A 182567-nucleotide genomic window follows, 5' to 3' on the forward strand; every position below is an offset into this window, starting at 1 on the left:
CGCCATTAGCGCAGGTGGTGGGAGTGTTCAATGGTTTACGAATTGGCCGCAAGTGCATGAACCCGCCAGAGATGCATTCAAAGACATTACCGATGCAGAGCGTAAAAAGATGATGCTGGACATTTACAAAGACGACCAGCCTATGATCCGGAAAATCATTGAGGGAGCGGACACGACGTTTCCATTTTTCCCATCCTACGCTCTTCCCCGGCAGCCCTCCCATTGGCACAAGGGACCGATTGCTCTGGAGGATGCCATGGTTCTGGCAAAATGTTTGCGGGACATCCCTGACACGGAGCATGCCTTCTCCACTTACGAGCAGCTCAGGCGCGAGCGCACCGTCAAAATGTACGACGTGGGGCGGCGCGGCGATTCCGGCAAGCATGTAACGGGTTCGCTCCAACAGTGGGTCCGGGATCTGACGACACCGCTATTCCTCAAGCTATTCGCGAATCCGAAGGCGTCCGACTGGATGTACTCGTATAGAGTCGATTGGGAGAAGAACGTATCGGCGAGCCGGTAAAAGAATGAATGCAAGTCACACTTGTCGGTGTCTGGGCTCTATTTTTGTGTATCCGCTTATAGTATAATTGTTAAAGATTGTTACAGTTGTAAACTAGGCGGGTGAAGCGATGCAGGAAGAGACGCTGACCAAGCACGAGCAGATCATTCGATATATCGAGGAATTGAGCGTTGGGACGCACATCTCCGTCCGTAAAATTGCCCAGGCCCTCGAAGTCAGCGAGGGAACGGCCTACCGCGCGATGAAGGAAGCGGAAAGCCTGGGTTATGTCAGCACGAAGGACCGTACGGGCACCGTGCGGGTGGAGAAAAAAGAGCCGCAGGCGATCGACAAGCTGACGTTCGCCGAAGTGGTCAACATTGTGGACGGCGAAGTCCTCGGCGGCGCGAGCGGCCTTCATAAGTCTTTGAATAAATTCGTGATCGGGGCGATGCAGCTCGAAGCGATGAAACGCTATATCGAGCCGGGCAATCTGCTGATTGTCGGCAACCGCACCCAGGCGCATCTCTATGCGTTGGGACAGGGCGCCGGCATCCTCGTGACGGGCGGCTTCCAGACGCTGGACGAGGCCAAGGAGCTGGCCGACGAGCTTGAGCTGCCGATTATTAGCACCAGCTACGACACGTTTACCGTAGCGACGATGATCAACCGCGCGATTTACGACCAGCTGATCAAGAAAAAAATTATGCTCGTTCGCGACATTATCCGGACCGATACCCGGGTCTATTCGCTACGCGCCGAGGATACCGTCTCGGATATGCGCCATTGGATGGACGAAACCGGACATACCCGCTTCCCGGTCGTCGACGAACGGAACAAGCCGATCGGCATGGTGACGGCGAAGGATGTCGTCGGAGCCGAAGCGGGACAGCCGATTCACCAGCTCATGACGCTGGACCCGCTCACCGTGAGCGACCAGGCGCCCGTCGCCTCGGTCAGCCATACGATGGTGTGGGAGGGCATCGAGCTGCTGCCCGTAGTCGGCAAGGACGGAAAAATGGTCGGCGTGATCAGCCGGGACGATGTGCTCAAGGCGATGCAGTATTTGCAAACGCAGCCGCAGCACGGGGAAACCCTCGAGGATCAAATCTGGTCCGGGATGGAGAAGGTACGGGGCAAGGACGGCGAATTTTATTACCGGGGAACCGTTACCGCCCAAATGACCAATCCGGTCGGGACGGTGTCGGAAGGCATTCTGACGACCCTGATGAGTCAGGTCGCGATCCGCACGATCCGGGAACAAAAAAGAGGCGATTTGATCGTAGACAGCTCCTCGAATTATTTTTTGCTGCCGATTCCGATCGACAGCGTGATCGAATGCGTGCCGAACGTGCTGGAGATGAGCCGCAAGTACGGGAAGATCGAAGTGGACATTTTCTGCGACGGGAAACGCATGGCGAAGTCCACGTTTACTTGCCGTTTGACGGATTAGATTTGAAAAGGCAATCCCCTTGACCTTTTATAGGGTTAAGGGGATTAAGCTTGTTGAGAAAGTGGTCAATTGAGTAATGGAGGTTACGAAGGGGCGGGGTATCCACTTCCGACCGCTCTTGTCATCGGGAAATTTGATTGGAAGCCGCTTAGCAGCGGACATTTCCCGATAACAAAGGCGGCCGCTATCGCTTCTCCAGTGGATACCCCACCTCCGTATGCATCTCTATTTTGTGAAAAAGTCCACTTTCTCAACAGCCTGAAGCCCCTTGACCGTATTTCAGGTTAAGGGGCTTGCCTTTTTTTGGGTAGAGGCCCGGGGCTGGGCATGGCGGCGTTTTAAGCCAGCACTTTCTTGAACTCTTGGGTGAGCAGCGGGACGATCTCGAACAGATCGCCGACGATGCCGTAATCGGCGATTTTGAAGATCGGCGCTTCCGGATCTTTATTGATCGCGATAATGACGCGCGATTGGCTCATCCCGGCCAAGTGCTGAATGGCGCCGCTGATGCCGCAGGCGATATAGACCTCAGGCGTCACGACTTTGCCGGTCTGCCCGATCTGCAGCGCGTAGTCGCAGTAGCCTGCATCGCATGCGCCGCGGGAGGCGCCGATGGCGGCGTTCAGCGCTTCGGCCAGCGGCTCGAGCGTGCGGAACCCGTCTGCGCTCTTCACGCCCCGGCCGCCGGATATCACGATTTTCGCTTCCGTCAGATCAACTTTCCCGGACGCTTTGTGCACCACGTCCTTCACGACGGAACGCAGGTCGGCAGCGGGGGAGAAAGGAGTGGTTGCCATTTCCGCTTGCGAGCCGGAGAGCTTCTCGGCGGCAGGCACGTTATTCGGCCGGATGGTGATCACCATCGGGCTTTGGGTAAACCGCTTCTTCTCGAACGCTTTGCCTGCGTAAAGCGGACGCGTGAAGGACAGGCCGACGCCCGTCTTCTCCAGCGCGATGACGTCGGATACTTGCCCCGCTTGCAGGTGCGCGGCGATTTTGGGCGCCAAGTCGCGGCCGATCGCAGTATGGCCGAACAGAACGGCGTGCGGATTCGCCGTATCAAGAATGCCCTTCAATGCGGAGAAATACGTCTCCGGATTATAGTGAGCGAGCTCCGCATGGTCGACGGACACGACTTGATCGACGCCGTAGCCGGACAGCTCCTGGGCGAACGCGGACAGTCCGTGGCCGAGAAGCGCCGCTACGATCCGGTCGCCGTCGTCTTTGACCAGCCGTGCCGCTTGAATCGTTTCGAAGGTAACTTGACGGAGCTTGCCGCCCCGGATTTCCGCAAAGATCACATAGGTTTTGCTCATATCGATTCCCTCCCTTTGGCATTAAAGCGCTTTGGCTTCCGTACGAAGCAGATGAACGAGCTGCGAGACTTGCTGCTGCGGATCGCCCTGCAGCACTTGTCCCGCTTTGCGCTCCGGCGGGAGCGAGAGGGTGTCGCGCACCGTTTTCGGGGCGATATCCGCTTCGGTTAAGCCCAAGTCATCCAGCGTCAGCTGCTGGAACGGCTTTTTCTTCGCTTTCATGATGCCGGGCAAGGAAGGATAGCGGGGCTCGTTCAAGCCTTGCTGCGCCGTGAACAGGGCCGGCAGCGCGACCTCCAGCGTCTCGGTGTCCCCTTCGGCGTCGCGCTGCGCCGTCGCTTGGCTGCCACTCAACTCCAGCTTTACGATGGACGATACGTGCGGGATGTTCAGCAGGTGGGCGACACGGATCGCGACCTGTCCTGCGCCGTGATCGACGGAGAAATTGCCGCCGAGCACGAGATCGTACGATTGCTTCCCGAGGTAAGCGGCAAGCACTTTGGATACGGCGTACTCGTCGCCGGAGATGCGCTCGTCCGAGATCAACACGGCTTCGTCCGCGCCCATCGCCAGCGCGGTGCGCAGCGCTTCGGCGCAGCGCTCCGGGCCGATCGAGACGACGACAATATTGCCGCCGTGCTCTTCCTTCAGCCGAATTGCTTCCTCTACGGCATATTCGTCGTACGGATTGATGACGAATTTCGCCCCGTCCTCCGATACTTCTCCGTCACGGATGACGATTTTCTCCTCCGTATCGAACGTTTGCTTCATCAGTACATAAATGTTCATAAGTCCAATGCTCCTCCCATACAAAATAAAGACAATAATAACGTATTAAGCCTTCAACCCTTGTATGAAAAACTCTACGGTTTTCTCGACCTGCGCCGCGAGCGAATATTTGCGGCCGGCGATCAACCATGAAGTGACTACCTCGTCCATAGAGCCGAACACGAGCAGGCGCGTCAGCTTGACGTCCAGGTTAGCCCGGAAGATGCCTTCTTCAATGCCTTGGTGCAGCACCTTTTCGATCAGCTCGATATACGTCTTGACGACAAGGCCGATTTCCTTGCGCAGCTCCAGCGAGCTTTGGCGCAGCTCGATTTGGGTGACGAACGCCAGATCGACGTTTTGCTCCAGCATCGTGTAGTGGATCTCGCAAATTTTGCGGAGCGCTTCGTCTGCGGAGTCCGTCTCGTTAATGCTGCTGTGAAATTGACCGACCAAGTCGCCCAATTTTTTTTGGAAGAGAGAAATAAGAATGTCTTCCTTGTTTTTAAAATATAAATAGATCGTTCCGTCTGCTACGCCGGCTTCCTTGGCAATCCGGGAAACCTGCGCGTTGTGATAGCCGTTTTCGGCGATGACTTTCAGCGCCGCATCCAGTATCAAATTGTACTTATCCATTTTTTTGCTTGCCATCCAATCACCACCATGTTATTATTCAGTCAGAAACTGAATGAGCATTCATTCATTTCAATTTCATCTTATGAGAAACGCTGCTACTTGTCAATGTGTTTTGCTCATAAGATTTTTATGGGGGCCTAATGTTATCGCTTTCAAACAAGCCTGCCACAGCTTGGACCTAATCGGACGGAAAGGATGGATGTAACAAATGATGTGGCTCATCGTGAATCTGCTCGCCTTTCTTGCTGTAACAGCATACGCAATCCGCCTGTTTTGGAAAGCCGTGTCTCACCGCTACGCATACATGAAGCTCGGACAGCCCATAGACTTCCGGCAGCAGGGCAAGGAGCGGCTGGGCGAGTTTATGGCCGAGATCTTCGGCCAGAAGAAGCTGCTGAAGGACAAAAAAAGCGGAATCATGCACGTCGTTATTTTTTACGGCTTCATCATCCTGCAGTTCGGCGCCTTGGATCTGATCGTGAAGGGGCTAAGGGGAGGAGAGAGCTTATCGTTCCCCGGGTACGCCGTCTTCGGCCTGCTGCAGGAAATTACAGTATTCTCGATCCTCGTGGCGATGGGGTACGCGGTCTACCGCCGCTATGTGGAGAACCTGCCCCGCCTGAAAAAAGGCTGGAAGCCGAGCATCGTCGTCTTCTTTATTTTCGGCTTGATGCTGTCCGTGCTGCTGTCGCTCGCTTTTGAACGACTCTGGCTTGGCTCGCATACAAGCGCAGCCTACGCTCCGATCTCCTCTGCGATTGCGGCGGCGTTCGAAGGCATATCCGGCCAGACGGCGGCGGTGCTGTTCTATGTATGCTGGTGGCTTCACCTGCTGATCCTGCTCGCCTTTCTCGTGTACGTGCCGCAATCGAAGCATTTTCACATTTTGACCGCGCCTATCAATATATGGTTCCGCCGCAAGGAGCCGGTCGGACGGCTGAAAAAGCTGGATCTGGAAGACGAAGAAGCCGAGTCGTTCGGCGTCGGCAAGATCGAGGATTTTACGCAAAAGCAGATGCTCGATTTCTATGCCTGCGTCGAATGCGGACGCTGCACAAACGCTTGCCCGGCCTCGAACACCGGCAAGACGCTGTCGCCGATGCATCTGATCGTCAAGCTTCGCGACCATCTGACGGAAAAAGGCACCGCGGTGACGTCCAAATCCCCGTGGGTGCCGGAGTTCGCGTTCTCCGCTGCGGGCGCCCATTCGATGGAGGCGGCGGCCGAGCCGGGCGTCCGGTGGGAGACCGAAGGGATCACCGACATTCGTCCGACGCTGGCATGGCAGCAGAACGCATGGAAGATGCGGGAGAAGCCCGCAGAGGAAGCCGAGCTGATCGGCGATGTGATGACGGAGGACGAGATCTGGTCCTGTACGACGTGCCGCAACTGCGAAGACCAATGTCCGGTCGGCAACGAGCATGTGGACAAAATTATCGATCTGCGCCGGCATCTCGTCCTGATGCAGGGCAGCATGCCGCATGAGGGCCAGCGTGCGATGCAAAATATCGAGCGGCAGGGCAACCCGTGGGGACTCAGCCGCAGCGACCGGGTGAAGTGGACCGGCGAGATCGACGGTATCGCGGTGCCGACGGTCAAGGAAAATCCGGATTTCGAGTATTTGTTCTTCGTCGGCTCGATGGGGTCTTATGATCTGCGCAGCCGCAAAGTATCGCGGGCGTTTGTTCGGCTGCTTCACGAGGCCGGTGTCAGCTTCGCGATTCTCGGCAACGAGGAGAAAAATTCCGGCGACACGCCGCGCAGGCTCGGCAACGAAATGTTGTTCCAGCAGCTGTGCGCGGAAAATATCGCCGTTTTCGAGAAATATGGCGTCAAAAAAATCGTCACCGCTTGTCCGCATACGTACAACACGCTCAAAAACGAGTACCCGGACTTCGGGCTGGAGGGCGTGGAGGTGCTTCACCATACGGAGCTGCTGGACCGGCTCATCCGGTCGGGCAAGCTGACGCCGCGCCATGCGGTAAACGAGCGGATCACGTATCACGATTCGTGTTATCTGGGTCGCTACAACAACGTTTACGAGCAGCCCCGCAACGTGCTGCGCGCGATCCCAGGCGTCGAGCTCGTCGAGATGGAGCGCACCCGTGAGAACGGGATGTGCTGCGGAGCGGGCGGCGGCATGATGTGGATGGAAGAAACGTCGGGCAAGCGCGTCAATCTGGCGCGGACCGAGCAGGCGCTCGAAACGAACCCGACGGTCATCAGCAGCGCGTGCCCGTACTGCCTGACGATGATGGAGGACGGCACGAAGATGAAGGAAGCGGAAGACCGCGTCAAGGCGAGAGATATCGCCGAAATACTGGAGCAATCCGTATTCGGCGAATCCCATATACAACCGGCGAACGATGCAATCGGTGTGGGCGGATCGTAAGACCGGTCCCGCCGCCTCCGCGAGGCGAATGCTTGGTGGGGGCCGGCGGGCGCCGATAGGAGCAATGAGATTCGCTTGCCCGGCTGCAAGACGCCGCCGAATGCTTTTTACTCACACATTGGTTTAAGCAATTTATATCAAAAACGTATTGGGAGGTAAGCAATATCATGATGAGATCGATACGCAAAGCAGCCGTCATCGGGTCGGGTGTCATGGGCTCCGGCATTGCCGCCCATCTGGCGAACGCTGGAATTCCCTGCCTGTTGCTCGACATCGTTCCGAAGCAGCTGACGGAAGAGGAAGCGGCCAAAGGGCTCACCTTGGAGCATCCTGCCGTGCGCAGCCGATTGGCTGTTCAAGCGATAGCCAAGCTGAAAAAGACAAAGCCTGCGCCGCTGTACGACGATACTTTCGCGGGGCGCATCACGCCGGGCAATCTGGAGGATCATTTGGCGCAAATTGCGGACGTCGACTGGGTCATCGAAGTGATCGTCGAAAATTTGGACGCCAAAAAGCAGCTTCTTAGCAAGATTGAAGCGCACTGGAAAGAAGGCACCGTCGTCAGCTCGAATACGTCCGGCATTTCGATCAATGCGATGTCCGCCGATTGCGGCGAAGCGTTCAAGCGCCATTTTCTCGGCACGCACTTTTTCAATCCTCCGCGTTATATGAAGCTGCTTGAGGTGATTCCGGGCGAGCATACCGATCCGGCGATCGTCAGCGGCATGAAGCAATTCTGCGAAAACCGTCTTGGCAAAGGCGTCGTACTGGCTAAAGATACGCCGAACTTCATCGCCAACCGCATCGGCACGTATGGACTGCTCGTCACCCTGCAGGAAATGCAGGAGAAGGGGTACCGCGTCGAAGAGGTGGACGCCGTGACGGGTCCGGCGCTCGGCCGCCCGAAAAGCGCAACGTTCCGCACGCTCGATCTGGTCGGACTCGACACGTTCGTGCATGTGGCGAATAACGTATACGAGAACGTCTCGGACGAAGCCGAGAAGGCCGTGTTTGCCGAATCGCCCGTGCTGCGCGGTATGGTGGATAAAGGCTGGCTCGGCGAGAAGTCGGGACAAGGCTTTTATTTGAAGAAAAAAGGGCCGAACGGCACCGAAATTTTGTCGCTCGACTTCTCGACCATGGACTATGCGCCGCAGAAAAAAGCAGCCTCCGCCTCGCTGGAAGCGGCGAAACTGGCGAAGGGCGCGCGGGAGAAGACGAAGGCGCTGCTTGGAGCTGGCGACCGTTACTCTGAGCTGGCGTGGAACATTTTGAAGAAGGTGCTCGTCTACTCGGCCGCCAAGCTCGGCGAAATTGCCGATTCGATCCGCGAAATCGACGAAGCGATGAAATGGGGCTTCGGCTGGGAGCTCGGCCCGTTCGAAACATGGGACGCCATTGGACTAGTCCGGTCGGTCGAGCGGATGGAAGCGGAAGGCACTTCCGTTCCCGGCTGGGTGAAGGAATGGATCGCGCAGGGCAATACGTCGTTCTACAAGAAGCAGGACGGCGCGACGTTCTACGTGCACGGCGGGCAGTATAAGGCGCTGGAAGCGGCACCGGAGGTCATCTCGCTGCGCAGCCTGAAGGAGCAGAACCGCGTCGTGAAATCCAACAGCGGCGCGAGCCTCATCGATCTTGGCGACGGGGTTGCGTGCCTCGAGTTCCATTCGCCGAACAATGCGATCGGGGCGGACATCCTGACGATGATCCAGCAAAGCCTGGACGAAGTGCGAAGCAACTACGATGGGCTCGTCATCGCCAACCAGGGGCGGAACTTCTGCGTGGGCGCGAATCTGATGATTTTGCTCATGGAAGCGCAGGACGAGGAATGGGACGAAATCGACAGCATCATTCGCTTGTTCCAGAACACGATGTACAAAGTCAAGCGATTCGAAAAACCGGTCGTGGCGGCGCCGCACCGGATGGCGCTTGGCGGCGGCGTGGAGGCGTGCATGCCGGCGGATCAGATCATCGCTGCGGCAGAGACGTACTTCGGCTTGGTGGAGGTCGGCGTCGGCTTGATCCCGGCCGGGGGCGGCTGCAAGGAGATGGCGCTTCGCGCGAGCCAGCATGCCGCGCATCCGGATGCCGATCTGCAGCCGTACTTGAACCAGGCGTTCGAGACGATCGGCACGGCGAAGGTATCGGCCAGCGGTAACGATGCGTTCAAGCTGGGGCTGTTCCAGCCGACGGACCGGATCGTCATCAATCAGGACCACTTGATTCACGAAGCGAAGCAGTCCGTGCTGCGCATGGTGCAAGGTGGCTACGAGCCGATTCGCGAAGAAAAAATTCGCGTCGCCGGAGCCGAAGGCAAAGCGGTGATGCAGCTCGGCGCTTATTCGATGCGGCAGAGCGGCTATATCAGCGATCATGATGTGAAGATTGCCAATAAGCTGGCGCACGTGCTGGCCGGCGGCGATGTGCCTGCAGGCTCGCTGGTGACGGAGCAGTATATGCTTGATCTGGAGCGCGAGGCGTTCCTGAGCTTGTGCGGCGAGCCGAAAACGCAGCAGCGCATGCAGCACATGCTGTCCAAAGGCAAAGCGCTGCGCAATTAATAATTCCGGGAGAGGTGAAACCCATGAGAGAAGCTGTAATCGTATCGGTCGCCCGCACCGCGGTCGGCAAAGCGAAAAAAGGTCGTTTGGCCCAAACGCGGGCGGAGGATATGGGCAAGGCCGTGCTCGAAGCCGCCGTGGAGCGGGCGCCCGGTCTGAAAAAAGAGGATGTCGAAGATATCATCATCGGCTGCGCGATGCCGGAAGGCGAGCAGGGGCTTAACTTTGCCCGCATCATGTCGCTCTATGCCGGTTTTCCGGTGACTGTGCCGGCGCTCACGATCAACCGGTTTTGCTCGTCCGGCCTGCAATCGATCGCCTTTGCGGCGGAACGGATTATGCTCGGTTCGTCTGACGTGATCGTTGCCGGCGGCGTCGAGAGCATGAGCCACGTGCCGATGACCGGATTCAAGCTGTCGCCGAATCCGAAGATCGTGGAACAAATGCCGGAGGTCTATATCGGCATGGGCCATACGGCCGAAAATGTCGCCGATCGGTTCGGCATTTCCCGTGAGGATCAGGACCGGTTCTCCGCGCGTTCCCACGAAAAAGCGGCGGCTGCGATCCGCGACGGGAAATTCCGCGACGAAATCGTTCCGCTGCAGACGCAATGGACGCAGGTGGACGACAGCGGGAAGGTCAAGAGCGAGTCGTTCGCGTTCGATACGGACGAAGGTGTTCGCGCCGAGACGACGGCCCAGGTGCTGGGCAAGCTGAAGCCGTCCTTCAAGCTGAACGGCACGGTGACGGCGGGCAACTCGTCCCAAATGAGCGACGGTGCGGCCGCTGCCGTGCTGATGAGCAAGGAGCGCGCGGAAGCGCTCGGCTTGAAGCCGCTTGCGACGTTCCGTTCGTTCGCACTGGCTGGGGTGGACCCAGAATTTATGGGTGTCGGGCCGGTGGAGGCGATTCCGAAAGCGCTCCGGATGGCCGGCCTTTCGATCGGCGATGTCGATTTGTTTGAAATCAACGAGGCGTTCGCCTCCCAATGCGTGCATATCATTCGCGAGCTTGGCCTGGACGAAGAGAAGGTCAATGTGAACGGCGGCGCGATCGCACTCGGCCATCCGCTCGGATGCACGGGCACGAAGCTGACTACGACGCTGATTCACGAGCTGCGCCGTCGGGGCGGCGGCATCGGTGTCGTCTCGATGTGCATCGGTGGCGGCATGGGCGCGGCCGGTGTGTTCGAGGTTCATGCAGGTTAAACGATAATCCAAATAAACGAAGGAGAGATTCGGACATGAGCAAAATGATGAGCAAAGTGGTCGGCGGAAGCTTTATTATCGAAGATATCGATTTTACCCGGGTCGTGACCCCGGAGGACTTTACGGAAGAGCATCGCATGATCGCGCAGACGACGGAAGACTTCGTCGCCGGCGACATCGCTCCGCACGACGAAGAGATCGAGAAGCTCGATTACGAGTTGTCCGTAAAAATGCTGCGCAAGGCCGGAGAGCTCGGCCTGCTCGGCGCGGACGTGCCGGAGGCGTACGGCGGTCTCGGCCTTGACAAGGTCAGCTCGACGCTGATCAACGAGCGGCTGACCAAGGCTTCTGCCTTCGCGCTGACCGTAGGCGCGCACGTCGGGATCGGCACGCTGCCGATCGTGTATTTCGGCACCGAAGAGCAGAAGAAAAAATATTTGCCGCTGCTTGCGACCGGCCAGAAAGTCGCCGCCTACTGCCTGACGGAGCCTTCCTCCGGCTCCGACGCGCTGGGCGCCAAGGCGACGGCGGTATTGTCCGAAGACGGCACCCATTATATCCTTAATGGTACGAAGCAGTTTATTACGAACGCGGGCTTTGCCGACGTGTTCATTGTGTACGCAAAAGTGAACGGAACCGACTTCAGCACATTCATCGTCGAACGGACGATGGAAGGCGTAAGCATCGGACCGGAAGAGAAGAAGATGGGCATCAAAGGCTCGTCCACGTGCCCACTCATTCTGGAAGACGTGAAAGTGCCGGTGGAAAATCTGCTGTGGGAGGTTGGCAAGGGCCACCTGATCGCCTTCAACATTCTGAACATCGGCCGCTTCAAGCTTGCCGCAGGCTGCGTCGGAGCCGCCAAGGATGCGATTGAGCTTTCGGCGAAGTATGCCAACGAGCGGACACAGTTCGGACGCAAAATTTCGTCCTTCCCGCTCATCGGAGCCAAGCTGGCCGACATGAACATCCGCACGTACGTGCTGGAAAGTATGGCGTACCGGACCGCAGGCTTGTTCGACGAAGGCTTGAGCGAAGTCGATCACGGCAGCGCCAACGTCGGACAGCAATCGGCCAAAGCGATCGCCGAGTATGCGCTCGAATGCTCGATCAACAAAGTGTTCGGCTCCGAAACGCTGGACTTCGTGGCCGACGAGGGCGTGCAAATTCACGGCGGCTACGGGTTTACCCAGGAATACCGGATCGAGCGCATTTACCGGGATTCCCGCATTAACCGCATTTTCGAAGGTACGAACGAAATCAACCGGCTTCTGATCCCCGGAACGCTGATCAAGCGCGCCATGAAGGGGGAGCTGCCTTTGATGCAAAAAGCGATGGGACTGCAATCCGAGCTGCTGTCTCTGGTACCGGGACAGACGTTCGAAGGAACGCTGGAGCAGGAGAACCACCTGCTGGCCATGGCAAAAAAAATATTTCTTATGGTCGGTGCGCAAGCGGTGCAAAAATATCAAACGAAGCTGGACCAGGAGCAGGAAATTTTGAGCCATCTGGCCGACATCATGATTTCCGTCTTCGCAATGGAAAGCGCACTGCTGCGCACGAAGAAGCAGATCGCCACAGGCGGCGAAGGCAAAGCCCTGAATGCCACGGACATGACGACCGTATTCGTTCACGAATCGTTCGCGCGGATTGAGGAATGGGCGAAAGAAGCGCTGGCCGCAATGGAATCCGGCGACATGCTGCGCACCCAATTGTCCGTCCTGAAAAAACTGACCCGCAAAACGCCGATCAATGCAATCGAGATCAAGCGCGAGATCGCTTCTCGTGTCATCGAAGCCGAAAAATACGTGGTTTAAGCTGAAACCTGACAAATGGGGTGGTCGAACTTGTCCGACAAGCCATGGTTAAGACATTATCCTGTCGAAGTGCCATCGACCTGCGAATACCCGAAGCAAAACTTAGCGCATTTTTTGGTACAAACGGCTTCGGACTATCCGAACCATACGGCCTTATACTTTTTGGGTAAAAAAATAACGTATCGTCAATTGCTTCATTCCGCTTACCGCTTTGCGAACGCCCTTGCGAATCTGGGCGTTCGCAAGGGGGACCGGGTCGCGGTGATGCTGCCCAACTGCCCGCAGGCGGTGATTGCCTATTACGGGACGCTGCTCATGGGCGGCATCGTCGTCATGACCAATCCGATGTATATGCCGCGGGAGCTGGAGTACCAGATGAAGGACTCCGGCGCCCATGTGATCGTTACGCTCGATCTATTGTACGAGCGCGTCGCGAAGGTGGTCCCGCTGACCGGGATCAAGCATGTGATTGTTACTTCCATCAAAGATTATCTTCCTTTTCCCAAGAACGTGCTTTATCCGTTAAAGGCCAAGAAAGACAATTTGAAGCGCGACGTTGTCTACGGAAACGGCGTCGCTTCGTTTATGGAGCTGCTGGAGCAGGCGACGGCAACGCCGCACGAGGCGAATGTTGATGCCGACCGCGATCTGGCGCTGCTTCAGTATACCGGCGGCACGACCGGCATTCCGAAGGGTGTCATGCTGACGCATACGAATCTGATCGCCAATACGATGCAGAGCAGGCTTTGGTCGTACCGCTCGCAAATTGCGAAAGAAACGTATTTGGCGGTCCTGCCTTTTTTTCATGTGTTCGGGATGACAGTGCTGCTGAATCAAGCTGTGTATACGGCGGGCACTTTGATTTTGATTCCCCGCTACGAGGTGAATCAAGTGCTGCAAACGATCGACAAGCTGAAGCCGACCGTTTTTCCCGGTGCGCCGACGATGTATATTTCGCTCATCCATCATCAGAACATCAAGCGCTTCGACTTGTCGTCCATTCGGTTCTGTATCAGCGGTTCGGCATCTTTGCCGCTGGAAGTGCAGGAATCGTTCGAATCGATTACGGGCGGCAAGCTGATCGAAGGGTACGGCTTGACCGAAGCGTCCCCCGTGACGCATGCCAACAACATTTGGGAGAGGCGCAAGCTGGGCTCGATCGGGATTCCGTTCCCCGATACGGATGCCCGGATCGTGAACCCGGAGACGGGCGAGGAAATGCGGGTCGGCGAAATTGGAGAGCTGACGGTCCGCGGTCCGCAAGTCATGAAGGGCTATTGGAATAAGCCGGAGGAAACCGCGAAAATATTGAAGGACGGCTGGCTCTATACGGGCGACTTGGCCCGGATGGACGAGGAAGGGTACTTTTACATTTTGGACCGGCGCAAGGACATGATTATTGCGAGCGGTTACAATATTTATCCGCGCGAGGTCGAAGAAGTATTGTACGAGCATCCTGATGTCGAGGAGGCGGTCGTCGCAGGAATCATCGACACCTACCGCGGAGAAACGGTCAAGGCATATATCGTGCTGAAGCCGGGGGCGAAGGGCGATGCTGATGCGTTCAAGGCTTGGTGCAAGGAGCGGCTTGCGGCGTACAAAGTGCCGAAGCAGTACGAGTTCCGGGACAGCTTGCCGAAAACGATGGTCGGGAAAGTGCTTCGCCACAAGCTGGCGGAGGAAGAAGCGGAGAAGCTCAAGAAAAACGGCTAGGACGCTTACATTTTTATTTCCGGGAGGGCCTGGTATGGACAATCAAGCATCGGCATTTATCAAACGCCTGGAACAAGCGGCACGCGGATCGTTCTGGGAACATATCGGAGCCCGGATCGATACGTTCGCTCCGGATCGGGCGACCGTGTCGCTGAGCATCCAGCCGCATCATCATAATCTGATCGGCATCGTGCACGGCGGCGTTCACGCTACGCTGCTCGACTCCGCCATGGGGCTTGTCGCCATGGCTGCGAAGCCGAATGAGAACGTCGTCACGACGAACCTGAATCTGCATTATATGGCCCCGATCGCCAAGGGGGAGATGAAAGTCACAGCCGAGATCATACACAGCTCCGGGCGCATGATCACCGCGCAAGGGCATGTGTATGACGAAGAAGGACAGCTATGCGCTTTCGGCACGGGAACGTTCCGTATCGTCGAATGGCGGGGGACCCAATAAACCGGAGTGAGACAGGGCGTTATCATTTGGGAGGAAGGAGGGAAGGACGGCAAATGACGGTCAAGGAAAGCTTACAGGAGTTGGTGGAGCGGATGCAGGCGAATCCGGAGCCGATCCGGCCGCTTCATTACGTGTATCAGTTCGACCTGGAGGAAAACGAGCCGTTTCAGGTCCGCTTCGATTCCGGCACCGTCGAAGTGCTGGAAGGAACGCCCCATCCGGCCGACTGCACGCTTAAGCTGTCGGCGTCCAATTTCGTTAAGCTGCTGCGCAACGATTTGAACACGACGATGGCGTTCATGCTCGGCTCGCTCAAAGTGGACGGGCGTGTCGGCCTGGCTTTGAAGCTTCAGGAAATTTTGAAGGCGTATTGAATCGGCGGCCGCCCCCGGCATTTGTACCGGGAGGCGGCTTTCGTTCGTTCGTCGGGCATTCGTCAAACCATCATTCTTTTCAGACGGTGCAAATAGCGGGAGCGGACCAGGAAAAAATATACAGTCTGGGCGCCCAGAAACGCCGCCGAGACAATGAAAACGGGCTTGTATACGGAATAAACGTACATTGTGCCGAGAACGGGCCGCATCACGATCAGCGTCTGCACGGTGGAAATCACGATAGGAATAAAGAACAGCAAACCGATCTGCAGCGTGGCCGACGTTCGCATCTCCGAAGCGCTCAGTCCGATCTTGGAAAGCGCATGATACATTTTGCTGTCCGCTGCAAGCTCGGTATGCAGCTTAAAATACAGAAAGCTGGCGGACGACACGGAGAACAGGAAGGCGATGAAAATCCCGATGAAGCTGAATAAGACCGTCGCCTGCTTTAAGCTTAGATAGCTCCAGATCCGGATGGAAAAAGAGTTCGAGCTTCCATGCGGCTCACGATTTTGTTGCAGCCGTTCCTTCAGCTTGGCTCCGATGACGGCCTCGGGACTGTCCGTTCCGGGAGGAGTGCCGTTGTTCCACTCCGGCACATGATACACAAAAAGGACGCTGCTCTTGGCATCCCCCTGTATCGTGCGATACGAATTGTCATTCACGACCACAATGCTTGCCCAGCTCATGAACGGTAAAGCTTCGCGCTCGAAAACTTTCGTAACGGATACCGTATGACCGGAATCGAGCGTGATTTTGTCTCCTGGGGCCATATGGCCGTGCGACGGTTGGGCCGGGCCGCTTATCAGGATAGCTTCTCCGCTGCCCGGCGCCGCTTCCGGGAGATTCATCGCAGCCGCGATCGGATTGAAGCGGCTTGCGGCGATGATTTCGACGGAAGGAACCGCGTCGTGAACCGTTCGCCGGTAAAGGTTCTCCACCTTAACGGACCGGTATGACACTCTCTCCCTGTCCAGCAGTTCGTTAATTGCCGCCAGCTCTTGTTCCGTATGCCGCTCGTCGAAGCTGTAGTATTCGATGGCAAAAGGATTGTTTTCGTATTCCTTCCAATTCGTTTCGCCGACGGCCAGCACAAAGCTTGCGCTCATACTGGCGATGGAGGTGACTACCGTGACAAGAAACAAAATCCGCGCGTTATCTTTCATCTTATAGGCCAATTCCGATACCCAGAGCAGGCTCGTCCCTCGCCATAAAGCCTTGCGGCTTCGCTTCAACAATCGGATGACGAGCACCGAGAGCTGAGAATAAAAAAAGTAGGTGCCCGCGATCCCTGTCGCCGCAGCAAGAAGAACGAGCTTGGGGGACAGCTTTCCCCCATAAAGCGCCAGGAAGCCGACGGCAATCAGCACCGCCCCTGTCATTGTGAAGAAGAGCGAAGTTCTCGGCTCTTTTTTCGGTTGATGACTGCCTTGCAGCAGCTCCGCGACGTTTCTTTTGCGGATGAAAAATAAAGTAAACAGCGAGATGCCCGTGAACAGCAGCAAAAAAGAAACGGTGGTAAGCCATATCGCACCTGCAGGCCAATAAAAAGGAAGCTCCGGGATCTCCATCATCTTGGTGCCGCACAGCAGGAACAGCTTGGACAGAAGCAGTCCCCCGGCGATCCCGGTGACGATGGAACCGGCGCCGATCAGCAGGTTTTCCATAAAGACGAGCCGGTTGATCTGGCTTGATGTAGCGCCCAACAGAAGCAGCAGTCCGAATTCCCGCTGGCGGGATTTCAAAAACATGCCGATCGAATACAGCACGAAGAAGATGGCGAAGACGAAGATGACGCCCTCGGAAATTTGCAGAACCGCGCGCTTGAGCGGTCCCATCGGAAGCTGCTCGATGTCGGGATGGTAGACGAAGACGGCGAACGAGAAAAAAATCATCACCATAAAGGCACTGCTTAGAAAATAGGCGAAGTAAGCCCGCGCGTTGCGCTTGACATTATTAAACGCGAATTGAGGAAAGCTCATGCGTATGACCTCCCCAGAAGGACAGCGTGTCGATGATCTTTTGAAAAAACGTTTGCCGATTGTCACCCTGGTGAATTTCGGCCGCCAGCCGCCCGTCCTTAATAAAGACGATCCGGCTGCAGTAGCTGGCGGCAACCGGGTCGTGCGTCACGAGCATGATGGTGGTCTGCTCGTGACGGTTAATGCTTTCCAACGATTCCATGACGATGCGGGAGGCGTTAGAGTCGAGCGACCCCGTAGGCTCGTCGGCCAGCAGCAGCACCGGTGACGTGACAATTGCCCGGGCAATAGCGGTGCGCTGGCGCTGGCCACCCGAAATTTCATAGGGTCGTTTGTTCAAAAATTCACTAAGGTTCAGCCGGTCGCCGACCTGCTTCAGTCTGGCTTCCATCTCGGCGAGCGGCTTATTGTCGAGCGTCAGGGGCAGCACGATATTTTCCGCAATCGTCAAAGTGTCTAGCAGGTTAAAATCCTGAAAGACGAATCCGAGCTGCCTCCGCCGGAATACCGCCAATTCGTCTCTCTTCATTTGATAAGGGTCTGTGCCGTTGATCAGAATTGTCCCCGAGCTTGGCGTGCCTATGGTCGACACCATATGGAGCAGCGTTGTTTTCCCGCTGCCGGAAGGTCCCATAATGCCGACGAATTCCCCCTTTTCAATGGTCAGGTGAATGTCGGTGAGGGCCTGTGTGGCGATATGGCCAGGGTATGTTTTGTTTAGTCCGTTTACATAAACCATGCTCATTTCATACGATCCCCTTGGCTTTAAACGATTTTTCTCTGCCATCGCAGTAGGCTGACTGCCGCAAAAGCAGCCATCGACCCGAGCAAGTAAAACCAAAATTTCGGCGAACCGTCCGGACTGAGAGCCCTAACGATTGGGTAAAACGGGTCGAAATAAATCGAGAGCTCATTGACCGCGTAGATCATGGCTATCGAACCGACGAAGAGAACGATAAAGGCGACCAGCGGCCTGGGCACGAACTGGCATACCATGCTGCACATCAGAAGCTTCGCCAGACAGACGAGCGCAAACAGCAAGTAAAACGCCACGGTGTACCACAAGGCCTCTGCCGAGCCCACGGGCTCCGTTGCCCCGTATTTTACGAGAGTTTCGCTATGCGGAAAGAACAGGCGGGCGCAAACGATCGAGATGAAGCAGGTGGCTCCGACAAAAATCAGAACCGTCGCAGCCAGCGCCAGCAGCTTTGCAAGCCAGAGCTGAAAGCGGCTGTAGGCCCGCAGCATGTAGAGCCGGTACGCTCCCGAAAAAGTCTCGCCGCCCAAATGGTCCACGAACAGGATCGGGAAAATCGCCAGAACGAGTAGCAAAGAGATCCCTTCCATCGCGAACCAAGGCGTATTTAAGTCATGCAGCAGCTCGCGCCCTCCGAAGCGGTAATCGCCCCATCCGCTGCTGTACAGCATACTCGTATTGAAGATCCATAGCAGCCAATAAATACCGCCCAGAACGAGCATCTGTTTTCGTTTCCAGATTCGTTCCATTTCGCTAAGCCATAATCCGAACATGCGATATCCTCCTTAGTTTAATACATATAATCCTCTGCGACAAAGCGGCGATAAGCGATGGCGCTGCATATCACCGCATGCAATAGCAATAGGGTGGGAATGGCCCAAATTACGGATGCGTTCCCGGATAATGCTTCGTTTAATCCGGTATGCTGCATGTAGGGAATCCATACATAAGCGAGCAGGTCGCGCACATAGGGCCAAGCCGCAAACAACGAAGCGACTTTCAAATACAGGCCGTCAAACAAGAGCGATACCAAAATATACGTCATGCATACACCCAGGGCAATCGTCACATTCCTGCTGTACATCGCGATAAAAGAGAAGAGGCAGCTAATTCCGGCCAGAGTGGCGTAGGCGAGCAGATAGTACACAGCCGCGTTGCCGATCAAGGGCCAGAACCGGCCGGCTTCCTCTTGCGGAAAGCGAAGCATGCCGACCGCCGCCAAGGAGATTCCCAAAACGAGCAGCAAAAGCAGGATGGAGGCTTGGAGGACGAACAGCTTGCTAAAAAAGATTTGCCCTCTGGAAAACCGGCGTAAAAATAGAAGGCGCAGCTGTCCGCTTCGAAACGGCTCCGTATAGACGGCAGCCACAAGCGCTGCGACGGCAATATTGCACGGCAAAAACAGCATTTCGCGAAGCCCTTGAAACAGAAATAAAACGGATGATATGCTGCTGCCTAACGAGCTTATCCATAAAAAATAGCTTCCTTGCAAATAGGCAAGGAAGGGGGCGGCGAGGACGACTAACCAAAGCCATCTTTGGCTCCACAATCGGGTAAATTCGCTGTAGATCAATGGCCTCATGAATGCATCAGCTCCATAAAGGCGTCCTCCAGCCGCTGCCCGTTCGCGACCAATTGCTCGGTCGGTCCCTTCCAAAGGATGGAGCCTTCCCGAATGATAATAAGCTCGTCGCACATTTGCTGGAGCTCGTCAAGCAGATGGCTGGATATGAAAAATGCGTAATTGCCCGAATCGCGCAAGCGGACGATAAGGTCGCGCAGCTCCCGCATGCCCATAGGGTCAAGACCGTTGGATGGCTCGTCGAGCAGCAACAGCTCCGGGCTTCCGAGCAAGGATTGGGCGATCCCGAGGCGCTGCTTCATCCCGAGCGAGTAGGCTTTTACCCGGTCGTTCCCCCGGCCTGCGAGCCCTACCGTGTGCAATAGCCGCTCGATATGCGCTTCTCTTTCGGAAGAGGTTATATCCGGATGCAGACGCGATAAATTGCGAAGCACTTGTCTGCCCGTCATATATTCGAAAAAGACCGGGGATTCGATAATCGCGCCGACTTTGGACAAGGCCTGCACGCGCCGCGTCTGGACATCGAACGAATCGATGCGGATGTGACCGGTTGTCGGCCGGATGAGACCTGTCATCATGCGCATCATCGTCGTTTTTCCGGCTCCGTTCGGTCCGATAAACCCGTATATTTTTCCTTTTTCGAGCGTAAAGGAGCATTCAGTGATCACGTTGCGCTGGCCGATGTTTTTGGTGATTCGATCCACTTCTAGAATAGGGCTGCCCATCGTCGGTTCCTCCTGACATGTTCTTGTGCCTCCCTAATGTACAAGAGAAGGAGCCGTTCCGCTATGGATTTAGCTTAACCGGAGCTTACATTTCATCTAAGGTTATGTTCGGTTCGAACGCAAACAAGCCATCCGCGTAAAAAACACGGATGGCAGGAGCGACACACTTTAGATGGCTATTCAATTCAAGACCGGCGTCATTCAGACGGCGGCTCTGCTCTTATTTTTATTGCCAAGCTCGCTTTGCATAAGCTGACTCAAATAAGCCAGGAGTTGCGGGCGCAGTTCCTCTCTCTGCAGTCCAATCTCCATCATCGCCCGGATATACCCGAATTTGTCTCCGATGTCGTAGCGCGTCCCTTGCAGTTCCAGCGCAAGCAGGCCTTCCTGGCGGCACGCCAGTTGCAGTGCGTCCGTGAGCTGAAACTCGTTCCCCGTTCCTCTCGTGATCGTTCGCAGAAAGGAAAAAATCGAGGGCTTCAGTACATACCTTCCCATAATTGCCAATTGGGACGGAGCCGACTCCGGAGCAGGCTTTTCCACAAGATTGCCCACCTTGAAAACTCCGTTTTGCTGCTCCACTGGCGCAACGATCCCGTATTTGTTGACCTCCTCCCGAGGAACCGGCTTGACGCCAACGACCTGCTGGTCGCAAACGTCAAATACATGCATCAACTGCTTTATCGCCGGAGGGTCGGACACCATGATGTCGTCGCCAAGCAGCACGGCAAACGGTTCCTCCCCGACAAACGGTTCCGCGCACAGAACGGCATGTCCCAGCCCGAGCGGCTCCTTTTGGCGAACAAAGTGAATATTCGCGAGCCCGCTGATCTTTTGAACCTGATTCAGCAGCTCCCATTTTCCTTTTTCCTCCAGCGATTGTTCCAGCTCGAACGACTTGTCAAAATGATCCTCAATGGACGTTTTGTTTCGTCCCGTGACGATGAGAATGCTCTCCATGCCGGCATGAACGGCCTCCTCGACAATATACTGGATCGCCGGTTTATCGACGACCGGCAGCATTTCCTTGGGCTGCGCCTTCGTCGCCGGCAAAATCCGGGTACCCAAACCGGCTGCGGGAATTACGGCTTTTTTGACTTTCATGCGGACTCACTCCTTTGGATCAGATTCGCCGGTCCCGATGCGGCAAACACCCAGAATCGGCTCCCTAAATAATTGACGATCATTCCTGCGCCCATCGCGCCTAATTTGCTGACCGGCATCGGCAGCTGTCTATACTCGTGCAGCCAGATCAGCAAAGCCGTGCTCATGGAAAAAATCAACAGGTTGAGCGCGCAAAATTTCATCCATTCCGCCGGCCGGGACTTTCCTTTTTGGCCGAAGGTCCATGTCCGGTTCATGAAGTAGCTATTCAGCAGCCCGCAGACGAAAGCGGCGCCCTGCGCGGCCAGGTAGGGCACGCTGCTCAACGTAAGCACGGTAAATACCGTCAGATCGATTCCCGTATTGATCGCGCCGGTCACACAAAACCTTACGATTGAAACCCACTTCCTGCTCATATCAACCAATGCCCTTCAGTTTTTTTGCTTTTTTTTCCAAGCCATAACATTCCCGCACGATATATAGCGGACGATCTCTGGCTTCGTCGTAAATGCGTCCGATATATTCGCCAAGCATCCCGAACATGACGAGCATAAAACCGGTCAAAAACAGCTGCAAAATCGCAAGCAAATGCCACCCGGCGATCGCCTTGCCGTCGAATAATTTGAAGTAAAGCACAACGGCCAAGTAGAGCAGGCTGGAGAGCGACAGAAGCCCTCCCGCATAGCCTGCCAATTTCAACGGTTTAAAGGAAAACGAAGTCAGGCCGTCCATGGAAAGCTTGATCATCTTTTGGAGCGAATATTTCGTTTCTCCCGCCAGACGCTCGTCGCGGACATATTCGACGGCCGTTTGCCGAAAACCGACCCAACTCACCAATCCGCGGACAAACCGGCTCTTCTCCGGGAGCCGCTTCATTTCGTCACATACTTTCCGGTCGATGAGGCGGAAATCCCCTGTGTCCAGCGGAATCGAAATATCCGTGGCCGCCCGCAGTACGCGATAGAACAGGCGCGCCGTTTGCTTTTTGAAGAAGGTTTCGCCTTTCCGTTCCAGCCGCTTCGCATACACGACATCATAGCCTTCCTGCCACTTGGCGATCATTTCCAGAATCAGCTCGGGCGGGTCCTGGAGATCGGCATCGATGACGATGATCGCTTCCCCGGACGCGTAGTCCATGCCGGCCGTGATCGCGATCTGATGGCCGAAATTTCGCGAGAAATTAATGAGCTTTACCGTCTCGTCCCAAGCGCTGATTTCCTTGATGATCGCTCCGCTGCGATCCCGGCTGCCGTCATTCACAAACAAAAGCTCATAAGACTCGCTTGTATGGCTCATGACCTGCTTGAGCCGCCGGTATGTTTCGTGCAGAACGGCTTCCTCGTTGTATATGGGAATAATAACGGAATAAGTAATCATCTCCAGTTCCTCCTAGTCTAGGATTGGATTTCATAAAGCGCCATCGCGCCGCCCGGACCTTTGCCCATCGGCGATTCTGCGGCCTCGTTTGTGCCGGACTGCCACTGTTCTTTCGCAATTTCCTTGCCGTGCTCCCGAATCCAGCTCATGACCTCGGTGCTTCCACCCATGCCGCCTCCGAAGCCGAAGCCGAAGCCGGAACCGGACGGAATCAAGAAATATTTCACTTCTTTGTCGTCGACCAGCTTTTGCAGTTTGCTGACGGTCAGAATCGGGTCCGAGCCTGAGAAACCGCCCATGGCCATAACCGCCTTACCGGTCTGGATAATATAGGGCGCGGCGGAAGTTGCGCTTGTGGTGGCAAACAAGTATTTTTCTCCCGTATTGTTCTTCGTCACGTAGTCCAGCAGCTTGGCGTCGGTTCTGCTTTCCGTCATGCCCATACGCGGCATACCGTGTTCACTCCCCGAACGGTTCAGCTGCGGCCCCGCTTCAGGCAGTGTACTGTTGCCGCCATACAGGAGTGGCGTGGCCGCCCAATACAGCGGCGCGGCCAGCAGAACGAGGATGCCGGCTACAGCCGCGATCGAGGCGAGCTTTTCTCTCATCCCGTACAGGAATAACAGAAGCGATGCCACCGCGCCCGCCGCTCCGATGCCGGCCAGCCAGCCTATACCGATTTGCGAACTATAAGGCTGCAGCACGACGAGCTCAAATGCGGTCGTCGCCAAGAGACCTGCGGGTAAAAGCCAGCGTTTCCATCCTTCCCGGCGGCGATAGAACTGCCAAAGCGCCACCCAGCCGCTTCCGGACAGCGCCGCAATCGGCGCGGCCAGCATAATGAGATAATATTGATGGAAAAAGCCCGCTACGCTGAAAAATGCCATTGCCGGAAGCAGCCAGGACAGCCAAAACAACGTTTCCTGTTCCCGTTCTGTCAGCCGCTTCCGTCTGCGAATACCTGCGAGCAAGCCGACGGTGCCGAACGCTGCAAAAGGCAGCAGCCAGCTGATCTGACCCGAAAGCTCGGTTTGGAAGAGTCGCAGCGGACCCGGCTGTCCGGTATTAAACATGCCGCCGGACTTTTGGCCAAAAGGCCCTTCTCCATTCATCCCCGGGGGCCGCTGCGGATTGCCGTCCCCTCCGGGCATAAATCCGGGGCCTGGGCCCGCCGAACCGCTTTGCGCCGCGGACCTGCCGTCGGACATATGCCGATCCTGCATCGGCCCCCCGCCTTGGAATGGCTCTCTGGCTCGGGCATCCTGGCCCCGGTTGCCGGTCAATCGGGATACTCCGTTATACCCGAGAGCCAGCTCGATTACCGAATTCGTCTGGCTGCTTCCGATGTAAGGGCGGCTGTCGGGAGAAACGGTATCGACAATGAGCGCCCAAGAAAGCGAGAGCATAACCATAACGGCGGTAGCGCCGGCCAGGACGGTCAGCTTCTTTTTCCATTCTGCCTTGTAGGCGAGAAGATAAAGCGCGACAAATGCAGGGACGACCATGTAGGCCTGAAGCATTTTCTCGTTAAAGCCTATCCCGATGACGCCAAATGCCCCTACCGCCCAAAACCAGCTTTCCCGGCGAACGGCCCGGAACAGCATCCAGGTGCCGAGCAGAAGCGTAAATACCAAGAGGCTGTCGACATTGTTGGTCCGGCTTACCGCGGCGGCAATCGGCGTACAAGCGAAGATCAGACTCGCCAAGCGCGCAGCCGAACGGCCGAACGAAGGCTTCACCAGTGCATACACCAGCAGCACGGAACCGATCCCCGCCAAAGCTTGCGGCAAAATCACGCTCCAGCCGTGCAGCCCGAAGAGATAAGCGCTGACGGTTTGAATCCAGAACGTCACAGGCGGTTTGTCGACCGTAACGTAGCCAGCCGGATCGAAGGAAGCGTAAAAGAAGGTATGGAAGCTTTGCAGCATGCTCGCGACAGCCGAAGTATAGTAGGCGTTCGCATACTGGTCTTTCCAAATGTTGAACAGATTCAAAAAAGCGGATATCAAGGCAATACCGATAAGAGCCGGATCGATACGTCGTATAGGATGTTGTCTCATGGATCATTTACTCACTCCTGCCTTCATTGATTTCTTAGTTCAAATCTTAAGGTTCGAATCTTAAAGGAACATGAGCGGCAACTAAGCTTTACTTGAGGATTCGCTGAATATTTGCTGAAAATGGGGGCTTATGAAGCTTCGTCTGGAAAAAGAGGAGGATATTGGATGGTTTTTTGAGGGCTAAACAAAAAGAGTCCCCGCCAGTTCACACAAGTGAAGAAGGGGAGACTCTTTACTGCCTATGAATGCTTCAAACTCCGGGGGCTTCTGTTATCGGCTCGATTCGCCATATTTCGCTTTCACTCCGAATCTTTTTCGGTCCTTGGCCGCGTCTCGAATCGGAGCCGCACAACCGTACCTGCCTCGGGCTCCGATTCCAATTCCACCCGATGTCCGAGCCGTCGGCACACCTCCCGGACAAGGTACAAGCCCATTCCCGTGGACTCGTGATGCCGCCGTCCGCGTTCGCCCGTAAAATACGGATTGAACACGCGGTTCAAATCTTCCTTGACAATCCCGATGCCTTCATCGCAAATTTCCAGGATCGTCGACGCTTCGCGCTCATATGCGTGCACGAAGACGCTTTTGCCGATGCCATCTGTATAATTGGCCGCATTGATGAGAAGCTGTCCCACCATGAACTGCAGCCATTTGGGGTCGCTGTAAACCGCCAGACTCTCATCCACTTGGATGCTCGGCGTAATTCCCTTGCGAATGAACAGCCGGCGATTTTCCGCCAAGGCTTGGTTGACAACTTGCCGCAGCGGCGTCCGTTCGACTATAAAATCGTGCTCGAAACGTTCAAGCCTGGACGTGTAGATGACCATCTCCAGCCCTTTTCTAAGCCGTTCCAGCTCTTCCATGATGCTGTCTGCGGCCGCGCCATCAAGCTCCTGCGCCGTAAGCTGGATGACGGATAACGGCGTCTTCATCTGGTGCACCCAGCGGTGGATGAAGACGACATGCTGCTCCATGCCGCTGCGGTGGTGATGCAACTGCTCCTGGTAATACCGGTCGTAGCGGGCAAGAAGCTCGCCGACAGCTTCGGGGAGCGGCGCTTCTCCCATCGGCACGAGTCCCTCGCCTCGTACGGAGGGGTGACTGAGCTGTCGGTACAGCTCCCGATGGCTAACATATCGGTAACTCAAGTAGACCGTCAGCACCGCGGCGCTGAGCAGTATCCCGTAAAGCACGATCGCCAAAGGCCGCCCTTCGCCCGTAAGCCAATACAGCAGGGGTACCAGCAGCATCTGAGCAAAATAGAACAGCAGCAGCGGAACGTGTTCCTTCCAAAACAGCCTCATCCCGCGCCTCCGATCGCGGAGCCCAGACGGTATCCCGCCCCTCTGACCGTTTCCACCGCTTGATCCGCGCCCAACTCCTTCAGCTTTTTACGCACCCGTGTGATGTAGACGTTTAACGTGTTGTCATCGATAAAATGATGCTCCTCCCACATCAGATCGAGCAGCCGGTCTCTGCTGACGACGCGTCCCGCTTTGTTCATGAGCGCTTCTAGCAAAACCGCTTCTTTCTGCGTCAGCTCGGCTGCGGCCTCTCCGCGCATCACAACGAATCGCTCCGGGTATAACACGAGCCCTAGTGCCTCGAGCTTCCTTTCTCCTTGTCCCGCGGAATAAGAACCGTAGGCTCTTCTTAAGTGGCTGCGGATTTTGGCCATGACCACTTCATAATGAAAAGGCTTCGTAATATAGTCGTCCGCTCCGTTGTCCAGCGCCATGACTTGATCCATTTGGCTTTCCCGGGCGGAAATGAACAGAATGGGGCAGAGCGAGTGCGCGCGAATAAGGCGGCACCAATAATAGCCGTCGTATTTGGGAAGGTTGACGTCGAGCAGCACCAGATCGGCGCCGGATGAACGGAAGCTTGCCAGAACGTCGTCGAAGTTGTCGATTTCCTTGGCTTCGAAGCCGTATTTCGTGATGTAAGAGCGAAGCAGGCCGGACAGCTTGGCGTCGTCTTCGACAATCAGAATCGTGTACGTGTTCATCGACCTCTTTTCGGTGCCTTTTTCTCCATAAATTGGGTAAGACCAACCTATCATGTCCCATGGGGACAAGTCAACGAACCGCCTAAAACAAAGAGCGCAAAAAATATTTTCACCTATCGAAAGCCAAATGCATCTGCCGATGGTCTAATAGTATGAGAAGGCAAGGAGCCGGGGGTGACCGCATGGATATAGAAAAGCTAGTCAAGAAGGCGCAAAAGGGCAACGACAAAGCGTATTTGCAGTTGTTCCAGCACTTCGAAGAGACGATTTACCGGACGGCGTACGTCCACGTCGGCAATAAGGAGGACGCGCTGGACGTTGTGCAAGAAACCGCCTATCTTTCGTTCAAGTCGATCCAAAGCTTGAGAGAGCCGCAATATTTTAAAACATGGCTGATCAAAATTGCGATGAACTGTTCTATGAACGTGCTGCGGCAGCGGAACAAGATCATTCCGTTCGAATCGGAAGATGCGGAGCAATTGAGCGGGGGCCGGGACGACGGCGGCGGCGAGGAGATTGCCCTTTCGGTGACGCTGAACGATTTGATCGAGAAGCTCGATACGAACGAGAAAAGCGTCATTATGCTGAAATATTATCAGGATTATACGATTCAATCGATTGCCGAGCTGTTGAATCTGCCGCTTGGCTCGACCAAAACGATCTTGTACCGAGGCTTGAACAAGCTCCGGCAACGTTTAACGAGAGGTGAGATTTCATGACCAACAAAGTGACGGAAGAAATCGAATCCATCGAAATTCCCCGGGAACTGCGCGAGCGGAGCAAGCTGGGGATCGAGCAGGCCCGGCGGGAGCTTGGACTTCGTAGTTGGCAAAGCAAGCTGGCCAAGACGGCGGTCATCGCTGCGGCAAGCGCCGGTTTGATTGTCGCTTTGGGGGCAGCTACGTCTCCGACCTTCGCCTCGTATGTCAAATCGTTGTTTACTTTCTATAACGTGGACGAGGGCTTGAAGAAAGCGGCGGACGAAGGCTTCGCCGAGCCGGTAAACCGCGAGGTGACGGATCAGGGCATTACGCTCAAGGTCAAGGAAGTGGTGAACGACGTCTTCCGCCTGTCGATTGTGTACGGACTGGAAAAGGACGGGAAGCCGCTGGATACGGACCTGTTGTTCGAGAACTTTACGCCGACCGATCCCGAGCAAGACCCGTACGTGAACGAATATACGTTTACGGATGAGAACGGGAAGGAGTTAAATCTACTTCAGCAGTGGAAACAAGTCGGGAACGACCTGATGCTTTACCTTTCGCTGGATGAAGTCGCGCCCGGGAAAGAAGTGAAGTCCTTGACCGACCTTCCGAACAAGCTTTTCGTCGATTTCAATGTCAATCAGATCGGAGAAACGGCGGGGAAATGGCATCTGAACGTGCCGATCGATCTGGCAAAGGCGAAGGCGTCGTCCGCGGTCATCCCACTGAACAAACGGTATGAGTCGCCGTTCGGATTCAGTCTCGACTTCCTTCAGCTCCGCCACGGACCGAGCAAGTCGGAGATGCTTGTTCAAGTTAATGAAACGCAGAAGTGGAAACGATCGTATCAAGCCGATCCTTCCTTCGGTTACCAGATTAAGGACGGGCAAGGCCGCGTGATGGCTGCGGAGGATTTTTTACCGTTGTATGACCTGGCCATCGGAAGCAAAAACACCCTTCCACAATTTGCAAACGGGCAGGGCAGCAGTGGGAAAATGCGCTTCTGGCATCCTTTCTTGCCTTTCAGCGATGCCAAAGACTTGAAGCTTGAATTAACGACGGTGTACACGGTGGAGCGGATGGCTAAGGATTTCTCCGTCTCGTTTGACCTGAAGGAAGTCATGAAGCAGCCGCTGACAAAGGAGACCGAGGGCAAAAAGCTGGCCTTTACGGCGCGTTTGAAAACGGAGGAAGCCCAGGAGCGCTTGTCCGACGGCCGTGAAGCGTTCAAGGGGCAAGGATGGGTCATTGAAGCCGACCAGCAGCTTGGCGCGGATACGCTTGATTTGAAGTGGGCGTTGCAAGACGGCCAAGGCCAGGAAATGACTCCCGGGCAACAAGTGACTTTGCTATCGCAGGACGAGAAGGGCAATTACCGCAACCGAACGCTGTTTTTCTTCCAGGACGTCGTTACCGTTCCCGATCGTGTGACGATGACCTACAACCGCTATACGAAGGCCAATCCGGTAAGCTGGAGCATTCCGCTCGAACCGTCGTCCGATCTGGCGCTATCGGAAGTCCCCAGGGCATTCGATATGACCGTAGAGGACTTGAACAAGCCCGAGATCGTAGCCAAAGCAGAGAAAGCCATGCGCGAGCTGGTTCCCGGCGAGCTTATCGAAATGTATGGGGTGACCGAGCTGAACGACCGGTGGTTCCTCCATTTGAAGGGGGAGGATGCCGGCATGGCCATCGTAGATAAAGCAACAGGCGAGCCGTTTATTCTTCGCCGCAATTATGCGTACGACAAGCTGGATGATGCGCTGCGGCATAAAGCGGAGCAGGCGATGCAGGAGCTGGACCCCGGACAGAACGGGTGGTTCGAACAAGGACAACGGCTCAACACGAAGGATCAGAACGAATGGATCATTCGCGGCGAGCGTGCCGAAGTCGTTATCGATGCGGTCACGGGGGCCGTGACGAAAGCTGCCTTAAAATATTCTCCCAAGGAGGTGAACGCGCAAATTAAAGCAGCCGCCGAGCAAGCGTACGCAGCGCTGTCGAACGGCAAGGAGATGCGGATAAGAAGCGTGGAGCGGGTAAAAACGCCGCTCAAAGACGTATGGGAGCTCGCTGGTCCGGGAAGCCGTTTCATTGCGGATATCGGAGCGGTAACCCATCAAGTGACGTCGGCCAGCCTAACCTATAAGGACGATGTATACGGCAACGAGGTAAAAGCCCGGACGCTCTTCGCGACCCCATACTATACGGCGGAGAAAGCTCTGGAAGCCGTCGGTCCGGAGGTGAAGAAGCTGTTCGGACTCGATCTGGAGGGTTATCGGGCGAACGTTCAATGGAACGAGTACACGTTTACGAAGCAAGGGGCGGCGACCGTCAAAGCGAAGATCAATGCCAAAGGCGAGTTTTGGGAATACCGAATGGAATCCGAGAAAAGCTAGAGCGATTAAAGAGGAGGATTTTTCTATGAAAACGACAAAAAAATTACTCGCACCGATGCTTGCTTTAAGCATCCTTTCCGCCACACCGGCAATCGCCGCAAATGTGGAGAAACCTTTCCACGATCCTGGACTTATCCAGATCGCAAAAGTGGACCAGCGCTATGTGACGGCAGCCCAAAAAGCCGTCGAGCAATACGGCAACGGCAAATCGTTCCAACTGGAAGAGGCGTTAAAGGACGAATATTTTGCAGATGATCATACGAAAAAAGTACACTGGATCATTCAGTCGAAAACCCGCGATGCGATTGTCACGGTCGACGCCGACTCGAACAAAGTGCTGACGGTTAGCGTGAAATTCGAGCTTGCCGAAATGACGGGGGAATATGCCAAATATTTGCCGATGGCGGAAGTGGCCGTTCGGCAATTGTACGGGAACGCGGATGTGAAGTTCGAGAAGGCTTCCTTTTTCAGGGATGAGACGCTGGGTACGAACGACTTCCATTTTTCCACGAACGACCACCAATTTGTAAGGGTGGATGCCGTGAAGAATGAAGCGACAGCCGCCTTCCTCCAATATAAGCTGGCGGATGTCGATCCGCAGGCCGTTTCGACGGCCGAGCAGGCGGTGGGGCTGCTGTCGAAGGCGGATGATCAGCCTTTCACCGATGCCGAGTTCCAGCGTGACGATGAAAGAGAAGTGTGGGAATTGAAGCGGCTTGTAACCGGAAATGACAAAGCGTTAGGCATGGATGAAGACGGAAAGCAGCGGGTGGCGTCTGCAACGATCGGCGCCAAGACGGGAAAAGTGTACCGGGTGGAATTTTTGAAGGCACTGGGCGACAAAACGAAAAAATCGTTGACCAAGGAACAAGCTACGGCTATCGTACAGGCCGCTGTTCAACAAATTTACGGAACCGATCTGACAGGCTACACGCTAACCGTAGATGACGATTGGGGAGACTATAAGTTCAGCAGCGAGGGCAAGGATACCATCGTAGCTAACTTTACGAGAGGCGGTCAGTTGTACAGATTGTCTTTGAATACGGAGTTTGGAAAGCAGAATTAGGCTTGTTGAAAGGTTAGAAAAGGAAAGGTTCCGGTCTCAGGCAATCATGGCTTGGGCCGGAGCCTTTTTGACATATTATTGGTCCACTATAGGCAAAACGGTAGAATATTTAATTTCTCTTAACGCCAGGCTCGTTTGAATTCGCGCGATGCCGAGCTTATTTAGCTTTCGGATAAAGCCCTCCAATTCCTTGCGGTCTTTGTTCGCTACCTTTAAAAGATAGTCGTACTCCCCCGTTAAACAATGACACTCCAATACTTCAGGCATGGAGCTTAATGCCTTCTCCAGCACTTCCAGTTGCTCAGCTTGATGAATATTCGTGCTCATAAAAACAAAGCATAATAAATCAAAGCCAAGCTTCTCCTGGTTTAAGATCGCGACTTGGCGTTCGATAAACCCTTCATTTTCCAACCGTTTCACCCTCGCATGCGTAGCCGGCGGAGACAAGTTTACCCGCCTTGCAAGCTCAGCATTGCTTAACTGCGCTTCTTTTTGCATCAGATCCAAAATTTGAATATCCACTTCGTCCAGGACTTTGCTTACAAAAGATTCCATGCAATTTTCTCTCCCTTTACAATATTCGGAAAACAGGATGGTTTCGATTTGGGAAACGAATATAATTCAATAAGACGGCATTTTTAACTTATATTATTTTGAATTATCTATATCTTACAAAATGATCTACAGTTCGATCAATAAAAATGATATGATCGTTAATGAATTCGAATGTAAATGTCATTGTGCACAATGGCTTCCATTTTTCGCTGTCACGGTGAAAAGGTAAAGGAGCTAATGACATGCCGAATAGGTACGTTTTGCTGTTGCTATTAACAAGCTTGCTGTGGGGAGGAAATTTTGTCGTCGGAAAATCTCTTGTGGGTCATGCCTCTCCGACGACGTTGACGAGCATCCGATGGATCATTGCCATGTTGTGTCTGTTCCCCATCGTCTGGTGGAAGGAAAAAACGATACTCCCCTCGCGGGCTGCCCTTCTTCCCTTGTTTTTCATGGGAATTACAGGCGTCGTTCTATTTAATCTTTTTCAATTTATGGCGTTGGAACGAACAACGGCGACAAATGTCGGATTAATTTCCGCATTGAATACGATTTCGATTTCCGTTTGTTCCTTTTTGTTTCTAAAAGAAAGAATCAACCTGCTGCAAATCCTTTCTATGCTTTTTTCGCTGGTTGGCGTCATTCTTGTTCTTTCCAAAGGAAATGTCGATCAGCTTCAGGATTTTCATTTTAATACGGGCGATTTATGGATGATGGGCTCTGTGTGCGTGTGGGGGATTTATTCCGTTTGCAGCAGATGGGCCATGAAGAACAACACCTCACCCATGAAGTCTACGCTTTACTCCGGGATATTCGGGCTTATCGTTCTTCTTCCGTTCAACTTCTCCGACTTCACCGTGTCCAATATCAACGGTTCGTTTATCCAATCGATTTTATATACAGGCGTGATCTCAACCGTAGTCTGTATCGTGTTATGGAATATCGGGGTCCAAAAGCTGGGCGCAACCACAGCGGGGATGTTTTTGAATTTCAATCCGGTATTCACGGTGATTTTAGCGTTTTTATTTTTAGGGGAACAAATGACATGGATCCAAGGGATCGGGGGCTGCGTGGTGATCATCGGATGCTATTTGTTCTCGGCCTTCAAGACAAAAGCGGTTACGGCAAGCAATCAACGGTACGATCTTGCTCATTGGCGAAGTAAGATTTAAGATGTTGAGGAGCCATGTAAACGATAACCATAGGTAGAGGTGCTTAATCTGATGAAAACCATAGGTCTTATTGGAGGCATGAGCTGGGAGTCGTCCTTGCTCTATTACCAAATCATCAATCAGCGCGTAAAAGAAAAGCTGGGCGGGCATCATTCGGCCAAAAGTCTCATGTATTCCGTCAATTTCCAAGAGATCAAGACGCTCCAGCACCAAGGGAAATGGGATGAAGCTACAAACCTCATGATCGATTCGGCGCGCAAACTGGAAGCGGCCGGTGCCGATGTCATCGTCATATGCACGAATACGATGCACAAGATGGCGCAAGAAGTGGCGGAATCGGTTTCGATCCCGCTGCTTCATATCGCAGATGCAACGGCGCAAGCAATCGTGAAGGATGGCATGAAGAAAGTCGCTTTGCTGGGGACTTCTTTCACGATGGAGCAAGATTTTTACAAAGGCCGACTGACGGAAAAGTTCGGGCTTGAAGTTATCGTGCCCAATGAAGCGGATAGAAAGATTGTACATGACGTCATCTATCAAGAGCTTTGTCTTGGAATCGTGAACGAAGCATCCAAGAAATCTTACTTAAGGATCATGGATAGTCTCAGCCAACAAGGAGCGGAAGCCATTATTCTTGGATGCACGGAAATCACGATGCTTGTATCGCAGGAGGATTGCCGTATCCCACTGTACGATACCACTAGAATCCATGCGGAATGTGCTGTCGACTTTGCATTAAGCGAGGACTTAGCCGTAACGCCGTAACCAATCGGTCCGGTTCCCTTATCGGGGATCCGGATCGTTTTTTTTATCTCAAAAAAAATTTCGTCGTTTTGAGACCAAATGCATCCGTTCATTGTCTAATAATTATGAGAAGGCAATGAAAAGGGGGCACACCGTGGATCGTACGGATGAATTAAGCTTAATGAAAAAGGTTAGAGCAGGAGATACGAAGGCGTTCCGGGAGCGGGTTCGTCCGTACGAGGTCTCAGTCTTAGGCATCGTTTCATCATCGCTTAGGGCTGGGGACTTTTGACATCTTCCATGATTTACAAACAAATATTGACAAATGAAAAATCCGTGCTATGATTCAATTATTAACACCGATGGATTAATTATAGAGGCCCAATGAATTTTAACCGCTTTCAGTTTGGCGGTCCACATTTTTATGTCTTGCAACGACTTGGTAGTTGAGCTTGTTAAGACTCTAATTAACATGGGTGGAATAAAGAGGTTTTGGCGTATGAAAAAAATTGTGAAGCACGATCAAGACGTCATCCGGCAGCACAACAAGCAGATGATCCTTGATATTATTAAGGAAAAACGGCCTATTTCGCGGGCGGAAATCACGAAGATTACCAAGCTCAGTCCGACCTCCGTCGGGCGCATTGTCGGCGAGCTGTGCGAGCAAGGGCTCGTGCGGGAAACGGAGCTTTCGTCCGGCGGCGTCGGGCGCAAGGCGATTATGCTCGATATCGATCCGCAGGCCGTCTTTTCGATCGGTGTCGATATTGGCAAGAAGATCGTACGCTTCGGCGTGATGGAGTTCAGCGGCAAGCTGCTGTACGAGCTTCCGGTCGGGCATACCGCTATCGAAACGGAAGCCGACCGCACGATCGATCTCATTGCCGACACGATCAACCGGCTGGTGAAGGAGCAGGGGCTGGACCGCTCGAAGCTGATCGGCATCGGCATCGGTGTGCCCGGCGTTATCGACCACGAGCGGGGTGTCGTTCAGTATTCGTCGACGCTGGGCTGGAGAAACGTGCCGCTCGCCGCCCAAATTAAGGAGCGGACGGGGATCGATACGGTGACCGACAACGACCTGAAGGTCAAAATATTGGCCGAGTACTTGTGCGGCTCCGCCCGGGGCTCCAAGAAGACGGCGCTGATCGAGCTTGGCACCGGCGTCGGCTCCTCGCTGATCATCGACGGGGAGATTTTTCGCGGCGGCTCCAACAGCGCCGGCGAGCTCGGACATACGACGCTCGATCCGAACGGTAATTTATGCGAATGCGGCAAGCGGGGCTGCCTGCAGACGTACATCGACGAATCGGCGATTCTGCACGAGGCGAACCGGATCGTCGAGATCGGCGATATCGGACAGCTGTTCGAAGCGGCCCGCAGTGACGAGAGTTGGGCGAAGGAGATTATTTCGCGGACCTCGCTGTATATCGGCATTGCGATCAACAATATCGTGTGCATGTATAATCCCGACGCCGTCATCCTGAGCGGTAACATGGTGGAAAATTACAGCGATATCGTCTCACTGATCGAGGAGCAGTGCGCACAGGTCGTCTGGGAGCCGTTCCGCGGCGGGTTCAAGATCCTCGCTTCCGATTTGAAGGAGCGATCCATCGTCATCGGCGCGGCCTCACTCGTGCTGAATAATTACGTAAATCAAAGCTGAGCGCCGCCTCTCGCAAAGGGAATGAGAGAAGACAAAATAACCCTTTACTTTCGAAGGGCGCAGCCTTATAATAATTATAAAATGTTGCCCCAGCACAAAAATGATGCGCCGATACAAAAATGAAAATCATTCTCACTTCCATGCTGTTCCCTTCTTAGGGAACAGCATGAGTCATTTTTAGGGGAATAAAAACGATAGTCATTCTCAATGAAAAAGGAGTTGCTGAACATGGTCCACTCGGCAGATACCGCTCAACCTATCGACAAACCGGAAGTAAAGATGAAGAAAGGCACGATCGCTTCCGTGCTGTCGCGTTACGGCGAAGCGATCGCCGCTTTGGCAAGCGGCGTCTTGATTGCGGCCGCCTGGGTCGCGGGACACTCGTCCCCGACCTTCTCGATATGGCTTTATTGCTTCGCTTTTCTGATTGGAGGATTCGTCAAGGCCAAGGAAGGATGGCTCACGCTTGTCCGCGAAAAGGATCTGGATGTCAACCTGCTCATGATCGTCGCGGCCATCGGCGCAGCCAGCATCGGTTACTGGACGGAAGGCGCCGTATTGATCTTTATTTTCTCGCTCAGCGGCGCCTTGGAGACGTTCACGATGGAGAAGAGCTCCAGAGACATCTCGTCCTTAATGGATCTGAAGCCGGAGACGGCCATCGTATGGGTAGAAGGGGCGGAAAAGCGGGTTCCCGTCGAACAGCTGCAGATTGGTGATCTGGTGCTGGTCAAACCGGGCGAGCGCCTGCCCGCCGACGGGATCGTCCAGGAAGGAAGCTCGGCCGTCAACCAGGCTTCGATTACCGGCGAAAGCATTCCGGTAGATAAAGCGGCGGGGGACGAAGTGTTCGCCGGCACCCTGAACGGCCAGGGCGCATTGTTCGTGCAAGTGACGAAATCCAGCGAGTCGACGCTGTTCTCGAAGATCATCCGGCTCGTTCAAGAAGCGCAAAGCGAAATGCCGAAATCCCAGCGGTTTATCGAACGCTTCGAACGCATTTATGCCAGAGCCATCATTTTGGCGACGCTGCTTCTCATCGCGTTCCCGCCGTTGTTGTTCGGCTGGAGCTGGAACGATACGCTTTACCGGGCGATGGTGTTTTTGGTCGTAGCCTCGCCGTGCGCGCTGGTGGCTTCCATTATGCCGGCGATGCTCTCTGCCATATCCAACAGCGCGAGAAAAGGGCTGCTGTTTAAAGGCGGCGCCCACTTGGAGCGCGTATCGCACATTCGCGCCATTGCGTTCGACAAAACCGGCACCTTGACGTACGGCAAACCGTCGGTGACGGATTTCCTGACTTACCAGGCTTGGAGCGAAGAGGAACTGCTGCGGATAGCGGCTTCCATCGAAAGCATATCCACGCATCCGATCGCGAAAGCCATTGTAGACAAGGCCGGAGAATTGTCGTTGGAGCTGGAGCGGCCTTCCGATTTTCAGGCGTTGGCCGGGTGGGGCGTTCAAGCCGGGTTAGCCGGGGAATTCTGGAAAATCGGAAAGCCGGGCTTCTTTGAAGAAAGCGGGATTGACGAGCAGATTCTCTCCGATGTCCGCAAGCTTGAGCAGGAAGGCAAAACCGTCGTTTTGATCCAAAATGCAGCCGGCATTGCCGGAATGATCGCTCTTCAGGACGCGATCAGGCCGCAAGCCAGGGAGATGATCGCCAAGCTGAAGGAACTGGGCGTGCAAGTCGTCATGCTGACGGGAGACCAACGGCTGACGGCCGAGGCGATTGCGAGAGAGGCCGGCATCGATCAGGTATATGCCGGGCTGCTTCCGGAAGACAAGTTGAACATCGTCAAAACCTTGAAAGAGAAGTACACGCACGTCGCTATGGTGGGAGACGGGATCAACGACGCTCCGGCCTTGGCCGCGGCATCCGTCGGTATCGCGATGGGGGCGGCAGGCAGCGATGCGGCGCTGGAAACGGCCGATTTGGTGCTGATGAACGACGATTTGGACAAAATCAAGGAAGCGATTGTGTTGGGAAGACGCACGACGCGGATCATCAAGCAGAACATTGCTTTTGCCGTTACGGTAATCGCCTTCCTGATCGCCGCCAATTTTTTCAAAGGAATTCCGCTGCCGCTTGGGGTCGTAGGCCATGAAGGAAGCACGATTCTGGTCATTTTGAACGGACTCCGGCTGCTTCGCTCCTAAGCTGCTGTATAATATACCGTTCCGGCTGCGGCCGGATTCGTCGCCCCCGCGAAAGCCGGGGGCTTTTTTCTTGCGTTCCGAGGGAATTCGCGCTTTCTTTCCGGCGGTCATAAAAAACCATTGTAATTTCGTAAAAATACGTTACAATAATGATAATGATTATCATTTTTACACAGGGAAGATAAGGGAGAGAAAAGGATGGATCTGTTACTTCCGATTACTACGGTCATATTGGTTATGTTGGGAAGCGTCTGCTTGTTCATTTCCATTGAAAATGACCGGCGCGTTCGTGAATTCAACTCGAAGAGCCTCTCCTCGCAGCGGACGCGGGAATCGGACGATTCTTCCAAACGCAGCACCGAGAGCTTCGCTTAAATTGGCCAGAAACGGTTTTGACCATAGAACAACAATGAATCGCCAGCCACCGGGAAACCGGTGGTTTTTTTGCGTTGCTCCCAGAGTTAGGAAAGCGGTTAACTGCGGGAATTTTGTGGATCTGTATAATTTTTCTAAAGTTAAGGGCGGTTCCTAACGATAATATTACTAAACGACAGCGCTGCTCCGCACGGTAGATTCGGCGGGCCAGAGCAGTATAGTTCAACGGATGAAGGAGTGCTTGCTATGAAGAATCGCAGTTTAGTCGTCAAAGCCGGATGGGTGTTGGTGATCCTGCTGATTGCCATGTCGGCCGCATTTACCACGATGTCGTATTTTCGGGAAAGAGCTATGTATTTCGAATCGTTATTGCAAATTGAAGAGGCGATGGACGCTCAACTGGAGCTGCAGAGCGCGGATATCCAAGCGGCCGGACAAAAGATGTCGCTCAGCTACGACAAATATATGGCCGACCCGGCGAACGTTCGTATTCAGGCGCAGATTGAGAAGATGCTCACAAGCCATATCGTCACCAACGGCTACTTGATGTCAACCGAGATGACGACGAAGGACAATAAGCACTATGCGAAGATGATGCAGGCCAATCGGGCCTTGAACGAACACGGTGCGAAGGTTTTGGAGGATTACGAGCTGTCGGCTCAGTTTCAGCGGGCGTATGAGGATGCGCTGAAGAAGGGGACGGGCATGACCGACGTGTATACGGATGCCTCGGGCACGTGGATTTCCATTCTGAGCGCCATTCGCACGGATAAGGGCGAGACGGTCGCCGTGTTCGGCCTCGACTTCGACTACGGCTTGATTCAATCGGATTTGAACCACGCGCTGCTGCTTAATATTTTGATCGGTCTTGTCATTGGCGGTCTGTTTATCGGGCTGATGATTTGGCTGCTGATTCGAACGGTCCGTCCGCTCAAACGGATGGCAGAGGTGTCGAAGCTTGCCGCCGAAGGGGATTTGTCCGTTTCCGTGCCGGTGAACGGACGCGACGAGATCGGGCTTGTCTCCGAGAATTTCAACCATATGGTCGAAAGCATCCGCAAACTGGTGGGCAGTATTAAAACCCATTCCGACGAAGTGGCGGAATCGTCCGATCTGCTGACCGTCAGCGCGAAGCAGACGGCCGAGGCGACCGGCGAAGCGGCCCGGGCGGTCGAAGAGGTTGCCGCCGGTGCGGAGAATCAGCTGCAGAGCGCCGAGGAATGCAAGCGGGCAATGGTGGAGATGGCTACAGGCATCGAACGGATTGCCGAATCGGCGGGCGTCGTCGCCGACCTGTCCTCCCAGACGTCGCGGGATGCGGCGCAGGGCAACGAGGTCGTGCAGCAGATGATCGCGCAGATGAACCGCATTGAGTCGGTCATGACCGAGACCGGCGGCGTCATCCACGAGCTGCGGACCCGCTCGGAGGAAGTCGGCGAGATCATGGCGCTGATTGCCGATATCGCGAATCAGACGAACCTGCTGGCGCTCAATGCGTCCATCGAAGCGGCCCGGGCGGGAGAGCACGGCAAAGGGTTCGCAGTGGTCGCCGTCGAGGTGAGGAAGCTCGCGGAGAAGTCCAAGGAATCGTCCGAGCATATTGCCGCTCTGCTACGGGAGATCGAAGCCAACACGAAGCGGGCGGTCGCCTCGATGGACGCGGGCGTGAACGAAACGTCCAAAGGATCGGCGGCCGCGGGGCAAGCCGGCGAAGTGTTCGAACGCATCCTGCATGCCATTCAGCAGGTGGCCGGCCAAGTGCAGGAGGTGTCGGCCGCTTCCGAGGAAATGTCGGCAGGCACCGAAGAAGTCGCCGCTTCCCTGGAAGAGCTCGCCCGCATCGCCCAAGAGGCCGCGGACAATACGCAGAATGTGGCGGCGTCCTCGGAGGAACAACTGGCGGCCATGGAGGAGATTTCCAGTGCTTCGGGCCATTTGAAGGAAATGTCCGTTCTGCTGCAGCGGCAGGTGAATGCCTTCAAGCTTTAATAAGATTCTAAAGCTCCTTTCCTCCGAATAAGCTGTAGTATGGATATTCGGAAACGGGGGAGGAACAAAAATGAAGCGAATTACGGCACGGCGGATCGGATGGGTCATCTTCGGCTGCATGCTGGCCTCCGCCGCCGTGCTGCTGTATCTGCAAATCGTAGGCGAGCTGATGCTTGGCATCGCGCTGGTGGGCATAACGTTTGCGCTATCTATGGGCCTGTTGTGGATGTCCGAGCTTGAGGACGAGGCGGCCGAACGGGAGAAGAAAAAAGGCCGAATAAGCCGGTTTGAGCGGTCAAGGTAAAAATTGTGACGGCCTAGATCGATGACAGCGCTTGCAATATCGAGTGATTTGTTTTACAATTCAATCATGAACACCAATAAAAAAATAGCATGAAGGCAACGGTGCCTTTGGATCGGAGAACGCGTTCACGTGTTCTTCAGTCCGGGGCGCCTTTTTGTCGTCTTTTGATGTATGCAGCGGAGGTGAACCAAGTGAAGCAGCCGATTCGAGCCGTGCCGCTGGCCGTCCGCATCATTCCGAATGTGGATCTGGAGCTGGCCCGGAAGTTGGAGCTGAAGCCGGACATCCGGAGTCTGGGGATGTTAACGTCGAGCATCGATGACGTTGGCTATACGGCGCTGGACGAGGCGACCAAGAAGGCGGCGGTGGAAGTCGTATATGCCCGTTCCTTTTACGCGGGATCGGCGCATGCCTCGGGTCCGCTCTCGGGGGAATTTATCGGGATGCTGGGCGGCCGGACGCCGGCCGAGGTGAAGAGCGGGTTGGACGCGGCTATCGCTGTGATGGAGAACGGCGCGTGCTTTTATTCCTTGAACAGCGAGGGCACGCATGCGTACTATGCTCACGTCATTTCGAGAACGGGTTCTTACTTGTCCCAGGTGGCGGGCATCGCCGAAGGCGAGCCGCTCGCGTATTTGATCGCGCCGCCGCTCGAAGCGGTGTACGGCTTGGATGCCGCATTGAAGGCGGCGGACGTCAGGCTGTGCCAATTTTACGGCCCGCCGACGGAAACGAACTTCGGCGGCGGCTTGCTGACGGGCAGCCAGTCCGCTTGTACCGCGGCGGCGAGCGCTTTTGCCGATGCCGTTCTCAGCGTCGCGCGGGAGCCGAAATAATCTGGTTAACGAAAGCGGGTGATGGAGATGACACAGTCGATGACAGCGTTGGGACTTATCGAGACGATCGGCGTACCCGCCTTGATCGCTGCGGCTGATGCGGCGGCGAAGACGGCGGACGTCCGGGTTATGACGTTTGAAAAAGCGGATGCAGGACTCATTACCGTATATATCGTAGGAGATGTCGCCTCCGTTCGGGCGGCCGTAGAGGCAGGCGGAGAAGAAGCTCGCAGGGTAGGCAAGCTGGTCGGGACGCATGTGATTCCGCGGCCGGATCTTTCCGTTTCGGCGATGCTGGAGAGCATATGGCGGAAGAACGCCCCGGCGGAGCCGAAGCCGGCTAACGACGAGGCGGCAGCGGATGAAGCGGCGGAGCTTTCCGGGACGGAAGGCGGGGAATCCGCCGAGGCGCTGGCCAAGCTTTCGCTGCAGCAGTTGCGCGAGCTGGCCCGTACCACCCCCGGATTCCCGCTGAACGCTTCCGGCATCAACACGGCGGCGAAGGCCGAGCTGATCCGGTTGCTTACGGAGAAGAAGGACTGAAGGGAGTGAGAACCCGATATGAAGCTGGACGCCGATTTGCAGGCGATACAGGAAGTGCGCAGCCTTCTGCAGGAAGCGGGTCAAGCCCAGAAGCTGCTGGAAAAAATGACTCAGTCACAGATTGACGACATCGTCGCTGCGATGGCCCGGGCGGCCGAGGCGGAAGCCGTACGGCTGGCCGAAATGGCCGTGGAAGAGACCGGGTACGGCAAAGTTGCCGATAAGACGGCTAAAAATCTTTTCGTCGCCCGAAACGTTTACGGCTCGATGAAAGACATGAAGACGGTCGGGATCGTCCGTAAGGACGACGAGCGCAAGGTATGGGAAGTGGCGCAGCCGGTCGGCGTCGTCGCCGCGATCATCCCGTCGACCAATCCGACGTCGACCGTCATGTTCAAGTGCATGATCGCGCTGAAAGCGCGCAATGCGATCGTCATCAGTCCGCATCCGTCGGCGCTGCGCTGCTCGCTGGAAGCAGCCAAGGTGATGCGGCAGGCGGCAGAGAAGGCGGGGGCTCCCGCCGGCTTGATCCACTGCTTGTCGAAGCCCTCGGTCGAGGCGAGCAATGAGCTGATGCGGCACAAGCGGACGGATGTGATCCTGGCGACCGGCGGCACGGCGATGGTCAAGGCCGCTTACAGCTCGGGCAAGCCCGCGTATGGCGTCGGGCCGGGCAATGTCCCGGTGTACGTGCACCACAGCGCGAACCTGTCCCGCGCGGTCAGCTTGATTTTGCAAAGCAAGACGTTCGATTACGGCACGATTTGCGCTTCGGAGCAGGCGATTGTCGCCGACGCGTCGATCAAGCCGCAGCTCGTCGAAGAGCTGAAGCGGCAGGGCGCTTATTTTCTGGATGAGGAGCAAAAGCGCAAGGTCGGCTCGATTCTGACGATCGGCAAAGGGTTGAACCCGAAGGTCGTCGGCCGTTCGCCGCAGGTGATCGCGGAGATGGCGGGCTTTACCGTTCCGCCGGAGGCGCGGGTATTGATCGCGGAAGAAACGGGCGTCGGGCACGCGTATCCGTTCTCCGTAGAGAAGCTAAGCCCGGTGCTGGCGCTCTACACCGTAAAAGATTGGCTGGAGGGCTGCAGCCGCTGTATGGAGCTGCTGGAGCTCGGCGGACTCGGGCATACGCTCGGCATCCACTGCGAGAACGAATCCGTCATCGAGGCGTTCGGGCTGGAGAAGCCGGCCTCGCGCATCGTCGTCAATTCGGGCACGACGTTCGGCGGCATCGGCGCCACGACCGGCATTACGCCGTCGTTTACGCTGGGCTGCGGCTCGTTCGGCAACAATATTACGTCGGACAACATCGGTCCGCAGCATCTGCTCAACATCAAGCGCGTCGCCTTTGGCATCCGCGAGATGGATATCGCCCCCGCGGCGGCGCAGGCGGTAGAGAGGACGATGGAAAAGCTGCAGCCCGAAGCCTCCGCTAATCCGGGGATTTCGCGCGAGGATGTTCTGCAGATCGTCCGCAGCGTGCTATCTGAATTACAACTGGAAGCCAAGTAAGTTTCACTCGGTAAGTTAATCGGATAAGTTCCATTTTGCATTATAAACTACTTTTTATTCCAGGGAGGAATAGACAATGGCAGGAGAATTGGCAGCACTCGGAATGGTAGAAACGAAAGGACTCGTAGGATCGATCGAAGCGGCGGATGCGATGGTCAAAGCGGCAAATGTTAAATTGATCGGAAAAGTGCATGTCGGCGGCGGTTTGGTGACGGTCATGGTGCGCGGCGATGTAGGCGCAGTAAAAGCGGCTACGGATGCCGGCGCGGCAGCTGCGGAAAAAATCGGCGAGCTGGTTTCCGTGCACGTCATTCCGCGTCCTCACACGGATATTGAATTCATTCTGCCGAAGCTTGAAGGCTAATCCCTATGGCGCTGATTACGGAAACGAGTCTACGCAGCCGATTGGCGCAGGGGCTCCCGAATCCGTATCCGATCGCGGCCGGGGACCTGCTGACGCCGGCGGCCAATGATTTTCTGAAAAGCCGGGGCATCGCCATCCAGCGTCTGAAGGCCGAAGCTCCGGCGGCTTCGCCTGTGGAGCCGGCGCCCGATGCGCCGGTCCTTCCCGTCGGCGTCTCGGGCCGGCACGTGCATTTGTCGCCGGAGCATGTCGAGGCGCTGTTCGGCGAGGGCTACCAGCTTACCCCGCTGAAGGAGCTGTCGCAGCCCGGACAATTTGCCGCCCAGGAAACGGTTACGCTGATCGGTCCGAAGGGCGTTCTGCAGAACGCCCGCATTCTCGGACCTTCGCGCGGGGCGTCCCAGGTTGAGATTTCCCGGACAGACGGCTTTGCGCTCGGCGTGAAGCCCCCCGTCCGGCTGTCGGGCGATCTGGAAGGCACGCCCGGCATCACGGTGGCCGGCCCGAAGGGCGCGGTCGTACTGACGCAGGGCTTGATCGTCGCCAAAAACCATGTCCATATGTCGCCTGACGACGCCCAGAGGTTTGAGGTGTCCGACGGGGACCGCCTCATCCTGCAGACCCGCGGCGACCGGCCGCTAGCGTTTATGGACGTTGTGGTCCGGGTGAACCCGCGCTATGCGCTTGACGTTCATCTCGATACGGATGAAGCCAACGCCGCTCAATTGAACACCGGGGACACGGTACAAATGATCGGCAAAAACGGCGTGTTCACGCGTGTGGAAAGGGGGTAGCGAAGGATGGAAATCAAACCGATGATCGAATCGATCGTCCGTGAGCTGGTGCAGGCGATGCAGGCGGAGCAGGCGAAAAAGCCCAAAGTGCTGTATCTGTTCTGCGACAGCACCGCGCACGAAGCGTTCACGGATCATTTTATATTGCTCAAAAACAGCGGAATCTGCTACGATATGCTGTTTCTCGACGGAGAAACATCTTCATGGCTCGGCCTGCATAAAATCGAATGCGCCGGTCCGGGCAAAATCATTGCCGCCGACGAATACGCGCCTGCGCCGCTGGAGCTGCCGCTCGAATACGACGGGATCGTCATTCCCGAGATCGATGTGGATAACGCCGCGAGGGCTGCCCAGGGGCTGAAAGGGACGGTGAAGGCGGAAATTTTGTTTTCCGCGCTCGTCTTGAATAAGTTCGTGCTGATCGGGGACGATATACCCGGATTGAAACGGGCGGACCGGCGTACGCTGAAAACGCTGACGCTGCCGAAGCCTTACGTCAAGCTGTTCGAGCGCTATAAACGCGAGCTTGCGGATCTCGGCGCGGAGTTCGCTCCGCAGAAGCTGCTGGCGGAAGCGGTCGTGCGCAAATGCGGTGTGGCGCAGCACCAGCCGGACAAAGAGGCGCCGGCTCGCAGTACATCGTCGCCGGAACCGGTAAGTGCTCAAGCCGGAATCACGAATGGCAGTACGGCAGCGGCAGGCAGTACCGTGTTCGAAGGCAAGCTGCTAACCGCCGAATGGGTGAAGCGGCAGACGGATACCGCACCGGACGTGCGGAAGCTGATTCTGGGCAAGGGAACGATCGTTTCGCCGCTGGCGGCGGATTTGCTGAAGGAGAAAGACGTCGCGGTCCAGTATGCGGAGTAAAGGGTGAAGTCCTATGTTTATGGGGAAAGTGATCGGCAGCGTGTGGGCCACGCAGAAGGAAGAAGGCATGGACAACCTGAAGCTGATGGTCGTCCAGCCGATGGATTTCAAGGACCGCGAAGCGGGGCAGCCGGTCATCGCCGCAGACCGCATCGGAGCGGGCGTCGGCGAGAATGTGATCGTGTCCCGGGGGAGTCCGGCCCGCGTGCTGTTCAGCGGTAAAATGGTGCCCATCGACGCCATGATCGTCGGCATTGTAGACAGCTTCGAAGTCGGCGACGACAGCGGCGGTTAGGAGGAGCGTATGGAACAGGAGAAACAGCGGGTCATTCAGGAATATGTACCCGGCAAGCAGCTTACGCTCGCACATGTCATAGCCAACCCTGATCCCGTGCTGTACACAAAGCTCGGGATCGAGAAGGCGAGCGCGATCGGCATTCTGACGTTAACGCCGACAGAAACGGCGATCATCGCGGCGGATATTGCCACGAAAGCCGCGAACGTCGATATCGGCTATTTGGACCGCTTCACCGGCTCTCTGGTCATCGTGGGCGACGTATCGGCGGTCGAAATGGCCATCGAGTCGGTCAACGACTTTTTGCACGAGAAGCTGAAATTTTCAATTGCTCCTTTGACGAGGTCGTAAGCCATGCGTAAAGTCATGATCATCGGCGCCGTAGGCGCCGGCAAGTCGACGTTGGTCAAAGCGCTCATGGGTGAGCAGGAAGCGGCGGTCAAAACGCAAAGCCTCGTATTTCACGACTGGCTGATTGATACGCCGGGAGAGTACAGCGAGAATCCGCTCTACTATCGTTCACTGATGGCGACATCGCATCAAGCGGCGGCGATTTTGCTCATACAGGATGCGACCCGCGGCCGGAACTATTTTCCGCCCGGGTTTTCCGGGGGCTTTCCGATTCCGGCCATCGGAGCCGTTACGAAAATCGATCATCCGAAGGCCGATCCGGACCGGGCAGTCTCGCTGCTCCGGTCATCGCTGCCTCAAGGCGAGATCCTCTTGACGTCGGCGGCTGGCGGCGAAGGCATAGCCGAGCTGAAGGAGCTGCTGCTGGGCATGATGAACCGATAGCTTCGAGCGTGTAGCCATTGGTACGAAAGGGAAACCTACCGGCAAGCGAAGGATATAGGAAGAAATTTACCTGATGTAAGGGCTTTCTTCGCAGCGCGGTTTGTGTAACAATAAAATCGGTGCATGTACAAATCGATACGTCGTGAGGGATTGCTTATGCATTCGATTGCCGAACTGTGCGCGGAGCGCACCCTTTTATCTACAGAAGAAGTGGAAGTTATTATAGATTTGTCGCGACATTTGCAAGTGTTCGCCGACGTGTTCCAATCGGACGTGTTCATCGATTGCCCGCTTGCAGATCAAGGCACGGCACTCGTCGTAGCCGAAGCGAGGCCAACGACGGCCCCGTCGCTCTATCGCTCGTCGGTCGTCGGGATGCACGCTTATGCGCACAACGAGCCAGCCGTCATGTTTTGCCTGCTGTCCGGCCAGCCGGTCATCGGTTCCCGCGGAATATCCCAGGAGCAGATCGCGATGCGGCAAAATGTCGTTCCGATCCGGGCCAAAACCGGCCGCGTGATCGGCGTGCTGATCATGGAGCAGGACATTTCGGAGATCGTCGAGCAGGAAAAAAACGTGGAGCGGCTGCGCGAAACGACGGAGCAGCTCAGCGAAACGCTGCTTGCGGTCGCTTTATCGGAAAGCAGCGTCCAATCGCTCATGCACGAGGGCATCGTGCTGTTCGACGGGCAGGCGCATGTCACCTATACGAACCCGCGAGCCCGGGAAATGCTGCAGGAGATTGGGCACGGCGGCGCGCCGGAAGGCTCAAGTCTGGTCCAGCTGTTTTACGGCAAGCTTGATCGCGATTCATTGCTCGCACCGACCGGAATCGTTCGCCAGGAGCTTGTGATCGGGCATGTCGCGCTGGAGCTGAAAACCGTCTCGATTAACCGGCAGCAGCAGGGAGCCCTTGGGCTGATGCTGATCCGGGACATCTCGGATTTGAAGGAAAAAGAGAAGCAGCTCGTCATTAAATCGGCTGTCATCAAGGAGATTCACCACCGGGTCAAAAACAATCTGCAAACCGTCTCCAGCCTGCTTCGGCTGCAAATGCGCCGGACAAAGCTGGAAGAGGTCGAGAAAATATATCGCGACAGCATCAACCGCATCAACAGTATCGCCGTCATCCATGAGATGCTGGCTTACGACGGGCTGGAAACGATCCAGTTCAACGATGTGCTGGATCGCATCGCCAAAAATGTCGTCTCCTCCACGACCAAGCCGGATCAAGCGATCCGCATCGCCATTTCGGGGGATACGTTGACGCTGCCGTCCGACATCGCCACCACGCTGGCGCTCGTCTCCAACGAGCTTGTGCAAAATTGCGTGACGCATGCGTTCGTCGACCGCGAGCAGGGAGACATTCGGATCTCGCTCTATTGCAGCGGGCAGATCGTGCGCATGGAGGTAGCAGATAACGGCATCGGGCTGCCCGCCACGGGCGAAGGTGCCCGCAAAGGCCATCTCGGGTTGAAAATTACGGAAACGCTTGTGCGCGAAAATCTCGGAGGTCTCCTGCAGATGGCTTCCACCGGGGAGGGCACACAGGTCACGATTACATTTCCGCTTTTCCCGGCGGAGCCGAGGCCGGTCTAAACCCCGCCGATCAAGCGGCAGATCATATTCGTCGGACTTATGAGGAGGTGTCAGGATGAAGAACTCGATCGTCGTCGTGGATGACGACCCGATCATTCGAATGGATATCCGCGAAATGCTGGAGGAAGAAGGCTATGCGGTGGCGGGGGAAGCGAAAAACGGCGAGGAAGCGATCGAGCTCGTCGCCGAGCTTAAGCCCGACCTGGTCATTATGGATGTGAAAATGCCGGTGATGAACGGCATCAAAGCGTCCCGCATCATTCGCAGTCTGCATGACACGGAAACGTCGGTCCTGCTGCTGACGGCGTACAGCCAGAAAGAACTGGTGCAGGACGCCCGTAGTGCCGGGGTTGCCGCCTATTTGGTCAAACCGGTGTCGGAGGAGGACTTGATCCCGGCGGTCGAAATTGCGCTCAGTCAGAAGGAAAGGATCGACTCGCTTAAAAAAGATCTGGAGCAGCTCAAGCAGTCGATCGAGGAGCGGAAACGGATCGAGAAAGCGAAAGGGATCGTCATGAAAACCTTCGCGCTGGATGAAGAAGAAGCGTACCGGAAAATGCGCGCCGCTTCGATGGCGGAAAGCATTCCGCTGATCAAGCTGGCGGATGGAATATTGAAGGACGGACCGCAGCGCTGGTTCGGTTCTTGAAAGAGCGGTGAGCAGACGCATGGAGCCACAATGGATTACCAGCGTAGGCATCGATATCGGCACGAGCACGACCAAAATGATCGTCAGCCGTCTGAGGCTGGTGCGGACGTCAGGCGCGCTCAGTCTTCCCCGCTTTGACATCGCGCAGCGGGAATTGATCTACGCGAGCCCGATCCACAGCACGCCGCTGCTCGGCGAGGACGAGGTGGATGCGGAGCGGATCTGGGCTATTCTGACCGATGAATACGAGCGGGCCGGCGTCCGGCCGGAAGAGCTGAAATCGGGCGCGGTGATCATTACCGGCGAGACGGCGACGAAAGCAAACGCGCGGCGGATCGTGCACCTGCTGGCCGAGCGGTCCGGGGACTTCGTCGTCGCGACGGCCGGAGCCGACCTCGAAGGGCTGCTGGCCGGCAAAGGCGCCGGAGCGGATCGCCGCTCGCTGGAGGTACGCGGCGCCGTCGCCAATATCGACATCGGCGGAGGGACGGCCAATGCAGCCGTGTTTCACCGGGGAAAAGCGGTCGGCACGGTGACGTATCATATCGGCGGACGCCTAATCGAGCTGAACGCCGGGGGGACGGTGACGAGTGTCTCGCCGTCGATCCGCCCATGGCTTGAGGCTGCCGGATACCGGCTGGAGCCGGGGCATACGGTCAGCTACGCGCTGCTTGAGGACCTGTGCCGGGCGATGAGCCTCGCCATGCTCGATGATTTGGCGGGCATGACGGCTCCCGAAGAGCGCGATGCGGTTCGCAAGCTGACGCTGGGTGCTCCGCTGCCGCAAGTGCCGCCGATCGAAGAATGGACGGTATCCGGCGGCATCGGACGGCTAATGGAGGAAGCGAAGCCGCAGAGCTTGGCCGAAGCCGCCAAGCATGGCGATATCGGACCGCTGCTGGCGCATACGCTTAAAGCGTGCGCCGCGCGGTATCCGATCCGGCTGGCGGTGCCCGACCAGACCGTCCGGGCGACGGTCATCGGAGCGGGCATGCAGAGCACGGAGATCAGCGGAGCTACCGTCCATCTGGACTCTACGCTGCTGCCGATTCGCAACCTCCCGGTGTGCAAGCTGGAGCTAACGCTATCGCTGCTCGAACAGCCGGCTTCGCTTGCTGCGGCTGTCGGGCAGACGATGCAGAGCGGCGCAGCCTTGTTCGAACGGGACGCCTCGCCGCCGTTCGCGCTGGCTTTGGCCGGGCTTGAACATTGCGGCTACGCCTCGCTTCAGCGATTGGCCGACCGGCTGAGCGAAAGCTTCACAGACTATTTTCCGGACAGCCGGGTGATGGTCGTCGTTTGCGACACCGACATCGCCAAGGCGCTCGGTCAATCGCTCGAAAAACGGCTAAAGGAACGGACGAAGATCGTGTGCATCGATCAGATCAAGGTCGAGCACGGCGACTATATCGATTTAGGGGAACCGATTGCGGGCATTATGATTCCCGTGGTCGTCAAGACGCTGGCGTTTCATGGCAGAGAGGGGGACCGACATTGAAGCTGAAAACCGCTTTACTCGGCAAAACATTTCAATTTCGCGATTTAAAAGACGTGATGGCCAAGGCTAACGAGGAAAAATCCGGAGATCAGCTTGCCGGGATTGCGGCTGAGGATGCCAAGGAACGGATGGCGGCCAAGCTGGTGCTGTCCGAGCTGACGCTGGCGGACATTCGCAACCATCCGCTGCTGCCGCCGGAAAACGACGAAGTGTCGCGGATCATCGAGGAAGGTGTCAACGAGAAAATCTACGCGGAAATCCGCAACTGGACCGTAGCCGAGCTGCGCGAAACGCTGCTGCGGCACGAGACGGGCAACTCTGAAATCCGCCGCATCAGCCGGGGACTTACCAGCGAAATGGTAGCGGCTGCCGCCAAGCTGATGAGCAACCTCGATTTGATGCAGGCAGCATCCAAGATGGAAGTGACGACTCACTGCAACATTACGATCGGGCAGAAGGGCGTACTCGCGGGCCGGGCCCAGCCGAATCACCCTACGGACAACATCCAGGGCATGAAAGCGTCTTTGTTCGAAGCGTTAAGCTACGGAATCGGGGATGCCGTTCTCGGGATCAATCCTGTCATCGATTCGGCGGATAGCGTGAAGGAGCTGTTGAACGCGACCAAAGAAGTGATGACCAAGTGGCAGATACCGACCCAAAACTGCGTGCTCGCGCATGTGAAAACGCAGATGCGGGCGATCCGGCAGGGCGCTCCCGCCGACATGATGTTCCAGAGTCTGGCAGGCACCGAAGCGGGCAACAAAGCGTTCGGTATCGACGTGGCGCTGCTCGATGAGGCGGACGACTTGATCCGGCGCGACGGGACGGGAACCGGGCCGAATCTGTGGTATTTCGAGACGGGACAGGGCTCCGAGCTGTCTGCCGAGGCGCATTATGGCATCGATCAGGTGACGCTCGAATCGCGGTGTTACGCGCTCGCCAGGAAATATAACCCGTTCATGGTCAACACGGTTGTCGGCTTCATCGGACCGGAATATTTGTACGATTCGAAGCAGGTTATCCGCGCTGGACTGGAAGACCATTTCATGGGCAAGCTGCAGCAACTGCCGATGGGCGTGGACGTCTGCTACACGAACCATATGAAAGCGGACCAGAACGATATGGACAATTTGTCTGTGCTGCTGACCTCCGCCGGCGTCAACTTCCTCATCGGCGTGGCGATGGCGGACGACTGCATGCTGAATTACCAGTCCACGAGCTTTCACGATATCGCCACGCTGCGGGAAATGATGGGGCGACGCCCCGCGCCGGAATTCGAGCGCTGGCTGGTCAAGATGGGCATTATGGAAAACGGACGCCTGACCCCGCTGGCCGGGGACCCGACACTGTTTATGTAGCCATTCGTATAGCGCTGCGAGAGGAGGAGAGAAGCGATGACCATTTCATTGGACCGGCTTGTCGATCAAGTGATGGCGGAGCTGGAGAAGAAGCTTGGCACGGCCGGATTGCCGGACAAAAAAGATGCGCCGGCTCCTAAAAGCACAACGGAAGCAGGCGATTCACAGCAAGACACGGCCCCAAGCACAGGAGGCGGTAGCCAAGAGCATACGCGCCAATCTCCTATGACGGACGCCGGCTTCCATGCGGAGGAGCCCGGTATCCTCGGCTTCGGCGATTCGGCGTCGCATAATGTCCCGAATCCGAAGTGGGCCGAAGGCATGAACGAGCTGCTGGCCAACACGCCCGCGCGGATTGGCGTATGGCGGGCGGGAACGCGGCCGTTGACCCGGGAAATCCTCAAATTCCGCTGCGATCACGCCGCCGCCGTCGATTCCATTTACGGCGAAGTTAATCAAGCAGTGCTGGACGAATTCGGCATGTTTACCGTGGAGACGCGCTACGGGAACACCGAAAATTATTTGAAGCGCCCGGACATGGGTCGGATCGTAACGGACGAGGGCATAGAGCTGATCCGCAAGCGGTGCGTCATGAAGCCGCAGGTACAGGTGGTCGTTTCGGACGGCTTGAGCGCCAACGCGGTCGATGCCAATTTGCGTGACGTCTATCCGTCCTTGCTGGATTCGCTCGAAGCCTACGGCTTGAAAACCGGCACCCCGTTTTTCGTGCGCGGCGGACGCGTGGCTGTTATGGACCAGATCGGCGAGCTGCTGCAGCCGGAGGTGCTCGTGCTCTTGATCGGCGAGCGGCCAGGGCTGGTGTCGTCAAAATCGATGAGCGCCTATATGTGCTTCCGCCCCCGGCAAGGAACGGTGGAAAGCGACCGCACCGTCGTCTCCAACATTCACCGCGGCGGCACGCCTCCGGTCGAAGCGGGCGCCCACATCGGCACGATCCTGAAAAAAATGATTGAACAGCAGGCAAGCGGAGTCCGCTTGGAAATCTAACAGGAAAACGCTTGCAAAAAAAGACATGTTCGCAGACGAACCCGCATAACCGTGAAAGAGAGCTTGCCAATCCAATGCGCCGGGGAGGGAGGTGAGACTGCATGGCTATGACGATCGGAATCGTATTGATCGCCGTCACTTGCTTGTTTGCTTTGTGGATTGTCCGGCTTGCCGGAAACAGCATTCGGACCTACGACGAAAGCGAGCATGAAAGCTTCCTCGGAAAATAAGCCGACCGGACCGGACCTTCCACTGTCATCCTGTTGTTATCCTTATGAAGGAGGCTGGGAACCATGAGCGAACATCTCCATCATCATCACGACAAGGACAAACAAGATTTGAACAAGTTCGGCTACGCGCAGGAGCTGCTGCGCAGTATGGGCGGTTTTTCCAACTTTGCGATTTCGTTCTCGATCATCTCCATCCTGACCGGCGCGGTATCTTTATACGGTCACGGCTTAACGTACGGCGGGCCGGGCATGATGGGCTTCGGTTGGCCGATCGTTGCGCTGTTCGTCATGTTCGTAGCTGCGGCTATGGCGGAGCTCGCTTCCGCAATTCCGACGGCCGGGGCGCTGTACCACTGGGCAGCCATTCTCAAAAACAAGCGCTGGGGCTGGTACACGGCGTGGATCAATCTGATCGGTCAGATCGGCATCGTTGCCGGGATCGACTACTCCGTCGCGCTCTTCGCCGATCCGCTGCTTGGCGGCGTGTTTGGCTACACCTCCAACAATACGACCGTTCTCATCGCCTTCACGGTCATTCTGCTTACCCACGGTATTCTCAATCACATCGGCATCCGCATCGTCGCCAAGCTCAATGATTTTTCCGCCTGGTACCACATTATCATCGTCGCAGTACTTGTCGTCTCCCTGGCTTTTTTTACGAAAAACGGTTTGAACAGCGTCGATTATTTGTTTAAAGTTGGCGAGACGTTCTCCGACAAGCCTTACCTGTTCGCTTTTCTGATCGGGCTGCTGCAAGCGCAGTGGACGTTTACGGGCTACGACGCCTCCGCCCATACGATTGAAGAGACGATCAATCCCCGCGTCCGCGCGCCTTGGGGCATTTTCACCTCGGTTGCGTATTCGTTTGCCATCGGTTTCCTGATGCTCGCTTTCGTTACGCTCTCGATCAAGGACGCAGCCGCAGCCGCCGGCTCCGAGAACGCGTTTATTTATGTCATCAGCCAGGCGTTAGGCGGTACATTCGGTTCCGTCGTGCTGTGGCTCGTTACCGCCGCGATGTGGTTTTGCGGCTTATCCTCCATTACTTCGTTTTCCCGGATGATGTACGCCTTCTCGCGCGACAAAGGTATGCCGTTCAGCAGCCAATGGGCGCAAATCTCCAAAAAATTCCGCACGCCGGCCAAAGCGATCTGGCTTGCGATTATTCTTTCGTTCCTGCTGGCATTCGTCGATTATATCATCAAGACGGTCAACCCGGACGCGGCCTATACAACGATCGCGTTTCTGACCGCCGTCAGCGTCGTTGGCTTGTACGTGGCCTACGGCATCCCGATTTGGCTGAAGCTCCGTGCGAAGGCGCAGGGACGGTTTCAGGAAAAGCATCTCGGCCCTTGGAACCTCGGCAAATACAGCGATTTCGTGTCCGTGGTGGCCTTGATCTGGATCGTCTTCATCTGCATCGTCATGGTGATTCCGCCGAACGAAACGGCCGGCTATGCGCTCGCCGCCATGCTCCTCCTGCTCGTGATCATGGATGTGGCCTATTACAAAAATCATTTCCCCGGTCCGCTGGCTGCGCTGAATACGTCGATGGAAGACATTTTGCGGCGTGAACGGGAATTGGAGCAAGCGGGAAGCCCCGGCACCGGCTCAGGATTTTCGCACAAAGCTTGATATGACATAAAATGCAAAAGCCTCATGACCGGCGAAATCACCGGTATGAGGCTTTTGAGCTTGCGCTCACGGTTTTAAACCCGTGAACTCTTCGTAGGACCAATCCTTCGCATGTCTCAGCGTGATTTCGATAAACGCGGTCAGGGCTGGGGAGAGCCATTTATTTTTGTGATAAATCATTTGGGAGAAAACCTTTCTGAAGCTTCCTTCGAACGGAATGAGCCTGAGTTTATGGTCGCGCAGCTCTTCCATTACGGCCAACAGGGGCAGGCAGGCGAAGCCCAAGCCGCTGGCGACGCAGCGCTTCATCGCTTCGATGCTCCAGAGCTCCATAATGTGCGAGGGGGTAATGTGCCTGTCTCGCAAATACTCTTCAAACATCGTTCGGTAGCTGCAATCCCTCTCGTTGGCAATGAGGCATTCCTCCAGCGTCCGGTTGTGATAACGGCTGTCCAGGGCGGTGATCGGATGATCGGGACTTCCGATGACGACAATCGGCTCTTCCGCTAACGGATGCACGACCAGATCGCTCTCCTGAAGCTCTGGAACGATGAGAAAGGCGACATCCGCGTCCCCGCTCAGCAGCGCTCTTTTGTTGGCTCCGCATGTCGCGTTGCTCAGCCTGATGCTGACGTGCGGGAATCGTTTTCGATACTCTCTTAAAACCGGCTCCAGGCGATAGACAGTCAGCGATTCCGGAGCGGCAATCCGCAGCTCGCCTTTCAACTCTCCCGTTTCGTTAGCCATATTTTCGATTTTCTCATACGTTTTCAACATTTCCTGCGAATACTGCAAAAGGCGGCTGCCGGTTTCCGTCAAGCGGATTTTTCGTCCCAGCCGGTCGAACAAAGGGGAGCCCAAATGGTCTTCCAGCGCTTGAATGTGCGAGGTGACGGTGGACTGGGTATATCCCAATTGCTCGGCCGCATGGGTGAAGCTGCCGCATTCGATAATCTTCTTGAACGTAATAAAATGGCGTATTTCCATCATTACACCCTCCTTTACTGAAAGGTCTGGCTCCATATTATCATAAAAATCAATGGATTGGTTCGATAATTTCAATTTTACCGATGCAGCGAAATGTCGTATCGTAATAATACCTTGTAAAAGGGGAAGCGACAGAACGCATTTTTGGGATAAGGAAGGTGGATGATGATGAAGAGCGGATCGGGGCCATCCAAAATATATTACGGGTGGGTCGTCGTGCTAATTGTGTTTGTAACCTTGCTGATAGCGGCAGGAATCCGCTCCGTACCGAGCCTTTTTATGCTGCCTTTTCAAGAAGAGTTTGGCTGGAGCCGCTCGGACATCTCTACGGTGGTAGCGACCAATATTCTCTTGTACGGCTTGATCGGGCCTTTTGCGGCGGCATGGATGGAAAAGTTGGGGGTTCGCCGGACGATGGCGATCTCGTTGCTGCTGCTGGCCGCGAGCCTGTCCTTGACCCCTTTCATGACTTCCCTATGGCAGTTTGAGCTTGTATGGGGCATCGTGGCGGGCATCGGGACGGGGACACTCGCCAATGTGCTTGGCGTCACGGTAGCCAATCGGTGGTTTGTCAAACGAAAAGGGCTCGTCGTAGGAATGCTTACTGCAAGCGCGGCTACGGGACAGCTGCTGTTCCTGCCTCTGCTTGCCAAAATAACGGAGGAGCTCGGCTGGCGGTATTCCGCTTATGCGGCCGTGGCCGCCCTCCTGATATTGCTGCCGGTTGTCGTCATCTGGATGCGGAATCATCCGTATGAGGTGGGCGCCGCGCCTTATGGCGAGGAGCAATTGGTGAAGCCGAGCCCGTTTCGCGGAAACTTGTTTCTGGAGCCGTTGATCTCGCTTCGCCTCGCTTCCCGCAGCTTAACCTTCTGGCTGCTGGCGGGCACGTTCTTTTTCTGCGGCTTCACGACGAACGGCTTGATCGGGACGCACTTGATCCCAGCCTGTGGCGATTTTGATATCTCAATGGTGACTGGGGCGGGGCTCCTTGCGCTGATGGGCGTTTTTGATCTGGTGGGCACTACGCTGTCGGGCTGGCTTTCCGACCGTTTCGACAACCGCTGGCTGCTGTTCTGGTATTACGCGCTGCGGGGTCTTTCGTTGATTTACCTGCCGCAGGCCTTGGGGCTGGGTCCGACGCATCTGCTCGTATTCGCCGTCTTTTACGGCCTCGATTGGATCGCGACCGTGCCGCCGACGGTGAAGCTCACGACGGATGCTTTCGGCAAAGAGCGCGCGGGCATGATTTTCGGCTGGGTTGTGGTCGCCCACCAGATCGGCGCGTCGACGGCCGCTTATTCGGCGGGCGTTTTGCGCGATTGGCTGGGCAGCTATACGCTGCCGTTTATGTTAGCGGGAGCGACTTGCTTCGTCGCCGCTTTAATGGCTGTGAGAATTCAAGCCGCCAGCCGGCAGAAGGTCGCTGCGGCCGGCTGACGATACAGCGGGTTCGACGTAAGCGTCGGGGGCGAAGGTGGTTTTTTCGGGACGCCGGGTGCGGGGAGCGATCCGGCGTCCTGCGTTTTCTGTAGATAAAAAGCGATTCGGCATCGCATTCGTTCCTTTTCAGAACAGCAAGCCTTGCTCAAGTTTGCCGACCATGCCTTCGATCCACTGCAGCTCGGCTTCCAGACGCGCCGAGAAGAGCCGCAAATTTTCGCTTAAATAATGCGGAGAATTGGCGGGGAAAAGGTTAAAATCGGCGGTGGCTTTAAAGCTTTCGATATCGGCGCGGAGTAGGTTGATCCGGTGACGGAAGGCGCCGAGCAGATGATCCTTCGAAATGCGGTTCATGAACATCAGCGCGATGTGGAACGAATCGAACTCCGGCTTGTATTCCCATATGGCCTTGTCCAGCAGCCGCTCGAATTCCTGCCTTCCCTTCTCGGTTACTTGGTAAGCGATTCGGGCGGGTCCTTTTTTATTTTCGATGATTTGCTCGGGGGAGGTCGTTTCCGCAAGCCCTTCGGAAGCCATTTTATTCAGGGCAAAATAGATGGACCCGTAAGCGATGTTCGCCCACTTGCCGGCATGCCAAATTTCCAGCTCCTTGCGTACATCGTATCCGTGAATCGGTTGACGTTTGAGCAGAACGCCCAAAATAAGCAGACGGGTTGACGACATGATCTGTGTCCCTCCCGAATGGATATGGTCGAGTTATACTTAATTGATCATAAGGCAAAATGGTGATTTTTGCAAAATTTTCCCAAATGAAAATCGTTGAAAGCAACATGTTCATGGACAATTCTTAGGTACAAAAGTGCCCCTCAAGTCAACTGACGCTCGATCGGCGTGTGCTGGGAGGGGGCAGCTTTTGTTTTGATTGAGCTTTATCTTTTGATGCCGTGCTGCTTCTCCAGATGCTCCGCATGGGTGCGCAAATACGAGTGTGACCCGCCCGGTCGATGCCGTCGAACATCCAGCCTCTGAGCCCGAGCGCCTGCTGCATCAGCTCCGCTACCGGTTTGGCGTCTCTCGTCTGGAAAATATACGTTCCCGAATCGTCCGTAAAAAAGATTTCCGACGTATGGAAGCCGGCGGCCGAACAGCGCTTCCACCAAGGGAAATTCGGCGAGTTCCTTTACCCATTGCTCGTCGATTTCGATGTTGTCCAGCGACATGCTAATCCCTCCGCAGCAGATGAAATAACTGAATTCATAAAAAAAGACATCAATGCACCGAACCACGAAGCGGGAAAGCTTCGAAGGCATGGCACAATCATGTCTCTCCAGTGGACTGGTCGATGATTAATAATTTCGATGGAAATACTAGGGATATTAATCATCTGTATCATAATCCGGGCTTGTTTTTGTTGTCAATGCCAAATTTGCTGCAAAAACCTTGTACGGGCTAAACGGGCAAAAGCAGCCGCTTTTTTGGCAGCTGCGTTTTCCCGCTGTTGTGAGTGATTAAAAGCTAATTTTATCGACAAAATCAAAGGCGATGGAGCATACGAACAGCGTGGTCAGGAGTACGGCGAATATCAAGTAAAGCGCCGTGCCGCGACGCAAAGCGGACAGTGAAATACCGGAGGCTTGCGCGTAGTGAGCGGCCGTTAAACCGGATAATAGGCCCATAACGAGAAACCATGGCTCGTAAACCAGCAGATCCCATAAAGCCATGCCGTGCAGATCGATGTCGATCCAGTACTGCTCCGGCAGGTTGATAGAGATGATACCGGCTAGAAAAAGGGCTCTCGTGACGATTCCGGCCGCTCCATGCGCAAGCAAGAAGGCCGTGCAGAGGAGCGTGGGGATTAAAATAATCGCTCGGTGGATCGGTTTCCCCGCAATCCACGGCACCCATGCCGGAACGGTCCGTCCCCATGGCTTGACGAGCCCAAGCAGTATAAATCCGCATATCATGATCAATACGCCCGCAAGATAGCTCGCCATATAAAACCCCAGCTCAGGGTTTCTGGGTTGCCCCGACATGCCTATAGCTCCTCCCGCTGCTTGATAGAACCGGACGAACACCGCATAGATGAGCGCCCAAACGCAGCCGGCGTAAGCGGGCCATACCGCCCTCTTGGTGAAGCGTTCGAAGGTGCTCCGTTTTGGGGCTAAAGCCATGTCATTCATGGTAGTTTGCTGCATGGAGATATGCTCCTTTCTTGTTCGGCCAAGGCGCGTGCTGGGAAATCCCGGCCCGGTCGTGAAGCTCAGTTCTTTTGATGGCGACATCCTGATGATATACCGAAGAAGCCGTTTTGTGACGCGTCTGCAGATCTGTTTACCGGCAGGTCCACAGGTCCGTTTGCGAACAGGAAAAAGGGAGGATCCTCCTGACTAGCACCCTCAATTTCCGGTCAATGTCCTTTTGACTCCTCGATCTTTCCTCTTTCGCTTGAAACCGGCTCGCTCCGCATCGCTGCCTTCGGAGGAGTGGTGGCATCCGGACGATTTAAAGCGAGAGCTGCTGCAATTAAGATCGGTTAACTTTGCAAAAAAACTTGAGTCTGCGCCCGTTTCCCAGTATATTGGGGATATCCATATTTCACGGGGGTAGAACATGAGTCGAAACGACGAACTGACCGGGTATGGCCGCCATCATCTCCAGATGGAATCGTACGGAGCGGCCGCCTTTTGCTTTTATCGGGCTATAAAAGAAAACGAATTCAACGGAAACGCGTGGAACGGACTTATTCTTTCGCTCAGTCTGATGCGCCGGGAGGAAGAGATCCGCACGACGCTCGCCCGCTTCGCGCTACAGCCGGGGCTGGATTTCGACCGCGATCTGCTGACCTTCGTCTTCATGATGTGGCAGCAAAATCCGCACGCTTTGGCCCAATGGCTGCGCCGGGTCGTTGAATTCAACGGCATTCCCGAAAAGGACCAGCTGGCGTTCACGGAAATTGCGGAGGACGCGGAGCGGGCTTACGAGGATCTGGTCGCGAAGTACGGCGCGGAATCGCTGCACAGCCGCGGCATGCTGACGCTGGAAGAGTATGCGGCGCGTCCGATTCAATTGGACTGGCTGCTGGAAGCGCCGGTCGATACGATTTACGAGCAACTGCAGTGGTGGCTCGAGGACAAGGACTCGGCGCTCTCGGCGGTGCGTCTGCTCTGCATGCTGCCCGACACGCGAAGCGAAAAGCTGCTGCGCCGCGTCTGCCGGAACGTCGCCATCGAGCCGAAGGTGCGGACGCACGCGCTGCTGGCGCTCCGCTGGCTTGGCGTGCGCGGCAATGCAAAGCTGTACAAGTTCAACGAGTCGTTCGTCATCGACTTGGACAACCCGAAGCCGGAGCTGACCATTTCCGTTCCGGCCGTTTACAAGCCTGCGCTGGACCGCGTGAAGCTGTGGGCGGCCAAGGAGAAGGGGCTTGTGATGCCGGAGGTGTACGAGCAGTACGCTTCGACGGACGAGGTCCAGCTGCCGCCCGAGATCGTCGAGAAGCTGGACGAGGCGGAGGTGCCGCCGCTGCTGCAAGAAGTGTCGCATGCGCTCATCCGCGCCGCTCATGATGAATACTATCCGCTTGTGCCGACGATCAGCGGCACACGCCAATGGAGCGCCGCGCTGCTCATGCTGATGAAGGATTATGCCGTCGGCATCGGGGAAGAGTGGCCGTACGGCGAGCCGGAGCAGGACGAAACGGCGAAACAGCACCGCAACTGGCTGCTGAGCGCGAGCCCGGATTTTTATCCGAGCATCGAGGAGGTGCGCAAGTTGAAAGAAAGCTGAGCCGCGCGGGCTGTGTCCGTCGCTGATGTACGGCATCGTCACGTGCGACTTGTCTGCCGCGGAAGAAGCGGGGTAGGGGACTGACCGCCGAGTGCAAGAGACTGGCGCTGTCATTGGAATGCACCGCCGCGAAGCGCCCGGAGGGCACAGTAACGCTGCATGATGGGCGGTTTGAGTTGTCACACGGCCCGTTCAGCCTAAGTTGGGAAAATAAAGGAACTGCGATGCGTTAAGCAGAGCGTTTGGAATGCTCGTAGGGGAATAGAGGAAATACGATGCTCTATCCTTGTCGAAAAACATTCGTTCGCGCTAAGCTTAGGCCGATAGCGCACCTGGAGTTCCGCTAATTGTTCCAGCCCTGACCGCTCGCATGGATTAGCGCATCCACGTTCCGCTATTTTTTCGAATTGCCGCAATAAAAAAACGCCAGCCGAGATGACGGTTGGCGTTTTTGATTTGTGTTGGCGAGTAGGGGAGACCGCCGGGCGGTCAAGACGAGGCGGAAGCGCCCAAATCCACCTCCATCAAATCCCGGCCCACCGTAATCGGTCCGGCATAAATCTCGCTCATACCCCGGATGTAGGCGGCTTCCGCTTCCGGCGTGTTGGCCGGGGCCGGAATATGGTGGGTGAGCAGTAGATGCTTGACGTTCGCCTGGCGGGCGATTTCGGCCGCTTGCAGCGTCGTCGTATGGTATTTTGCCGGATTACCGAGGCCTGTCGCCTGCTCCGGATACATGGCGATCAAAGCATCGAGCCACTCCTTGTTGTAAGCCTCGTGAACGAGCAGATCGGCTCCTTGGGCATAACGAACCATATTGTCTACCGGAAGCGTATCTCCCGAGATGACGGCCGCTTGCCCGTTATATTCGAATTTGTAGGCGATGGCCGGGTATACCGGACGATGGTCAACCTCAAAGGCCGTAATCCGGATGCCGTCCCGATCGTATACGACGCCTTCGTTGCACTCGTGATACTCGATTCTGGAACCGCCCAGGGCGGATTTGTTGTAATTGATTCGCAGATCGACGTCGAAGGCGAACGACGCTTCCATTTTTCCGATAATGTCCCGGGTCGTTTCCGGGCCGTATACTTGCATCGGCACCGTGCGGTTCTCGTAGACGGCGCCCGGGACAACATGCGTTCTCCAACTGCTGATGAACACGTCGAAAAAGCCGGAGTTGTGATCGCTGTGGTGATGCGTGAACAGCACGTCCGAAATGCGCTGGGGCATGATGCCGGCCAGTAGCAACTGGCCGACGGTTCCGGCTCCGCAATCGACGAGAAATACTTTGCCGCCGGCGAGCACGGCCACCCCCGGTTTGGCGACCCCGTATACCGCCCGCGGCGATCCGGTCCCGAGTAAAATGACTTTTAAATGCTCATGAAAATCGGGTACAAGTTTTTCTTGCCCTTGAATGTGCTTGGCGAGGTCTGTCAATCGAAAAAGCCCCTTCCCGTGTGTAAAATGCAAGCCTGTATCGTGGTCTGAATCCAGTATAGAGCATGAGGCACGAGTTTACCATACAAATCATTTTGGAATAGTCGGAATTAAAGGGAGGGCTTTCTGTCAGGCTGGCTTTCGGCGCTGCTGTCATACCGATGACAGCGCCTTGACAAGCTTTCGTTTATTTGTCCGTCAGGTGTGCTATACTTGTTATGTTGCCTGCTATCGATTTCCGAAAGGATGGTTACCATGTTTACAAGAATATTGGTTGCGTACGACGGTTCCGAGCTGTCTCAAAGAGCCTTGGCCAAAGCGAAAGAGCTGGCGGGAGAGTCGAACGCCAAGCTTGACGTCGTTCATGTGCTGCATCATCCTGTTGTCGTCATCGGCGAAGCGGTCGTGTCTCCTCCACGAAGCTATGAAGAAGAGTACATACAGCATGCGCAGTCTCTCATCGACCAAGCGAAGCGCGAAATCGCCGGGCTTCCGGAAGCAAAAGCCAGCCTGCTGCAAGGCCAACCTGCGGACTCCGTACTGGATTATGCAGGGGAGATCGGTGCGGATCTTATCGTGATCGGAAGCCGGGGCTTGTCCGGCCTCAACGAATGGGTGCTCGGAAGCGTGAGCCATCATGTTGTGCAGCACGCCCGGATTCCCGTCCTTGTCATAAAATAGGTTCGAAGCGCGTTCATGGCCAGCAATTTTGAAATAAAGCGGTTGACCGACCGGGATCATGCAGATACGCTGTGCTCATATCAAATTTTTCGGAATTGGTAAATAAAAAAGGACGTGCGCAGGAACCGCAATCGCCTTGGCGATCGTTCCGCGTACGTCCTCTTTCATTGCGCAGCTCCGCCCCTCGGCGCCGCGCACTTCAGCATGCCACGCATGTCGCTCGCGCAGCTATTCCTCCTGATACAAGTCGGTCGACAAATAGCGCTCGCCCGAATCCGGCAGCAGCACGACGATCGTCTTCCCTTCGTTCTCGGGCCGGATCGCCAGCTCCGTAGCGGCAAAGGCCGCGGCGCCCGACGACATGCCGACCAGCAACCCTTCCTGCTGACCCAGCAGCCTGGAGGTCCGGTAAGCGTCGTCCGTGCGCACTTTGACGATCTCGTCGATGACGGACCGGTCGAACACTTCCGGCACGAAGCCCGCACCGAGCCCCTGGATGCGGTTAGGTCCCGGCTTGCCGCCGGACAGCACAGGCGAATCGTGCGGCTCCACCGCAACGATGCGTACGGCTGGATTGTGGCGCTTCAGCACTTCGCCGACGCCCGTCACCGTTCCGCCGGTCCCGACGCCTGCGACAAAAATATCGACTTTGCCGTCCGTGTCCGCCCATATTTCTTCCGCCGTCGTCTTCCGGTGAATCGCCGGATTGGCCGGGTTATTAAACTGCTGGGGGATGAACGAATGCGGAGTTTCCGCCGCCAGCTCGTCCGCTTTGCGGATCGCGCCCAGCATCCCTTCGCCGCCCGGCGTTAACACGACCTCCGCGCCGAGCGCCTTCAGCAGATTGATCCGTTCCCGGCTCATCGTATCCGGCATGGTCAAGATCAGCTTATACCCCCGTGCAGCCGCTACGGATGCGAGGGCAATGCCGGTATTGCCGCTTGTCGGCTCGATGATGACGGACTCCTGCGGACGAATAAGTCCCCGCTCCTCCGCATCGATGATCATGGCATAACCGATTCGGTCCTTGACACTCCCGGCCGGGTTGAAAAATTCCAGCTTCGCCAGCAGCGTCGCTTTCAATTCCTGTTTTTTATGATAATTGGACAATTCCAGCAAAGGGGTATTCCCGATCAGATCCGTTAAGTTTTTTGCGATGCGGCTCATCTGTATTCCTCCATTCATTCCGATTAACCCTATTCTTTTAATTACAATATATCATGATACTGCAACAACGATCGCGAGGTCAAACGACGCCTGACGGATAAGGCCGGCGCGGCATACAAAGACGGTTAAACGATAGGTTCAAACTATGATTATGATACGAATAATTGAATTGAACGATAGATCAGGTAGGCTTATACTGGACTCCGTAAGTATATCATCCAGAGAGAAAGAAAGGGAATCTTCATGATCGATCAACAGCGCACGCCGCTATTTTCTGCTTTGCTGGAGCATGCGCAGAGACAGCCGCACCAATTTCATATCCCCGGGCACAAAAAAGGGGAGGGGATGGAAAGCGGCTTTAAGTCGTTTATCGGCGACAACGCTTTGTCCATCGATCTGATCAATATTGCGCCGCTGGACGATTTGCACCAGCCGACGGGCGTCATCAGGGAGGCGCAGCGTTTGGCGGCGCTTGCCTTCGGGGCGGATGATACGCTGTTCTCGGTACAGGGCACCAGCGGCGCCATTATGACCATGATTATGACCGTCTGCGGACCGGGAGACAAAATCATCGTGCCGCGCAATCTGCATAAGTCGATTTTGTCCGCCATCGTCTTTTCCGGGGCCAAGCCGGTGTTCGTATCTCCGGAGCGGGACAAGAAGCTGGGGATCGACCACGGGGTGTCCGTCCGCTCGGTGAAAAAGGCGATCGAGATGCATCCGGATGCCAAAGCGGTGCTTGTCATCAATCCGACCTACTTCGGCGTCTGCACGAATCTGCAGGCGATGGTCGAGACGGCCCACCGCTACCGCATTCCGGTGCTGGTGGATGAAGCGCACGGGGCGCTGCTCCATTTTCACGACAAGCTGCCCATGTCGGCGATGCAGGCGGGAGCCGATATGGCGGCGACCAGCATGCACAAGCTGGGCGGCTCGCTGACGCAGAGCTCCCTGCTGCATGTGCGGGAAGGGCTCGTTTCGGTCAAACGGGCGCAGACGCTGTTCAGCATGCTGACGACGACATCGACCTCGTACATCCTGCTCGCATCGCTTGATGCCGCCCGTAAAAATCTCGCCACACGCGGGAGGGAAATAGCCGACTGGACCATTCGGCTGGCCCAGGAGGCCCGGCGGAAAATTAACAAGATTCCCGGGCTATTCTGCTTCGGCGAAGAGATTTTGTGGACGGAGACGGCATACGATTTCGACCCGACCAAGCTGACGATCCATGTGCGGGGGCTCGGCATGACGGGGTACGAGGCGGAAAATCGGCTGCGGGACCGGCACAATCTGGAGGTGGAGCTGAGCGACCTGTACAACATCCTGTGCCTGATTACCCCGGCGGACACGGAGGAATCGATTGCCGTGCTGCTGCGGTCGCTGGCGGAGCTTGCCAAGGAGCGGAGCAGCGGGCGCCAAACGGTGGAGCGCGACATCCGTCTGCCGGATATTCCCCAGCTTTCGTTAACGCCGCGGGACGCGTTCTATGGGGACACGGAGAAGGTTCCGTTCCTGGAATCGACCGGCCGCATCATCGCGGAATCGATCTACGTGTACCCGCCGGGCATCCCGATCCTGCTCCCCGGGGAAGTGATCGGCGAGCGGCATATCGCTTATATCGCCGATCATCTGGAGGTCGGACTTCCGGTGAAAGGTCCGGAGGATTTGACGCTGCGCGAGGTCAAGGTCATCGTCGAAGCGAACGCGATTTTTTAAAGGACAAGGAGGGGAGCCGGATGAACGTTTCGGCCTTGCGCGAATGGTTTCCGATCTTGAAGCAGCAGGTGAACGGGTATCCGCTGACGTATTTGGACAGCGCGGCTTCGGCGCAGAAGCCGGTTCAAGTCATCGAAGCGCTGAAGCGCTTCTACGAGTGGGACAACGCGAACGTGCACCGCGGGGTGCACACCCTCGGCTCGCGGGCGACAGAAGCATACGAGGGGGCGCGCGCGAAGGTCGCGCGTTTTGTGAATGCCGCCTCGGAGGCAGAAATCGTCTTTACCCGCGGGACGACGTCGAGCATTAATCTGGTCGCCGCCGGGTACGCAAGGACGATGTGCAGGGAAGGGGAAGAAATCGTCCTTACCCCCATGGAACATCACGCCAACCTCATCCCGTGGCAGCAGGCGGCCAAGGCGACAGGGGCCGTATTGAACTATATTCCGCTGCAGGAGGACGGCACCCTCTCGCTGGAGGACGTGGCGAGAACGGTCACGTCCCGGACAAAAATCGTCGCCGTCTCCCATATCTCCAACGTGCTCGGTGCCGTCAATCCGGTCAAGGGGATCGCCGAGATTGCGCACCGGTGCGGGGCGAAGCTGCTCGTTGACGGAGCGCAGGCGGTTGCGCACGGGAAAGTGGACGTGCAGGAGCTGGATTGCGACTTCTATGCATTCTCCGGGCATAAGATGTGCGGTCCAACCGGCATCGGCGTGCTGTACGGGAAACGGGCGCTGCTGGAGGCGATGGAGCCGGTCGAATTCGGCGGCGAGATGATCGGCCATGTCGATCTGCGGGAAGCGACGTGGAAGGAGGCGCCGTGGAAGTTCGAGGCGGGCACGCCGATCATTGCCGGAGCGGTGGGCCTGAGCGCGGCGATCGAGGTCTTGAACCAAATCGGCATGGATGCGATCGAGAAGCACGATCTGGAGTTGACCGCTTATGCCGTCGCGCGGATGGAGCGGATCGAAGGTCTGACGATCTACGGCCCGACAGAGGGGCGCATCGGGATGGTGACCTTTAACCTGGACGGCATTCACCCGCACGACTTGGCGACGGCGCTGGATGCGTACGGGGTGGCCGTACGGGCGGGGCATCATTGCTGTCAGCCGCTGATGAGACGGCTCGGGGCGCAAGCGACCGCCCGGGCGAGCTTTTTTGCCTACAATACGGAAGAGGAAGTCGACCGGCTGGCAGAAGGGCTGTATCAGGCCAAGGCGTATTTCGCGGATTAGCGGCGAATTCGGGCGGTAGAATTTATGAAGAGGAGGGGCGGGCGATGGACGGCATATCGTCTAATTTAGCCGCGGCCGAGCGCCGTATTCGGGCTGCGTGCCTTCGCGCCGGGAGGCGCCGGGAGGACGTCGGGATCATCGCCGTTACGAAATACGGCTCCGCCGATTTGACAGCGAAGATGCTGCAGCTCGGGATGGCGCACATCGGCGAAAACCGCTGGCAGCATGCGCAGCCGAAGTGGGAGGCGCTGGGAGGTCAAGGCATCTGGCATTTTATCGGCCATCTGCAGACGAACAAAGTGAAGGACGTCGTCGGCAAGTTCGCGTATATCCATTCGTTGGACCGGATGTCGCTGGCGACGGAAATTCAGCGAAAAGCGGACGCCTTAGGCGAACCGGTCCGCTGCTTCATTCAAGTGAACGTGTCCGGGGAGGAGAGCAAATACGGCCTGCAGCCGGAGGAGCTTGTCCCGTTCGCGCGGCAGGTGTCCAAGCTGGATGCCGTACAGGTGGTCGGTTTGATGACGATGGCACCGCTGGACCGGGAAGCCGAGGCGGCCCGGCCCGTATTCCGCGGGCTGCGGCAGCTTCGCGACGAGCTGAACGAAGCGGGGGCGCTTAGGTACGAAGTCCGGCACCTGTCGATGGGCATGTCCGGCGATTTTGAAGTCGCGATTGAAGAAGGCGCTACATGGCTCAGGCTCGGCTCCGTCCTGTGCAAGCAGGAAGGCCAAGCCTGACGCAAAAACGGCAAAAACGGCAAAAGCGGCAACCCCGCAGAGCGGTATCGTCATGCGCTCGGAGTTGCCGCTATTATTTTTCAGCAGGTGGCCGGGTTATCCCAAATGAAGCTCCTTCATTTTGTTGTACAGAGTTCCCCGGGAGATGCCCAGCAGCTTGGCAGCGGCGCTCTTGTTGCCGAGCGTCTTGGCCAAGGCGTCTTCGATTAACGATTTTTCCTCTTCCTCGGTATTCCGCGTTTTCAGGATTCGCAATTGCTGGTCGGGCTGCTCCGCTTTGGGCTTGTCCAGCTGCGGCTGCTCCTTTTGCAAATGCGCAGGGAGATTGGTCATCGTAATGCGTTCGTTTTCGCTAAGAATCAGACATCGCTCCACGACGCTCGTCAGCTCGTTGATATTCCCCGGCCAATCGTAATTGGAGAACGCGAGCATAACTTCGGGGTCAAGCTGCGGAACCGGCTTTTGATACTGCAGCGCGAATTGTCTGACGAACGTTTGAACCAGCGAAGGGATGTCTTCCTTTCGCTCGCGAAGCGCAGGCAGCGCGATGGAAATGACGTTCAGCGCGTAATATAAATCGGACCGGAACAGCTGCTTTTCGACCATCTTCTGAAGGTCCTGATCGGTCGCCGCGATGATGCGGGCATGCACCGGAATGGGCACGGTCCCGCCTGTCCGGACGACCGTTTGCGTCTGAATATACTGCGACAGCTTCGCTTGAATGTCGGGTGGCAGCCGGTCGATCTCGTTCAGGAACAGCGTGCCTTGATCGGCCAATTCCAATTTGCCGGCGCTGCCGGTCGGATTCCCCGAGAAGGCGCCCCCTTGAAAGCCGAAAAGCTCCGTTTCCAGCAATCCTGCAGGAACGGAACCGCAATGCAGTGTCATGAACGGCTTATCGGCCCGCGGGCTCGCTTGATGGATCACTTGGGCGAGCTGCTCCTTGCCCACCCCGGCTTCCCCAATGACCAGCAAAGGATTTTCGGCCCCAGCCACTTTTCGCGCCAGCCGGATCGCATTGCCGATCAGCTCGCCTTTGCCCTTGATGAAGGAAAAGGGGTCCTCCTGGCTCGCCTGTTCGTCGAAGCGCGCCATATGGGTCGAGGAAAGCTCGTCGTTCAGACGGACCAATTGGGTGATGTCCTGCTCCGTGGCAATCCCGCCGATAATATGACCGTTATAATCCACAACGGGAGAAGCGTTAACGAGCACGTGGTTGCCGGGACGCGGACGGTGATATGTATTCCGGATCATCCGGCCTTCGTCCAGCATCCGGAGCACCATAAGCGCTTCCGGCTGGAAATGCTCGCCGATGCGTCTTCCCAATATATTTTTCTTGGCGATGCCGTACGTCTCTTCGGCGACGGTATTCCAGCAGATCACCGTGCCGGTTTGGTCGACGACCGTGACCGCATCGGTTACCGTTTCGGCCAGCGTGAGGAAGTAGGAGGCAAGCCGCTGCTGTTCTTTATATACAAAAGCCAACAGCTCGGCCATGTAGCTGTAGCCGACCACGGCTTCGTCCGCTTCCCGGAAGATGATAGGTCGCTGGGTTTCGGCAGGCAGCCGTAAGAAGCTTTCATAGTTCCCGGCGGCAGCCTCCGAATAGGGGAGAACGGTTGACAGCAGATTCGGGCTGCCGGGCAATTCGTCGACCGTTTTGTCATGCCCGTGCTCGAAAAGCCAAAGGTCCCCGGCGGTAAACAAGTAAGCGCCGTTATCCTTCAGGATGCAGACGGCGGCGTCCTGTCGCAGATGTGTCGAAATGTCGCCGATTGTCGAATGAAGAGGGAGCATATGCAGTTGTCGATGAATAGGTAATTGTTCAGCATTGAACATAGGCAGCCTCGCATGAGTTTTATAATTAAATTAACATGAAAGAGAACGGGTTACAACTGAATGCAAGCGGTCTTTTGGATTATTTATCATGCAAAATATGTTCATTTTTGAACATAAAGAACGAACGATAAAAGTTTTTTTGTCAATAGTATGTACAAAATAGAAATAAGTATGTATAATTTGATGCATAAAAGATGAAAAAAATGATAAATAAGGGAAATTAAGAGAGAAATAAAGCGATTTTGCATAACTGTGCCGTCTCATAAAAGAATCCTTGCAAGCTTTAACTTCAAACCATGCATCAGATTTGAAACTTCATCTTAAACAGTCCACTACACTCCATCGATTGAACCCTGCTTCTCTCCGACACCATGCTGTTCATCAAGCCATTCATGCTTTGTTGTCCATCGTTGATGTATCCATTTGCTTTAATATTGCGACGCTTTGCTGTATAACGGTAACGAAAGCTTGCTGAGAATCCCATACAAAAGGTTTGTGAAAGCGATTACTTTGTCGCTTTATAAAATAATATTCGGGAGGTCGTCTGACAGGATGAAAAAGCAAACGGCAATTGGAATCGGTGCGGTTATGTTAAGCATGCTAGCGATTACGGCTTGTGGAGGGAATCCCGACGGAGCGAAGCCTGCGACAGGTTCGGCGGAAGGATCGGCCTCGGGCAAGGAAATTAAAATCGGGATGATGTTCGCGCTAAGCGGCAACGAGGCCAAAATGGGCCAGGACATGAAGCAGGCGGCGGAGCTGGCAGCCGAGGAGATCAACGCCGCCGGCGGGATTAACGGCAGCAAAATCAAGCTTGTCGCCCAGGACGACGCTTGCGATCCGCAGACCGCTACGGCTGCCGCCAACAAGCTCGTCTCCGAAGGCGTAACCGCCGTCGTCGGCGGCTATTGCTCCGGTGCGGCCATCCCGGCCACCGGCGTGTTCCATCAAAACGGCATCCCGATGGTCGTAACGGCAGCCGACTCGCAAAAAATCGCCGATCAGAAATTTCCGGAAATCTTCATGATGAACGGCACGGGGCAGCATCAGGCGCAAAAGGCGACGGAGCATATGGTCAATAAGAACGGAGCGAAAAAAGTTGCGATCATTCACGATAACTCCGCTTTCGCCAAAGACTTGGCGGAAGTGACGAAGAAGCAGGTGGAGAGCGCCGGTTCGAAAGTCGTCGTATTCGACGCCGTGAACCCGGACGAATCGGACTTCTCCTCGCTGGTGTCCAAGCTGAAGCAAGCGCAGCCCGACGCGACATACTGGACGGCTTACTATAAGGGCGGCGGCCTGTTCATTAGGCAGTTCAAGCAGCAAGGCGTTTCCGGCATCATCGGAGTCGGCGACGGAGCGAACGACAAGATGCTGATCGACATTGCCGGTAAAGATGCGGCCGAAGGCACGTTCATCACGGGCAGCCCGGCGGCGGAATTCCTGCCGGAGGCGAAGAAATTCATCGATGATTATAAAGGCAAGTTCTCTCAGGAGCCGGGCCCGTACTCCGCTCTGCAATACGAAGGGATTAAGGTGATGGCCGATGCCATCAAACGCGCCGGCTCCATCGACAAGAAGGCGATTACCGAAGCTTTGGCCAAAACCGATTTAAAAACGCTCACCGGGCAAGTTTCCTTTACCCCGCAGGGCACGTTGACGAAGTCCAACTTTGTCGTGCTGCAAGTCAAAGGGGGCACATTTGCTCCATCGAAGTAAGTACTCGAACGTGAGGCATGTGAGGAGCGTGCCGTGTATTTTTTTCAAAAAGGAGCGGTCCGATGGAACTTCAGCTTACCACTGACATTTTTGTGCAGCAGTCGATTAACGCCTTGATCGTAGGCTCCTTTTATGCCTTGATTGCGCTCGGTTATTCGATGGTATACGGCATCATCAAGCTGCTTAATTTTGCCCATGGCGATTTGTTCATGGTCGGCGCTTTCGTCGGCTACACGGTATTGGCCAAGCTGACCGGCACAGGGGAAAGCTTGCTGGGGATGGGATTGGCTTTTGTCATCGCGATGATCGTCACCGGATTTTTGGGGATGGGAATCGAACGAATCGCCTACAGGCCGCTGCTGAAGGCTCCCCGTTTATCGATACTGATTACCGCGGTCGGCATGTCGCTGGTGCTTGAAAATACGATTATGGCGGCCTATGGCGCCAAGCCGTATATCATGCCCGTGACGTTGCCGACGACAGGGTTCTCGCTGCTTGGCGTCAAAATTACGTATGCCCAGATTGGAATCATCGCCGTTTCGGCGCTCCTTATGTTCGCTTTACAGTTGTTCATCCATCGGACGATTTACGGCAAAGCGATGCGGGCGATTGCGATCGATCCGACGGCCAGCAGTCTGGTCGGCATCAACGTGACGAAAGTGATTTCGTTGACGTTTTTTGTCGGCTCTTTTCTGGCTGCTGCCGCCGGCATGATGAATGCGAGCTATTACGGCAGCCTTACGTTTACGATGGGCTTTATTTTTGGCATGAAGGCCTTTACGGCCGCCGTCATCGGCGGAATCGGCAGCATTCGCGGGGCAATGCTCGGCGGCATGACGCTCGGCGTGCTGGAGACGATCGGTACGTACCAATTCGGCGGCGAATGGAAGGACGTCTTTGCGTTCTTCATTCTTATCGCCTTGCTGGTGGTCAAACCGACGGGCATTTTAGGCCAAAAAGTGACGGAAAGGATGTAAAGGTATGGAAAATGCGACGAAACAAACCGTTGTTTTAAACCGTCCGAAAATCAATGCCAAAACCTCGGCGCTCGCGGTGCTGATGGTGCTGGCCGCGTTTTTCCCTTTCTTCGCCGGGCCTTATTGGCTGGACGTCGGCTTTCTCGCCGTGTTCTATATCGTTCTCGGGCTCGGATTGAACGTCGTTGTCGGCTACGCCGGGCTCCTCGACCTCGGGTATTCCGCGTTTTTCGCGGTCGGCGCTTATACGACGGGCATTTTCATGACGCAGTTTCACATGAATTTTTTTCTGGCCCTTGCGCTTAGCGGTATATTCGCCGCCGTGGCCGGCCTCATAATCGGGGCGCCGACCCTCCGGCTGCGCAGCGACTATCTGGCGATCGTCACATTAGGTTTTGGCGAAATTGTCAAAATATCGGCCAAAAATCTCGAATTTACCGGCGGAGCGTCCGGGATTTACGGCATCCTGAGTCCGTTTCCCGCTCCGACGACCTTCATGGGCGTTACGATCAACAACCTGACGTACTGCTATTGGGCGATACTGATTTTGGTGGTCCTTGCGATCGTGGCTTCCAAGCGGCTCGGGCAATCGAGAATCGGGCGTTCTTGGGCGTACATCCGGGAGGATGAGGACGCGGCGGAAGCGATGGGCATCAATCGGGTGCGCAGCAAGCTGGCCGCTTATTCGGTGGGAGCTTTTTTCGGCGGACTGGCCGGCGCGGTGTTTGCGGTCAAAATGACGGCGATCGCGCCCGAAAGCTTCAATTTCATGCAGTCGGTCATGATTTTGCTGGCGGTCATCCTGGGTGGTTTGGGCCGGATTTCCGGCGTTGTGATCGGCGCGATCATCGTCATTGTTCTTCCCGAGTCGCTTCGGGATTTGAATAAGCTCATTCAATTGGATGTGGATATCGACCGGTACCGTTTCCTTGTTTTTGGGGTCGCGCTGGTGATCCTGATGATTTTCCGTCCGCAAGGACTCGTTCCCGAGAGCCGGGGCAAAGAATAAGCGATCCGAGGTGAGCCATATGGCGAACATGCGAATTTCCAATCTGCATCTCCAATTCGGCGGATTGACGGCCGTGAACAATTTGAGCTTTGAGATTCCGGACAATGCCGTAATGAGCGTCATCGGGCCAAATGGGGCGGGGAAAACGTCTTTGTTCAATATGATTACGGGCTTTTACCGGCCGACGCGCGGCGAAATTTTATTCGACGGCATAAATATCGTCGGGAAGAAACCGAGCCGGATTACGTCGATGGGCATGGCCCGGACTTTTCAGAACCTGCGCGTATTTCCGAACCTGACGGTGCTGGAGAACGTAATGGCGGGCATGCACTCCAGAACGAAGCAAGGGCTGTTGGGAGCGCTGCTGCGCACGCCCGGCCACCGCAAGGAGGAAGCCTGGATTCGGCAGGTGGCCGAGGAGTGCATCCGTTTTGTCGGGATTGAAGCGTACACCAACAGGCTGGCCAAGAACCTGCCTTACGGCGCCCAGCGCTATCTGGAAATTGCGCGAGCTTTGGCGATTCAGCCGAAAATTCTTTTTCTGGACGAGCCGGCGGCGGGCTTCAATTTCAGTGAAAAGCGGGATCTGATCGGTCTGATCGGTCGAATCCGCGAAGCTTACCGCATTCCCGTCGTCTTGATCGAGCACGATATGGGACTGATCAATCAGGTTTCCGATCACATGATGGTGCTGAATTACGGGCAAAAGCTTGCGGAAGGCACGCCGCAGGACGTGCTGAACGATCCCCGGGTGATCGAAGCGTATCTGGGTAAAGAAGAGGAGGAGGAGGCGGGATGAGCAACCTTCTCGACGTGAAGCGCATGGAGACCTTTTACGGCAAAATTCAGGCGGTCCGCGGTGTCGATTTTACGGTGAAGCAAGGCGAGATCGTCGCGCTGCTCGGGGCCAACGGCGCCGGCAAAAGCACGATTCTGAAAACGATCTCCGGGCTGATCCGTCCGGCGCAAGGCAGCATCGCGTTTATGGGCGAGGATCTGACGAAAAAAGAACCTCATGTGATCGTGGAAATGGGCGTCGTGCATGTGCCGGAGGGGCGGAGGGTGTTCGGCGGCCTCACGGTGACGGAAAATCTGGAGCTCGGCTTTTTCATCAAGAAAAGGGACAAGGCGAGGCTGGCGCAAAATCTGGACATGGTCTTTCAAATGTTCCCCCGGCTGGCCGAGCGGCGCAAGCAAATGGCGGGGACATTAAGCGGCGGGGAGCAGCAGATGCTGGCCATCGGTCGGGCTCTTATGTCGGAGCCCAAGCTGCTGATGCTGGACGAGCCTTCGATGGGGCTTGCCCCGATCGTTGTCCTCAACATTATGAAGATCATCAAACAGATTAACCAACAGCGAGGCACGACGATTTTGCTGGTCGAGCAGAATGCGAAGGCGGCGCTCAAACTGGCGCATCGCGGTTACGTGCTGGAAACGGGGTCCATTACGATGGAGGACAGCGCCGCCAGCCTGCTTGCGGACGACAACGTGGTCAAGGCTTACCTCGGGGTTCATTGATGGCTCGTGTCATCCGCATTGCTGTTTTTTATGTTCAATGTGTTCAATCATTATACACTTGCGTATTATACGCTGACGGACTGGGGCATTTTTGTGCTGCTGGCGCTTGTTCAATTGGCTGCTAGCCTACGTAAACGCGGCGACGGTGTCCATGGCGGTTATCGGAAAGCCGGTTTTGGCGATCAATTTTGGCTTATCTGTTATTGAATGAATAGCCTACCTGGCTTCAGGCGGCCGGGGGGCTTTTAACCATGCTCGGCGTTGGGGTTTATTTTCGAATCAAGCTGTAATATGTTCAAAAATAGACAAGTTAATTAAAATAAACAAAATTATTGTTAAATGTGTGTACAATTCCGTCTTTTGGTTGTATAGTGTAAATACAGATAACGCTTTCATATGACAACATATGGATGGTTTTAGAAGGAGGATTCGGTGTCCATGGAAGTGCTCATGCGGAATATGTTTCAAGCGATAGGAAAGAACCGCTCCGCAAATCAATTGGCGAAAAGATACGGATTGCGCTTCGGCGCGGCCCGCTTCGTAGCAGGCGAAACGATCGGGCAGTCGATCGAAGTGGTTCGCAAGCTGAATCAGTCCGGCCGGGTCGTCACGTTGGACCATTTGGGCGAATTTATTTCCACCGAGGCCGAGGCCATGGAATCGACCGAAATGTGTCTGCGCACGCTGGATGCGATCGCGGAATCGGGCGTTCAATCCAATCTTTCCTTGAAAATGACTTCGCTTGGACTGGATATCGACAAAGAGCTGTGCATGAGCAACATGCGCAGAATTTTGGACAGAGCCAAGGAATATGGTAATTTCGTGCGCATCGATATGGAGGATTACGCTCACTGCCAAGTGTCGCTCGATATTTACCGCGAGCTTCGTCAGACCTATGACAATGTCGGGATCGTGATTCAGGCGTACTTGTTCCGCACGGAGCAGGATATTAAGGATTTGAACGAGCTGCGGGCCAATCTGCGCCTGGTGAAGGGAGCCTATAAGGAGTCTCCGAAGGTCGCCTTCCCGGAAAAGAAAGACGTCGACGAAAATTACAAGAAGATCATCAAGATGCACCTGCTGAACGGAAACTATACGGCGGTCGCCAGCCATGACGAGCATATGATCGAGTTTACCAAGCAGTTGGTCAAAGAGCACGGCATCCCGAACGACCGGTTCGAGTTCCAGATGCTCTACGGCATTTGCGAGGAGCTGCAAAACCGGCTGGTCGCCGAAGGCTACAAGGTGCGCGTCTACGTTCCGTACGGCATCGATTGGTTCGGCTACTTCATGCGGCGGCTGGCGGAGCGTCCGGCGAATGTCTGGTTTGTTCTAAAAAATATGTTTAAATAATCCATTGATATCAATTGAGAGGGGAATAATCGATGAATACGTTGACAAATGTTAAGCCTTTTGTAAATGAGCCCTTTACGGATTTCAGCAAGGAAGAGAACAAGCAGGCGATGGAAGCCGCAATCGCCAAGGTTAAGGCCGAGCTTGGCCGGGAATACCCGCTGCATATCGGCAGCAAAAAAGTGATGACCGATGCGCGCATCGTATCGATTAATCCGGGGGACAAGGATGAAGTGATCGGCCGCGTCAGCAAAGCCGACCAGGCTTTGGCCGAAGAGGCGATGCAGACGGCTTTGCAGGCATTCGAATCGTGGAAGCGAGTTCCGGCTGCGGAGCGCGCGGACTATTTGTTTAAAGCGGCGGAGCTGATGCGCCAGCGCAAGCATGAGTTTTCCGCGCTCATGATTCTGGAATCCGGCAAAAACTACGCTGAGGCCGATGCCGATACTGCGGAAGCGATCGATTTCATCGAGTTTTATGCCCGGGAAATGCTGCGCCTGAGCCGCATTAACGAAACCCAGCCTTTGACGAAAATCGCGGGCGAGACGAACAACCTGACGTACATTCCGCTTGGCGTCGGCGTCGTGATTCCTCCGTGGAACTTCCCGCTGGCAATTTGTGTAGGCATGACGGCGGCCGCCGTCGTATCGGGCAACACCGTTCTGCTCAAGCCTGCGTCCACGACGCCGGTCATCGCCCATAAATTCGTGGCGTTGATGGAAGAAGTGGGACTGCCTGCCGGGGTCATTAACTATATTCCGGGCAGCGGTGCGGAAGTCGGAGACTACTTGACAACGCATCCGAAAACGCGCTTCGTCAGCTTCACCGGCTCCAAGGAAATCGGGCTGCGCATCAACCGCTTGGCGGCGGAGACGGCTCCGGGGCAAATCTGGATCAAGCGCGTCGTTGCGGAGATGGGCGGAAAAGACGGGATTGTCGTCGACGAAACGGCCGATCTTCAAGCGGCGGCCCAAGCGATTGTCGCTTCGGCTTTCGGCTTCCAAGGTCAGAAATGCTCGGCCGGCTCGCGCGCGTTTATCGTCGAGTCCGTTTACGACGAAGTGGTCGAGAAGGTCGTCGAATTGACGAAAGCCCTGCAAGTCGGGTTGCCGGAAACGAATGCCCCGGTAGGACCGGTAATCGATCAAGGCTCCTACGATAAAATTTTGAATTACATCGAGATCGGCAAGACGGAAGGCAAGCTGCTTGCCGGCGGCGGCAAGGCGGAAGGCAACGGCTATTATATCGAGCCGACGGTATTTGCCGATGTGGACGGCAAAGCGCGGATCATGCAAGAGGAGATTTTCGGGCCGGTGCTCGCCATCGGCAAAGCGAAAGACTGGAAAGAAGCGATCGCGCTGTATAACGATACCGAATTCGGCTTGACGGGCGCCTTCTTCTCCTCGGACGAAGACCGGATCGAGGAAGCTCTGGAAACGGTGCATTGCGGCAATCTGTACATCAACCGCAAGTGTACCGGCGCCCTGGTCGGCGTGCATCCGTTCGGCGGGTTCAACATGTCCGGTACGGATTCCAAAGCGGGCGGCTACGATTATTTGCTGCTGTTTACGCAAGCTAAATTAACCTCTCGGAAAAACTAATCGCCTGCCGACGTATGTAAGCGTGCAGGCTGTGAGACAAACGAAGCCCGGTACCGATTTAAGGTGCCGGGCATTTTTTTGCTAATTGACGCGGCCACCGCTCGTAAACCAGGGAAAAAGCAATCAGGCCGCTGTGCCTCTCCAAAACCTTCGTATAATCGGCAGCTCCAAGCCGTAGCTGATCCAATTTTGGGCGGCAAGCCACTGTTCTCTCTGCTTCAGACTATCCGTTTCAGGCACTTCCAGCCGGGCAGGGGCGACAACGACAAATTGCTCGTCGTACAGCTTCACATACTCGATTCCCGGGGTCACATGCTTTTTGGAAGTAATGACGATATCCACCTTATCTTCCTTCAACAGTTCCAGCAATGGATCGGCCGTTCCGAAGGTGGAAATGGTGCACGTTTTGAGCCGGGGCAGCAGAGGAATGACTTTTTCCAAATAAAACTCATGCGCGGAACCGATTCGGATCGCTCGTAGGCTGGGCAGGGAAATGGATTTGAACGCCATCTTCGTTTCCTCCAGCGATTCGATTAGAGGCGCCAGCTGCGAGTATAGCTGCTTTCCTCGTTCCGTCGGGATGATTTTTCTTGAAGTTCTTATAAAAAAAGATTCCCCCGCCTCCGCTTCCAGAGAAGCCAAATGCTGGATTATGGCCGGCTGCGTCATCATGCAGCTAAGAGATGGCGAATGCCTAACAACTGACAAAAAATAAAATTTGTCAGTTGTTACTAATGTGTGCTATTCTAATGGCAAGGGGGGTGTATTTTCATGGAAAAATCCTCGGACGTGTTAACAAAGGAACAAATCATTGCGGCAACGGAAGAAACGATCAAACGATACGGGATGGCGAAAACCTCGGTAACGGACGTGGCGAAATCGTTAGGCGTCAGTCACGGCAGCATTTACCGCCATTTCAAAAGCAAGACGGAGCTTTTCGAAGCGGCGACGGAACAGTGGCTGGAGGAGAAGATCATCGCGCCGCTTGCGGACGTGTGTCGCGACTCTTCTTTGCGCGGAGTCGGACATGTACAAGCGTATATCCGGACGCTTGTACAGTTAAAGCGGCACTATGCCCGCGAAGACGAAGCGTTGTTTGCCATGTATGCCAAAGTAACGGATGAATCCGCCGAACTCATCTCCAAGCACATTGGCCGTATAATCGGACATCTGACGGATATCATGCTCCGCGGCGGTCTGAAGTCCGACCAGCCCGAACGGTCGGCCGGTGCCGTCTTTTACGCTACGGCGCGGTTTCATCATCCGGCCCACGCTTACGAATGGAAAAGCCCGGCGATCGACGCCGAGTTTTCGGATGTGTGGGCTCTGATCGAGCAAGGCCTCAAAACCAACGACTAAGAAAGAAGGGAAGCACGTATGAAACCATTGGAAGGTAAAGTAGCCATCATTACCGGATCGTCGCGGGGAATCGGCCGCGTCATTGCTGAGCGGTTGGCCGGATTGGGGGCCAAGGTAGCGATCAATTATGCCGGGAGCCCGGAGAAGGCAGCGGAAGTGGTGGCGGGCATCGTTCAAAAGGGCGGTCAAGCGACCGCCATTCGCGCCGATCTTGCCAAGGTGAGCGATATAGAACGATTGTTTGCCCAAACGATCGCCGAATTCGGGAAGGTGGATATTCTGATCAACAACGCGGGGCTGATGCTCAACAAACCGCTTTCGGACGTGACGGAGAGCGATTTTGAGAAACAGTTCGCCGTGAATGTCAAAGGCACCTTTTTCGCATGCCAGCAAGCGATGAAGCATATGGAAAACAACGGCAGAATCGTGAACTTCTCGACCTCGATCATAGGGCAGATGTTTCCGACGTACAGCGTCTATGCGGGCACGAAAGGGGCGGTCGAACAATTCACCCGTCAGCTTGCGAAGGAATTCGGCGCCAAGCAAATTACGATTAATGCGGTAGCTCCCGGCCCTGTGAATACGGAGCTTTTTACGGCAGGTAAAACCGAGGAGCAGATCGAGGGCATGAAAAAGCTCAATGCGTTCGGCCGTATAGGGGAACCCGAAGACATCGCCGATGCGGTCGAGCTGCTGGTCAGCGACAAGTCCCAATGGATCACCGGCCAGACGCTGCGCGTCAACGGCGGTTTTATTTAACCCGTTCAAAAAATTTATGCGCACCGATCGTATTGCGTCCCTCGGCTGAATACGAATAGTAGTAACATGCTTCGCAAAGGAGAAGACCATGATTACATATGTCGTTCGGCGGGGGGATTCCCTCTATTTGATCGCTCAAAGATTCGGGACGACGTACCAGGCGATCATGATTTTAAACGGATTGACGTCAACGGCTTTGCAGGTCGGACAAAGGCTGCGTATTCCCGTCTATACGGAGGCGATTGTCAACGCGAACACGGTGAACATCCGCAAGTATCCGGGAACGACCTCGCCGCTCATCGACCAGATGGACCGGGGAGCCAGACTGCCGGTGACGGGCATCGAAGGCGACTGGGTGCAGGTGCGGCTGTATGACGGACGGATCGGCTGGGTGCTCCGGGACCTCGTCCGGATCGTTCCTCACGGCGGGGAACGCCCGGTGCAGCAGGTGCTGGGCTTTTACACGGAAAGGGAAGGACCGACGCTTCCCAGCTCGCATCAAGTGTTTGTGGAGCATACCGCACAGTTGTCCTCCGTGGGCATGTTTCATTTTCGCATCAACCGGGCCCATCCGACGGAAATCGAGAAGTTTCCGGCAACGTTCACCGACGTCTACATGCGGCAGGTCGTAGATTACGGACATCGGCATAATGTGAAAATGCTGCCGACGGTACATAATTTGTTGTACGAAAGAGGGCATCAGGAGGTCAACAAGGAAGTCATCCACGGGATGCTAGCCACACCGGATACGCGCAGGACGTTCATTTCAAGCGTGATCGCGCTGATCCAGCGTTACAACTTCGACGGGGTCAACATTGACTTCGAGGATGTCCGTTACGATGACAGAGAGCGCCTTTCGGCTTTTTACCGGGAACTCGGCAGAGCTTTGCACGATCACGGGTATTTTTATTCCGTCGATACGCCTTCGCGCACCTCGGACGAACCGACGAACCCGTTCTCTGCGCCGTTCAATTATTCCGTGCTGGGGCAGGCGGTCAACGAACTCGTGCTAATGCTGTACAACGAGCACGGCTGGCCGGGAAGCGGGCCGGGGCCCGTCGTCTCGATCGGCTGGATGGAAAGCGTGGTCAAATATGCGCTGACCAAAATGCCCGCCTCCAAAATTACGGCTGCCGTGTCCGTGTTCGGCTTCGATTTCAACTTGACGACGGGGCGTAATACGTATGCGACCTATGCCATGGCGATGAATTTAGCGAGAAAATATAACAAAGAAGTGATCTTCGACGCGAAAACGCAGACGCCGATGTTTGCTTATACGGATGAGTCCGGCAATAAGCACGAGGTTTGGTTTGAAAATGCGGCCAGCATCCGGTCGAAAATGCAGCTTGCCCATCGTCTGGGCATTCGGGGCATCGCTTTGTGGCGACTTGGTATGGAAGATCCCGGCATCTGGACGATGATGGAGAACGAATTCGTCATTCGCAAGAGCGTGACATAAACATATCGGAAGCTTATGAACAAAACAAACCCGCCTTTGGGTCAGTCGGATGGACTGCGGCTAGGCGGGTTTTGCCGTTCTGTCAGGTCTTGGCACGACGTTGGCGAAGAAGCTCGACCAACTGGGCAGGCTCGTTCGTAATAATGCTGTCGACGCCGAGCTTCAGCATGCGGTTCATTGTCTTTATGTCGTTGACGGTCCAGACGAACACTTGCTTGCGATGCTGCGCGGCAAGACGCATAAATTCTTCGTCGACCAAAGGATAAGCGGCGCTGAGCACTTCGTAGTTATGGTCTGTAAACAGCGCTTCGCGGTTTGCGGATTTCTGCCCTACGATCAAACCGGTTCGAATGCTTGCATTGAGCTGCTTGACTTTGCGCAAAAGCGCCGGATCGAACGAAGTTACCGTACAATCCGCCGTGAATTTGCGGCGCTCGATAATGTCGACGGTTTCCTCGGCCAGCCGTTTTTGATGGCCGTTATTTTTAAGCTCGATGTTGAGCTTGATTTTGCCTTGGGCGATCTCGATGATTTCTTCCAATGTCGGGACGCGTTCTTGGCGAAATTGCGAGTGAAACCAGTCGCCGGCGCTCGCCTGGCGCAGCTCGCCGTATGGGATTTCCCACATGGGCTTGTTGATTCCCGTCGTCCGTTTGGCGCTATCGTCGTGCATCAGCACGATTACCCCGTCGGCCGTCTCTTGAACGTCAAGCTCGGCATAGCCTGCGCCGTCCTTGATCGCTTGGCGAATCGAGCTCGCCGTGTTCTCGGGCGCGGCGTGCGAGCTGCCGCGGTGCGCGGTAACGAGGCCGCTGTTGTCTGCGCGCGTAGCAGGCGTCGAGCCTGAGGCGGAAAAGTTGACGGCGAATACAACGGCAAGCACCAGCATGAATTTTTGCATAAAGCAGCCTCCTGATGTAAATAAAGTGCACGGACGGCGCGAAGCTCCGAATCGGGCATCACCCAGCGTCCTCTACTATAGACGATCCGGATTCGACAAATTCCTCAAGGTCCGGACAAAAAAATTTTAGCATTTTTCGGTTAGATAAAAATTAGCTTGTCCCGGCGTTTTGGACCGCATGCGCTAACGGTTTCTTAACAATTGCGGAAGGAAGCGCGGGAGGAACGGAAAAAGGGGGCCGCCAGCGAACGAATTTGTATCCGGCGGTGAGAGATGTAGAAATGCGATCATATGTTTGGTATAATGGGAAAGCTCTTGACCGGGCCGCGACAACACAGAATAACGAGGAGGATATAAGAATGCTGCAAAAAACGCACAGCGTCGCCGGTTTGCTGGCCGCGGAAGGGGTGCTGCTGCACTTCCAAGTGCCGCTTCTGTCCTGGGAAACCGCCGCTGCGCTTCTGCTTGGCTGCTTGGCAGGGCCTTTGGCCGACATCGACAAACAGGGATCGACAATGGCCAAAGTATTTTTTCCGCTGTCCTTCGTACTGCGGCTCCTGAACGTCCGGCACCGGACGCTGACGCACTCCGTCTTGTTCCTGGGCGGCATTGCCGCGCTGCTGCTGCCACTTCCGGAACCGCTGTTCTGGAGCCTTCTGCTCGCTTACGCGTCCCATGCTTTCATCGATTTGTTCAACGAGCAGGGAGTCGAGCTGCTGTGGCCGATCAAGCTCAAATTCCGGCTGCTGCCGAAATTTATGGCGATCGAAACGGGTTCGTTCATGGAAACCGGATTTCGCTACATCCTGACGCTGCTCTGCATTGCGCTGCCGGTCCGTTACTATTGGGACACCGTCTCCGGGCTGTTCTGACTCATCCATTCGTTCATTGGGCACTCCTATCGTAACGATAGGAAATTCGTCATTGATGCAACTGCCCGCCGCCTTTATAATTCGTCTCGTTAGCGTATTTATTATAACGAAGGCTGGCGATGAACCAATTGAATCGGCTCGTTTACCAAGTCGAAAGCTAGCCGCCGGCTCATCCGGCGCTTTGCGAAAACGTACGGCATTCGGGTCGAGGAAGCCGAACAACCGCTTGACGCCTACGAATCGCTGAACGACTTTTTTATTAGTCGGTTAAAAGCCGGACTGCGCCCCATCGATCCCGACGCCGAGTCAGCAATGATCGGCTGATTACCTGCATCAGACACCGGTTCGGCATGACAACGGTCGTCAAGGTGGGAGCGATGAACGTCAGCAGCATTCGGTATACGGAGTCGCTGCGCGTCCGGCTGGACCGGGGAGAGGAGTTGGCCTTCTTCGAATTCGGTTCAACGGTTATACTACTGATTGAGAAGGAAGCTTTCGCGTTCCGCGACGGTCTCGATGTTGGCAGCAAGGTACGCGTCGGTGAAGCGCTCGGTTATTGGGAGGGGAGATGTATCAATGAAACAAAACAAGTATGATGATGTGAATTTCTTTTCTGCCTATGAAAAAATGCAAAGGTCGGTCAAAGGACTTGAAGCAGCAGGAGAATGGCATGTATTAAAATCGTTAATACCGGATTTGCGAAATAAAAGTGTACTTGATTTGGGCTGCGGTTTTGGTTGGCATTGCCGATATTCCCGCGAGCAGCAAGCAAGTTCGGTGATCGGTGTGGATCTATCGGACAAAATGCTTCAAAAAGCTCGCGAAATGACGAACGATCCGTTGATATCGTATCTCAAAATGCCTATTGAAGACATCGATTTTTCAGTTGCTCCATTTGACGTGGTTATCAGTTCATTGGCTTTTCACTATATTAAGTCGTTCGAAGCCATCTGCAAAAAGGTTTATGCTTGTCTGAAACCCGGAGGAGCATTCATTTTCTCGGTTGAACATCCCATCTTTACGTCTCGAAACGAACAAGATTGGTATTACGACGACCAAGGGAATCGTCTGCATTGGGCAGTTGACGATTATCAATCGGAAGGTGTGCGTGAAACGACATTTTTAACGGAGAACGTAATCAAATATCATCGTACGCTTTCCACTTATATCAACGACTTAATTGATGCAGGCTTTAGGATAAGAGCAGTCAAGGAACCGATTCCTTCCGAAGAAATGTTGAAGAGTGATCCTGACATGCAAGACGAACTTCGAAGACCTATGTTTTTAATCATCTCAGCGGAGAAGTGAACAAGCTAAAGGGCCCTAATAAGGGCCCTTGGCTTTTTTCTGACTATGGCTCAGTCGCCCCCGCCGCCGCAGCCGGAAGAACAGCTGGACGAAGAGGAGCAGCTTGAGGACGAACAGCTTGAAGAGGAGCAGCTTCCGGACGAGCAGCTGCCGGATGAGCCGCCGTCGTCGTTGCCGCTGTCGCTGTCGGACCAGATACCGCTGCCGCAGCCGCTGGAGGCGCAGGAGGACGAAGCTCCCGATTGCTGTCCCGCCTCGCGTTTGGCTTCCTCCTCGGTCAGCAGCTCCTGCATCTGTTCGTTGAAGCCGGTAAATTCCGTTACCGAGTAGAACAGCATAGCGCCGGCCAAGTACGGCATCAAGGAAGGACCGTGCGATTCGGAAGGCCGCTCCGTATAGGTCGGATGAACTGCAGCCTGCCGCAGCTGGTCTTTCGCTTGCTCGATTAACCACCGGACCGTTTGCCCGATTTCGGGGAATTGGGCCGCCGCTTTCCGGTTGAACCAAAGCTGCTCAAGCTCCTCCTCGCTCTCCGAGCTCAGCCGGTCGACCCGCTGCCGATCAAGCGGATAGCGGAAAAAGCTGCCCCAGATTTGCCCCGTAAACGGCGTGGACGTAAACAAGTGGGCGTACACCCAATCGAACCAGGCGCGACCGCCCGGGTCCGGCGTGCCGTCCGTATGCGGCGCATGGTGAATCGTCGAGCCGAGCAGCGTTTCCCCGAAGCGCTGGTACTCTCGGGTAAACATCAGCATCTCGTGCCAGATGTCGTCGACTGCTTCGCTGAACATCGGCACTTCTTTCAGCACGGTGGTCATCAAAAAGTATCGTTTCAGCTCCAGCAGCTTCCATTCGTATTCGGCCTCGCTCATGGATGGATACTTGCCGAGCACCCGCTTCCGCAGCCGGTCGCCGAATTCCGCCTGCAGCGCCTGCTCCAGCCGATCTGCGGCAGGCTTCAGCGGAACGCCGGGCTGAAGACCGAGTCCGGCCGGCAGCGGCTCGCTCCGGTAATCCGGCTTTGCCGGCTTTCGCGCTAGCGGCCTCGTCCCGCGGCCCGGCCCTGGCCGGCGCCGGTTCGTTTTTCCCGATTTGGAAGAAGAGGCAGCGATCAATACTACGATAACAACAAGGACTAGGATAAAGACAAAGGTCATATCGTACCTCCTCGAAGCGTGATGACCATATTATACCATAGCCGGCCCCTGAGCTTCTCCTTCGGAGGTCCTGATTTCGGAAGCTTCCTCCGCCTGCAGCTCTCCCGATTGCAGCCGGTACATTTGGTAATACCTCCCGCCCAGCCGCATCAGTTCGTCGTGCGTCCCGCTTTCCTTAATTTCGCCCCGGTCGAGGACCAGGATCTGATCGGCAGCTTTGATGGTCGACAACCGGTGCGCGATGATGAAGGTGGTCCGGCCTTTCTTCAGCACCTCCAGCGCCGCTTGAATAACGGCTTCCGTTTCCGTATCGATACTGGCGGTCGCTTCGTCCAGGATGAGAATTGCCGGGTTGAACGCCAGCGCCCGGGCGAACGAAACCAGCTGCCGCTGACCGGCGGAAAGCGTGCTGCCTTTCTCGATGACGGGCTCGTCGATACCGCCGGGCAGGGCAGCGAACATCTCGTACGCCCCGACATCGCGAAGCGCCCGCTCCACCTGCTCCCGTGTAATGGAAGGATCGTCCAGACTGACGTTCGAGGCGATCGTACCGGTGAACAGGAACGGGTCCTGAAGCACGATCCCCATATGCTGGCGGAGCAACTGCTGCGGAATATCCCGGATATCCCGGCCATCGATCAGTATACGTCCTTCCCGGACCTCATAGAACCGGAACAGCAGGTTCAGGATCGAGCTTTTGCCGGAGCCGGTATGGCCTACGAGCGCTACAGTCTCGCCCGGGCGGGCGTGGAACGTAATGTTTTTGAGTACGTCCTCGCCGGGCTTGTAGGCGAACGAGACGTTCTCGAAGGCGACGTTTCCTTTGTAACGCTCCAGCTTGCCTTCGGCCACCTCGGTGCCTTTCTCGTCCAGCAGCTCGAACACGCGCTCCGCCGACACGAGGGCCGTTTCCAGGTTGCTGAGCTGGTTCACGATGCCGACGATCGGCTGGAACATCCGGTTCATGTAATCCACGAAGGCGTACAGCACTCCGACCGTGACGAGCGTACCGAGCCAGCCGCCGCCGAACATCCAGATGACGGTCAAAAAAATGACGTTCCGGATGACGCCCACCAGGTTGTGCGAGGTGATCGCATTTAAGCTGAGCAGCTTGTTCTGATACGTAAAATGCTGCTCGTTGAGCTGCTCGAACTCCTCAAGCGTCTCCTTCTGCCGGCGGAACGCCCGGATGATCGGCATACCTTGAATCGATTCGTTGATCATTCCGTTGATGTCGCTGAGTCTGGACCGGATCGCATGGTTGTATTTGGAAGCGAAACGGCGGTACACGACGATCCACACGTAGAGGATCGGCACCAAGGGCAGCGCGATCAGCGCCAGCCTCGCGTCGAGAAAGAACAGCGCCCCGAGAATGGCCGCCATGTAGACGATACCGGAGAAAAAGTTCGCCAGCACGTTGACGTACAGCTCGCGGATCGATTCCGTATCGTTCGTAATGCGCGAGACGACTTTGCCCGCAGGCAGATTATCGAAATATTGGACGGGCAGCCGTCCGACCTGAGCAAACACGTCTTTTCGGATCGTTTGAATGATCCGGTTGGCGGACGTCTGCAGCAGGTATTTTTCCCCGTAAGCAAACAGGGCGCTCAGCGCGATCAAGCCGAAATAACAGGCAGCAAGTACGACGAGCCGTCCGAATTCCGGTTCGTAAAAGGCATAAAGCTGCGGTGTCTTCAGCTCCCGCACCGGATAGACGGCCTGCCCGCCGTCGCCGGCGACCGTCAATTCGTTCCCGTGCACGCTGCGCTGGCCGTCGAAGCGGAGCGGGCCGTCGACGAAATAGTAGCTGCGTCCGACCTGCAGCACGCGGACCTCGCGTCCCTTCGTTTCGCCTTCCGCCCAGCGGTCTTGCCGTTTGTACGTTTTGCCGTCAAAGACGACGGTGTCTTTGCCCCCTGCGGCCGCTTCGTACCATGGGTATTCCACGCCGAGAATATGGCGGTCGATCATTTGTCTGGCGACAAGCGGTCCGGCCAGCTCCGCACAGACGGCAGCGGTCAGCAGGACGAGCGCAATAAGGATCGGCCGCTTGAATAACGCCGCATAGCGGTATAACCGGATACCGGTATGTTTCATGAGGAATCACCTTCGTTTCCGCTGTGCGGACGGATCGCTATTCGGTTAGCGTTTCCGTCCGGTAGGCTTATTTTGAACGGGGAATTTACGCCCCGATGTTTGCTTCGAGCTGCTGGCGGTCGTACTGCTCTTTGTACCAGCCCCCGGCCTGAAGCAGCTGTTCATGGGTGCCTTCTTCCGCGATCCGGCCTTCGTCCAGTACGACGATCCAATCGGCATGCTGTACGGCGGACAGCCGGTGGGTGACGATCAGCGTCGTCTTGCCGGCGCGTTCCCGGCGAATGCCCGCAATGATTTCCGCCTCCGTCTTGGCGTCGACCGCCGACAGCGCGTCGTCGAGCATGAGAATTTCGGGATCGATGATCAAGGCGCGGGCGATGGACACGCGCTGCTTCTGACCGCCGGATAAGGCCACGCCTTTTTCGCCGACCAGCGTCTCCAGCCCTTCGGGCAGGAAGCGCACGTCCTTGGCGAACGAGGCCAGCTCCAGCGCCCGCTGCACTTCCGGTTCGTCCGCCTGGCTGCGGCCGAACGTAATATTTTCGCGAATCGACCGCGAGAACAAAATCGGCTGCTGCGGCACATAACCGATCCAGCCTTGGAGCGTATCGGGATCGATCCAGTCCGCGGGCACGCCGGACAGCCGGACCGCTCCCTGGCCGGAAGGGTATTCGCGCAGAAGCTGCTTGAGCAGTGTCGTTTTGCCGCTTCCCGTCCGGCCTACGATTCCGAGGGTCTGACCGCGCTCCAGCTTGAACGAGATATCGACGAGATTATCGATCGGCGAGGAAGGATAGCGGAACGTTACGCGGTCGAACACGATGCTTTTCGGCACGTCGACCGGGACCGGATTCTCCGGATTTTCCACATCCGGCTCGTAGGCGAGCGTTTCGTTGACCCGATCCAGCGAAGCGTTGCCCCGCTGCATGAGGTTGATGAGCTCGCCGATCGCGAACATCGGCCAAATCAGCATGCCGAGGAATACGTTGAACGAAACCAGCTCGCCGAGCGTAATTTCGTTGTGGAACACCAGATAAGCGCCGTAGCACAACCCGATCAAATAGCTGATGCCGACCAAAATTTTCACCGTCGGATCGAACAGCGCATCGACGCGGGCGACGGCGATGTTTTTGCGGAACACGTCGTCCGAAGTGCGGTGGAACCGTTCCTCGCTGGCCTTCTCCTGCACGAACGCGCGGATGACCCGAACGCCGTCGATCGTCTCCAGCACCTGGTCGTTCAATTGGCCGAACGCGTCCTGTGCGCTCGTGAAGCGCTCATGGATTCGCTTGCCGAACCTGCCCATCAGCAGTGCCATAACCGGCAGGGGCAGCAGGGAAGCGAGCGTCAGCTTCCAACTGATAAACGCCGCCATCATCGTCAAGATCGTCAGCATGTACAGGCTGGAGTCGATCAAAGTAAGTATTCCGAAGCCTGCGGTCGCCGAGACGGCATGCAGATCGTTCGTCGCCCGGGCCATCAAATCGCCCGTCCGGTTTCGTTCGTAGAATGTCGGCGTCATTTTGGCAAAGTGGCGCATCAGACGCGAGCGGAGCAGCCGCTCCAGCACGAAGGCGCCGCCGAACAGCTGATACATCCAGACGTAAGTGATCGCGTAGCATAACAGAGCTGCGGCGGCCCAGAAGCCAAGCACCTGATAAAACCGCGTGTCGGTCAGTGTCCCTTGATGAATGCCGTCGATGGAATAGCCGATCAGCTTCGGGGGAATGACCTCCAGAATTCCGGCGATCAGCAGCAGCAGGATCGCGGAACTGTATCGCTTCCAATGCATGGCGAAAAACCAGCGCAGCTTTTTCAATACGATAAACATGCGAGCGTACTCCTTTCCGGTTCTCTAAAAAATGGTTATGCGGCAGCGCTTGGAAAACGACGCCAAAAAAGGCATACCGCTCGTAAGCGATATGCCTTAGCGCATCCGTATCCAAGGATGCTTATCTTATCGGTTCGCAACAAACACCATACGCAGGTTCTAACTGCTGCGGACCGATAAAAAAGGCGCACGATTACGAGGGTGCGTAACCATGCGCCGCGTGTACGGAAGAAATTCGTGGAACGGCGAACGAGCCGTTACGATTCCAGCGCGGAGTGGCTGCACCGAACAATCCGGTTGTATTGAAGATGTGCGCGAAATTTTCGGTCTCTAGCGAGCAGCATCATTTGGCAGCCATCCTTTCTTGGAAATAATCTACAAATGTCACTGTACCATTGGGCTGCTCGTACTGTCAACGGAAAAAACGATTATAATCGATCCGGCCGAAGAGCTCGAAAAAAGACAAGATAGAGTCCGAGATGAGACTTGAGATTCCAGCCGACCTGAATTACATTGAGAATAAGAAGTGGGTTCCATACTATGTAAAAAAGGATGGTGCGACGATGCCGCTGTTGGATATGCCGCTGGATCAACTGAAAACGTACCAAGGACGCAATCCGCGTCCCGCCGACCTGGACGAATACTGGGAAGCCGCACTGCAGGAAATGCGGGCGACCGATCCTCTAGTCGAACTGGTGCCGTCAGAGTTCACGACGCCGTTCGCGGAATGCTTCGACTTGTATTTTACCGGCGTCCGGGGCGCGCGGATTCACGCCAAATATGTGCGACCGACCCGAACCGGCGGTCCGCATCCGGCCCTGCTCCAATTCCACGGCTATACGGGAAATTCCGGCGATTGGCAGGATAAGCTGCAGTATGCGGCGCTGGGTTTTTCCGTGGCAGCCATGGATGTACGCGGTCAAGGCGGCTTGTCGGAGGATACGGGCGGGGTGAAGGGGACGACGCATCACGGCCATTTTATCCGCGGTCTGGACGGGGAGGCGGACAATTTGCTGTTCCGCCATATTTTTCTGGATACGGCGCAGCTGGCTTCCATTGTGATGAGCTTCCCGGAGATCGATGAGAACCGGGTAGGGGCGTCGGGCTGGTCGCAGGGCGGCGCCTTGACGATGGCCTGCGCGGCGCTGGAGCCGCGGATTCGCAAGGCTGCGCCGGTATACCCGTTCCTGAGCGACTACAAGCGGGTATGGGAAATGGATTTAGCCGAAGACGCCTATGCCGAGCTGCGCACGTATTTCCGCCATTTTGATCCGCAGCATAAACGGGAAGAGGAGATTTTCACCAAGCTCGGCTACATCGATATCCAGCATTTGGCACACCGCATCCGGGCGGAGCTGCTGATCGGCGTCGGGCTGATGGACCCGATTTGTCCGCCTTCCACCCAATTTGCCGCGATCAACAAAGTCACGTCGCCGGTGCAGCTGGAAATTTACCCGGACTTCGGGCACGAAGGGCTACCAGGAATGCAGGATAAGATTTATCAATTTATGAAAACCTTATAGCGGCAAAAAAGAGCGTCCGGGCGCATCGCCGGACGCTCTAGTTTTGAGAAGCCCTAGAAGTAGAAAATCTCAGACAAAATAGAGGTGGGGTATATCTCGTAAGAGTTTACGTCCGCCTTGAAACCTGTGAAAATACCGCTAATTCTAATCAAGTTCACGGGTTGATTGGGGGTCCCCGGAAAGTAATCGGAATAAGCTTCCAAGTTACTTCACTTTCTGGGGGAGGGCAGCGGCTGGAGGGATATACCCCACCGGCGTATGCGGAGAATTTTATACGCGAAGCGGGTTTCTCAACAAGCTCAGCGTCCGGCCCATCACCGGACGCTTTTTTGCCGTTTGCGCTCAGGAAGAAGCTGCGCCCGTTCTGCGGGCCGTGAGGCGGCCGCCTATGGCGATTCCGCCCAGGTACAAGGCGGCGCTTACGCCGAACAGCAGCGGAATGCTTTCTCCGACAAACAGGAGCGATCCGAGCATCGGGCCCGCCGCCATGCCCAGATAGCGGACAAAATTGTAGACGCCGACGGCGGTCGCGCGGTCATCGGGGAACATTTCCGTAAGGAGCGTCGCCGGCATCGACATGGTAAGTCCCATCGTCAGGCCGAACAGGCAGAACGCGACGGTTAGCACGGGCAGCGATAGTCCGGCCGTGAACGCGAACAGCAGCACCGTCGCGGCGTTAGCCGCGCAACCCCATAAGTAGCCGCTCTCTCCGGAGAACCGGCTTTGGACCCATCCTCCGGCCTTGACGCCAATCATAGAGCAGAGTGCCATGAGCAGCATCAGTGTTCCTGTCTGCGCCGGCTCGTAGCCGTAGCGGTGATGGGCGATGATCGGAATGTAAACGAGAAAGACAAAGTAGACCAAAAACTGCACGAACCCGACGGTCAGCAGGGCAGCCGCCCGGGGATGGCGGGCCAACCGGACAAAGGAACTCCAATCGAGGCCCTTGCGCACGGCCGTTGCTTTCGGCCGGGTTTCGGGGAGCAGGAAAGCATTGGCCGCAAGCAGGATCAGTGATACGGCGCACAGCAGCAAAAACGCGCTTCCATAGCCGTAGCGGCCGCCGATCATTCCGCCGACCCATGGGCCGACGGCCGGAGACAGTCCGAGCATCAACTGGTAAGTCGCCATCCCTTGGGCCCGCTCCTTTCCTTCAAACACATCGCCGATCACGGCTGCTGCCACGACCGGAACGGCCGCCGCACCGATGCCCTGTAGCAGACGGAAGACGAGCAGCGCATCAACCGAGGCGGCGTAGGCGCAGCCGAGCGAGGCCAGCGTGTAGACGGCGATGGCCGGGAGGAGGACGATTTTGCGGCCCTTCCGGTCCGAGAGCGGACCGAAGACAAGCTGCATGACCGCAAGCGCTACGGTAAATACGGTCACCGTCAGGTTGACCATCGCCTGCGTCGTGTGCAGCTTTTCCTGAACCTCGACCAGCAGCGGGGAATATAAATTTTGCGCTAAAGACGCCACAAAGGCGCTGAAGCCGATCAAATACAAGATGATGCGGGATTTCATGAGATCACTCCTTTTTACTTTTGACTGACTCCCAGTCAGTTTTGTACATTACGCATTATAGTTGATTGACCGATCGTCAGTCAATAAGTAAAATGAAATTATGGAGATTACCCTAAAACGAGAAGCGTGCATTTCTCTCAATTAGCAAAGGAGTGCGACTTATGGCCAGAATAACAAAGGACCCTGAAGTGCGCAGGAACGAACTGTTGGACGCGGCTGTGCAATTGTTCGGCGATAAAGGCGTCGAGCGGACGTCCGTCAGCGACATCGTCAAACAGGTGGGGGTCGCTCAAGGGACGTTTTATTACTATTTCAAAACGAAGGACGACGTTATCTTCGCCCTGATCGAGCGTACGCTGTCAGAGCAAATGGAATATGTGAATTCGGTTGCCGGGCAGCCCGGAATAGCCGCGGACCGGAAGCTGGTGGCGGCGCTGCTCGAGCGTCCGGCCGTCCTGCCGAATTACCGGGATTTTTTGCAAGTGCTGCACCACGAGAGCAACGCAATGATCCATCAGCGGTTCGTGTCCGGGAAAATTTCCGCGATGGTGCAGCCGATCGCGCATATCCTTGAGCAGGGCGTGAAGGAAGGCGTGTTTCAGGTTGCGCATCCGGCGGAAACGGCCGAATTCATGCTCACGGCGATTTTGTTCATGTTCGACCCGGGCTTTTTTGACCGGACCGAGGAGGAGATCCGCGCCAAAGCCGACGCGATCGTCGGCATCATGGGGAAGCTGCTCGGTGCGGACCTCCCGCCGCCGGATCAGACAAGAAGCTTGTTAGCACTTTAAGCCGGGCGGATTGTTCGTTGACGGTTTGATTTCCCTGCGACTACAATAGGAAGGGAACGTTTTCATTAAACGTCTGCGGAGCCGGAAACCGGTTCCGCGAACCGCTTGGAATTTGATAAAATGGACGGAGGATGGACATGAATAGATTAGATGCCGTCGCCATCGGCGAGCTGCTAATCGATTTTACGCCTGCGGGGGTGTCTGAGCAAGGGCTGCCGCGTTACGAGCAAAACCCCGGCGGCGCGCCGGCCAATGTGATGGCCGGGCTGACCAAGCTGGGCAAACGGACGGCATTTATCGGTAAAGTCGGCGAGGATGCCTTCGGCCGTTTTTTGACGGGGGAGCTGGAGAAGCACGGGGTGGATACGGGCGGCATGGTATTTACCGGCGAAGCCGGTACGACGCTGGCCTTTGTCAGCCTTGATGCCAGTGGAGACCGTTCTTTCAGCTTTTACCGCAACCCTGGGGCGGACATGCTCCTGCAGGAGTCGGAGATCGACTGGGAGCGGATCGGGGAGGCCGCTTTGTTTCATTTCGGCTCCGTCTCGATGACGCACGAGCCGTCGGCTTCGGCGACGCTGCGCGCGGCTGCCTATGCTCGCCGGGAAGGCAAGCTCGTCTCCTTCGATCCGAATCTGCGTCCGCTGCTGTGGCCGGATTTGGACCGTGCAAAGCGGCTCATTCTGGAAGGGCTGACTTACAGCGACGTTCTAAAGCTTTCCGAGGAGGAGCTGCATTTTCTGACCGGCGAGCGGGACTTGGAGGCGGGTACGCGGCAGCTTCAGGAGCAGTACGGCACTCCGCTGATCTTCGTGACGCTGGGGCCGGACGGCAGCTTTTACCGTCAGGGCGAGCGGACGGGCCGGGTGCCGGGCTTTGCGGTGAAAGCCGTCGATACGACCGGCGCGGGCGACGCGTTCTTTTCCGGCGCGCTGTTCCGCTTGATGGAATCCGGGAAGCGCCCCGAAGCGCTGACGGAAGAGGAGCTCGGCGAGGTTTGCCGCTCGGGCAATGCGTCCGGTGCGCTTACGACGACCCGCAAGGGAGCCATTCCCGCCCTACCGTCTCGGGAGGAGCTGGACCAACTGATTCGCGGAAATTGACGGGCCAAGCATGGAAACGTTTTATTTTCCGATGTCAAGCCCTTTTAACCGATGGTAAATTGAGATACAATAACGTATGGAGATGACATTGCTTGTAAGATCATCCCGTTGTAAGTTATCGCAGCCATAAAGGGGAGACAGGTCATGACCAGCGCGCAATATCGGGTGGAAAAAGACTTTTTGGGCACAAAGGAAGTACCGGTCCATGCTTATTATGGAGTTCAAACCATGCGGGCCGTAGAAAACTTTCCGATTACCGGATACCGGATTCATAAAGAGCTGATTATCGCCATGGCAACGGTCAAAAAAGCGGCGGCTATCGCCAATATGGAGATCGGACAACTGAATCCGAACCTTGGGAAGGTCATCGTTCAGGCGGCTGAAGAAATTATCGCCGGACAATGGCACGATCAATTTATTGTAGACCCGATTCAAGGCGGGGCGGGTACGTCGATCAACATGAACACGAACGAAGTCATCGCCAACCGGGGCATCGAACTGCTCGGAGGCGAGAAGGGCAATTACTTTACACTTAGCCCCAATACGCATGTGAACATGGCGCAGTCGACGAATGACGCCTTCCCGACGGCGATTCATATTTCCGTTCTGACGCTGCTTGATCAGCTGCTTGAGGTGATGAACGAGCTGCACGAAGGCTTCGAGGCCAAAGCGAAAGAATTCGACGGCGTGATCAAAATGGGCCGGACGCACCTGCAGGACGGCGTGCCGATCCGCCTCGGCCAAGAGTTTGAAGCTTATCGCCGGGTGCTTGCGAGAGACATCAAGCGGATTACGCAGACGCGGCAGCATTTGTACGAGATCAACATGGGTGCGACGGCCGTTGGCACCGGCTTGAACGCCGACCCGCGCTACATTAAGCGCGTGGCGGAGCTGCTGGCCGAATTGACCGGCTTCCCGCTGGTCAGCGCGGAGCACCTCGTCGATGCGACGCAGAACACCGACGCCTATACGGAAGTGTCTGCGGCGTTGAAGGTGTGCATGATCAACATGTCGAAGGTGGCGAACGACCTGCGGCTGATGGCTTCGGGGCCGCGTACCGGCTTGGCTGAGATCAACCTGCCGGCGCGTCAGCCGGGCTCCTCGATCATGCCGGGCAAAGTGAACCCGGTCATGTGTGAGGTTGTCAATCAGGTAGCGTTTCAGGTAATCGGCAACGACCATACCATTTGCCTGGCTTCCGAAGCGGGACAGCTTGAGCTGAACGTCATGGAGCCGGTGCTGGTGTTCAATCTTCTGCAATCGCTCAGCATGATGAGCCAGGTGTTCAAGGTGTTCAAAAAATATTGCCTCGACGGCATCCAAGCGAACATCGACCGCTGCAAAGAATACGTGGAGCGGAGCGTTGGCGTCATTACCGCGCTGAATCCGCATCTGGGCTATGAGCCGGTGGCGAGAATCGCCCGCGAGGCGATCGAAACCGGCCGTTCGGTCCGCGAGCTTTGCCTCTTGTACGATGTGCTGCGCGAAGACGAGCTGAACTTGATTTTGGACCCGTACGAAATGACGAATCCGGGCATTGCGGGCGCATCGCTGCTCGAAACACACCGCGACGAAGAGAAAAAATAACGGCCGGACGCTTCCGTCTGGCCGGTTAGGCGACAAGCGCCGCTGTCTCAAGAGACGGCGGCGTTTGTTTTTTGATTCGTAGGGGCTTTTTTTAAGGCCAATAATAAAATCATTCCAATGATGCACGACGTGCCGACCCACTGGAAAATTCCAAACGGCTCTTTCAGCCAAAGAACCGTGGTCAACACAGCCGCCAGCGGCTCCAGACTGCCGACGAGGCTCGTTTCTTTGGGGGAAAGACTTTGCAAGCTTTCGATATAAAACCAAAAGGCGAGCATGGTGCCGAAGATGATCACGAAGACCAAGTATAAACAGGCTTCCAGCGGCATACCGGCAAAATCCGCCTGCCAGGGCGGACGGATAAAGCTTAAGGCGGCGCCCCCGATGATCATCGCCCATCCCACGATGACAAGCGAATCGTATTGCTTCAACAGAGGAACGGCATATACGGTATAAAACGCTAGCGTTACCCCGGATAACACTCCCCAAACGATGGCAGGCATCGGCACCGATAGCTGGGAGACAGAGCCATTGGTTAATAATAAAAAGCAGCCGACCAAAGCCAGGGAAACGGTGACTAGATCTTGTACGGTGAACACCGTCTGTTTTCGCAGGATGAGATAAATAATGATCATGACCGGCGCCAAATATTGCAGCAGCGTAGCGACGGCGGCATTGCCATGCTGGATCGAAGCCATATACGTGTATTGAACCGCGAGCGTGCCAAATAACGCGAAAATAACCAGTTTAATGGCCACTCTTCGGTTTTTCCAGACTCCGGTAATTTGGGAACGGTCTTTTGTGAAAAATTGCACGGTTAAGAGTAAAATACCGGCAATCAGCAATCGGGTCGTGACCAGCCAATCGACCTCGATAGCGTAATGTTGAAACAGCTTTTTGGCGACGGTGCCGCTGATTCCCCATAATACCGCTCCGGTTATCACGAGAAATAATCCTTTTCTTCTAGCAGGTCTGTCCATAAACAAGTCTCCACCTTAAAATATAATAATAGTATTATATAGGAGAAAGCGGGCTTTGAAGATATTAGAATCGGATAAATAAATATAAGGATTTTGAGGTCGGAGTCATCATGCAAATTAAAAATTTCAAGATGGACCAAAGCTTAAAGGAACTGACCGAGCACCGAACGGTCGTGCTGCCGATGGCATGCTACGAAACCGTAATTAATCAAAATATACACGGCTATATCCCGCTTCATTGGCATGAGGAAATTCAACTGGTGCTGATTGTAAAAGGAGAAGCCCTTTTTCAAATCAATGAAGATCGCATAACGGTTCGGGAAGGCGAGGGCTTGTTTATCAATAGCGGCTGCCTGCATATGGCGGAAGAAATGGATCAATCGGGCTGCGTCTACATTTGCTTGAATGTTTCTTCCCATTTCGTATTATCGCAAGAGCTTTACACGACCTTTGTATATCCATATATTCAAGCGACAAATCTTTCATACTTACATTTGCATCCTAGCCAGCCTTGGGGGAAAAATAGTTTGGATGCCATCCTCAGCATTCATCGATTGCTCCAGCAGAAACCGCCGTTCTATGAAATCAGTATCACCGTGCAGCTGTCGTTAATTTGGCAAAACCTCATTAGGAATGGCTTTGAGCCGGAATACGACCGGACGGAAATGCAGAAGAACCGGCGAATCAAGCACATGCTGCAATGGATTCATACCCATTATACTGAAAAAATCAAGCTCGATGATATCGCCAGAGCCGGCCAATTGAGCCGGTCCGAATGCTGCCGCTATTTCAAGCGAATTCTGAAGACGACGCCGCTAAGCTACGTAACGGAATACCGAATCCAAAAAAGCTTAGTCCTTCTGCAGCAAGCGGAATCGAATGTGACGGAAGTCGCCTACCAAGTAGGGTTTAATAGTACAAGCTATTTTATTGATCAATTCCGCAAGTCTATGAAGATTACACCCTTAGCTTACAAGAAATCTAAAAAAATGGATGACGGCTCATAGAACGAGACGTAATGCTTGAATAAAATGATTGAAAAAATCAAAATTATGATTTATATTATCATTAATAAGACGAAAGGGGTAATATTGTGAAGCCATTCGGTCAATATACGTATCCTGAAATTTCGGCACAGGCGGAGGCGCTGAATGCAGCGCTGGCACAGCTTCAACAGCAGGGAGATTGGGTTCAAAAGCATCTCCTCGATTCGGAAACGGACGAGACGGTGTTCATCGGCAGCGGCTCATCCTATTATCAAGCACTGGCGATGGCGTCCGTCTACCGGGCTTGGGTGGGCAAAAGCGCAACGGCGTATCCTTCCTCGGAGGTGTTCCTGTTCCGCGAGCAGACGCTCCCTCCAAACCGCAATTATTTGGTTATCGGCGTATCGAGATCGGGCGAATCGACGGAAGTGCTGCTGGCGCTGGAAGCCGTGAAGCCGCTTCCTAACGTGAAGGTTGCGGGTATCACCTGCTACGAAGAGAGCAGCATGGCGAAGCTGGCCGATTGTCTGGTATCCCCGCTCGGTAAAGAAACGAGCACCGTTATGACGAAATCGTTCAGCAGTATGACGTTTTTGATGCACGCGGCGATCGCCAAGGCGGCGGGAAAGCAGGATCAATTCGAACAGCTTGCAGCGGTCGCGCAAACGGACGATCAAGTCGTCAAAGCCGCCGACGCTTTCATTAAACCTTTGGTCGACACGAACGATTTTCACAAGGTCATTTACCTCGGCATGGGCACGTACTACGGCATCGCGCTGGAAGCGAGCTTGAAAATTAAAGAAATGTCCTACGTTTGGACGGAGGCGTACGGTACGCTGGAGTTCCGTCACGGTCCCAAGTCGATTGTGGAGCCGGGCACGCTCGTCTGCCTGCTGCTGTCCGAGAAAGCACGCGATTACGAGCTGAAGGTCGCCAAGGAAATGCAGGAGTACGGCGCATTCGTGCTGCTTGTTACGGCAAAGGCCGGGGAAGACACCGCGTTCGCGGATGCGGTCTTCGAAGTCGGCGGAGCGGAGATGAGCGACGATGCCCGCACGGTGCTTTATTTGCCGGCGCTGCAATATTTGGGCTTCTATACGGCCATGAAACGCAACGTGGACCCGGATATGCCCCGCAACCTGACGCAAGTGGTCAAAATTTAGCCGGAAGCGAGATGACATCGATATGCCATTAGTATCATCCACCTCATTGCTGGAAGCGGCCCGTGCGGGCGGCTACGGAATCGGCGCATTCAACGTGCATACGCTGGAGATGCTGCAAGCGGTCGTCGACGCCGCGGAAGAAACCGGATCGCCTTTAATTCTTCAATCGACAGTGGGGACGGTCAAGCATCTCGGTCCCGATTATATTGCGGCGGCAGCTACGGTTGCGGCCAACCGTTCCCGGGTGCCGATTGCGCTTCATCTGGACCATTGTACGGACTTTGCAACGATCGTGCAGTGCATTCGGGCCGGATACACGTCGGTGATGATTGACGCTTCGATGCTGCCTTTCGAAGAAAACGTGCGCTTGACGAAGCAAGTCGTCGAAGTGGCGAGCGCAGCGGGCGTCAACGTTGAAGCCGAGCTCGGCAAAGTGGGCGGCGTGGAAGACGATATCGTCGTGGCCGAGCACGAAGCGCTGATGGCCGACCCGCAGGAGTGCGCCGAATTCGTCGAGCGGACCGGCGTTCATACGCTGGCGCCTGCGATCGGCACGGCTCACGGCATTTACAAGGGCGAGCCGAAGATCGATTTCGACCGCATCCGGCGCATTGCCGAGGTCGTCTCGGTACCGCTCGTGCTGCACGGCGGCTCCGGCATTCCGGAAGAGCAGGTGAAGCGCTGCGTCTCGCTGGGCATGGCCAAAATGAACATCGCCACCGAGATCCGTATCGTTTTCTCCGACGCGATCAAGGCCGTATTTGCGGACAATCCGCAGGAGAACGATCCGCGCAAATATATGATTCCGGCCAAGCAGGCGGTAAAAGAAGCGGCGATTGAAAAAATGCGTATGGTCGGCTGCATCGGCAAAGCCGGAGACCTCCGATGATCGTCACTGTCACCTTGAACGCGGCCATCGATAAGACATATCATTTGCCTGCGCTGGCCGCAGGGCAAGTTTCCCGGGTGGACCGGGTGTACGCGGAGCCGGGAGGCAAAGGGATTAATGTCGCCCGCGTCGTCGCGCTGCAAGGCGTTCCCGTGCTGGCGGCCGGATTTGCCGGCGGCAGCAACGGGGATTTTATCGAACGCGGATTGACGCGGCAGGGCATTGCGCATGACTTCGTAAAGATCGAGGGCGAATCCCGTATCTGTCTGAACATTATGGATCAAGACGGCGTGTCGACGGAGCTGCTGGAACCGGGACCGACGATCGCCGGGCAAGAGATGGAGGCCATGCGGGAAAAGCTTGCGCAGCTTGCCGCGCGGGCGAAGGTCGTCGCTTTCAGCGGCTCGCTTCCGGCCGGCGTGCCAAAGTCCTTTTATGCGGAATTGATCGGCATCGCTCAAAAGCAAGGCGCCGTCGTATTTTTGGATACGAGCGGTGAAGCACTGATACGGGGGGCGGAAGCAAAGCCTTACTTCATCAAGCCGAACGAGGACGAAGTCGCCCAGTGGCTCGGCCATTCGATCGAGGACGAAAACGCGTTAAAGCAAGGCTTGCTGCGGCTGAACGAGACCGGCCTTCCTTGCATCAGCGTATCGATGGGAGCGCAGGGCTCGCTGACCGCTTTTCACGGCGCTTGCTACAGGGTACGCGCCCCGAAGGTCGACGCGGTGAATGCGGTCGGCAGCGGGGACGCTTACGTGGCCGGCATGGCTATCGGCACAGCGCAAGGGCTTCCCGTCGAGGAATGCCTCAGATTGGCCACCGCCTCCGGGACGGCAAACGCGTTGACGGCCCGGGCGGGCTACGTCGAGCCGGAGGACGTCAAACGGCTGCTCGACGAAGTCGTCGTGGAACGGATCGGGTAGCGACAGCAATCCTAAGAAAGGGCAGTACCGACATCTGTCGGTCTGCCCGCAGCTTCAACACTCCGGGAGTCACCTTGTGGCTCCCTTTTTGCATGGACTCTCCCCAATGAGGTCCTGTTACTTCGAGGCAGAACCAAGCTGGTCCAGCCAGTAAATCCCCGTCGGCTGCCGGTCTTTATCCTCCACATCGACCAGACTGACGCTCGGGCTAATGCTTAAGCTTTGCAGCGAATCGCCGCTGGCCCGGCCCTCGATTTCGGCGATGTGGAACTTCACGAATCTGGGGTTCTCTTCGAGCAGCGACAAATCGTTGATGTCGTCGCCAAACCAAACAACCGTATATTCCTCACCGTCCGCTGTTGTTCCGATTGCATAAGCCTGGGAAATCTTCAGTTTGTACTGCTCGGCCAGCATTTTCAGATCCGTGGCGGTGGACTTCTTAAAGGTGGCGGCAAACGGCCATATGCTTTGCTCCGACAAGATTCCCACCCGCTCCGCAGCGCCCTTCCGGTATTGCTCCAACGTTTCCTTGGAGTAAATGTTCGTATATTCGCCCTTTACTTTTTTGATGTTTTTTTCATCCGCATGCGATGGGAAAGAAACTTTGAAATCGGCCGGAGCCGTTTTGAAATTCGGGTTCTTCTCATTAACCTGCTTCCACTCGATGCGGGCGAGCTGATCCTTGGTATCGGATAAGTCGTTGATCGTGCCTCCAGGCTGGCCGAATCTCTGCAGCGAGTGCAAGGTCAGGATCGGCTTATCGCTGCCCTCCCGGGAGCTCCATCCTGTGTACAAGGTGTACGATTTGTCCGGATTCAGCCGATCTCCGCCAAGAATCGATACGATGACTTCGTCTCCCGCATCTTCTCCCCCGGTATTCAGATCGACCTTGACTCCGGGCAGATTGGTCATGATGACCTTGGGCTTCAAAGCATCGGAGGCATCGGTCTGAAAGGCCAGAGCGGGAATGTTGCGGAAAATGCCCTGCCTTTGAAACGCTTGAATCTGTTCTTTGGTCCACTCGGCGCGAACCTTTGTCGTCATGAAGTCCTTCCCGACTTTATAGGCTTCCAGTTTTGCTTTGGTCGGCAAATCTGCATTCGCCGCTTTGGAATTCGTAAATTCGCTCTCGTAAGCGAACGCCCCGGTACATAAGAAAAGCTGCATGGCTAATGCCGCCGAGACTAAGGTCCGTTTCTTCATCTTCTTGGAATACCTCCTCGAAATTCACTTTGCGCTCATGGAAAAATCACCATTAACTGCCAACTCGCTTCTTTTAAGACGCAGCGGAGCTTCAAAAAGTTTCAAGCTTTATGCTCATTTTCGTAAAATTCCCATCATGCCATCGGAAGATAAGCGTACTTCTCCGTAACAAACGATGAGCCAATCCGGGCCCGACACCCTATAGTCAGGATATACCCGAACGCTGACAGGAGGCGGTTACGCATGAGTTTGTTAACCCAAGAAGAGGTTTCGTTTTATGCCGAGAACGGCTATTTGCTGCATCACAAGCCGTTGTTTTCGGAAGAAAAGCTGGGGGAATTGACCTCGATCTTCGAGGAACAACTGGCGCAAAAGGGGAGCAAGCTGTCCGACGAGCTGGATACGCCGCATTTTCGCGAGGAACGGCTGCTGAAGTTTTTGCTTGCGGACGAGGTGCTGGACCTGGTGGAGCCGCTGATCGGTCCGAATATCGGGCTGTGGTCCAGCCATTTCATATGCAAGGATGCGTTCACCGGCCGGGCGACACCGTGGCATGAAGATTCGGCCTATTGGAACGGACGGCTCAGCGGCTATGACAAAATCGTCACCGTCTGGCTCGCAATCGACCGCAGCAACCGCGACAATGGCTGCATGCGGGTCATTCCCGGCACACACCGGAACGGATTTTCCGAGTACGAGCCGGTGGACGGCGGCCGGAACTTGTTTCCGACGCAAATTAAACAAATTGACGACCGGAATGCAGTATACTTCGAGCTGGAACGGGGCGAATGCTCGCTGCACGATTCGCGGATTATTCACGGCGCCGCCCCGAATACGAGCCCACACCGCCGCTGCGGCTACACGATGCGTTATTTTTCCACGGAATTGAAGGTGCTGCCCGAGAAAAATCCGAATTTCAAAATATGGCTGGCGCGCGGCAAAGACATCGCTGGAAACCCGTTCGTTCCTGTATAATGGGACTTATCCAATGAACTCTTAGATGAAAAAGCGGGAGGGCCGTCATGGGACCCAAACAACCGGAGCGCTTGCGGAGCGTGCACTATGTGGCGCCGAACGCTCCTTTTCATGTTTACCGTCAATCGGTTGCCGGACGCGTCGACCTGCATTGGCACGAATTTTACGAGCTGTGCTTCGTCCATTCCGGCCGCGGAACCAATATCGTGAACGGTGAGCCGCATGGGCTTGAGCCCGGCAGCATGTTTCTGCTGACGCCCGCTGATTTTCATGAAATCGAGCTTGTTCCCGGAGAAACGATGGAAATTCTCAACCTCGTTTTTTTGGAGGAGGTGCTGACGGACGAACTGCGTGAGCTGTTATTTCCCGGTATCTTGAAGCTTCAGACAAGGCTCGACGCTGTGGAGGCAAGCGGCATGCAGGCGGAATTTGATCGTGTCCTTGCGGAATTCAACGATTCGCGGCCGGGCGGAAACTTGATGATTAAAGCGACGCTGACGCGCATATTGGTCGGGCTTGCGAGGCAGTGCCGGCATGATCGCGGGCCGTCGGATTCGGGCATTCGAGAGGCTTTACGATCGGCGCACCCGGGCATGCAGAAAGCGCTTATGTACGTTCACCACCATTTCCGGGAAGCGCTGACACTGGAGGAAGTCGCCCGGCAGGCGAAGCTGACGCCCAATTATTTCAGCCATACGTTCCGCAAGCTGAGCGGCATTCCGTTTCAGAGCTACCTGCAGGAGCTGCGCCTGACGTTTGCCAAATCGCTGCTGGCCGCAAGCGACCTGCCGGTGACGGAAATATGCCACGCTTCCGGCTTTAACACGCTGACGCATTTCGAACGGGCTTTTAAGAAAAGGTTCGGCTGCCCGCCCTCCGGCTTGCGCAAAGGCAGCCTGCATTGACGCTCGCTGCGATATTCGCAAATAAAACAAATGCCTAAATGAATTCTAACATTTATCTAATAATGATATGATACCATTATTTATCATAAGGAGTCGGGAGATATCCTGGATAAGGATGGTGTATATGGGAACCGCTAACCGAACGATGCCGAAAGCCGCTCATCATATTCCGCAGTTTTTGTCAGATGAAAACATGGAACGGCTTACGCAGATCATGTACCCGAAACAAGCGGCAGAGGGCGACTATTTGTTTTGGGAAGGGGATAAGGCGGATAGGCTGTACTATGTTCACGGGGGTACGGTAAAGTTGAGCAAATCGACGGAGGACGGCAAAGCGTTCATTTTGCAAGTGGCGCAGTCCGGCGATCTGTTCGGCGAGTTCGGAAGCGGCGAACCGCAGTCTTACGGGTATGACGGCATCGTGATGGAAGATGCGTCGCTTGGTGTCATTCTGATCAAAGACTTGGAAGTCCTCATTTGGAGACACGGCGATATGGCGATGCAGCTATTCAAATGGATGAGCCAGATGCAGCAATTCGTGCAGTCCAAATTCCGGGACTTGCTGCTGTTCGGCAAAAACGGCGCGCTCGCCTCGACTTTGATCCGTTTGACTAACTCTTATGGCGAAATGGATGAAAGGGGAATTCGCATCACGATCAAATTGACGCATACCGATCTGGCGAACATGATCGGTTCGACCCGAGAGGGGGTAAACCGGATGCTTAGCGAATATAAGGCGGCTGGGGCCATCGAGTTGGAGAACGGAAGATTGGTTATAACCAATTTGCCTTTCTTCCAGGCCATGGTCGGCTGCGCCGGGTGTCCGCTTGGCGTATGCCGGATCTGACGACGGGAACGGTCTAAATCGGGCGAATAGGCGTCTTACGCGTTGGAGCACACTAAAACGGCGTGTGACTTCATCACGAAAGAGTAAGGATGATGGATGTTGAAAATATTCCTTTTTCTCCTGATGCTTTGGTTCGGCGCCTGGCCGGCAGGAAGCGCACTGGGAGCTGCCCCGTCACCTTCGACTGGGACGTCGCCCCCGGCCGGCTTGGAGGAGGAAGGCGTATATTTATTGATCGATAAATCGGAGAACCGGCTGACCGTCATCGTGAACGGGAGGGCGGCATACGGCTTTCCCGTTGCAACAGGACGGACGAAGGACCCGACGCCGACAGGGACGTTTCATATTGTGACCAAAATCGTGAAGCCGTGGTACGTGCGGAAGCAAATTCCCGGAGGGGACCCGCGGAATCCGCTGGGGACGCGTTGGATGGGAATCAACGTCCCGGGCTCCGGAGGGTATCAATACGGCATTCACGGAACGAACCGGCCGTACTCGATCGGCAGCAGCGCTTCGTCAGGTTGCGTCCGCATGCATAATCGAGATGTCGAGTGGCTCTATCGTCACATCCCGCTCGGTACGGTAGTTATCGTACGGGATTGAACGGGTATACCCGACTTTTTTTAAAAAAGGATGAATAGAAAAGTCGCAGGTGGTACATGCTAAAATCAACGGTGAAAAGAGAGGTGTGGTTCCGTTGAACAGTTCAACGAGAAATACCAGGGAAGTTGCTTCCGAATCGAGATAGAAGCGGAGGGATGTGCCAAAGACACGTTAGAGTAGTACACGTACTGCGATCGTGAATGAGGTAAGACCCGAGCTTTAGGCGAGGTTCAAGGCAAAATACCAAAATCGTTCACCGTTGGAAGGACTCCGCAAGGGGTCCTTTTCCTATTACCCGTCCTGACGGCTAACTGTCAACAGCCGCCCAGACATACCGCCCCTTCTGATACGTCAAAAAGCTTCCCGCCCTTACGGTGCAGGAAGCTTTTTTCATCCCGTTTGCCCGGGAATCCGGCTGAAGGACTTGCGCTATACCTTCGTTCGCCGGCCTATCAGCAGCGTGACTACGAACAAAATCAGGAAGAGGATGAACAATACCTTGGCGACTCCCGCCGCTGCGCTGGCGATCCCGAAAAATCCGAAAATACCGGCGATCACGGCGACGAGGAGAAAAACTAGCGACCAGTATAACATAGATGTTCGCCTCCTTTGTCCAGTGGACCGTAAGTCCGTTTCTCGTTTCATGCTTTTCTTACCCGACGCGTCTTCGCATGAATCAGCGCCGGTTTCAGGCCGCAAAGGAAGAGGTTAATGAGGAAACAAGAACGTTTGCCGGAATGGAGGAAGCTTTATGGACCAGCGCACCGTTCGGTTTCCTAACGCCAGATGGTCGTGGACATTGATGACGGCCCGTGAGGACACCAGGATGCCTCGGGTTCGCTCCGGGGGGACTGCGAAGCTGCTGCAAGGCTTTATCGTTTATTCGCTGCATCCCGAGAACGGGCAGCAAAAAATGTTTTACCGGGTCGACGAATCGGAACTGCTGACCTTGCAGGAAGGGCTGTACCCGTTTGACGACGAACAGGAGAAGCATATGCTTTCCTGCATGGATCGATGCCGGACGGCGCTGCAAGGGTTCTGCATGCTGATCGGAGAAGTGGCGCTGACGTTTTTATCGCAGATGGAAGAGCTGGAATGGAAGCTGGAGGAGCTGGAAGGCCGGATGAAGCGAAGCAATGATTCGAAGGTGCTGGATGAAATTATGGATCTTCAGTATGAAGTGCTGGACTGGCACCGCATTCTTCAGCCGCTCGAAGAGTTTCACGCCGCCGCCAAAGGGTGGGCGGAAGACAGCCCCTGTCACGAATATGACAACAACGAGTTGCTGCTCCAAAGGCTGCATTCCCGGCTGAACCGCTACCGCACCGAGCTGGACATCCTGCTGAATATCGACAACAATATCGCGACGTACCGGGGCAACGAAATTATGAAGACGCTCACCGTATTTTCCGTCATCTGTACCCCGGCTACCGTATTCGGCTCCATCTGGGGCATGAACTTCAAGAACATGCCCGAGCTTGAGCTGCCGTTCGGCTATGCCCTGGCCATCTCAGCCATTGTCTTACTAACCTTATCCGTTTACTTTTGGATGCACTGGAAAGGCTGGACCGGCGATCTGCTGAAAGGGAAAAACAAAGATTCCAACATTGTCTGACGTACGCAAAAGACGGCCCCTGCGCCGCGCAGAAGGCCGTCTCTTAGAATAATCGAAGAACCGATATTAGGCCGCAGGGTCCGGCTTGCCGAGAAACTTCCAGAATACGCCGCCTAGCAGATCCTCAATATCGCGGCGGATCTCCTCTTCCTCCAGCCGCCAGCCGGCGTCGAACAGGTCGCCGTATTTATCGCAAAGCACTTTGCCGATAATCGCGCGCGAGTGATCCCATTTGTACAAGAGCTGATCCAGAATACGGCAATCCGAGTGCTGCGGAATGACGCTGCCGCCAAGCAGCTCAAGCCGCATCCGCGTAATCTCCTCGATCAGACTCGGGTTGTTCAGAAACCACCAGCAACCGAATACGAGCAGGTTGCGGTTTTTCCGCGCGGTGACGGCCAGCTCGTGCTGGTTTTCCCGGGACAGCATCGTGACCAAAAATTTCACGTCCTGATACTTGCTGACGATTCGCTCGACCGCGCCGATGTCGCTTTTGCCCAGGCTGTCGCCCGCATCCTTCAGGGACGGATTGACCTTGCGCTTCACCCCGATCATCATCGCAAACGGAATTCCCGCTTCCCGCGCAACCGGCACGATACATTCGTCGATGATGCGGACGCGCGCAGAATCCTCGGGATACGCAAAATCGTTCGGCAGCGAAACGGCCATATACAGCGGGTTCATCCGGGCAATCCAATCCTTCAGGAAGCGGCGGATTTCGGCGAGCGTGCCGCCGGACAAGTCGGCGCTGACCTCATAGCCCTGCTCCTTGAGCTTGCTCCAGGAGCTATCCCACAGATTAAGCAGCGGATCAATCCGCAGTGCGGCCAGGAAGCGAGGGTCTTGACTTGCGCCGGATTCCCATTTGCCGCGTTCGTAAGCATCGAACGGATCGTTGGTCATCACGACCGTCTTCACGTTCGCAAGCTTCAAAATGCGGTCGATGTAGTCGCTGGCGCTGACGCTGCGGAAATACGCGCGGTACTCCTCCAGATCGCGCTTCGACAGATCGAGGCCGAGCCGGTTCAATACCGTGACGACGCCTCGGCACGCTTCGCTGTAGGGCGAATGGTCGATGAACAGCGTCTGCCAGATCAAGTCGGCCTGCTCTTGCTTGGACAGTTGCCAGAAAGCGTCGTAAGACAAATCCGGGCGGAAACGGAACGTTTCGGCGATCAGATAATGGTACGTCAGCAGCTCGTCTACTCCCCACAGCAGCAGGTCTCCGAACGATTCGGCAAACAGATGGGTATGAATATCGGTGACCGGGGTGGTGCGCACCGTTTCGGTCACAAAAGCGGTCAACTGCTCCTTGGTTGCAATCGTCATGATATCGGTAGTCCTCCCGAAAATCGATTAATGTTCACGTGAACAATGCTAATATTATAGCACTTATTTTCACTTTAGGATAGAGATGGGCGTTTGCCCGTGCCATTTATTTTAACCGGGCATAGCATGAAAGGGACGATTGCAAACCATCCGGATAGGGGCGTATGCCGATGGGATTTTTCACTTCCTTGTTGCTCATTCTGATCTTATTTATTTTGCTGTTGATCGTTTTGATGGTGTTGGCCTGATGCAAACCGCTATACACGAACACTGGCGCGGGAATACAAAGCGCAGTAAAAACAGCCCGGGAGCCGTTTGGGAGAAACGGACCGGGCTGTTTTCGTCCTGCCTTAAAACCCTTTATATTGGGGCTCCTCGTTCTCAAGCTGCTGCACGCGCGCGCTGACTTGGTCAACGATTTGCTGCGTTTGCTGCGCGCAATTTTGGAACAGCGTCTTGGCTTCCTGATTTTGCGTGCCCAGCGCGAACGTTTCCAAGCTGGCTTGTGCGCTTTTCAGCGAAGCCAGCGTCGTTTTCACTTGGCTTGCCACGGTCATCGTTATCACCTCCACAAACGATAATGTGCGCGATTAAGAGGCAGCTAATGAATGTCAATAACTACCTGCCATAACTCTTCCGATTCGGCAAATAATTTAATTGATCTCGTCACACCATGAAAGCTAAGCTCGCACGGAAAAGGAGAGGGATTCGTTGCAGGATTGGATGCACATTGTTTTTCGGGCGATTTCGACGATCGCGATCTTGTTTTTGATGACCCGAATTTTGGGAAAAAAACAAATATCTCAATTGACCTTCTTCGAATACATAACGGGAATTACCCTTGGCGAGGTTGCCGGGTTTATGTCCACGGACGTCGAGGCGAACTACATGCACGGCTTTATCGCCTTGTTCCTCTGGTTCGCGGTTCCGCTGCTGCTGGAGATGCTGACGCTGAAAAGCAAGCGGCTGCGGGACTGGTTCGAAGGAAAAGGAACGGTATTCATCAAGGAAGGCAAAATTCTCGAGGACAATTTGAAGAAAGAACGCTATACCGCCGACGAACTGCTTGAGCAGTTACGTGCCAAAAACGTGTTTAACGTGGCCGACGTGGAGTTTGCGATGCTGGAACCGAGCGGGGAAGTCAGCGTGCTGCTGAAAAAAGAAAATCAACCGCTCACAGCGAAGCATCTCGGAATCAAAACGGCGCCCGAACGCGAATCCCAGGCGGTCATTATCGACGGCAACATTATGGACGAGCCGCTCGCCACTGCAGGGCTAAGCCGGGAATGGCTCTTGACGGAGCTGGAAAAAATCGGCGTGACCCCGGAGAACGTGTTCATCGGTCAAGTGGACGTCTACGGGGGGCTGCACGTTGATTTGTACGACGATATGCTTCTCGTGCCTGACGATGTGTCGAAGCCGCTGTTGTTTGCAACGCTTAAGAAGTGCGAAGCGGATTTGTCGCTGTACGCTCTGGCGGTTAAGAACGAGGGCGCGAAGCACGTGTATGAGAGCTGCGCGGAGCAAATGAACCGGATCTTGGAACAGGCCGAGCCTCTGTTGAAGCGATAAAACCATGCGGGAGGAGCAGCGAGCATGACCACAAAGTCCAAAATGAAAAAGTTGACCTGGACCCAGCAGGAATATCAGGAATTTGCGAAAAAGCGAGAGCCGGCTCGTCCGGTGCTTCAAAACTGCTTTCGTGCTTTTATTGTGGGCGGGCTCATTTGTCTGATCGGACAATTCGTGACCCAATTTTTTATTTACTGGTTCGGGTTTACCCAAAAAACGGCGGGGAATCCGACGGTGGCGGTTATGATTTTCCTGTCCGTCGTTCTGACCTGCTTGGGCGTATACGACAAAATCGCCCAATGGGCGGGCGCGGGCTCCGCCGTCCCCGTAACCGGATTTGCCAACTCGATGTGTTCTGCGGCGCTGGAGCATAAAAGCGAAGGTTATGTGCTGGGCGTCGGAGGCAACATGTTCAAGCTGGCAGGTCCGGTTATCGTCTACGGGACGGTATCCGCATTTGTGATCGGGCTTATCCATTGTCTGTTCGGATTGGGGGGCAAATAAGATGCTGAAGGGAGCCCAAAGCTGGGAATTCAAGAAGCGGCCGGTCATCCGGGGGACGGCTACGATCGTCGGACCGGACGAGGGCAGCGGACCGCTCGGCAACGAATTCGATATCGTGCACGCGGATACGACGATCGGGCAGGACAGCTGGGAGAAGGCCGAGAAAAAAATGCTGGAGGAAGCGGCGAAGCTGGCCATCGAAAATGCGTGCTTGACCAAAGAGCACATCCAGTTCTATGTCGGGGGCGACCTGCTGAACCAGATTATCAGCAACAGCTTTGCGGTCCGGACGATGCAAATTCCGTACCTCGGCATCTTCGGCGCTTGCTCGACTTCGATGGAGGGACTTGCCGTCGCGTCGCTGATCGTGGATTCCGGGTTCGGCCATCATGTGATGGCCGGCACCTGCAGCCATAATTCCACGGCGGAGAAGCAGTTCCGCTATCCGACGGAATACGGCTCGCAGAAGCCGCCGACCGCGCAGTACACGGTAACGGGCGCGGCTTGCGCCGTTGTAGGGAACCACGGCCCGGGACCGGTCGTGACCGGGGCGACGATCGGCCGCGTCATCGACATGGGCATCAAGGACCCGTTTAACATGGGGGCTGCGATGGCCCCGGCGGCGGTCGATACGCTGCAGGCACATTTTCGCGATTTTCAGCGGGAGCCGGGCTACTACGATCTGATCGTGACCGGCGATTTGTCGAAGGTCGGTTACGAAATCGCGTGCGAGCTGCTGGAAAAGCACAAGGTGCCCATTCACCAAACGACCTACAAAGACTGCGGCCTGATGATTTTCGACCGGGAGAAGCAGAACGTGCAGGCTGGCGGCAGCGGGTGCGCCTGCTCTGCCGTCGTCACCTACGGTCATATTTTGAAGCGCGTGAAAAAGGGGGAGCTGAAGCGGGTGCTCGTGGTGGCGACGGGAGCGCTGCTGTCTCCGCTTTCCTTCCAGCAAGGCGAAAGCATCCCCTGCATCGCCCATGCGGTAGCGATCGAAAGCGAGGTGCGTTAGACTATGGATTGGATGCAGTTTGTTTGGGCGTTTATCATCGGAGGGGCCATCTGCGTCATCGGGCAACTGCTGATTGACGTCATGCGGCTGTCTCCCGCGCATACGATGAGCACGTTGGTCGTCGCAGGAGCGATTATCGGCGGCATTCCGATCGGAAACAAGAGCCTGTACGACCGGTTTATCGAATTTGCCGGGGCGGGGGCGACTGTGCCGATCACAAGCTTCGGCAATTCGCTTGTCCACGGCGCGTTGGCCGAGCTTAAACTGCACGGCATCGTCGGCATTATTACCGGCATTTTCGAGGTGACGAGCGCGGGCATCTCGGCGGCCATCATCTTTTCGTTTCTTGCGGCGCTCGTGTTCAGACCGCAAGGCTGAGCGGACCTGAGTCACGGCCCGTCCGAGCGCGCCCCGGCGATTTTCCGGGGCTTTTTTGCATTCCGCTGAACAATTACACCGGTTTTATCCGTATACGCCGTTTTTTGAATCCTGTACAATAAAGGAATAGGTGCCCTGAGAGGGATCATTCCGAATTTGTTACATTTTGTTGCAATTTGGCTTTATTTTCCCCATATGGAACCATTTTTGACAACTTTATTTCCCGTTCATACGTATATACTTTGTACGATAACATTTCGAGGAGGCCCGGACGATGGAAACGATGATACGAGAAGATATTCAAGCCTTGAAGCGCATACAAGCGAATTTGGCATCCTGCATCCTCGGCAAAACGGACGAGATTGTGCTGCTGATGACCGCTATGCTGGCAGGAGGCCATGTGCTGCTTGAGGATGTGCCCGGTACCGGCAAGACGGTGCTGATCAAAGCGCTTGCCAAATCGATCCGCGGCCAGTTCCGCCGTATTCAATGCAATCCCGACCTTTTACCCACCGATATTACGGGGGTTTCGATCTATCATCCGAAGGACGAGGTATTTATTTTCCGTCCCGGACCGATCATGACGCATATTTTGCTGGCGGACGAAATTAACCGGGCGACGACCAAGACGCAATCGGCGCTGCTCGAAGCGATGGAGGAGCGCCATGTGACGGTCGACGGGGAAACGTACGAGCTGCCGAAGCCCTTTCTGCTCCTGGCAACGCAAAATCCGATCGACTTTGAGGGCACGTACATTTTGCCGGAAGCCCAGTTGGACCGGTTTATGATGAAGTTCAGCCTCGGTTACCCGGATGCGGATACGGAAACGAAGATGATTTTGGCGCAAAGCGTCATCCATCCGCTCGAAGAGCTGGAGCCGGTCGTGGACAGCGAGCAGATTTTGTCGATCCAGAAGCAGGTCAAGCAGGTGCATCTCGACGAAGCGGTTGCCGCTTATCTGGTCGCCGTCACCCGCCTGACGCGCGAGCATGGCTCGATTTATCTCGGCGCCAGTCCGCGGGCGACGCTTGCGCTTGTGCAGGCCTCCAAGGCGCTTGCGTTAATTCAGGAACGGGACTATGTCATCCCGGACGATATTAAATTTTTGGTGCCGTACGTGCTCGGCCACCGGATTTTGCTGACGGCCGAAGCCCGGATGGAGGGGGCTACGGTGCAATCTGTCCTGCAATCGGTCGTGCAGCAGGTGAAAGTGCCGGTACGTTGGGAGAAGTGAGCATGATGAAACCTTCCTTCGCTCACAGACCCCCGTTCAGGCTGCGGTTCAGCCGCAAATTTTGGGCGGTGGCGACCGCTTTTGCGGGAAGTCTCGGCTTCTTGCTGTTTCAAGGCGGCAAGCTGGCTTTAATGCTGTTCGCGATGATGACGATTTTGAGCGTTTATTTGCTGTTGGGGCAATGGAGCGGCATTAAGCGGACCCAAGGCGTACGCACGCTGTCCAGTGGCGATTACGGTTCTCTGCTGCCGGCCGGAAGCTCGCTCGGCGTGACGATTCAGCTGCAAATTCCGGGCATATGGCCGATCCCTTATTTGTTTATCAAGGACTGCTTGGTTCACAAAAGCGGGCGCGAGCTGACGTTCGAAGCGACGGTCGTTCCCGACTGGCGGCGGCGTGCGGAATGGGAATACCGGACCCCGGCGATGCGTCGGGGGCGCTATACGTTCGGACAGACGGAATGCGTGACGGAGGACGTCTTCGGCTTGTTCGAGCACAAGGGCGGTCTGGAGCTGCCCCAGAGCATCGCTGTGCTGCCACAGACCGTGCCGATCCGGGAATGGCAGCAGTACAACCAAATGATGAAAGGAACGAGCCACCACTCGTCCACGACCCGGGCGGTCCGGGAGACGACGCAGATCAACGGGGTTCGCGAGTATATTTACGGCGACCGCCTCTCCCGCATTCACTGGAATGCGACTGCCAAGACCGGCACTTGGAAATCGAAGGAATTCGAGCGTGAATCGCTGCCCAAGTCGTACTTGATTCTCGACCGGGCGGGGCAAGCCTACGGTGACCCCGATCAGTTCGAATTGGCCGTATCCGTAGCCGCGTCCTTGTTTCAATACGGCTTGGAACGGGGGCTTGCGCTCGGGCTTGTCTCCATGGGCGCGGACGACGTCCATCTCGAACCCAAGACCGGGCAAGCGCTGTATCAGGCGGCGCAGCAGCATTTTATCGATGTGGAGGCCGACGGCGTCCATGACATCCGCCATGTGCTCAAAACGAAAGTGCATCAGCTGGTGCCCGGCAGCTTCGTCACGCTGATCAGCCCGCTGTCCGGCGAACCGATGCTGCAGGTGCTGACCTGGCTGAAGCAGCAGCAGATGAATCCTTGCCACCTCTGGATCGGAGGCGCCCGCGGTCAAGAAGTCTGGGTCAAAGACCTGCATGCGCGGGGCGTGCCATGCTACGCGGTAAGGCAGCTGTCGGAGCTGCCCGGGTTGTTGGGAGGTCGGAAGGGATGAAGCAGCAGCGAATATGGCTTAAGCGTCTGCTGTTGGACGAATGGCCGCACCGCTTGTCGGTGCTGTTGTCCGGTTTAATTTTGCTCCAGTTCGTATACTGGTTTGCCAAAGAAGACGGCTTCTGGCTTTCGGAGACGGTCGTCATCGTGAAGCTAACGTTTCTGACGGTCTTTGCGTTCGAGCATTTGACGCGGCTGCATTGGATCGTTCGCGGCATCCTGCAGCTTGTCTCCGTCGTGGTCATCAACGTGCTCGTTCTCGAGCAATTTGAAGTCATCGCGCCGATGAAGGCGTCCAGCTTTTTGAGCTCGAAGCTGTTCTTGAATCTGTACGAGCTTACGCCGTATTTGTGGTTCGGCATGGGCGCCTGGGTCGTGTACGTGACGATTATTTGGTGGGTGGAAGTCAAGTGGCGGGTATATATCCTGCTGGTGGTCAGCGTGCTTGCGCTCTGCATCCGCGATTCGTTCTCGTCCATCTATTTGTGGCCGCAAGTGGCCGCGATCGTCGGCTGCGGGCTGCTGCTGCTCATTCTCAATCATTTCGCGCAGCTGCGGCGCAAAGATCCGGCCGCTTGGCGGCATTTGGCGGAATATCCGGCTTCCATCGCCATGACGGTCGCCTCCTTAATCGGGGTAACGGTGCTCGCCGGATCGCTCATGCCCGAGGTCGGGCCGATGCTGACCGACCCGTATACCGCTTGGCGCGCATCCCGGGGAGAGCCGATGGCCTTCACCACGGGCAAAGGGGTCACCGTCCCCCCGAGCGAAGCAATGGATTCCTCGTCGGGCTACAGCCGGAGCGATGCGAATCTGGGAGGCGGCTTTCGGTTCGACTACACGCCGGTCATGAAGATCGAAACGGATCACCGCGCTTATTGGCGGGGCGAGACGCGTTCGCACTATACCGGCAAAGGCTGGGAGGAAAGCGACAGCGAGCGGCGAGGTCCGTGGAACGTGATCAGGCCCGAAGCTTCACTTCCGGCGGACGCCCGGTTAGCCGGGTCCAAGGCGAAGGCGGTGGAGGTGAAGCAGACCGTTACGCTGATGTCGGAGCAGCAGTATCCCGTGCTGTTCGGAGCTTACTCTATCCAGAAGGTGATGGGGCTGAACGGCGCCAAAAACGGCTTCGACCCGCTGCAATGGTCGGCTCCCCAATCCGAGATCCGCTACAGCGAGCGACAGCCGTACCCGCAGACGTATACGATTGTGTCGCAAATGCCGGTTGTAAACGAAGAAGCGCTGCGGAAGCTGCCTGTTGCGCCGCTGAGGCAGGATATGGCGGAATTCGTCCAGCTGCCTAGCAGCGTACCGGAGCGGGTCCGCAAGCTGGCCGCGGATCTGACGAAGGATGCGGCCACTCCGTACGACAAAGCGAAGAAGCTTGAGCAGTACTTGCAGACGAGCTTTCCGTATACAAATAAGCCCGACCTCAGCAAGGGCCAGAGTCGCGATTTTGTCGACCGGTTCCTGTTTGAAATTAAAGAAGGCTACTGCGATTATTACTCTACCGCGATGGTGGTTCTGTCCCGCGCGATCGGGCTGCCGGCGCGCTGGGTCAAAGGCTATGCGTCGGGGACGCCGGATTTTCAGCAGACGGAGCTGCAAGGCTTCGCCCCCCACGAGCTGCTGGTGGACCCGGACGGCGGCGGGGTCTACACGGTACGCAACTCCGACGCCCACTCCTGGGTCGAGGTTTATTTCGACGGCTACGGATGGATTCCGTTCGAGCCGACGGCCGGCTTCGCGATGCCGCGCGCCGTACTGCTTGGGGAAACGTCCGCTTCGCCGGTAGAGCCGCAGCCTGCTCCGAAGCCGGAGCCGAAGCCGGCAGAGCCAGCCGTCGAAACGCATCATGCGGCAGCGTGGAGCATGGCCGCCGTTGTGATCGTCGTCGCCGCATTTCTTGCCTGGAAGCTGCAGGTTGTCGAGCTGCTGAAGGAACGCGCGCGCCGCCGCCGGGCATCGCTGCTGAAGCAGAAGGTCATTGTGGAGTGCGAACGGCTGCTGCGCATTTTCCGCCGCAACGGGTATGTGCGCGAGGAGCACGAGACGCTGCGCGAAGCGGTGCGCCGCTGGTCACTTCAGAGCCGGTGGATGAGCGACGAGCTGGAGGCCGTCCTTCACGTATTCGAGAAGGCGAAGTACGGAAAAGCGGAGATCACCGAGGAAGACTGGAAAAAAACGAACCAAATCGTCGAACGGTTGCGTTCGCAGATGTAAATGTTAACGATCGGCAGGCCGCGCCTTTGCGGAGGGCGGTTTGCTTTTTTTGTTCGCTATTTTGCAACAAAATGGACAGTTATGGTATAGTTTGACGTATACAGCCTAATGTCTTTCGAGGTGAACGCTTTGCTGAAAAAGCTAATTCCGCGTCAACAAGTCAACACGATATTTGACATAGATCTTCAAGCGTTATGGGAGCAGGGATACCGCGGCATCATAACGGACTTGGACAATACGCTGGTAGGAGCCAAAGCGCCTCTTGCCACGCCGGAGCTGCTGGATTGGCTGAAAGTCGTGGGGCAAATCGGCTTTCAGGTCGTCATTGTGTCGAACAACCAGCGCAACCGGGTTACCAAGTTCGCCGAGCCGCTGTCCCTGCCTTTCATTTATCGCGCCCGTAAGCCGACAAGCGCAGCGTTCCGGAGAGCCATGAGCATCATGAATCTGCGGGCGCAGCAGACGGTGGTCATCGGGGATCAGATGCTGACCGACGTGCTGGGAGGCAACCGGATGGGGCTTTATACCATCCTCGTCAAGCCGATTTCTCTTGCGGACGAGGGCTTTTTTACGAAGGTAAACCGAAGGATCGAAAAGGCCGCATTGACTATAATGAAAAGGTAGGGAACGTATGACGGCCCACAATCAACATTCCGAAACGAACCGCTGTGCAGGCTGCGGCGTAGCGCTCCAAACGGAGCAGCCGGAGCAGCTTGGCTATGTCCCGGCTCAAGCGCTTGCGCGCACGCCGATCATTTGCCAGCGGTGTTTCCGCATCAAGAATTACAATGAAGCTTCGGGCATTACGCTCAATCAGGACGATTTTCTGCGGCTGCTCACCCATGTAGGGGGAACGGACTCGCTGGTCGTGAACATTGTCGATATTTTCGATTTCGAGGGCAGCATGATTTCCGGTTTGGCACGGTTTGTCGGCACTAACCCGGTCATCCTGGTCGTGAACAAAATCGATCTGCTCCCCAAAGTGACGAACTACAACCGGATCGTGAACTGGGTGCAGAGACAGGCGAAGGAAGCGGGACTTCGGGTCGTGGAAGTCGTCCTCTGCTCAGCGAAAAAAAATATGGGCTTCGAGCGGGTCATCGAAGCGTTGGAGCTGCACCGCAAAGGGCGCGACATCTATGTCGTCGGGGCGACGAACGTCGGCAAATCGACGCTCATCAACCGGCTTATTCGCGATTACAGCGATTTGGACGCCGAGCTGACGGTTTCGCAATATCCGGGCACGACGCTTGATCTGGTGCGCATTCCGCTGGACGACGGCGCCTCGATCATCGATACGCCGGGCATTGTGTACAAGCATCGTTTGACGGAGCTCGTCAGCAAGAAGGATTTGATGAAGGTGATGCCGGACAGGCCGATCAAGCCGCTGGTTTTCCAATTGAACGATCAACAGTCGATCTTCTTCGGCAGCTTGGTGCGCTTCGATTTCGTGCAGGGCGAACGGCAGTCGTTCACGTTCTACGTTTCCAACGCGCTCCAGGCCCACCGGACGAAGCTGGATCGGGCGGACGAGCTGTACGAGGAGCACCGGGGCGTGCTTCTGTCGCCGCCAAGCCTGGAAGAGCTGGAGGAGCTGCCCAAGCTGACCAAGCATCCGATTCGCATTCCGAAGAATGCGAATCTGGACGTCTCGGTCTCGGGCCTCGGCTGGATCAAAGTAAACGGCACTGCCGGAGCGGATCTGGTCATCCACGTGCCCAAAGGCGTGAAGGTCGCGGTTCGGGAATCGGTCATTTAGCGGGGAGCGGGAGGAACGGACGAGAATGAGCAAGCATAAACTGGACAGCCACACGATTTTGTACGGAGTGTTCGGCGATCCGATCCGGCACTCCAAATCGCCGATCATGCTGAACCGGGCATTCGAAGCGGCGGGAATCAATGCGGCGTATGGAGCGTTTCACATCCTGCCCGGCACGTTAAAGGACGCGGTGGCCGGCATCCGGGCGCTGCAATTCCGCGGGGTCAACGTGACGATTCCGCACAAGGTCGAGGTCATGTCCTATTTGGACGAGATCGACGAAGGAGCCCGCGCCATCGGAGCGGTGAACACTATCGTCAACGAAGGCGGCCGGCTGATCGGCTACAATACCGACGGCATCGGCTATATGCGTTCGCTCCGCGAAGAGACGGGCATCTCGCTGAAGGGTCGCAAGGTACTGATGATCGGCGCAGGGGGAGCGGCCCGCGGCGTCGGCTACGCGCTGGCCCGCGAAGGCGCGGAGCACATCTACATTGCGAACCGCACGAAGGAGAAGGCGCTGGATCTCGCTTCATCGATGAGCGAGTTCGGCAGCGTATCCGGGCACGGCCTGGACGAGATTCCGAAGCTGGCCGGAGAGGCCGCTTTGATCGTCAACAACACGCTGCTTGGCATGCATCCGAACGTGAACGAAGTGCCGATGGACATTTCGCTGATTCGCCCTGAGACGGTCGTCAGCGATCTGGTGTACAACCCGCTGATCACCCGTTTCCTGCGTGAAGCCCGCGATCAGCGCGGCGCCGTCATTCACAGCGGCCTCGGCATGTTCATATACCAAGGCGCCTACGCCTTCGAATATTGGACCGGCCAGCCCGCCCCAATCGCCGCCATGTGCGAAGTGGTGGAACAATCTTTTATGGATGCGGAGCATTAGAGTTTTTTAAACAATTTGGAAGAGTTTCTATGTTTTGGCTAGGCACGGATTTGGCAAACGGGTTAGGGGTTTGAGATGTTGCAGTACAGGGCGCTTCATGACAAGGTCATGAGCCCCTGACGCCCCGGTTTGCGCTTTGCGCCGAACAAGAGCTTCATGACAGCGTCATGAGGCGGCTCCTTCCCCGCAATAAATGAAAACCGCACGACGCAACACAGCGCACCCTGGGCATAACGTATGGAGAGAACGCCGCATGTGAGCGTGTCCCGAAGGGACGAAAGCGTTCCTACGCCGCTGTTCCTTCAACGCCGGCCCCGCAGCAGGCACGCCCCTTTCGGGTGTCCAGAGGGCGTAGCCCTTTGGGGTCCTCCCTACTAGGGAGGATTTAGGAGGGTGCTCACTTAAGGAGGAAACACACAACCATGTTAACAGGCAAACAAAAAAGGTATTTGCGCTCTTTGGCGCATCATATGAATCCGATCTTTCAGGTCGGCAAAGGCGGCGTAAACGATCATCTGATCCGCCACATCAGCGAGGCGCTGGAAGTCCGCGAATTGATCAAAGTCACGGTGCTTAACAACTGTATGGAGGACCGGAACGAAGTGGCCGAGCAGTTGGCGGAAGGCGCCGGCGCGGAGCTGGTTCAAGTGATCGGCAAAATCATCGTGCTCTACAAGGAATCCCGCGAGAATAAAACGATCGAGCTTCCGGTTTAAGCCTACGGCGGCGGAAGTGGCATTTCAGCTAAAAAGAGGGGGATGCCGGATGAAGGTCGGTTTGATGGGCGGCACCTTCGATCCCGTTCATATCGGGCATTTGATTGCCGCCCAAAGCGTTTGCGAGAGGCTCGAACTCGACGAAGTATGGTTTATGCCGACGAACGTGCCTCCGCATAAAGAACAGGCGCCCGGAGCTTCCCCGCGGCAGCGGCTGGAGATGGTCGAGCTTGCCGTCGAAGGGCATCCGCACTTCCGGGCTTCGGATATGGAGCTGCGCAAAGGCGGCGTATCGTACAGTATCGAGACGGTAACGATGCTTAGGGCGCAGCATCCCGGTTGTCGGTTTACTTATATTATCGGGGCCGATATGGTTCGATATTTGCCGAAGTGGTATAAGATCGACGAGTTGGTCCGCTTGGTTACTTTCGCCGGATTGCAGCGGCCGGGCTATGATACAGGGTACGAGGGGCTTCCCGATGCCATTCGGCAGGCGGTGAAGCTTGTGCCGATGCCGCAAATCGAGCTGTCGTCCACGTTGATTCGGCAGCGGCGGGCTTTGGGGCAGTCGGTGCGTTACATGGTCCCGGACCGGGTAAATCATTATATCGAGGTGAACCGTCTGTATGAAGCGTGAGGAAATGATCGAATCGGTTCGCTCCCAGATGCCGGAGAAGCGCTGGAACCATACGCTTGGCGTCATGGAAACGGCGGTGCGGCTGGCGGAACGTTACGGCGCGGACCCGGCCAAAGCCGAGCTGGCGGCCATTCTCCACGATGTCTGCAAATATTGGCGTGTGGACGAGCAAGCGCGCATCATCCGCGAGAACGGACTGCCTCCGGATTTGCTCGAATACGACAAAGAGCTATGGCATGCCCACGCAGGCGCTTGGATCGCCCGGGAGCAGTACGGCGTAAGCGACGAGGAAGTGCTGGATGCGATTCGTTATCACACCTCAGGGCGCGCGCGAATGACGCTGCTGGACAAGGTCGTTTGCTTGGCGGATTACATGGAGCCGGGACGGGATTTTCCGGGCGTGCATAATATTCGCCAAAACGCCGAACATAGTTTAGAGAAGGCACTTATAACCGGATTTGACGGAACGATCCGTTTTTTATTGGATAAAGGCAAGCGAATTTATCCGCTGACCTTCGAAGCTCGCAACGGACTGATCCGGGAGCTGGAGGAGCGGGGAGAAACGGTATGATTTACTTACAGGAGGAAACGATATGACCATTCAACCGGATGAGCTTATGCAGCTCGTGGTCGATGCGGCCGAAGACAAGAAAGCGATGGACGTAACGGCATTGAACCTGCGCGGGATTTCTTTGATTGCGGATTATTTCGTCATTTGCCACGGGAATTCCGAAACGCAGGTGCAAGCGATCGCGACCGAGATTAAAAAACGTTCTGAAGAGCGCGGCGCACGAATTCGCGGCCTCGAAGGCATGGACACGGCCCGTTGGGTGCTTGTCGACTTGGGCGACGTCGTCGTTCACGTGTTTCACCGCGACGAACGCGAATATTACAACATTGAGCGGCTGTGGTCTGACGCGAAAGTGGTCGAACGGGTATGAGGCTGGAAGCCGGAACGATCCGACGTTTGGACGTGGCGAGAGAAGTATCGCCGCACGGCTATTTTTTGACGGACGGCACGCAAGACGTGCTGCTCCATTACAACGAAGCCATCGGGGAAGTGAAGCCGGGGGAGCAGGTTGAAGTATTCCTGTTTCATGACACCGAGGACCGGCTGGCGGCGACGATGCGCAAGCCGCTCGTGACGCTCGGAGAAGTCGCACTTCTCGAAGTGGTCGACATTCATCCGCGCTTCGGCTGCTTTCTCGAAATGGGGCTCGGGCGTCATTTGCTGCTTCCTTTTAAAGAGCTGCCCGAGCTTAAGGAGCTTCGTCCCGAAGTCGGAGACCGCGTATTCGTCGTCCTCGCTCATGACCGGCAAGGACGGCTTGTCGCCAAAGTGGCCGGAGAAGACCAGCTCAAGCGCCTGTGCTTTGACGCTCCGGCAAGCTGGCGCAACACTTGGGTCGACGCCCGCGTCTACAAGCCGCTGCAAATGGGCTCATTCGTCGTCTGCGACGGCGGCGTAGTCGGCTTTGGCGTCATCGGCTTCATTCACGCGTCCGAGAGAACCCGCTTGCTGCGCCTCGGCGAACAGGTGAAAGTGCGCGTCACGTTTGTGCGCGAGGACGGCAACGTCAACTGCTCGATGCGCGAGCGTAAGGAGGTCGGACGCGACACCGATTCGGAGAAGCTGCTGGCCTTCCTGAAAGAGCGCCCGAATCAGGCGATGCCGTATTCGGACGAAACGCCGGCCGATTTGATTAGCCAACGGTTCGGGATGAGCAAGTCCGCCTTCAAGCGCGCCATCGGCAAGCTGATGAAGGAAGGCCTGGTTTATCAGGAAGGCAGCTGGACCTATTTGAAAAAAGAAGCGGCATCGCAGCCGGCATCCGAATGAAGGTCGTTCGGAGCCGGCCTTTGTCTGTTCGCTGAAGGAGGAGCAAGCTGTGGCTTACGAACAATTTTCCTATCTGTATGACCGGCTGATGGAGGACATGCCCTATGACGACTGGCTCCACTTTGCGCACCAGTGCTGGGACAAGCTCGGAACGCCCCGAAGCGTAGTCGATCTGGGCTGCGGCACCGGAAGCATCGCGGTCCCTCTGGCGCAGCTCGGCTACGAAGTCGTCGGCATCGACCTGTCGGAGGACATGCTTTCCATGGCTAGTCAAAAAGCGGAAAGCGCCCAGCGGAGCAAGTCTTTTCCTGCGGGCGGAAGCGTGATGTGGCTTCAGCAGGACATGCGCGAATGGGAGCTTGGCCACCCGGTGGATGCGGTCATCTCATTTTGCGATTGCCTGAATTATTTGCTGGAGGAAGAAGACATCGAGCGGACCTTTAAGCAGGTATACGATGGGCTGGCTCCCGGCGGGGTGTTCGTGTTCGACATGCATACGCAGAGCCAGCTTCAGAGCTATGCGGAATCGCAGCCGTTTTTCCTGAACGACGACGATGTCGCTTACATCTGGACCTGCGATTTCGATCCGGGCCGGTGCGAAATCGAGCACGAGCTGACGCTGTTCGTACGGGAAGGCGACGCTTGGGCGGAAGGGTCTGACGATGCCATTACGGAGCGATATCACCGGATCGAGGAGCTGCATGTGCAGCGGGCGTATCCGCTCGATTGGGTGCAGGAGCGGCTGCGTGCGGCCGGATTTTCCGAGACGGCATGCTATGCCGACTTTTCGTTCGAAGCGCCGAAGGACGATACGCAGCGTGCGTTTTTTGTGGCCGTGAAGCAGCGGGATTGAGATTGAAGTGGGGCAAACAGATAGGGACGCATCACGTTAACGTGTTAAATGGATAATCAGTTGCAGCAGACACAGAATCATCCCCCACAGCGGGAGCGACAGCATGACTCCGTTGATCAATCCTTTCAAGCGGCTCATCCTCCGTAAGCTTTGAATAGAAAACTTTTATTACAAGTATGGCCAAGTTGTGGAGGATGTAACCGGAGCAGGGTCGCTGGATATTGGCCCGGCGGCATTTTATCCCGCTGCTTCGGGAAAATCGGGAGCCCGGCTTGACACGGAGGAATCGTTTTTCATATAATGAAACCTAATTGGAGCATATATGCAAAAGGCCGTGACAAGAACTAGTAACTGCAGCGCTTTCTTTCAGAGAGCCGGTGGCGGGTGGGAACCGGTAGAAGCAGGCAGCGAACTCATCTTCGAGCCGTTTGGCCAATAGACCGCAACAAAGCGCAAGCTTCGCCGGTCAAAGCCATAAACGTACCCCGCGTTAAGGGGAGAGTGGGCCCGGGCAAAGCATGTCTAGGTCAACTAGGGTGGTACCACGGGAAATAAGCCTCTCGTCCCTAGCGTTGCGCTAGCGATGAGGGCTTTTTTGTTTGAATCGAAGGAGGTCTACACAATATGGCACAGGAAGCTAGAGAACAGCAAGGGTACAATCCCTTGGCGATTGAACCGAAATGGCAGCAATATTGGGAGAAAAATAAAACGTTCAAGGTGCTGGACGACGAGAGCAAGCCGAAATTTTACGCGCTTGACATGTTCCCGTATCCTTCCGGCGCAGGTCTTCACGTCGGGCACCCGGAAGGCTACACGGCGACGGACATCGTATCCCGCTATAAACGGCTGCGCGGCTATAATGTTCTGCATCCGATGGGATGGGACGCCTTCGGCTTGCCGGCGGAGCAGCATGCGCTCGATACGGGGCAGCATCCGCGCGACATCACGTTCCGCAATATCGATAATTTCCGCAGACAGATCAAATCGCTCGGCTTCTCTTACGATTGGGACCGCGAATTCAGCACGACCGATCCCGAATATTATAAATGGACGCAATGGATTTTCGTTCAGCTGTATAAAAAGGGTCTCGCCTATGTGGACGAGGTGCCGGTGAACTGGTGTCCGGCGCTCGGAACGGTGCTGGCCAACGAAGAAGTCATCGACGGCTTGAGCGAGCGCGGCGGCCATCCGGTCATTCGCAAGCCGATGCGCCAATGGGTGCTCAAAATCACCGAGTACGCGGAGCGCCTGCTAGAGGATCTTGAGGAGCTCGATTGGTCTGAAAGCATCAAGGATATGCAGCGCAACTGGATCGGCAAGTCTACGGGCGCCGAAGTGACGTTTGCCATCGACGGACACGGAAACGATAGCCTGAAGGTATTCACGACCCGTCCGGATACGCTGTTCGGAGCCACCTATTGCGTATTGGCGCCTGAGCATGAGCTCGTAGCCCGTATTACGACGGCGGAGCAAGCTCAAGCGGTGCAAGACTATCAGGAACGTGCGGCCCGCAAAAGCGACTTGGAGCGCACTGATCTTGCGAAGGAAAAAACGGGCGTCTTTACCGGCGCTTATGCGGTTAACCCGGTCAACGGCAGCAAGGTGCCGATCTGGATCGCCGACTATGTGCTGGCCGGATACGGAACAGGCGCGATCATGGCAGTGCCGGGGCACGACCCGCGCGACTGGGAATTCGCGAAGCAGTTCGACCTTCCGATTGTGGAAGTGGTGCAGGGCGGCGATGTAAACAAGGAAGCGTATGGCGGCGACGGCCCGCACGTCAATTCCGAATTCCTGAATGGCTTGAATAACGAGCAGGCCATCGCGCGAATGATTGAGCACCTCGAAGCCAACGGCAAAGGCCAAGGCAAGGTCACCTATCGTCTCCGCGACTGGCTGTTCAGCCGTCAACGTTACTGGGGCGAGCCGATTCCGATCCTCCATCTGGAGGACGGCACGATGAAAACCGTACCGGAGGATCAGCTGCCGCTGCTTCTGCCGGAAGTGGACGAAATCAAGCCTTCCGGCACGGGCGAATCGCCGCTGGCCAATGTGACGGATTGGGTGAATACGGTAGATCCGGAGACCGGCCTCAAAGCGCGCCGCGAGACGAACACGATGCCACAATGGGCGGGAAGCTGCTGGTACTACCTGCGCTTTATCGATCCGAAGAACAAGGACGAGATCTGCTCCAAGGAGCTGCAGCGCAAATGGCTGCCGGTCGACCTGTACATCGGAGGCGCAGAGCATGCCGTGCTTCACTTGCTGTATGCCCGTTTCTGGCACAAAGTGCTGTACGATCTCGGCGTTGTAGAAACGAAGGAGCCTTTCTACAAGCTGGTCAACCAAGGCATGATTCTCGGCGAGAACATGGAGAAAATGAGCAAATCGCGCGGCAACGTCATCAACCCGGACGAAATCGTCGGCGAGTACGGTGCGGATACGCTGCGCATGTACGAAATGTTTATGGGCCCGCTGGAAGCGACGAAGCCTTGGAACACGAACGGCGTAGAAGGCACATTCCGCTTCCTGAGCCGCGTTTGGCGCTTGTTCGTCGGCGAAGACGGTGGGCTGAGCGCGAAAATTACCGAAGATGGCGATGCGGGCAGCGAAGCGTTCAAACGGACCTGGCACCGCACGATTAAAAAAGTCACCGAAGACTATGAGGCGCTGCGTTTCAATACGGCGATCAGCCAGCTGATGATCTTCGTCAACGAAGCGTACAAGACGGACCGTCTGCCGAAAGCGGCGATGGAAAACTTCGTGCAAATGCTGTCTCCGATCGCGCCGCACTTGGCGGAAGAGCTGTGGGAGAAGCTCGGTCATTCCGGCACCGTTGCTTATGAGGCATGGCCTGTATACGACGAAGCGTGGACGGTCGACAACGAAGTGGAAATCGTGATCCAAGTGAACGGCAAAATCGCCGACCGCGCCACAATCGCGGCGGATGCCGACGAAGCGACGATGCAGGAGCTGGCGCTTGGCTTGGATAAAGTAAAAGAAGCGATGGAGGGTAAAACCGTCCGCAAGGTGATTGCCGTCAAAGGCAAGCTTGTCAATATCGTCGTAGGGTAAGAAGCGGCGTCAGGAAAACAAAAAACCGCGCTCCGGAATCGGAGCACGGCGGTTCATATCGGAAAAGGACGTGAAAGCATCGCGTTCTATTCGGCCTACGGGCTGAAAAACCGGGCTTTCACCTTTTCCACGTCTTCATCGTATTTAGCATGAGTTGTGCGGATCAGGTCGTCAAAGACCCCGCACAGCTCTTTTTGCATTATGCGGAGTCCTTCCGCGGTAATGCCGCCGGGAACGGATACCCGCTGCTGCAGGGAAGCGGGCGTAAAGCCTCCGGTAGTCAGCAGCCTGCCGGTACCGAGCGTCATTTCGGCCGCAAGCTGCGTAGCCTCCGTCTCGGAGATGCCGGTGGCGGCAACGGCGGCATCGACGAATTTTTGCACGAAAAAGGCCAGAAACGCCGGGCCGCAGCTTGTAATGTCCGAAGAGACGCGCGTATACTCCTCGCGGATGCGGATAGGGGCGCTAATGTGAGAAAGCAGCAGTTCCAGCCGGGCTTGATCCTCGTCGGTCATCCGCTCTCCATAAATGCACAGAGTTGCCCCGCTGAGTACATAGTTGGTAATGCTCGGAATGACCTTGGCGATTTTGCAGGGAAGCAATTTTTCCAAATGACGAATCTGCACCGGGCTTGTAATGGAGACGACGACCGTGTCCGGAGTGACGACATCCCGGATATCATCGATGACCGCTTTGAATTCCATAGGTTTTACACATAGAAAAAGAAGCTGGGACCCCGATGCAGCTTCCTTATTGGAACGGGCTGTTTGCAGGCCCGGGTAGCTTTCCGCTAACTGCTCCGCTTTGCGGGCGGTGCGATTGGTCACAACAAGATGCTCCGGGCTGACTGCGCCGGATTGAATGAACGCTTCGACGAGAATACTGCCCATGCTGCCTGTTCCGATAAATCCGATTTGCATGACCATCCCCCCTGATTGGATTGCAGCCTTTTTCATGTATATGAGACGGGGCGCAAAACCATGCATTCGATTTTTCGATCAAGATTCGATGAAGAAACGAGGTGGAGCAATGCCCCATTTTTCGGAAAAAGCTTTGCTGCGTCTTGCCGGCCTGACGCTCGCCGCTGGTATTATCATTGTGCTGCTGGTTTGGCGCCCTTGGACCTCTGATGGAATACCGGTGGGCTTTAAGGCGGCGGACGAGGAAATGAGAAAATTGCTTCAGGAGCAGAACGAAGCAAGACAAGCGAATGGGCTTCCGGGCGAGGCGAAGGCAGCGAAGGATGAAAAGAACCCTGCGGCGGAGCCGAAAGGGAATCCGACCGCGGAGAAGGCTGCCGCAGAGTCAGCGCCCAAGCCTACCGCAGCGGGCAGTCCGCCGGAAGAAGCTACCGCCGTCGGGGCGGCTTCCGATCCGGTCAAGGCCGCTGCCGGGAAGCCGTCGGAGAGCGCTTCGGGCAAAATCAATTTGAACACGGCTACCGCCAAACAGCTCGACGAGCTCCCGGGAATCGGGGCCAGCCGGGCGGAAGCGATTGTCGAGCTTCGCAAGAAGCTGGGCGGTTCGTTCAAATCCGTGGACCAGCTGCTGGAAGTGAAGGGAATCGGCGAAAAAATGCTGAAAAAAATAAAGCCTCTCGTCACTTTGGAGCCTTGATTCGGCCAAGCTATGCAATTATGTCTGGAATGTTTTGCGGAGAAAGCTTTCGTTTTGCTGCGAGATGTGCGAAAATAGGTACGATTATCCATCATTTCTGTTGATTATAAGGAGGATGCAGTATGTCAGAAGAGCGCAAGCTTTCTTTGGAAACGTTGGCCGTTCACGCAGGACAGGAAATTGACCCAACGACGATGTCCCGAGCAGTTCCTTTGTACCAGACGACGTCCTACGGATTTCGCGATACGGATCATGCCGCCGATTTATTTGCTCTCAAAGAGTTCGGCAACATCTATACGCGCATTATGAATCCGACGACCGACGTGTTCGAAAAACGCGTTGCTGCGCTCGAAGGCGGAGCTGGGGCTCTGGCGACGGCATCCGGCCAAGCGGCCATCACGTACTCGATCCTTAACATTGCCGGAGCGGGCGACGAGATCGTATCCTCGTCCACCTTGTACGGCGGTACTTACAATCTGTTTGCAAATACACTTGCGAAAATCGGCATTAAAGTGCATTTCGTCGATGCAAGCGATCCAGAAAATTTCCGGAAAGCCATTACGCCGAAAACGAAAGCCGTGTTCGCGGAAGCGATTGGCAATCCTAAGGGTGACGTTCTCGACATTGCTGCCGTAGCGGCTATTGCGCATGAGAACGGCATTCCGTTGATTATCGACAATACGTTCCCGAGCCCGTATCTATGCCGTCCGATTGAACATGGAGCGGACATTGTCGTACATTCCGCGACCAAATTTATCGGTGGACACGGCACCTCGATCGGGGGCATCATCGTCGACGGCGGCCGTTTTGACTGGAAAGCCAGCGGCAAATTTGCCGGTCTGACCGATCCGGACCCGAGCTACCACGGAGTCGTGTATACTGACGCCGTCGGGCCGATCGCTTACATTATCAAGGCGCGTGTGCAGCTTCTGCGCGACATGGGCGCTTCGATCTCGCCGTTCAACGCGTTCCTCCTGCTGCAAGGTCTCGAAACACTTCATCTTCGCATGGAGCGCCACAGCTTCAATGCGCAGAAGGTTGCCGAATTCCTGGAGAAGCACGAAGCTGTGGATTGGGTGAGCTACGCCGGCCTTCCAAGCCATTCGTCGCATGAGCTGGCGAAAAAGTATTTGCCTAAAGGCCAGGGCGCCATCATGACGTTCAGCATCAAAGGCGGTGTAGAAGCAGGGCGCAAAGTGATCAATGCGGTAAAGCTGTTCTCCCATTTGGCGAACGTCGGCGATTCGAAGTCGCTCATCATCCATCCGGCCAGCACTACGCATCAGCAGCTTAGCGAGCAGGAGCAGGCGGCGGCGGGCGTAACGCCGGGGATGATTCGTCTGTCCATCGGGACGGAAGCGATCGACGACATTATTTACGATTTGGATCAAGCGATCCAAGCAAGCCAAAAATAGAGCCGGAAAACATAAAGGAGCTTGAATCAGCATGATGGCACGTAAAGATTGGGATACGTATTTTATGGATATCGCCTATATGGCTTCCACCCGCTCCCAATGCAGCCGAAGGCACGTTGGAGCCGTACTGGTGCAGGGGAAGAAGCTGCTCGGCACGGCGTACAACGGTGCTCCGATGGGCGTGCCGGATTGCTCGGAAGCGGGCTGCATGCTCGTGGAAGAGTACGAATTGGTCGCATCGGACGGCAAGGAGCAGGTGGTCAAGAAGCAGCGCTGCATCCGGACGATCCATGCGGAGCAAAACCTGCTGCTGTTTACGGACCGCGAGGACCGCGAGGGGTCCGTCGTTTATGTGACCGACCAGCCGTGCTGGACGTGCGCGAATATGCTCGCGAACAGCGGCGTATCGGAGATCGTATTCCACCGGTCGTATCCGAAAGACAACGACAAGGTGCGGGCGCTGATGGAGCAGCGCGGAATGACGTTCCGGCAGCTTGAAAACTACGAGCCACCGGCCGGAACGGTCAGCGAAGTGAAAAATTAGAACGATCCAAAGCCTAGGAGGAAGAACCTCTTTTGGGGCGTGCATCAGGCATGCGCCCGGGAGAGGTTCTTTTTTTGTTGCTGGAAGGAGGAGCGGATGGCTCAAAGACCGATCGTAACGTTCGCGGTATGTTGGGGTATAGGCTATGCCGTTGCGGTGATTGCGCCGCTGCCATGGATGAATCTGTGGCTGGCTATGGCCGCAGGAATGCTGTATTGCGCCGCGATGATCATGAGGCCAAAGGGGATCGTTTGGCTCCGCAGTCTGTTGATCGTCGCCGCCGCGGCTGGCGTATACGGCGACCATGATGTCCGAAACCGGAGCTTGGTCGAATTACAGACCGATGAAGTAAGCAGCGTGCATTTTCAAGGAAGGATCGTGACGCCGGTTTCGGTGGACGGGGACCGCGTTTCCTTTCAAGCGGAAGCTGAGTCCATAGCGATTCCTGAGTATGGCGTACCGGAAAATGGCGGCAAAGGCGAGCAGATGCAGTTTTCGATCCGTTTGCTTGCTCGGGAGGAGCAGGAGACGGCCAGACGTTGGGAGCGGGGCGACCGGATCGAGCTGGACGGAACGCTGCGCCGTCCGGCGGAAGCGCGTAACTTTGGCGGCTTCGACTACCGGAGCTATTTGCGGCTGCAGCATATTCATTGGCAGATGACGGCAAAAGGGACCGCAGGACTTGCCGTAACGCCACCGGAATCCGGTGAATGGGGCGGCTGGCTTGCCATGCGCAGCATCGACCGCTTTCGGGACCGGCTGGCTGCGCAGGTAGACCAGTTATTCCCTCCGGATCAAAGCGGCTTTATGAAAGGGATGCTGATCGGCCTGACGGATGAGATCGAGCCGCAGCAATTCGAGCGGTTTTCCCGGCTGGGATTGACCCATATTATCGCGATCTCCGGCTTGAATGTCGCTATTTTTCTGGCATGCTTGATCTGGCTGCTGCGCCGCTTCGGACTGACAAGGGAAACGGTTCTGCTTACGGCACTTGCGCTCATGCCGCTGTATATCGCCGTCACCGGGGCTTCGCCTTCAATCGTCCGCGCCGGCCTGATGGCGATGATTGGCTTGTATGCCGCTTATCGGAACCGGCTCAAGGACGGGCTCCACATCGCGCTGATTGCTGGAGTCGGCATGCTCGTCTGGAATCCGTATTACTTGCTGGACGTCAGCTTCCAGCTGTCGTTTCTGGTGACGCTCGGCCTCATTCTCGGCGTTCCGCAAATGAACAAGCTGCTGCCGGTAAAGCATGTGAAGCTGAGAGACGCGCTTTCGATTACCCTAGTCGCACAGCTGATTTCGTTTCCGCTGTCGATTTATTATTTCAACCAATTTTCTCTAATGTCGTTTGCTGCCAATTTTGCGCTGGTTCCTGCATTTAGCGCATGGGTGATGCCGGGCGGAACAGCGGCCATGCTGCTTGGATTCGTCTGGGGGACCGGAGCGGGCTGGCTTGGGTGGCTGATTGCCAAGACGAATGAGCTTCTGTTTTACGTGGTGGAACAAGCTAGCAAGCCGGATGCGGTTCAAACGATTTGGCCGACCCCTTCGCCGGTATGGATATTGGCTTATTACGGGCTGTTGTGCGCGGCGCTTGTGCTGCTGCAGCCGTTCGCGGCCAAGGACGAAGGGGTTGCCCCCGAGCCGATGCTTTACGGGGTGAAAACGAATAAACTGCCGTTCCTAAACCGGCAAGCGATGAACCGTTACGTCCTGCTGCCCGCCAGTTTGCTCGGCTTTGTGGGATTGCTCTGGTACGGCTACGATCCGGAACGCGGAGCAGCGGAGGGACGCGTGCAGTTTTTGGATGTGGGGCAGGGCGATAGCATCTTGATCCAGACGCTGCCGGGAGGCCATACGATCTTGGTGGACGGGGGCGGAACGGTTTCCTTCCGCAAACCGGGGGATGCGTGGAAGGAGCGGAGAGACCCATATGAAGTGGGCCGGAAAATGCTCGTGCCGCTGCTCAAAAAACGCGGCGTGCAGCAAATCGACGAGCTTATTCTGACGCATCAGGATGCCGATCATTTCGGCGGCTTGCAGGCAGTGCTTGAGCACATTCCGGTGCGGCGGTTTTTGTTCAACGGGACGTTGAAGCCGTTGCCGGCCGTAGAAAAGCTGTTTCAAACCGCACTGGAAAAGGGGACGGAGCTAGTCGAAGTGGAGGCGGGAGATACGCTGCAGGTCGACGCCGGCACGGCGCTTTATTTCTTGTATCCGCTGCCGGAGGGAGCGAGGGAGGGCGTGCGTGTGGAGCAGGATCAAAACCCGAGCTCCGTCGTGTTTTTAATGGAGCTGGCGGGCACCCGCTGGCTGTTCACAGGCGATATTGGACAGGCCGAGGAGCGAAAGCTGCTTGACCGCTGGTCAGCGGTAACGCCGGGACTCGCTCAAGGAGAGGCGCTGGCTCCTGCCGCTCGAGAAGCTGTGTCGTCTGGGACGGCCACACAGGTGTATAAACCCGTCGATGTGCTGAAGGTCGCCCATCACGGGAGCAAGTCGTCTACGGCCGAAGAGTGGCTGAACGCTTGGCAGCCGAAGCACGCGGTCATCTCCGCCGGGGAGAACAACATTTACGGGCATCCGAACCGGCAGGTGCTGGAGCGGCTGACGTCGCACGGTATAAGCGTGCAGCGGACGGACAGGGACGGGGAGGTGCAGATGACCGTGCGTGACGGAAAGATTTATACGCGAACGAAGCTCCGGCCTTAAAGGTATGGCGGAACCGGGCGCCTACTGCACGCCATAACGCGACAAAAGCCGCCCGGTCCATGCGATGATGGGCCAAGCGGCTTGGGCGAAGCGGAAACGCAGGTGAAGGCGCAGCCTGCGTTAAGAGGCGGCATTCACCGAAGCAACGGTGCGGGAGCGCCTGCGGATATAAGCATAGACGGTAAGGACGACGATCAGCTCCGAAAGCGGGATAGCGAGCCAAATTCCGGTCGTTCCCATGACATGGGGCAGGGTGAACAGCAGAGCGACCATGATCAGCATCTCGCGCGCTACGGTAATCCAAGTCGCCATTTTGACTTGGTCGGTCGATTGAAAGTACGTCATCATGACAAAATTGATGCCCATAAACAGATAGCCGATGAAAAATAGACGTATGCCGGAAGCGGCCAGCTCCTGAACCTCCCGGGTAAACGAACCGAACAAGGAAACGATGCTGTCGGCCGTAAGCAAGCCGATCAGAAACACGCCTAGCCCGATGCCGATCGACGTTTTTACGGCGATGTTGATAGTCTCCCGCTCCCGGACATGCTGCTTTGCGCCCCGATAGTAGCTGATCAGCGGCTGAATGCCTGAGCCCATGCCGATGAATATCATTAGCACTACGCTGTGCACGTAATTTAGAATGGAGAAGGCCGATACGCCTAACGTGCCCGCCCACCGGACCATAGCCATGTTGTAGCCCGCCGTAAAGACGGCGATGCCCAATTCCGCGACAAAGCTCGGAAAGCCGATCGTGAACGTACTCTTGGCCAGCTTCCACGACAAACGCAGCTTGACGAAGCGGAGCGTGCTGTCCTTGCGCAGAAAATGCGTAAACAGCACGCACGCCCCGATGGCCGAAGCGCCGATCAGCGCCCATGCGGACCCGGCTACGCCGAAGTCGAGAACAAACAACAGCACGTAATTTAGCCCAATATTGCATACGGCTGTCACGAGCAGCGAAATCATCGCCAGATTCGGATTGGCGTCGTTCCGTACAAAGATGCTGAACGCATTTTGCACGGTGACGACAAAGCCGAAGCTTAGCAGCACGGTCATAAATTCCATCGCATAAGGCATCGTCTCGTTATTGGCTCCGAGAAACACCGCCAGCTTTTCGCGGAACAAATAAGCGATCCCCGCCAGCGCGAGCGTCAAGCTGAAAATGAGCGTAAGCGAATGAGTAAAGATCGAGCGTGCCCGCTCTACGTTCTTGGCGCCTAACGATCTGGAATACAGAGCCGCGCCGCCGATGCCGACCCACAGCGATATGGCAAAATAAATCGAAAATACCGGAAAGGCGACATTGACCCCTGCCAGAGCCACCTCGCCGAGCCGCTGCCCGACGAAAATGCCGTCAATCACGACGTTGATGGACATCATAAACATACCGACAACCGATGGAACCAAATAACGGACGAATACTTTGCCTACGGAATCGGATTCCAGGGCTGTCAGCTTGTTGTTTTCAAGTTGCATCATACACCTCTAACTATCTTCTCTATAAAGTATTCCTTTCCACAATAAGGAAAAGGTGGTTTCGGACGCTTCGATAAAATAATCCGGGCTGCCGAAAATTAGTTTGTTGGTCAAGCCTTCGTAAATCGTATGCACGGCGAGGGCGCCTTCCTTCGGATTGACCTGAGTAGTCGAATCAAGCTGAAAAGCAAGCTCCAGTAGATGAAGCAAATGATGCGAATACAATTCGTACATGGTGATGCACAGTTCCTGCAGGGGCTCGGGAGGCATGAACGCCATCAGAAACATCAGCTTCACATTCCGGTTGGTCGCGTAGCGGTCCTTCATCTCTTCAACGAAGGTGCGTAGCAGCGTCTGAAGCGGCTCCCCTTTATGCTCGTGAAAAAACGTGGTCAAGTAGGCGATTTCCTGCTTTGTTGCGTCCTCGTGAATTTCCACGACCAAATCTTTCTTGCTCTCAAAATGAGCGTACATCGACTGCTTCTTAATCCCTACCTCCTGGGCAATATCCGCCAGCTTCGTGCCCTCGTAACCGTATTGCAGCAGATGCCCTATGGCGGCTTTCTTAATCTCTTCTCTTCGGCTCATCGTACTCACCTTGGTTCTATGACTTCATTTTACCTTACTGTGGTCAGGTAAATATATCAGTAATATTATCACAATTTGAGCCATTTTCAAACAGAAAACTTACCGTGGTCAGTTCTTTATAAAAAACAAGTCTTGAAACTCGGCCCAGAGTTTGCTATATTTTTTGTTTGTGGGGCTTCCGCTTTTAATAGCCGGAGCCACCGCGGGTGGGTGAGGGTTAACTAGAACCGAGGATCGGTTATGATATTTTCGCAGCGATTCAAAGCTAGCTTGTTGGTACTGACCGGCGCTGCATCGTATGGGATACTGTCCACTTGCGTCAAGCTGGCGTATAAGGACGGCTTTTCGCCTGCTGAAGTGACGGGCAGCCAAGTAATGTTCGGCTTTGTGGCTTTGTGGCTTCTGAGCATCCGTTGCTGGGGTTACATGAAGAAGATGCCGAGGATCGTCTTTCTGAAGCTGCTCGGCAGCGGGGTGTTTACGGGGCTTACCGGCGTGTTTTACTACTTCGCGCTGCAAACGTTGAGTGCGTCGTTCGCGGTGCTGCTGCTGTTCCAGTTCACCTGGATGGGGCTGCTCGCGGATTGGCTGCTGCAAAAAAAAGCGCCCAACCGTTTTCAGCTCATCGGCGTTGTCATCGTGCTGGCCGGCACGCTGTTCGCCTCCGGCTTTCTCGAAGGCAGCGTGCCTCAGCTTAGCTGGACCGGTATCGGGCTCGGGCTGCTTGCGGCCGCAAGCTATACGCTGACTGTTTATTTCAGCGGCAGGGTTGCGACAGACGTGCCTGCGATTTTGCGCAGCTCGTGGATGCTGACGGGAGCGGTCATCGTCGTGTCGCTTATTTATCCGCCGACGTTTCTGTGGAGCGGCGCGCTGACGAACGGCCTGTGGGGATGGGCGGTCATTCTAAGCCTGTTCGGCATGATCCTTCCGCCGTACTTGTATACCAAGGGTGCTCCGCACCTCAGTACCGGCGTAGCCTCCATCATCGGGGCGATCGAACTGCCCGTCGTCATTGTGTGCTCCAGCCTGCTCCTTCATGAGCAGACCGGCTTGCTCCAATGGCTCGGCATCGGACTTATTTTTGCCGGCATCGTCGTATCCGAATGGAAAAGCAAGCGCGCGAGCCAAAGCGAACGGAACCTTACGGAGCCCCAAACGGACATGCCGCGATAAGCGACCGGCAGCAACAGTTTTATGTAAATCAAAAAGAGGCCTTCTTCCGAGTAGATGTGAATCTGCCTGGAAGAAGCCTCTTTTTTATATGCCGGGTGCGATCATCCTTCCCCGAAGTGACTTAGCCGCTGCAGCGTACCGGCTGCTTCGCGCATCAATTCGCCGATCAGCTTCCCTGCGGGCTGAGTCCTATTCAAGCGCAGCGCTTGCCCGGCCCAGAGCGACATATACTGCGGGTTGTTTGCATTCGCCGCGGCTTTGCGGATATCTTGTGTTAATTTATTTTGGATAGGGTACTCGGGAATGGGGCCCGGATATTGCTCCATATCCGAAATAAATTCATTTTTGATCCCCCGGGCCGCTTTTCCGGAAAAAGCAACGGTCACTGTCGTATCCTCTTCGCTGCTTTGAAGGATGGTCCGTTTATGCTGCTCGTGGGCTCCGCTTTCGTCGCAGGTCAGAAAAGCGGTGCCCATCTGTACGCCGGAAGCGCCCAGCGCCAAGCTGGCGACGATTCCGCGGCCATCCATAATGCCTCCCGAGGCAATGACGGGGGTGCGGACTTGAGCAACGATTTGAGGGACCAGCGCCATCGTTCCGACCAGCCCGTCCTCGTAGCGGCCTAAGAACGTTCCGCGGTGTCCGCCGGCTTCGCTGCCTTGGGCGACGATAAGATCGATCCCCGCCGCCTCAAGCGCCAGCGCTTCGCGAACCGTGGTCGCGGTCCCGATGAGCTTAATGCCTTCGCTTTTCAGCTTGCCGATGTGCTCGGGCGAAGGAATGCCGAAGGTAAAGCTGAACACGGGCACGCGTTCGTCCAGAACGACTTGAAGCTGCGCTTCAAACGTTTCTTGAAACTTAGCGGGCATGGCCCCTGGAGCAAGCTGAAACCGTTCCCGGTAACGGTTTAACCACTCATTCATTCGTTCTGCGGTATCATCAGGCGGACCGAACGATTCAGGGGTAAACAAATTGACAGCAAAAGGGCGGTCCGTTAGACGACGGACGTCCTCGATGGCGCGTTTGATTTGCTCGGGCGTCAGATATCCGGCACCAATCGTCCCCAGCCCGCCGGCTTCCGACACGGCGGCTACGAGCTCCGGCGTCGTCGGCCCCCCGGCCATACCGGCTTGTATGATGGGATAGGAACATCCGACGAGTTCTGTCATCAGGGTAGAAAACATGGTAAAGCACTCCTTCCAAACTATGACGGCATATCCAAACCTGCTATGTTCTCATCATAAGCAATACGTTTCATCAAGTAAAATCGCAATAGCAGATACCCGTCATCTCAAATTATGATGGCTGACCGGGGCCGTGCGGCACAAAGAAGCGGTGTTTGATCTCATGGAGAAACACCTTGTAGGCTTGCGTCAAATAGGCGTCTTTCCGGCGGATAAATACCGTTTGAACCCGTCCGTATCGTTCCGGGATCGGAAAGGATCGGACGAGGCTTTCCTTGGTTTTGCTACACACGATCGATTCGGGAAGCAGCGAGACGCCAAGTCCGGCGGCAACGCAGCCGATAATCGTTTCCAAGGTGCCGAACTCCATAACTTTGACGGGCATGACGCCTTCCTCTTGAAGCCAGCCAAGCAGCTTGGCCCGGTAGGAGCAGCCGGAACGAAACACGAGAACGGTACGGCCCGTCAATTCCTTAGGAAAATCAAGATGCGGATGCAATGCGTCCGTGACAAGGACAAGCTCTTCCTCGAAGACGGAATCCTGCAGCAGCTCCGGATGTTCTACGGGGCCCATGACAAACGCTCCGTCCAGGCTGTAATCGAGCACCGCCTGAATCAATTGCTGCGACGGTCCTGTTACGAAAGACAAATCGACCTCTGGGCACATCCGGTGAAAGTCTGCCAGCAGGTGGGGCAGCCGCACGGCGGCGGTCGTTTCCATCGACCCGATCGACAACGGCCCGGTCGGCGTCGACGCATCTTGAACTGCTTTGCGCGCCTCTTCCAATAAACGCAGCGCCTTGTCGGCGTACTCAAGCAGCGTTTTGCCGGCAGAAGTCAGCGTAATGCCCCGATTATGCCGGTAAAAGAGCGGGGCGCCAAGCTCTTTTTCGAGCTGCTTGATTTTCGTGGTGACGTTGGATTGTGCGTAGTTTAGCAGCTGCGCGGCCTTGGAGACGCTGCCGCTCCGCGCGGCGGCTTGAAAAACTTGAAGAGCTGCGGTATCCAGCGGCATGATCGGTGCCTCCTTTGGTATATGAAAAAGCGATACATATTATCTAAATTATTTAATTTACATGATATCAAATTGCGTCTACGATAAACAAGTCAATAACGTTTTGTTGAACGAGACAGCGGGGGGATCGGGATGAACGAGCAAAAAAAGCGTTCGCTAGTATTGGTCGGCGGGGGAATCGCTTCTCTTTTTATCGCAATGGGAGTCGGGCGGTTCGCTTATACGCCGATTCTTCCATTTATGCTGAAGCAGCAGCTATTCTCCGAGGCGGGCGCAGGCGTGCTGGCGTCGTCGAATTATGCGGGTTATTTGGCCGGAGCGATTATGACTGCTTTGAAGGCTCGAAAGGAGAGCAGATTGAGCCGGTTGAAGCTGGCGCTTGTCGTCAGCGTGGCAACGACGGCATGGATGGGGATCGCGGACAGCTATGCGCTATGGCTGGCGCTGCGCTTCGTCTCCGGCTTCGCAAGCGCCGTAATCTTCGTCTACGTGTCCGGATTGGTTATGGACGGCTTGGCAGGGCTATCGAAGCCTCATCATGCGGTGGGGCTCTTTTACAGCGGCGTCGGCTTCGGCATAACCGCGACCGGCTTTGCGGTCCCTTGGCTGCATGCGCAGTACGGCTGGCGCGGCACGTGGCTTGGCATGGCGCTGATATGCGCCGTTTTGCTGGCGCTGGCGTGGACAAAGCTTCGGGAACCAGCGGATTCAGTGGCTGCGGGGGCCCGCGCCGTTTCATCCGTTCCCGAGGACCGCAGCTCGCTGACAAGCTTCAAAATACGGCTGTTGATCGTTTACGCACTGGAAGGGCTCGGCTACATCGTGACCGGTACGTTTCTGGTCGCTTACGTGCAGCAGCTTCCGGCAATGCAGTCTTTTTCAGCGTGGAGCTGGATTTTGGCCGGCGCAACGGCCATTCCTTCCTGCTGGCTGTGGTCCCTCCTCGCGGGCCGGATTGGCAGCAGGCCGGCTTTATTTGCGGCCTTGGTACTCCAAGCGGCCGGGATCGCGCTTCCCGTCATTTATCCGGTATGGCCGGGCGTGCTGCTGGGAGCCGTGCTGTTCGGCTTGACGTTCATGGGCATCACGACGCTGACCATTTCGTGGACGCGGCAGCGGATGCCGGCCGATTCCGGAAGATTCGTCGGCGTACTCACCGCCGTTTACGGCACCGGGCAGATGATCGGTCCGATTGCCGCAGGCTGGATGGTGTCGGGCAGCGGGCACTACCAAGGGGCATTAATCGGCGCAGCCTCGATCGTATGCGCCGGGGCGCTCGCTACGATCTTTCCTGCGGGACGAAAGGACGCTTACAGCAAGACGGCCCGAACATCGGCTGCCAAACGGTGACATAGACCGGAAGCAATACGTTTGCTTTATACTTGAACTCATCATCGGATTCCAAGCGAATCTCCAGGACGAGCCTTAACGGGTATCGTCAGCCGGGAGCCGCGGGGAATCCGATCTTTTTTGCTGCGAAACAAAAAAACCTCGTACACGTATAATTGAACGACATGAATCGGCTGTTCAAGCTTGAGAAATTCTATATACCTCGAAGTCAAAATTTGATATGCTGATAGAGTTGTGTTCCGGGTGCAACATTTTGCCCGACGCACTCGTTTATAAGGTTGCAAGAGAGGGGGATCCCAGTGGTAGCGCCTGAAGTTATCAAGGCTGCCCAGTCGGGCGATCGCGACGCTCAAATTACCCTATTGCGCGAAATTGAAAATCACGTCTACCGTACCGCTTATTACATTTTGAACAATGAGCAGGATGCGATGGATGCCGCTCAGGAAGCGTTAATTCGAATCTATACAAAGATTAACTCCTACGAAGAAAAGGCTCAGTTTAAAACGTGGGTGCAGCGCATCGTGACCAACTTGTGCATCGATAAATTCCGCCGGGCCAAGCCTACGGTTTCGATCGAGCAGCACGATTTGAGCTTTACCGACCATAAAACGGTGGAAGACGAAGTGATGTCTACGTATATCGCTCAGGACATCCGAGATGCAATCGACAAGCTCCCCGAGCACCATCGGTCCGTCGTGGTGCTTCGATACTTGCAGGATTTTTCCTACAATGAAATAGCGGAATCGCTCGACTTGCCGATCAACACGGTGAAATCTTATTTGTTCCGGGCAAGACAACAGCTCCAAACCATCCTGAGGGAGTACAAAAAGCCAAGCGGCGACGCGGTTCGAGGGTGAGCGGCGCAGCATGAAGAGGATATACGAATCGTTACGGAAAGGTAGTGTACGGGGATGATGTGTCAAGAGGTGATCGAACTGATGCAGAGATACCTGGACCGGGATCTCGATGAAACGGAGTACGACCGGATGCTTCAGCATATGCAGCAGTGTCCGGAGTGCACGGAATTGTTCGAACGTCTTGTTAATTTATCGAACGAGCTGGAGAGCTTGCCCAAGGTAACGCCGCCATTTAGCTTAGTCGATGCCATATTGCCGAAGCTGGAGCAGCTTGAGGCGGCGGGAGTCTTACCGGATGCCGCTTACGCCGCTTCCGACAAAATAGAGCGCGAGACGGAAGCGCTGCGGGCTAAGGCCGCCGCTCCGGCGGACGAACGACCGACCTGGGGAAGCTGGCGCAAAAATATGCGGGAATGGATTTCTTTCCCCGTGTTCGGCGGCGTCGTAGCGGCCGGGCTCGTCATCGGATTTTTCCTGTTCCAGCACCAGTCCAAACCCGATGGGGATGCGGGAAGATTGCTGCTCTCGATGACGGATAAGAAAGTGGAAAATGCTGCGGCCAGTCAAGCGACCGATGCGGCGAAAAACCAGCCGACGGCGCAGGCGGGGGGCAAGGCGGATAAGTCTCTTCCCGCAGGCGGCTCCGATAACAAAGCGGCGTCCGAGCAGCACAAGCCCCAAACTTCGTCGGCAGGAAGCGGCGACGCCAACAAAGAAGCTGCCGTCCAATCGAAAAGCTCCGATGCAGCGGATGCGGACCGGAACCAGACTGCCGTACCCCGGCAGCAGACGTCTGGAGGCGGGAACAAGACGGCGGAACCGGAACAGCCCGTTCAGGAGAAGCTGCCGAAGGCTCCGGCAGAGAGAACCGATAATGCAGCGGTGCCTTCTCAGCAGCCCGTTTCTCCTCCGGAACAGGAAAAAGGGATTCCGTCCGGGGACCGTGGCGGTCAACAGACGGTAGCGCCGAAGAACGGCACCGGCGAGCAAGCCAAGGGCTTCAACGTCATGGGGCCATCCGACCCTTCGGAAGAAGCGGCCACCTCCGATATGGGCGGTGCCGAAGCGCTGGACAATCAGCCGCCGCTGGAAGGCTCTGCTCAAGGCGGCTCGCATATGGGCATTGCCGCGAAACCAGACTCGAAGCCCGCAGCTCATGAGCTTGCCTCCTCGGACGGGAAGTATAAGGCATCGGTCCGGGAAGATAAAATTGTTATTTTTGATAAAGACGGCAAGGAGCTGTATGCGTCCGGCTACAATTGGAAAGGCGCGGATCGCATCGAGCTTGTGGAATGGTCCGGCGACGGGAAATTGACATACCGGGTCAACATGGCCGAACAGTCCAAGACGTTCGTCATCGATCTCAAAGCCAAGAACGAATCGGAAGTCAAACCGAGCAAGCCGTAACCGAAAGCCGGGTTTCAACAAATTCATCAAAGTTTAACATATTGGTAAAGAGAACTGTTGCACCCCGCGGCGTACATTCACGTATATATACAATAGATTAAGACGGAAGACGATTCACGTCGTATGACCATCTGCGGGCCGGTTTCTAGAGCCTGCCCGGCGGGTGTTTATATAGATGCGTTTCGGGCAAAGGGATTAGGTCGGGCCTTAGGGCTTTGACGTAATCCCTTTGTTGTTGGTATCATGAAGGACGTAAGCAGAGCGGGAAGGAACGGTGGGCGGCACGATGGATTACAAAACGGCGATGAAGCACATCAGCAAGGGGCAGTTTAAGCCCGTATACATAGCCTACGGGGCAGAAAGCTATCTGATTCAGGAGCTGATCGCCCGCTTGACCGACAAGCTGATCGAGCCGGAGCATAAAGCGTTTGCCGTATCGCGGTACGATCTGACGGAAACGCCGGTCGATGTCGTTATCGAGGAGGCCGAGACGCTGCCTTTTATGGTGCCGAGCAAGCTGGTCGTCGCGACGAATGCGCTGTTTCTGACAGGCGCCAAGGAAAGCGGCAAAGTGGAGCATTCGCTCGAACGGCTTGCGGATTATTTGAAGGCCCCGACGGATTTTTCCATCATCGTCTTCACGGTCGAGGCAGACAAGCTGGACGAGCGCAAAAAGATCGTCAAGGCGCTGAAGGAGGCCGATGCGCTTGTCCCATGCGCCATGCTGTCGGCGGACGAACTGACGGGATGGGTTAATCAGGAAGCGGGAAAAGCCGGTTTTTCGTTCGGTCCCGGGGTCGCGGAGCAGTTTATTTTGTACACGGGCACCAGCCTTCAGGCTCTTGTAAAAGAAGTGGAGAAATGCGCCCGTTACGTCGGTCAGGGCGGAACGCTGCAAGCCGAAGATTTGGAGCAGCTTGTCACGAGAAGCATCGAGCAGAACATCTTCCTGCTGATCGAGCATATCGTTCAGGTCAAGCTGGATCAGGCGTTTACGATGCTAGGCGAGCTCATCCGCCGCAAGGAGGAGCCGATCAAAATCGTGATGCTGATCGCCCGGCAGTTCCGCATTATGTTCCAAGTGAAGGATTTGATGCAGCAGGGCTATTCGCAGCAGCAAATCGCCAGCCAACTCGGGCTGCATTCCTATGGCGTGAAGGTGGCGGCCGGTCAGGCGAACAAGTTCGAATTGAAGCAGCTGGCGGACATTTTGCGGCAGCTTGCGGATCTCGATTACCGGATGAAGAGCGGGAAAATCGACAAGGTGCTGGGCTTGGAAATGTTTTTGCTTCGACTGGCGTCCTAAGGATACAAGAAAAGAGCATGATCGTTCCGGGAAGGGGTGGTCATGCTCTTGTTGTGTTTACTTTACAAAGCTCAAGTCCTTATTATCGTGTAATCGAATAACTTTGTGTTGATATGACGGCAGCTTGGATTCGAAGTTTGCTCTGTTGCTTTCAAAATCCCGCGTCCATTTATACATCATCTTTAACATTGCAAGATCCGATTGATAATGGCACTTTTCAATCCCCAGTTGTTGCTTAAGAAACCGGGTAAATATTCGGATTCTGCGTTTCCATAGCGGTGTATCGAGAAAAATAATGGTGTCCGCCATATCAAACAAACATTGATACGATTCCCGGTCCGTTCCTTCGAATATCCAAGCACCGCTTTTATCGATATCCATAATAACCTCGACTTGCTCATCCGCTGTACGTTTATACCGTCCGTCCGGTGTCTGAGGATGAACGATACCATCCAGCTCATACCATGGAATATTCATTTTTTTGGACAACCGCTTGGCCAAAGTTGTCTTTCCGCTGGCTACAATGCCAATGATGAGAACCTTCTTCATACGATCTCCTTCATGTAAATAAAAAAGACCGACAGGACGAATGGCCTGAAGGTCTTTCTTTATCGCATGTATGTTGTTGACAACGGGTAGAGACAAAGCCTCGTACCTGCTGCAACGCCGCTTAAGTACCTTACGATTGAGCGGAAAGAGCATTAAGTCTTTTCGCGAGACGGGACTTTTTGCGGGCAGCGGCATTTTTATGGATTAATCCTTTGGTCACTGCTTTGTCCAACTTTTTGCTGGCAGCGATCAGAGCGGCTTTAGCCGTTTCCACGTTGGTGCCTGCGATTGCAGTTTCAGCTGTTTTTACAGCCGTGCGGAGCGCGGATTTGTGCGAAGCGTTGCGAAGACGGCGCTTCTCGCTTACTTTCACGCGTTTAATCGCGGATTTAATGTTTGGCATGACGTTCACCTCCTACCACAACTTGCAAAAAAACATAGGTCATGTTTTGTTGACAACTCTTAATATTCTAACATGGGCCATATGAAAATGCAATAGAAACGCCGGACTGAACCTGTAAAACTTTTGCATAACGGATTTGGCTTTTTCACACAATAACTTGGCGAGCCAGAATGAAAGGAGACAAGAGCATGGGATTGGATTTGAGCGCTTACTCCGTGCGGACGGATCTGGCCCTTGAGGCGCACGATTTGGCATCGGCCGGCGGAATGACGATACCGGGCATCGAGCGGACACAGTATGAGGAGGAAGGCGTCCGGGTCAGCGTGATCGATATTACTTCCCAGGAGGGCTCCCAGGCGGTGGGGAAGCTTCCGGGGCATTATATAACCTTGGACGTGCCGGCGCTGCGTCAAAAAGACAGCGATCTGCAGGACCGGGTAGCTACGATATTCGCGCAGGAGTTCGAGAAATTTTTGCACAAGCTGAATATCGGGCCGAAGGCGAGTGTGTTGATCATCGGACTCGGCAACTGGAACGTGACGCCCGATGCGCTGGGACCGATGGTCGTGGAAAATGTTATGGTGACCCGCCATTATTTTGAGCTGATGCCGGATCAGGTCAGCCCGGGTTATCGTCCGGTCAGCTCCGTGGCGCCGGGCGTGCTTGGGACGACCGGGATCGAGACGAGCCAGATCGTGCAGGGAATCGTGGAACAGGCGAAGCCCGATCTGGTCATCGCCATCGATGCGCTGGCGTCCCGTTCGCTCGAGCGGGTCAACACGACGATCCAGATCGCGGATACGGGCATTCATCCCGGGTCGGGCATTGGCAACAAGCGCAGAGGCTTGACGCTGGATACGCTTGGGGTGCCTGTCATCGCCATCGGTGTGCCGACCGTCGTTTTTGCGTCGACGATCGTGAATAATGCGTTCGACATGATGCATAACCATTTTCGCAAGCAGACGGCGAATACCGGACATATTCTTGGTCTTCTCGACAATATGCAGGAGCAAGAGCGGCTGCAGCTGGTGAAGGAAGTGCTGAACCCGCTCGGCCACGATCTGCTCGTTACGCCGAAGGAAATCGACCAGTTCATCGAAGATATCGCCAACATTATTGCCAGCGGGCTGAATGCTGCGCTGCATGAGGCAGTCGATACGAGCAACGTGTCTGCGTATACGCATTAAGCCGAACGAACGTCCGGGAACGGCAGGATGATGATCCTCCGACTCGGGCGTTTTTGATACGCCGGTAAATTCACTCTTGATCTATGATTTTCAGGTTCTATCTTCTAGCGCGGCTTCATAGAGTTGGTAGTAGAGAAGCAGACTTACCTCCCGGCGGCAAAAAGTGCCGGGGGTGCCTGCTCAGCCGAAGATGCACCAGAAGCCGAACAAGGAGGAATGGATCATGAAGTGGCCGGCCGTAACCGTCAATTTAAGCAGGTACCGGAAAATGGGACAAGCCATCGGCATGTACTCAAAGACGTTGACCATCCTGATGACAGGATGTCTGTTGTTTTTTATAGCCATCGGATTGCTGGGGTATGTGCATTCGACCGTCTCGAACCCTTCCCCTTCCACGTCGATGAAGGGACTGGCGGCATCCGTATCCAGCCGTTTCTTCATGGATATGATGGGGATGGAGGTGCCGGGCCTGCAGGAGGACCGCAAGTCGTTTACGTTTTCGCAATCGAACGTGTCGGGCTTCCTGTTCTCGCTGTTTACCGATCTGAATCCGAAAGATCCGAAAACACTCATTTCCCGGGAGGTGCCCGGGCTGTCGCAGGAGCGCTCCGTGCTGCTGAGCGGCGCTGACGGCTTCGTTGTCGATTCTCCCGAGGACTACGGCCCCAAGTCGGACGTGTTCCAGCGCGGGGACCTGGGGGAAGCGGGCTCGATCACGGCTAATCCCCGAGCGAGATCGGTCGACGACGGAAAAGTGCAGGGTCCTGCCATCCCGCTGCCTGCGGCCGAAGGACCGAGAATGGCCGGCAGGAACGTCGCTTTCATCTATCAATCGCACAATCAGGAATCGTATTTGCCGGAGCTGCCGGGCGTTAGAGATCCGGACAAGGCGTACGACCCGAAACGGAACGTAACGCTGGTCGGGCTGCGGCTGGCGCAGATGCTGGAGAAAGAAGGCATCGGCGCCGTACATTCCGATAAAAACTATCCGGCTATCGAAAAAAGCTTCAACTATTACTACTCCTACAAATATTCGTTCAAAACGTTGGAAGAGGCCGTATCCGGCCACCCAGACTTGAAATTTTATTTCGACATTCACCGTGACTCGCAGCGCCGTGACAAGACGACGGCGACGATCAACGGAAAAAATTACGCGCAAATCTACTTTATCATCGGCGGCAAAAATCCGAATTGGAAGCAAAACTACCAGTTCGCCGAACAGATCGACCGCGTGCTCGAAGCGAAGTATCCCGGCCTCTCCAAGGGAATTCATGCCAAAAACGGCGAGGGCAACGGCGTCTACAACCAGACCTTCTCCCCGAACAGCGTGCTGATCGAAGTCGGCGGCGTGGACAACAGCCTGGAGGAATGCTACCGTACCGTGGATGCGCTGGCCAAAGCGGTTTCCGAAGTAATCTTGAATGCGGAGAAGGTCGATGCGCCGGTTACGGACGGAAAAGACGGGAAAAAGTAACGGCCGGTATCGGACCTCCGGCGAGAAAGAGAGGAAAGCGCGATGAGAGGAAATGCGTTCGTCAAAGTCGGCGCCGTAGGATTGGCGATGGCCTTCTGCATCTTTTTCGGCGTCGCGCTTGCCACGCAGGGAACCGAGCGGATTCACGGCCCGCTGACCAAGCCGCAGGCCGGGGCTGCGGAGGCGAAGCAGCACGCGTATACCTCCGCACCTGCAGGGAAGCCGGGCGCCGCGTCTCCGGCCGGAGCGAGCGGAGCGGGGCCGGTGCCCAAGCCGCATGCGCAGCGACCTGCGGAGGCTAAAGCAAAGCCGGCCATGCCGGAGGATCCAGCCGCGAACACGGGCATCAACCGCGTCGGGAACAAAACGGGAGAGCTGCTGCAGATTGCGGCGTATCACGGCATCCGTTTCGTCGTTTCCATATTTGAAGCGATCAGTCCATAAGCTCCGTCTTCGGGAAGGGGACGGAGATGGAAGTTTAGGGGTGTCCATTGCTGCCTGCCGTCACAACTGCTATAATTAGAAGTATTGTAAATTTGCAGGTTAGTGAGGGTAAAGCTGCCGATGGATATCCAAGCCAGACAAAAGAAAATAAGAAATTTTTGTATCATCGCCCATATCGACCACGGGAAATCGACGCTTGCAGACCGCATCCTTGAATATACCGGCGCGCTGACGTCGCGTGAAATGCAGGAGCAGGTGCTTGACCAGATGGATCTGGAGCGCGAGCGGGGCATCACGATTAAGCTGCAGGCGGTTCGCCTTAGCTACCGGGCCGACGACGGTGAAGAATATATATTGAATTTGATCGATACCCCGGGACACGTCGACTTTACGTACGAGGTTTCCCGCAGTCTTGCCGCCTGTGAAGGCGCGCTGCTCGTCGTGGACGCGGCGCAGGGGATTGAAGCGCAGACGCTTGCCAACGTTTACTTGGCGTTGGATAACGATCTGGAAATTTTGCCGGTCATCAACAAAATCGACCTCCCCAGCGCCGAGCCGGAACGGGTGAAGCAGGAAGTCGAGGATGTGATCGGGCTTGACGCCAGCGATGCGGTGCTCGCTTCCGCCAAAGCCGGGATCGGAATCAAAGAAATTCTCGAGCAGGTCGTACAGAAGGTTCCCGCACCGACAGGGAATCCGGACAACCCGCTGAAGGCGCTCATTTTCGACTCGCACTACGATCCGTACAAGGGTGTTATCGTGTATGTCCGTGTTATCGACGGCTCGATCAAAGCGGGCTCGAAAATCAAATTCATGGCGACGGACAAAACGTTCGAGGTCATCGAGGTCGGCGCATTCAAGCCGCGCATGGGCTCGGTTCCTTCGTTGGAGGTCGGCGATGTCGGCTTCATCGTTGCCGGGATCAAGAACGTCGGCGATACCCGAGTCGGGGATACGGTAACGGACGCTAAAAATCCGACGCCTGAGCCGCTGCCGGGTTACCGCAAGATCAACCCGATGGTATTCTGCGGACTGTATCCGATCGAAACGAGCGATTACAACGATCTGCGCGAAGCGCTGGAGAAGCTGCAGCTGAACGACGCATCGCTCAGCTTCGAGCCGGAGACGTCCACGGCGCTTGGCTTCGGCTTCCGCTGCGGATTTTTGGGGCTGCTCCACATGGAGATCATCCAGGAGCGGATCGAGCGCGAGTTCAACATTCCGCTCATTACGACCGCGCCGAGCGTGGTGTTCCGCGTGACGCAGACGAACGGCACCGTGCTGAACATCGAGAACCCGTCGCTGTTCCCGGAGCCGGGCAAAATCGACTTCGTCGAAGAGCCTTACGTCAAGGCGTCCGTCATCGTTCCGAACGATTATGTCGGTGCCATCATGGAGCTGTGCCAAACCAAGCGCGGCGAATATATCAATATGGAATATCTCGACACGACCCGCGTGACACTCACTTACGATATTCCGCTGTCGGAGATCGTTTATGACTTTTTCGACCAATTGAAATCGAGCACCAAAGGCTACGCTTCGTTCGATTATGAATTGTCGGGCTACAAGCGTTCCAATCTGGTGAAAATGGACATTTTGCTGAACGGGGAGCAGGTGGACGCGCTCTCGTTCATCGTACACCGCGACCGGGCGTTCCACCGCGGCCGCATCATTTGCGAGAAGCTGAAGGAGCTCATTCCGCGCCAAATGTTCGAGGTGCCGGTGCAGGCGGCGATCGGCCAGAAGGTCATCGCGCGCGAGACAGTGAAGGCGATGCGCAAGAACGTCCTCGCCAAATGCTACGGCGGCGACATTTCGCGGAAGAGGAAGCTGCTGGAGAAGCAGAAGGAAGGCAAAAAGCGCATGAAGCAGGTCGGCAGCGTAGAAGTGCCGCAGGAAGCGTTTATGGCCGTATTGAAGATCGACGATAACTAAGAAAAAAGCAGGCAGGTGCTTCGGAGTTCCGGACGCCTGCTTTTGCCATTAGGGGGAACCTAAATGCTGCAGCGAACCCAGACACCCAAAGCGGTGTATATTCATATCCCTTTTTGCACGAACAAATGCCACTACTGCGATTTCAATTCCTACGTGCTGAAAGGCCAGCCCGTCATGGATTACTTGGACGCGCTTGAGCGCGAGATGGAACGGATGGTGCAGGCGGTCCCGCCGGGGGAGATCGAGACGATCTTCGTTGGGGGCGGCACACCGACAGTATTGACGCCAGAGCAGATGGAAGTGTTTTTGCGCCGCGTCCGCGCTTATTTCCCGGCCTGGTCGCCACAGTTGGAATTTACGATGGAAGCGAATCCAGGCACAACCGATCTGGAGAAGCTGCAAGCGATGAAAGAAGGAGGCGTCAACCGGATCAGCTTCGGAGTGCAGTCGTTCGACAACGGGCTGCTTGAAGGTATCGGACGCATCCACAATACCGACGACGTGTACCGAAGCTTGGAGAACGCGCGGAAGGCCGGGTTTACGAACTTGTCCATCGACCTGATGTTCGGCCTGCCGAAGCAGACCAAGGCGGTAATGGAAGCGACGCTGAAAGAAGCGCTCGCGCTGGACCTGCCGCATTACTCGATCTACAGCTTAAAAGTGGAAGAGAATACGCTGTTCCACACGCTCTATGAGCGCGGACAGCTGCCGCTGCCCGAAGAGGATGAGGAAATCGGCATGTTTCTGTTGATTATGGAGCGGCTGCGTTCGGCCGGCTACGGCCAGTATGAAATTAGCAACTTCGCCAGACCCGGGTACGAAAGTAGGCATAATGCGATGTACTGGCGCAATCAGAGCTATTACGGCCTTGGCGCCGGTGCTCACGGCTACGTACATGGTCAGCGGCACGTCAATATTAAAGGCGTACAGCCTTATATCGACGCGACGCGCAGCGGGCTGCCGCTGCTGGAGAAGAGCGCGGTGGAAGTTCATGAAGCGATGGAAGATTTCATGATGGTTGGGCTGCGGATGCTCGGCGGTGTGCGCAAGGCGGATTTTAACGAGCAGTTCGGCATGGAGCTGGATGACGTGTTCGGGCATGTGCTCCAGCGGCAGTGCAGCCTCGGACTGCTAGAGGGGAGCGCCGGGGGCTACAAGCTATCGGAGCGGGGCGTGCTGCTCGGAAACGAAGTGTTCGGCGAATTTTTGGGAGCCGTAAAAAATACGTCAAAAATAGGTTGATCCTTTATACGTCTTGTTGTATATTTATTCATATCATTTTCTACATGAGATACTACTAGGCGATGGGTGGGAACCGCTATGACGACGACGTTGACCTGCAGACAAGCGACTGCGCAGGACATTGATACATTATACGACATTATTCAAGGCTATGCTGAAAAAGGAATTATGCTCCCGCGTACCAAGGAGACGCTGTCTGTGCAGCTCGATACGTTCGTCGTAGCGGAGATTGACGGCCAGCTTGTAGGCTGCGGTTCGCTCACAAGGCTCGGGCAGGATCTGGTCGAGATCCGGTCGCTCGGCGTTTCGGACGGATACAAAGGTCAAGGCATCGGCAAGGCGCTCGTCAACTCGCTGATTCACGAAGCGAAGCAGCAGGGCATCCCGAAAGTGATGGCGCTGACCTACGAGGTGGCGTTCTTCGAAAGAAACGGTTTTACCGTTGTCGAGAAGGAGATCTTCCCCGAGAAAGTATGGCGCGACTGCATCCACTGCAAAAAGCAGCATTGCTGCGACGAAATCGCCGTCCTGAAACGGCTCGACTGACTTGACACAGACCCTATGGGTCTGTTATTTTTGTATTAGCTTAGCACTCACTAACGCGGAGTGCTAACGAAAGCGCGGTTTGAATGTTTAGAAACAAGGCGAGCAAGGTATGCCTTGGTTTACTTCTTTTAATATATTTGTTTTTCGGTAAAAAGCTTTTGACGGAGGAAAGAACTGCAGCCGGAGAGTCTACGTGCCGCCTTTGAACTCGGGTTCTTACCGACAGGTAAGTTCAATTAGAACCCGAGTTCAACAGCGGCCGGAGGCTGCAGTTCCTTTCACGCAGTCAATTCCCTTTTGTTCCGAAAAACCTCGAAAGTAAGGGGGACTTGGTGTGCTAACCGAACGTCAACGTCATATTTTAAGCGCCATAGTCGATGATTACATCCGTTCTGCAGAGCCCGTCGGCTCCCGCAGCATATCCAAACGCGGCAATGTGGGATTCAGCCCCGCCACCATCCGCAACGAAATGTCCGACCTGGAGGAGATGGGCTTTCTGGAGCAGCCGCACACGTCGGCTGGCCGGATTCCTTCCCACAAGGGCTACCGATATTATGTCGATCATCTGATGCATTATAACCAGCTTCCTGTTCAGGATGTCGACATGCTTAAGCAGTTTTTTGCCGAAAAAATGCAGGAGATGGAACGTACCATCCAGCATGTGGCGCAAATTTTGTCCCAGCTGACGAATTATACGTCCATCGTCATGGGACCGGAGATGCTGGGCACGACGATGAAGCATTTGCAGATCGTTCCGCTTAACGAGCGGACGGCTGTCGCGATTATCGTGACCAACACCGGACAGGTGGAGAACAAGACCGTCACGATTCCCGAAGGCGTTCCGATGACGGAGATCGAGAAGTTCGTCAACGTGCTCAATGCCCGGCTCAAGAACGTGCCGCTGCTTCATTTCAAGTCGAAGCTGTACACGGAGATCGCCTCGGAGCTGAGCAGCTACGTCTCCGGTTACGAAGAGCTGCTGCTCATGCTGGATCATGTGATGGACCGCGGGGAGGAAGAGCGGATTTTCCTTGGCGGTACGACGAACATGCTGACGCAGCCCGAGTTCAAGGATGTCGATAAGGTGAAAAGCATTCTGGACTTGCTTGCCGAAGGACCGAAGCTGGTGCAGCTGTTTGACGGAACCGGCGAAACGGACGGGATACAAGTGCGGATCGGCAGCGAGAACAAGCTGGAAGCCGTGAACGATTGTAGTCTGATCACCGCTTCGTATTCGATGGACGGGCAATTGCTAGGGACGATCGGCATCCTCGGACCGACACGGATGGATTACGGTAAAGTCATCAAGCTGCTCGATCATTTGACAAAAGATTTGAATCAGTTGATGGGGCGTTGGTACAAATGAGCCAAATCAAGCCGACAGGCCAAGAAGGCGAAGAGGCGTTTGCAACGCTGCGGAACAACGCGAATGCGATCCGCGCCATTTGCTCGGCGGTAGAAGGAACCCTTGGACCGAAGGGGCTCGATACGATGCTGGTCGGGACGCAGGGGGAAGTCGTCATTACGAATGACGGCGTGACCATTTTGGAAAAGATGGACGTCACCCACCCCGCCGCGAGATTGCTCATTCAAGTCGCCCGTTCCCAACAGCATCAGGTCGGGGACGGTACGACGACGGCCACCGTGCTGGCGGGTGCATTGGTCGCCGAAGGCGTAGCGCAGGTCACGCGGGGCGTACCGGTGGCGAAGGTCGTCCGCGGGGTACAGGACGGCGTGGGCGCGGCGTTGGAGTCGCTGGCCCGCCGGGCGCGCCCGCTGGAAGGAATGAGCGATCCGCTGCTGTACCGGATCGCGTACATTGCGGGGCGTGAGCACGCCGACCTCGCCAAGCTGATCGTCGAAGGGGCGAAGCGTCTCGGCCCGGCGAAGCTGCGGGAGCCGCATTTCCGCTTCTCCGACGTCGTGATGTCGCACGGAAAAGCAGCGAATGAAGTTTGGCCGGGCCTGTTGATTAACAAAAAGCCGGCTAATGCGCAGCTTGATTTTCCGCCGGATACGGCTCAGGTGCTGCTGTTTCAAGATGCGTTCGAGCCAGAGACGGTCGATGAGGAAGCGCTCATGACCGATGCGGGCTTCCATAAGCAGACGCAACTGCGGGAGCAATTCCGCGCCCTCTTGGAGAAGCTCGTCGAGCTGCGCGTCGGCTTCGTGGCCTCGGAGCGGGCCGTCGATCCTGAGGCGGAGCAGTTCTGCACCGACCATGGGATCATGGTGCTGCAGCGTCTGCCGCGCGCGGAGCTGCGCCGCATCGCGGAATATACCGGCGCGCGGCCGATTCGCCGCAGCGGACTGCGCAAGCCCGCTTCGGAGCTGGCGGGCTATCTCGGCTTCGCCGGGCATGTCGCTTACGACGAGCGGCTGGAGAGCGTGCGGATGGCCGAAGGCAAAGGCCGCACGCAAGTATCCATCGTCGTGGGCGCCAGCACGAGCGAGGTGGTCGGCGAGCGGCTGCGCATCGCCCGCGACGCCGCTTCAAGCGTGCAGGCCGCGCTTCGCGGCGGCTGCCTGCCCGGCGGCGGGGCGGCCGAAATGGCCGTCGCCCACGAGCTTGACCGGCACCGCGAGACGGTGCAGGGCATGGAAGGCTTCGGCATTGCCGCCGTCGCGCAGGCGCTGCGCAAGCCCATGGCCCAGATCGTCGTGAACGCGGGCTACAACCCTCTCGAGAAGGTCGAAGAGGTGAAGGCGGCGCAGATCGCTTCAAGCAACGATGCGCTCGGCATCGACTGCGATACCGGAAGCGTCGCGGATATGATGGCCGCCGGCGTCGTTGACCCGGCAGAGGTGAAGCTGCATGCGCTGCAGGCTGCCGGCGAGGTAGCGTGCGCAGTGCTTCGCATTCACACGGTCATTAAGATGCGTCCGGGAACGGAAGAGTAGGGCTTAAACATGCCGGGCGTTTTCCGGCCGCAAGGGATGGTTACAATAAGTAGAGATAGATAGGCCGGACGGCCGATTCGGTTAAGGAGGTGACACAATTGAACGCGGAACAAAAAGAGCAAGCAAACGGACGCCCGGAAACGGACGTCGAAACCAACGAGCAAGAAGCCGGAGCTACATATGACGCCGGAGCATCGGCCGAAGGCGCTGCCGACACGGAACAGGCAACCGGCCAATCGGAGGCTCAGGAGGCAGTCTATCCGGAAGTGGAAGAACTCAAAAAACAAGCGGAGGAAAATCACCAGCGTTTTTTGAGGGCGCAAGCCGATTTTGACAACTTCAGACGCCGCACGCAAAAGGAAAAAGAAGAATTCGCCAAATATGCTTCGTTCAAGCTGATCGAGCAGCTGCTTCCGGTGGTCGATAACTTCGACCGGGCGCTTGCCGCCAGCAAAGGCAGCAGCGATTACGAAGCCTTGACGAAAGGGATCGATATGATTTTCCGCCAGCTGGAGCAAGTGCTGACAAGCGAAGGCTTGCAAAAGATGGAAGCGGTCGGTCAACCTTTTAATCCCGAGTACCATCAAGCCATCATGCAGGTGGAATCCGATGAGTACGAGGAAGGCATCGTCGTGGAAGAAGTGCAAGCGGGCTACCTGCTGAAAGACAAAGTCATCCGACCTGCCATGGTCAAAGTGAGCTCATAAAGCATAAATTATGAACGCGATAAGCGTATACCCATACAATGCACAGCGAAATTAAGGAGGCTAACCCTCATGAGTAAAGTAATCGGTATTGACCTTGGGACAACCAACTCCTGCGTAGCCGTTATGGAGGGCGGCGAGGCCGTCGTTATCCCGAACCCGGAAGGCAACCGTACGACCCCTTCCGTCGTAGGCTTCAAGAAAGACGGCGAGCGCGTCGTCGGCGAAACGGCGAAACGCCAAGCCATTACGAACCCTGACCGTACGGTCATCTCCATCAAGCGTCATATGGGGACGAACCACAAAGAAGTAATCGACGGCAAAGAGTACACGCCGCAAGAAATTTCGGCGATCATTCTGCAGAAGCTGAAAGCCGATGCGGAAGCTTACCTTGGCCAGCCGGTCACGCAAGCCGTTATTACCGTTCCAGCCTATTTCAATGACAGCCAACGTCAAGCGACGAAGGACGCAGGTAAAATTGCGGGCCTCGAAGTGCTGCGGATCGTCAACGAGCCGACGGCAGCCGCTCTTGCGTACGGGATGGAGAAAAGTGAAGACCAGACAATTCTCGTATACGACCTTGGCGGCGGTACGTTCGACGTGTCCATTCTGGAGCTTGGCGACGGCTTCTTCGAAGTTAAAGCGACCAGTGGGGACAACCGTCTGGGCGGCGACGACTTTGACCAAGTTGTCATCGACCACCTTGTGGCCGAGTTCAAAAAAGAACAAGGCATCGATTTGAGCAAAGACAAAGCGGCGGTTCAACGTCTGAAAGACGCGGCCGAAAAAGCGAAAAAAGAGCTGTCCGGCGTTCTGACGACGACGATCTCCCTTCCGTTTATTACGGTTGTGGACGGCGTGCCGCAGCACTTGGAGATGAACCTGACCCGCGCCAAATTCGAAGAGCTTTCCGCCGAGCTGGTGGAAAGAACGATGGGACCGACCCGTCAAGCTCTGAGCGATGCGGGCCTTAGCGCGAACCAAATCGACAAAATCGTATTGGTCGGCGGTTCCACGCGGATTCCAGCCGTTCAAGAAGCCGTTAAACGCCTGACGGGCAAAGAGCCGCACAAAGGCGTTAACCCGGACGAAGTCGTCGCACTCGGCGCTGCCGTGCAAGCGGGCGTACTGACGGGCGACGTTAAAGACGTCGTACTGCTCGACGTCACTCCGCTGTCCTTGGGGATCGAAACTGCAGGCGGCGTATTTACGAAAATGATCGACCGCAACACAACGATTCCGACAACGAAATCGCAGGTGTTCTCCACATACGCGGACAACCAGCCGAGCGTGGAAATCCACGTTCTGCAAGGGGAGCGCGCGATGGCGGCCGACAACAAAACACTGGGCCGCTTCATCTTGGGCGATATCCCGCTCGCGCCGCGCGGCGTGCCGCAAATCGAAGTTACGTTCGACATCGATGCCAACGGTATCGTCAACGTAAGCGCATTGGATAAAGGCACCGGTAAAAGCCAAAAAATTACGATTACGTCTTCCAGCGGTTTGTCTGAAGAGGAAATCGACCGCATGATGAAAGACGCGGAATCGAATGCCGACGAAGACCGCAAGCGCAAGGATCTTGTTGAAGCCCGCAACCAGGCGGATCAGCTCGTCTATTCCGTCGACAAAACGATTAAAGATCTGGGCGACAAAGTCGATCAGGCTGAAATCGACAAAGCGAATGCGGCGAAAGACAAAGTGAAAAAAGCGCTTGAAGGCAACGACCTTGATGAGATCAAAGCAGCTACCGAGGAGCTGACGCAAGTCGTTCAGCAGCTTTCCACGAAGCTGTATGAGCAAGCGGCGCAACAGGCTCAAGCGGCCGGCGGCGCAGACGCCGAAGGCACGCAAGGCGCAGCCAAAGGCAAAGACAACGTGGTAGACGCGGATTACGAAGTGGTCGACGAGAACAAGAAGTAATAACCCTTGCGGTTAGCAGGAAGTCAAAGCCGGCATTCGGCTTTGACTTTCCGTTTGTCGCCCGGGGAGTGGGAGTGGAACAATGAGTAAACGCGATTACTATGAAGTGCTTGGAGTAGGTAAGGACGCTTCCCAAGAGGATATCAAGAAAGCTTACCGCAGTCTCGCCCGCCAATACCACCCGGACGTGAACAAGGCGGACGATGCCGAGTCCAAGTTCAAAGAAGCGAAAGAAGCGTACGACGTACTGAGCGACGATCAGAAGAAAGCACAGTACGACCGCTTCGGCCATGTCGACCCGAATCAGGGCATGGGCGGCGGCTTTAACGGTGCGGACTTCGGCGGCTTTGGCGATATCTTCGATATGTTCTTCGGCGGCGGTCAGCGGCGCAACCCGAATGCACCGCAGCGAGGCGGTGACCTGCAATATACGCTGACCATCGAATTCAAGGAAGCGGTATTCGGCAAAAAGACCGACATCCACATTCCTCGCACGGAAACGTGCGATACGTGTCAAGGCAGCGGCGCGAAGCAGGGAACGAAGCCTGAAACGTGCGGCGTCTGTCACGGGTCCGGGCAGCAAGAGGTCGTGCAAAATACGGCCTTCGGGCGAATCGTCAACCGCCGGGTATGCTCCGCTTGTCAAGGACAGGGAAGAATCATCAAAGACAAGTGCGGAACGTGCCATGGCTCGGGGAAAGTCAAGAAGCAGCGCACGATCAGCCTGAACATTCCGGCAGGCGTGGACGACGGGGCGCAGCTTCGCGTGACAGGAGAAGGTGAAGCTGGGACCCGGGGCGGTCCTCCGGGAGATCTGTACGTCGTGATTCGCGTCAAATCGCATGAATTTTTCGAGCGGGAAGGCGACGATATCTACTGCGAAGTACCTCTGACGTTCGCGCAAGCGGCGCTTGGGGACGAAATTGAAATTCCGACGCTGACCGAGAAGGTGAAGCTGAAAATTCCGGCCGGTACGCAGACGGATACGTATTTCCGCCTGAAAGGCAAAGGCGTTCCGCGGCTTCGCGGGTACGGTCAAGGCGACCAGCACGTGAAGGTGGTCGTCGTGACGCCGACCAACATGAATGACGAGCAGCGGGAACTGCTTCGCGAATTCGCGCGGCTCAGCGGCGAGCATACGCACGAGCAGAATCAATCGATTTTCGAGCGGATGAAAAAAGCCTTTTTAGGCGATTAAGCAGATCAAGAAACATACGAAAGCACGGCGGCGATTTTTCGCTGCGGTGCTTTTTTGCATATTTTCCGTCCGATTGGCGGATAATACAAAAGGTGGTTATCCAAACCGTATAGATTACGTGAAGGAGGAAACTGACATGAGTGAAAATGAACGTCAGGCTAATCAAGCGAATCGGCAGCTTCCCATCGCCACGAACGAAGACGTTGAATTTACTTCCGAATTGGCGGACCAAGCGGACGTCGCAGCGCGCGAGCGTGCGGCAGATGCCGATGAGAGACAACAAGGGCAAGCGTAGGGAAGCGGGGTAATTCTCATGGCTGAAAAAAGCATCTTGGCTTATTTCCAGTCCAGGCAGCAAGCGGAGAGCTGTGTGCCGAAGCTGAAAGCCTTGCGTGCCGCCGATATTCAAATCGATCAATTCGGGGAGTATCCGGGGCATGGCGTGGAGGAAACGTTCAATCCTTTGAGCAACAGCGATTTCCCGGGATTGGCCTATTTAACGCTCGGCGGGTCCGGTATGAGTCAGGATGCGCGGATATTGACCGCCGTCGACGTGGATGCCAGCGGGATGGCCGACGGCAGCAGAGAGCTGCTGGCGCCGGACCCGGAGGACATGACGCGCCGGGACATTCTGCTGACGGTCGTCCTGGATGAAGCGACCTACGACCAAGCGATGCGGGTCATTCGCGAGGCGGGCGGCAACATCTGAAGCCCGGCACGCGGCATTCGCAGCCAGTGATAACGGTTCTTTGCATGTCCGACATGCGGGGAACCGTTTTTCGCATGTGGCTATGCCGTTTTACCCGCGCCCGTAATTGTTGTATACTAAGATTTACGTGTGCTTGCATAAGCAAAATATGGGAGGGAATACCCGGTGCGTTGGCATGAATTAACGGTACATACGACAGAAGAAGCAATCGAGATGATTTCGAATTTTATACACGAGTTTGGCGCTGGCGGGGTGTCGATCGAGGAGTCCGGGACGCTTAACAAAAAGCGGGATACGTCGCTCGGACAATGGTATGAGCTGCCGCTGAACGATATTCCGGAAGGCCGGGCCGTCATTAAAGGCTACTTCGCCGAAGGAACCGATATGGATGCGATTCTGGAGGAGCTGAAGCGATCCGTCGATCAGCTTGCGGAATACGATATCGATACCGGGAATCCCGTCTACGAATTAAAGGACGTGGACGACGAGGATTGGGCGAACGCGTGGAAGCAGTACTTTAAGCCGCTGCGCGTGACGAATCGGCTGACGATTAAACCAACCTGGGAAGAATATACGCCGGAAGCGGACGAGCTGATTCTGGAGCTGGACCCGGGAATGGCTTTCGGGACGGGCACGCATGCGACGACATCGCTTTGCTTGCGTACTTTGGAGAGGTTTGTGCAAGGCGGCGAAGACGTGATCGACGTCGGCACGGGCTCGGGTATTTTGGCCATCGCGGCCGCAAAGCTGGGCGCGAAGCATGTGCTGGCGCTTGACCTCGATCCGGTGGCCGTATCCAGCGCGACGGAGAACGTGCATCTGAACGGGCTGGATCAGCAAATTACCGTAAAGCTGAGCGACCTGCTGCAGGTGCTGAACGAGAACAAAGCGGAAGCTGGGGGAAGCGGCGCGCTCGGCGTCAAGCTGCCCGTGCAGGTCGTTGTGGCGAACATTTTGGCCGAAATTATACTTCTGTTCGTGCAGGACGTGTACGAGGTGCTGGAATCGGGCGGACGCTATATCGTATCCGGCGTCATCAAGAGCAAGCAGCAGGCGGTGGAAGAAGCGTTGACCGCGGCCGGTTTCGAATTGATCGAGCAAACCGAGGAGCAGGATTGGGTTGTGCTCGTTGCCAGAAAGCCGTAGGTGAGCCGACATGAGCTGGAATTTTTTCGCCTATCCGCTGGAGGAAATGCCGTTCGTTTTCCTTGTGCTGTTGATCGGCTTTACTGTGCATGAATTCGCGCACGCCTATTTTGCCGACCGGTTCGGCGATCCGACGCCGCGGTCGATGGGGCGGCTTACACTGAATCCGCGCGTCCACCTCGATCTGCTGGGGATGATCTTTTTTCTCCTCGTCGGCATCGGGTGGGCGAAGCCGGTTTTGGTCAACCGCAGTCATTTCAAAAAGCCCCGGCTAATGGGGATCATCGTATCGTTAGCCGGGCCGCTCAGCAACTTGGTGCTTGCTTTCGTAAGCTTAATCCTGTTCTATGCGCTGATCCGTATGGGCGCATTAACCGGAACGTCGCAAGGGGTAAGCCTGGCAATTCAACTGTTTTTTACCCGAATGGTACTGATGAACATTTTCTTGTTTATCCTCAACTTGATTCCATTCCCTCCGCTGGACGGCTACCGCATTGTGGAGGATTTGCTGCCACGCCGCATCATGATGAAGATCAAGCCTTACGAGCAATGGCTGTTTTACGCGATTTTGCTGATGTTCTTCATCCCGCCGATCCGGCGCGTTACACTGGGGCCGATCTTTGCGCTGCAGGGTCCTATATTTGAAGCGTTCGATTCCGTGGCGAAGCTGATGTTCGGGGCAGGTCTCCGGGCGTAGCCGCTTCCGGTAATATTGGTTAATTTTCTTCGGAAACTGGCGTTTGGAGCGAAAAAAGTGTATGATGAAGGATGACCGTTTCTACGTCTCGTATAAGCGGTCAACCTATTTTTGTGGAAGCGAAGGATACGGAATGCAGCGATATTTCATTCATCCGGACGAATTTGCGGATGCTGTGGTTACGATAACCGGAGACGATGCGCATCATTTGATTCGCGTGATGCGGGCGAAGCCGGGAGATACGTGTATTGTGAGCGACGGCGTAAGCCGTGAGGCGCTTGTGCGCATTCGTTCTTTGGAGGACCGGCAGGTGACGGCGGATATTGTGGACCGTCTGCCGATGGAGAACGAAGCGGCGGTTGACGTATGGATCGCTCAAAGCCTGCCCAAAGGGGACAAGATGGAGCTTGTCATCCAAAAAGGGACGGAAATCGGCGCGGTCCGTTTTTTGCCGTTCGTTTCGGAGCGTACGGTCGTTCAATTGGATAGCAAAAAGGAAGGCAAGCGGCTCGAACGCTGGCAAAAAATTGCCAAAGAAGCGGCCGAGCAGGCGCACCGCAACCGAGTTCCCGCAGTCGAATCCGTACTCTCCTGGAAGGAGCTGCTGCGGACGGCTTCGGAGGCGGATGCCGCCTGGATCTGCTATGAGAAGCAGGATGCGCAGCAGCTTCGCCGGGCAATACGAGAAGCGGTTTCCAAGAGAAGCAATCGGGCCGATGGAAGCCGCGTCAAGCTGATGCTTATCGTAGGACCCGAGGGCGGGTTCGGCGAGCGTGAAGTCTCCGAAGCGGAGGCGGCCGGCTGCGTGGCGGTCGGCTTGGGCAAACGAATACTACGAACAGAGACGGCCGCCATGGTCGGACTCACATGCATTTTATACGAATCCGGAGAGATGGGGGGAGAACAATAAATGGCAACCGTCGCTTTTCATACGCTTGGATGCAAAGTCAACTTCTACGATACGGAAGCGATCTGGCAGCTGTTTAAACAGGAAGGCTACGAGCAGGTTGATTTCGAATCGACAGCCGATGTCTATGTCGTCAATACCTGTACGGTGACCAATACGGGGGACAAAAAAAGCCGCCAGATGATTCGGCGCGCCATTCGCAGAAACCCGGAAGCGATCGTCGCGGTGACCGGCTGCTATGCGCAAACGTCGCCGGCCGAAATCATGGCGATTCCGGGCGTCGATCTGGTCATCGGAACGCAGGACCGGGACAAAATCATGCCTTACGTGAAACAGCTCGAGCAGGAGCGTCAGCCGATCAACGCGGTGCGCAATATTATGAAAACACGCGCGTTCGAAGAGCTGGACGTGCCGGACTTTTCGGATCGTACGCGCGCTTTCCTGAAAATTCAGGAGGGCTGTAACAACTTCTGTACTTTCTGCATTATTCCGTGGTCTCGCGGCCTTATGCGCAGCCGCGAGCCGCAAAGCGTGCTGAATCAAGCCCGCATGCTCGTCGACGCCGGTTATCAGGAGATCGTGCTGACGGGGATTCATACCGGCGGCTACGGGGAGGATATGGAAGATTACAGCCTCGCCAAGCTGCTGTGGGATCTGGACAAGGTCGACGGCCTGAAGCGGATTCGTATCAGCTCGATCGAAGCGAGCCAAATTACGGACGAGGTGCTTGAGGTGCTGCAAGCCTCGAACAAAATGTGTCGTCATCTGCACATTCCGCTGCAAGCCGGAGACGACGAAGTGCTCAAGCGGATGCGCCGGAAATATACGACGGAGCAATTTGCCCGCAAAATCGAGCACATCCACCGGATTATGCCGGGCGTCGCGATTACGACGGACGTTATCGTCGGTTTCCCGGGGGAGACGGATGAGATGTTCCGCCGCGGCTACCAGTTTATGGAACAGATGAAATTTTCGGAAATGCACGTCTTCCCGTATTCCAAACGGACCGGTACGCCGGCCGCGCGGATGGAGGATCAGATTGACGAGGAAATCAAAAACGCCCGCGTGCACGAGCTGATCGATTTGTCCGAAAGGATGCAGCTCAGCTACGCGGAAACGTTTGTCGGCCAAGTGTTGGAGGTCATTCCGGAGCGGGACTACAAGGGTCAGCCGGGAAGCGGCCTGCTCATGGGCTATTCGGACAATTACCTGCAGCTCGTGTTCGAAGGCAGCGAGGACTGGATCGGCCAAGTATGCCGGGTGAAGGTCACCGAAGCCGGAGTCAACGAATGCCGCGGCCAGCTTGTCCGCGCCCCCGAAGCGGGAGCCGTTCACCTGCCGTCCAGAGTGACGGGCACAGACGCTTCGGCCGAGACGATTCCGGGACAAGCGGCTAAAGCGATCGTATAAGCTGAAAAACGAAGGATTTCATTCGACGATAGGCAGTGCGTCTTTCCTGCGGCATCCGTGATTCAAGCCGCCGGCAGGACCGCCTGTGTCCGCCGGGTGAAGTCCTTTCGATTTCCAATAGGAAAGGGTGATGTCGATGAAGGAAATTTCGGCAGGTGGCGTGGTGTTTCGCAAAATCGGAAACGACGTGCAGGTGCAAATGATCCAGGACCGGTACGGCAAAATTACGCTGCCGAAAGGCAAGATGGAAGCCGGGGAAACGATAGAGCAAACGGCGCTGCGCGAAATTCTCGAAGAAACGGGAATTACGGGAACCATCGTGCATCCGCTAGAGACGATCACGTACCAATTCGCCATGAACGGCGGGGTCATCGATAAAGAGGTCCACTATTTTCTGGTGGAAGCGACCGGAGGCACTCTGCAGGCGCAGATCGAGGAAATTCGCGGCGTTGAATGGCTTCATCCGCTTGAGGCGTGGCATCAGCAGACGCATTCCGGATACGGTAACAACGATTCCGTTCTCCAAAAGGCGCTGAATGCGCTGGGCTATGAAGTGAACGGGCAATGACCGGATTTAACCTGAAACGGGGGCTCAGCGGCACCTCGCCGTACTAAACATTGGGAGGACTTCGGCCATGGCTGTTGTCGTATTGCAGAAAAAAAGAAAAAAACGATTGGAAGAAGGCCACCCATGGGTGTACCGCTCGGAAATCGAACGCGTGGAAGGCGAAGCGCCGCCGGGAGGGCTCGTATCCGTACATACGCACGCCGGTCAATATTTGGCGACCGGGTATTATAATCCGGCTTCACAGTTGACCGTGCGGATTGTTTCCTACGAACCGATGGAAGAAATGACGCACGCCTACTTTGTCCGCCGGATTCAGGAATGCAAGGAGTACCGGGAACGGTTTTTGCCGAACGCCGGCTCGTATCGGCTCGTTTACGGCGAGTCGGATTTCTTGCCGGGGCTGATCGTGGACAAATTTGAGGACGTGCTGGTGGTACAGATTTTAACGCTTGGCATGGAGACGGTGCGTGAGGCGGTCGTTTCCGCGTTGGTCGAGGTAATGCGGCCGGCCGGCATTTACGAGCGCAGCGACGTCTCTGTGCGGCAGCTCGAAGGCCTGGAGCAACGGACCGGCGTGTTATACGGCGAATGCCCGCAGCATGTCACGATCCGCGAGAACGGAATCGTTCTGGAAGTGGATATTGCGCAGGGGCAGAAGACCGGTTATTTTTTCGACCAGCGGGAAAACCGGGCCGCCTTGGAACCGCTCATGAAGGGCTGGGGCAAACGGGGCGGCATTGAGCTGCAAGAGCGGGTGCTGGACGACGGGACGGTCAAGCGCGTGCCGGTCAACCGGAACGGCGGCGAAGTGACGTTTCCTTACTGGGACGGCGCGACGGTGCTGGAATGCTTCTCGCATACCGGCAGCTTTACGCTTCATGCGTGCCAATTCGGCGCCAAAAAAGTAACGTGCCTCGACATTTCCGAGCATGCCGTCGAAACGGCCAAGCGGAACGTGGAGCTTAATGGCTTCAGCGACCGGGTGGAGTTCGTCGTCGCCGACGCGTTCGATTACCTGCGCGAGCAGGCCCGCGGCTTGGATCTGCGTCAGGAGCGGGGAAAAGCGGGCGAGCGGAAGGTCGATACGTCCGTGCCTCTTGCCGCGAAAGGCAGAACGTGGGACGTGGTCATTTTGGACCCGCCAGCCTTTGCCAAGTCGCGGAGCGCGGTCGAAGGGGCGTGCCGCGGCTACAAGGATATTAACCTGCACGGCATGAAGCTAGTGAACGAAGGCGGATATTTGGTGACGGCGAGCTGCTCCTACCATATGAAGCCGGAACTGTTCCTCGAAACGATCCATGCGGCTGCCTACGATGCGGGCAAAACGCTGCGCCTGATCGAATTCCGCAATGCCGGCAAGGACCATCCCCGCATTCTCGGGGTGGACGAAGGCAACTATTTGAAGTTCGCTATTTTTGAAGTTCGCAGCAAACGATAACAGAATCAGCAAGGAAAGCCTTAGTTCGGTATGCAGCCGTACTAAGGCTTTTTGATTCCTTAGGGATAGATTTGACGGCGGGTAGGCCGTTGTATTATGATCCTTGCGGTAACTTCTTTCATAAGATGACTTCGGAGGTGCAGATTTGATGAATTCGAACATGCCATTAAGCGAGGCGATTCGCGGCCGGAGAAGCGTAGGGCGTGTCAAGAGCGACCCGATCGCGCGGGAAGTGATCGAGCAGCTGCTGGAAGCGGGCAACTGGGCGCCCAGCCACCATGCAACCGAGCCCTGGCGCTTTTATGTGATGACCGGCAGCGGCCGGCAAGCGTTGGCTGATGCGTATGCAGATATTGCAGCTGAAGGGGCCACTGACGTGTCCGGGCAAGAGCTGGAGGAGCTGCGGGCGAAGCAGGCAGCCAAAGCGTTCCGTGCGCCGGTGGTGATCGCCATTGTCGTATCTCCATCCATGGCGAAAGGGGTCAGCCGCATCGAGGAGTTTGCCGCAGCGCACGCCGCCGTGCAAAATATGCTGCTGATGGCGCATGCGCTCGGACTCGGGACGATCTGGCGGACCGGGGAGCCGGCTTATCATCCGCGGATGAAGCAGGCATTCGGTCTCGGCGAAGCCGATGCGATTGTAGGACTGGTGTACGTCGGCATTCCGGAGACGACGCCATCCGAAGGCAAGCGCCGTCCGGCCGCGGACAAAACGGTATGGATGACCGGCGAGGCCGACAGCAAGCTGTGACCTGTTTCCCATGGCGTCGCAGGGGCTATTCCGAATCCGTCTGACTTCGGGCCTGGACGGACCGGGCGTATTCGGAAGGGCTCATGCCGGCCGATTTTTTGAACGCTTTGGAAAAATAATGCGGCCCGCTGAAGCCTAGCATCGCGGCAATTTCGGAAAAGTTGTACGTCTTCTCCCGAATCAGCGATTTGGCCCGGCCGATCTTTAATTGATTGTAATAAGACATGATGGACAGCCCGGTCTGCCGCTTGAATTGTTCTTTCAGCCGGGTTTTGGCCACATGCAGCGCCTCGCTGATTTCCCCGAGCGACACGTTTCCTTCCACATGGTCCTCCAAGTAACCGATGACCCTTCGGGCCAGCGCTTCGTTGTCCTTTTCCCTTGCCGTAAACGAAAGCGGCTTGCTCGTCTCCGCATGTCCCAGCCTGCGCAGAAGGCGGATCAGGAACGTCTGCAAATACAACTGGATCAGCTGCTCGCTTCCGGTAGGCACGTCCTGCCGCCGTTTAAGCGGGTACCGAAACGGGAACTCAAACGCATGCTTTCCCTCCTTGACGATCTCCGCCAGAAGATTCCGCTCCGTATCCTCCAAGTGGACAATTTGCCGCGCAAACCGTTTCATCGCTTCAGACCGGCAGTCGAACGTCAGGACGATAATGTTCGGAGCGGTGCCTTCGCAGGCGTAAAAGCTGTGAAATTCGTCGGGTTCATGAAACACGACCATCCCCTGCCGAAGCCGGTGTTGTGTCGTACCCGCTGTCACCTCGACCTCGCCCTTGTCGACATAAACCAATTCCCAGAAATCGTGCTGCTCGCCCGGGAAGACATAGTTTTTGGCAAATTCGAAATAGTATATCGTGATGATGTTGTCGATCACAATTGTCGGCTTTAAGCGCGTTCGTTGATAGCTCATCCGGTCCTTCGTCTCCCGATTCGTTCTTATCTCCATCATACCTTGGCTCCGGGCTTCTGAAAAGCGGCCCCGCGTTGAGCGTTGTGGGACGGGCTCATTTTGCAAAAAATGCGGCTTCCAAGACAAAGCCACGGCCGCTCCGGCTTTCTATAATGGGGGTAAGTGTACCCAACCCATTAACATACGGATTGCCCGAGGAGGAGTCAGACATGAGATTGGCTGTCATTGGCTATGGAGCGAGAATACGCGGGGTGCTGAAATATGTGCAGCAGGCTAACCCTGAATGCAAGGTTACGGCGGTTGTCGACATCCGCAAGGATAAGGTGCTGAACGATATAGAAGGTTCGGGAGATATCCGGCTGTTCGACACGCCCGAGGAAATGCTTGAGCAGGAGAAGCCGGACGGCGTTCTGATCGGTACCCGCTGCTCTTTGCATACGGAGATGGCCCTGAAAGTGCTGCCAAGCGGAATTCCGCTCTATCTCGAAAAGCCGGTCGCTACGACGATGGAGGATGCGCTGCGCTTGAAGCGCGGCTTTGAGGCCTGTCCGTCGCCGGTCATCGTCTCTTTCCCGCTGCGCGTCACGTCGATCGTGAAGCTGGTGAAGGAAATTATCGATTCCGGCAAAATCGGGACGGTCGAGCATGTCCAAGCGGTCAACAACGTTCCGTACGGCGGCGTTTATTTTCACAATTGGTACCGGGATGAGAACGAAACGGGGGGCCTGTTTTTGCAAAAGGCGACCCACGATTTCGACTACATCAACCATGTGCTGGGGCTTCGTCCGGTCAGCGTCTGCGCGATGACGTCGAAGCAAATTTTCAAGGGCACGAAGCCTGCGGGGCTCCGGTGCGTCGAGTGCGGGGATAACAAAACGTGCGCCGAGAGCACGGTCGGTACGCCGATGGAACAGGAATGGCCTTACTGCGCCTTTGCCGAAGATACGGGTAACGAAGACTCGGGCAGCGCGTTGATCCGTTACGAGACCGGGATGCATGTGTCGTACTCACAAAACTTTTTCGCCCGGCAAAAAGCAGGCTCCCGCGCCGCGCGTTTCCTCGGCTACAAAGGAACGGTTGAGTTCGACTTTACGACCGGTATTGTCAAGGTATTCATGCATCACACGCCACGGGTGGAAACGTATGAGATCGACGCGGCGGAAGACCATTTTGGCGGCGACGCGGCGCTTGCGGAAAATTACGTTAACATGATCCGCGGCACCGAGGAGTCGATAAGCACGCTCGACGACGGTTTGCTTAGCGCGCTCCTTTGCCTGAAAGCACGGGAGTCGGCGCTCACCGGCACGTTCCAGACAGTTGACTGGACGTAGCGGATTAAAGGGCTTCGCCGGATGGTTCCGGAGGTAGCCGTTTCATCAACTGCTTGCGGGCCCGGGCGGCGGCTCTGCGCACCGCCGCCGACTCATCCTGCTCCAGCTTGGCGAAGCCGGGCGCGAGCAAGTCCCAATGCTCAGCCGCTGCGGCTGAGGCATACATATTCGCCGCGTGGATACGGACCGCCTCGTTGGCGCTTGCGATCCATACGTCAAGCCGTTCAGCCGTTTCCTGCGGATACGAAGCCAGCAGCCCCTCACCAAGCGTGAGCGGGCTTTTTGCTTTTCCGGCGGGGAAGGGGGCGCCCGACATCAACTGCTCGGTTAAATCCAGCAGCGGCCCGCTCCATGCCGGGTTGCGGGTTTTGGCCGCGATCCGGACGGCGTGGGCGACGGCTGTGATCTCGTGCGGCAGAGGCGAGCTGGACCAAGCGGCCAGCTGGGGATAAAACGCGTGAAACTGTTTGACCAGCAGCGTTCCACAGGCTTCCCCCGTCCAGCGCCGGACGGTGGCGTGCGGGCTGTCCGCCAAGAAGCGCAGCTGTTCGGCTGTCTCGTCGGGAGCGGCTGGGTAATGGCCAGACAATAGAAAGACAGCAAGCTCCTGCGCCGTTTCGTCCTCGGATTGTGCAAGTCCGGAAGCCAAGCGGACGAGCCGCTTCGGGTCGGGCAGCGCGGCTTCGATCACTTGCAGCGCTTGGTGCTTGACGGCGCGTGCCTGTTTATCGGGCAGCGTGCCGAGGACCGGGCCCAGGGCAGCCGTTAAGGCGGAAGCCGAGCCGCGGGATGCGGCGTCCGCCGCATCGCGCTTCCAGTCTTGTTCGGCAAGCGGCATCATATCAAATTCCTCCGTTTCAAACATTACGTTGTTATATCTTCCCACAATATTACCAAACATACGTTCTAGGGGCAAGGCATTTGTTATGGCGCAATACGGAGCTGTTCCGAAATCCGACACTCTCCCCGCGGAGGAGGAGAGCAATTCGCAGTTTACAGACAGGCGGGATAGAGGTATATTATTTTTGAGTACATGAATACTTGTATACAAGTACACAATAATTGTTGAGGTGATAATGATGAAGCTGGGGATGATCGGACTTGGGAAAATGGGGTTCAACCTCGTGCAAAATTTACTACAGCATCAGCATGAAGTGGTGGTGTACGACGTCAATCCCGAACCGGGAAAGAAATTGCAAGAACGCGGCGCACAGCTTTCCGCTTCCGTCAACGAGCTGGTAGAGAAGCTGGAAGCTCCCCGCATCGTCTGGATTATGGTTCCGGCCGGTCCGATTGTGGATCAGGTGATCGACACGGTTAGTCCGCTGCTGGAGCAAGGAGATATCGTGATTGACGGCGGGAACTCCCACTACAAGCAATCGGTGGCCCGGGCCGATAAGCTGAAGGAGCGGGGCATCCATTTTTTCGACGTGGGAACATCGGGAGGCACGGAGGGCGCAGCCCATGGCGGCTGCTTCATGATCGGCGGAGAGCAAGACGCGTTTGGAACCATTGAACCTCTGTTTCAAGGCATTGCGGTCGACAAAGGCTATTTGTATGCCGGTGGCCACGGCAGCGGGCATTTTCTCAAAATGGTCCATAACGGCATCGAGTACGGCATGATGCAATCGATTGCAGAAGGCTTCGAGATTTTATCGAAAAGCCAATTCGATTTCAATTACGAAGAAGTTGCGCGGGTGTGGGCGAACGGTTCGGTAATTAGGGGATGGCTGATGGAACTGACCCAAAACGCGTTTTCCAAAGATCCCAAGCTGGACGGGATTCGGGGAATTATGAAAAGCTCCGGAGAAGGAAAATGGACGGTTCAGACGGCGCTCGATATGGAAATTAGCACGCCTGTCATCGCGTTGTCCCTGCTGATGCGGTACCGGTCCATGGAAGATGATACGTTCCACGGCAAGGTGGTAGCCGCTCTGCGCAATGAATTCGGCGGTCATGAAGTCGTAAGAAATTCGTAAGACCGATTTTCCCGATGGATTCGTTTCATAACTATGTGATAAAATCTAGAAATACTTGTCTACGATATCTTATCGCAGTTAGCGAAAAACGGTCTGTATGGGAGAGTTGTTCATGCGTTATCCTGCTGCATGGTTGCAAGGGTTGTCTTTGGGAGAAAGTATGGCTTGCGAATTAAGATTGCAAATTATCGCCGGGGACATAAAGCCGGGCGAAGTCATATCGGAAAATAAGGTGGCCGCGGAATTCGGAACAAGCCGGTCGCCGGTCAGGGAAGCGTTGAAAACGTTGTCAAACGAAGGTCTCATTCGTCTGGAAAGAATGGGCGCCGTCGTAAACGGTCTGAGCTCGCAGGATGTCGAAGAGCTGTATGACGTCCGGTATTTGATCGAGAGCTTTGCGCAGCAGCGCTTGGCGGAAGGAAATCAAGAGTCGCTGCTCTCCAATCTGAAACGGAACATCGACAAGATGGAATTGGCGATGAAGCATCGCGATATCGAGGAATTTTCGTACCTGGACTTTTCCTTTCACGAATCCATCATCGTGGAGGCCAAGCATGCAAGGATCTTGCATTTGTGGAAAAGCATCCGCCAAATCGTGCTGACCGTCATGTATCTTACGACGGCGGAGGTATTCTCCAAGGGCGAGAACAAACTCAGATCCGTCGTCGATAAGCACCGGTCGATTGTGGCCGGGCTCGAATCGAAGGACGTCACTGTCATTCAATCCGTCGTTCAGCAATATTTTGCGGACTCGCATAAAACGCTTCATAGCAGGTTTCCTTAAAAGGGCGCTGCTATGCGGCTTTTCATTACTCATACTTGTCGACAAGTATACATGTATAAATTCATTGCCATGCTATACATTGGGCATACTCTGGATACCGAACCATGCTCGCATGAATAAGAAGGAGAGCTGCTTATGAATCGAATTTTTGGTCTTGATCACAACTTGACCTTGATTATCTGGGCGTTACTTGCCATTGTTTTTCTTGTCGTTCTGATCGCCAGATTCAAATGGAATCCTTTTGTGACGCTTTTGATTTCTTCGTTGCTATTGGGCTTTTTGGCCGGCATGAAGCCTGAAGACATCATTAAAGCGGTTACAGGTGGGCTTGGCGGCACGCTCGGAACGATTGCGATCGTCATCGGGCTCGGAACGATGCTCGGCAAAATGATGGCGGAGTCTGGAGGCGCCGAGCGGATCGCAACCACGCTGATCGACCGGTTCGGTGAAAAACGCGTTCACTGGGCGATGATGGTCGTCGGGTTTATTGTAGGGATTCCCGTGTTTTTCGAGGTTGGGGTCATCCTCTTGATTCCTATCGTATTTATCGTGGCGCGCAAGACGAAAATGTCGTTATTGCAAATCGGCATTCCGCTGCTTGCCGGGCTTTCTACCGTGCATGGGCTTGTTCCGCCTCATCCGGCGCCGATGATTGCTATTGCGGCTTATAATGCCGATCTGGGGAAGACGATTCTGTATTCCATTCTGGTCGGGCTGCCGACGGCCATTATTGCCGGCCCTCTGTTTGGCAAATTTATCGGCAAACGCTTGTCGGTAGAGCCGCCGGCCGACTTGGCTGAGCAGTTCGCGGCGAAAAATAACCGCGGCCTTCCCGGGTTCGGAATCACGCTGTTCACGATTTTATTGCCCGTCCTTCTCATGCTGATCGGATCGATCGCCACCATCCTCGATCCGAAAGCGACGAGCGGCCTCACCCGGTTTAGCACATTTATCGGCCATGAAATTATCGCCCTGCTCATCGCGGTCGTCTTCTCCTTCTTTTCGCTCGGCTTTGCGAGGGGCTTTAAGAAAGAGGACATTTCCCGTTTTGCCAGCGAATGCCTGGCCCCGACCGCAACGATTATTTTGATCATCGGGGCCGGCGGAGCCTTTAAGCAGATATTGATTAACAGCGGGGTAGGCGGAGCTATTGCCGCGATGGCCACTCAGGCGCATGTGAACATTATCTTTTTTGCATGGTTTGTCGCCGCTCTCATCCGTGTCGCGACAGGATCGGCCACGGTTGCCATGACGACGGCCGCGGGCATCGTCGCTCCTGTCCTTGCGCTGAATCCGGGCGTAAATGTGGAGCTTGTCGTTCTGGCTACGGGCGCAGGATCGCTGATATTGTCCCACGTGAATGACGCGGGCTTTTGGATGGTGAAGGAATTTTTTAACATGAGCGTAGCGCAAACATTAAAATCATGGACGGCGATGGAGACGATTTTATCCGTGGTGGGACTGCTTTTCATTCTTCTCCTTAGCGCCATGGTTTAAGAAAGAGGGTTATTTCATTGAGCCAGCCAGCCTATATGATTGGCGTTGATATCGGAACGACCAGCACGAAAGCCGTCTTATTCGAGGAAAACGGGAAAGTCGTAACCAAGGCGGACGAGGAATACCCTTTGTATATGCCTACTTCGTCTATAGCCGAGCAGGACCCGGACCGCATATTCCGCGCGGTGATCCAAACGTTGAAGCGCGTAATGGCGCAAAGCGCCGCGAGGCCGGAGCAAGTCCTGTTTGTCTCCTTCAGCTCGGCCATGCACAGCGTCATCGTGGTTGATGCCGAAGGCAAGCCGCTAACGCGCTGCATCACCTGGGGGGATAACCGGAGCGCCGCCTGGGCGGAACGCTTGAAGCGGGACATGAACGGGCATGAGATCTATTTGCGAACGGGGACGCCCATCCATCCGATGTCGCCGCTTTCCAAGCTACTGTGGCTTCGCCACGATCATCAGGTGCTGTTTCAAAACGCCGGCAAATTCATCTCGATCAAGGAATATGTATTTGCCAAGCTGTTCGGCGAATACGTGGTCGACTATTCCATCGCCTCGGCGACCGGTCTGATGAATTTGCAGAAGCTGGACTGGGACGAGGAAGCGCTGGACGTTGCCGGAGTATCGAGAGATCAACTGTCCAGACTTGTCCCGACGACGTACGCGCTGAAAGGAATGAAGGCCGTTTTTGCGGAAGAGACGGGCCTTGCCGGGTCGACCCCGTTTATTGTCGGCGCGAGCGACGGCGTGCTTTCCAACCTTGGCATGAATGCGATCGAGCCCGGGATTGTGGCGGCGACCATCGGCACCAGCGGCGCTATCCGTACCGTGATCGACCAGCCTTCAACCGATCCGAAGGGGAGAATCTTCTGCTATGCCTTGACGGAAAAGCATTGGGTCATTGGCGGAGCTGTCAATAATGGCGGCATGCTGTTCCGGTGGGCAAGGGACGAGTTCGCCGCATCGGAGGTTGAAACGGCCAAACGTCTTGGAATCGACGCCTACGACCTGTTGACGAAAATTGTGGAGAAGGTCAGTCCGGGCTCCGACGGCTTGATCTTCCATCCTTATATGACCGGGGAACGCGCTCCTTTATGGAATGCGAATGCAAGAGGCTCCTTTTTCGGTTTGACGATGCACCATCGCAAGGAGCATATGATCCGCGCCGTGCTGGAAGGAGTTATTTTTAATCTGTATACCGTCCTGCTGGCGATGGGGGAGCGGATGGGGCGGCCTAAAAAAATTCATGCTACCGGCGGCTTTGCCCGCTCCTCTCTCTGGCGCCAGATCATGGCGGATATTTTCGACCAGGAAGTGGTCGTCCCCCAAAGCTTCGAAAGCTCTTGTCTCGGAGCCGTCGTGCTTGGCTTATACGCAACGGGGAGAGCGGATTCGCTGCATATCGTTTCCCGGATGGTCGGCGATACGCATGTGCATAAGCCGATACGGGAGCATGCCGAAATCTACCATGAGCTTCTGCCCATCTACATTAAAATCGCGAGAAACATGGAGGAGGAATACGAGGCGATCGCCCGTTTTCAACAAAAGCGGGAACGTTTCTAGAAAGCTTCAAGCTTCGATCACATGGAAAAATCCGGGAAAAGCGTGCTGTCCTGCAGCGCAGTTCTTTTCCCGGTTTTTTCCTATTCTGTCGAGCCGATGCCTTCGTCAAAGGATAAGCCCGGGCGGAACGGGTGTTCCGGTGTATTCGATTGTGCTATACTATACCAAAACCTGTCTTTTCCGCAATGTCCGACATTTTGGTAGAATAGTAGAGTTACGTGAATTGAAGCGAAATTTGGAGGAGCGACTATGGCTTTTCAATTTGTGCTCGGCCGTGCGGGCAGCGGCAAAACGACGTTTTGCCTGAACGCGATCAAACAAAAGCTGCTGGAGCAGCCGGACGGTGCGCCGCTGATCTGGCTCGTGCCGGAGCAGGCCAGCTTTCAGACGGAATATGCGCTGGTGTCCTCCCCTGAGCTCGGAGGCACGCTGCGCGCTCAAGTGCTCAGCTTCCGGCGGCTTGCTTGGCGCGTCATGCAGGAGGTGGGCGGCACCTCGCGCCTGCCGATCGATGAAACAGGCAAAAAACTGCTGCTTCACCGCATTTTACATAAACAAAAAGAACGTCTGCGCCGTTTTCAAGCGTCAGCGGGACAAACGGGCTTTCTGGATAAATTGAACGAGTTGTTTTCCGAGCTGAAACGGTACTGTATCAGCCCCGATCAGCTTGAGCAGTTTTATTCGTCGCGCTTTGCTACTGAAGGCAATGCTTCCGGCACGTTTCCGGACAAGCTGCACGATTTGCAGCTTTTGTACGGCGAATTCGAGACGGAATTGTCCAAGTTGTACCTGGACGGGGAAGATTATTTGACGCTGCTGGCCCGTCAGGTCGGCGAATCGGCGTATTTGCAGGGCGCAGGAATATGGGTCGACGGATTTCACGGGTTCACGCCTCAGGAGCTTGCCGTCCTGGAGCAGCTTGCCCTGCACGCCGGCCGGGTCACGATGACGCTTTGCTTGAACCGTCCGTACGCGGGCGGGGAGCAGCCGCACGAGCTGGATTTGTTCCATCCGACCGCCCGGACGATGAAGACGCTCCGGGAGCGCTTGGATGCCTTGGAGGTGGAAACCGAAGCCTCGATCGTTCTGCCGTCGTCGCCTCCGGCAAGGTTCCGGGAGGCGCCGTCGATCGGCTTTTTGGAGGCGCAATGGGAGGAGCGGGTGAAAAAGCCGTTCCGACCCGAGCCGGGGGACAACCGGCCGCCGGCCGTGCGCATATCGGCGGCGGCCAGCCGAAGGGCGGAGGTGGAGGCGCTGGCCCGGGACGTCGTCAAGCTCGTCCGCGACGGAGGGCTTAGATGGCGCGACATCGCCGTGTCGGTCCGCAACATGGAATCGTATGGCGAGCTGATCTCGGGCACGTTTGCTGACTACGGCATCCCGCACTTTTTGGATCATAAGCGGCCGGTTGTGCATCACCCGCTCGTCGAATTGATTCGCTCTGCGCTCGAAACGGTCAACCATTATTGGAAATACGAAGCGGTTTTCCGCGCGGTCAAAACCGGATTTTTCCTGCCGTTCGGGGAGGAAAGAGAGCGGGAGGACGGTTTGATCATCGACCGGCATGCGATGGACCAGCTCGAAAACTATGTGCTGGCGTTCGGCATTCAAGGATACAAATGGATGAATGACTGGACGTATTCGTACCGGACCACGCTCGAACAGGATGAGACGCAGGCGAGCGAGGCGGACGAGGCGTTTTTGCGCAAGCTCAACGCCTGCCGCAGGCTGGTGGCGGAACCGCTCGGGGCGCTGCAGGAGCGCATGCGCAAGAAAGCGACGGTGCTTCAGCGGGTGGAGGCGCTGTACGGCCTGCTGGAGCAGCTGCGGGTGCCGGAGCGGCTGGAGGCTTGGAGCCAGGCGTCCCTCGCGCACGGACAAGCGGAGAAAGCACGGGAGCACGCCCAAGTGTGGGAGTGCGTCGTCGATATGTTCGATCAGCTCGCCGAGCTGATGGGAGACGAGACGATGACTTCGGAGACGTTCGCGGAGCTGGTGGACACGGGGTTTGAAAGCATCAAGCTCGGCCATGTTCCGCCCACCCTCGATCAGGTGCTGGTCGGCAGCATGGACCGGACCCGTTCCGGCCAAATCAAGCACATGTTCGTGCTTGGCGTAAGCGAAGGGGTCATGCCCGCCAAAATGCCCGAAAGCGGCGTATTGTCAGAAGCGGAGCGCGAGCAGTTGGCCGGAAGCGGGCTGCAGACCGCCGAAGGGAGCCGGAGGCGACTGCTAGATGAGTCGTTCTTGATCTACTGCGCGTTTTGCGCGCCTTCGCACGGATTATGGCTCAGTTATCCGCTGGCTGACGAGGAAGGAAGGTCGCTTCTGCCCTCGGACGTGATCCGGCAGGTGAAGCGGATGTTTCCGTCGCTGCAGGAGCGGCTGTTGTTGAACGATCCGACGCCGGACAGCCACGCCGGCGAACAAATGGAATATGTCGCCCGCCCAGACAAAGCCTTGTCCTTACTGATGGTGCAGCTGAAGCATTGGATGAACGGGGCTCCGATGAACGCCGTCTGGTGGTCGGTATACAATTGGTTCGCCCGCCAGCCAGAACACGCCCTGAAGCTGTCGCGGATGGTGCAGGCGCTGCTCTATTCGAACCGGGCAAAGGAATTGAGCGCCGAGACGAGCCGCGAGCTGTACGGAGAAAGCATCCAGACGAGCGTATCCCGGATGGAACGCTTCGTCGCATGTCCGTTTTCCCAGTTCGTTTCGCACGGACTGCGGCTGAAGGAACGCCGTATTTTTCGCTTGGAAGCGCCCGATATCGGGCAGCTGTTTCACGCCGCATTGACCAAGTTTGCGGAGCAGGCGGAGCGCGAAGGGTTCGACTGGGGCGGCTTGTCGGCCGCGGAATGCGAGCAGCGGGCGGCGCTTGTCGTCGACGCGCTTGCGCCGAAGCTGCAGGGGGAAATTTTGCTCAGCTCCAAACGGTATTCCTATATTGCGCGCAAGCTCAAGCAGGTGATCGGACGGGCGGCGCTGATGCTGGGCGAGCATGCCCGGCGGGGGCAGTTCCGGCCGATCGGGCTTGAGGTCGGCTTCGGGAGCGGACAGCCTATCCCGCCGCTGCTTTACGATCTGGACAACGGCGTGCATATGGAGCTTCGGGGAAGGATCGACCGGATCGACCGGGCGGATACCGAGCGGGGAACGCTGCTACGGGTGATCGACTACAAGTCGAGCGCCAAGGCGCTGAATATGACCGAAGTGTATTACGGGTTATCGCTGCAAATGCTCACGTATTTGGATGTCATTTTGACGCATGCCCCGATCTGGCTCGGCCGCGAAGCGCAGCCGGCGGGCGTTTTGTACTTTCATGTACATAATCCGGTGTTGAACGCAAGAAACGGGCTTTCCGTCCAAGAGATCGACAGCGAATTGAAAAAGCGATTCAAGATGAGAGGGCTGCTTCGCGCCGATGCAGATACGGTCCGGCTGATGGACGGAGGGCTGGCGGAAGCCGGCGGGCATTCCGATCTGCTGCCGGTGGCGCTCAAGACGGACGGCAGCTTCTATAAAACGTCGTCGGTCGCCTCCGAAGAACAGTGGAACACCGTTCGGCGATATGTCAAGCGGACGATCCGCGAGATCGGGACGTCGCTGACGGACGGCACTATCGAGATTGCGCCTTACCGGATGGGCCAAGCGACAGCCTGCACGATGTGCGCGTACCGTTCCGTATGTCAGTTCGACACGCAGCTCGACGGTAATGCGTACAAGCAGCTTACGCCGATCGGCAAAGACCGGATATGGGAAATGATGGAGCAAAAGGCCGCTCCCGCTCCCCGCTCCGCCGGAGCGGCTTACCGACCGCGCACCGCTGCGAAACGGCCGACTGCGGAAGAGAGACGGGTAGCGGAGCCGGAGGAAGAGAACGTCCCGGGCGAGCCGGATAACGAGAATGGAGGGAACGAACAATGACGGAAATGATGCCGAAGCCGGAGAACAGCACCTGGACGGACGAACAATGGCAGGCCATCGCCGTCCGCAGCCGTTCCACGCTCGTCGCTGCCGCTGCGGGCTCCGGGAAAACGGCCGTGCTGGTCGAGCGGATTATCCGCCGCATTTCGGACGAGCGCGAGCCGCTCGATGTAGACCGGCTGCTGGTCGCGACGTTCACCAAGGCGGCGGCCGCCGAAATGCGCCACCGGATCAGCGAGGCGCTGGAGAAGGCGCTGGCGGACAATCCGGGCTCGGATCACCTGCGCAAGCAGCTTGCGCTGATGCCGCAAGCGTCGATTACGACGCTGCACTCCTTTTGTATGGAGGTCATTCAACGGCATTACCAGCGGATCGGACTCGATCCGAACTTCAGAATCGCCAATGAAACGGAAAGTGCGCTAATGCGGCAGGATTTGCTGGAGGAGCTGCTGGAGGAGCGGTACGGCGAAGCCGGTGAAGGCGATTTGTTCTGGCGGCTGGCGGATTCGTTCAGCGGGGATAAAAACGACGACGCGCTGTTCTCGCTGGTGCAGCGGCTGTATGACGATTCGCGGAGCCACCCGTGGCCGGAGCATTGGTTGAACGAGTGCGTTCGCATGTTCGAGCGGCCCGTCGCTTCCGGTGATAATCCGTGGCTGGCGAGCTTGCTTGCGTATGTCCGCTTGGAGCTTCAGGCTATGGCGGCGCGGCTTCGGGAAGCCGTGCGGATCGCAGAGCAGCCCGGAGGACCGGCGCCGTATTTGACCAATCTACAAGATGACGTCGCGGTCGTGGGAGAGCTGCTTGAGCTGGCCGTTATAGGCTCGTGGGAACCGCTGTATCATGCGTTTCAAGGCGCCGCTTTCGGCAAGCTGAAGGCTTGCCGGGGAGACGGCTTCGACAAAGCGCTTCAGGAGCAAGTGAAGGACATGCGGGGCGAAGTCAAAGACCGGCTGAACGAGCTGAAGGAAGAACTGTTCGGACGGACACCGGAACAGTACGAGGCAGAGCTGCGGACGATGCGGCCGCTTATGGAGGCGCTCATCGGCCTGGTAATCGATTTCGGCGAGCGGTACCGGACGGCCAAAATGAGCAAACGTCTCGTCGATTTTGCGGACTTGGAGCATTTTTGCCTGAAGATCCTCAGCGCCGATGAGTCGCTACCTGAGCAGCCCGTTCCTTCCGACGCGGCGCTGGAATACCGGGAGCAGTTCGCCGAGGTGCTGCTGGACGAGTATCAGGACACGAACCGCGTGCAGGAAGCAATTGTCCAACTGATCGCCAAGGACGCACCGGGCAACCGGTTTATGGTCGGGGACGTAAAACAAAGCATCTACCGGTTTCGCTTGGCGGAGCCGGGCTTGTTTCAGGAGAAGTACAAAAGCTACCGTACCGATGGCGGCGGGCCGGGGCAGCGCATCGATCTGGCGCGCAACTTTCGCAGCCGGCGTCAAGTGGTGGACGGCACGAATTTTATTTTCCGCCAACTGATGCACGGAGACGTCGGCGAGATCGACTATGACGAGCGGGCGGAGCTCGTTTACGGCGCCGGTTATCCCGAGCCGCCGAACGCAAGCGGCGCATTTGCGGCTGAGCTTGTGCTGATCGACCGGACGCCGCAGGATGCCGGGGCGCCGGGAGAAAACGCGGGAGATTCCCCCGAAGGCTTTGCCGCCGGGACGGATGAGCCCGCGGACGATGCGGCAGCCGAGGTGCGCGAGCTGGAAACGGTGCAGCTCGAAGCGCGGTATATCGCGCGGCAAATTCGCGAGATGATGGGGATGGACGGCGGAAGGCGACGGCAGGTATACGACAAATCCGCCAAAGGCATGCGCGACGCCCAGTTCCGGGACATCGTCGTTTTGCTGCGGGCGACGCAGCAATGGGCGCCCGTCATGATCGAAGAGCTGCGGCAGCAGGGCATTCCGGCTTACGCGGAGCTGAGCACCGGATATTTTACAGCCGTTGAAGTGCAGATGGTATTGTCGCTGCTCAAAGTGATCGACAATCCGTATCAGGATATTCCGCTTGCGGCCGTGCTTCGTTCTCCGATCGTAGGGCTCGACGCCGAGGAGTTGGCGCATATCCGCATAGGCCGGCCGCACGGGGCGTATTTCGACGCGGTGAGGGCCTATGCGCCAAGAGAGGCTGCGGGTTCCGAAGCGGACTGCGAAGTAGCCGGGGCCGCCGAAACGTTCGCGGCACACGTAGTCAAAGAGGCCTGTGAGAGCGACGGGACGGGGGACGAAATTCAGCGGAACCCGGAAACGCGGCGCAAGCTGCGGTTGTTTCTCGATTGGCTCGAGCAGTGGCGGTTGCAGTCGCAGCAAAGCTCGCTGGCGGATTTAATTTGGGACATTTACCGAAAAACCGGCTATTTCGATTTTGTCGGCGCCATGCCCGGCGGTCCGCAGCGGCAGGCCAATTTGCGGGCGCTTTACGACCGGGCGCGGCAATACGAGGAAACATCGTTTCGCGGGCTGTTCCGTTTTTTGCGTTTTGTCGAGCGGATGCAGGACAGCGGAGGCGACCTGGGAACGGCGAGGGCGCTTGGCGAGCAGGAGGACGTCGTCCGCATCATGACGATCCATAAAAGTAAAGGATTGGAATTTCCTGTCGTCTTTGTCGCCGGAATGGCCAAGGCGTTCAACCGGCGGGATTTGACGGACAGCTTTTTGCTGCACAAGGAGCTTGGATTCGGACCAAAGCTGATGGAGACGGACACGCGGGTCAGTTATCCGACCTTGCCGTGGCTGGCGATCCGGCGCAAAATCGAAATGGAAATGCTGGCCGAAGAAATGCGCGTGCTGTATGTAGCGCTGACCCGGGCGCGGGAGAAGTTGATCCTGATCGCTTCGGTCAAAAATTTGCAAAAGCAGCTGGACGCGTGGGGACGGTTTGTCCTCCACGACCGTTTGACGCTGCCGGACGATGCGCTGGCGGGCGCGCGCTGTTATCTGGATTGGATCGGTCCGGCGCTGATCCGGCACCCTGACGCGGAACCGCTTCGGGAAGCGGGCGGTCTGGATTTTCGGCTCTGGTCGTTTATGGATGGCGAGCCCTCCGAATGGCAGGTGCACCTGCTGAGGCCGGAGCTGTTCGCGGGGATATCCCAGGCTGCGGCGGCGGTGAGCTTTGCCGATACCCGCTGGCAGTCGGTGGTCCGGCTGGAGCCGGTCGACGAAACGGAGCGGTGGGAGCACGAAGTATGGCGGCGTTTGTCCTGGAATTACCCACGGGAGGATGCGACGCTGGTGCTGTCCAAAACGTCCGTTACGGAGCTGAAGCGGCATTCGGAGCACCGGAAGCTGCTTGAGCTGCTGTCGGACGAGCCGTCTGCGGCATTGTGGCCGGGAGTCGGGACGGATTCCGGAGAACCTGTAACGGAGGAGAGGTCCCGGCGGGGAGCAGACGGCGCGGCTTTTCGCAAAGTGATTGTCCGGAGACCGCGCTTTATGGAGCGAACCGGGCCGAATGCGGCCGAGCGCGGAACGGTGTTTCACACCGTGATGCAGCATATGCCGATGGACCGGCTCCCTTCAGAATCCGACGTCCGCGAGCTGCTGGCCATTCTGGTGCAGCGAGAGCTGCTGACGGAGGAGCAGTGCGGCCTGATCGAGCCTGCGGTGATCGTAACGTTTTTTGAAAGCGAGTTGGGCCGGCGCCTGCTTCAGGCCAAGCGGGTGCACCGGGAAATGCCGTTCAGCTTCGGGCTGCCTGCACGCGACATCTACGGTCCGGAACGGGGCGGGTTGTCGGACGAGACGGTGATGCTGCAGGGCGTGATCGACTGTCTGATCGACGAAGGCGACGGCCTCGTGCTGGTGGATTTCAAGACGGACCGGTTAAAAGGCGCTTCTCCGCTTCGAGCGGCGGAAAAATACCGGCTGCAGCTCGACTTATACGCCAGAGCCGTCGAGACGATCTGGAAGCGGCCGGTAACCGGAAAATATATCTTTTTATTCGACGGCGCTCATGTGGTGCAGCTGTGAATGGACGCACGGCATGAGCAGGTGTCGATGATGGAAGCGGAGCAAGACATGGCTTGGCTCAAGCCAAGCGCAGAGTGTTGAGAAAGTGGCCTCTCGGACACCTCTATTGCCTCAATTGACCACTTTCTCAGCAGCACTGCCCCATTGCGACGCGACTAGGGAAGGAAGGAAAACTATGCGGATATTGCATACGGCGGATTGGCATTTCGGCCGGACGCTGGAAGGAAGAAGCCGGCTCGCCGAGCAGGAAGCGTTCGTCGACGAGCTGGCCTTTCTCGTGAAGGACCAGCAGATCGATCTGGTGCTGCTGGCGGGAGACGTTTACGATTCGGTGAATCCTCCGGCCGCCGCTGAGCAGTTGTTTTACGATGCACTGGCGCGTCTGTCGGACCAAGGACAGCGGCCGGTGTACGTCATTGCGGGCAACCACGATCACCCCGATCGGCTGGCCGCTGCCGACCCGCTGGCGCACAAGCTTGGCGTCACGCTGGTCGGTCTGCCGGAAGCGCGGGTCCATACGGTGGACATCCGGCGCACGGGCGAAACGGCGGTGCTGTTCGCGCTGCCGTATCCGTCCGAATCGCGGCTGCGCGAGCTGCTGTCGGAGGGGGCCGACGAGACGCTGCTGCGGGCCGTATACTCCGAGCGGGTACGGCATATCGTCGCGGAGCAGGCGAAGCATTACCGCGCGGATACGGTCAATTTGCTCATGAGCCATCTGTATGTGCTCGGCGGCCAGGAAACGGAATCGGAACGGCCGATTCAAGTCGGAGGCGCCTATACGGTCGATACGTCGGCGCTGGAAGCCGGAGCGCAGTACGTTGCCCTCGGCCACTTGCATCGGCCGCAATTTTTGAAGTCGGAGACGACGACGATCCGCTACAGCGGCTCGCCGCTTGCCTACAGCTTCTCGGAGGCCGGGCAGGCCAAATCGGTTACGGTGCTTGATCTGAAGCCGGGCGCGGCTCCCCAATTGGAGGAGATCTTCCTATCCAGCGGGCGTCCGCTCGTGGAATGGAAAGCCAAGGGCGGGCTGGCCGAGGTGCATCGTTGGTTGGACGAAGGCAAGGATGCCAACGCTTGGATCGATTTGGAGGTTCACTTGCAGGAGACGATGTCGATGGAGCAACTGCACCGGCTGCGGCTGGCCCGGGACGGTTTTATTCATATCCGGCCGGTGTACCCGGACCTGGAGACGTCGCTGCAGGAAGCCGTGTCGGCGACGAAGCTGCCGATGGACGAGCTGTTCCGCCGCTTCTACGAGCGGCAGACTGGAGGGGCGCAGCCCGAGCCGGAGCTGATTCGGCTGTTTTTGGAGCTGCTACATACGGAGGAAGACGATCCGGCGGTGTAGCCGGATATTAATAAGGTAGATGTAAAGGGGGCTCGCTCATGCGGCCGATTCATTTGCAAATCGCGGGGCTGCAAAGCTACCGGGAAGCGCAGGACATTGATTTCAGCGCGCTGACGGGTGCGGGCGTCTTCGGCATTTTCGGGCCGACGGGCAGCGGGAAGTCGACGCTGCTCGATGCGATGACGCTGGCCTTGTTCGGGAAGGTGGAGCGGGCGCCGGGCGGCACGCAGGCGATTATGAACCAGGCGGAGCAGACGTTGTCCGTCTCGTTTACCTTCGAGCTGGGGCATGCGCTCGGCGTCAAGCGCTACCGCGTCGACCGCCAGTTCAAGCGGGGCGGCGACGTCTCGGTGCTCGGCAGCCTGTGCCGGCTGATTCAATACCGGGACGACGAGGCGATCGTGCTGGCAGACAAGGCGGGCGAGGTCAATCAGCAGATTCAAGATATTTTGGGCTTGTCGATGGCCGATTTTACCCGGGCGGTCGTGCTGCCGCAAGGGAAGTTCGCGGAGTTTCTGACGCTGACGGGCAAAGACCGGCGCGCGATGCTTCAGCGCTTGTTCCATCTTGAGCCGTACGGCGATCGGCTAAGCGCGAAAACCGCCGCCCGTTTCAAGGAAACGGACGTGGCGATCCGGGCGCTCCAGGCGGAGCAGCAGGGGCTCGGCGACGCCTCGCAAGCGGCGCTGGCGCTGGCCGAGCAGCGGCTCG

Annotated in this window: 164 protein-coding genes, 2 pseudogenes and 1 other annotated feature; of the genes and pseudogenes, 123 read left to right on the forward strand and 43 right to left on the reverse strand. The window is 56.1% G+C overall.

All coding sequences use genetic code 11. From position 1 onward, the window contains the following. Both PEL01S_RS34440 and PEL01S_RS09805 read left to right on the forward strand, forming a co-directional pair. Window positions 1-523 (forward strand): annotated as a pseudogene (locus PEL01S_RS34440) (hypothetical protein); the annotation flags it as partial. Window positions 524-632: 109 nt separating this feature from the next. After that, window positions 633-1955: a DRTGG domain-containing protein gene (locus PEL01S_RS09805; RefSeq protein ID WP_063178824.1), complete on the forward strand. Its 1323-nt coding sequence runs from the start codon at window positions 633-635 to the stop codon at window positions 1953-1955. A 338-nt stretch (window positions 1956-2293) separates the two neighbouring features. Here PEL01S_RS09805 and PEL01S_RS09810 read toward each other — a convergent pair whose 3' ends face one another. Genes PEL01S_RS09810 through fadR form a run of 3 tightly spaced genes read right to left on the reverse strand, consistent with a single transcriptional unit; the run spans window position 2294 to window position 4690 of the window. Further along, the gene (locus PEL01S_RS09810; RefSeq protein WP_127460164.1) at window positions 2294-3271 is read right to left on the reverse strand and encodes an electron transfer flavoprotein subunit alpha/FixB family protein; all 978 of its coding nucleotides are present in this window, start codon (window positions 3269-3271) and stop codon (window positions 2294-2296) included. A gap of 21 nt (window positions 3272-3292) precedes the next feature. Then, window positions 3293-4060 carry an electron transfer flavoprotein subunit beta/FixA family protein gene (locus PEL01S_RS09815; protein ID WP_127460165.1) on the reverse strand — a complete coding sequence of 256 codons (768 nt, stop codon included), beginning with the start codon at window positions 4058-4060 and terminating at the stop codon, window positions 3293-3295. A gap of 45 nt (window positions 4061-4105) precedes the next feature. Further along, window positions 4106-4690, reverse strand: a complete 585-nt coding sequence (fadR, locus tag PEL01S_RS09820; protein WP_127460166.1) for a fatty acid metabolism transcriptional regulator FadR — start codon at window positions 4688-4690, stop codon at window positions 4106-4108. A gap of 193 nt (window positions 4691-4883) precedes the next feature. On the opposite strand from fadR, the gene PEL01S_RS09825 reads away from it, so the two are divergent. The 7 genes from PEL01S_RS09825 (at window position 4884) to PEL01S_RS09855 (ending at window position 15203) form a co-directional block, all read left to right on the forward strand. Then, on the forward strand, window positions 4884-7067 hold the full coding sequence (locus tag PEL01S_RS09825) for a (Fe-S)-binding protein (RefSeq protein ID WP_174806925.1): 2184 nt from the start codon (window positions 4884-4886) through the stop codon (window positions 7065-7067). 167 nt (window positions 7068-7234) lie between these two features. Continuing rightward, window positions 7235-9631: a 3-hydroxyacyl-CoA dehydrogenase/enoyl-CoA hydratase family protein gene (locus tag PEL01S_RS09830; RefSeq protein ID WP_127460167.1), complete on the forward strand. Its 2397-nt coding sequence runs from the start codon at window positions 7235-7237 to the stop codon at window positions 9629-9631. A 23-nt stretch (window positions 9632-9654) separates the two neighbouring features. Next, window positions 9655-10839, forward strand: coding sequence for an acetyl-CoA C-acyltransferase (locus PEL01S_RS09835; protein WP_127460168.1), 1185 nt, complete (start codon window positions 9655-9657; stop codon window positions 10837-10839). A 35-nt stretch (window positions 10840-10874) separates the two neighbouring features. Continuing rightward, window positions 10875-12656 (forward strand): acyl-CoA dehydrogenase FadE, encoded by a 1782-nt coding sequence (locus tag PEL01S_RS09840; protein WP_063178836.1) that lies wholly within the window; start codon window positions 10875-10877, stop codon window positions 12654-12656. A 15-nt stretch (window positions 12657-12671) separates the two neighbouring features. Then, the gene (locus tag PEL01S_RS09845; protein ID WP_127460169.1) at window positions 12672-14369 is read left to right on the forward strand and encodes an AMP-binding protein; all 1698 of its coding nucleotides are present in this window, start codon (window positions 12672-12674) and stop codon (window positions 14367-14369) included. A 34-nt stretch (window positions 14370-14403) separates the two neighbouring features. Continuing rightward, window positions 14404-14829, forward strand: a complete 426-nt coding sequence (locus PEL01S_RS09850; protein WP_108534026.1) for a PaaI family thioesterase — start codon at window positions 14404-14406, stop codon at window positions 14827-14829. Between the two features lie 53 nt (window positions 14830-14882). Next, the gene (locus PEL01S_RS09855) at window positions 14883-15203 is read left to right on the forward strand and encodes an SCP2 sterol-binding domain-containing protein (RefSeq protein ID WP_127460170.1); all 321 of its coding nucleotides are present in this window, start codon (window positions 14883-14885) and stop codon (window positions 15201-15203) included. A gap of 62 nt (window positions 15204-15265) precedes the next feature. Here the strand turns inward: PEL01S_RS09855 and PEL01S_RS09860 are convergent, their stop codons facing one another. The 11 genes from PEL01S_RS09860 to PEL01S_RS09910 form a co-directional block, all read right to left on the reverse strand. After that, a complete protein-coding gene (locus tag PEL01S_RS09860) occupies window positions 15266-17185 on the reverse strand; it encodes an FtsX-like permease family protein (RefSeq protein WP_127460171.1) in 1920 nt (639 codons plus the stop codon). After that, entirely contained in the window at window positions 17160-17930 is a 771-nt protein-coding gene (locus tag PEL01S_RS09865; RefSeq protein ID WP_063178845.1) for an ABC transporter ATP-binding protein, read from the reverse strand. Before PEL01S_RS09865 ends, PEL01S_RS09860 begins: the two co-directional genes overlap by 26 nt. Before the next feature lie 20 nt (window positions 17931-17950). After that, complete coding sequence (locus PEL01S_RS34815; protein WP_063178846.1) at window positions 17951-18715, reverse strand: DUF2705 family protein; 765 nt, start codon at window positions 18713-18715, stop codon at window positions 17951-17953. A gap of 17 nt (window positions 18716-18732) precedes the next feature. Next, a complete protein-coding gene (locus PEL01S_RS09875) occupies window positions 18733-19524 on the reverse strand; it encodes an ABC transporter permease (RefSeq protein ID WP_063915620.1) in 792 nt (263 codons plus the stop codon). Next, entirely contained in the window at window positions 19521-20249 is a 729-nt protein-coding gene (locus PEL01S_RS09880) for an ABC transporter ATP-binding protein (RefSeq protein ID WP_063178848.1), read from the reverse strand. Before PEL01S_RS09880 ends, PEL01S_RS09875 begins: the two co-directional genes overlap by 4 nt. A gap of 201 nt (window positions 20250-20450) precedes the next feature. Next, complete coding sequence (gene galU / locus PEL01S_RS09885; protein ID WP_063178851.1) at window positions 20451-21353, reverse strand: UTP--glucose-1-phosphate uridylyltransferase GalU; 903 nt, start codon at window positions 21351-21353, stop codon at window positions 20451-20453. Further along, the gene (locus PEL01S_RS09890; RefSeq protein ID WP_127460172.1) at window positions 21350-21769 is read right to left on the reverse strand and encodes a GtrA family protein; all 420 of its coding nucleotides are present in this window, start codon (window positions 21767-21769) and stop codon (window positions 21350-21352) included. Before PEL01S_RS09890 ends, galU begins: the two co-directional genes overlap by 4 nt. Window position 21770: 1 nt before the next feature. Continuing rightward, the gene (locus PEL01S_RS09895; protein WP_127460173.1) at window positions 21771-22730 is read right to left on the reverse strand and encodes a glycosyltransferase family 2 protein; all 960 of its coding nucleotides are present in this window, start codon (window positions 22728-22730) and stop codon (window positions 21771-21773) included. 17 nt (window positions 22731-22747) lie between these two features. Then, complete coding sequence (locus PEL01S_RS09900; protein ID WP_127460174.1) at window positions 22748-24790, reverse strand: ArnT family glycosyltransferase; 2043 nt, start codon at window positions 24788-24790, stop codon at window positions 22748-22750. A 299-nt stretch (window positions 24791-25089) separates the two neighbouring features. Beyond that, the gene (locus PEL01S_RS09905; RefSeq protein ID WP_127460175.1) at window positions 25090-26094 is read right to left on the reverse strand and encodes a sensor histidine kinase; all 1005 of its coding nucleotides are present in this window, start codon (window positions 26092-26094) and stop codon (window positions 25090-25092) included. After that, complete coding sequence (locus tag PEL01S_RS09910) at window positions 26091-26798, reverse strand: response regulator transcription factor (protein WP_127460176.1); 708 nt, start codon at window positions 26796-26798, stop codon at window positions 26091-26093. Before PEL01S_RS09910 ends, PEL01S_RS09905 begins: the two co-directional genes overlap by 4 nt. 182 nt (window positions 26799-26980) lie before the next feature. Here PEL01S_RS09910 and PEL01S_RS09915 point away from each other — a divergent pair, with 182 nt between their 5' ends. Genes PEL01S_RS09915 through PEL01S_RS09925 form a run of 3 tightly spaced genes read left to right on the forward strand, consistent with a single transcriptional unit; the run spans window position 26981 to window position 30967 of the window. Further along, window positions 26981-27517 (forward strand): sigma-70 family RNA polymerase sigma factor, encoded by a 537-nt coding sequence (locus PEL01S_RS09915; RefSeq protein WP_127460177.1) that lies wholly within the window; start codon window positions 26981-26983, stop codon window positions 27515-27517. Beyond that, window positions 27514-29901 (forward strand): DUF4179 domain-containing protein, encoded by a 2388-nt coding sequence (locus PEL01S_RS09920; RefSeq protein WP_127460178.1) that lies wholly within the window; start codon window positions 27514-27516, stop codon window positions 29899-29901. Before PEL01S_RS09915 ends, PEL01S_RS09920 begins: the two co-directional genes overlap by 4 nt. Before the next feature lie 25 nt (window positions 29902-29926). Beyond that, window positions 29927-30967 carry a hypothetical protein gene (locus PEL01S_RS09925; protein ID WP_127460179.1) on the forward strand — a complete coding sequence of 347 codons (1041 nt, stop codon included), beginning with the start codon at window positions 29927-29929 and terminating at the stop codon, window positions 30965-30967. 75 nt (window positions 30968-31042) lie between these two features. Here the strand turns inward: PEL01S_RS09925 and PEL01S_RS09930 are convergent, their stop codons facing one another. Beyond that, complete coding sequence (locus tag PEL01S_RS09930) at window positions 31043-31522, reverse strand: Lrp/AsnC family transcriptional regulator (protein ID WP_127460180.1); 480 nt, start codon at window positions 31520-31522, stop codon at window positions 31043-31045. A 242-nt stretch (window positions 31523-31764) separates the two neighbouring features. Here PEL01S_RS09930 and PEL01S_RS09935 point away from each other — a divergent pair, with 242 nt between their 5' ends. The 23 genes from PEL01S_RS09935 to PEL01S_RS10035 all read left to right on the forward strand — a co-directional run bounded on the left by PEL01S_RS09935 (window position 31765) and on the right by PEL01S_RS10035 (window position 53918). Continuing rightward, window positions 31765-32694: a DMT family transporter gene (locus PEL01S_RS09935; protein ID WP_127460181.1), complete on the forward strand. Its 930-nt coding sequence runs from the start codon at window positions 31765-31767 to the stop codon at window positions 32692-32694. Between the two features lie 51 nt (window positions 32695-32745). Continuing rightward, window positions 32746-33459, forward strand: a complete 714-nt coding sequence (locus tag PEL01S_RS09940) for an aspartate/glutamate racemase family protein (protein ID WP_127460182.1) — start codon at window positions 32746-32748, stop codon at window positions 33457-33459. Window positions 33460-33937: 478 nt separating this feature from the next. Continuing rightward, window positions 33938-35104, forward strand: a complete 1167-nt coding sequence (locus PEL01S_RS09945; RefSeq protein ID WP_063178872.1) for an ROK family transcriptional regulator — start codon at window positions 33938-33940, stop codon at window positions 35102-35104. Between the two features lie 228 nt (window positions 35105-35332). Continuing rightward, entirely contained in the window at window positions 35333-37264 is a 1932-nt protein-coding gene (locus PEL01S_RS09950) for a heavy metal translocating P-type ATPase (protein ID WP_127460183.1), read from the forward strand. Window positions 37265-37462: 198 nt separating this feature from the next. Beyond that, complete coding sequence (locus PEL01S_RS34445; protein ID WP_157244003.1) at window positions 37463-37639, forward strand: hypothetical protein; 177 nt, start codon at window positions 37463-37465, stop codon at window positions 37637-37639. A 246-nt stretch (window positions 37640-37885) separates the two neighbouring features. After that, window positions 37886-39628 carry a methyl-accepting chemotaxis protein gene (locus tag PEL01S_RS09955; RefSeq protein WP_127460184.1) on the forward strand — a complete coding sequence of 581 codons (1743 nt, stop codon included), beginning with the start codon at window positions 37886-37888 and terminating at the stop codon, window positions 39626-39628. Window positions 39629-39698: 70 nt separating this feature from the next. Next, window positions 39699-39932, forward strand: coding sequence for a hypothetical protein (locus PEL01S_RS09960; protein WP_010499904.1), 234 nt, complete (start codon window positions 39699-39701; stop codon window positions 39930-39932). A 191-nt stretch (window positions 39933-40123) separates the two neighbouring features. After that, window positions 40124-40768, forward strand: coding sequence for an ethanolamine utilization microcompartment protein EutL (gene eutL / locus PEL01S_RS09965; protein WP_127460185.1), 645 nt, complete (start codon window positions 40124-40126; stop codon window positions 40766-40768). A gap of 39 nt (window positions 40769-40807) precedes the next feature. Further along, window positions 40808-41311 (forward strand): BMC domain-containing protein, encoded by a 504-nt coding sequence (locus PEL01S_RS09970; RefSeq protein WP_239551521.1) that lies wholly within the window; start codon window positions 40808-40810, stop codon window positions 41309-41311. A gap of 18 nt (window positions 41312-41329) precedes the next feature. Beyond that, complete coding sequence (locus tag PEL01S_RS09975) at window positions 41330-42826, forward strand: acetaldehyde dehydrogenase (acetylating) (RefSeq protein ID WP_127460187.1); 1497 nt, start codon at window positions 41330-41332, stop codon at window positions 42824-42826. A 76-nt stretch (window positions 42827-42902) separates the two neighbouring features. Next, complete coding sequence (eutM, locus tag PEL01S_RS09980) at window positions 42903-43190, forward strand: ethanolamine utilization microcompartment protein EutM (RefSeq protein WP_010499900.1); 288 nt, start codon at window positions 42903-42905, stop codon at window positions 43188-43190. A 5-nt stretch (window positions 43191-43195) separates the two neighbouring features. Continuing rightward, window positions 43196-43984 (forward strand): phosphate propanoyltransferase, encoded by a 789-nt coding sequence (gene pduL, locus PEL01S_RS09985; protein WP_127460188.1) that lies wholly within the window; start codon window positions 43196-43198, stop codon window positions 43982-43984. A 6-nt stretch (window positions 43985-43990) separates the two neighbouring features. Further along, window positions 43991-44851, forward strand: coding sequence for a hypothetical protein (locus PEL01S_RS09990; protein WP_127460189.1), 861 nt, complete (start codon window positions 43991-43993; stop codon window positions 44849-44851). Window positions 44852-44864: 13 nt separating this feature from the next. Beyond that, window positions 44865-45146 (forward strand): EutN/CcmL family microcompartment protein, encoded by a 282-nt coding sequence (locus PEL01S_RS09995; RefSeq protein WP_010499897.1) that lies wholly within the window; start codon window positions 44865-44867, stop codon window positions 45144-45146. Window positions 45147-45155: 9 nt separating this feature from the next. Next, window positions 45156-45497: an ethanolamine utilization microcompartment protein EutS gene (gene eutS, locus PEL01S_RS10000; protein WP_010499896.1), complete on the forward strand. Its 342-nt coding sequence runs from the start codon at window positions 45156-45158 to the stop codon at window positions 45495-45497. A 3-nt stretch (window positions 45498-45500) separates the two neighbouring features. Then, entirely contained in the window at window positions 45501-45941 is a 441-nt protein-coding gene (locus tag PEL01S_RS10005; protein WP_127460190.1) for a EutP/PduV family microcompartment system protein, read from the forward strand. A gap of 156 nt (window positions 45942-46097) precedes the next feature. Beyond that, window positions 46098-47540: a sensor histidine kinase gene (locus PEL01S_RS10010; protein WP_127460191.1), complete on the forward strand. Its 1443-nt coding sequence runs from the start codon at window positions 46098-46100 to the stop codon at window positions 47538-47540. A 55-nt stretch (window positions 47541-47595) separates the two neighbouring features. Then, window positions 47596-48189 carry an ANTAR domain-containing response regulator gene (locus tag PEL01S_RS10015; RefSeq protein WP_127460192.1) on the forward strand — a complete coding sequence of 198 codons (594 nt, stop codon included), beginning with the start codon at window positions 47596-47598 and terminating at the stop codon, window positions 48187-48189. A gap of 19 nt (window positions 48190-48208) precedes the next feature. Then, a complete protein-coding gene (locus PEL01S_RS10020; RefSeq protein WP_127460193.1) occupies window positions 48209-49687 on the forward strand; it encodes an ethanolamine ammonia-lyase reactivating factor EutA in 1479 nt (492 codons plus the stop codon). After that, the gene (locus PEL01S_RS10025) at window positions 49684-51045 is read left to right on the forward strand and encodes an ethanolamine ammonia-lyase subunit EutB (RefSeq protein ID WP_127460194.1); all 1362 of its coding nucleotides are present in this window, start codon (window positions 49684-49686) and stop codon (window positions 51043-51045) included. Before PEL01S_RS10020 ends, PEL01S_RS10025 begins: the two co-directional genes overlap by 4 nt. A 36-nt stretch (window positions 51046-51081) precedes the next feature. Further along, window positions 51082-52053, forward strand: a complete 972-nt coding sequence (eutC, locus tag PEL01S_RS10030) for an ethanolamine ammonia-lyase subunit EutC (protein ID WP_127460195.1) — start codon at window positions 51082-51084, stop codon at window positions 52051-52053. A gap of 101 nt (window positions 52054-52154) precedes the next feature. Beyond that, window positions 52155-52283, forward strand: coding sequence for a hypothetical protein (locus PEL01S_RS35190; protein WP_010499887.1), 129 nt, complete (start codon window positions 52155-52157; stop codon window positions 52281-52283). 63 nt (window positions 52284-52346) lie between these two features. Next, the gene (locus PEL01S_RS10035; RefSeq protein ID WP_127460196.1) at window positions 52347-53918 is read left to right on the forward strand and encodes an amino acid permease; all 1572 of its coding nucleotides are present in this window, start codon (window positions 52347-52349) and stop codon (window positions 53916-53918) included. Window positions 53919-53984: 66 nt separating this feature from the next. Here the strand turns inward: PEL01S_RS10035 and PEL01S_RS10040 are convergent, their stop codons facing one another. Beyond that, window positions 53985-54908, reverse strand: coding sequence for a LysR family transcriptional regulator (locus PEL01S_RS10040; RefSeq protein ID WP_231884598.1), 924 nt, complete (start codon window positions 54906-54908; stop codon window positions 53985-53987). Between the two features lie 165 nt (window positions 54909-55073). On the opposite strand from PEL01S_RS10040, the gene PEL01S_RS10045 reads away from it, so the two are divergent. After that, window positions 55074-56345 carry an MFS transporter gene (locus tag PEL01S_RS10045; protein WP_063178953.1) on the forward strand — a complete coding sequence of 424 codons (1272 nt, stop codon included), beginning with the start codon at window positions 55074-55076 and terminating at the stop codon, window positions 56343-56345. 129 nt (window positions 56346-56474) lie between these two features. Here the strand turns inward: PEL01S_RS10045 and PEL01S_RS10050 are convergent, their stop codons facing one another. The 3 genes from PEL01S_RS10050 to PEL01S_RS10060 form a co-directional block, all read right to left on the reverse strand. Next, entirely contained in the window at window positions 56475-57032 is a 558-nt protein-coding gene (locus PEL01S_RS10050; protein ID WP_127460197.1) for a PadR family transcriptional regulator, read from the reverse strand. Window positions 57033-57238: 206 nt separating this feature from the next. Continuing rightward, window positions 57239-57529, reverse strand: coding sequence for a hypothetical protein (locus PEL01S_RS10055; RefSeq protein WP_127460198.1), 291 nt, complete (start codon window positions 57527-57529; stop codon window positions 57239-57241). 288 nt (window positions 57530-57817) lie between these two features. Beyond that, entirely contained in the window at window positions 57818-58504 is a 687-nt protein-coding gene (locus tag PEL01S_RS10060; protein ID WP_127460199.1) for a DUF3995 domain-containing protein, read from the reverse strand. 415 nt (window positions 58505-58919) lie between these two features. On the opposite strand from PEL01S_RS10060, the gene PEL01S_RS10065 reads away from it, so the two are divergent. Then, the gene (locus PEL01S_RS10065) at window positions 58920-60095 is read left to right on the forward strand and encodes a hypothetical protein (protein ID WP_063178908.1); all 1176 of its coding nucleotides are present in this window, start codon (window positions 58920-58922) and stop codon (window positions 60093-60095) included. 489 nt (window positions 60096-60584) lie between these two features. Here PEL01S_RS10065 and PEL01S_RS10070 read toward each other — a convergent pair whose 3' ends face one another. Continuing rightward, window positions 60585-61535 (reverse strand): MBL fold metallo-hydrolase, encoded by a 951-nt coding sequence (locus PEL01S_RS10070; RefSeq protein ID WP_063178910.1) that lies wholly within the window; start codon window positions 61533-61535, stop codon window positions 60585-60587. A 255-nt stretch (window positions 61536-61790) separates the two neighbouring features. Here PEL01S_RS10070 and PEL01S_RS10075 point away from each other — a divergent pair, with 255 nt between their 5' ends. After that, the gene (locus PEL01S_RS10075; protein WP_063178912.1) at window positions 61791-62216 is read left to right on the forward strand and encodes a universal stress protein; all 426 of its coding nucleotides are present in this window, start codon (window positions 61791-61793) and stop codon (window positions 62214-62216) included. 228 nt (window positions 62217-62444) lie between these two features. On the opposite strand, the gene cysK is transcribed toward PEL01S_RS10075, so the two are convergent. Next, window positions 62445-63383: a cysteine synthase A gene (gene cysK / locus PEL01S_RS10080; protein ID WP_010499868.1), complete on the reverse strand. Its 939-nt coding sequence runs from the start codon at window positions 63381-63383 to the stop codon at window positions 62445-62447. A gap of 246 nt (window positions 63384-63629) precedes the next feature. Between cysK and PEL01S_RS10085 the strand changes: the two genes are divergently transcribed. The 3 genes from PEL01S_RS10085 to PEL01S_RS10095 are packed head-to-tail and all read left to right on the forward strand — an operon-like array spanning window position 63630 to window position 67077. Then, a complete protein-coding gene (locus PEL01S_RS10085; RefSeq protein WP_164824269.1) occupies window positions 63630-65099 on the forward strand; it encodes an aminotransferase class I/II-fold pyridoxal phosphate-dependent enzyme in 1470 nt (489 codons plus the stop codon). A gap of 20 nt (window positions 65100-65119) precedes the next feature. Next, window positions 65120-66337 (forward strand): cysteine desulfurase, encoded by a 1218-nt coding sequence (locus PEL01S_RS10090; protein ID WP_127460201.1) that lies wholly within the window; start codon window positions 65120-65122, stop codon window positions 66335-66337. Between the two features lie 44 nt (window positions 66338-66381). Next, window positions 66382-67077: a YggS family pyridoxal phosphate-dependent enzyme gene (locus PEL01S_RS10095; RefSeq protein ID WP_127460202.1), complete on the forward strand. Its 696-nt coding sequence runs from the start codon at window positions 66382-66384 to the stop codon at window positions 67075-67077. Window positions 67078-67173: 96 nt separating this feature from the next. Here the strand turns inward: PEL01S_RS10095 and PEL01S_RS10100 are convergent, their stop codons facing one another. Beyond that, window positions 67174-68916, reverse strand: coding sequence for a sigma-54 interaction domain-containing protein (locus tag PEL01S_RS10100; protein ID WP_127460203.1), 1743 nt, complete (start codon window positions 68914-68916; stop codon window positions 67174-67176). A 552-nt stretch (window positions 68917-69468) separates the two neighbouring features. On the opposite strand from PEL01S_RS10100, the gene PEL01S_RS10105 reads away from it, so the two are divergent. The 8 genes from PEL01S_RS10105 (at window position 69469) to pruA (ending at window position 77093) form a co-directional block, all read left to right on the forward strand. Further along, on the forward strand, window positions 69469-70635 hold the full coding sequence (locus PEL01S_RS10105; protein ID WP_127460204.1) for a branched-chain amino acid ABC transporter substrate-binding protein: 1167 nt from the start codon (window positions 69469-69471) through the stop codon (window positions 70633-70635). Between the two features lie 62 nt (window positions 70636-70697). Next, the gene (locus PEL01S_RS10110) at window positions 70698-71612 is read left to right on the forward strand and encodes a branched-chain amino acid ABC transporter permease (protein WP_127460205.1); all 915 of its coding nucleotides are present in this window, start codon (window positions 70698-70700) and stop codon (window positions 71610-71612) included. Window positions 71613-71616: 4 nt separating this feature from the next. Continuing rightward, the gene (locus tag PEL01S_RS10115; RefSeq protein WP_127460206.1) at window positions 71617-72621 is read left to right on the forward strand and encodes an ABC transporter permease subunit; all 1005 of its coding nucleotides are present in this window, start codon (window positions 71617-71619) and stop codon (window positions 72619-72621) included. Window positions 72622-72640: 19 nt separating this feature from the next. Then, window positions 72641-73420, forward strand: a complete 780-nt coding sequence (locus tag PEL01S_RS10120) for an ABC transporter ATP-binding protein (protein ID WP_127460207.1) — start codon at window positions 72641-72643, stop codon at window positions 73418-73420. Next, entirely contained in the window at window positions 73417-74139 is a 723-nt protein-coding gene (locus PEL01S_RS10125; RefSeq protein ID WP_127460208.1) for an ABC transporter ATP-binding protein, read from the forward strand. The genes PEL01S_RS10120 and PEL01S_RS10125 overlap by 4 nt, the downstream gene beginning before the upstream one ends. Window positions 74140-74145: 6 nt before the next feature. Further along, entirely contained in the window at window positions 74146-74346 is a 201-nt protein-coding gene (locus tag PEL01S_RS10130; RefSeq protein ID WP_127460209.1) for a hypothetical protein, read from the forward strand. 231 nt (window positions 74347-74577) lie between these two features. Continuing rightward, on the forward strand, window positions 74578-75492 hold the full coding sequence (locus tag PEL01S_RS10135; RefSeq protein WP_010499854.1) for a proline dehydrogenase family protein: 915 nt from the start codon (window positions 74578-74580) through the stop codon (window positions 75490-75492). Window positions 75493-75524: 32 nt separating this feature from the next. Further along, window positions 75525-77093, forward strand: coding sequence for an L-glutamate gamma-semialdehyde dehydrogenase (pruA, locus tag PEL01S_RS10140; protein ID WP_127460210.1), 1569 nt, complete (start codon window positions 75525-75527; stop codon window positions 77091-77093). Between the two features lie 123 nt (window positions 77094-77216). Here pruA and PEL01S_RS10145 read toward each other — a convergent pair whose 3' ends face one another. Continuing rightward, the gene (locus PEL01S_RS10145) at window positions 77217-77603 is read right to left on the reverse strand and encodes a LysR substrate-binding domain-containing protein (protein ID WP_163767661.1); all 387 of its coding nucleotides are present in this window, start codon (window positions 77601-77603) and stop codon (window positions 77217-77219) included. Between the two features lie 63 nt (window positions 77604-77666). Beyond that, window positions 77667-77765: pseudogene (locus PEL01S_RS35685) on the reverse strand (helix-turn-helix domain-containing protein); the annotation flags it as partial. 99 nt (window positions 77766-77864) lie between these two features. On the opposite strand from PEL01S_RS35685, the gene PEL01S_RS10150 reads away from it, so the two are divergent. The 3 genes from PEL01S_RS10150 (at window position 77865) to PEL01S_RS10160 (ending at window position 80670) form a co-directional block, all read left to right on the forward strand. Further along, a complete protein-coding gene (locus PEL01S_RS10150) occupies window positions 77865-78452 on the forward strand; it encodes a TetR/AcrR family transcriptional regulator (RefSeq protein WP_127460212.1) in 588 nt (195 codons plus the stop codon). Between the two features lie 18 nt (window positions 78453-78470). Then, the gene (locus PEL01S_RS10155) at window positions 78471-79211 is read left to right on the forward strand and encodes an SDR family oxidoreductase (RefSeq protein ID WP_127460213.1); all 741 of its coding nucleotides are present in this window, start codon (window positions 78471-78473) and stop codon (window positions 79209-79211) included. Window positions 79212-79299: 88 nt separating this feature from the next. Continuing rightward, window positions 79300-80670 (forward strand): glycosyl hydrolase family 18 protein, encoded by a 1371-nt coding sequence (locus tag PEL01S_RS10160; RefSeq protein WP_239551150.1) that lies wholly within the window; start codon window positions 79300-79302, stop codon window positions 80668-80670. A gap of 82 nt (window positions 80671-80752) precedes the next feature. Here PEL01S_RS10160 and PEL01S_RS10165 read toward each other — a convergent pair whose 3' ends face one another. Continuing rightward, a complete protein-coding gene (locus PEL01S_RS10165) occupies window positions 80753-81571 on the reverse strand; it encodes a glycerophosphodiester phosphodiesterase (RefSeq protein WP_127460214.1) in 819 nt (272 codons plus the stop codon). Between the two features lie 359 nt (window positions 81572-81930). On the opposite strand from PEL01S_RS10165, the gene PEL01S_RS10170 reads away from it, so the two are divergent. The 3 genes from PEL01S_RS10170 to PEL01S_RS10180 all read left to right on the forward strand — a co-directional run bounded on the left by PEL01S_RS10170 (window position 81931) and on the right by PEL01S_RS10180 (window position 83751). Beyond that, window positions 81931-82443, forward strand: a complete 513-nt coding sequence (locus PEL01S_RS10170; protein WP_127460215.1) for a metal-dependent hydrolase — start codon at window positions 81931-81933, stop codon at window positions 82441-82443. 350 nt (window positions 82444-82793) lie between these two features. Then, window positions 82794-83039, forward strand: coding sequence for a phosphatidylserine decarboxylase (locus tag PEL01S_RS35195; RefSeq protein ID WP_239551148.1), 246 nt, complete (start codon window positions 82794-82796; stop codon window positions 83037-83039). Continuing rightward, a complete protein-coding gene (locus tag PEL01S_RS10180; RefSeq protein ID WP_127460216.1) occupies window positions 83020-83751 on the forward strand; it encodes a class I SAM-dependent methyltransferase in 732 nt (243 codons plus the stop codon). Before PEL01S_RS35195 ends, PEL01S_RS10180 begins: the two co-directional genes overlap by 20 nt. Window positions 83752-83801: 50 nt before the next feature. Here PEL01S_RS10180 and PEL01S_RS10185 read toward each other — a convergent pair whose 3' ends face one another. The 3 genes from PEL01S_RS10185 to PEL01S_RS10195 all read right to left on the reverse strand — a co-directional run bounded on the left by PEL01S_RS10185 (window position 83802) and on the right by PEL01S_RS10195 (window position 88836). Continuing rightward, window positions 83802-84908 (reverse strand): UCP032817 domain-containing protein, encoded by a 1107-nt coding sequence (locus PEL01S_RS10185; protein WP_127460217.1) that lies wholly within the window; start codon window positions 84906-84908, stop codon window positions 83802-83804. A 30-nt stretch (window positions 84909-84938) separates the two neighbouring features. Next, window positions 84939-87005 carry an ABC transporter ATP-binding protein gene (locus tag PEL01S_RS10190; RefSeq protein WP_127460218.1) on the reverse strand — a complete coding sequence of 689 codons (2067 nt, stop codon included), beginning with the start codon at window positions 87003-87005 and terminating at the stop codon, window positions 84939-84941. Between the two features lie 85 nt (window positions 87006-87090). After that, the gene (locus tag PEL01S_RS10195; RefSeq protein WP_127460219.1) at window positions 87091-88836 is read right to left on the reverse strand and encodes an ABC transporter ATP-binding protein; all 1746 of its coding nucleotides are present in this window, start codon (window positions 88834-88836) and stop codon (window positions 87091-87093) included. A gap of 563 nt (window positions 88837-89399) precedes the next feature. Between PEL01S_RS10195 and PEL01S_RS10200 the strand changes: the two genes are divergently transcribed. Continuing rightward, a complete protein-coding gene (locus PEL01S_RS10200) occupies window positions 89400-90359 on the forward strand; it encodes an acetylxylan esterase (protein ID WP_063184734.1) in 960 nt (319 codons plus the stop codon). A 342-nt stretch (window positions 90360-90701) separates the two neighbouring features. Here the strand turns inward: PEL01S_RS10200 and PEL01S_RS10205 are convergent, their stop codons facing one another. Then, the gene (locus tag PEL01S_RS10205; protein ID WP_127460220.1) at window positions 90702-91880 is read right to left on the reverse strand and encodes an MFS transporter; all 1179 of its coding nucleotides are present in this window, start codon (window positions 91878-91880) and stop codon (window positions 90702-90704) included. 161 nt (window positions 91881-92041) lie between these two features. Here PEL01S_RS10205 and PEL01S_RS10210 point away from each other — a divergent pair, with 161 nt between their 5' ends. The 3 genes from PEL01S_RS10210 (at window position 92042) to aspA (ending at window position 95361) form a co-directional block, all read left to right on the forward strand. Then, window positions 92042-92671: a TetR/AcrR family transcriptional regulator gene (locus PEL01S_RS10210; RefSeq protein ID WP_127460221.1), complete on the forward strand. Its 630-nt coding sequence runs from the start codon at window positions 92042-92044 to the stop codon at window positions 92669-92671. Between the two features lie 137 nt (window positions 92672-92808). Continuing rightward, a complete protein-coding gene (locus PEL01S_RS10215) occupies window positions 92809-93774 on the forward strand; it encodes a PfkB family carbohydrate kinase (RefSeq protein ID WP_127460222.1) in 966 nt (321 codons plus the stop codon). Between the two features lie 144 nt (window positions 93775-93918). After that, complete coding sequence (aspA, locus tag PEL01S_RS10220) at window positions 93919-95361, forward strand: aspartate ammonia-lyase (protein ID WP_127460223.1); 1443 nt, start codon at window positions 93919-93921, stop codon at window positions 95359-95361. A gap of 47 nt (window positions 95362-95408) precedes the next feature. Here the strand turns inward: aspA and PEL01S_RS10225 are convergent, their stop codons facing one another. Beyond that, on the reverse strand, window positions 95409-96341 hold the full coding sequence (locus PEL01S_RS10225) for a DMT family transporter (protein ID WP_127460224.1): 933 nt from the start codon (window positions 96339-96341) through the stop codon (window positions 95409-95411). 110 nt (window positions 96342-96451) lie between these two features. On the opposite strand from PEL01S_RS10225, the gene PEL01S_RS10230 reads away from it, so the two are divergent. The 4 genes from PEL01S_RS10230 to pfkB all read left to right on the forward strand — a co-directional run bounded on the left by PEL01S_RS10230 (window position 96452) and on the right by pfkB (window position 100305). Then, entirely contained in the window at window positions 96452-97348 is an 897-nt protein-coding gene (locus PEL01S_RS10230; RefSeq protein ID WP_127460225.1) for an AraC family transcriptional regulator, read from the forward strand. An 86-nt stretch (window positions 97349-97434) separates the two neighbouring features. Further along, complete coding sequence (locus PEL01S_RS10235) at window positions 97435-98490, forward strand: SIS domain-containing protein (RefSeq protein ID WP_127460226.1); 1056 nt, start codon at window positions 97435-97437, stop codon at window positions 98488-98490. A gap of 22 nt (window positions 98491-98512) precedes the next feature. Continuing rightward, the gene (gene fba, locus PEL01S_RS10240; protein WP_063184741.1) at window positions 98513-99379 is read left to right on the forward strand and encodes a class II fructose-1,6-bisphosphate aldolase; all 867 of its coding nucleotides are present in this window, start codon (window positions 98513-98515) and stop codon (window positions 99377-99379) included. Then, on the forward strand, window positions 99376-100305 hold the full coding sequence (gene pfkB / locus PEL01S_RS10245; protein WP_127460227.1) for a 1-phosphofructokinase: 930 nt from the start codon (window positions 99376-99378) through the stop codon (window positions 100303-100305). Before fba ends, pfkB begins: the two co-directional genes overlap by 4 nt. A 117-nt stretch (window positions 100306-100422) precedes the next feature. On the opposite strand, the gene PEL01S_RS10250 is transcribed toward pfkB, so the two are convergent. Beyond that, complete coding sequence (locus PEL01S_RS10250) at window positions 100423-101508, reverse strand: hypothetical protein (RefSeq protein WP_127460228.1); 1086 nt, start codon at window positions 101506-101508, stop codon at window positions 100423-100425. A gap of 243 nt (window positions 101509-101751) precedes the next feature. Here PEL01S_RS10250 and PEL01S_RS10255 point away from each other — a divergent pair, with 243 nt between their 5' ends. From PEL01S_RS10255 to PEL01S_RS10270, 4 genes are all read left to right on the forward strand, one after another. Further along, entirely contained in the window at window positions 101752-102483 is a 732-nt protein-coding gene (locus PEL01S_RS10255) for a phytanoyl-CoA dioxygenase family protein (protein WP_127460229.1), read from the forward strand. A gap of 47 nt (window positions 102484-102530) precedes the next feature. After that, entirely contained in the window at window positions 102531-103388 is an 858-nt protein-coding gene (locus PEL01S_RS10260; RefSeq protein WP_127460230.1) for an AraC family transcriptional regulator, read from the forward strand. Between the two features lie 124 nt (window positions 103389-103512). After that, window positions 103513-104235 carry a Crp/Fnr family transcriptional regulator gene (locus PEL01S_RS10265; protein WP_127460231.1) on the forward strand — a complete coding sequence of 241 codons (723 nt, stop codon included), beginning with the start codon at window positions 103513-103515 and terminating at the stop codon, window positions 104233-104235. Between the two features lie 96 nt (window positions 104236-104331). Next, window positions 104332-104838 carry a L,D-transpeptidase gene (locus PEL01S_RS10270; RefSeq protein ID WP_108533962.1) on the forward strand — a complete coding sequence of 169 codons (507 nt, stop codon included), beginning with the start codon at window positions 104332-104334 and terminating at the stop codon, window positions 104836-104838. Between the two features lie 429 nt (window positions 104839-105267). Here PEL01S_RS10270 and PEL01S_RS10275 read toward each other — a convergent pair whose 3' ends face one another. Continuing rightward, window positions 105268-105432, reverse strand: a complete 165-nt coding sequence (locus tag PEL01S_RS10275) for a DUF1328 domain-containing protein (protein ID WP_082867102.1) — start codon at window positions 105430-105432, stop codon at window positions 105268-105270. Window positions 105433-105589: 157 nt separating this feature from the next. Between PEL01S_RS10275 and PEL01S_RS10280 the strand changes: the two genes are divergently transcribed. Next, entirely contained in the window at window positions 105590-106453 is an 864-nt protein-coding gene (locus PEL01S_RS10280; RefSeq protein WP_063184748.1) for a CorA family divalent cation transporter, read from the forward strand. 66 nt (window positions 106454-106519) lie between these two features. Here PEL01S_RS10280 and PEL01S_RS10285 read toward each other — a convergent pair whose 3' ends face one another. Together PEL01S_RS10285 and PEL01S_RS10290 are read right to left on the reverse strand one after the other, a co-directional pair. Next, entirely contained in the window at window positions 106520-107782 is a 1263-nt protein-coding gene (locus tag PEL01S_RS10285; protein WP_127460232.1) for a glucuronate isomerase, read from the reverse strand. A 350-nt stretch (window positions 107783-108132) separates the two neighbouring features. Continuing rightward, window positions 108133-108339 carry a DUF1657 domain-containing protein gene (locus PEL01S_RS10290; RefSeq protein ID WP_063184750.1) on the reverse strand — a complete coding sequence of 69 codons (207 nt, stop codon included), beginning with the start codon at window positions 108337-108339 and terminating at the stop codon, window positions 108133-108135. A gap of 154 nt (window positions 108340-108493) precedes the next feature. Here PEL01S_RS10290 and PEL01S_RS10295 point away from each other — a divergent pair, with 154 nt between their 5' ends. The 17 genes from PEL01S_RS10295 (at window position 108494) to leuS (ending at window position 125729) form a co-directional block, all read left to right on the forward strand. After that, window positions 108494-109354 (forward strand): DUF421 domain-containing protein, encoded by an 861-nt coding sequence (locus tag PEL01S_RS10295; protein ID WP_063184751.1) that lies wholly within the window; start codon window positions 108494-108496, stop codon window positions 109352-109354. Window positions 109355-109378: 24 nt separating this feature from the next. Next, window positions 109379-109858 carry a stage V sporulation protein AC gene (gene spoVAC / locus PEL01S_RS10300; RefSeq protein WP_010495544.1) on the forward strand — a complete coding sequence of 160 codons (480 nt, stop codon included), beginning with the start codon at window positions 109379-109381 and terminating at the stop codon, window positions 109856-109858. Between the two features lies 1 nt (window position 109859). Next, window positions 109860-110873 carry a stage V sporulation protein AD gene (gene spoVAD, locus PEL01S_RS10305; RefSeq protein WP_063184752.1) on the forward strand — a complete coding sequence of 338 codons (1014 nt, stop codon included), beginning with the start codon at window positions 109860-109862 and terminating at the stop codon, window positions 110871-110873. A 12-nt stretch (window positions 110874-110885) separates the two neighbouring features. Continuing rightward, window positions 110886-111251, forward strand: a complete 366-nt coding sequence (gene spoVAE, locus PEL01S_RS10310) for a stage V sporulation protein AE (protein ID WP_127460270.1) — start codon at window positions 110886-110888, stop codon at window positions 111249-111251. Window positions 111252-111525: 274 nt separating this feature from the next. Further along, on the forward strand, window positions 111526-112485 hold the full coding sequence (locus PEL01S_RS10315) for an AAA family ATPase (RefSeq protein ID WP_127460233.1): 960 nt from the start codon (window positions 111526-111528) through the stop codon (window positions 112483-112485). Between the two features lie 2 nt (window positions 112486-112487). Then, window positions 112488-113732, forward strand: a complete 1245-nt coding sequence (locus PEL01S_RS10320) for a DUF58 domain-containing protein (protein WP_174806926.1) — start codon at window positions 112488-112490, stop codon at window positions 113730-113732. Then, window positions 113729-115954 (forward strand): transglutaminase TgpA family protein, encoded by a 2226-nt coding sequence (locus PEL01S_RS10325; RefSeq protein WP_127460234.1) that lies wholly within the window; start codon window positions 113729-113731, stop codon window positions 115952-115954. Before PEL01S_RS10320 ends, PEL01S_RS10325 begins: the two co-directional genes overlap by 4 nt. Window positions 115955-116083: 129 nt before the next feature. After that, a complete protein-coding gene (locus PEL01S_RS10330) occupies window positions 116084-116578 on the forward strand; it encodes a YqeG family HAD IIIA-type phosphatase (RefSeq protein WP_036677751.1) in 495 nt (164 codons plus the stop codon). Between the two features lie 7 nt (window positions 116579-116585). Then, window positions 116586-117713, forward strand: coding sequence for a ribosome biogenesis GTPase YqeH (gene yqeH / locus PEL01S_RS10335; RefSeq protein WP_063184755.1), 1128 nt, complete (start codon window positions 116586-116588; stop codon window positions 117711-117713). Between the two features lie 25 nt (window positions 117714-117738). After that, window positions 117739-118608 (forward strand): shikimate dehydrogenase, encoded by an 870-nt coding sequence (locus PEL01S_RS10340; RefSeq protein WP_127460235.1) that lies wholly within the window; start codon window positions 117739-117741, stop codon window positions 118606-118608. A gap of 422 nt (window positions 118609-119030) precedes the next feature. Beyond that, a complete protein-coding gene (yhbY, locus tag PEL01S_RS10345) occupies window positions 119031-119324 on the forward strand; it encodes a ribosome assembly RNA-binding protein YhbY (RefSeq protein WP_063184757.1) in 294 nt (97 codons plus the stop codon). A 49-nt stretch (window positions 119325-119373) separates the two neighbouring features. After that, on the forward strand, window positions 119374-119961 hold the full coding sequence (locus PEL01S_RS10350) for a nicotinate-nucleotide adenylyltransferase (protein ID WP_127460236.1): 588 nt from the start codon (window positions 119374-119376) through the stop codon (window positions 119959-119961). Then, window positions 119951-120532, forward strand: coding sequence for a bis(5'-nucleosyl)-tetraphosphatase (symmetrical) YqeK (gene yqeK, locus PEL01S_RS10355; protein ID WP_063184759.1), 582 nt, complete (start codon window positions 119951-119953; stop codon window positions 120530-120532). Before PEL01S_RS10350 ends, yqeK begins: the two co-directional genes overlap by 11 nt. A 22-nt stretch (window positions 120533-120554) precedes the next feature. Next, the gene (gene rsfS, locus PEL01S_RS10360) at window positions 120555-120902 is read left to right on the forward strand and encodes a ribosome silencing factor (protein ID WP_063184760.1); all 348 of its coding nucleotides are present in this window, start codon (window positions 120555-120557) and stop codon (window positions 120900-120902) included. Continuing rightward, on the forward strand, window positions 120899-121801 hold the full coding sequence (locus tag PEL01S_RS10365) for a CvfB family protein (RefSeq protein ID WP_127460237.1): 903 nt from the start codon (window positions 120899-120901) through the stop codon (window positions 121799-121801). Before rsfS ends, PEL01S_RS10365 begins: the two co-directional genes overlap by 4 nt. Window positions 121802-121850: 49 nt before the next feature. Next, window positions 121851-122654: a class I SAM-dependent DNA methyltransferase gene (locus PEL01S_RS10370; RefSeq protein WP_063184762.1), complete on the forward strand. Its 804-nt coding sequence runs from the start codon at window positions 121851-121853 to the stop codon at window positions 122652-122654. Window positions 122655-122979: 325 nt separating this feature from the next. After that, window positions 122980-123225, forward strand: a binding site (T-box leader). Window positions 123226-123278: 53 nt separating this feature from the next. After that, window positions 123279-125729: a leucine--tRNA ligase gene (gene leuS / locus PEL01S_RS10375; RefSeq protein WP_127460238.1), complete on the forward strand. Its 2451-nt coding sequence runs from the start codon at window positions 123279-123281 to the stop codon at window positions 125727-125729. Between the two features lie 95 nt (window positions 125730-125824). Here leuS and comER read toward each other — a convergent pair whose 3' ends face one another. Beyond that, entirely contained in the window at window positions 125825-126649 is an 825-nt protein-coding gene (gene comER / locus PEL01S_RS10380) for a late competence protein ComER (RefSeq protein WP_127460239.1), read from the reverse strand. Between the two features lie 109 nt (window positions 126650-126758). On the opposite strand from comER, the gene PEL01S_RS10385 reads away from it, so the two are divergent. The 4 genes from PEL01S_RS10385 (at window position 126759) to PEL01S_RS10400 (ending at window position 132020) form a co-directional block, all read left to right on the forward strand. Beyond that, window positions 126759-127346, forward strand: coding sequence for a helix-hairpin-helix domain-containing protein (locus PEL01S_RS10385; protein ID WP_127460240.1), 588 nt, complete (start codon window positions 126759-126761; stop codon window positions 127344-127346). Window positions 127347-127468: 122 nt separating this feature from the next. Continuing rightward, window positions 127469-128761 carry a homocysteine synthase gene (locus PEL01S_RS10390; protein WP_127460241.1) on the forward strand — a complete coding sequence of 431 codons (1293 nt, stop codon included), beginning with the start codon at window positions 127469-127471 and terminating at the stop codon, window positions 128759-128761. Between the two features lie 31 nt (window positions 128762-128792). Continuing rightward, window positions 128793-129305, forward strand: coding sequence for a deoxycytidylate deaminase (locus tag PEL01S_RS10395; protein ID WP_063184767.1), 513 nt, complete (start codon window positions 128793-128795; stop codon window positions 129303-129305). Window positions 129306-129401: 96 nt separating this feature from the next. After that, complete coding sequence (locus tag PEL01S_RS10400; protein ID WP_127460242.1) at window positions 129402-132020, forward strand: DNA internalization-related competence protein ComEC/Rec2; 2619 nt, start codon at window positions 129402-129404, stop codon at window positions 132018-132020. Window positions 132021-132140: 120 nt separating this feature from the next. Here PEL01S_RS10400 and PEL01S_RS10405 read toward each other — a convergent pair whose 3' ends face one another. Beyond that, a complete protein-coding gene (locus tag PEL01S_RS10405) occupies window positions 132141-133502 on the reverse strand; it encodes an MATE family efflux transporter (protein ID WP_127460243.1) in 1362 nt (453 codons plus the stop codon). A 6-nt stretch (window positions 133503-133508) separates the two neighbouring features. Then, window positions 133509-134087, reverse strand: coding sequence for a TetR/AcrR family transcriptional regulator (locus tag PEL01S_RS10410; RefSeq protein ID WP_127460244.1), 579 nt, complete (start codon window positions 134085-134087; stop codon window positions 133509-133511). A gap of 240 nt (window positions 134088-134327) precedes the next feature. Between PEL01S_RS10410 and PEL01S_RS10415 the strand changes: the two genes are divergently transcribed. Continuing rightward, window positions 134328-135263 (forward strand): EamA family transporter, encoded by a 936-nt coding sequence (locus PEL01S_RS10415; RefSeq protein WP_174806927.1) that lies wholly within the window; start codon window positions 134328-134330, stop codon window positions 135261-135263. 101 nt (window positions 135264-135364) lie between these two features. Here the strand turns inward: PEL01S_RS10415 and PEL01S_RS10420 are convergent, their stop codons facing one another. After that, entirely contained in the window at window positions 135365-136447 is a 1083-nt protein-coding gene (locus PEL01S_RS10420) for an NAD(P)H-dependent flavin oxidoreductase (protein ID WP_127460245.1), read from the reverse strand. Between the two features lie 112 nt (window positions 136448-136559). Beyond that, window positions 136560-137462: a LysR family transcriptional regulator gene (locus PEL01S_RS10425; protein WP_307722003.1), complete on the reverse strand. Its 903-nt coding sequence runs from the start codon at window positions 137460-137462 to the stop codon at window positions 136560-136562. A gap of 132 nt (window positions 137463-137594) precedes the next feature. Here PEL01S_RS10425 and PEL01S_RS10430 point away from each other — a divergent pair, with 132 nt between their 5' ends. From PEL01S_RS10430 to holA, 4 genes are all read left to right on the forward strand, one after another. Further along, a complete protein-coding gene (locus PEL01S_RS10430; protein WP_127460246.1) occupies window positions 137595-138812 on the forward strand; it encodes a YbfB/YjiJ family MFS transporter in 1218 nt (405 codons plus the stop codon). A 299-nt stretch (window positions 138813-139111) separates the two neighbouring features. Next, window positions 139112-139669, forward strand: a complete 558-nt coding sequence (locus PEL01S_RS10435) for an RNA polymerase sigma factor (RefSeq protein ID WP_010495597.1) — start codon at window positions 139112-139114, stop codon at window positions 139667-139669. A 54-nt stretch (window positions 139670-139723) separates the two neighbouring features. Next, window positions 139724-141076, forward strand: coding sequence for a zf-HC2 domain-containing protein (locus tag PEL01S_RS10440; RefSeq protein WP_127460247.1), 1353 nt, complete (start codon window positions 139724-139726; stop codon window positions 141074-141076). Between the two features lie 286 nt (window positions 141077-141362). Further along, window positions 141363-142382, forward strand: coding sequence for a DNA polymerase III subunit delta (holA, locus tag PEL01S_RS10445; protein ID WP_127460248.1), 1020 nt, complete (start codon window positions 141363-141365; stop codon window positions 142380-142382). Window positions 142383-142439: 57 nt separating this feature from the next. On the opposite strand, the gene PEL01S_RS10450 is transcribed toward holA, so the two are convergent. Together PEL01S_RS10450 and rpsT are read right to left on the reverse strand one after the other, a co-directional pair. Beyond that, entirely contained in the window at window positions 142440-143027 is a 588-nt protein-coding gene (locus PEL01S_RS10450; RefSeq protein ID WP_255320095.1) for a P-loop NTPase family protein, read from the reverse strand. A gap of 34 nt (window positions 143028-143061) precedes the next feature. Beyond that, a complete protein-coding gene (rpsT, locus tag PEL01S_RS10455; protein WP_010495603.1) occupies window positions 143062-143334 on the reverse strand; it encodes a 30S ribosomal protein S20 in 273 nt (90 codons plus the stop codon). Window positions 143335-143522: 188 nt separating this feature from the next. Between rpsT and gpr the strand changes: the two genes are divergently transcribed. The 20 genes from gpr (at window position 143523) to PEL01S_RS10555 (ending at window position 164511) form a co-directional block, all read left to right on the forward strand. Next, window positions 143523-144521 carry a GPR endopeptidase gene (gene gpr / locus PEL01S_RS10460; protein ID WP_127460250.1) on the forward strand — a complete coding sequence of 333 codons (999 nt, stop codon included), beginning with the start codon at window positions 143523-143525 and terminating at the stop codon, window positions 144519-144521. Window positions 144522-144744: 223 nt separating this feature from the next. After that, window positions 144745-145995 carry a stage II sporulation protein P gene (gene spoIIP / locus PEL01S_RS10465; protein WP_164824267.1) on the forward strand — a complete coding sequence of 417 codons (1251 nt, stop codon included), beginning with the start codon at window positions 144745-144747 and terminating at the stop codon, window positions 145993-145995. Window positions 145996-146037: 42 nt separating this feature from the next. Then, a complete protein-coding gene (locus PEL01S_RS10470) occupies window positions 146038-146439 on the forward strand; it encodes a hypothetical protein (RefSeq protein WP_127460251.1) in 402 nt (133 codons plus the stop codon). A 120-nt stretch (window positions 146440-146559) separates the two neighbouring features. Further along, on the forward strand, window positions 146560-148374 hold the full coding sequence (lepA, locus tag PEL01S_RS10475) for a translation elongation factor 4 (RefSeq protein ID WP_127460252.1): 1815 nt from the start codon (window positions 146560-146562) through the stop codon (window positions 148372-148374). A 63-nt stretch (window positions 148375-148437) separates the two neighbouring features. Beyond that, window positions 148438-149616, forward strand: a complete 1179-nt coding sequence (gene hemW, locus PEL01S_RS10480; RefSeq protein WP_127460253.1) for a radical SAM family heme chaperone HemW — start codon at window positions 148438-148440, stop codon at window positions 149614-149616. Window positions 149617-149694: 78 nt separating this feature from the next. After that, window positions 149695-150162, forward strand: a complete 468-nt coding sequence (locus tag PEL01S_RS10485) for an N-acetyltransferase (protein ID WP_127460254.1) — start codon at window positions 149695-149697, stop codon at window positions 150160-150162. Between the two features lie 334 nt (window positions 150163-150496). Further along, a complete protein-coding gene (hrcA, locus tag PEL01S_RS10490; RefSeq protein WP_127460255.1) occupies window positions 150497-151528 on the forward strand; it encodes a heat-inducible transcriptional repressor HrcA in 1032 nt (343 codons plus the stop codon). Further along, a complete protein-coding gene (locus tag PEL01S_RS10495) occupies window positions 151525-153063 on the forward strand; it encodes a TCP-1/cpn60 chaperonin family protein (protein WP_127460256.1) in 1539 nt (512 codons plus the stop codon). Before hrcA ends, PEL01S_RS10495 begins: the two co-directional genes overlap by 4 nt. Window positions 153064-153161: 98 nt before the next feature. Beyond that, window positions 153162-153770, forward strand: coding sequence for a nucleotide exchange factor GrpE (grpE, locus tag PEL01S_RS10500; protein WP_063184782.1), 609 nt, complete (start codon window positions 153162-153164; stop codon window positions 153768-153770). A 69-nt stretch (window positions 153771-153839) separates the two neighbouring features. After that, the gene (gene dnaK, locus PEL01S_RS10505; RefSeq protein WP_127460257.1) at window positions 153840-155687 is read left to right on the forward strand and encodes a molecular chaperone DnaK; all 1848 of its coding nucleotides are present in this window, start codon (window positions 153840-153842) and stop codon (window positions 155685-155687) included. 82 nt (window positions 155688-155769) lie between these two features. Continuing rightward, complete coding sequence (dnaJ, locus tag PEL01S_RS10510) at window positions 155770-156885, forward strand: molecular chaperone DnaJ (RefSeq protein WP_127460258.1); 1116 nt, start codon at window positions 155770-155772, stop codon at window positions 156883-156885. 136 nt (window positions 156886-157021) lie between these two features. Then, window positions 157022-157180 (forward strand): YfhD family protein, encoded by a 159-nt coding sequence (locus PEL01S_RS10515; RefSeq protein WP_010495626.1) that lies wholly within the window; start codon window positions 157022-157024, stop codon window positions 157178-157180. 18 nt (window positions 157181-157198) lie between these two features. Next, window positions 157199-157594 (forward strand): hypothetical protein, encoded by a 396-nt coding sequence (locus PEL01S_RS10520; protein WP_063184784.1) that lies wholly within the window; start codon window positions 157199-157201, stop codon window positions 157592-157594. Window positions 157595-157759: 165 nt separating this feature from the next. Next, window positions 157760-158740, forward strand: a complete 981-nt coding sequence (gene prmA / locus PEL01S_RS10525; protein WP_127460259.1) for a 50S ribosomal protein L11 methyltransferase — start codon at window positions 157760-157762, stop codon at window positions 158738-158740. Between the two features lie 10 nt (window positions 158741-158750). Next, window positions 158751-159437, forward strand: coding sequence for a site-2 protease family protein (locus tag PEL01S_RS10530; RefSeq protein WP_010495629.1), 687 nt, complete (start codon window positions 158751-158753; stop codon window positions 159435-159437). 133 nt (window positions 159438-159570) lie between these two features. Continuing rightward, complete coding sequence (locus tag PEL01S_RS10535; RefSeq protein ID WP_063184801.1) at window positions 159571-160347, forward strand: 16S rRNA (uracil(1498)-N(3))-methyltransferase; 777 nt, start codon at window positions 159571-159573, stop codon at window positions 160345-160347. Next, a complete protein-coding gene (gene mtaB, locus PEL01S_RS10540) occupies window positions 160348-161754 on the forward strand; it encodes a tRNA (N(6)-L-threonylcarbamoyladenosine(37)-C(2))-methylthiotransferase MtaB (protein ID WP_127460260.1) in 1407 nt (468 codons plus the stop codon). Window positions 161755-161890: 136 nt separating this feature from the next. Next, window positions 161891-162322 carry an NUDIX hydrolase gene (locus PEL01S_RS10545; RefSeq protein WP_063184802.1) on the forward strand — a complete coding sequence of 144 codons (432 nt, stop codon included), beginning with the start codon at window positions 161891-161893 and terminating at the stop codon, window positions 162320-162322. 67 nt (window positions 162323-162389) lie between these two features. Then, entirely contained in the window at window positions 162390-163760 is a 1371-nt protein-coding gene (locus PEL01S_RS10550; protein WP_127460261.1) for a class I SAM-dependent rRNA methyltransferase, read from the forward strand. A 148-nt stretch (window positions 163761-163908) separates the two neighbouring features. Next, on the forward strand, window positions 163909-164511 hold the full coding sequence (locus PEL01S_RS10555; protein ID WP_127460262.1) for a nitroreductase family protein: 603 nt from the start codon (window positions 163909-163911) through the stop codon (window positions 164509-164511). A gap of 25 nt (window positions 164512-164536) precedes the next feature. Here PEL01S_RS10555 and PEL01S_RS10560 read toward each other — a convergent pair whose 3' ends face one another. Further along, complete coding sequence (locus PEL01S_RS10560) at window positions 164537-165463, reverse strand: helix-turn-helix domain-containing protein (protein WP_239551384.1); 927 nt, start codon at window positions 165461-165463, stop codon at window positions 164537-164539. A 170-nt stretch (window positions 165464-165633) separates the two neighbouring features. Here PEL01S_RS10560 and PEL01S_RS10565 point away from each other — a divergent pair, with 170 nt between their 5' ends. After that, window positions 165634-166755 (forward strand): Gfo/Idh/MocA family protein, encoded by a 1122-nt coding sequence (locus tag PEL01S_RS10565; protein WP_127460263.1) that lies wholly within the window; start codon window positions 165634-165636, stop codon window positions 166753-166755. Window positions 166756-166759: 4 nt separating this feature from the next. Here the strand turns inward: PEL01S_RS10565 and PEL01S_RS10570 are convergent, their stop codons facing one another. Then, a complete protein-coding gene (locus tag PEL01S_RS10570) occupies window positions 166760-167596 on the reverse strand; it encodes a hypothetical protein (RefSeq protein ID WP_127460264.1) in 837 nt (278 codons plus the stop codon). Window positions 167597-167834: 238 nt separating this feature from the next. Here PEL01S_RS10570 and gnd point away from each other — a divergent pair, with 238 nt between their 5' ends. The 8 genes from gnd to PEL01S_RS10610 all read left to right on the forward strand — a co-directional run. Then, window positions 167835-168734 carry a phosphogluconate dehydrogenase (NAD(+)-dependent, decarboxylating) gene (gene gnd, locus PEL01S_RS10575; RefSeq protein ID WP_127460265.1) on the forward strand — a complete coding sequence of 300 codons (900 nt, stop codon included), beginning with the start codon at window positions 167835-167837 and terminating at the stop codon, window positions 168732-168734. Window positions 168735-168846: 112 nt separating this feature from the next. Beyond that, on the forward strand, window positions 168847-169518 hold the full coding sequence (locus tag PEL01S_RS10580; RefSeq protein WP_108533929.1) for a GntR family transcriptional regulator: 672 nt from the start codon (window positions 168847-168849) through the stop codon (window positions 169516-169518). A 135-nt stretch (window positions 169519-169653) separates the two neighbouring features. Beyond that, a complete protein-coding gene (locus PEL01S_RS10585; RefSeq protein WP_127460266.1) occupies window positions 169654-171015 on the forward strand; it encodes a GntP family permease in 1362 nt (453 codons plus the stop codon). A gap of 17 nt (window positions 171016-171032) precedes the next feature. Continuing rightward, window positions 171033-172580 (forward strand): gluconokinase, encoded by a 1548-nt coding sequence (gene gntK, locus PEL01S_RS10590; protein WP_174806928.1) that lies wholly within the window; start codon window positions 171033-171035, stop codon window positions 172578-172580. A gap of 249 nt (window positions 172581-172829) precedes the next feature. Further along, a complete protein-coding gene (gene addB / locus PEL01S_RS10595) occupies window positions 172830-176510 on the forward strand; it encodes a helicase-exonuclease AddAB subunit AddB (protein WP_127460267.1) in 3681 nt (1226 codons plus the stop codon). Beyond that, window positions 176507-180502, forward strand: a complete 3996-nt coding sequence (addA, locus tag PEL01S_RS10600) for a helicase-exonuclease AddAB subunit AddA (protein ID WP_127460268.1) — start codon at window positions 176507-176509, stop codon at window positions 180500-180502. The genes addB and addA overlap by 4 nt, the downstream gene beginning before the upstream one ends. A gap of 175 nt (window positions 180503-180677) precedes the next feature. Then, window positions 180678-181856: an exonuclease SbcCD subunit D gene (locus PEL01S_RS10605; RefSeq protein ID WP_063184796.1), complete on the forward strand. Its 1179-nt coding sequence runs from the start codon at window positions 180678-180680 to the stop codon at window positions 181854-181856. A gap of 38 nt (window positions 181857-181894) precedes the next feature. Beyond that, the coding region (locus PEL01S_RS10610) for an AAA family ATPase (RefSeq protein ID WP_164824268.1) at window positions 181895-182567 on the forward strand (673 nt) is incomplete at its 3' end.

The sequence above is a fragment of the Paenibacillus elgii NBRC 100335 genome (genome assembly GCF_004000865.1).
GTDB lineage: Bacteria > Bacillota > Bacilli > Paenibacillales > NBRC-103111 > Paenibacillus_G > Paenibacillus_G elgii.

What these genes read in the sequence shown, in the direction of transcription:
- PEL01S_RS09805 (WP_063178824.1), top strand. Translation starts at nt 633, where the DNA reads ATGCAGGAAGAGACGCTGACCAAGCACGAGCAGATCATTCGATATATC.
- PEL01S_RS09810 (WP_127460164.1), bottom strand. Translation starts at nt 3,271, where the DNA reads ATGAGCAAAACCTATGTGATCTTTGCGGAAATCCGGGGCGGCAAGCTC.
- PEL01S_RS09815 (WP_127460165.1), bottom strand. Translation starts at nt 4,060, where the DNA reads ATGAACATTTATGTACTGATGAAGCAAACGTTCGATACGGAGGAGAAA.
- fadR (WP_127460166.1), bottom strand. Translation starts at nt 4,690, where the DNA reads ATGGCAAGCAAAAAAATGGATAAGTACAATTTGATACTGGATGCGGCG.
- PEL01S_RS09825 (WP_174806925.1), top strand. Translation starts at nt 4,884, where the DNA reads ATGATGTGGCTCATCGTGAATCTGCTCGCCTTTCTTGCTGTAACAGCA.
- PEL01S_RS09830 (WP_127460167.1), top strand. Translation starts at nt 7,235, where the DNA reads ATGATGAGATCGATACGCAAAGCAGCCGTCATCGGGTCGGGTGTCATG.
- PEL01S_RS09835 (WP_127460168.1), top strand. Translation starts at nt 9,655, where the DNA reads ATGAGAGAAGCTGTAATCGTATCGGTCGCCCGCACCGCGGTCGGCAAA.
- PEL01S_RS09840 (WP_063178836.1), top strand. Translation starts at nt 10,875, where the DNA reads ATGAGCAAAATGATGAGCAAAGTGGTCGGCGGAAGCTTTATTATCGAA.
- PEL01S_RS09845 (WP_127460169.1), top strand. Translation starts at nt 12,672, where the DNA reads ATGGGGTGGTCGAACTTGTCCGACAAGCCATGGTTAAGACATTATCCT.
- PEL01S_RS09850 (WP_108534026.1), top strand. Translation starts at nt 14,404, where the DNA reads ATGGACAATCAAGCATCGGCATTTATCAAACGCCTGGAACAAGCGGCA.
- PEL01S_RS09855 (WP_127460170.1), top strand. Translation starts at nt 14,883, where the DNA reads ATGACGGTCAAGGAAAGCTTACAGGAGTTGGTGGAGCGGATGCAGGCG.
- PEL01S_RS09860 (WP_127460171.1), bottom strand. Translation starts at nt 17,185, where the DNA reads ATGAGCTTTCCTCAATTCGCGTTTAATAATGTCAAGCGCAACGCGCGG.
- PEL01S_RS09865 (WP_063178845.1), bottom strand. Translation starts at nt 17,930, where the DNA reads ATGAGCATGGTTTATGTAAACGGACTAAACAAAACATACCCTGGCCAT.
- PEL01S_RS34815 (WP_063178846.1), bottom strand. Translation starts at nt 18,715, where the DNA reads ATGTTCGGATTATGGCTTAGCGAAATGGAACGAATCTGGAAACGAAAA.
- PEL01S_RS09875 (WP_063915620.1), bottom strand. Translation starts at nt 19,524, where the DNA reads ATGAGGCCATTGATCTACAGCGAATTTACCCGATTGTGGAGCCAAAGA.
- PEL01S_RS09880 (WP_063178848.1), bottom strand. Translation starts at nt 20,249, where the DNA reads ATGGGCAGCCCTATTCTAGAAGTGGATCGAATCACCAAAAACATCGGC.
- galU (WP_063178851.1), bottom strand. Translation starts at nt 21,353, where the DNA reads ATGAAAGTCAAAAAAGCCGTAATTCCCGCAGCCGGTTTGGGTACCCGG.
- PEL01S_RS09890 (WP_127460172.1), bottom strand. Translation starts at nt 21,769, where the DNA reads ATGAGCAGGAAGTGGGTTTCAATCGTAAGGTTTTGTGTGACCGGCGCG.
- PEL01S_RS09895 (WP_127460173.1), bottom strand. Translation starts at nt 22,730, where the DNA reads ATGATTACTTATTCCGTTATTATTCCCATATACAACGAGGAAGCCGTT.
- PEL01S_RS09900 (WP_127460174.1), bottom strand. Translation starts at nt 24,790, where the DNA reads ATGAGACAACATCCTATACGACGTATCGATCCGGCTCTTATCGGTATT.
- PEL01S_RS09905 (WP_127460175.1), bottom strand. Translation starts at nt 26,094, where the DNA reads ATGAGGCTGTTTTGGAAGGAACACGTTCCGCTGCTGCTGTTCTATTTT.
- PEL01S_RS09910 (WP_127460176.1), bottom strand. Translation starts at nt 26,798, where the DNA reads ATGAACACGTACACGATTCTGATTGTCGAAGACGACGCCAAGCTGTCC.
- PEL01S_RS09915 (WP_127460177.1), top strand. Translation starts at nt 26,981, where the DNA reads ATGGATATAGAAAAGCTAGTCAAGAAGGCGCAAAAGGGCAACGACAAA.
- PEL01S_RS09920 (WP_127460178.1), top strand. Translation starts at nt 27,514, where the DNA reads ATGACCAACAAAGTGACGGAAGAAATCGAATCCATCGAAATTCCCCGG.
- PEL01S_RS09925 (WP_127460179.1), top strand. Translation starts at nt 29,927, where the DNA reads ATGAAAACGACAAAAAAATTACTCGCACCGATGCTTGCTTTAAGCATC.
- PEL01S_RS09930 (WP_127460180.1), bottom strand. Translation starts at nt 31,522, where the DNA reads ATGGAATCTTTTGTAAGCAAAGTCCTGGACGAAGTGGATATTCAAATT.
- PEL01S_RS09935 (WP_127460181.1), top strand. Translation starts at nt 31,765, where the DNA reads ATGCCGAATAGGTACGTTTTGCTGTTGCTATTAACAAGCTTGCTGTGG.
- PEL01S_RS09940 (WP_127460182.1), top strand. Translation starts at nt 32,746, where the DNA reads ATGAAAACCATAGGTCTTATTGGAGGCATGAGCTGGGAGTCGTCCTTG.
- PEL01S_RS09945 (WP_063178872.1), top strand. Translation starts at nt 33,938, where the DNA reads ATGAAAAAAATTGTGAAGCACGATCAAGACGTCATCCGGCAGCACAAC.
- PEL01S_RS09950 (WP_127460183.1), top strand. Translation starts at nt 35,333, where the DNA reads ATGGTCCACTCGGCAGATACCGCTCAACCTATCGACAAACCGGAAGTA.
- PEL01S_RS34445 (WP_157244003.1), top strand. Translation starts at nt 37,463, where the DNA reads ATGGATCTGTTACTTCCGATTACTACGGTCATATTGGTTATGTTGGGA.
- PEL01S_RS09955 (WP_127460184.1), top strand. Translation starts at nt 37,886, where the DNA reads ATGAAGAATCGCAGTTTAGTCGTCAAAGCCGGATGGGTGTTGGTGATC.
- PEL01S_RS09960 (WP_010499904.1), top strand. Translation starts at nt 39,699, where the DNA reads ATGAAGCGAATTACGGCACGGCGGATCGGATGGGTCATCTTCGGCTGC.
- PEL01S_RS09970 (WP_239551521.1), top strand. Translation starts at nt 40,808, where the DNA reads ATGACAGCGTTGGGACTTATCGAGACGATCGGCGTACCCGCCTTGATC.
- PEL01S_RS09975 (WP_127460187.1), top strand. Translation starts at nt 41,330, where the DNA reads ATGAAGCTGGACGCCGATTTGCAGGCGATACAGGAAGTGCGCAGCCTT.
- eutM (WP_010499900.1), top strand. Translation starts at nt 42,903, where the DNA reads ATGGCAGGAGAATTGGCAGCACTCGGAATGGTAGAAACGAAAGGACTC.
- pduL (WP_127460188.1), top strand. Translation starts at nt 43,196, where the DNA reads ATGGCGCTGATTACGGAAACGAGTCTACGCAGCCGATTGGCGCAGGGG.
- PEL01S_RS09990 (WP_127460189.1), top strand. Translation starts at nt 43,991, where the DNA reads ATGGAAATCAAACCGATGATCGAATCGATCGTCCGTGAGCTGGTGCAG.
- PEL01S_RS09995 (WP_010499897.1), top strand. Translation starts at nt 44,865, where the DNA reads ATGTTTATGGGGAAAGTGATCGGCAGCGTGTGGGCCACGCAGAAGGAA.
- eutS (WP_010499896.1), top strand. Translation starts at nt 45,156, where the DNA reads ATGGAACAGGAGAAACAGCGGGTCATTCAGGAATATGTACCCGGCAAG.
- PEL01S_RS10005 (WP_127460190.1), top strand. Translation starts at nt 45,501, where the DNA reads ATGCGTAAAGTCATGATCATCGGCGCCGTAGGCGCCGGCAAGTCGACG.
- PEL01S_RS10010 (WP_127460191.1), top strand. Translation starts at nt 46,098, where the DNA reads ATGCATTCGATTGCCGAACTGTGCGCGGAGCGCACCCTTTTATCTACA.
- PEL01S_RS10015 (WP_127460192.1), top strand. Translation starts at nt 47,596, where the DNA reads ATGAAGAACTCGATCGTCGTCGTGGATGACGACCCGATCATTCGAATG.
- PEL01S_RS10020 (WP_127460193.1), top strand. Translation starts at nt 48,209, where the DNA reads ATGGAGCCACAATGGATTACCAGCGTAGGCATCGATATCGGCACGAGC.
- eutC (WP_127460195.1), top strand. Translation starts at nt 51,082, where the DNA reads ATGACCATTTCATTGGACCGGCTTGTCGATCAAGTGATGGCGGAGCTG.
- PEL01S_RS35190 (WP_010499887.1), top strand. Translation starts at nt 52,155, where the DNA reads ATGGCTATGACGATCGGAATCGTATTGATCGCCGTCACTTGCTTGTTT.
- PEL01S_RS10035 (WP_127460196.1), top strand. Translation starts at nt 52,347, where the DNA reads ATGAGCGAACATCTCCATCATCATCACGACAAGGACAAACAAGATTTG.
- PEL01S_RS10040 (WP_231884598.1), bottom strand. Translation starts at nt 54,908, where the DNA reads ATGATGGAAATACGCCATTTTATTACGTTCAAGAAGATTATCGAATGC.
- PEL01S_RS10045 (WP_063178953.1), top strand. Translation starts at nt 55,074, where the DNA reads ATGAAGAGCGGATCGGGGCCATCCAAAATATATTACGGGTGGGTCGTC.
- PEL01S_RS10050 (WP_127460197.1), bottom strand. Translation starts at nt 57,032, where the DNA reads ATGTCGTCAACCCGTCTGCTTATTTTGGGCGTTCTGCTCAAACGTCAA.
- PEL01S_RS10055 (WP_127460198.1), bottom strand. Translation starts at nt 57,529, where the DNA reads ATGTCGCTGGACAACATCGAAATCGACGAGCAATGGGTAAAGGAACTC.
- PEL01S_RS10060 (WP_127460199.1), bottom strand. Translation starts at nt 58,504, where the DNA reads ATGCAGCAAACTACCATGAATGACATGGCTTTAGCCCCAAAACGGAGC.
- PEL01S_RS10065 (WP_063178908.1), top strand. Translation starts at nt 58,920, where the DNA reads ATGAGTCGAAACGACGAACTGACCGGGTATGGCCGCCATCATCTCCAG.
- PEL01S_RS10075 (WP_063178912.1), top strand. Translation starts at nt 61,791, where the DNA reads ATGTTTACAAGAATATTGGTTGCGTACGACGGTTCCGAGCTGTCTCAA.
- cysK (WP_010499868.1), bottom strand. Translation starts at nt 63,383, where the DNA reads ATGAGCCGCATCGCAAAAAACTTAACGGATCTGATCGGGAATACCCCT.
- PEL01S_RS10090 (WP_127460201.1), top strand. Translation starts at nt 65,120, where the DNA reads ATGAACGTTTCGGCCTTGCGCGAATGGTTTCCGATCTTGAAGCAGCAG.
- PEL01S_RS10095 (WP_127460202.1), top strand. Translation starts at nt 66,382, where the DNA reads ATGGACGGCATATCGTCTAATTTAGCCGCGGCCGAGCGCCGTATTCGG.
- PEL01S_RS10100 (WP_127460203.1), bottom strand. Translation starts at nt 68,916, where the DNA reads ATGTTCAATGCTGAACAATTACCTATTCATCGACAACTGCATATGCTC.
- PEL01S_RS10105 (WP_127460204.1), top strand. Translation starts at nt 69,469, where the DNA reads ATGAAAAAGCAAACGGCAATTGGAATCGGTGCGGTTATGTTAAGCATG.
- PEL01S_RS10110 (WP_127460205.1), top strand. Translation starts at nt 70,698, where the DNA reads ATGGAACTTCAGCTTACCACTGACATTTTTGTGCAGCAGTCGATTAAC.
- PEL01S_RS10115 (WP_127460206.1), top strand. Translation starts at nt 71,617, where the DNA reads ATGGAAAATGCGACGAAACAAACCGTTGTTTTAAACCGTCCGAAAATC.
- PEL01S_RS10120 (WP_127460207.1), top strand. Translation starts at nt 72,641, where the DNA reads ATGGCGAACATGCGAATTTCCAATCTGCATCTCCAATTCGGCGGATTG.
- PEL01S_RS10125 (WP_127460208.1), top strand. Translation starts at nt 73,417, where the DNA reads ATGAGCAACCTTCTCGACGTGAAGCGCATGGAGACCTTTTACGGCAAA.
- PEL01S_RS10135 (WP_010499854.1), top strand. Translation starts at nt 74,578, where the DNA reads ATGGAAGTGCTCATGCGGAATATGTTTCAAGCGATAGGAAAGAACCGC.
- pruA (WP_127460210.1), top strand. Translation starts at nt 75,525, where the DNA reads ATGAATACGTTGACAAATGTTAAGCCTTTTGTAAATGAGCCCTTTACG.
- PEL01S_RS10145 (WP_163767661.1), bottom strand. Translation starts at nt 77,603, where the DNA reads ATGGCGTTCAAATCCATTTCCCTGCCCAGCCTACGAGCGATCCGAATC.
- PEL01S_RS10150 (WP_127460212.1), top strand. Translation starts at nt 77,865, where the DNA reads ATGGAAAAATCCTCGGACGTGTTAACAAAGGAACAAATCATTGCGGCA.
- PEL01S_RS10155 (WP_127460213.1), top strand. Translation starts at nt 78,471, where the DNA reads ATGAAACCATTGGAAGGTAAAGTAGCCATCATTACCGGATCGTCGCGG.
- PEL01S_RS10160 (WP_239551150.1), top strand. Translation starts at nt 79,300, where the DNA reads ATGATTACATATGTCGTTCGGCGGGGGGATTCCCTCTATTTGATCGCT.
- PEL01S_RS10165 (WP_127460214.1), bottom strand. Translation starts at nt 81,571, where the DNA reads ATGCAAAAATTCATGCTGGTGCTTGCCGTTGTATTCGCCGTCAACTTT.
- PEL01S_RS10170 (WP_127460215.1), top strand. Translation starts at nt 81,931, where the DNA reads ATGCTGCAAAAAACGCACAGCGTCGCCGGTTTGCTGGCCGCGGAAGGG.
- PEL01S_RS35195 (WP_239551148.1), top strand. Translation starts at nt 82,794, where the DNA reads ATGACAACGGTCGTCAAGGTGGGAGCGATGAACGTCAGCAGCATTCGG.
- PEL01S_RS10180 (WP_127460216.1), top strand. Translation starts at nt 83,020, where the DNA reads ATGAAACAAAACAAGTATGATGATGTGAATTTCTTTTCTGCCTATGAA.
- PEL01S_RS10185 (WP_127460217.1), bottom strand. Translation starts at nt 84,908, where the DNA reads ATGACCTTTGTCTTTATCCTAGTCCTTGTTGTTATCGTAGTATTGATC.
- PEL01S_RS10190 (WP_127460218.1), bottom strand. Translation starts at nt 87,005, where the DNA reads ATGAAACATACCGGTATCCGGTTATACCGCTATGCGGCGTTATTCAAG.
- PEL01S_RS10195 (WP_127460219.1), bottom strand. Translation starts at nt 88,836, where the DNA reads ATGTTTATCGTATTGAAAAAGCTGCGCTGGTTTTTCGCCATGCATTGG.
- PEL01S_RS10200 (WP_063184734.1), top strand. Translation starts at nt 89,400, where the DNA reads ATGCCGCTGTTGGATATGCCGCTGGATCAACTGAAAACGTACCAAGGA.
- PEL01S_RS10205 (WP_127460220.1), bottom strand. Translation starts at nt 91,880, where the DNA reads ATGAAATCCCGCATCATCTTGTATTTGATCGGCTTCAGCGCCTTTGTG.
- PEL01S_RS10210 (WP_127460221.1), top strand. Translation starts at nt 92,042, where the DNA reads ATGGCCAGAATAACAAAGGACCCTGAAGTGCGCAGGAACGAACTGTTG.
- PEL01S_RS10215 (WP_127460222.1), top strand. Translation starts at nt 92,809, where the DNA reads ATGAATAGATTAGATGCCGTCGCCATCGGCGAGCTGCTAATCGATTTT.
- aspA (WP_127460223.1), top strand. Translation starts at nt 93,919, where the DNA reads ATGACCAGCGCGCAATATCGGGTGGAAAAAGACTTTTTGGGCACAAAG.
- PEL01S_RS10225 (WP_127460224.1), bottom strand. Translation starts at nt 96,341, where the DNA reads ATGGACAGACCTGCTAGAAGAAAAGGATTATTTCTCGTGATAACCGGA.
- PEL01S_RS10230 (WP_127460225.1), top strand. Translation starts at nt 96,452, where the DNA reads ATGCAAATTAAAAATTTCAAGATGGACCAAAGCTTAAAGGAACTGACC.
- fba (WP_063184741.1), top strand. Translation starts at nt 98,513, where the DNA reads ATGCCATTAGTATCATCCACCTCATTGCTGGAAGCGGCCCGTGCGGGC.
- pfkB (WP_127460227.1), top strand. Translation starts at nt 99,376, where the DNA reads ATGATCGTCACTGTCACCTTGAACGCGGCCATCGATAAGACATATCAT.
- PEL01S_RS10250 (WP_127460228.1), bottom strand. Translation starts at nt 101,508, where the DNA reads ATGAAGAAACGGACCTTAGTCTCGGCGGCATTAGCCATGCAGCTTTTC.
- PEL01S_RS10255 (WP_127460229.1), top strand. Translation starts at nt 101,752, where the DNA reads ATGAGTTTGTTAACCCAAGAAGAGGTTTCGTTTTATGCCGAGAACGGC.
- PEL01S_RS10260 (WP_127460230.1), top strand. Translation starts at nt 102,531, where the DNA reads ATGGGACCCAAACAACCGGAGCGCTTGCGGAGCGTGCACTATGTGGCG.
- PEL01S_RS10265 (WP_127460231.1), top strand. Translation starts at nt 103,513, where the DNA reads ATGGGAACCGCTAACCGAACGATGCCGAAAGCCGCTCATCATATTCCG.
- PEL01S_RS10270 (WP_108533962.1), top strand. Translation starts at nt 104,332, where the DNA reads ATGTTGAAAATATTCCTTTTTCTCCTGATGCTTTGGTTCGGCGCCTGG.
- PEL01S_RS10275 (WP_082867102.1), bottom strand. Translation starts at nt 105,432, where the DNA reads ATGTTATACTGGTCGCTAGTTTTTCTCCTCGTCGCCGTGATCGCCGGT.
- PEL01S_RS10280 (WP_063184748.1), top strand. Translation starts at nt 105,590, where the DNA reads ATGGACCAGCGCACCGTTCGGTTTCCTAACGCCAGATGGTCGTGGACA.
- PEL01S_RS10285 (WP_127460232.1), bottom strand. Translation starts at nt 107,782, where the DNA reads ATGACGATTGCAACCAAGGAGCAGTTGACCGCTTTTGTGACCGAAACG.
- PEL01S_RS10290 (WP_063184750.1), bottom strand. Translation starts at nt 108,339, where the DNA reads ATGACCGTGGCAAGCCAAGTGAAAACGACGCTGGCTTCGCTGAAAAGC.
- spoVAC (WP_010495544.1), top strand. Translation starts at nt 109,379, where the DNA reads ATGACCACAAAGTCCAAAATGAAAAAGTTGACCTGGACCCAGCAGGAA.
- spoVAD (WP_063184752.1), top strand. Translation starts at nt 109,860, where the DNA reads ATGCTGAAGGGAGCCCAAAGCTGGGAATTCAAGAAGCGGCCGGTCATC.
- spoVAE (WP_127460270.1), top strand. Translation starts at nt 110,886, where the DNA reads ATGCAGTTTGTTTGGGCGTTTATCATCGGAGGGGCCATCTGCGTCATC.
- PEL01S_RS10315 (WP_127460233.1), top strand. Translation starts at nt 111,526, where the DNA reads ATGGAAACGATGATACGAGAAGATATTCAAGCCTTGAAGCGCATACAA.
- PEL01S_RS10320 (WP_174806926.1), top strand. Translation starts at nt 112,488, where the DNA reads ATGATGAAACCTTCCTTCGCTCACAGACCCCCGTTCAGGCTGCGGTTC.
- PEL01S_RS10325 (WP_127460234.1), top strand. Translation starts at nt 113,729, where the DNA reads ATGAAGCAGCAGCGAATATGGCTTAAGCGTCTGCTGTTGGACGAATGG.
- yqeH (WP_063184755.1), top strand. Translation starts at nt 116,586, where the DNA reads ATGACGGCCCACAATCAACATTCCGAAACGAACCGCTGTGCAGGCTGC.
- PEL01S_RS10340 (WP_127460235.1), top strand. Translation starts at nt 117,739, where the DNA reads ATGAGCAAGCATAAACTGGACAGCCACACGATTTTGTACGGAGTGTTC.
- yhbY (WP_063184757.1), top strand. Translation starts at nt 119,031, where the DNA reads ATGTTAACAGGCAAACAAAAAAGGTATTTGCGCTCTTTGGCGCATCAT.
- PEL01S_RS10350 (WP_127460236.1), top strand. Translation starts at nt 119,374, where the DNA reads ATGAAGGTCGGTTTGATGGGCGGCACCTTCGATCCCGTTCATATCGGG.
- yqeK (WP_063184759.1), top strand. Translation starts at nt 119,951, where the DNA reads ATGAAGCGTGAGGAAATGATCGAATCGGTTCGCTCCCAGATGCCGGAG.
- rsfS (WP_063184760.1), top strand. Translation starts at nt 120,555, where the DNA reads ATGACCATTCAACCGGATGAGCTTATGCAGCTCGTGGTCGATGCGGCC.
- PEL01S_RS10365 (WP_127460237.1), top strand. Translation starts at nt 120,899, where the DNA reads ATGAGGCTGGAAGCCGGAACGATCCGACGTTTGGACGTGGCGAGAGAA.
- leuS (WP_127460238.1), top strand. Translation starts at nt 123,279, where the DNA reads ATGGCACAGGAAGCTAGAGAACAGCAAGGGTACAATCCCTTGGCGATT.
- comER (WP_127460239.1), bottom strand. Translation starts at nt 126,649, where the DNA reads ATGCAAATCGGATTTATCGGAACAGGCAGCATGGGCAGTATTCTCGTC.
- PEL01S_RS10385 (WP_127460240.1), top strand. Translation starts at nt 126,759, where the DNA reads ATGCCCCATTTTTCGGAAAAAGCTTTGCTGCGTCTTGCCGGCCTGACG.
- PEL01S_RS10390 (WP_127460241.1), top strand. Translation starts at nt 127,469, where the DNA reads ATGTCAGAAGAGCGCAAGCTTTCTTTGGAAACGTTGGCCGTTCACGCA.
- PEL01S_RS10395 (WP_063184767.1), top strand. Translation starts at nt 128,793, where the DNA reads ATGATGGCACGTAAAGATTGGGATACGTATTTTATGGATATCGCCTAT.
- PEL01S_RS10400 (WP_127460242.1), top strand. Translation starts at nt 129,402, where the DNA reads ATGGCTCAAAGACCGATCGTAACGTTCGCGGTATGTTGGGGTATAGGC.
- PEL01S_RS10405 (WP_127460243.1), bottom strand. Translation starts at nt 133,502, where the DNA reads ATGATGCAACTTGAAAACAACAAGCTGACAGCCCTGGAATCCGATTCC.
- PEL01S_RS10410 (WP_127460244.1), bottom strand. Translation starts at nt 134,087, where the DNA reads ATGAGCCGAAGAGAAGAGATTAAGAAAGCCGCCATAGGGCATCTGCTG.
- PEL01S_RS10415 (WP_174806927.1), top strand. Translation starts at nt 134,328, where the DNA reads ATGATATTTTCGCAGCGATTCAAAGCTAGCTTGTTGGTACTGACCGGC.
- PEL01S_RS10420 (WP_127460245.1), bottom strand. Translation starts at nt 136,447, where the DNA reads ATGTTTTCTACCCTGATGACAGAACTCGTCGGATGTTCCTATCCCATC.
- PEL01S_RS10425 (WP_307722003.1), bottom strand. Translation starts at nt 137,462, where the DNA reads ATGCCGCTGGATACCGCAGCTCTTCAAGTTTTTCAAGCCGCCGCGCGG.
- PEL01S_RS10430 (WP_127460246.1), top strand. Translation starts at nt 137,595, where the DNA reads ATGAACGAGCAAAAAAAGCGTTCGCTAGTATTGGTCGGCGGGGGAATC.
- PEL01S_RS10440 (WP_127460247.1), top strand. Translation starts at nt 139,724, where the DNA reads ATGATGTGTCAAGAGGTGATCGAACTGATGCAGAGATACCTGGACCGG.
- holA (WP_127460248.1), top strand. Translation starts at nt 141,363, where the DNA reads ATGGATTACAAAACGGCGATGAAGCACATCAGCAAGGGGCAGTTTAAG.
- rpsT (WP_010495603.1), bottom strand. Translation starts at nt 143,334, where the DNA reads ATGCCAAACATTAAATCCGCGATTAAACGCGTGAAAGTAAGCGAGAAG.
- gpr (WP_127460250.1), top strand. Translation starts at nt 143,523, where the DNA reads ATGGGATTGGATTTGAGCGCTTACTCCGTGCGGACGGATCTGGCCCTT.
- spoIIP (WP_164824267.1), top strand. Translation starts at nt 144,745, where the DNA reads ATGAAGTGGCCGGCCGTAACCGTCAATTTAAGCAGGTACCGGAAAATG.
- PEL01S_RS10470 (WP_127460251.1), top strand. Translation starts at nt 146,038, where the DNA reads ATGAGAGGAAATGCGTTCGTCAAAGTCGGCGCCGTAGGATTGGCGATG.
- lepA (WP_127460252.1), top strand. Translation starts at nt 146,560, where the DNA reads ATGGATATCCAAGCCAGACAAAAGAAAATAAGAAATTTTTGTATCATC.
- hemW (WP_127460253.1), top strand. Translation starts at nt 148,438, where the DNA reads ATGCTGCAGCGAACCCAGACACCCAAAGCGGTGTATATTCATATCCCT.
- PEL01S_RS10485 (WP_127460254.1), top strand. Translation starts at nt 149,695, where the DNA reads ATGACGACGACGTTGACCTGCAGACAAGCGACTGCGCAGGACATTGAT.
- PEL01S_RS10495 (WP_127460256.1), top strand. Translation starts at nt 151,525, where the DNA reads ATGAGCCAAATCAAGCCGACAGGCCAAGAAGGCGAAGAGGCGTTTGCA.
- dnaK (WP_127460257.1), top strand. Translation starts at nt 153,840, where the DNA reads ATGAGTAAAGTAATCGGTATTGACCTTGGGACAACCAACTCCTGCGTA.
- dnaJ (WP_127460258.1), top strand. Translation starts at nt 155,770, where the DNA reads ATGAGTAAACGCGATTACTATGAAGTGCTTGGAGTAGGTAAGGACGCT.
- PEL01S_RS10515 (WP_010495626.1), top strand. Translation starts at nt 157,022, where the DNA reads ATGAGTGAAAATGAACGTCAGGCTAATCAAGCGAATCGGCAGCTTCCC.
- PEL01S_RS10520 (WP_063184784.1), top strand. Translation starts at nt 157,199, where the DNA reads ATGGCTGAAAAAAGCATCTTGGCTTATTTCCAGTCCAGGCAGCAAGCG.
- PEL01S_RS10530 (WP_010495629.1), top strand. Translation starts at nt 158,751, where the DNA reads ATGAGCTGGAATTTTTTCGCCTATCCGCTGGAGGAAATGCCGTTCGTT.
- PEL01S_RS10535 (WP_063184801.1), top strand. Translation starts at nt 159,571, where the DNA reads ATGCAGCGATATTTCATTCATCCGGACGAATTTGCGGATGCTGTGGTT.
- mtaB (WP_127460260.1), top strand. Translation starts at nt 160,348, where the DNA reads ATGGCAACCGTCGCTTTTCATACGCTTGGATGCAAAGTCAACTTCTAC.
- PEL01S_RS10545 (WP_063184802.1), top strand. Translation starts at nt 161,891, where the DNA reads ATGAAGGAAATTTCGGCAGGTGGCGTGGTGTTTCGCAAAATCGGAAAC.
- PEL01S_RS10550 (WP_127460261.1), top strand. Translation starts at nt 162,390, where the DNA reads ATGGCTGTTGTCGTATTGCAGAAAAAAAGAAAAAAACGATTGGAAGAA.
- PEL01S_RS10555 (WP_127460262.1), top strand. Translation starts at nt 163,909, where the DNA reads ATGAATTCGAACATGCCATTAAGCGAGGCGATTCGCGGCCGGAGAAGC.
- PEL01S_RS10560 (WP_239551384.1), bottom strand. Translation starts at nt 165,463, where the DNA reads ATGATGGAGATAAGAACGAATCGGGAGACGAAGGACCGGATGAGCTAT.
- PEL01S_RS10565 (WP_127460263.1), top strand. Translation starts at nt 165,634, where the DNA reads ATGAGATTGGCTGTCATTGGCTATGGAGCGAGAATACGCGGGGTGCTG.
- PEL01S_RS10570 (WP_127460264.1), bottom strand. Translation starts at nt 167,596, where the DNA reads ATGATGCCGCTTGCCGAACAAGACTGGAAGCGCGATGCGGCGGACGCC.
- gnd (WP_127460265.1), top strand. Translation starts at nt 167,835, where the DNA reads ATGAAGCTGGGGATGATCGGACTTGGGAAAATGGGGTTCAACCTCGTG.
- PEL01S_RS10580 (WP_108533929.1), top strand. Translation starts at nt 168,847, where the DNA reads ATGCGTTATCCTGCTGCATGGTTGCAAGGGTTGTCTTTGGGAGAAAGT.
- PEL01S_RS10585 (WP_127460266.1), top strand. Translation starts at nt 169,654, where the DNA reads ATGAATCGAATTTTTGGTCTTGATCACAACTTGACCTTGATTATCTGG.
- addB (WP_127460267.1), top strand. Translation starts at nt 172,830, where the DNA reads ATGGCTTTTCAATTTGTGCTCGGCCGTGCGGGCAGCGGCAAAACGACG.
- addA (WP_127460268.1), top strand. Translation starts at nt 176,507, where the DNA reads ATGACGGAAATGATGCCGAAGCCGGAGAACAGCACCTGGACGGACGAA.
- PEL01S_RS10605 (WP_063184796.1), top strand. Translation starts at nt 180,678, where the DNA reads ATGCGGATATTGCATACGGCGGATTGGCATTTCGGCCGGACGCTGGAA.